The organism is Actinomycetospora sp. ABD4_176, from assembly GCF_056311855.1.
In genome coordinates this window covers 2,201,227-2,431,381 of record NZ_CM149974.1, presented here as the reverse complement: position 1 = coordinate 2,431,381, position 230,155 = coordinate 2,201,227, and the positions used below count along the sequence as shown (strand labels likewise).

The 230,155-nt window shown below is 75.3% G+C and carries 200 protein-coding genes, 1 tRNA gene and 1 pseudogene (1 of these 202 cut by a window edge); 123 read left to right on the top strand and 79 right to left on the bottom strand.

Annotation, left to right across the window (positions count from 1 at the left end; all coding sequences use genetic code 11):
- The first annotated feature begins 154 nt into the window (after positions 1-154).
- The 6 genes from ACYX4T_RS11755 (at position 155) to ACYX4T_RS11730 (ending at position 7,559) form a co-directional block, all read left to right on the top strand.
- Positions 155-2,875 (top strand): putative bifunctional diguanylate cyclase/phosphodiesterase, encoded by a 2,721-nt coding sequence (locus tag ACYX4T_RS11755; protein WP_476014693.1) that lies wholly within the window; start codon positions 155-157, stop codon positions 2,873-2,875.
- A gap of 162 nt (positions 2,876-3,037) precedes the next feature.
- On the top strand, positions 3,038-4,129 hold the full coding sequence (locus ACYX4T_RS11750) for an ABC transporter ATP-binding protein (RefSeq protein WP_476014692.1): 1,092 nt from the start codon (positions 3,038-3,040) through the stop codon (positions 4,127-4,129).
- Positions 4,126-4,755 carry an ABC transporter permease gene (locus tag ACYX4T_RS11745; RefSeq protein WP_476014691.1) on the top strand — a complete coding sequence of 210 codons (630 nt, stop codon included), beginning with the start codon at positions 4,126-4,128 and terminating at the stop codon, positions 4,753-4,755. Before ACYX4T_RS11750 ends, ACYX4T_RS11745 begins: the two co-directional genes overlap by 4 nt.
- Positions 4,756-4,757: 2 nt before the next feature.
- Entirely contained in the window at positions 4,758-5,501 is a 744-nt protein-coding gene (locus ACYX4T_RS11740; RefSeq protein WP_476014690.1) for an ABC transporter permease, read from the top strand.
- A gap of 13 nt (positions 5,502-5,514) precedes the next feature.
- Positions 5,515-6,438, top strand: a complete 924-nt coding sequence (locus ACYX4T_RS11735) for an ABC transporter substrate-binding protein (RefSeq protein ID WP_476014689.1) — start codon at positions 5,515-5,517, stop codon at positions 6,436-6,438.
- Positions 6,439-6,545: 107 nt separating this feature from the next.
- Positions 6,546-7,559 (top strand): CobW family GTP-binding protein, encoded by a 1,014-nt coding sequence (locus ACYX4T_RS11730; protein ID WP_476014688.1) that lies wholly within the window; start codon positions 6,546-6,548, stop codon positions 7,557-7,559.
- A 45-nt stretch (positions 7,560-7,604) separates the two neighbouring features.
- On the opposite strand, the gene ACYX4T_RS11725 is transcribed toward ACYX4T_RS11730, so the two are convergent.
- Positions 7,605-9,260, bottom strand: a complete 1,656-nt coding sequence (locus ACYX4T_RS11725; RefSeq protein ID WP_476014687.1) for a flavin-containing monooxygenase — start codon at positions 9,258-9,260, stop codon at positions 7,605-7,607.
- 46 nt (positions 9,261-9,306) lie between these two features.
- Positions 9,307-10,269, bottom strand: a complete 963-nt coding sequence (locus ACYX4T_RS11720) for an alpha/beta hydrolase (RefSeq protein WP_476014686.1) — start codon at positions 10,267-10,269, stop codon at positions 9,307-9,309.
- Positions 10,270-10,448: 179 nt separating this feature from the next.
- Between ACYX4T_RS11720 and ACYX4T_RS11715 the strand changes: the two genes are divergently transcribed.
- Positions 10,449-12,203 carry a sigma-54-dependent Fis family transcriptional regulator gene (locus ACYX4T_RS11715; RefSeq protein ID WP_476014685.1) on the top strand — a complete coding sequence of 585 codons (1,755 nt, stop codon included), beginning with the start codon at positions 10,449-10,451 and terminating at the stop codon, positions 12,201-12,203.
- Positions 12,204-12,273: 70 nt separating this feature from the next.
- Here the strand turns inward: ACYX4T_RS11715 and ACYX4T_RS11710 are convergent, their stop codons facing one another.
- The 4 genes from ACYX4T_RS11710 to ACYX4T_RS11695 all read right to left on the bottom strand — a co-directional run bounded on the left by ACYX4T_RS11710 (position 12,274) and on the right by ACYX4T_RS11695 (position 17,955).
- A complete protein-coding gene (locus ACYX4T_RS11710) occupies positions 12,274-12,450 on the bottom strand; it encodes a DUF6104 family protein (RefSeq protein ID WP_476014684.1) in 177 nt (58 codons plus the stop codon).
- Between the two features lie 20 nt (positions 12,451-12,470).
- A complete protein-coding gene (locus ACYX4T_RS11705) occupies positions 12,471-16,349 on the bottom strand; it encodes a multifunctional oxoglutarate decarboxylase/oxoglutarate dehydrogenase thiamine pyrophosphate-binding subunit/dihydrolipoyllysine-residue succinyltransferase subunit (protein WP_476015249.1) in 3,879 nt (1,292 codons plus the stop codon).
- A gap of 275 nt (positions 16,350-16,624) precedes the next feature.
- Positions 16,625-17,407: a zf-HC2 domain-containing protein gene (locus tag ACYX4T_RS11700; RefSeq protein ID WP_476014683.1), complete on the bottom strand. Its 783-nt coding sequence runs from the start codon at positions 17,405-17,407 to the stop codon at positions 16,625-16,627.
- Positions 17,404-17,955 (bottom strand): sigma-70 family RNA polymerase sigma factor, encoded by a 552-nt coding sequence (locus ACYX4T_RS11695; protein ID WP_476014682.1) that lies wholly within the window; start codon positions 17,953-17,955, stop codon positions 17,404-17,406. Before ACYX4T_RS11695 ends, ACYX4T_RS11700 begins: the two co-directional genes overlap by 4 nt.
- 244 nt (positions 17,956-18,199) lie before the next feature.
- Between ACYX4T_RS11695 and ACYX4T_RS11690 the strand changes: the two genes are divergently transcribed.
- Complete coding sequence (locus ACYX4T_RS11690) at positions 18,200-18,907, top strand: CHRD domain-containing protein (RefSeq protein WP_476014681.1); 708 nt, start codon at positions 18,200-18,202, stop codon at positions 18,905-18,907.
- A gap of 1 nt (position 18,908) precedes the next feature.
- Entirely contained in the window at positions 18,909-19,541 is a 633-nt protein-coding gene (locus tag ACYX4T_RS11685) for a class F sortase (protein WP_476014680.1), read from the top strand.
- A 4-nt stretch (positions 19,542-19,545) separates the two neighbouring features.
- Here the strand turns inward: ACYX4T_RS11685 and ACYX4T_RS11680 are convergent, their stop codons facing one another.
- A complete protein-coding gene (locus ACYX4T_RS11680; RefSeq protein WP_476015248.1) occupies positions 19,546-23,505 on the bottom strand; it encodes an ABC transporter ATP-binding protein in 3,960 nt (1,319 codons plus the stop codon).
- 304 nt (positions 23,506-23,809) lie between these two features.
- Here ACYX4T_RS11680 and ACYX4T_RS11675 point away from each other — a divergent pair, with 304 nt between their 5' ends.
- The 7 genes from ACYX4T_RS11675 to ACYX4T_RS11645 all read left to right on the top strand — a co-directional run bounded on the left by ACYX4T_RS11675 (position 23,810) and on the right by ACYX4T_RS11645 (position 29,937).
- Positions 23,810-24,499: a cysteine dioxygenase gene (locus ACYX4T_RS11675; RefSeq protein ID WP_476014679.1), complete on the top strand. Its 690-nt coding sequence runs from the start codon at positions 23,810-23,812 to the stop codon at positions 24,497-24,499.
- A 7-nt stretch (positions 24,500-24,506) separates the two neighbouring features.
- On the top strand, positions 24,507-24,959 hold the full coding sequence (locus ACYX4T_RS11670; RefSeq protein WP_476014678.1) for a rhodanese-like domain-containing protein: 453 nt from the start codon (positions 24,507-24,509) through the stop codon (positions 24,957-24,959).
- Positions 24,956-26,650: an acyl--CoA ligase family protein gene (locus ACYX4T_RS11665; RefSeq protein WP_476014677.1), complete on the top strand. Its 1,695-nt coding sequence runs from the start codon at positions 24,956-24,958 to the stop codon at positions 26,648-26,650. The genes ACYX4T_RS11670 and ACYX4T_RS11665 overlap by 4 nt, the downstream gene beginning before the upstream one ends.
- A 116-nt stretch (positions 26,651-26,766) precedes the next feature.
- A complete protein-coding gene (locus tag ACYX4T_RS11660; protein ID WP_476014676.1) occupies positions 26,767-27,318 on the top strand; it encodes a hypothetical protein in 552 nt (183 codons plus the stop codon).
- Between the two features lie 26 nt (positions 27,319-27,344).
- Positions 27,345-27,884, top strand: coding sequence for a hypothetical protein (locus tag ACYX4T_RS11655; protein ID WP_476014675.1), 540 nt, complete (start codon positions 27,345-27,347; stop codon positions 27,882-27,884).
- A 68-nt stretch (positions 27,885-27,952) separates the two neighbouring features.
- On the top strand, positions 27,953-29,293 hold the full coding sequence (locus ACYX4T_RS11650) for an MFS transporter (protein ID WP_476014674.1): 1,341 nt from the start codon (positions 27,953-27,955) through the stop codon (positions 29,291-29,293).
- Between the two features lie 20 nt (positions 29,294-29,313).
- The gene (locus tag ACYX4T_RS11645) at positions 29,314-29,937 is read left to right on the top strand and encodes a nucleoside/nucleotide kinase family protein (protein ID WP_476014673.1); all 624 of its coding nucleotides are present in this window, start codon (positions 29,314-29,316) and stop codon (positions 29,935-29,937) included.
- A 79-nt stretch (positions 29,938-30,016) separates the two neighbouring features.
- Here the strand turns inward: ACYX4T_RS11645 and ACYX4T_RS11640 are convergent, their stop codons facing one another.
- Genes ACYX4T_RS11640 through ACYX4T_RS11630 form a run of 3 tightly spaced genes read right to left on the bottom strand, consistent with a single transcriptional unit; the run spans position 30,017 to position 33,750 of the window.
- A complete protein-coding gene (locus tag ACYX4T_RS11640; RefSeq protein ID WP_476014672.1) occupies positions 30,017-31,633 on the bottom strand; it encodes a flavin-containing monooxygenase in 1,617 nt (538 codons plus the stop codon).
- 2 nt (positions 31,634-31,635) lie between these two features.
- Entirely contained in the window at positions 31,636-32,364 is a 729-nt protein-coding gene (locus tag ACYX4T_RS11635; RefSeq protein ID WP_476014671.1) for an ERCC4 domain-containing protein, read from the bottom strand.
- Positions 32,365-32,388: 24 nt separating this feature from the next.
- Positions 32,389-33,750, bottom strand: coding sequence for an FAD-binding oxidoreductase (locus ACYX4T_RS11630; protein ID WP_476014670.1), 1,362 nt, complete (start codon positions 33,748-33,750; stop codon positions 32,389-32,391).
- Between the two features lie 69 nt (positions 33,751-33,819).
- Between ACYX4T_RS11630 and ACYX4T_RS11625 the strand changes: the two genes are divergently transcribed.
- Together ACYX4T_RS11625 and ACYX4T_RS11620 are read left to right on the top strand one after the other, a co-directional pair.
- A complete protein-coding gene (locus ACYX4T_RS11625) occupies positions 33,820-34,389 on the top strand; it encodes a dihydrofolate reductase family protein (protein ID WP_476014669.1) in 570 nt (189 codons plus the stop codon).
- Positions 34,390-34,418: 29 nt separating this feature from the next.
- Positions 34,419-35,219, top strand: coding sequence for a siderophore-interacting protein (locus ACYX4T_RS11620; RefSeq protein ID WP_476014668.1), 801 nt, complete (start codon positions 34,419-34,421; stop codon positions 35,217-35,219).
- Positions 35,220-35,280: 61 nt separating this feature from the next.
- Here ACYX4T_RS11620 and ACYX4T_RS11615 read toward each other — a convergent pair whose 3' ends face one another.
- Complete coding sequence (locus tag ACYX4T_RS11615; RefSeq protein ID WP_476014667.1) at positions 35,281-35,715, bottom strand: MarR family winged helix-turn-helix transcriptional regulator; 435 nt, start codon at positions 35,713-35,715, stop codon at positions 35,281-35,283.
- Between the two features lie 45 nt (positions 35,716-35,760).
- Between ACYX4T_RS11615 and ACYX4T_RS11610 the strand changes: the two genes are divergently transcribed.
- On the top strand, positions 35,761-36,543 hold the full coding sequence (locus ACYX4T_RS11610) for an alpha/beta fold hydrolase (RefSeq protein ID WP_476014666.1): 783 nt from the start codon (positions 35,761-35,763) through the stop codon (positions 36,541-36,543).
- A 13-nt stretch (positions 36,544-36,556) separates the two neighbouring features.
- Here ACYX4T_RS11610 and ACYX4T_RS11605 read toward each other — a convergent pair whose 3' ends face one another.
- From ACYX4T_RS11605 to ACYX4T_RS11580, 6 genes are read right to left on the bottom strand one after another with little or no spacing between them, the layout of a single operon-like run.
- Positions 36,557-36,943, bottom strand: a complete 387-nt coding sequence (locus tag ACYX4T_RS11605; RefSeq protein ID WP_476014665.1) for a hypothetical protein — start codon at positions 36,941-36,943, stop codon at positions 36,557-36,559.
- Positions 36,936-37,307 (bottom strand): hypothetical protein, encoded by a 372-nt coding sequence (locus tag ACYX4T_RS11600; RefSeq protein ID WP_476014664.1) that lies wholly within the window; start codon positions 37,305-37,307, stop codon positions 36,936-36,938. The genes ACYX4T_RS11605 and ACYX4T_RS11600 overlap by 8 nt, the downstream gene beginning before the upstream one ends.
- Before the next feature lie 35 nt (positions 37,308-37,342).
- Complete coding sequence (locus ACYX4T_RS11595; protein ID WP_476014663.1) at positions 37,343-37,609, bottom strand: acyl carrier protein; 267 nt, start codon at positions 37,607-37,609, stop codon at positions 37,343-37,345.
- Positions 37,606-39,189, bottom strand: coding sequence for an amino acid adenylation domain-containing protein (locus ACYX4T_RS11590; protein ID WP_476014662.1), 1,584 nt, complete (start codon positions 39,187-39,189; stop codon positions 37,606-37,608). Before ACYX4T_RS11590 ends, ACYX4T_RS11595 begins: the two co-directional genes overlap by 4 nt.
- On the bottom strand, positions 39,186-40,199 hold the full coding sequence (locus ACYX4T_RS11585) for an LLM class flavin-dependent oxidoreductase (protein WP_476014661.1): 1,014 nt from the start codon (positions 40,197-40,199) through the stop codon (positions 39,186-39,188). Before ACYX4T_RS11585 ends, ACYX4T_RS11590 begins: the two co-directional genes overlap by 4 nt.
- Positions 40,196-41,305: an N-acetyltransferase family protein gene (locus ACYX4T_RS11580; RefSeq protein WP_476014660.1), complete on the bottom strand. Its 1,110-nt coding sequence runs from the start codon at positions 41,303-41,305 to the stop codon at positions 40,196-40,198. Before ACYX4T_RS11580 ends, ACYX4T_RS11585 begins: the two co-directional genes overlap by 4 nt.
- Before the next feature lie 281 nt (positions 41,306-41,586).
- Between ACYX4T_RS11580 and ACYX4T_RS11575 the strand changes: the two genes are divergently transcribed.
- Entirely contained in the window at positions 41,587-43,239 is a 1,653-nt protein-coding gene (locus ACYX4T_RS11575) for an ABC-ATPase domain-containing protein (protein WP_476014659.1), read from the top strand.
- A 44-nt stretch (positions 43,240-43,283) separates the two neighbouring features.
- Here the strand turns inward: ACYX4T_RS11575 and ACYX4T_RS11570 are convergent, their stop codons facing one another.
- The gene (locus ACYX4T_RS11570) at positions 43,284-43,802 is read right to left on the bottom strand and encodes a L,D-transpeptidase (protein ID WP_476014658.1); all 519 of its coding nucleotides are present in this window, start codon (positions 43,800-43,802) and stop codon (positions 43,284-43,286) included.
- Between the two features lie 213 nt (positions 43,803-44,015).
- On the opposite strand from ACYX4T_RS11570, the gene ligD reads away from it, so the two are divergent.
- Entirely contained in the window at positions 44,016-45,020 is a 1,005-nt protein-coding gene (gene ligD, locus ACYX4T_RS11565; RefSeq protein WP_476014657.1) for a non-homologous end-joining DNA ligase, read from the top strand.
- Positions 45,021-45,106: 86 nt separating this feature from the next.
- Here the strand turns inward: ligD and ACYX4T_RS11560 are convergent, their stop codons facing one another.
- Together ACYX4T_RS11560 and ACYX4T_RS11555 are read right to left on the bottom strand one after the other, a co-directional pair.
- The gene (locus ACYX4T_RS11560) at positions 45,107-45,886 is read right to left on the bottom strand and encodes a putative protein N(5)-glutamine methyltransferase (RefSeq protein WP_476014656.1); all 780 of its coding nucleotides are present in this window, start codon (positions 45,884-45,886) and stop codon (positions 45,107-45,109) included.
- Positions 45,883-46,755: a beta-keto acid cleavage family enzyme gene (locus tag ACYX4T_RS11555; protein WP_476014655.1), complete on the bottom strand. Its 873-nt coding sequence runs from the start codon at positions 46,753-46,755 to the stop codon at positions 45,883-45,885. Before ACYX4T_RS11555 ends, ACYX4T_RS11560 begins: the two co-directional genes overlap by 4 nt.
- Positions 46,756-46,806: 51 nt before the next feature.
- Here ACYX4T_RS11555 and ACYX4T_RS11550 point away from each other — a divergent pair, with 51 nt between their 5' ends.
- The 3 genes from ACYX4T_RS11550 to ACYX4T_RS11540 are packed head-to-tail and all read left to right on the top strand — an operon-like array spanning position 46,807 to position 48,756.
- Positions 46,807-47,484, top strand: coding sequence for an RraA family protein (locus ACYX4T_RS11550; protein WP_476014654.1), 678 nt, complete (start codon positions 46,807-46,809; stop codon positions 47,482-47,484).
- Positions 47,481-48,224: an SDR family oxidoreductase gene (locus ACYX4T_RS11545; RefSeq protein ID WP_476015247.1), complete on the top strand. Its 744-nt coding sequence runs from the start codon at positions 47,481-47,483 to the stop codon at positions 48,222-48,224. Before ACYX4T_RS11550 ends, ACYX4T_RS11545 begins: the two co-directional genes overlap by 4 nt.
- A gap of 58 nt (positions 48,225-48,282) precedes the next feature.
- The gene (locus tag ACYX4T_RS11540; protein ID WP_476014653.1) at positions 48,283-48,756 is read left to right on the top strand and encodes a GNAT family N-acetyltransferase; all 474 of its coding nucleotides are present in this window, start codon (positions 48,283-48,285) and stop codon (positions 48,754-48,756) included.
- A 13-nt stretch (positions 48,757-48,769) separates the two neighbouring features.
- Here ACYX4T_RS11540 and ACYX4T_RS11535 read toward each other — a convergent pair whose 3' ends face one another.
- Genes ACYX4T_RS11535 through ACYX4T_RS11520 form a run of 4 tightly spaced genes read right to left on the bottom strand, consistent with a single transcriptional unit; the run spans position 48,770 to position 52,315 of the window.
- Positions 48,770-49,198 carry an SRPBCC family protein gene (locus tag ACYX4T_RS11535; protein WP_476014652.1) on the bottom strand — a complete coding sequence of 143 codons (429 nt, stop codon included), beginning with the start codon at positions 49,196-49,198 and terminating at the stop codon, positions 48,770-48,772.
- Positions 49,199-49,255: 57 nt separating this feature from the next.
- The gene (locus ACYX4T_RS11530; RefSeq protein ID WP_476014651.1) at positions 49,256-50,929 is read right to left on the bottom strand and encodes a metallophosphoesterase family protein; all 1,674 of its coding nucleotides are present in this window, start codon (positions 50,927-50,929) and stop codon (positions 49,256-49,258) included.
- A 25-nt stretch (positions 50,930-50,954) separates the two neighbouring features.
- Positions 50,955-51,848, bottom strand: a complete 894-nt coding sequence (gene bla, locus ACYX4T_RS11525; RefSeq protein WP_476014650.1) for a class A beta-lactamase — start codon at positions 51,846-51,848, stop codon at positions 50,955-50,957.
- A complete protein-coding gene (locus ACYX4T_RS11520) occupies positions 51,845-52,315 on the bottom strand; it encodes a pyridoxamine 5'-phosphate oxidase family protein (RefSeq protein WP_476014649.1) in 471 nt (156 codons plus the stop codon). The genes bla and ACYX4T_RS11520 overlap by 4 nt, the downstream gene beginning before the upstream one ends.
- A gap of 104 nt (positions 52,316-52,419) precedes the next feature.
- Between ACYX4T_RS11520 and ACYX4T_RS11515 the strand changes: the two genes are divergently transcribed.
- Both ACYX4T_RS11515 and ACYX4T_RS11510 read left to right on the top strand, forming a co-directional pair.
- A complete protein-coding gene (locus ACYX4T_RS11515; RefSeq protein WP_476014648.1) occupies positions 52,420-52,968 on the top strand; it encodes an HdeD family acid-resistance protein in 549 nt (182 codons plus the stop codon).
- Between the two features lie 7 nt (positions 52,969-52,975).
- Complete coding sequence (locus tag ACYX4T_RS11510) at positions 52,976-53,791, top strand: hypothetical protein (RefSeq protein WP_476014647.1); 816 nt, start codon at positions 52,976-52,978, stop codon at positions 53,789-53,791.
- Positions 53,792-53,903: 112 nt separating this feature from the next.
- Here ACYX4T_RS11510 and ACYX4T_RS11505 read toward each other — a convergent pair whose 3' ends face one another.
- Positions 53,904-54,071, bottom strand: a complete 168-nt coding sequence (locus ACYX4T_RS11505) for a hypothetical protein (RefSeq protein WP_476014646.1) — start codon at positions 54,069-54,071, stop codon at positions 53,904-53,906.
- Between the two features lie 220 nt (positions 54,072-54,291).
- On the opposite strand from ACYX4T_RS11505, the gene ACYX4T_RS11500 reads away from it, so the two are divergent.
- Positions 54,292-55,380: an alkaline phosphatase family protein gene (locus tag ACYX4T_RS11500; protein WP_476015246.1), complete on the top strand. Its 1,089-nt coding sequence runs from the start codon at positions 54,292-54,294 to the stop codon at positions 55,378-55,380.
- 4 nt (positions 55,381-55,384) lie between these two features.
- Here the strand turns inward: ACYX4T_RS11500 and ACYX4T_RS11495 are convergent, their stop codons facing one another.
- Together ACYX4T_RS11495 and solA are read right to left on the bottom strand one after the other, a co-directional pair.
- Positions 55,385-56,725 (bottom strand): aromatic ring-hydroxylating oxygenase subunit alpha, encoded by a 1,341-nt coding sequence (locus tag ACYX4T_RS11495; protein WP_476014645.1) that lies wholly within the window; start codon positions 56,723-56,725, stop codon positions 55,385-55,387.
- Positions 56,718-57,899 carry an N-methyl-L-tryptophan oxidase gene (gene solA, locus ACYX4T_RS11490; protein WP_476014644.1) on the bottom strand — a complete coding sequence of 394 codons (1,182 nt, stop codon included), beginning with the start codon at positions 57,897-57,899 and terminating at the stop codon, positions 56,718-56,720. Before solA ends, ACYX4T_RS11495 begins: the two co-directional genes overlap by 8 nt.
- A 73-nt stretch (positions 57,900-57,972) precedes the next feature.
- Here solA and ACYX4T_RS11485 point away from each other — a divergent pair, with 73 nt between their 5' ends.
- Together ACYX4T_RS11485 and ACYX4T_RS11480 are read left to right on the top strand one after the other, a co-directional pair.
- Positions 57,973-58,896 carry a LysR family transcriptional regulator gene (locus tag ACYX4T_RS11485; RefSeq protein ID WP_476014643.1) on the top strand — a complete coding sequence of 308 codons (924 nt, stop codon included), beginning with the start codon at positions 57,973-57,975 and terminating at the stop codon, positions 58,894-58,896.
- A gap of 24 nt (positions 58,897-58,920) precedes the next feature.
- Positions 58,921-59,238: a hypothetical protein gene (locus tag ACYX4T_RS11480; protein ID WP_476014642.1), complete on the top strand. Its 318-nt coding sequence runs from the start codon at positions 58,921-58,923 to the stop codon at positions 59,236-59,238.
- A 28-nt stretch (positions 59,239-59,266) separates the two neighbouring features.
- Here ACYX4T_RS11480 and ACYX4T_RS11475 read toward each other — a convergent pair whose 3' ends face one another.
- On the bottom strand, positions 59,267-59,992 hold the full coding sequence (locus tag ACYX4T_RS11475; RefSeq protein WP_476014641.1) for a 2OG-Fe(II) oxygenase: 726 nt from the start codon (positions 59,990-59,992) through the stop codon (positions 59,267-59,269).
- A 61-nt stretch (positions 59,993-60,053) separates the two neighbouring features.
- Positions 60,054-60,377: a putative quinol monooxygenase gene (locus ACYX4T_RS11470; RefSeq protein WP_476014640.1), complete on the bottom strand. Its 324-nt coding sequence runs from the start codon at positions 60,375-60,377 to the stop codon at positions 60,054-60,056.
- A gap of 476 nt (positions 60,378-60,853) precedes the next feature.
- Between ACYX4T_RS11470 and ACYX4T_RS11465 the strand changes: the two genes are divergently transcribed.
- Positions 60,854-61,447, top strand: a complete 594-nt coding sequence (locus tag ACYX4T_RS11465) for a TMEM165/GDT1 family protein (protein WP_476014639.1) — start codon at positions 60,854-60,856, stop codon at positions 61,445-61,447.
- A 10-nt stretch (positions 61,448-61,457) separates the two neighbouring features.
- On the opposite strand, the gene ACYX4T_RS11460 is transcribed toward ACYX4T_RS11465, so the two are convergent.
- The 3 genes from ACYX4T_RS11460 to ACYX4T_RS11450 all read right to left on the bottom strand — a co-directional run bounded on the left by ACYX4T_RS11460 (position 61,458) and on the right by ACYX4T_RS11450 (position 63,806).
- Complete coding sequence (locus ACYX4T_RS11460) at positions 61,458-62,477, bottom strand: beta-ketoacyl-ACP synthase 3 (protein WP_476014638.1); 1,020 nt, start codon at positions 62,475-62,477, stop codon at positions 61,458-61,460.
- A gap of 152 nt (positions 62,478-62,629) precedes the next feature.
- Complete coding sequence (locus tag ACYX4T_RS11455; protein ID WP_476014637.1) at positions 62,630-63,016, bottom strand: YchJ family protein; 387 nt, start codon at positions 63,014-63,016, stop codon at positions 62,630-62,632.
- Positions 63,017-63,044: 28 nt separating this feature from the next.
- Positions 63,045-63,806, bottom strand: a complete 762-nt coding sequence (locus ACYX4T_RS11450; RefSeq protein ID WP_476014636.1) for a DUF4386 domain-containing protein — start codon at positions 63,804-63,806, stop codon at positions 63,045-63,047.
- A 209-nt stretch (positions 63,807-64,015) separates the two neighbouring features.
- On the opposite strand from ACYX4T_RS11450, the gene ACYX4T_RS11445 reads away from it, so the two are divergent.
- The 4 genes from ACYX4T_RS11445 to ACYX4T_RS11430 are packed head-to-tail and all read left to right on the top strand — an operon-like array spanning position 64,016 to position 67,468.
- A complete protein-coding gene (locus ACYX4T_RS11445) occupies positions 64,016-64,987 on the top strand; it encodes an NAD(P)-dependent alcohol dehydrogenase (protein WP_476014635.1) in 972 nt (323 codons plus the stop codon).
- Positions 64,988-65,001: 14 nt separating this feature from the next.
- A complete protein-coding gene (locus ACYX4T_RS11440) occupies positions 65,002-65,769 on the top strand; it encodes a DUF4386 domain-containing protein (RefSeq protein ID WP_476014634.1) in 768 nt (255 codons plus the stop codon).
- Between the two features lie 5 nt (positions 65,770-65,774).
- Complete coding sequence (locus tag ACYX4T_RS11435; RefSeq protein WP_476014633.1) at positions 65,775-66,812, top strand: sensor histidine kinase; 1,038 nt, start codon at positions 65,775-65,777, stop codon at positions 66,810-66,812.
- Positions 66,809-67,468 (top strand): response regulator, encoded by a 660-nt coding sequence (locus tag ACYX4T_RS11430; RefSeq protein ID WP_476014632.1) that lies wholly within the window; start codon positions 66,809-66,811, stop codon positions 67,466-67,468. Before ACYX4T_RS11435 ends, ACYX4T_RS11430 begins: the two co-directional genes overlap by 4 nt.
- Positions 67,469-67,489: 21 nt before the next feature.
- Here the strand turns inward: ACYX4T_RS11430 and ACYX4T_RS11425 are convergent, their stop codons facing one another.
- From ACYX4T_RS11425 to ACYX4T_RS11415, 3 genes are all read right to left on the bottom strand, one after another.
- Positions 67,490-67,726: a LapA family protein gene (locus ACYX4T_RS11425; RefSeq protein WP_476014631.1), complete on the bottom strand. Its 237-nt coding sequence runs from the start codon at positions 67,724-67,726 to the stop codon at positions 67,490-67,492.
- Positions 67,719-68,861 (bottom strand): AI-2E family transporter, encoded by a 1,143-nt coding sequence (locus tag ACYX4T_RS11420; RefSeq protein WP_476014630.1) that lies wholly within the window; start codon positions 68,859-68,861, stop codon positions 67,719-67,721. The genes ACYX4T_RS11425 and ACYX4T_RS11420 overlap by 8 nt, the downstream gene beginning before the upstream one ends.
- Positions 68,862-69,116: 255 nt before the next feature.
- Entirely contained in the window at positions 69,117-69,521 is a 405-nt protein-coding gene (locus ACYX4T_RS11415; RefSeq protein ID WP_476014629.1) for a MerR family transcriptional regulator, read from the bottom strand.
- A gap of 409 nt (positions 69,522-69,930) precedes the next feature.
- Here ACYX4T_RS11415 and ACYX4T_RS11410 point away from each other — a divergent pair, with 409 nt between their 5' ends.
- Entirely contained in the window at positions 69,931-70,131 is a 201-nt protein-coding gene (locus tag ACYX4T_RS11410) for a hypothetical protein (RefSeq protein ID WP_476014628.1), read from the top strand.
- 9 nt (positions 70,132-70,140) lie between these two features.
- Here ACYX4T_RS11410 and ACYX4T_RS11405 read toward each other — a convergent pair whose 3' ends face one another.
- On the bottom strand, positions 70,141-71,652 hold the full coding sequence (locus tag ACYX4T_RS11405) for a SulP family inorganic anion transporter (RefSeq protein WP_476014627.1): 1,512 nt from the start codon (positions 71,650-71,652) through the stop codon (positions 70,141-70,143).
- A gap of 555 nt (positions 71,653-72,207) precedes the next feature.
- Positions 72,208-72,282, bottom strand: a tRNA-Arg gene (locus ACYX4T_RS11400).
- Positions 72,283-72,333: 51 nt separating this feature from the next.
- Between ACYX4T_RS11400 and ACYX4T_RS11395 the strand changes: the two genes are divergently transcribed.
- Positions 72,334-73,332: an NAD(P)-binding domain-containing protein gene (locus tag ACYX4T_RS11395; RefSeq protein WP_476014626.1), complete on the top strand. Its 999-nt coding sequence runs from the start codon at positions 72,334-72,336 to the stop codon at positions 73,330-73,332.
- Positions 73,333-73,512: 180 nt separating this feature from the next.
- On the opposite strand, the gene ACYX4T_RS11390 is transcribed toward ACYX4T_RS11395, so the two are convergent.
- Together ACYX4T_RS11390 and ACYX4T_RS11385 are read right to left on the bottom strand one after the other, a co-directional pair.
- The gene (locus ACYX4T_RS11390; RefSeq protein ID WP_476014625.1) at positions 73,513-74,301 is read right to left on the bottom strand and encodes a DUF305 domain-containing protein; all 789 of its coding nucleotides are present in this window, start codon (positions 74,299-74,301) and stop codon (positions 73,513-73,515) included.
- Entirely contained in the window at positions 74,298-75,281 is a 984-nt protein-coding gene (locus ACYX4T_RS11385) for a DUF3105 domain-containing protein (protein ID WP_476014624.1), read from the bottom strand. Before ACYX4T_RS11385 ends, ACYX4T_RS11390 begins: the two co-directional genes overlap by 4 nt.
- Before the next feature lie 133 nt (positions 75,282-75,414).
- On the opposite strand from ACYX4T_RS11385, the gene argS reads away from it, so the two are divergent.
- From argS to ACYX4T_RS11260, 25 genes and pseudogenes are all read left to right on the top strand, one after another.
- The gene (argS, locus tag ACYX4T_RS11380; protein ID WP_476014623.1) at positions 75,415-77,085 is read left to right on the top strand and encodes an arginine--tRNA ligase; all 1,671 of its coding nucleotides are present in this window, start codon (positions 75,415-75,417) and stop codon (positions 77,083-77,085) included.
- A 19-nt stretch (positions 77,086-77,104) separates the two neighbouring features.
- Positions 77,105-78,538 carry a diaminopimelate decarboxylase gene (lysA, locus tag ACYX4T_RS11375; protein WP_476014622.1) on the top strand — a complete coding sequence of 478 codons (1,434 nt, stop codon included), beginning with the start codon at positions 77,105-77,107 and terminating at the stop codon, positions 78,536-78,538.
- Between the two features lie 3 nt (positions 78,539-78,541).
- Positions 78,542-79,906: a homoserine dehydrogenase gene (locus ACYX4T_RS11370; protein ID WP_476014621.1), complete on the top strand. Its 1,365-nt coding sequence runs from the start codon at positions 78,542-78,544 to the stop codon at positions 79,904-79,906.
- A 62-nt stretch (positions 79,907-79,968) separates the two neighbouring features.
- The gene (gene thrC / locus ACYX4T_RS11365) at positions 79,969-80,985 is read left to right on the top strand and encodes a threonine synthase (protein ID WP_476015245.1); all 1,017 of its coding nucleotides are present in this window, start codon (positions 79,969-79,971) and stop codon (positions 80,983-80,985) included.
- A gap of 14 nt (positions 80,986-80,999) precedes the next feature.
- Positions 81,000-81,911 (top strand): homoserine kinase, encoded by a 912-nt coding sequence (gene thrB, locus ACYX4T_RS11360; protein WP_476014620.1) that lies wholly within the window; start codon positions 81,000-81,002, stop codon positions 81,909-81,911.
- A 321-nt stretch (positions 81,912-82,232) separates the two neighbouring features.
- The gene (rho, locus tag ACYX4T_RS11355) at positions 82,233-84,662 is read left to right on the top strand and encodes a transcription termination factor Rho (protein WP_476014619.1); all 2,430 of its coding nucleotides are present in this window, start codon (positions 82,233-82,235) and stop codon (positions 84,660-84,662) included.
- 216 nt (positions 84,663-84,878) lie between these two features.
- Positions 84,879-85,943: a nitroreductase family protein gene (locus ACYX4T_RS11350; RefSeq protein WP_476014618.1), complete on the top strand. Its 1,065-nt coding sequence runs from the start codon at positions 84,879-84,881 to the stop codon at positions 85,941-85,943.
- A complete protein-coding gene (locus tag ACYX4T_RS11345) occupies positions 85,940-87,514 on the top strand; it encodes a phenylacetate--CoA ligase family protein (RefSeq protein WP_476014617.1) in 1,575 nt (524 codons plus the stop codon). Before ACYX4T_RS11350 ends, ACYX4T_RS11345 begins: the two co-directional genes overlap by 4 nt.
- Positions 87,515-87,598: 84 nt before the next feature.
- A complete protein-coding gene (rpmE, locus tag ACYX4T_RS11340; protein WP_133824609.1) occupies positions 87,599-87,820 on the top strand; it encodes a 50S ribosomal protein L31 in 222 nt (73 codons plus the stop codon).
- 112 nt (positions 87,821-87,932) lie between these two features.
- Positions 87,933-89,021 carry a peptide chain release factor 1 gene (prfA, locus tag ACYX4T_RS11335; protein ID WP_476015244.1) on the top strand — a complete coding sequence of 363 codons (1,089 nt, stop codon included), beginning with the start codon at positions 87,933-87,935 and terminating at the stop codon, positions 89,019-89,021.
- Positions 89,018-89,836 carry a peptide chain release factor N(5)-glutamine methyltransferase gene (gene prmC, locus ACYX4T_RS11330; protein WP_476015243.1) on the top strand — a complete coding sequence of 273 codons (819 nt, stop codon included), beginning with the start codon at positions 89,018-89,020 and terminating at the stop codon, positions 89,834-89,836. Before prfA ends, prmC begins: the two co-directional genes overlap by 4 nt.
- 11 nt (positions 89,837-89,847) lie before the next feature.
- Positions 89,848-90,492, top strand: a complete 645-nt coding sequence (locus tag ACYX4T_RS11325) for an L-threonylcarbamoyladenylate synthase (RefSeq protein WP_476014616.1) — start codon at positions 89,848-89,850, stop codon at positions 90,490-90,492.
- A gap of 67 nt (positions 90,493-90,559) precedes the next feature.
- Positions 90,560-91,846, top strand: a complete 1,287-nt coding sequence (locus tag ACYX4T_RS11320) for a serine hydroxymethyltransferase (protein WP_476014615.1) — start codon at positions 90,560-90,562, stop codon at positions 91,844-91,846.
- Positions 91,847-91,900: 54 nt separating this feature from the next.
- Positions 91,901-93,034, top strand: a complete 1,134-nt coding sequence (locus ACYX4T_RS11315) for a glycosyltransferase family 4 protein (RefSeq protein ID WP_476015242.1) — start codon at positions 91,901-91,903, stop codon at positions 93,032-93,034.
- 38 nt (positions 93,035-93,072) lie between these two features.
- On the top strand, positions 93,073-93,546 hold the full coding sequence (locus ACYX4T_RS11310) for a hypothetical protein (protein ID WP_476014614.1): 474 nt from the start codon (positions 93,073-93,075) through the stop codon (positions 93,544-93,546).
- Between the two features lie 85 nt (positions 93,547-93,631).
- On the top strand, positions 93,632-93,931 hold the full coding sequence (locus tag ACYX4T_RS11305) for an AtpZ/AtpI family protein (RefSeq protein WP_476014613.1): 300 nt from the start codon (positions 93,632-93,634) through the stop codon (positions 93,929-93,931).
- Complete coding sequence (gene atpB / locus ACYX4T_RS11300) at positions 93,928-94,758, top strand: F0F1 ATP synthase subunit A (RefSeq protein WP_476014612.1); 831 nt, start codon at positions 93,928-93,930, stop codon at positions 94,756-94,758. Before ACYX4T_RS11305 ends, atpB begins: the two co-directional genes overlap by 4 nt.
- A gap of 62 nt (positions 94,759-94,820) precedes the next feature.
- On the top strand, positions 94,821-95,027 hold the full coding sequence (gene atpE / locus ACYX4T_RS11295; RefSeq protein WP_116706531.1) for an ATP synthase F0 subunit C: 207 nt from the start codon (positions 94,821-94,823) through the stop codon (positions 95,025-95,027).
- 42 nt (positions 95,028-95,069) lie between these two features.
- Positions 95,070-95,777, top strand: coding sequence for a F0F1 ATP synthase subunit B (atpF, locus tag ACYX4T_RS11290; protein ID WP_476014611.1), 708 nt, complete (start codon positions 95,070-95,072; stop codon positions 95,775-95,777).
- The gene (locus tag ACYX4T_RS11285) at positions 95,774-96,619 is read left to right on the top strand and encodes a F0F1 ATP synthase subunit delta (protein WP_476014610.1); all 846 of its coding nucleotides are present in this window, start codon (positions 95,774-95,776) and stop codon (positions 96,617-96,619) included. The genes atpF and ACYX4T_RS11285 overlap by 4 nt, the downstream gene beginning before the upstream one ends.
- A 71-nt stretch (positions 96,620-96,690) precedes the next feature.
- Positions 96,691-98,301: pseudogene (atpA, locus tag ACYX4T_RS11280) on the top strand (F0F1 ATP synthase subunit alpha); the annotation flags it as partial.
- A gap of 135 nt (positions 98,302-98,436) precedes the next feature.
- Entirely contained in the window at positions 98,437-99,468 is a 1,032-nt protein-coding gene (locus tag ACYX4T_RS11275) for a F0F1 ATP synthase subunit gamma (RefSeq protein ID WP_476014609.1), read from the top strand.
- An 11-nt stretch (positions 99,469-99,479) separates the two neighbouring features.
- Positions 99,480-100,934 carry a F0F1 ATP synthase subunit beta gene (atpD, locus tag ACYX4T_RS11270; RefSeq protein ID WP_476014608.1) on the top strand — a complete coding sequence of 485 codons (1,455 nt, stop codon included), beginning with the start codon at positions 99,480-99,482 and terminating at the stop codon, positions 100,932-100,934.
- Positions 100,934-101,332: a F0F1 ATP synthase subunit epsilon gene (locus tag ACYX4T_RS11265; protein ID WP_476014607.1), complete on the top strand. Its 399-nt coding sequence runs from the start codon at positions 100,934-100,936 to the stop codon at positions 101,330-101,332. The genes atpD and ACYX4T_RS11265 overlap by 1 nt, the downstream gene beginning before the upstream one ends.
- Positions 101,333-101,351: 19 nt before the next feature.
- Positions 101,352-101,795, top strand: a complete 444-nt coding sequence (locus ACYX4T_RS11260; RefSeq protein ID WP_476014606.1) for a DUF2550 domain-containing protein — start codon at positions 101,352-101,354, stop codon at positions 101,793-101,795.
- Here ACYX4T_RS11260 and ACYX4T_RS11255 read toward each other — a convergent pair whose 3' ends face one another.
- Positions 101,796-102,554 (bottom strand): FadR/GntR family transcriptional regulator, encoded by a 759-nt coding sequence (locus ACYX4T_RS11255; RefSeq protein ID WP_476014605.1) that lies wholly within the window; start codon positions 102,552-102,554, stop codon positions 101,796-101,798. It abuts the gene before it with no gap.
- 74 nt (positions 102,555-102,628) lie between these two features.
- Here ACYX4T_RS11255 and ACYX4T_RS11250 point away from each other — a divergent pair, with 74 nt between their 5' ends.
- The 8 genes from ACYX4T_RS11250 to rutA are packed head-to-tail and all read left to right on the top strand — an operon-like array spanning position 102,629 to position 110,723.
- A complete protein-coding gene (locus ACYX4T_RS11250; RefSeq protein WP_476014604.1) occupies positions 102,629-103,171 on the top strand; it encodes a MaoC family dehydratase in 543 nt (180 codons plus the stop codon).
- Entirely contained in the window at positions 103,168-104,376 is a 1,209-nt protein-coding gene (locus ACYX4T_RS11245) for a CaiB/BaiF CoA transferase family protein (protein ID WP_476014603.1), read from the top strand. The genes ACYX4T_RS11250 and ACYX4T_RS11245 overlap by 4 nt, the downstream gene beginning before the upstream one ends.
- Positions 104,376-105,539: an acyl-CoA dehydrogenase family protein gene (locus ACYX4T_RS11240; RefSeq protein ID WP_476014602.1), complete on the top strand. Its 1,164-nt coding sequence runs from the start codon at positions 104,376-104,378 to the stop codon at positions 105,537-105,539. Before ACYX4T_RS11245 ends, ACYX4T_RS11240 begins: the two co-directional genes overlap by 1 nt.
- A complete protein-coding gene (locus ACYX4T_RS11235; RefSeq protein ID WP_476014601.1) occupies positions 105,536-105,739 on the top strand; it encodes a hypothetical protein in 204 nt (67 codons plus the stop codon). Before ACYX4T_RS11240 ends, ACYX4T_RS11235 begins: the two co-directional genes overlap by 4 nt.
- Positions 105,736-107,166, top strand: coding sequence for an amidase (locus ACYX4T_RS11230; RefSeq protein ID WP_476014600.1), 1,431 nt, complete (start codon positions 105,736-105,738; stop codon positions 107,164-107,166). The genes ACYX4T_RS11235 and ACYX4T_RS11230 overlap by 4 nt, the downstream gene beginning before the upstream one ends.
- A gap of 53 nt (positions 107,167-107,219) precedes the next feature.
- The gene (locus tag ACYX4T_RS11225) at positions 107,220-108,617 is read left to right on the top strand and encodes an MmgE/PrpD family protein (RefSeq protein ID WP_476014599.1); all 1,398 of its coding nucleotides are present in this window, start codon (positions 107,220-107,222) and stop codon (positions 108,615-108,617) included.
- Positions 108,604-109,647, top strand: coding sequence for an LLM class flavin-dependent oxidoreductase (locus ACYX4T_RS11220; RefSeq protein WP_476014598.1), 1,044 nt, complete (start codon positions 108,604-108,606; stop codon positions 109,645-109,647). Before ACYX4T_RS11225 ends, ACYX4T_RS11220 begins: the two co-directional genes overlap by 14 nt.
- 23 nt (positions 109,648-109,670) lie before the next feature.
- On the top strand, positions 109,671-110,723 hold the full coding sequence (gene rutA, locus ACYX4T_RS11215; protein WP_476014597.1) for a pyrimidine utilization protein A: 1,053 nt from the start codon (positions 109,671-109,673) through the stop codon (positions 110,721-110,723).
- Positions 110,724-110,772: 49 nt separating this feature from the next.
- Here rutA and ACYX4T_RS11210 read toward each other — a convergent pair whose 3' ends face one another.
- Entirely contained in the window at positions 110,773-111,282 is a 510-nt protein-coding gene (locus ACYX4T_RS11210) for a hypothetical protein (protein ID WP_476014596.1), read from the bottom strand.
- Positions 111,283-111,313: 31 nt separating this feature from the next.
- Positions 111,314-112,627 carry a D-arabinono-1,4-lactone oxidase gene (locus tag ACYX4T_RS11205; RefSeq protein WP_476014595.1) on the bottom strand — a complete coding sequence of 438 codons (1,314 nt, stop codon included), beginning with the start codon at positions 112,625-112,627 and terminating at the stop codon, positions 111,314-111,316.
- A 23-nt stretch (positions 112,628-112,650) separates the two neighbouring features.
- Between ACYX4T_RS11205 and ACYX4T_RS11200 the strand changes: the two genes are divergently transcribed.
- A complete protein-coding gene (locus ACYX4T_RS11200; RefSeq protein WP_476014594.1) occupies positions 112,651-113,868 on the top strand; it encodes an alanine racemase in 1,218 nt (405 codons plus the stop codon).
- 54 nt (positions 113,869-113,922) lie between these two features.
- On the opposite strand, the gene ACYX4T_RS11195 is transcribed toward ACYX4T_RS11200, so the two are convergent.
- The 3 genes from ACYX4T_RS11195 to ACYX4T_RS11185 are packed head-to-tail and all read right to left on the bottom strand — an operon-like array spanning position 113,923 to position 116,938.
- Positions 113,923-114,507 carry a cob(I)yrinic acid a,c-diamide adenosyltransferase gene (locus ACYX4T_RS11195; RefSeq protein WP_476014593.1) on the bottom strand — a complete coding sequence of 195 codons (585 nt, stop codon included), beginning with the start codon at positions 114,505-114,507 and terminating at the stop codon, positions 113,923-113,925.
- Positions 114,508-114,516: 9 nt separating this feature from the next.
- A complete protein-coding gene (locus tag ACYX4T_RS11190) occupies positions 114,517-115,914 on the bottom strand; it encodes a M14 family zinc carboxypeptidase (RefSeq protein ID WP_476014592.1) in 1,398 nt (465 codons plus the stop codon).
- A 7-nt stretch (positions 115,915-115,921) separates the two neighbouring features.
- Positions 115,922-116,938: an iron-siderophore ABC transporter substrate-binding protein gene (locus ACYX4T_RS11185; RefSeq protein WP_476014591.1), complete on the bottom strand. Its 1,017-nt coding sequence runs from the start codon at positions 116,936-116,938 to the stop codon at positions 115,922-115,924.
- A 111-nt stretch (positions 116,939-117,049) separates the two neighbouring features.
- On the opposite strand from ACYX4T_RS11185, the gene ACYX4T_RS11180 reads away from it, so the two are divergent.
- Genes ACYX4T_RS11180 through murA form a run of 4 tightly spaced genes read left to right on the top strand, consistent with a single transcriptional unit; the run spans position 117,050 to position 121,333 of the window.
- Positions 117,050-118,105, top strand: coding sequence for a FecCD family ABC transporter permease (locus ACYX4T_RS11180; RefSeq protein WP_476014590.1), 1,056 nt, complete (start codon positions 117,050-117,052; stop codon positions 118,103-118,105).
- A complete protein-coding gene (locus tag ACYX4T_RS11175; RefSeq protein WP_476014589.1) occupies positions 118,102-119,163 on the top strand; it encodes a FecCD family ABC transporter permease in 1,062 nt (353 codons plus the stop codon). The genes ACYX4T_RS11180 and ACYX4T_RS11175 overlap by 4 nt, the downstream gene beginning before the upstream one ends.
- A gap of 40 nt (positions 119,164-119,203) precedes the next feature.
- The gene (locus tag ACYX4T_RS11170) at positions 119,204-120,052 is read left to right on the top strand and encodes an ABC transporter ATP-binding protein (protein WP_476014588.1); all 849 of its coding nucleotides are present in this window, start codon (positions 119,204-119,206) and stop codon (positions 120,050-120,052) included.
- Between the two features lie 12 nt (positions 120,053-120,064).
- Positions 120,065-121,333 (top strand): UDP-N-acetylglucosamine 1-carboxyvinyltransferase, encoded by a 1,269-nt coding sequence (gene murA / locus ACYX4T_RS11165; protein ID WP_476014587.1) that lies wholly within the window; start codon positions 120,065-120,067, stop codon positions 121,331-121,333.
- A gap of 83 nt (positions 121,334-121,416) precedes the next feature.
- Here the strand turns inward: murA and ACYX4T_RS11160 are convergent, their stop codons facing one another.
- A complete protein-coding gene (locus ACYX4T_RS11160; protein WP_476014586.1) occupies positions 121,417-121,713 on the bottom strand; it encodes a hypothetical protein in 297 nt (98 codons plus the stop codon).
- Positions 121,714-121,863: 150 nt separating this feature from the next.
- On the opposite strand from ACYX4T_RS11160, the gene ACYX4T_RS11155 reads away from it, so the two are divergent.
- Positions 121,864-123,894 (top strand): protein meaA, encoded by a 2,031-nt coding sequence (locus tag ACYX4T_RS11155; protein WP_476014585.1) that lies wholly within the window; start codon positions 121,864-121,866, stop codon positions 123,892-123,894.
- Position 123,895: 1 nt separating this feature from the next.
- Here the strand turns inward: ACYX4T_RS11155 and ACYX4T_RS11150 are convergent, their stop codons facing one another.
- Entirely contained in the window at positions 123,896-124,264 is a 369-nt protein-coding gene (locus ACYX4T_RS11150; RefSeq protein ID WP_476014584.1) for a nuclear transport factor 2 family protein, read from the bottom strand.
- A 421-nt stretch (positions 124,265-124,685) separates the two neighbouring features.
- On the opposite strand from ACYX4T_RS11150, the gene ACYX4T_RS11145 reads away from it, so the two are divergent.
- Positions 124,686-125,372 carry an alpha/beta hydrolase gene (locus ACYX4T_RS11145; RefSeq protein ID WP_476014583.1) on the top strand — a complete coding sequence of 229 codons (687 nt, stop codon included), beginning with the start codon at positions 124,686-124,688 and terminating at the stop codon, positions 125,370-125,372.
- A gap of 10 nt (positions 125,373-125,382) precedes the next feature.
- On the opposite strand, the gene ACYX4T_RS11140 is transcribed toward ACYX4T_RS11145, so the two are convergent.
- Positions 125,383-126,429, bottom strand: a complete 1,047-nt coding sequence (locus ACYX4T_RS11140; protein ID WP_476014582.1) for a methyl-accepting chemotaxis protein — start codon at positions 126,427-126,429, stop codon at positions 125,383-125,385.
- A gap of 38 nt (positions 126,430-126,467) precedes the next feature.
- Entirely contained in the window at positions 126,468-126,953 is a 486-nt protein-coding gene (locus ACYX4T_RS11135) for an NUDIX domain-containing protein (protein ID WP_476015241.1), read from the bottom strand.
- Positions 126,954-127,037: 84 nt separating this feature from the next.
- On the opposite strand from ACYX4T_RS11135, the gene nucS reads away from it, so the two are divergent.
- From nucS to ACYX4T_RS11095, 8 genes are all read left to right on the top strand, one after another.
- Entirely contained in the window at positions 127,038-127,727 is a 690-nt protein-coding gene (nucS, locus tag ACYX4T_RS11130) for an endonuclease NucS (protein WP_476014581.1), read from the top strand.
- Positions 127,727-128,212 carry an HIT family protein gene (locus ACYX4T_RS11125; RefSeq protein ID WP_476014580.1) on the top strand — a complete coding sequence of 162 codons (486 nt, stop codon included), beginning with the start codon at positions 127,727-127,729 and terminating at the stop codon, positions 128,210-128,212. Before nucS ends, ACYX4T_RS11125 begins: the two co-directional genes overlap by 1 nt.
- A gap of 98 nt (positions 128,213-128,310) precedes the next feature.
- A complete protein-coding gene (locus ACYX4T_RS11120) occupies positions 128,311-129,837 on the top strand; it encodes an aldehyde dehydrogenase family protein (protein ID WP_476014579.1) in 1,527 nt (508 codons plus the stop codon).
- A gap of 125 nt (positions 129,838-129,962) precedes the next feature.
- A complete protein-coding gene (locus ACYX4T_RS11115; RefSeq protein WP_476014578.1) occupies positions 129,963-131,408 on the top strand; it encodes an MFS transporter in 1,446 nt (481 codons plus the stop codon).
- A gap of 85 nt (positions 131,409-131,493) precedes the next feature.
- Positions 131,494-133,185, top strand: coding sequence for a radical SAM protein (locus ACYX4T_RS11110; protein ID WP_476014577.1), 1,692 nt, complete (start codon positions 131,494-131,496; stop codon positions 133,183-133,185).
- Positions 133,182-134,369: an NAD(P)/FAD-dependent oxidoreductase gene (locus tag ACYX4T_RS11105; protein WP_476014576.1), complete on the top strand. Its 1,188-nt coding sequence runs from the start codon at positions 133,182-133,184 to the stop codon at positions 134,367-134,369. The genes ACYX4T_RS11110 and ACYX4T_RS11105 overlap by 4 nt, the downstream gene beginning before the upstream one ends.
- Positions 134,366-136,405 carry a TIGR04283 family arsenosugar biosynthesis glycosyltransferase gene (locus tag ACYX4T_RS11100; protein ID WP_476014575.1) on the top strand — a complete coding sequence of 680 codons (2,040 nt, stop codon included), beginning with the start codon at positions 134,366-134,368 and terminating at the stop codon, positions 136,403-136,405. Before ACYX4T_RS11105 ends, ACYX4T_RS11100 begins: the two co-directional genes overlap by 4 nt.
- Positions 136,402-137,097, top strand: a complete 696-nt coding sequence (locus tag ACYX4T_RS11095) for a TVP38/TMEM64 family protein (protein ID WP_476014574.1) — start codon at positions 136,402-136,404, stop codon at positions 137,095-137,097. The genes ACYX4T_RS11100 and ACYX4T_RS11095 overlap by 4 nt, the downstream gene beginning before the upstream one ends.
- Here ACYX4T_RS11095 and ACYX4T_RS11090 read toward each other — a convergent pair.
- Positions 137,045-138,553, bottom strand: a complete 1,509-nt coding sequence (locus ACYX4T_RS11090) for a dihydrolipoyl dehydrogenase family protein (protein ID WP_476014573.1) — start codon at positions 138,551-138,553, stop codon at positions 137,045-137,047. The two genes, ACYX4T_RS11095 and ACYX4T_RS11090, sit on opposite strands and share 53 nt — an antisense overlap.
- Positions 138,554-138,582: 29 nt before the next feature.
- Between ACYX4T_RS11090 and ACYX4T_RS11085 the strand changes: the two genes are divergently transcribed.
- The 4 genes from ACYX4T_RS11085 (at position 138,583) to ACYX4T_RS11070 (ending at position 141,337) form a co-directional block, all read left to right on the top strand.
- Entirely contained in the window at positions 138,583-138,720 is a 138-nt protein-coding gene (locus tag ACYX4T_RS11085; protein WP_476014572.1) for a hypothetical protein, read from the top strand.
- Between the two features lie 27 nt (positions 138,721-138,747).
- Positions 138,748-139,131, top strand: coding sequence for an AhpC/TSA family protein (locus ACYX4T_RS11080; protein WP_476014571.1), 384 nt, complete (start codon positions 138,748-138,750; stop codon positions 139,129-139,131).
- Between the two features lie 146 nt (positions 139,132-139,277).
- Entirely contained in the window at positions 139,278-141,062 is a 1,785-nt protein-coding gene (locus ACYX4T_RS11075) for a 3-hydroxyacyl-CoA dehydrogenase family protein (protein WP_476014570.1), read from the top strand.
- A gap of 2 nt (positions 141,063-141,064) precedes the next feature.
- Positions 141,065-141,337 carry a hypothetical protein gene (locus ACYX4T_RS11070; protein ID WP_476014569.1) on the top strand — a complete coding sequence of 91 codons (273 nt, stop codon included), beginning with the start codon at positions 141,065-141,067 and terminating at the stop codon, positions 141,335-141,337.
- 10 nt (positions 141,338-141,347) lie between these two features.
- Here the strand turns inward: ACYX4T_RS11070 and ACYX4T_RS11065 are convergent, their stop codons facing one another.
- The 3 genes from ACYX4T_RS11065 to mce form a co-directional block, all read right to left on the bottom strand.
- Complete coding sequence (locus ACYX4T_RS11065; RefSeq protein WP_476014568.1) at positions 141,348-142,502, bottom strand: DivIVA domain-containing protein; 1,155 nt, start codon at positions 142,500-142,502, stop codon at positions 141,348-141,350.
- 135 nt (positions 142,503-142,637) lie between these two features.
- On the bottom strand, positions 142,638-143,969 hold the full coding sequence (ccrA, locus tag ACYX4T_RS11060) for a crotonyl-CoA carboxylase/reductase (RefSeq protein ID WP_476014567.1): 1,332 nt from the start codon (positions 143,967-143,969) through the stop codon (positions 142,638-142,640).
- Between the two features lie 84 nt (positions 143,970-144,053).
- On the bottom strand, positions 144,054-144,521 hold the full coding sequence (gene mce / locus ACYX4T_RS11055) for a methylmalonyl-CoA epimerase (RefSeq protein ID WP_476014566.1): 468 nt from the start codon (positions 144,519-144,521) through the stop codon (positions 144,054-144,056).
- A gap of 126 nt (positions 144,522-144,647) precedes the next feature.
- On the opposite strand from mce, the gene meaB reads away from it, so the two are divergent.
- Positions 144,648-145,613: a methylmalonyl Co-A mutase-associated GTPase MeaB gene (gene meaB, locus ACYX4T_RS11050; protein ID WP_476014565.1), complete on the top strand. Its 966-nt coding sequence runs from the start codon at positions 144,648-144,650 to the stop codon at positions 145,611-145,613.
- Between the two features lie 72 nt (positions 145,614-145,685).
- Here the strand turns inward: meaB and ACYX4T_RS11045 are convergent, their stop codons facing one another.
- Both ACYX4T_RS11045 and ACYX4T_RS11040 read right to left on the bottom strand, forming a co-directional pair.
- Positions 145,686-146,588: a M56 family metallopeptidase gene (locus ACYX4T_RS11045; RefSeq protein ID WP_476014564.1), complete on the bottom strand. Its 903-nt coding sequence runs from the start codon at positions 146,586-146,588 to the stop codon at positions 145,686-145,688.
- Positions 146,589-146,619: 31 nt separating this feature from the next.
- The gene (locus ACYX4T_RS11040; RefSeq protein ID WP_476014563.1) at positions 146,620-147,042 is read right to left on the bottom strand and encodes a BlaI/MecI/CopY family transcriptional regulator; all 423 of its coding nucleotides are present in this window, start codon (positions 147,040-147,042) and stop codon (positions 146,620-146,622) included.
- An 88-nt stretch (positions 147,043-147,130) separates the two neighbouring features.
- On the opposite strand from ACYX4T_RS11040, the gene ACYX4T_RS11035 reads away from it, so the two are divergent.
- From ACYX4T_RS11035 to cydC, 3 genes are read left to right on the top strand one after another with little or no spacing between them, the layout of a single operon-like run.
- Positions 147,131-148,558, top strand: a complete 1,428-nt coding sequence (locus tag ACYX4T_RS11035; RefSeq protein ID WP_476014562.1) for a cytochrome ubiquinol oxidase subunit I — start codon at positions 147,131-147,133, stop codon at positions 148,556-148,558.
- Between the two features lie 11 nt (positions 148,559-148,569).
- Positions 148,570-149,532, top strand: coding sequence for a cytochrome d ubiquinol oxidase subunit II (gene cydB, locus ACYX4T_RS11030; protein WP_476014561.1), 963 nt, complete (start codon positions 148,570-148,572; stop codon positions 149,530-149,532).
- Complete coding sequence (gene cydC, locus ACYX4T_RS11025) at positions 149,529-152,831, top strand: thiol reductant ABC exporter subunit CydC (RefSeq protein WP_476014560.1); 3,303 nt, start codon at positions 149,529-149,531, stop codon at positions 152,829-152,831. The genes cydB and cydC overlap by 4 nt, the downstream gene beginning before the upstream one ends.
- Here cydC and ACYX4T_RS11020 read toward each other — a convergent pair.
- Entirely contained in the window at positions 152,807-153,310 is a 504-nt protein-coding gene (locus ACYX4T_RS11020; RefSeq protein WP_476014559.1) for a MarR family winged helix-turn-helix transcriptional regulator, read from the bottom strand. The genes cydC and ACYX4T_RS11020 overlap by 25 nt on opposite strands.
- A 43-nt stretch (positions 153,311-153,353) precedes the next feature.
- Between ACYX4T_RS11020 and ACYX4T_RS11015 the strand changes: the two genes are divergently transcribed.
- Both ACYX4T_RS11015 and ACYX4T_RS11010 read left to right on the top strand, forming a co-directional pair.
- Positions 153,354-153,671 carry a thiamine-binding protein gene (locus tag ACYX4T_RS11015; RefSeq protein ID WP_476014558.1) on the top strand — a complete coding sequence of 106 codons (318 nt, stop codon included), beginning with the start codon at positions 153,354-153,356 and terminating at the stop codon, positions 153,669-153,671.
- An 89-nt stretch (positions 153,672-153,760) separates the two neighbouring features.
- Complete coding sequence (locus ACYX4T_RS11010) at positions 153,761-154,717, top strand: tetratricopeptide repeat protein (protein ID WP_476015240.1); 957 nt, start codon at positions 153,761-153,763, stop codon at positions 154,715-154,717.
- Positions 154,718-154,804: 87 nt separating this feature from the next.
- On the opposite strand, the gene ACYX4T_RS11005 is transcribed toward ACYX4T_RS11010, so the two are convergent.
- The 7 genes from ACYX4T_RS11005 to ACYX4T_RS10975 form a co-directional block, all read right to left on the bottom strand.
- Positions 154,805-156,187 (bottom strand): neutral zinc metallopeptidase, encoded by a 1,383-nt coding sequence (locus tag ACYX4T_RS11005; protein WP_476014557.1) that lies wholly within the window; start codon positions 156,185-156,187, stop codon positions 154,805-154,807.
- A 68-nt stretch (positions 156,188-156,255) separates the two neighbouring features.
- Complete coding sequence (gene glgB, locus ACYX4T_RS11000; protein ID WP_476014556.1) at positions 156,256-158,523, bottom strand: 1,4-alpha-glucan branching protein GlgB; 2,268 nt, start codon at positions 158,521-158,523, stop codon at positions 156,256-156,258.
- 230 nt (positions 158,524-158,753) lie between these two features.
- Entirely contained in the window at positions 158,754-160,223 is a 1,470-nt protein-coding gene (locus ACYX4T_RS10995) for a maltokinase N-terminal cap-like domain-containing protein (RefSeq protein WP_476014555.1), read from the bottom strand.
- Positions 160,223-162,028: a maltose alpha-D-glucosyltransferase gene (gene treS / locus ACYX4T_RS10990; protein WP_476014554.1), complete on the bottom strand. Its 1,806-nt coding sequence runs from the start codon at positions 162,026-162,028 to the stop codon at positions 160,223-160,225. Before treS ends, ACYX4T_RS10995 begins: the two co-directional genes overlap by 1 nt.
- A 68-nt stretch (positions 162,029-162,096) precedes the next feature.
- The gene (locus ACYX4T_RS10985; RefSeq protein WP_476014553.1) at positions 162,097-162,642 is read right to left on the bottom strand and encodes an FxsA family protein; all 546 of its coding nucleotides are present in this window, start codon (positions 162,640-162,642) and stop codon (positions 162,097-162,099) included.
- 108 nt (positions 162,643-162,750) lie between these two features.
- A complete protein-coding gene (locus ACYX4T_RS10980) occupies positions 162,751-163,269 on the bottom strand; it encodes a DUF4232 domain-containing protein (RefSeq protein WP_476014552.1) in 519 nt (172 codons plus the stop codon).
- Entirely contained in the window at positions 163,227-165,323 is a 2,097-nt protein-coding gene (locus ACYX4T_RS10975) for a maltotransferase domain-containing protein (protein WP_476015239.1), read from the bottom strand. Before ACYX4T_RS10975 ends, ACYX4T_RS10980 begins: the two co-directional genes overlap by 43 nt.
- A gap of 2,367 nt (positions 165,324-167,690) precedes the next feature.
- On the opposite strand from ACYX4T_RS10975, the gene glgP reads away from it, so the two are divergent.
- On the top strand, positions 167,691-170,240 hold the full coding sequence (glgP, locus tag ACYX4T_RS10970; protein WP_476014551.1) for an alpha-glucan family phosphorylase: 2,550 nt from the start codon (positions 167,691-167,693) through the stop codon (positions 170,238-170,240).
- A 62-nt stretch (positions 170,241-170,302) separates the two neighbouring features.
- On the opposite strand, the gene ACYX4T_RS10965 is transcribed toward glgP, so the two are convergent.
- Positions 170,303-171,217: a DUF559 domain-containing protein gene (locus ACYX4T_RS10965; protein ID WP_476014550.1), complete on the bottom strand. Its 915-nt coding sequence runs from the start codon at positions 171,215-171,217 to the stop codon at positions 170,303-170,305.
- Between the two features lie 111 nt (positions 171,218-171,328).
- On the bottom strand, positions 171,329-173,371 hold the full coding sequence (glgX, locus tag ACYX4T_RS10960) for a glycogen debranching protein GlgX (protein ID WP_476014549.1): 2,043 nt from the start codon (positions 173,369-173,371) through the stop codon (positions 171,329-171,331).
- A gap of 65 nt (positions 173,372-173,436) precedes the next feature.
- On the opposite strand from glgX, the gene ACYX4T_RS10955 reads away from it, so the two are divergent.
- The 5 genes from ACYX4T_RS10955 to ACYX4T_RS10935 are packed head-to-tail and all read left to right on the top strand — an operon-like array spanning position 173,437 to position 177,643.
- Positions 173,437-174,288 (top strand): ABC transporter ATP-binding protein, encoded by an 852-nt coding sequence (locus ACYX4T_RS10955; protein ID WP_476014548.1) that lies wholly within the window; start codon positions 173,437-173,439, stop codon positions 174,286-174,288.
- A 37-nt stretch (positions 174,289-174,325) separates the two neighbouring features.
- Positions 174,326-175,105 carry an enoyl-CoA hydratase/isomerase family protein gene (locus ACYX4T_RS10950; protein ID WP_476014547.1) on the top strand — a complete coding sequence of 260 codons (780 nt, stop codon included), beginning with the start codon at positions 174,326-174,328 and terminating at the stop codon, positions 175,103-175,105.
- Entirely contained in the window at positions 175,105-176,037 is a 933-nt protein-coding gene (locus ACYX4T_RS10945; protein ID WP_476014546.1) for a class I SAM-dependent methyltransferase, read from the top strand. The genes ACYX4T_RS10950 and ACYX4T_RS10945 overlap by 1 nt, the downstream gene beginning before the upstream one ends.
- Positions 176,038-176,048: 11 nt before the next feature.
- Positions 176,049-177,269: a THUMP-like domain-containing protein gene (locus tag ACYX4T_RS10940; protein WP_476014545.1), complete on the top strand. Its 1,221-nt coding sequence runs from the start codon at positions 176,049-176,051 to the stop codon at positions 177,267-177,269.
- Between the two features lie 35 nt (positions 177,270-177,304).
- Entirely contained in the window at positions 177,305-177,643 is a 339-nt protein-coding gene (locus ACYX4T_RS10935) for a TraR/DksA family transcriptional regulator (protein WP_476014544.1), read from the top strand.
- A gap of 46 nt (positions 177,644-177,689) precedes the next feature.
- On the opposite strand, the gene ACYX4T_RS10930 is transcribed toward ACYX4T_RS10935, so the two are convergent.
- From ACYX4T_RS10930 to ACYX4T_RS10920, 3 genes are read right to left on the bottom strand one after another with little or no spacing between them, the layout of a single operon-like run.
- The gene (locus ACYX4T_RS10930) at positions 177,690-178,259 is read right to left on the bottom strand and encodes a DUF5709 domain-containing protein (protein WP_476014543.1); all 570 of its coding nucleotides are present in this window, start codon (positions 178,257-178,259) and stop codon (positions 177,690-177,692) included.
- Positions 178,260-178,267: 8 nt separating this feature from the next.
- Positions 178,268-179,221, bottom strand: coding sequence for a nucleoside hydrolase (locus ACYX4T_RS10925; RefSeq protein ID WP_476014542.1), 954 nt, complete (start codon positions 179,219-179,221; stop codon positions 178,268-178,270).
- Positions 179,218-180,078 carry a ribokinase gene (locus ACYX4T_RS10920; RefSeq protein WP_476014541.1) on the bottom strand — a complete coding sequence of 287 codons (861 nt, stop codon included), beginning with the start codon at positions 180,076-180,078 and terminating at the stop codon, positions 179,218-179,220. The genes ACYX4T_RS10925 and ACYX4T_RS10920 overlap by 4 nt, the downstream gene beginning before the upstream one ends.
- Before the next feature lie 24 nt (positions 180,079-180,102).
- Between ACYX4T_RS10920 and ACYX4T_RS10915 the strand changes: the two genes are divergently transcribed.
- The gene (locus ACYX4T_RS10915; RefSeq protein ID WP_476014540.1) at positions 180,103-180,858 is read left to right on the top strand and encodes an acyltransferase; all 756 of its coding nucleotides are present in this window, start codon (positions 180,103-180,105) and stop codon (positions 180,856-180,858) included.
- 32 nt (positions 180,859-180,890) lie between these two features.
- Here ACYX4T_RS10915 and ACYX4T_RS10910 read toward each other — a convergent pair whose 3' ends face one another.
- From ACYX4T_RS10910 to ACYX4T_RS10895, 4 genes are all read right to left on the bottom strand, one after another.
- On the bottom strand, positions 180,891-182,120 hold the full coding sequence (locus ACYX4T_RS10910) for a glycosyltransferase family 4 protein (protein WP_476014539.1): 1,230 nt from the start codon (positions 182,118-182,120) through the stop codon (positions 180,891-180,893).
- 76 nt (positions 182,121-182,196) lie between these two features.
- On the bottom strand, positions 182,197-183,762 hold the full coding sequence (locus ACYX4T_RS10905; protein ID WP_476014538.1) for a 1,4-alpha-glucan branching protein domain-containing protein: 1,566 nt from the start codon (positions 183,760-183,762) through the stop codon (positions 182,197-182,199).
- Positions 183,759-184,553, bottom strand: a complete 795-nt coding sequence (locus tag ACYX4T_RS10900; protein ID WP_476014537.1) for a class I SAM-dependent methyltransferase — start codon at positions 184,551-184,553, stop codon at positions 183,759-183,761. Before ACYX4T_RS10900 ends, ACYX4T_RS10905 begins: the two co-directional genes overlap by 4 nt.
- Positions 184,554-184,602: 49 nt before the next feature.
- Positions 184,603-185,046, bottom strand: coding sequence for a BLUF domain-containing protein (locus tag ACYX4T_RS10895; RefSeq protein WP_476014536.1), 444 nt, complete (start codon positions 185,044-185,046; stop codon positions 184,603-184,605).
- A gap of 197 nt (positions 185,047-185,243) precedes the next feature.
- Between ACYX4T_RS10895 and ACYX4T_RS10890 the strand changes: the two genes are divergently transcribed.
- The 11 genes from ACYX4T_RS10890 to ACYX4T_RS10840 all read left to right on the top strand — a co-directional run bounded on the left by ACYX4T_RS10890 (position 185,244) and on the right by ACYX4T_RS10840 (position 195,625).
- Positions 185,244-186,671 (top strand): lysine N(6)-hydroxylase/L-ornithine N(5)-oxygenase family protein, encoded by a 1,428-nt coding sequence (locus tag ACYX4T_RS10890; RefSeq protein WP_476014535.1) that lies wholly within the window; start codon positions 185,244-185,246, stop codon positions 186,669-186,671.
- Entirely contained in the window at positions 186,668-187,444 is a 777-nt protein-coding gene (locus ACYX4T_RS10885) for an SDR family oxidoreductase (RefSeq protein ID WP_476014534.1), read from the top strand. The genes ACYX4T_RS10890 and ACYX4T_RS10885 overlap by 4 nt, the downstream gene beginning before the upstream one ends.
- Positions 187,445-187,499: 55 nt before the next feature.
- Positions 187,500-188,780, top strand: a complete 1,281-nt coding sequence (locus ACYX4T_RS10880; RefSeq protein WP_476014533.1) for an isochorismate synthase — start codon at positions 187,500-187,502, stop codon at positions 188,778-188,780.
- Positions 188,781-188,794: 14 nt separating this feature from the next.
- Positions 188,795-190,492: a (2,3-dihydroxybenzoyl)adenylate synthase gene (locus ACYX4T_RS10875; RefSeq protein ID WP_476014532.1), complete on the top strand. Its 1,698-nt coding sequence runs from the start codon at positions 188,795-188,797 to the stop codon at positions 190,490-190,492.
- Positions 190,489-191,172 (top strand): isochorismatase family protein, encoded by a 684-nt coding sequence (locus ACYX4T_RS10870; RefSeq protein ID WP_476014531.1) that lies wholly within the window; start codon positions 190,489-190,491, stop codon positions 191,170-191,172. The genes ACYX4T_RS10875 and ACYX4T_RS10870 overlap by 4 nt, the downstream gene beginning before the upstream one ends.
- Positions 191,169-192,248, top strand: a complete 1,080-nt coding sequence (locus ACYX4T_RS10865) for a FecCD family ABC transporter permease (protein WP_476014530.1) — start codon at positions 191,169-191,171, stop codon at positions 192,246-192,248. The genes ACYX4T_RS10870 and ACYX4T_RS10865 overlap by 4 nt, the downstream gene beginning before the upstream one ends.
- Positions 192,245-193,285: a FecCD family ABC transporter permease gene (locus ACYX4T_RS10860; RefSeq protein ID WP_476014529.1), complete on the top strand. Its 1,041-nt coding sequence runs from the start codon at positions 192,245-192,247 to the stop codon at positions 193,283-193,285. The genes ACYX4T_RS10865 and ACYX4T_RS10860 overlap by 4 nt, the downstream gene beginning before the upstream one ends.
- Positions 193,282-194,160, top strand: a complete 879-nt coding sequence (locus ACYX4T_RS10855; RefSeq protein WP_476014528.1) for an ABC transporter ATP-binding protein — start codon at positions 193,282-193,284, stop codon at positions 194,158-194,160. Before ACYX4T_RS10860 ends, ACYX4T_RS10855 begins: the two co-directional genes overlap by 4 nt.
- Positions 194,161-194,228: 68 nt before the next feature.
- A complete protein-coding gene (locus ACYX4T_RS10850; protein WP_476014527.1) occupies positions 194,229-194,471 on the top strand; it encodes a phosphopantetheine-binding protein in 243 nt (80 codons plus the stop codon).
- Positions 194,472-194,505: 34 nt separating this feature from the next.
- Positions 194,506-194,733 (top strand): MbtH family protein, encoded by a 228-nt coding sequence (locus ACYX4T_RS10845; RefSeq protein WP_476014526.1) that lies wholly within the window; start codon positions 194,506-194,508, stop codon positions 194,731-194,733.
- A gap of 34 nt (positions 194,734-194,767) precedes the next feature.
- Positions 194,768-195,625: a siderophore-interacting protein gene (locus tag ACYX4T_RS10840; RefSeq protein WP_476014525.1), complete on the top strand. Its 858-nt coding sequence runs from the start codon at positions 194,768-194,770 to the stop codon at positions 195,623-195,625.
- Between the two features lie 318 nt (positions 195,626-195,943).
- Here the strand turns inward: ACYX4T_RS10840 and entS are convergent, their stop codons facing one another.
- A complete protein-coding gene (gene entS, locus ACYX4T_RS10835; protein ID WP_476014524.1) occupies positions 195,944-197,296 on the bottom strand; it encodes an enterobactin transporter EntS in 1,353 nt (450 codons plus the stop codon).
- A 208-nt stretch (positions 197,297-197,504) separates the two neighbouring features.
- Between entS and ACYX4T_RS10830 the strand changes: the two genes are divergently transcribed.
- The 4 genes from ACYX4T_RS10830 to ACYX4T_RS10815 are packed head-to-tail and all read left to right on the top strand — an operon-like array spanning position 197,505 to position 217,395.
- Positions 197,505-203,903, top strand: a complete 6,399-nt coding sequence (locus tag ACYX4T_RS10830; RefSeq protein WP_476014523.1) for an amino acid adenylation domain-containing protein — start codon at positions 197,505-197,507, stop codon at positions 203,901-203,903.
- A complete protein-coding gene (locus ACYX4T_RS10825; RefSeq protein ID WP_476014522.1) occupies positions 203,900-215,473 on the top strand; it encodes an amino acid adenylation domain-containing protein in 11,574 nt (3,857 codons plus the stop codon). Before ACYX4T_RS10830 ends, ACYX4T_RS10825 begins: the two co-directional genes overlap by 4 nt.
- On the top strand, positions 215,473-216,447 hold the full coding sequence (locus tag ACYX4T_RS10820; RefSeq protein WP_476014521.1) for an ABC transporter substrate-binding protein: 975 nt from the start codon (positions 215,473-215,475) through the stop codon (positions 216,445-216,447). The genes ACYX4T_RS10825 and ACYX4T_RS10820 overlap by 1 nt, the downstream gene beginning before the upstream one ends.
- A 9-nt stretch (positions 216,448-216,456) precedes the next feature.
- Positions 216,457-217,395: a methionyl-tRNA formyltransferase gene (locus ACYX4T_RS10815; protein ID WP_476014520.1), complete on the top strand. Its 939-nt coding sequence runs from the start codon at positions 216,457-216,459 to the stop codon at positions 217,393-217,395.
- A 49-nt stretch (positions 217,396-217,444) separates the two neighbouring features.
- On the opposite strand, the gene ACYX4T_RS10810 is transcribed toward ACYX4T_RS10815, so the two are convergent.
- Positions 217,445-217,624 carry a hypothetical protein gene (locus ACYX4T_RS10810; protein ID WP_476014519.1) on the bottom strand — a complete coding sequence of 60 codons (180 nt, stop codon included), beginning with the start codon at positions 217,622-217,624 and terminating at the stop codon, positions 217,445-217,447.
- A gap of 260 nt (positions 217,625-217,884) precedes the next feature.
- On the opposite strand from ACYX4T_RS10810, the gene ACYX4T_RS10805 reads away from it, so the two are divergent.
- The 6 genes from ACYX4T_RS10805 (at position 217,885) to ACYX4T_RS10780 (ending at position 223,066) form a co-directional block, all read left to right on the top strand.
- On the top strand, positions 217,885-218,667 hold the full coding sequence (locus tag ACYX4T_RS10805; RefSeq protein ID WP_476014518.1) for an electron transfer flavoprotein subunit beta/FixA family protein: 783 nt from the start codon (positions 217,885-217,887) through the stop codon (positions 218,665-218,667).
- Positions 218,668-218,696: 29 nt separating this feature from the next.
- Positions 218,697-219,656, top strand: coding sequence for an electron transfer flavoprotein subunit alpha/FixB family protein (locus ACYX4T_RS10800; RefSeq protein WP_476014517.1), 960 nt, complete (start codon positions 218,697-218,699; stop codon positions 219,654-219,656).
- Positions 219,657-219,793: 137 nt separating this feature from the next.
- The gene (locus ACYX4T_RS10795) at positions 219,794-220,981 is read left to right on the top strand and encodes a cysteine desulfurase family protein (RefSeq protein WP_476014516.1); all 1,188 of its coding nucleotides are present in this window, start codon (positions 219,794-219,796) and stop codon (positions 220,979-220,981) included.
- A gap of 28 nt (positions 220,982-221,009) precedes the next feature.
- Positions 221,010-222,101, top strand: a complete 1,092-nt coding sequence (gene mnmA, locus ACYX4T_RS10790) for a tRNA 2-thiouridine(34) synthase MnmA (protein ID WP_476014515.1) — start codon at positions 221,010-221,012, stop codon at positions 222,099-222,101.
- A gap of 135 nt (positions 222,102-222,236) precedes the next feature.
- Positions 222,237-222,698, top strand: a complete 462-nt coding sequence (locus ACYX4T_RS10785; protein WP_476014514.1) for a hypothetical protein — start codon at positions 222,237-222,239, stop codon at positions 222,696-222,698.
- 11 nt (positions 222,699-222,709) lie between these two features.
- Positions 222,710-223,066 carry a PRC-barrel domain-containing protein gene (locus ACYX4T_RS10780; protein WP_476014513.1) on the top strand — a complete coding sequence of 119 codons (357 nt, stop codon included), beginning with the start codon at positions 222,710-222,712 and terminating at the stop codon, positions 223,064-223,066.
- 101 nt (positions 223,067-223,167) lie between these two features.
- Here the strand turns inward: ACYX4T_RS10780 and ACYX4T_RS10775 are convergent, their stop codons facing one another.
- From ACYX4T_RS10775 to ACYX4T_RS10755, 5 genes are read right to left on the bottom strand one after another with little or no spacing between them, the layout of a single operon-like run.
- Positions 223,168-224,367 (bottom strand): xanthine dehydrogenase family Fe-S subunit, encoded by a 1,200-nt coding sequence (locus ACYX4T_RS10775; RefSeq protein ID WP_476014512.1) that lies wholly within the window; start codon positions 224,365-224,367, stop codon positions 223,168-223,170.
- Complete coding sequence (locus tag ACYX4T_RS10770) at positions 224,364-225,197, bottom strand: FAD binding domain-containing protein (protein ID WP_476014511.1); 834 nt, start codon at positions 225,195-225,197, stop codon at positions 224,364-224,366. Before ACYX4T_RS10770 ends, ACYX4T_RS10775 begins: the two co-directional genes overlap by 4 nt.
- A 1-nt stretch (position 225,198) precedes the next feature.
- Positions 225,199-225,978: an enoyl-CoA hydratase/isomerase family protein gene (locus ACYX4T_RS10765; protein ID WP_476014510.1), complete on the bottom strand. Its 780-nt coding sequence runs from the start codon at positions 225,976-225,978 to the stop codon at positions 225,199-225,201.
- A 40-nt stretch (positions 225,979-226,018) separates the two neighbouring features.
- A complete protein-coding gene (locus ACYX4T_RS10760) occupies positions 226,019-228,418 on the bottom strand; it encodes a xanthine dehydrogenase family protein molybdopterin-binding subunit (protein ID WP_476014509.1) in 2,400 nt (799 codons plus the stop codon).
- Positions 228,415-230,013, bottom strand: coding sequence for a class I adenylate-forming enzyme family protein (locus ACYX4T_RS10755; protein WP_476014508.1), 1,599 nt, complete (start codon positions 230,011-230,013; stop codon positions 228,415-228,417). Before ACYX4T_RS10755 ends, ACYX4T_RS10760 begins: the two co-directional genes overlap by 4 nt.
- 96 nt (positions 230,014-230,109) lie before the next feature.
- Here ACYX4T_RS10755 and ACYX4T_RS10750 point away from each other — a divergent pair, with 96 nt between their 5' ends.
- Positions 230,110-230,155 carry the 5' end (the start) of a PadR family transcriptional regulator gene (locus tag ACYX4T_RS10750; protein ID WP_476014507.1) on the top strand. The gene runs 500 nt beyond the window's last position, so the window shows 46 of its 546 coding nt (coding positions 1-46); it begins with the start codon at positions 230,110-230,112; the stop codon falls past the right edge of the window.

Below are 230,155 nucleotides of genomic sequence, written 5' to 3'. Positions count from 1 at the left end.
GCAGAACGCGTGCGGACTCGCGGTCGCCGCGCGCCGTCCCTCCACGGGGTGATCCACCCGGACCCACCTCGCGTTTCCTTCGTTGCCTGAGACAGACGCGGACGCACCGTTCCACCTCGGGACGGCGGGGTCCCCGCGAGCGAGGAGCGCAGACGTGGGCAGTGCCGTGCCGGTGCCGGGCTCGCCCGGTCTCGCCGTCGTCCACGGGACGACGGGGGGCCGGCGGTCCGAGGCGCTCGCGGTCCTGCCCGGCGGCGACGGCCCGGACGGCGGGGTGGCACTGCCGCCGGGGGCCGCGCTGCGCCACGACGCGTGCGGGCGCCTCGTCGCCGTCCGCGACGCCGTCGCCCGCCTCGTCGACCCGTCCGGCGGCCTCGAGGCCGGGCAGATGCTCGGCCGGAAGGTCACCGACCTGCTCGCCGACGTCCACGCCGCCGACGGCGCCCCCGAGGGCCTCCTGTCCGCGCGGGTGCGGCGTCTGATGGCCGCGTCGCTGCCGGTCCAGGTGGTCGTGTGGCCGGACCGGGCGGGCGGCGCGGTCCTCGTGCTGGTGCCGCAGGCCGAGCCCGCCCCCGAGCTCGCCCCCGAGCCGGCGGACCGCCCCCAGGCCTTCGAGCCGCCCACCGAGCCCCTGAGCGGGCCGAGTGCCGCCGACGTCGAGCGCATCGCCGGCCTCGGGCACTGGCAGGTCGACCTCGTCACGGGCTCGGCCTGGCTCTCGCCGGTGCTCACCGAGCTGCTGGGCCTCGACACCCGCCCCGAGTGGCGCGCGGAGGGCCTGCTCGCCGCGCTGCACCCGGCGGACCGTGCCGGGCTCGTGCGCCGCTGGGAGGCCCTGGTCGCCGAGGGCGTGGCGCTGGAGGCCGAGGTGCGCCTCGGCGACGCTAGCGGCCGCATCCTGCAGGTGCACGCCGCCCGGCGCCCCGACCGCACGGTCCTCGGTACCGCGGCCGACGTCACCGGGCGACGCCAGGCCGAGGAGCGGCTGCGCGCGCTGACCCAGCGCTTCACCGACCTGCTCGCCGTCGCCCCCGTCGGCATCGCGCTGTTCGACGACGACGAGCGCCTGGTCAAGGCGAACCAGGCGCTGTGCCGGCTGCTGGGGCAGGGCCCGGAGGCGCTGCGGGGCCGGCGCGCCGACGAGCTGCTCGACCTGGGCGCCGAGGCCGCCGCCGGGGCCGGCCCGGCGACGCCGCTGCTCGCGCGGCCCGCGGGCTCGGCGGGGTCGGTGAGCTGGTCGTGCTCCCCGCGCGCGCTGCGGCGCCGCGAGCGCGGCGCGGGCGGCGCCGACGCCGACGCGGTGTGGTGCGAGCTGCACGTCTCGGTCTCGGTGCACGACGACGGCGGCGTCACCCACCTCGTGGTGTTCACCGACGTCACCGACGCCCGCAGGGTCGAGGCGAGCCTGCGCCACCAGGCGATGCACGACGAGCTGACGGGCCTGCCGAACCGCCGCGCCCTGCAGACGACGGTGTCGCGGCTGCTCGCGGGCCCGACGGCGCGGCGCACGGGGCTGCTGTTCTGCGACCTCGACAACTTCAAGCGGGTCAACGACTCGCTCGGCCACGACGCGGGCGACGAGCTGCTCGTCGAGCTGGCCCAGCGCCTGCGCGACCGGCTGCCCGCCGGCTGCGCCGCCTCGCGCAGCGCGGGGGACGAGTTCGTCGTCGTGTGCGCCGACGTCGACCTGCACGGCGGGCTGGACGCGCTCTCGGCCACCGTGGCGGGCATCCTGCGCACCGCCATCCCGGTTCACGGCCAGCTCGTGCGCATCTCGGCGACCGTCGGCGCCGCGGTCGGCGCGACGGTGGGGCTCGGCGCGTCCGCGGGCCCCGACGCCCGCACCGACGCCCGCACCGACCCGGGCCGGCCCGACATCGACCCCACCGGCGACCCCGTGGAGCAGGTGCTGCGCCAGGAGCGCGCCACCGAGCTCGCCGGCCTCGAGCCGGCCCCGGTGCACCCGGGCACCGGCGACCTCATGCGCTTCGCCGACGCGGCCCTGTTCGAGGCCAAGAGCGGCGGCAACGGCCGCTTCGCCCTCGCCGACGAGGCCATCATGCGCGGCGCCGACGAGGCGCTGCGGATGGAGACCCAGCTGCGCGAGGCCATGGTCAACGACGAGCTCGTGCTGCACTTCCAGCCGGTCGTCGGGGCCGACGGTCGGGTGCAGACCGCCGAGGCGCTGGTGCGCTGGCAGCACCCCGAGCAGGGCCTGATCTTCCCGGACAAGTTCCTGCCGGTGGCCGAGGCCGCCGACCTGCTCGGCGAGCTCGACCGCTGGGTGCTGCGCACCGCGGTGCGCGAGGCCGCGGTGTGGCCGTCCTCCGGGCCGGACGGGACCCCGCCGTCGGTGGCGGTGAACCTCGCGGGGCTGCTGCCCGGCGACCCCGACTTCCTCGAGACCGTGCACGAGGCCGTCACCGACGCGGGCCTGCCGTGGGACCGCCTGGTCCTCGAGCTCGTCGAGACCTGCCTCGCCGACCTGCCCGCGACCACGCTGCGCGAGATGAACGAGCTGATCGCGGCGGGCGTGCGCTTCGCGGTCGACGACTTCGGCACCGGCTACTCGTCGCTCTCGCGCCTGACCGGCCTGCCCGCGCAGATCGTCAAGCTCGACCGCGGCTTCGTCCGGGGCGTCGCGACCGGCGAGTCCGACCGCGCCGTGGCCCGGGCCGTCGTCGACCTCACCGCGGCCATCGGCCAGGTCTGCGTCGCCGAGGGCGTGGAGGACGCCGACCAGTTCGCGGTGCTGCGCGACCTCGGCGTGCACGCCTACCAGGGCTGGCTGTTCGCCCGGGCGATGCCGGGCGAGGCGTTCACGCAGCTCCTGCGCCGCGGGCCGCTGACCCCCGAGGACCGCGCCGCCGGCTGAGCTCGCCCGTGTCAGCGGAGTGGCTCCGCGGACGATCAGTGTCCGTCACGCCACTCCGTCGACCCGGATCGGTCGCGGCTGTCGGGGGCTCCGGTTAGATTCACCCGCTGACCCGGTGGCCGACCGTGAGCCGCCGGACTTCGATCCCCGGGAGCCAGGCACGTGATCGAGTTCCGGGGTGTGGGCAAGCGCTTCCCCGACGGCACGGTGGGCCTCGACTCGCTGACGCTGACGGCGCGCGAGGGCGAGATCACGGTGCTGGTCGGGCCGTCGGGCTGCGGCAAGACCACGTCGCTGCGCACGGTCAACCGGATGGTCGAGCCGACGTCGGGCTCGGTGCATCTCGACGGCCGCGACGTCGCCGACGGCGACCCGGCGGAGCTGCGCCGCGGCATCGGCTACGTCATCCAGCAGGCGGGCCTGTTCCCGCACCGGCGGGTCATCGACAACGTCGCCACCGTCCCGGTGCTCCAGGGCCTGTCGCGGCGCGAGGCGCGGGCCCGCGCGGCCGCGGTGCTCGAGCGCGTCGGGCTCGACGGCACGCTCGCGCAGCGCTGGCCCGCGCAGCTCTCCGGCGGCCAGCAGCAGCGCGTCGGCGTCGCGCGGGCCCTCGCCGGCGACGCGCCGGTGCTGCTCATGGACGAGCCGTTCTCCGCGGTCGACCCGGTGGTGCGCGTCGAGCTGCAGGACGAGCTGCTGCGCCTGCAGGCCGACCTCGGCAAGACCATCCTCTTCGTCACCCACGACATCGACGAGGCGATCCGCCTGGGCGACCGGGTGGCGGTGCTGCGCGTCGGCGGCCGGCTCGCCCAGTTCGCCCCGCCGGACGAGCTGCTCGCCGCCCCGGCCGACGACTTCGTCGCCGGCTTCGTCGGGCGCGACCGCGGCTACCGGCGCCTGGGCTTCGTGCCGGCCGGCGCCCTGCGGCTCGCCGACCTGCCGACGCGGGTCGAGGGGTCCGACGGCGCGGGCCCGCCGGGGGAGTGGACGGTGCTGCTCGACGGCGACCGGCCCGCGGCGTGGCTCGGTCCCGACGGCGCGCGTCACGACCTCGGCTCGCTCTACGTCACCGACGGCGGCCCGAACGGTTCGGCCGCACCGTCCGACGGCGCCGGCACCCTGCGCGGGGCGCTCGACGCGACGCTGAGCTCGCCGGCGGGCCGCGGCGTGGCCGTCGACGGCGAGGGCCGCTACCGGGGCGGGGTGGACGCGGACGACGTGCTGGCGCTGCTGGAGAGGGACCCGGCCCGGTGAGGGTCTTCGGGTACGACCTCGACGACCTCGTCGTCGCCCACGTCCTGCTGGCGCTGGTGCCGGTGCTGCTCGGGCTGCTCGTCGCCCTGCCGCTGGGCTGGTGGGCGCACCGCTCGCCGGCCGCGCGGCGTGTCCTCGTGCCGCTGTCCGGCGCGCTCTACACCGTCCCGTCCCTGGCGCTGATCGTGTTCATCCCGGTGCTGCTCGGCACGCCGATCCTCAGCCCGGTCAACGTGGGGCTGACCCTGACGCTCTACACGGTGGCGCTGCTCGTGCGCAGCGTCGCCGAGGCCCTCGACGCGGTGCCGGCGACGGTCACGACGGCGGCGGTCGCGGTGGGCTACCGGCCCACGGGCCTGCTGTTCGGGGTGCAGCTCCCGCTCGCCGTCCCGGTGCTCACCGCGGGCGTGCGGGTCGCGTCGGTGTCGGCGTTCTCGCTGGTCACCGTGGGTGCGCTGGTGGGCATCCAGTCGCTGGGCACGCTGATGACCGACGGCTTCCAGCAGGACTACACGGCGATGGTCGCCACCGGCATCGTCGGCTCGGTCGTGCTCGCGTTCGTGTTCGACGCGCTGTGGCTCGGGCTCGGGCGCGCGCTCACGCCGTGGTCGCGGGCGGGGGTGTAGCCGTGCTCGGCCGTCTCGGCGAGTGGTTCGCCGACCCCGCGCAGTGGAGCGGGTCCTCCGGCATCCCCGCCCGCGTGCTCGAGCACCTCGGGTACACGCTGCTCGCCGTCGCCATCGCGGCGGTGATCGCGCTGCCGGTCGGCGCGGTCATCGGCCACACGCGCCGCGGCGGGCTCGCCGTCGTCGGCGTCGCGAACGGGCTGCGCGCGCTGCCCGAGCTCGGCGTGCTGGTGCTGTTCGTGCTGCTCCTGGGCCTCGGGCTGCTGCCCCCGACCCTCGCGCTCGTGCTGCTCGCCATCCCGCCGCTGCTCGCCGGCGCCTACTCCGGGGTGGCCGGCGCCGATCCCGGGGCGGTCGACGCCGCGCGCGGCATGGGGATGCGGGAGCGCCAGATCCTCCTGCAGGTCGAGGTGCCCGCCGCCGTGCCGCTCGTCCTCGGCGGGCTGCGCTTCGCGACGCTGCAGGTGGTCGCGACGGCCACCATCGCCGCCTACGTCGGCCTCGGCGGGCTCGGGCGCTTCATCATCGACGGCTTCGCCGTGCGCGACTTCGTGGAGATGCTCGGCGGCGCGCTGGTCGTCGCCGTGCTCTCGATCGTCCTCGAGCTCGTGCTGCAGGGCCTCGGCCGCCTGGTCACCCCCGGTCCCGACCGGCTGCGGCTGCGCCGCGCACCCGCTGCCCCGACCCCGCCCGCCCCGACCCCGCCCGCCCAGACCCCGGACGCGTCGAGACAGGCGTCCTCGTGAGAAAGGCCCGACCGTGATCCGATCCCCGCGCGCGCTGATCGTGGCGGCGCTCGCCGCCGTCGGCGTGCTCCTCGCCGGCTGCGGCGGCGACTCCGACCCGCTCGCCACCGAGCCCGCCGGCCCCTCGGCCCAGGGCACGGTCCGCATCGGCTCGGCGAACTTCACCGAGAACCGGCTGCTCGCCGAGATCTACGCGACGGCCCTGGAGACCCGCGGCGTCACCGTCGAGCGGCGCTTCGGCATCGGCAGCCGCGAGACGTACTTCCCGGCCGTCGAGCGCGGCGAGATCGACCTCGTGCCCGACTACACCGGCAACCTGCTGCAGTTCCTGGACCCGCAGACGACGGCCACCGCGCCCGACCAGGTGTACCAGCAGGTGGTCGCCGCCCTGCCGCCCCAGCTGCAGGTCCTCGAGCCCAGCCCGGCGCAGGACAAGGACGCCGTGGTGGTCACCCGGGCGTTCGCGACGCAGAACAACCTGCGCTCGATCGAGGACCTCACCCCCCTGTGCCCGACGATCACCTTCGGCGGCCCCCCGGAGTTCGCCGAGCGGCCCTACGGCATCCCCGGCCTGGAGCGGCTCTACGGGTGCCGGTTCCGCGAGTTCCGGGCCCTCGACGCCGGCGGCCCGCTGACGGTCGCGGCGCTGCGCGACGGCACGGTGCAGGCGGCCGACCTGTTCACCACCGACGCCTCGATCCCCGAGAACGACTTCGTCATCCTCGACGACCCGCGGTCGAACTTCGCGGCGCAGAACGTGGTGCCGCTGATCAACCGGGCGAAGGCCGAACCGCGCGTCACCGACACGCTCAACCAGATCTCGCGGAGCATGGACACCGCGCAGCTCACCGCGCTCAACCAGCGCCTCGCCGGGCCCGACCGTCCCGACCCGGCCCAGGTCGCCCGCGACTGGCTGAACCAGGCCGGGATCCGGTAGGCGCGCCCGTTCCGGAGCGAACGGGTATCTCGCTGCTTCTTGGCGCGCAAACCCCCCGTTCGCTCCGGGGCGGGGCCGCGCCGGGGCCGGCGTGCGAGGGTGGGCGCGTGCCCCGCCGCGTCCCCGTCGTGCTGGTCGCCGGTCGTCTCGGGGCCGGCAAGTCGACGCTGGTCAACCACCTGCTGCGCCGCGCCGACGGCGTCCGGGTCGGCGTCGTCGTCAACGACTTCGGCGCGATCGGGATCGACGCGATGCTGGTGGCGGGGCAGGCCAGCGCGGTGACGTCGCTGGCCGACGGCTGCCTGTGCTGCACCACCGACGCCAACGGCCTCGCCGGCCTGCTCGCCGAGCTGACGGCGCCCTCGGCGCGCCTGGACCTCGTCGTCGTGGAGGCCAGCGGCCTCGCCGAGCCGCGCGAGCTGGTGCGCCTGCTGCTCGACGCGGTCGCCGGCGAGGCGCGGCACGCGGCGTACGGCGGGCTGGTGGTGGTGGTCGACGCGGGCGCCGGTCCCGACGGCGTGGGGGAGCAGGACGGCGTGGTCCGGCTCGCCGACCTCGTGGTGCTCAACCAGGTCGACCGCGTCGCCGACCCCGCCCCGCTGCTGGCGTCCCTCCGCTCCGTCGCTCCCGGCCCGGTGCTCCCGGTGGTCCGCGGGGCGCTCGACCCGGCGCTGCTCGTCGACCCGCCGGCCCGCCGCCGCCCGCCGCGGTCGGGCCAGCTGTCGTTCGACGCTCTCCTGCGCGAGGAGCACCCGGCCGGCGAGCACGCCCACGCCGACTGGGAGAGCGTCGCGGTGGAGCGCGACGCCCCGCTGGACCCGGCACGGTTCGCGGCGTTCCTCGAGGCGGGGCCGTCCGGGGTGTTCCGGTCCAAGGGCGTGGTCCGCTTCCCCGGCGCCGCCCCGTTCGTCGTGCAGACGGTCGGGACGGCGATCCGGGTGCGGCCGGCGCCCCGGTCGGTGGACGTCGCCGGCGCCCGCCTGGTGTTCCTCGGCGCCGGCCTCGACCCAGCGGGCCTGGAGGCGGCGATCAACGCCTGCACGGCCGACCCCGCCCGCCCGGAGCCCTCGCTGCTGCCGGTCCTGCGCTACGAGGAGTCCGAGCGCGTCGACGCGGTCTGAGCGGGCGCCCCCGGCCGGTGGGAGCGAACGGGTATCTCGCTGCCTCTACGCGCGCAGACTCCCCGTTCGCTCCCGCACGCCGGCCATGGTGAACCCCTCGTACCCCGCCTCGGCGACGTCGGCGAGCTGCTGGCGGTAGGCGGCGTGCCCGGCCATGTAGAACATCACCGCGTTGCGCTTCCCGGGGATGTTCGCCCCGAAGATCCACGAGTCGGCCTTCGGGAAGAGGGTCGCGTCGGCGACCTCGCGGCACGTCTCCGTCCACCGGTCCTCGGCGTCCCGGGTGGGCTCCACCGCCGCGGCGCCGGACTCCTCGGCCCGCCGCACGAGCTCCGCGATCCACTCGACCTGCGCCTCGATGCTCGGGGGCAGGTTGGTGAAGGGACCGTTCGGGCCGAGGATCATGAACATGTTCGGGAACCCGGTCACCGACACGCCCAGGTAGCTCGTCGGTCCGTCGGCCCAGTGCTCGTCGATGTGCTGCCCGCCGCGCCCGCGCAGGTTCATCGCCCGGTAGTTGCCGTCGACCGCGTCGAACCCCGTCGCGAGCACGAGGACGTCGAGCTCGTGCTCGACCCCGTCGGCGGTGCGCACCCCGGCCGGCGTGATCCTGTCGATCGGGTTCTCCTTGATCGACACGAGCGTGACGTCGTCGCGGTTGAAGACCTCGTAGTAGCCCTCGTTGCACAGCGGGCGCTTGGCGTAGAGGTCGGTCGGGGTGAGCTTCCGGGCGGTCTCGGGGTCGTCGACGATCTCCGCGACCTTCGAGCGGATGAACGCGGCCGCGGCGGCGTTCGCGTCGGGGTCGGTGGCGATGTCGTTGAACGTGCCGAACATGAACCGGAAGCCGTTGCCCTTGTCCCAGTTCTCCTGGAACACCCGCTCGCGCTCCTCCGGCGACACGCTCATGGCCGGGACGTCGCTCTCCTCGAAGCCGAACGCCACGACCGACCCGCGCACCTGTTCCCAGATCGCGTCGAAGTCCTCCTTGGTCCGCGCCACCTCGTCGGGATCGACCGGCCCGTTGCCCGACGGCACGACGTACTGCGCCGAGCGCTGGAACACCGTCAGGTGCTCGGCCATCGGGGCGGCGGCCACGATGAACTGCGTGCCGGTCGACCCGGTGCCGATGACGCCGACGCGCTTGCCGCGGAGGTCGAGGTCGGCGGGCCAGGCGTTGGTGTGGACGACGGTGCCCGCGAAGTCGTCGAGGCCGGGGAGGTCGGGGATGTTGGTGCGCGCGAGCAGCCCGAGCGCGGTGACGAGGTAGCGGCACGTGAAGCGCTCGCCGGCGGCGGTGGAGACGTGCCAGACCGCGCGATCCTCGTCGAAGACGGCCTCGGTGACCTCGGTGTCGAGCTGGATGTCCCGCGCGAGGTCGAACCGCTCGACGACGTGCTCGAGGTAGGCCAGGACGTCGGGCTGGTCGAGGTAGCGCGTGCTCCAGTCGTAGTCGGCGAGCAGGTCCCGGTCGAAGGAGTAGCGGTACACGAAGCCCTCGGTGTCGGACTTCGCGCCCGGGTAGCGGTTGAAGTACCAGGTGCCGCCGACCCCGCCGCCCTTCTCCAGGGCGCGGGCGCGCAGCCCGAGGCGGTCGCGGAGCTGGTGGAGCATGTAGATGCCGCCGAAGCCCGCGCCGATGACGACGGCGTCGAGGTCCGTGCTGCCGAGGGTGCCGGTGGTGCTCGTCGGGGTGTTCATCGGGTTCTCCTCGCGGTTCGGGAGAGGGGTGCTCGGGCGGGGGCGCTCAGCGCCGGTACCAGGCGGCCACGGCGGCGATCTCGGCGTCGGCCTCGGGGGCGGCACCGGCCAGGAACGGGAAGACGTGCTGCATGTCGTCGACGACCGAGAGCGTCACGTCGACACCCGCCGCCTCGGCGCGGGCGGCCAGCCGGACGGCGTCGTCGCGCAGGGACTCGGCGCCCCCGGCGTTGACGTAGAGTCGCGGGAGCCCGGAGAGGTCGGCGTGCAAGGGGTTCGCCAGCGGCGTCCGCGGGTGGACCGCCCCGTCGGCGAGGACGCCGGCGATCATGCCCTCGAGCAGCGGGACGGTGACCAGCGCATCGGTGGCCGCGTTGGTCACGAGGCTCTCGCCGGTGTTCTCCATGTCCAGCCACGGCGAGAACGCGACGACCCGCCCGGGCAGCGGCCGCCCCTGCTCGCGCAGCGCCAGCGGGACGGCGACGGCGAGGTTGCCGCCGGCCGAGTCCCCGATCGTCGTGACGTCCTCGGGACGGATCCCGCGCTCGGTGAGGCCGACGAAGGCCGCGACACCGTCCTCGACCTGGGCCGGGTGGGGGTGCTCGGGGGCGCGCCGGTAGTCGAGCACGAAGGCGGTGACGCCCAGCGCCTTGGCGACGTGCCCGGCCAGCTTGCGGTGGCTCGACGCCGAGCCGACCGCGAAGCCGCCGCCGTGGTGGTAGAGCAGGACCTGGCCGCGGTGCGCGCCGATCGGGAGCGCCCAGAGGCCGGGGACCCCACCGACGGTGTCCTCGGCGTAGGTGACGTCCTCGGGCTCGCGGGTGGCCTGGTGCCACTCGTCGAAGATGCTGCGGAAGAGCCGGGTCGTGAGGTCGGGCGTCGAGGAGAGGATCGCGGTCCAGTCGGCGTAGAGGGCGCGCAGGGCGTCCGCCTCCGCCGAGCCGGTCGTCGCCTCCGTGTTCGTCGCCGTGTTCGTCGCTGTGTTCGTCTCCGCCGTCGTCTCCGCCATGGCGTGCCTCCTCGCACCTCGATCGCCTCCCGGGACCGTCCCCGACCGCGCCCGCCACGGGGTGTGCCGATCCGGAACAGCTCCGTGCGCGCCGCGGTCTGGCGCCGCGGCTGTGACGTGGGGCACTGTGGTGATCGGGTGCGCGCGGTCGGGGGCCGCGACCGGAGTGCGAGGCGACGATGCAGCCAGACGAGGGCCACCGGCCGAGCCTGTCCTCGGAGCAGGTGCGCCGGACGCGGCAGCGCCGGGAGGCCCTCGTCGGGGAGGGCGTGCTCGTGGTCCCGCCCGGACGCACCGGCGTGCCGTCGCTGATCGAGACGAGCTGGCGGCGCTGCGTCGGCGAGGGCGTGCCGGCCGACCCGGCCCACATCCCCTACCGCCCGACCGACGACGTGTCGCCGGTGCTGGCCCGCGCCGCCGCCCCGGTCCTCGACCGCCTGCGCGACAGCTTCGCCGACGTCCCCGTCGCGATGGTGCTCTCGGACGAGACCGGGCGGATCGTCGTGCGGCACGCCGAGGAACGCCGGCAGCGCACCGAGATGGACCGCGCCAGCGCGGTCGAGGGGTCGGACTTCTCCGAGCACGCCGTCGGCACCAACGGTCTGGGCACCGTGATCGTCGAGCGCCGTCCCGTCCTCGTCCGTGGCCCGGAGCACTACAACCCGCGCCTGGAGAACCTGACCTGCGCCGGCACCCCGATCGTCGAGCCGTGGACCGGGCGCATGCTCGGGTCGTTCTCGCTGGCGTGCGTGCTGCGCGACGTGCACCCGCTGATGACCGTGATGACCAGCGACATCGGTCGCCAGATCGAGGAGCGCCTGCTCGACGGGGCGGGGGAGCGCCGCCGCCGGCTCGTCCGGTCCTACCTCGCGGTGGAGGGCACCGCCGACGGCGTGTTCGTGGTCGACGAGGAGACGGTGCTCGCCAACCGGCAGGGCCTCGTCCACACCGGGCCCGACCTGCACCCCCTGCTCTGGCGCCACCTCGCCGAACGCGCCCCGCACCGGTGCACGCGGATGTCGGTCCCGCTGCCCGACGGGTTCCGCGACGCCCTCGTCGAGCCGATCCGCGAGGGCGGACGGACCGCGTTCAGCGTGCGGCTGCTCCCCGGCCGGCCGCCGAGCGCCGAGCGCCTCGACGCGACGCCGGCCCGCCGACAGCTCCACGCCCCGCTGCACCACGTGCCCGAGGCCGACCGCGAGCTGGCGGCGGCGGTGCGCCACGGCGAGCGCGTCGCCGTCGCGGGCGGCGCGGGCACCGGCAAGCGGACCACCGCGGCGCGGGTCCTGGCGCGGCAGGGGGCGGACGCCCCGGTCGTCGTCGACCCGGCGCGCGAGCACGGCTGGCGGGCGGTCGTGGACACCGCCCTCGCCGCCGGGCAGGGCGTGCTCGTGCGGCGGGTCCACCTCCTGGCTCCCGACGACCTCGCCCACCTCGTCGCCGCCGTCGAGGCGGCGCCGCGGGCGGCGGTCGCGCTCACCCTCGACCCCGAGCGCGCCGGCCCCGCCGTGCTCGGCCCCGTCCGTCGGCTCGCCACCGTCGTCCGGCTGCCCTCACTGGCGCAGAGCCGCGGGCACCTGCCGGTGCTCGTCCGCGCGGTGCTGGCGGACCTGCCCGAGCCGGAGCGGGCGACGCGCCTCGCGCCCGCGACCTGGGACCGGCTCGCCGCCTGGTCGTGGCCCGGCGACGTCGCCGAGCTGCGCACGACCGTCGTCGCGCTCGCCCGGCGGGCCCGCGGCGACGTCGTCGAGCCGGCCGACCTGCCGCCCGAGCTGCGCGCCGGCACCCGCGCGTCCGGCCTGCTCGAGCGCGCCGAGCGCGACACCGTCGTCGCCGCCCTGCGCGCGGCCGGCGGCAACCGCAGCCACGCGGCCCGGGCGCTCGGGATCGGGCGCACCACCCTCTACCGGAAGATGCGCGAGTTCGGGCTCTGACTGAGGACCGGCGACGGGCGCCCCTCGCCGGTCCATCCGATCGAGGGTGCCCTTCGCTCAGGCCCTGCGACTACTCGTCGTCGCTGTCGTCGCGGGCGAGGAACGTCGCGAACCGGTCGGCCGCCCCGGCGTGCTCGGGGTGGGCGTCGACGAAGGCGCGGAGGCGGTCGGCCAGCCACGCCACGCTGACCTCCTCCTCGCCCCGCCGCTCCTCGAGCTCCTCGATCCCGCGGTCGGTGAAGTACACGGCCGGCTAGTCCCGCCCCATCAGTCGGCCAGGGCCTCGGCGATGAGCGCCTTCTGCTCCACCTCGTGCACCTTGGCGACACCGGCGGCCGGGGCGGCCATGCGGCGCCGGGAGACGCGCTGGAGGTGGGGCAGGCGGCCGTTCATCCGCTCCGGCAGCCACAGGCCCAGGAACGGCCAGGCGCCCTGGTTGGCCGGCTCCTCCTGCACCCAGCGGACGTCGCCGCCCGCGTTCGGGTACCGGTCGAGCACGGCTGCGAGCTCCTCGGTGGCGAGCGGGTAGAGCTGCTCCATCCGCACGATCGCGGTGTCGTGGCTGCGGCCCGCCTTCTCCCGCGCGGCGACCAGCTCGTAGTAGAGCTTGCCGGCGCAGAGCAGCAGGCGCGTGACCCCGTCGGTGCCGCCGGAGGCGAAGGCCGGGTCGTCGAGGATCGGCCGGTAGCCGCCGCTGGTGAACTCCTCCACCGGGCTGACCGCCGCCTTGTTCCGCAGCATCGACTTCGGCGTGAAGACGACCAGCGGGCGGCGGACGCCGTCGGTGGCGTGGCGGCGCAGCAGGTGGAAGTAGTTCGCCGGGCTCGACGGCAGCGCGACGGTCATCGACCCCTCGGCGCACAGCTGCAGGAAGCGCTCGATGCGTCCCGAGGTGTGGTCCGGACCCTGGCCCTCGTGGCCGTGCGGCAGCAGCAGCACGACGTCGGAGGTCTGGCCCCACTTGGCCTCACCGGACGAGATGAACTCGTCGATGATCGACTGAGCGCCGTTGACGAAGTCGCCGAACTGCGCCTCCCAGAGCACGAGCGCCTCGTGGTTGGCCACCGAGTAGCCGTACTCGAAGCCGACCGCCGCGAACTCCGAGAGCGCCGAGTCGTACGGCATGAACTTGCCCTGGTCGGCGGTCAGGTGGCGCAACGGCACGTACTCGGAGCCGTCGTGGCGGTCGATGAGCACCGAGTGGCGCTGCACGAACGTCCCGCGGCGGGAGTCCTGGCCGGACAGCCGCACGAGCTTGCCGTCGATCAGCAGCGACCCCCACGCCAGCAGCTCGGCGTAGGCCCAGTCGATGCCCTCCTCGGTGTCGGTCGCCGCGGCCTTGCCCCGGCGGTCGAGGACGGGCTTGACGCGCGGGTGGGCCGCGAAGCCCTCCGGCAGCTCGGTGTGGGCGCGGGCGATGCGCTGGATGACGTCGAGCGGCACCGCGGTCTGCAGCGAGTTCGGCACGGCCTGCTCGTACTCGACCGACGGGCTGGGCTCGGGGTCGGCCTTCTCCAGCTCGCGGACCTCGTTGAACACGTGCTCGAGCTGGCTGCCGTAGTCGCGCAACGCGTGCTCGGCCTCGTCCAGCGAGATGTCGCCGCGGCCGATCAGCGACTCGGTGTAGGTCTTGCGCACCGAGCGCTTGGCGTCGATGACGTCGTACATCTCCGGCTGGGTCATCGAGGGGTCGTCGCCCTCGTTGTGGCCCCGGCGGCGGTAGCAGATCATGTCGATCACGACGTCGGAGTTCCACCGCTCGCGGAACTCGACGGCCAGGCGCGCCACCCAGACGCAGGCCTCGGGGTCGTCGCCGTTCACGTGGAAGACCGGCGCGTCGATCATCTTCGCCACGTCGGTGCAGTAGTGCGTCGAGCGGGTGTGCTCGGGCGCGGTGGTGAAGCCGACCTGGTTGTTGACGATCACGTGCACGGTGCCGCCGGTGCGGTAGCCGCGCAGCAGCGCGAGGTTCAGCGTCTCGGCGACCACGCCCTGGCCCGCGAAGGCGGCGTCGCCGTGCAGGGCGACGGGCAGGACGGTGAAGCCCTCCGGGCCCTTGTCCAGCATGTCCTGCTTGGCCCGCACGATGCCCTGCATGACGGGGTCGACGGCCTCGAGGTGCGAGGGGTTCGACGTCAGCGACACCGTCGTCTCGCCGTCGCCGAACATGCGGAAGAACTTGCCCTCGGCACCGAGGTGGTACTTCACGTCGCCGGAGCCGTGCGCCTGGCCCGGGTCGAGGTTGCCCTCGAACTCGCGGAAGATTTGCGACACCGGCTTGCCGACGATGTTCGCCAGCACGTTGAGGCGCCCGCGGTGGGGCATGCCGATGACGACCTCGTCGAGCTCGTGCGCCGCGGCCGTGTCGAGCACGGCGTCGAGCAGCGGGATCACCGTCTCGGCGCCCTCGAGCGAGAAGCGCTTCTGCCCGACGTACTTGGTCTGCAGGAACGCCTCGAACGCCTCGGCGGCGTTGAGCTTCGACAGGATGTACTTCTGCTCGGCGACCGGCACCTTCTCGTGCGGGCGCTCGATGCGCTCCTGCAGCCAGGTGCGCTTGTCGGGGTCGAGGATGTGCATGTACTCGACGCCCATGGTGCGGCAGTACGAGTCGCGCAGGACGCCGAGGACGTCGCGCAGCTTCATGCACCCGCGCCCGGCGAACCCGTCGACGGGGAACTCGCGGTCGAGGTCCCAGAGCGTCAGGCCGTGCGACGCGATGTCGAGGTCGGGGTGCTTGCGCTGGGGGTGGGAGAGCGGGTCCGTGTCGGCCATGAGGTGGCCGCGCGTGCGGTACGCGTCGATCAGCTCGATGATCCGCGCGGTGCGGTCGATCTGCGACGACGGCAGGTCCTGCCGCCAGCGGATCGGCTCGTAGGGAATCCGCAGCGACGCGAAGATGTCGTCGTAGAAGCCGTCCTCGCCGAGCACGAGGTGGTGGATGCGGCGCAGGAAGTCGCCGGACTCGGCGCCCTGGATGATCCGGTGGTCGTACGTGGACGTCAGCGTGATGATCTTGCTGATGCCCATGTCGGCGAGCTTCTCCTCGCTCGCCCCCTGGAACTCGGCGGGGTACTCCATCGCGCCGACGCCGACGATGGTGCCCTGGCCGACCGTCAGGCGCGGCACCGAGTGGTTGGTGCCGATGGTGCCCGGGTTGGTCAGCGAGATCGTGACGCCGGCGAAGTCCTCGCTGGTCAGCGAGCCGGTGCGGGCCTTGCGCACCATGTCCTCGTAGGCGGCCCAGAACTGGGCGAAGTTCATGTTCTCGGTGCCCTTGAGGGCCACCACCACGAGCGAGCGCGAGCCGTCCTTGCCCGGCAGGTCCATCGCCAGGCCGAGGTTGACGTGACCGGGGTCGACGACGGCGGGCTTGCCCTTCTCGTCCTCGCCGAAGTGCCGGTTCATGTTCGGGAACGCCTGCAGGGCGCGCACCATCGCGTAGCCGAGCAGGTGGGTGAACGACACCTTCCCGCCGCGCGTGCGCTTGAGGTGGTTGTTGATCACGATGCGGTTGTCGGCGAGCAGCTTCGCCGGCACCGCGCGCACGCTGGTGGCCGTCGGCAGCTGCAGCGACGCCGTCATGTTCTTGGCGATGGCGTTCGCGGCGCCGCGCAGCGGCTTGGTGGTCTCCACCGCGCCGTTCGAGGCGCCCGGCTGCGCGGACTTCGCCGGGCTCGTCGTGCCGGCCGCGGGCTTGCTCGCCGCGTCCCGGTCGCCGGTCGGGGTCGACGTCGGCGTGGCCGGGCGGCTCGGGGTGCTGCCCTGTCCGCCGCCCTGACCGCCGCCCTGTCCGCCGCCCTGGCTGCTCGGGCCCGAGGACGGCGTCGACGAGGTGCTCGGGGCCGACGTGTCCGTCGACGTGCTCGTCGTGGCGCTCGCGGCGGTCGACGCGGCGGTGGTCGACGCGGCGCCGGCGTCCCGGTCGCCCGCCGCCGGCTCCGCCGACTCCGCCGGCTCGGCCGACTCGGCGGAGTCCGCCGACTCGGCCGCGCCCGCCGACAGCGGGCGGGAGCCGTTCGCGGCGTTGCCGGCGCTCGTGTGTGCGCCCGCCTCGTCGGGGGCGGTGTCGGGGCTGTAGTCGGCGAAGAAGTCGTGCCACGCGGCGTCGACGGAGTCGGGGTCGGCCAGGTAGCGCTGGTACATCTCGTCGACCAGCCACTCGTTGGGTCCGAACTGGGCGGTCGGGCTACTACTCGACACGACTAGGGATCGCCTCAATCAGTCGTCGCGGTGGCGTCGGAAGCGTGTCCAGATTAGCGCTTGACACCGCGCAGGGTCGGTGCCCTGTCGCCTACTGCACCGGTCCACACCCACCCGGACAGCTGCTCCGGTGGCGCTGCGCCATCCGCCCGACACGGTGCGTACCCGGAATCACGCGTTCGGCGGTCGACCGCGGCGGTTCGTGCGGTTCCTGTCCGTCAGGTGAACCGCGAGCGGAGCACCTCGTCGCCGTCGGCGTCGGTGACGACGAACCCGGCCGCCTGGTCGCGCAGCACCGCCGAGTTCAGCCGGCAGACCATCTCCGTCGGCCCCGTGCCGCGGAAGGCCCCGGCGGGGACGGGGCGACCGGCGCGGTCGAGGACCGTGACCTCGAAGACCTGCCCCTCGGCGAACCCGGACCCGGTCAGCACCATCTCCACCCCCCAGGTGTGGTCGATCGTGCCGGCGCTGGCGCGCACCGCGGGGTCGAGCGCCTGGACCGTCACCGGCTCCACGGTGGGCTCGCCCGCCCCGGCGACCGCCAGCCCGATCCCGACCCCGGCGAGCCCGATGAGCGCCGCGGCGGCCGCCGCGAGCACCGGGCGCCGGGCACGGTGTCGCGCCGGTGACGGGCCGCCGGCCCGGAGCGGCACGGCGGCGGGGACCGCGCCGGCGCCGTCCGGCACCCCGTCCGGCACCCCGTCCGGCGCCCCGGCCCCGGGCTCGCGACGCAGGCGGTCGAGGACGTCGGCGAACCCGCCGGGATCGCCGGGCCGGGCGGGCACGAGCGGCACGGCGTCGCCGTGCGGGGCATCGGGATCGACGCGGGCGAGCGGACCCGCGAGCGGGGTGAGGGCCGCGAGCTCCGCCCGGCAGTCGGGGCAGGAGTCCAGGTGCGTCGCGACCTCGTCGCGCTCGGCGCCCTCGAGCTGTCCGAGCGCGTAGGCGCCCAGCTGCTCGCGCAGGCGGTCGTGGAGCGGGGCGCCGGATCCGGTGGTCACAGCGGGACTCCCATGTCGTCCATGATGGTCCGGAGGTTGCGCAGGCCGTAGAACACCCGGCTGCGCACGGTGCCGACGGGAACCTCCTGCTCGGCGGCGACCTCGGCGTAGGGCCGGCCGCGGACGTAGGTCTCGACGATCGCGCTGCGCTGCTCGGCGCCCAGGCGGGTCAGGGCCTCCTCGAGGAACCACGCCGTCACGAGGTCGTGGCTGAAGTCGGGCGCGCCCGCCGAGACCAGCGACAGGTCGGCGGGGGCGGTCGGCGTGCCCGGGCGGCTGCGCGCGTGCCGCACGGTGTCGACGACGACGTTGCGGGCGATGGTGAACAGCCACACGCGCAGGCTCGCGACCGCCGCGTCGTAGCGGGCGGCGTGGCGCCAGGCGCGGACGAACACCTCCTGCACGACGTCCGCGGCCGCGCCGGGGTCGCGCAGCTGGCGCAGGGCGAAGCGCTCGAGCTCGCCGGCGTGCGCGCGGTAGGCGGCCTCGAGGTCCTCGATCCGGCGCAGGTCGACCGGCGGGCGCGCCGTTCCCGCTGCCTCGCTCACCCGTTCTCCCCGCACCGTCCCGGCGTTCGGAGCATCCTGGCCGACGTCGTGTGACCGCGTCGTGACGTAGCGGACCACCGGCGCGTGGGCGAGGTCGGCGCGGATCACGGTGGTGGCTACGGCGCCCCGGTCCCCGGCGTTCACCCGGGGCGGCCGGAGAAGCCCTCGGCCGCGCGGTGAACGCGGGCCGCGAGGCCGCCGTAGAGACGGGCACTTCGGACATCTCACCCCCCTGGAGGCCCTCGTGCGCCGTACCCTCCCGAAGCTCGCCGCCGTGTCCGTCCTCACCGCCGGTGCGCTCGCCCTGTCCTCGGGTGCCGCGCTCGCGGCCGACACCGAGGTCGCCGAGCCGGACAGCTTCACCTCGATGTTCACCGTCATGGCGACCCCGGACACGATCGTGAACTCGGACGGACAGTCCGTCCCGGGCCAGCCGGGGGCGACCGGCACCTTCAACTACCGCATCAACAGCGACGAAGAGATCATCTGCTACGACCTCACGCTGAACGGCGTCACCGGGGACTACGAGAGCCCCGCCCGCACGGCGACGCACATCCACGAGGCGCAGCCGGGCATGTCCGGGCCGCCCCGCATCGCGTTCCCGGACCCGGAGGGCGAGGGCGACACGCGCACCAGCTCGGGCTGCCTGCAGGGACCCTTCACCACGGGCGTGATGGCCGACGGACAGGACACCGGCACCGGGTTCTCCCTGCGCGAGATCGAGGAGAACCCGGCGGCGTTCTTCGGTGACACCCACACCGCCGAGTACACGGCCGGTGCGGTGCGCGGCCAGCTGACGCCGGTGCCCATGGGCGGTGTCGAGACCGGCGCCGGGGCGACCGCCACGGCCGGCGACGACGCCGCGGCCCCGGCGATCGCGGTCGGCGCGGGCGTCCTCGCGGCGGTCGGCGCGGGCGTCGCGCTGGTGCGCCGGCGCGGAGCGCGCTCTTGAGGTGACCGAACGCCCCACGGCGCGGCGACGCTCCGGGCCCCGCGCCCGGGGCGTCGCCGCGCTCGTCCTGCTCACGGCGCTGCTCGCCGGGTGCGCCGGCGGGCCACGCCCGGACGCCGGGCCCACCCCCACCGGGCCCACCACCGGACCCAGCACCAGCGGGTCCGCTCCGGCCGACGCGCGTGTCGTGCCTGCGAGCGTGCGCGTGCCGGCGATCGGGGTGGACGAGGACACGGTGGTCCCGCTCGGCGTCGCGCCCGACGGGGCGGCGGAGGTCCCGCAGGACTACGCCCGCATCGGCTGGTTCGACCCGGCCCGCGGCGCCCCGGTCCCCGGGGCCCGCGGGCCGACGGTGCTGCTCGGGCACGTCGACTCCCGCAGCGGCCCGGCCGTGTTCTACCGGCTGCGCGACCTGCGCCCCGGCGACGAGATCGAGGTCGGCACGGCGGGCGGGGACGTCGCGCGCTACGTCGTGGAGCGCACCGAGCAGGTCGCCAAGGACCGGTTCCCGACCTTCGCCGTGTTCGGGGCGACGCCGGACGACGTCCTGCGCCTGGTCACGTGCGCCGGTGACTTCGACCGCGGCGCCCGCAGTTACACCGACAACCTCGTGGTGCACGCCCGGCGGGCGTGACCGGTCAGCCGGCGCGGACGAGACCCTCGGCGTCGGTGTCCGGCCCGGCGAACCCGTCGAGCCCGTCGGCGCCGTCGCTGCCGACCACGTCGTCGACCGTGCCGGCCCCGGCCCGCCACAGGCGTGCGTAAGCGCCGCCGCGGGCGAGGAGCTCGGCGTGGGTGCCCTCCTCGAGGATGCGGCCCCCGTCGATCACCACGATGTGGTCGGCCCGCGCGGCGGTCGCGAGCCGGTGGGCGACGACGAACGTGGTCCGCGGCGCCGCGAGCCGCTCACCGGCCGCGAGCACGGCGCCCTCGGTGGCGGGGTCGAGCGCGGCGGTGGCCTCGTCGAGCAGGAGCAGGCGCGGGTCGACCAGCTCGGCGCGGGCGAGGGCGACGAGCTGGCGCTGCCCGGCGGACAGGCCGCCGCCCCGCTCGCCGACGGGCTGGCGGAAGCCGCCCGGCAGGGTGCCGATCATGTCGATCGCCCCCACGTCGCGCGCCGCCTGCTCGATGCGGGCCGGCGTGGCCTCGGGGTCGCCGTAGGCGATGTTCGAGGCGACGTCGCCGACGAACAGGTGCGCCTCCTGCGGCACGACGCCCAGGTGCCGGTGCAGCGACTCGAGGTCGTGGTCGCGGACGTCGACGCCGTCGATGAGCACGGCACCCGACGTGGCGTCGTAGAACCGCGCGACGAGCTTGACCACCGTCGACTTCCCCGCGCCCGTGGCGCCGACCAGCGCGACGGTGCGCCCGGCCGGCACGTGCAGCGAGAAGTCCGAGAGCGCCGGGGTCTGCGCGCCGGCGTAGGAGAAGCCGACGTCGCGCAGCTCGACCTCGCCGCGCAGGTCGCCCCGCGCCCCCGGGTGCTCGGGCGCGGGCACCGACGTCGGCGTGCGCAGCAGCTCGCCGATGCGCAGCAGGCCGATGCGCGCCTGCTGGTAGCCGTCGAACACCTGGGAGAGCTGCTGGACCGGGCCGAAGAACATCGCGAGGTAGAGCAGGAACGCGGTGAGCACGCCGGGGGACAGGCCGCCGGTGGCCACACGTGCCGCGCCGACGCCGAGCACCGCGGCCTGGGCGAGGTCCGAGAGCATCGCCGCGAACGGGAAGTACGTCGCGATGAGGCGCTGGGCGCGCAGCCGGGCCCGGCGGTAGGCGTCGCTGTTGTCGGAGAAGGTGGCCGCGGAGATTGCCTCGTGGGTGTGCGCCTGGGCCACGCGCAGGCCCGCGACGTTCTCCTGCAGGTCGGCGTTGACGACCCCGACCCGCTCGCGCGCCTCGGCGTAGGCCACCGACACGAGACGCCGGAAGATCAGTGTCGCCACCACCAGCACCGGCATCACCGCGAGCGCGACCAGGGCCAGCTCGACGTCGGTGACGAGCAGGGCCACCGCGACGCCGATGATGGTCAGCAGGGCGACGAACGCCTGGGCGAGCCCGGTCTGCAGGAACGACGACAGGGCGTCGACGTCCGTCGTCATCCGCGTCATGATCCGGCCGCCAAGCTCGCGCTCGTAGAAGTCGAGGCCGAGACGCTGCAGGTGGGCGAAGCTGCGGGTGCGCAGCAGGTAGAGCCGGCCCTCGCCGATTCGTGCGGTGAGCACGGTCTGCGCGGCGACGACCAGCCAGTCGACGGCCACCACGACGACGCCGAGCCCGACCGCCAGCCACAGCACGTCCAGCGAGCGCGACTGGATGCCGCCGTCGACGGCGAGGCGCGCGAGCGACGGGAAGGCGACGGTGGCGGCGGCGTCGAGGGCGAGGAGCACGACGGCGAGCGCGAGCGCCCAGCGCACGGGGCGCAGCAGCCGGCCCAGACGGAAGGCCGGGTCGGGCGCGGTCGGGTCCTCGCCGTGCAGGTCGGGCTCCTCGGTGGCGGGCGGGAGCCGGTCGAGCTGCGTGCGCATCTCGGGGGACGCGCCGCCGTCGATGCCGCCCGCGAGCGCCTCCGCCCCGGCCGACGCGACCGCGGGCGCCGGCGCGGGCACCGGACGGTCGGGCGCCGGGTCGTCGGGCCAGAGGGCGCGGGTGATGGTGGGGGTGCCGGCGGGCGCGATGGTGGCAGTGCCGGCGGGCGGGCCGGCGGGCGGGCCGGCGGGGGCGCCGGCGGGCGCGGTCGCCACGTCGTCGCCGCCCCCCGGGGTGTCCCCGTCCTCGTCGACCCGGCCGGTCTCGTCGATGCGCTCCGACGGTCCGGCGAGCAGCTCGCGGAACAGGCGGCAGCGGGCCTCGAGCTCGGCGCGGGTGCCGACGTCGACGACGCGGCCGCCGTCGAGCACGGCGATGCGGTCGGCGAGCGCGAGCGTGGAGCGCCGGTGGGCGATGACGAGCGTCGTGCGCTGCGCGGTGACCCGACGCAGGGTCTCGCCGATGGCCGCCTCGGTGGTGGCGTCCACGGCGGAGGTGGCGTCGTCGAGGACGAGCACCCGGGGGTCGTAGAGCAGGGCACGGGCGAGCGCGACGCGCTGGCGCTGGCCGCCCGAGAGCGTCAGGCCCCGCTCGCCGACGCGGGTGTCGTAGCCCTCGGGCAGCGCGGCGATGAAGCCGTCGGCCTGGGCGGCGACCGCCGCGGCGCGGACCTGCTCGTCGGTGGCCTCCGGGCAGCCGTAGGCGATGTTGGCCCGCACCGTGTCGGAGAAGAGGAAGGCCTCCTCGAACACGACGCCGACCGCGCGCCGCAGCTCCTCGAGGTGCACGTCGCGCACGTCGACGAGGTCGTCGGCCGGGCCGATGCGCAGCGCACCGCCCTGCACGTCGTAGAACCGCGGGGCGAGCAGGGCGACCGTCGACTTGCCCGAGCCCGCCGTGCCGACGAGCGCGACGGTCTCGCCCGCCCGGATGTCCAGCGACAGCCCGTCGAGCACCGGCTCGCTGCGCGCATAGCCGAAGCGCACGTCGTCGAGCCGGACGCCGAGCGGGCCGTCGGGGACCGCGCGGGCCTGCGGGGCGTCGACGATCTCGGGCTGGGAGTCGATGAGCTCGTACACCCGCTCGACGCCGGCCCGGGCGAGCTGGCCCATGACGACGAGGCCCGCCACCAGCCGCGCGGGGCCGACGAGGGCGGCCACGTAGGCGGTGAACGCGATGAACGTGCCCAGCGAGATCTGCCCGCCCACCGCGAGCGCACCGCCGAGCGCGAAGACGACCAGCTGCCCGACGGTGGGCAGCGCCGAGAGCGTCGGCGTGAGCTTCGCGTTGAGCCACGCCGCGCGCAGGCGCTCGGCGTAGAGGCGGCGCGCCGCCTCGCGCAGCCGCCCGACCTCGCGCGTCTCCTGGCCGAAGCCCTTGACGACGCGCACCCCCGTGACGGTCTCCTCGACGTGCTGGGCCACCTCGGCCGCGCGCTGCTGCGCCGACCACGTCGCGGGGAAGAGCCGTCGGCGCATCCGCCCGGTGAACACCACGCCGACCGGCAGCACCACCAGTGAGACCACCGTGAGCAGCGGCGAGAGCCACAGCATGATCGCCACCGACACGACGAGCTGCCCGAGCGTGCCCGCGACCAGCGGCACCATGCCCAGCAGGCCCTGGACCTGCTGGAGGTCGGAATTCGCGCGCGAGACCACCTGCCCGGTGCGCAGCGCGTCCTGCTTCGGGCCGTCGAGCCGCGAGACCGACCCGAACACGCGGCGCCGCAGGTCGTGCTGGACGCCGAGCGACAGGCGACCGCCGAGGTAGCGCCGCAGGAAGGCCGCGCCGAAGCGCACGACCGCGATGACGACCATGGCGGCCACGAGCAGCCCCAGTCCCTCGGTGGAGCCGGCGACGGCGCGGTCGACGGCGGTGCCGATGAGCAGCGGGCCGATCGCCTCGAGGCTGACCCCGAGGACGGAGGCGGTGAGGGACGCGACGGTGAGGGTGGGGCGACGCCAGCAGTCGCGGGCGAGGCGGCGGACCCAGCCGCGGGTGGGGCGGGCCTGCTCCGTGGTGCGCTCCGTGGTGCCCTCCGGGGTGTGTGGTGCGGGCGAGCCCCTCCACAGTAGGTCGGCCCCCCGACGGCCCGCCGCGCCGAGCGCGGATCACGAGCGGCGGCCCCGACCCGGGGGGTGACGCACCCCGGGCGGCGTGGTCCACTGTGCGCGTGCAGCACTTCCTCCTCGGCCCCCTGTGGGAGAGCCGCCGTGCGCACCTGTTCGACCAGGGGTGTCGCCGGGCCTGACGAGCCTCGTCGCGTGCCGACCGGCCGCGACGTCCCTCGCCCGCGCACCGCACCCCCACCGGGACCGGCCCGAGAGGGCCGGGTGCGTGCGTGCGCGGACGCCCGCCCTCCGGAGGACGACCCCTGTGACCGCCCTGGTCGACCACCCGCCGCGCCCCCTCCCCGCGCCCGGTCCGTTCACCCGCCCCCGCTCGCGGCGCCCCGACCGTCGCCGCTGGCGGGACGGCCCCACCCCGGCGAGCCTCGCCGACCTCGTCGCGCTGACCCGCGAGGTCGCCACCGAGGTCGCCACCGAGGTCGCCACCGAGGTCGCCACCGAGGTCGCCACCGAGGTCGCCACCGAGGTCGCCACCGACGGGACGGCCGGCCCTCACCCCGTCGTCGTCGACCCGGTCCACCGCTGGTCGCGGCGCCTGCACGCCGACGCGCACCTCGACGTCTGGCTGATCTCCTGGGCCACCGACCAGGCCGCCGAGCTGCACGACCACGGCGGCTCGCTCGGCGCGCTGACCGTCGTGCGCGGGGCTCTCACCGAGTGGCGCTGGTCCCCGGGCAGCGAGGACGATGGCGCCTGCGCCGCCGAGGAGATCGCCGCCCGCGGCCCGGGCCTGCGCCGCCGCGTCGTCGACCCGGGCCGCAGCGTCGCCTTCGGCCTCGGCCACGTCCACGACGTCAGCAACCGGGCCGCCGAGACCGCCGTGAGCGTCCACGCCTACTCGCCGCCGCTGTCGGCCATGTCGTACTACGCCGTCGAGGGCGGCGTGCTGCGCCGCACGCGCTCGGAGCTCGTCGAGCCGGGAGGATCGCCGGGGTGAGCGCCGCATGAGCACCGTCGACGACCTCCTCGCCGCCGCCCGGGCCCGCCTGCACCGCCTCGAACCCGACGAGGCCGCCGTGGCCGTCGCCGACGGCGCGCGGCTGGTCGACATCCGTCCCGGCTGGCAGCGCCTCGACGAGGGCACCGTGCCCGGCGCGCTCGTCATCGAGCGCAACCACCTGGAGTGGCGCCTCGACCCGACCTCCGACGCGCGGGTCGCCGAGGCAGGAGACCACGACCAGCAGTGGATCGTGCTGTGCTCCGAGGGCTACACGTCCTCGCTGGCCGCGGCGGCCCTGCAGGACCTCGGGCTGCACCGCGCCACCGACGTCGCCGGCGGCTTCCGCGCCTGGTCCGCGGCGGGCCTGCCCACCGCGCCGGGGTCCGACGAGCGCCCGGGGTACGCCCGGCGCGGTCACGCGGCAGGGTCTGGCCCGTCGCACGACGAAGGACGATGATCCCGGGCGTGACCGCGCCCGAGACCTGGATCACCCCGCTCACGCCGCTGGCCTTCCTGCGCCGCTCCGCCGACGTCTACCCGGACAAGGTCGCGATCGTCCACGGCTCCGAGCGCACGACCTACGCGCAGTTCGCCGAGCAGGCCCAGCGCCTGGCCCGCGGGCTGCGGGCGAGCGGCGTCGGGCCCGGCGACCGCGTGGCGTGCCTGCTGCCGAACGTGCCGGCGATGCTCGTCGCCCACTTCGGGGTGCCGCTCGCGGGCGCGGTGCTCGTCGCGGTGAACACGCGGCTGTCGAGCGAGGAGGTGCGCTACATCCTCGACCACTCGGGCGCGACCGTGCTGGTGGTGGACTCGGCGCTGCGCCGCACCGTGGAGCCGGTCGCGGACTCGCTGGAGACGGTGCGCGAGGTCGTCACGCTCGTCGACCCGCAGGGCCCCGACGCGGGCACCTCCGTCGAGGGCACCACCTGGGAGGCCCTGCTCGCCCGCGGCGACGAGGGCGGGGACCTGCCCTGGGAGGTCACCGACGAGCGCTCGACGATCAGCATCAACTACACCAGCGGCACCACCGGGCGCCCCAAGGGCGTGCAGTACCACCACCGCGGCGCCTACCTGAACTCGTTCGGCGAGATCGTGCACAGCTACCACGACCCGTCGAGCGTCTACCTGTGGACGCTGCCGATGTTCCACTGCAACGGCTGGTGCACCCCCTGGGCCATCACGGCGATCGGCGGCACGCACGTCTGCCTGCGCGAGGTCCGCGGCGACGCCATCTGGCGCCTCATCGGCGAGCACCGGGTCACCCACCTCAACGGCGCCCCGACCGTCGTCACCACGATCATGAACGCGGCGGAGGCGCGGACGCTGGACTACGCGCTGGTCGTCACCACCGCCGGCGCCCCGCCGAGCCCGACCACCATCCTCGAGATGGAGAGGATGGGCTTCCGGATCGTCCACGTCTACGGGCTCACCGAGACCTACGGGCCGTACTCGGTGTGCCAGTGGCAGGAACAGTGGCGCGACCTGGAACCGGACGCGCGCGCGAGGCTCCAGGCGCGCCAGGGCGTCGGGATGCTGCCGACCGAGCCGCTGCGGGTGGTCGAGCTGCTGGACGAGGCGAGCGGAGCGACGGGGGACGGTGACGAGGACGTCACCGACTGGGCGTCGGTCGAGCTCGTCGACGTCCCGGCCGACGGGACGACCATGGGCGAGATCGTCATGCGCGGCAACAACGTCATGTCGGGCTACTACCGGGATCCCGACGCGACCGCCAAGGCGTTCGCCGGCGGCTGGTACCACTCCGGCGACCTCGGCGTCATGCACCCCGACGGCTACGTCGAGCTGCGCGACCGCGCCAAGGACGTCGTCATCTCCGGCGGAGAGAACATCTCCACCGTCGAGGTCGAGCAGGCGGTCCTCTCGCATCCCGCGGTGCTCGAGGCGGCCGTCGTCGGGGTCCCCGACGACCGGTTCGGCGAGCGCCCCAAGGCCTTCGTCGTCCTGCGGGAGGGCCGGTCCGCGGAGCCCGACGACGTCATCGAGCACGTCAAGGGCGTCATCGCCCGGTACAAGGCGCCGCGGGACGTCGAGGTCGTCGGCGAGCTGCCCAAGACCTCGACCGGCAAGATCCAGAAGTTCGAGCTGCGCGCCAAGGAGTGGGGCGACGGCGAGACGCGCATCCGCGGCTGAGGACGCCCCGCTCGTCGCGCCCCGCCCCCGGCGGCGCATGACCGGACCCCCGCGCGGGAAGGGCCTGGAGACGGCGGAGGATGTCCGCCGTCTTCACACCCGAGGAGCGAGGTCGCGTGAGCGAGGAGTCCGTCGAACGGGGCGAGGCCGTCCTGGACAACGACATGTCGGCGCTGGACACCGAGCCGGCGGTCGTCATGGACGAGGACCGCATGGGCGCGGACCCCCTCGAGGACGGCATGGACGCCCCCGAGGGGTACAGCCGCGACGTGCGCCTGGGCGGCACCCAGGAGTGGGAGAGCACCTCCCCGAGCATCGACTACCGCCTGCCGCAGGAGGAGCCGGAGCCGACGGCCGAGGAGCCGCCGGACCGGCCGCTGGCGGCGACGCCGATCGACGAGCTCGACGAGTCCGTCGACGACCCGGCGAACGCGGTCGACGGTGTCGGCGGCGGTGCGGTGCTCGACGCCGACGGCGCCGACGGCGCCACCGCGGGCGAGGTGCTCGCCGAGGAGCGGTACGAGGTCGAGCTCGGCGTCTCGTCCGCGGTGGACGGCGTGGAGCCGACGGGCCTGCCGCGCGACGACGGGGTCGGCGAGGTCGCGGCCATCGACAACGAGCCGGGCACCGTGGAGGAGCAGGCGCTGCGCGTGGAGCAGGAGAACTGAGCGCCGGGGGGACGGCGCGCCCGGCCGTGCCGCGCCGCGTGGTGGTGGCCGCCGGGGCCGTGGCGGCCGTCCTCGTGGTGCTGCTGGCCGGGGCCCTGATGGCCGGCTGGCGCCCGTTCGCCGCCGCGCCGGACGTGCTGACGTTCGGGCCGGACGGCGACCTCGCGGCGTTCACGTTGTTCGAGGGCCAGTGCGCGCGCGGGCAGGTCGCCCCCGGTGACGGGTTCGGGCCGGCCGCCGACGAGCCGTGCGGCAACCCCCACGACGTCGAGGTCGTCGCGACGGTCGCGCCGATCGGCGAGGGCCGCCCGGTGTCCTACCCCGGGGAGGCCGCGATGGCGGCGTTCGGCCGGGAGTTCTGCGCGCTCTACGTCGACTCCGACCTGCTCGTGCCCGCGGCCGGCGGTGTCGACCGCGACGACCTGCGCATGACGGCCGTCGTGCCGGGCCGTGCCGCGTTCGCGGACCCGCAGTCCACCGGGTCGGTGTCGGGCGGCCGGCAGGTCAGCTGCCTCGTCTCGCGCGATGACGGAGAGCAGCTGACCGATCGCTTCTCCGTGATCTGAACGGGTCAGTAGGTGTGGTTCGCGTGAAGTATTGCTTCCTGTGGGTGTGATCGCGAACATAGGCGAGCATGAGCACCGTTCCCGCCGGAGTCGATCGCCGGACGCTCAAGCGCAAGGCGGTGGTCGCGAGCACGGTCGGCACCACCATCGAGTGGTACGACTTCTTCCTCTACAACACCGCGGCCGCGCTGGTGTTCGGGCCGCTGTTCTTCGCCAACGACGAGGTCGGCGGCGTCCTGCTGGCGTTCTCGACCCAGTTCGTGGGGTTCGCGGCGCGGCCCATCGGCGCGGCGATCTTCGGGCACTACGGCGACCGCATCGGGCGCAAGCAGAGCCTGGTGGCGACCCTGCTGATCATGGGTGGGGCGACGGTGCTCATCGGGTGCCTGCCCACCTACGAGACCATCGGACTCGCCGCGCCGATCCTGCTGACGCTGCTGCGGGTCCTGCAGGGCATCGGCGTCGGCGGCGAGTGGGGCGGCGCGGTGCTCATGGCCATGGAGTGGGGCCACCGTCGCCAGCGCGGTCTGATGGCCGCGTGGCCCCAGGCCGGGGTGCCGATCGGGCTGGCGACCGGCACGGCCGTCGTCTACTTCTTCTCCGGCCCGGAGTTCCTCGAGTGGGGCTGGCGGGTGCCCTTCATCGCCAGCGTCGTGCTCATCGGCGTCGGGCTCTGGATCCGGCTCACCGTCCTCGAGTCGCCGGCGTTCGCGCAGGTCAAGTCCTCGGGGAAGGTTGCGAAGCTGCCGCTGGCCGAGACGCTGCGCACCCAGTGGCGCGACGTGCTCAAGGCGCTGCTCGTGCGCACCGCCGAGCAGGCCCCGTTCTACCTGTTCACCTCGTTCGTGCTGGTGTACGGCACGCAGCAGCTCGATCTGCCGCGTGGTGACCTGCTGCTCTTCCTCATCGTCGCCGCGTGCATCGGGATCGTGAGCGTGCCGTTCTTCGGCTGGCTCTCCGACCGGATCGGCCGGCGCCTGGTCTACGGCGCGGGGGTGGTGCTCACCGGGCTCTACGCGTTCCCGTACTTCGCGCTGCTCGACACGCGGGTCGGTGGGCTCGTGCTGCTCGGGATGGTCCTCGGCCTGGTGTTCCACGACATGATGTACGGGCCGCAGGCGGCGCTGATCTCCGAGAGCTTCGGCACCGGCATCCGCTACACCGGGGCCGGGCTGGGCTACCAGCTCGCGTCGATCACCGCCGGCGGTCCCGCGCCCCTGATCGCCACGGCGATCCTGGCGGGGACGGGGTCGAGCACCTGGATCTCGATCTACATCATCATCTGTGCGGTGGTGTCGCTGGCGGCGCTGCTGACGATGCACCCCCGCGATCCCGCGCTCGACGAGGCCGACTTCGCCTCCGAGGACGAGGCGGACCAAGACCCGAGCCGGGGCGCCGCGCGGACCTGACGGTGGGCATTCTGGAGGGGATGCCCATCCGCCCGCTGACCCCCGAGGCCCTCGCCGACGAGCTCGTCGCCGCCATCGAGCGCGCCGGGCCGGGGCACGTGCGGGTACTCGTCGACGGTGCGCCGCCGGCGCGCCCTGAGGTGCTGGCGGACGCCCTGGTCGACCCGCTGCGGGTGCGCTCCCGGCCGGTGGTGCGGGTGTCGGCGTGGGACTTCCTGCGGCCGGCGTCGGTGCGCCTCGAGCGCGGGCGCACCGACCCGGACGCCTTCTACGACGACTGGCTCGACGCGGGCGGCCTCGTCCGCGAGGTGCTGGGGCCGCTCGGCCCCGGCGGGAGCGGCGAGGTGCTGCCGCGGCTGTGGGACGTGGAGGTCGAGCGGGCGGCGCGCGCGCAGCGGGTGGCGCTCCCGGCCACGGGCGTGGTGGTGGTCGACGGCCCGCTGCTGCTCGGGCGGGGCCTGCCCGCCGACCTCACCGTGCACCTGGCCCTGTCGGCGACGGTGCTGCAGCGCCGCACCCCCGCCGACGAGGCCTGGACCCTGCCCGCCTACGCGCGGTACGACGACGAGGTCGACCCGGTCGCCGTCGCCGACCTCGTCGTCCGCGCCGACCACCCCGACCGCCCGGCCCTCCAGACCGCTTGAGGGTTGTCAGCGATGCGGCATCGCTCGCATCTGACGCCAGGATCGCCACATCCTCGCCGGCGCGACACGCCGAGCGCGCTCAAGCGCTCGCGTGCCCGGGCCTCGCGCGCAGCGCGAAGCCCGGGTAGCCGGCCTGCGCCTCGGCGTCGCACATCGCGCGGTAACGGGCGAACCCGCCCGCGTAGGGCAGGAACACGCGCGGCTTGCCCGGCACGTTGGCGCCCAGGTACCACGAGCTCGCGGCCTGCGGCAGCAGCGTCGCGTCGGCGGCCTCGCGGACGTGCTCGGCCCAGCGGGCCTGGGCCTCCGGGGTGGGCTCGGCGTCGAGGTCGTGCGCGCGCAGGTGCACGAGCAGGTCGGCGATCCAGTCGGCGTGCTGCTCGATCGAGGTCGGCATGTTGGTCAGCACCGAGGGGCTGCCGGGCCCGGTGATCGTCAGCAGGTTCGGGAAGCCCGCGACGCCCAGCCCCAGGTAGGTCGCCGCGCCCTCGGCCCAGGCGTCGGCGAGCGCCACGCCGCCCGTGCCTCGGATGCCGAGGCGCAGCAGCGGGCCGGACAGGGCGTCGAACCCCGTCGCGAACACCAGCACGTCGAGCGGGTGCTCCGCGCCCGAGGCCAGCCGCACCCCGTCGGGCGTGATCTCGGCGATCGGGTCGGCGCGCACGTCGACCAGCGACACGTTCTCCTGGTTGTAGGTCGCGAAGTAGTCGGTGTCGATCGGCGGGCGCTTGGTGGCGAACGGGTGGTCGCGCGGGCTGAGGGCCTCGGCGGTGGTCGCGTCGTCGACCGTCTCGCGGATCTTCGACCGGATGAACTCCGACGCCGTCTCGTTGACCGCCGGGTCGGTGAGCACGTCGCGCACCGCCGCGCGGAACCGCAGCCCGCCGCGCTCCCACGCCTCCTCGAACAGGGCGCGGCGCTCGTCGTCGGGCAGCGCGAGCACGTCGACGTCGCTGACGACGAAGGGGTGGCCGTTGGTGGAGGCCTGCTGGATCTCGCGGATCGCCGCGTAGTCGTCCTTGTAGCCCGCCGCCTCCGCCGTCGAGAGCGGGGCGTTGCGGGCCGGGATGCTGTAGTTGGCCGTGCGCTGGAAGACCGTCAGGTGCCCGGCCGCCGCGGCGAGCACCGGGATGGCCTGGATGCCAGTGGACCCGGTGCCGACGACCCCGACCCGCCGGCCCGTGACGTCGACGCCGTCGTGCGGCCACTGCCCGGTGTGGTGCCACTCGCCGGCAAAGGTCTCCAGCCCGGGGATGTCGGGGACGTTCGCCGACGACAGGCAGCCGACGGCGGTGACGAGCCAGCGGCAGGTCCACGTGCCGCGGTCGGTCTCGACCACCCAGCGGTCCGCGGCCTCGTCGCGGTGGGCGCCGCGGACGCGCGTGGCGAAGGAGATGTCGCGGCGCAGGTCGAAGCGGTCGGCCACGTGCTCGAGGTAGGAGAGGATCTCGGCCTGACCGGGGTAGCGCTCGGTCCAGTCCCACTCCTGCTCGAGCTCGCGCGAGAACGAGTAGCAGTAGTAGTAGCTCTCGGAATCGCAGCGGGCGCCCGGGTAGCGGTTCCAGTACCACGTGCCGCCGACCCCGTCGGCCGCCTCGAGCCCGTGCACCGCGAACCCGAGTCCGCGCAGGCGGTGGATGGCGTAGAGCCCGGCGAAGCCGGCCCCGACGACGAGGACCTCGGGATCGTTGCGCATCCTCACGAGTGTCGGCGGCCGCGTCGTGCAGGGGCAACCCTCAGCCGTGCGCCGCGCGGTAGCGCGGCGGGTCGGACGTGGCGCTGCGCGAAGACCTGCGACCAGCGGTCCTCCACGACCACCGCCGCGCGGGGGAGCGCCGCGAGCTCGCCGAGCGCGAACCGCAGCCGGCTGCTCGCGATGCTCGAGACGAGGTCGGACAGCGACTTGCGCTCCACCGAGGCGACCAGCGTGTCGCCGAGGACGACGCCGTAGTCCCCGGCGGGCAGGGCGCGCCGCACCGTCCGCGTCTGCTGCGACGCGAACCGGTAGGGGTAGCGCTCGTGGGCGTCGACGAGGATCTCGAGCTCGTCGGTCCCGGGTGCCCGCGCCGTCGGCGTCCGGACCTGCGGACGTGCCTGCTTGCGCGTCCGCGGCGACTGCCAGAACACCATGTCCCGCCCGCGACCTCGGGTGTAGACGATCTGCGACCGGTTCTCCCGGCCGCGGTCGAGGACCACGTCGACGGCGGCGCCGCGGCGCGCACACGAGCGCAGCGGGACGCGCTCCACGACGTCGAGGTCGTTCCCGGCCGGCCACTCGTCGAGGTCCGCGGGGTGGCAGTACAGGGCCTTGGTGCGCGGCCACGTGTCCGAGGTGCGGAACAGCAGGCCCTCGCCGACCGGGAGCCACAGCAGGTAGCGCAGCGACGAGTCGGCGTCGGGGTTGCGGGCGATGACGAGCTCCGCCACGTCCCGCACCCTAGAGGCCTCCGGTCACCGCACCGCACAGCCGGGGTTGAGCACGCCGTGCGGGTCGAGCGCCGCCCGGACGCGCCGGAGCACGTCGAGCGCCGCGGGGTCGCCGAAGGTCTCGAGCGCGTGGGCCTTCGCGCGCCCGACGCCGTGCTCGCCCGACACCGCGCCGCCCAGGGCGATCCCGGCGGCGAAGACGTCGTGCAGCGTCGCCCCGAGCCGCTCGGGGTCGGGCTGGAACACGGCGAGGTGCACGTTGCCGTCGCCGGCGTGCCCGCAGCCCAGCACCCGCGCGCCGTGCGCGTCGCCGGCCGCCCGGGCCCGCGCGAGGAACGTGGCCATGGCCGACCGGGGCACGACGAGGTCGACGATCTCGTCCGCGCCCGCCGCCTTCACCGCCCAGAACGCGCCCTCCCGGGCCTCGACGAGCCGGCGCGCCGAGCCCGCGGGCAGGTCGAAGACGTCCGCGGCGCCCAGCTCGGCGAGCAGGCCCGCGAGCTCCTCGGCGTCCTCGTCGACCCGCTCCGGGCGACGCCCGGCGAGCTCGACGAGCAGGTGGTCGGCGTCGACGAGGTTCTCGGGCAGGCCGAGGGTGAGGTCGGCGGCGGTGCAGACCGCGCGCATCGTCGGGCCGTCGAGGTACTCGCAGATCGTCGGCGCGAGGCCGGTGGCGAGGACCCGCCCGACGGCGGCGGTGACGGCGTCAGCGGACGGGAAGGGCGCGAGCACCGTGCGCCGCGCGGGCAGGTGGGGGTGCAGGCGGACGGTCACCTCGGTGACCAGCGCGAGCGTGCCCTCCGACCCCACGAGCAGCTGGGTGAGGTCGTAGCCCGACGAGATCTTGGCCAGCCGCCCGCCGGTGCGCACTACCGACCCGTCGGCGAGCACCGCCTCCAGCCCGAGGACGTGCGAGCGGGTCACGCCGTAGCGCACCGCGCGCATGCCGCCGGCGTTGGTCGCGACCGTGCCGCCCACCGACGCCGACTGCTCGCCAGGGTGCACGGGGTAGGTCAGGCCGTGCTCGCGCGCGGCGGCGTCGAGGGCGGTGAGGGGGACACCGGGCTGGACGACGGCGACGGCCTCGACGGGGTCGACCTCGACGATCCGGTCCATCCGCGCGAACGACACGAGCACCGCGCCGTCGTCGGGGGTGGCCGCGCCGGACAGGCCGGTGCCCGCACCGCGCGCCGTCACCGACATCCCGGCCGCCCGCGCGGCGCGCACGACCGCGGCCACCTCGTCGCGGTCGGCGGGCCACACGACCCACGCCGGCTTGCCCGCGGGCACGCCCAGTGCCTCGTCGGCGCAGAGGTCCGCGACGGACGGGTCGTCGCCGGCCAGGACGTGCGCGGCGCCGACGGCCGCGACGAGCTCGGAGACCATTCCCGAGTCCTAGCACGACCGCTACGCTGACGGACCAGTTGTGGTTTGCAACCGGTGAAGGGGCGTCCCGTGGGCCAGCTGGTGTACTCGATGATGACGACGCTCGACGGCTACGTGGAGGACGACGCGGGCGGCTTCGGGTGGGACATGCCCGAGGACGAGGAGCTGCACCGCTACGCCGAGGAGCTCACGCGGCCCGTCCGGACCTTCCTCTACGGGCGCCGCATGTACGAGACGATGGTGTTCTGGGAGACCGCGCACGAGCTCCCCGACGCGCCGCCGTTCATCGTCGAGTTCGCCAAGACATGGCAGGCGGCAGACAAGATCGTCTACTCGCGGACGCTCGAGTCCGTGTCCAGCGAGCGCACCCGCCTCGTGCGCGAGTTCGACCCTGCCGCCGTGCAGGAGCTCAAGGACGGTGACGGCGACCTCACCGTCGACGGCCCCGGGCTGGCCGCCGCGGCCCTGCAGGCCGGGCTCGTCGACGAGATCGGGCCGATCGTCGTCCCGGTCGTCGTCGGCGGCGGGAGGCCCTTCCTGCCGCCGAGGCTGCGGCTGCGCCTCGAGCTGGTCGACGAGCGCCGGTTCGCGAAGGGGGCGGTGCACCTGCGCTATCGCGTCCGCCCGCCGCGGTCCTGAGCCGTCGGCCGGCGGCTAGCGTGACGGTCATGGTGGTCCGCGACGCCCCGATCGTCTCGCACGTCGAGCACCCGGCCGACGTCGTGCGCCCGCGGCGGGTCGAGGTCGTCGACGTCGTCGACCTGACCCCGCGGATGCGCCGCGTGCGCCTCGCCGGCGACGTACACGACCTGCCGGTGACCGGGCCGACCGACCACGCCAAGGTCTTCTTCCCGGCCGCGCCGGACGAGGAGCCGCCCGCGCCGACGCTCGGCGCGCGCGGCCTCGTCGTGCCGCCCGCGGGCGGACCGCGGTCCTACCGCGAGTACACGCTGCGCGCCCACGACCCGGAGGCCGGCGTCGTCGAGATCGACCTCGTGCGCCACGGCGCCGGGCTGGCCGGGGCGTGGGTCGAGGACCCGCGCGGCGCGCTGTGGCTGCACGGGCCGCGGTCGAGCGCGTCGGTGGAGGCCCGGGACTGGTACCTGCTCGGCGGCGACGAGACCGCGCTGCCGGCGCTGGCGCGGTGGGTGTCGCGGCTGCCGGCGGTGCCGGTGCACGTGGTGGTGGAGGTCGCCGACGCCGCGGAGGAGGCCTACCTCGGCGAGGTGCCGGCGCACGTGACCGTCGACTGGCGCCACCGCGACGGCGCGGCGCCGGGCACGACGACGCTGCTCGACGACGCCGTCGCGGCGTTCACGCCGCCGGCGGGGGAGGGGTTCGCGTGGATGGGCGCCGAGGCGGGGGCGCTGCGCCCGGTGCGCCGCCGCCTGCGCGCCCTGCTGCCCACCGCCGCCGTGGACCTCGACGGCTACTGGCGTCGCGGCGTGGCGGGCACGGGCCTGGGCTGACCTGGGCTGACCTGGGCTGACCTCCGTGCGTGATCTTCTGAGCGATGGCTGCGGAGATCGCTCACGAGGGGTGGTCCAGCAGGCGCGTGCTCAGGGTCCGGAGGACGCGCAGGCAGGCGTCCAGGTCGTCAGGGTCGAGGTCGCCCTCCAGGGCGGCCAGCTCCTGGCGCTCGCCGTCGCGGACGTCGGTCAGCACCCGGTCTCCGGCGGGCGTGAGCTCCACCAGCACCGAGCGGCGGTGCGCCGGGTTCTCGCGCGTGCGGACCCACCCGCGTCCGGCGGCGTCGTCGACCGAGCGCTGCACGAACTGCCGGGAGAGCGCGAGCGTGCGCCCCAGCGCCGGCACCGTCGCCGGCTCGTACGCGGCGAGGGCGTCGAGCACCGCGCGCACCCCGACCGGCATGCCGCCCTCCTGCTCGACCGCCCGCACCCCGCGGCGATAGAGCGGCCCGAGGACGTCGAAGACCGCGGCGAGGCGGGCACCGGGCTCGTGCATGACATCCATGTTGTCATATAGGGAAGGAATGACACCCTGGGTGTCGTGTTGTCCCACGTCGACCACGGCAACGGCCCGCCCCTCGTCCTCCTGCACGGCGGCGCGCTGGACCACCGCCTCTGGGAGCCCCAGATCGCCGCGCTCGCCCGCACCCACCGGGTCATCGCCCCCGACCTGCGCGGCCACGGCGCCTCGCCGACCCCCACGGCGCCCTTCCGCCACGTCGACGACGTCGCCGCGCTGCTGCGCCACCTCGACGTCGGCCCTGCGGCGGTCGCGGGCGTCTCGCTCGGTGCGAGCGTGGCGGTCGACCTCGCCCTCGAGGCGCCGGAGCTGGTGACGGCGCTCGTGGTCAGCGGCGCGGGTGCGAGCGGGGCGGAGTTCCGCGACCCCGCGACCCTCGACCTGCTCGCCCGGTGGGCCGCCGCCGGGCAGGCCCGCGACCGGGCGCTCTGGACGGCGATCTTCCTCGAGCTGGGCTTCGGTGTCGGGCGCCCGCTCGCCGAGGTCGCGCCGGGCGTGCTCGCCCACGTCCGGCGGATGACCGACGACACGCTCGACCACCACGTCCCCGACGGCGCGCCGGTCCTGCCGACACCGGTGCCCGACGCCGCGGCCCGGGTCCCGACGCTGCGCCTGCCCGTCCTCGCCGTCGTCGGGCTGCTCGACAGCCCCGACCACCGGCGCATGGCCCGCGAGGTCGCGCAGACCGCCGGCGGTCGCATCGTCGAGGTCCCGGGTGCGGCGCACTACCCGAACCTCGAGCACCCCGAGCTGGTCACCGGCGCGCTGCAGACCTTCCTTCGTGAGCACTTTCCCGCCCTATAGGGCAGGAAAGTACTCACGTAGGGGACGCGCGCCGGATCCAGAGCAGGCCCAGGATCGGCAGGACGACGGGGACGAAGCCGTAGCCGATGCCGAAGTCCGACCAGACCGTCGGGTCGGGGAAGTCCTCGGGACGCAGCAGCGACAGCGTCCCGATCCCGAGCACGCCGACCAGCTCGACGACCACGGCGACCAGCGCCACCCGCCGCGCGCCCCGGCCCAGCGCCACCGCCGCGACGAGGTAGACCGCCGCCGCGAACGCCGAGAGCACGTAGGCCTCGGGCGCGCGCTCGAACTGCACGGCGATCTGGTAGACCGCCCGGGCGCCCGCCGAGATCGCGAACACCACGTACACGACCAGCAGCACCCGCCCGGGCCCCGCCGACAGGCGATGCTCAGCCACCCGTCACCGTCCACACCTGCCCGGTGCGCAGCGACAGCACCGCGAGCGTGACGCCCGCGACCGCGAGCACCACCGAGCCGTACCGGGTCCGTTCCGACTGCGCGAGCGCCGCCCCGATCGGCAGCACGATCAGCGACGCGATCAGGTACCCGACGATCTCGACGACCGCGCCGGCGGTCCGCCCGCCCGTGACGGCGAGCGCGACGACCAGGACCACCGCCTGCACCAGCGCGACGGACTCGAGCACCACCAGCCCGAGGCGGTGGTTGCGCGTCGGCGCCTGGCCGAGGGCCGCCGACACCCCGCACCACAGCGCCCACGCCAGCGCGAGCACGAGGACCGCGAGGGTCAGGCCGAAGATCACGGCGGCAGCCTACGAGCAGCGGCGGCGCGCGCCCGTCACCCCGTCACCCCCACCTCGGTGAGGTAGTCGGCCATCGCGTCGACGCTGCGGAAGCGGTCGATGTCGAAGTCGTCGAGCGGCAGCCGCGCGCCGAACGTGTCCTCCATCCCGACGATCAGCGTCACCAGCGCCAGGGAGTCGAGCAGGCCCTCGGCGACCAGATCGGTCCCGGGCGAGGGCACCTCGACGCCCAGCTGGTCGCGGACCAGGTCGGTCAGGCGCTCGGTGAGGGCCCCGGCGGTGGCCTCCTCGGTCATGCTCATCGTCCTCCTGTCGCGGCCGTCGTCGCGGGGGCGGGCGCGAAGCGCTCCCGCAGCGCCGGTCGGTCGATCTTGCCGTTGACGTTGTGCGGCAGGTCCTCCATCTCGGCCCACCGCGCGGGCACCATGTACTTCGGCACCAGCTCGGTGAGCCGGCGCCGGACGTCGGTGGCGGGCAGCACGTGGCCCTCGGCCACCGAGTAGGCGCCGCAGATCGTCGTGCCCTCGAAGCCGCCGGTGTCGATGCCGACCACCGCGCACTCGCGGATGCCGGGCACGGTCGCGAGCGCGGCCTCGATCTCGCCGAGCTCGATGCGGTAGCCGCGGCTCTTGACCTGCGAGTCCACGCGCCCGAGGAAGTGCACGACGCCGGTGTCGTCGACCCGTGCGAGGTCGCCGGTGCGGTAGAGCCGCGCGCCGTCGGCGTCGGGGACGAACGCCGCGGTCGTCTTCTCCGGGTCGCGCCAGTAGCCCGGCGAGAGCCCGGCCCCGCCGATCCAGAGCTCGCCCACCTCGCCGGCCGGCACCGGGGCCATGTCCTCGTCGAGGACGCGCAGCTCCTCGCCGTCGCAGGCGCGCCCGATCGGCACCGGCACGGTCTCGTCGGGCGGCACCTCCGGCACGTCGAACCACGACGACGCGATCGTCGCCTCGGTCGGGCCGTAGAGGTTGGTGAACCGCACGTGCGGCAGCCGCCGCATCCAGTGCGCGAGCACCGGGGTCGGCAGCACCTCGCCGCACCACAGCAGCCGCTCGAGCGCCGGGAAGTCGTCCTGGGCGACGGCGTCGAAGCGCGCGAGGTAGGTCAGCACGCTGGGCACCGAGAACCACTGGGTCAGGGCCCGGTCGCGGATGAACGCCGCCGTGCCGCGCGGGTCGATGCCCAGCGCGGCCGGCACGAGGTGCAGCTCGGCGCCCGCGGCGAGCGTCGCGTAGATGTCGAACGTGGACAGGTCGAAGTGCAGCGGCGGGTGCCCGGAGACCCGGTCGCCGGGGCGGGTGCCGAAGTGCCGCAGGGCCCAGTCGACGAAGGCGAGGACGGTGTCGTGGGTGATCATCACGCCCTTGGGCACGCCCGTGGAGCCCGACGTGAACAGCAGGTGCGCGAGGTCGACGGGGGCGACGCCCGGGCTCGCGGTCGGCGCCAGGAACAGGTCCTCGCGGCCGAACGCGACGCCCTCCTGCGCGTCGAGGGCCCCGACCAGCGGCGGCGGCCCCGGCAGCTCGGCGAGCACCTCGTCGAGCAGCGGGCGCGATGCCGCGTCGACGAGCACGATCTCGGGCTCGGCCGCCCCGACGATCCGCGCGACCCGCGACGCCGGCCCCGCGGGGTCGACGGGCACGTAGGCGCCGCCGGCGCGCAGCGTGCCGATCAGCGCGGCGATGGTCCACGGCGCCTTCTCCGCGAGCACCGCCACCCGCGCGCCGGGGGTGAGGCCGTGGCCGAGCAGCACGTGCGCGACCCGGTTCACCGCGCCGTCGAGCTCGGCGTAGCTCATCGTCTCGTCGGTGCCGACCAGCGCGGGCCGGTCGGCGAACCGCTCGGCCGACGTGGCGAGCAGGTCCTGGAGGTGCCGGCTCACGCCCGCACCGCCGCCCCGGCCCGGGCGAACACCTCGCCGGCGTGCCCGAGGTCCTCGGGTGCGGGCGGGATGTCCAGCACGAACACCGTCGTGCCGCGCTCGACGTAGCGGGCGACCTCGGCGGCGACCCGGTCGTGCGAGCCGACGAGATAGGGGCAGAACGACTGGTAGTTCTCGAACGGGCCGAGCCAGTAGGGCTCGGGCTCGGCGTCGAGGTCGGCCGGCGCGGGGGAGGCCGACGCGGCGGCGGTGAGCTGGTGGTGCCAGTGCGAGTCCGAGACGCGCATCGCCATCGCGTGCGCGACCTGGCCCCCGCGGTCGGCGGGGAAGCGCTCGTGGGCGACGCGCCAGGCCTCGTCGGCGTCGTCGCGGGCGATGATCCCCATGCGGACGCCGCCCCCCGAGACGGTGTCGTCGGGCGCGGTCCCCAGCGGTTCCGGGTAGCGGATCGGCGTCGCGCCGATCTCCGCCGCCGCGGCGCGCCCGGCCGGCGACGAGCCCGAGATCAGCACCTCGGGCATCAGCTCGGGCGGCAGCGCCGGGGCCAGCTTGAGGTTCTCCACGGTGTGCCAACGACCGTGGCGCGTCACCGTCTCCCCGCGCAGCAGGGCGGTGAGGATCTGGGTGTACTCGACGGTGCGGGCGTAGCGGTCGTCGTGCTCGGTGGTGTCGCCGAGCGCGAGCAGGTCGTTGCGGAAGCCCCCCGCCAGCATGTTCAGGTGCACCGCGCGCCCGTGCAGGTACGCGAGCGACGAGACCATGGAGGCCGCGGTGTGAGGGTGCATGTACACCGGCTGCACGGCGACGAGCGGGGCGAGGCGCTCGGTCGCGGCGATCGCCGTCTGGGCCACCAGCCACGGGTCGGCGATCCCGTTGTCGGTGTAGACGAGCATGCCCGCGCAGCCCGCCTCCTCGCTCCACCGCGCGGTCGCCGCGACCGCGTCGAGGTAGTCGGCGGCCGGCACGTCCTTGGACTGCGGGCACGTCGAGTAGACCGTGAGACCGGTCATGCGGGCTCCCCCTCACGCCAGAGCACGTGGTGGCCCATCCACCACTCGCCGTCGAGCCGGGTCAGCAGCGTGTCGTCGGCGTCGAGCGCCGCGAGCACGCCGGGATCGTCGGAGTCGACCAGGGCCCAGGCGGCCGGTCGGACGAGGCAGCGCCGCGCGCGGACGGCGTCGGCGAGCGAGGGCTCGAGCCGGCCCGCCACGGCCGCCGCGCCGCGGGCGTCGGCGTCGGCGACCAGGTGGTCGAGCACCGGGCCCGGGTCGGGGCCGGTGCTCGCCAGCTGCTGGACCTGCACGATCCCGCCGCGCGGCGCGAACGCCACGTACCAGCCGAGCACCCGCCCGCCGCGCCCCCGCACGAGCCGGCGGACCACCTCGCCGCGCGCCGGCGCCACCGCGTCGAGCTCGGCGAACAGGGCGGTCAGGTGGCCCGCGTCGTAGTCGGGGTGCAGGCGCCAGTGCCGCGGAGCCTCGGCCATCTGCTCGACCAGCGCGTCGACGGTCAGCGGCTCGGCGGTGACCTCGGGGTCCGGCGCCGGCGCCGGTCGCGCGCCGACGCGCGGGACCCGGCGGGCGAGCGCGTCGACCCCGGTGCCGGCCGTGCGCAGCGCGCCCGGCAGCGGACGCCCGCGGTCACCGAGCAGCGCCGCCACCGTCGACGTCGGGCGCAGCACGCGGTACCAGCCGAACGACGGCGCGGTGCGCACGCGGCCGCGCAGCTGGCGCCACATCCGGCGCATGAGGTCGGTGGCGCCGTCGGTGATCGTCAGGTCCTGCGGGCCGCGGAGGTACGCGCGGGTGAGCAGGGCGCCGACGCCGGGCGTCGACGGGTCCGCGACGAGGTGCCCCGAGCAGGCCGCCCGCAGCGCGCGGCCGTCGAGGCGCAGGCGGCGCGGGTAGGAGCCGAGAAAGCCGACGAGGCGCCCGTCGCCGGCCTCGGCGACCAGCGACGGGATCTCCGGGTCGGCCCACACCGCGTCGAGCGTCGTGCGGGCGACGTAGCCGGCGAGCGGGGCCGGCGGGGTGTCCGCGCCGGAACGGGCGAGGCGTTCGTAGAGGGCGGCGACGGCGGGGAGGTCCTCCCGCGCGAGGGGCCGGATCGCGCTCATGCGGCCCCGACGGGGGCGGCCGCGGGGCGTCCGAACCGGGACGAATGCGGCGAACAGGACTTCGCACGGCAGTTCACGGCGCCCCCTCCCGGGTCGCGGACACGTCGTTGTGAGCCCTTCCACTATCGCGTGGAGCTCGATCGTGCTGCGCCCGGGGGTGTCCCGGGGAAAGCTGCGGAGTCCCCGGTCGACGCCTCGGGGCCGCGCCCCACGTCGGAGATGCTGATCGGTCCACCGGAAGGTGGGCGTGAGGTGCCCGGCTCGTGGGCACCATGCCGTCCATGGCTCCCCGCGACGACCTCGCCGCGTCCCTGCGCTCCCTCGACGGAGCGAGCTACGGGCGCTACAAGTCGCTGAGCGGCACCTGGCGGGTGGCCGGCGTGCAGCTCGAGGTGCTCCGCGTCCAGGCCGATCCGTTCGCGCCGCCGAGCCGGGTGCGCCTCACCGTCACCGACGCCGGGCTGCCCGCCGACCTGTACGCCACCCCGGACCGCCGCCGCGCGCTCGCGGCGTTCCTGCTGCGCGGGCTGCGTCGGGCGCTGCGCGGCACCCCGGTGCACGTCGACGCCGGCGGGCCCGAGGTGCTCGACCGCAGCGCCGGCACCGTCCGTGACGACGGCGTCGTGGTGCTCGAGGTCGGGGTCCCGTTCCCCGGCCCGAAGCGGCGCATCCTCGGGCGCGAGGCCGCCACGCTGCTCGGCGAGACATTGCCGGCCGCCGTGCGCGACGCGGTGCACGGCGCCGACCACGCGGCGGCGCGGCGGTTCGTCGAGACCGTCGAGGACGCCGTGACGCTGCGCGGCGCGCTCGCCGACCGCGGGCTCGTCGCGTTCGTGGCCGACGGCGCCGTGCTGCCGCGGCGCAGCGGCGTCGACGACCGGCCGATGCAGGACGCGACCCCGTTCGCCGGCCCGGACACGCTGCGTGTGACGCTGACCGCGCCGAACGCCGGCGAGGTCAGCGGGCTCGGGGTGCCCGAGGGCGTGACGCTCATCGTCGGCGGCGGCTACCACGGCAAGTCGACGCTGCTGCGCGCGATCGAGGCGGGCGTCTACGACCACGTGCCCGGCGACGGCCGCGAGCAGGTCGTCACCCGGCCCGACGCGGTGAAGCTGCGCGCCGAGGACGGGCGTGCGGTGGTCCACGACGACGTGTCCGCGTTCGTCGCGCACCTGCCCTCCGGCGAGCCCACCGCCGACTTCTCCACCACCAACGCCTCGGGCTCGACGAGCCAGGCGGCGTCGACGGTCGAGGCGGTGGAGGCGGGCGCGGACGTGCTGCTCATCGACGAGGACACGTCGGCGACGAACATGATGATCCGCGACGCCCGGATGCAGCAGCTGATCGCCACCGAGCCGCTCGTGCCGTTCGTGGAGCGGGTGCGGCCGCTGCACGCCGAGCACGGGGTGTCGACGGTGCTGGTGATGGGCGGGTCGGGCGACTACCTCGGCGTCGCCGACACCGTGGTCATGATGGACGCCTACCGCGCCTCGGACGTCACCGCGCGCGCCCACGAGATCGCCGCCGCCGGCCCGTCGCGGGAGGTCGAGCACACGGGCTTCCCGGCGGTGCGGCCGCGGGTCGTCGACCCCGCGTCGCTCGACCCCACGGCCCGGGGCAAGCGGAAGATCAGCGCGCGGGGCCGCGACCGGCTGACCTTCGGCGAGGACGACATCGACCTCACCGCGGTCGAGCAGATCACCGACCGGTCGCAGGTCGCGGGCATCGGGCGGGCGCTGGCGCTGCTGGGCGACGGCGTCCTCGACGGCACGATCACCCTGGCCGAGGGGCTGGAGCTGCTCGACGCCGAGCTCGACCGGCGCGGGCTGGACGCCCTGCTCGACGGACGCAGCGAGGACATCGCCCGCCCCCGCCGCCACGAGGTCGCCGCCGCCCTCAACCGCCTGCGGTCGCTGCGACTCAAGCGGATGTGAGCGCTCTTCACGGCCCGAGCCGTGAGAAACGCTCACGGAGGGGCCTACGGGAGGATCTGGACCTTGTCGTAGACCTCGAGGCCGTTGAAGAAGGCCTGGGCGTCGGGGTCGGCCATGCGGACGCAGCCCGCCGACTGGCGCGACGGGTCGCCGCCGTGGAAGGCGCGGCCGTTGTCGTCGAAGAACACCGACCAGGGCATGCGCGCGCCGTCGTACTCCTTGGAGAGGTGGACCTCCTCCTTGCGCTGCACGGCGAACATGCCCGTCGGGGTCTCCTTGCCGGGGGCCCCGTGGTTCATCCGCACCGGGCCGCGCAGCACGGTGCCGGCGCCGTCGGTCAGCCACGCCTCGTTGGTCGACAGGCGGGCGCAGGCCTTCACCGCCGCCTCGCACGGCGAGGCCGCCGCGGGCGTCGCCGGGGCCGCCACGGCCACCGCGCCGACACCACCCAGGCCCGCGATCGCGACCAGCCCGAGGCCGATCGCGGCGGCCCGGTGACCGACCCGACGCCGCGCGCGCCGGGCGCCGTCACGCGCCCCGTCCATCCAGGTGTGCCGACCCACCGTGCTCCTCCCGACCGGTCCGCGCCGCTGCCCGCGGCGCTTCCCTCTCAACGGCACGCCGGGGATCACGGACGAGTGGTCTGTCCGGGTGGTGTCCCGCTGCTCTCCGTGGCCCAGCGTGGCTGCCGGGCGGGAACTCTCCCATCCGTCGATCACCGTGCCGGGACCCCGGGGTGGCTTGCCGGGGCTGCCCGGGCGCAGGAAGGTGACGCGGTGCCGCGAACCGGATCCGGCGGGCGGGACGAGGGTGAGGAACGGGACGGCGTCGCCCTGACGAACCTGGACCAGGAGCTGTTCGCCGGCGCCGGGGTGACCAAGCGCGAGCTCGTGGACTACCTCGACGCCGTGGCGCCGCGGCTGCTGCCCGCGCTGGCCGGGCGCCCGCTGTCGGTGGTGCGCACGCTGCGCGGGCAGAAGCCGTTCATGCAGAAGAACGTCCCGAAGTACGCGCCGGAGTGGGTGCGCACGGTGTCGTTCTGGGCCGAGTCGTCGCACCGCGAAGTCGCCTACGCGCTCTGTGACGACCGGCGCACCCTGCTGTGGTTCGCCAACCAGCGCGCCGTCGAGTACCACCCGACCCTCGTCCGCGCCGCGTCGATGGCCACGCCCGAGCACCTCGTGCTCGACCTCGACCCGCCCGAGGGCGCGGGCTTCGACGCCGTCGTGGCCGCCGCGCATCTGGTGCGCCGCGCGCTCGACGACGCGGGCCTCGCCGGCCTCGTGAAGACCACGGGGGCGAAGGGCGTGCACATCCTCGTCCCGCTCGCGCCCGGCCCGACCCACGAGGACGTCGCCGGCGCCACCCGCGCGCTCGCCGCGCGCACCGAGCGCCTCGACCCGGACGTCGCCACCACGGCGTTCATCCGCGCCGACCGCGGCGGGAAGGTGTTCGTCGACCCCACGCGCGCCGGCGGCTCCACCGTCGTCGCGGTCCACAGCCCCCGCGTGCGCCCCGGACTGCCCGTGTCGTTCCCGGTGTCGTGGGACGAGCTCGACACCGTGGTGCCCTCGGAGATCACCGTGCGGACCGCGCCCGACCGCCCCGACCCCTGGGCCGACCCCACCGCCCACCCGGCGCCCCAGGAGCTGCCCGAGGACCTCGTCGCCGAGGGCCGCACCATCCCCGTCGCCCGCGTCCAGGCCATGCACGAGGGCAAGCGGCGCAAGCGCGCGGCGGAGAAGGCCGAGGAGACCGAGGAGGCCCGGCCCGGGGAGTGAGTGTCAGCGGAGTGACTCCGCGGACACTGGACGTCCGTATTTCCACTCCGATCACGAGCACCTGCACGACCATGATCGGAGTGAAGTTACGGACACTGGACGTCAGCGGAGCCACTCCGCTGACACCGGGGGAGGGTGCCGGAGGCCACGGTCGCGTCGCGCTCGTCGTCGTGCGCCACGGCGACGTCGACGAACCCCGCCCCGGCCAGCGCCGCCCGCGCCGCGTCCCCCTGGTGCTCGGCGCACTCGACGAGCAGGCGCCCGCCCGCGCGCAGCCAGGCCGGCGCCTGCCCCGCGAGCCGGCGCACGACGTCGACCCCGTCCCCGCCGCCGTCCAGGGCCACCCGCGGCTCGTGCTCGCGCGCCTCCGGGGGCATCGCGGCGACCGCGTCGCTCGGCACGTACGGGGTGCTCGCGACGACGGCGTCGACGTGCCCGGCGAGCTCGCCGGGAAGCGCCGCGAGCAGGTCGCCGACGTGCACCCCCGCCGCGTCGGGGAGGTTCGTGCGTGCGCAGGCCACCGCGGCCGGGTCGACGTCGGCAGCGTGCAGCACGAGGTCCGGGCGTGCGGCGAGCAGCGCGGCCCCGAGGGCGCCGGTGCCGCAGCAGACGTCGACGACCGTGGCGCCCGGCCCGACCACCACGAGCGCCCGCTCGACGAGGAATTCGCTGCGGTGTCGCGGCACGAACACCCCGGGCGCCACCGCGACCCGCCGCCTCGCGAACTCCGCCCAGCCCAGCACCTGCTCCAGCGGCTCGCCGGCCACGCGCCGCGCGACGAGGTCCTCCGGCGCGCCCGCCAGCAGCCCCGCCTCCTCCTCGGCGAACACGCAGCCCGCCGCGCGCAGACGGTCGACCAGGCTCACAGCCCCAGGATCCCCCGCGTCTCCGCGATCGTCGCCGGGCGGTGCCCGAGGTCGCGCAGCAGCGTCACGGCGCCCTCGACGAGCTCGGTGTTGGTCGGGGTCGCGGGCCCGGCGTAGTCCTCGAGCCCCACCCGCACGTGCCCGCCGCGCGCCACCGCGGCCTCGGCCAGCCCGCACGCGACGACGTCGCCGCCCAGCACCGCCACCGACCACGGCAGCCCGCTGGGCTCGAGCATCTCGAGGTAGGCCTCGAGCGCGGTGGTCGTCGGCGGCAGCCCGAACTCCAGCTCGCCGCCGAAGTACAGCTTGACGATCGCCCCGGGCGGCACGCGGCCGTGGCGGTGCAGGGTCAGCGCCACCCGCAGGAAGCTCGGGTCGAAGACCGAGATCGACGGGCCGGTGCCGTGCGCCGCGCAGCGGGCGAACATGTGCTCGGTGTCGGCCAGGCTGTTCTGGTACGGGCCCGGGGCGGCGGCCGCGGCGATCGCGCCGTCGCTGGTCAGGCCCAGGTTCACCGACCCGGGGTCGACCAGCGAGAGCCCGCCGAGCCCGCGGCGGGCGAGCTCCTCGTGGTGCGCCCAGCGGGTCTCGATCGGGATGCCGCGGGCCCCGGCGGCCATGGTCGCGTAGAGCAGCAGGCCCGGGTGCTCGGCGAGCACCGGCGTCCACGCCTCGACGTAGGGCTCGACAGGGTGCACGCCGTCGGGCACGAACATGGCCTCGTGGTGGTCGTGCGCGATGCTCGCCCCGCGGGCCACGCAGGCGAGCATCTCGTCGGCGACCTCGGCGGGGGTCAGCGGCACGTGCGGGTTCACCGAGCGCGGCGTCGCGCCGTTGACGGCGACCTCGAGGATCACGGGGGCGGTCACCGGGGAGAGGATCGTCGCCCCCACCGGGCCGCGTCGAGCATGATGCCGACCGTGGATCCCCTGACCCCCGACGAGCTCGGCCGGGTGCGCTCGCTCGCGACGTCGTCGCTGTGCGACGCCGACAAGACGTTCGCCCTGCCCGACCCCGCGATCCGGGCGATGGTGCCCGACGTCCGCATGGCCGGGCCCGCGGTCACCGTCGTCGCCCCCGACGACCACCTCCCGGTGCTGGCTGCCGCGGGCGAGGCCCCGGTGGGCTCGGTACTCGTGGTGGTCAACCCCCGCGGGGCGCGGGCGGTGGCGGGCGAGCTGATCGCGTCCGAGGCGCGCCGCCGCGGCCTGGCCGGCATGGTCGTCGACGGGTACTGCCGGGACGTCGCGGGCCTGCGCCGGATCGGGCTGCCGGTGTTCGCCCGCGGCACGACGCCGGCGTCGGGCAGCGCGCGCGACCCGCGGGGCGTCGACGAGGGACCGGTCGCGCTCGGCGGGGTGCCCGTGCGTCCCGGCGACGTGGTCCTGGGCGACGACGACGGGCTCGCCGTCGCCACGCCCGACCAGCTGCGTGCGGCGCTGGCCGGCGCCGAGGAGGTCGAACGCGCCGAGGCCGCGGTGCTGGCCGGCATGGGGCAGGGTCGCGCCGGCCGGAGCCTGGCCGACCACACGAACCTCGCCGACCACCGCGCCGCCCGCGCCGCGGGGCGGGACTCGTCGCTGCGGTTCCTCGTCTGATGCCCGTCCTGCTCGTCACCGGCGGCAGCCGCGGCATCGGCGCCGCCGTCGTCGCCCGCGCCGCGGCCGCCGGCTGGGACGTCTGCCTGACCTACCGCAGCGACGCCGGCGCCGCCGAGGAGGTCGCCGCCCGCGCCCGCGACCGGGGCGTCGAGGCCCGTGCGGTCCGCGCGGACGTGGCGGTGGAGGCCGAGGTCGAGGCCGCCTTCGCCGCGGCGGACGCGATGGGCCCGCTCGGCGGGGTCGTCGCCAACGCCGGCGTGGTGGTGCCGAAGTCGCGCGTCGACGCCGTGTCGGCCGCGCGCGTCGCGGACATGCTCGCGGTCAACGTCGTCGGCGCCGTCGTCACCTGCCGCGAGGCGGTGCGGCGTCTGTCGACGGCGCACGGTGGCCCGGGCGGGCCGATCGTGCTGGTCGGATCGGTGGCCTCGCGGCTGGGGTCGCCGGGCGAGTACGTCGACTACGCGGCGTCGAAGGCCGCCGTCGACGCGCTCGGTCTCGGGCTGGCGAAGGAGGTCGCCGACGAGGGCGTACGCGTCAACGTCGTGCGGCCCGGGATCATCGACACCGACATCCACGCCTCCGGCGGGCAGCCCGACCGGGTGTCGCGGATCGGCCCGACGGTGCCGGTGGGCCGCGCGGGCACGGCCGACGAGGTGGCCGCCGCCGTCGCCTGGCTGCTCTCCGACGAGGCCTCCTACTGCACCGGGAGCCTGCTCGACGTCACGGGCGGCCGTTGAGCGCGGTGGGCCGTCGGGGCGCGGTGCGGTCGCGGCGGCACGTGGGCCCGGGACCCCGGTGAGCGGCATCGCGATCGTCGTCGACGACCTGTCCGGCCCCGAGGTCGCGGCGCTGCTCGCCGAGCACCTCGAGGAGATGCGGGCCGTGACGCCCGTGGAGAGCAAGCACGCGCTCGACCTCGACGGCCTGCGCCGCCCCGACGTGACGTTCTGGACGGCGTGGGACGACAGCGACGTCCCTGTCCTGCTCGGCTGCGGGGCGCTGCGCGAGCTCGACCCGACCCACGGCGAGATCAAGTCGATGCGGACGGCGACGGCGTACCAGGGGCTCGGGGTGGGGTCGGCGCTGGTCCGGCACATCGTCGCCGAGGCCCGGCGGCGCGGGTACGGGCGGCTGAGCCTGGAGACCGGGTCGTCGGAGCACTTCGCGCCCGCCCGCCGGCTCTACGCCCGCCACGGGTTCGTGCCCTGCCCGCCGTTCGGCGACTACCCCGAGGACCACCACAGCGCGCACCTCACGCTGGTGCTCTGACGGGGCCCGGACCTCAGCGCACCGCCGACCGCCGCTCCGCCTCCGCCGCGAGCCCGGCGATCTCGGTGTCGACGTAGCGGCGGGTCACCGGTCCGAGCAGGGACGCGACGACGCCCAGCGCGCCGGTCTGGCGGATGCCCAGCGTGATGCGGCTGCGCCCCGGCTCCAGCGGCTCGACGCTGTGCCACGCGGCGCTGTGCAGGCCCGGCGCGGGCGACGCCCAGGTGTAGGAGCGGCCCGGCTCGAGCTCGATGACCTCCCACGTCGCCGGCGGCAGCCGCGGCTGCTCGATCCGCACCCGCGCCCCCACCCGCAGCGCGTCCCCGTCGAGGCGGACCCGGCGCATCGTCGACGTCCACGTGGGCATGCGCTCGACGTCGACCATCACCGCCCACACCGTGTCCGCCCCGGCGGCGACGTCGCGGGAGACCGTGTACTCCACGCGCCCGTCCTACCGTGCGGGCGCCGCCGGCGGGAGGGGTGTTCGCGCACGGCCGACTCAGGGCCGCAGCTCGACCTCCTCGACGAGGTGCGCCGAGAGCGGCGTGGTCGGCGTCCACCGCGGCGCGTCGCCCGGCGACCAGGTCCAGTCGCGCGGCACCCGGTCGACCCCGAGGACGAAGATCGTCAGGGTGCCGTCGGGCGCGATGCGCATCCGCAGGAAGCCCTTGTGATCCTCGATGCTCTGGGCGGCGAAGAGCTCGTTGCGGTTGGCCCACCGGCCGACGACCAGCAGGAACAGTGCCAGGACGAGGCTCGCCGCCACCCCGGCGACCGCGACGACGGCGAGGATCTCGAGCCCCCCGACGAGCACCGACCACAGCCCGGCCCGCCACGGGGCCAGCGCCTCGTGCACCCAGGTCGCCAGCCCCGCGACCGCGCCGGCGAGCCCCACCTGGGCGACCGCGAGCACCGCCCGCAGCGGGACCGCGCCCCACCAGCCCTTCCGGTTCGGCGCCACGAACGCCGCCGCCACCGCGCCCACCACGACCGCCCCGAGCACGGCCAGCACCCACAGGCCGAGCACCGCGGGCACGACGACCAGCGCCTGGAGCGCCCCGAGGGCGGCGAACAGCGACCCGTTGCGTGCCGGCAGCCGCCCGAGCACCCGCGCGGCCTCGGCCCGCGAGGTCCGGGCCGTCGGGAAGGTGGCGTCGGCGCGGACGTAGGTGTGCTCGCGGTCGGACCGCTCCGGGCCGGGGTCGGCGAGGTCGGCGGTGACGTGCAGCTCGTCGGGGAGGAAGTGCGTGGGCGAGGTGTAGGCGCCGCCGTGGCCGGCGGTGACGAGGACCTGGTCCGGGCCGACCGAGCCCTCCGGGCGCGACAGCGTGTAGCGCGCGTAGTGGTGGCTGTCGCCGGTGAGCACGAGGCGCACCCGTAGGTCCCGCCGCTCGCCGAGGACGTCGCGCAGGAAGAAGGCGAGGCGGTCCATGGCCTCGTCGTCCCCGTCGAACGCGCCGTACCAGGCCGGGGTGGCGGTGAGCAGCACGATCCGCGTGCCGTGGGGGATCCGCTCGACGACGCCGCGGAACCACTCGAGCTGCGTGGCGTCGATGTAGGTGTCGAGCTGGATGTCCATCGCCAGCACCCACCAGCTGTGCGGCAGCGCCAGCGCGAAGTAGGAGCGGCGCTGCGCGGTGTGCCACCCGGCGAGGTCGCCGCCCTGGGCGAACACCCGCAGGAACGCGGTCAGCCCGTCGTACCAGTCGTGGTTGCCGGGGATGGCGTGGACGGCCGGCTGCTCCCGCCCGGGGTCGACGACGAATTGCGCGTCCAGCGGGGCCTCGAGGCGCTCCTCGTAGGCCCTCGTGCCGGCCACGGGGTACACCTCGTCGCCGCCGAGGAGCAGGACCCGCCCGCGGGGGAGCGCCTGCCCGTCGACGGTGAGGCCGGTGGCGCCGAGCAGGGTCGCGACCGTGGCCATGGCGGGGAAGCCGTCGCCGGTGTCGGAGAGGAAGTCGACCCAGAAGTCCTCGGCGTCCGCGTCGTCCCCGGTGCCCTCGTACCGGACCACGTCCTGCGCGAACGTCGTCCCGGACATGACGTCGCGCTTGTCGGCGTAGGCGGCCGCGACGCTGCCGAGCGCGACCGTCAGGCCCGTGCGCACCAGCTCGGTGGGCGAGAGCCAGCGCACCGCGTCGTGGCGTACCGGCTCGTCGGCCCGACCCCCCATGGTCTCCCACCGTAGTGCCGGCTCCTCAGAGTGCGGCGGCGGCGATCCGGGTGGCCTCGGCGATCGTCGGGCGGCCGTTCGTGCTCGCCGGGTCGGCGGGGCTGGTGAACACGGTGACGACCCAGGGCGCGCGGCCGGGCGGCCACACCACGGCGACGTCGTTGTTCTCGCCCTGCGCGCCGGAGCCGGTCTTGTCCCCGACGCGCCAGTCGCGCGGCAGGCCTGCGCGGATCTGCTCGGTGCCGGTGACGGCGCCGACCATCCACCCGGTGAGCAGGTCGCGCCCGGCGGGGTCGAGCGCGTCGCCGAGGATCAGCGCCTGCAGGTCACCGGCCATCGCGGCGGCGGTGGTGGTGTCGCGCTCGTCGCCGGGCAGGCTCTCGTTGAGCGCGGGCTCGAGGCGGTCGGCGCGCGTGACGGGGTCGCCGAGCGTGCGTACGAACCCCGTCGTCGCCGCGGGACCGCCGACGAGGGCGCTGAGGAGGTTCGCGGCGGTGTTGTCGCTGACGACGAGCGCGGCCTCGCACAGGGCCGCCACCGTCATCCCGCTCTCGACGTTCCGGGACGTGGTCGGTGCGTACTCGAGCAGGTCGGCGCGGGTGTAGCGGATCGTGCGCTCGAGCAGGCCGGGCTCGGCGAGACGCCGGCGCAGCACCGCGGCGACGACGAGGACCTTGACCGTCGAGGCCATCAGCGCCCGCTCGTCGGCGCGGTGACGGACCTCGCGGCCGGTGCCGGTGTCACGGGCGACGAGCGTGATCCGGCGCCCGGAGCGGCGTTCGAGGTCGGCGAGCGCGGCGGCCGGGTCCGGAGGAGCGGGCGCCGGGGGAGCGGGCGGGTCCGCGCGGCCCGCGCACCCCGCGAGCGCCGCCGCGAGGCCCCCGACGAGGACCGTGCGGCGCGAGGCGCGAATGATCATCCGCCGGAGGGTAGCGAGGCGTACTCGAGGCCGGCGGGGGTGCTGCGCCACGCGACGAGCCGGTCGAGCGTGACGACGATCGGCAGCGAGAAGGTCATCAGCCAGGCGTCGAGCGGCTGCTCGCCGAGCATCGGGGCGTACTTGCGGCCGAAGGCGTCGAGCGCGCCCTCCACCCGGGTCGTCCCGGTGAGCACGGCGTGCCCCGAGCCGGTGACGACGTCGGTGCCCTGCTCGGCGGTGTCCAGCGCGACGCTCACCGCGGCGTGGGCCCGCAGGTGGCCCACCTTGGCGGTGTCCGGACGGCTGAAGATCGTGACCTTCGGGTCGTCCCAGGTGAACCACACCGGCACGGTGTGCGGGCGCCCGCCCGGCCCGACGGTGCCCAGCCAGACGACCGTGGCGCCCGTCAGCCGCTCGCCCGCGTGGGCCTGGACGGGCACGGAAGGGTCGAGCAGGCGAGCGCTCACACCGCAGAGCGCACCAGACGGGTCAAGCGCGCCCCCTCGACAGGAGCGGCACCTGGGCGATTCGATGTGCTCGTGATCACCGGTGTGGCGGGAGGGGACGTGCGATGACCAGCGCGACGAGTGGGCCCGGCGTGCGCCGCGCCTCGAGCGGGTGGGGCTGGATCCTGGCGTCCGGGATCCTGGGGATCCTGGTCGGGGTCATCGCGCTCTTCTTCCCCGGGCTCGCGATCCTCGGAGCGGCCTTCGCCCTCGGCATCGGCCTGATCGTGCAGGGTGCGCTCGAGATCGGGGTGGCCTGGCGGGCCGAGACCGGGTCGACGGGACGCGGCTGGCTCGCCGCGTTCGGCGTGCTCGCCCTCGTCGCGGGCATCCTCGTCCTCTTCCAGCCCGGCGGCGGCATCCTCGTGCTGGCCTGGGGCATCATCCTCTGGTTCGTCATCGCGGGCGTGCACGACCTGCTCGTGGGCTTCTCCCAGCGCGAGCACCGGGTGTGGAACCTCGCCCTCGGCGCCCTCAGCATCGTCGTGGCGTTCATCCTGCTGGTCTCGCCGGGCAGCGCGGTCGGCCTCATCGCGATCATGGTCGCGCTGGGCTTCCTCTTCCGCGGCGCGATGGACATCGGCCTGGCCCTGAGCATGCGCCGCTCCGCATAGTGGGGGCATGGATGTCGCGCAGGCCGTGGGACGCCGCTACGGCGAGCACCTGACCGACCGCGACCTCCTCGCCCTCGCCGGCGGCGAGCCCGACCGGGTCGCGCCGCTGCGCCGGCGCCCCGAGCTCCTGCTGGAGCTGCTCGACCGGCCCGACGTCGCCGACGCGGTGCTCGCCGCCCGCCGCGACGACGACGGGCGCTTCCGGCACGTGTCGCCGTTCCTCGTGTTCGCGGCGGCGGTGCACCGGACGTCCCGGGCCCTGGTCGGGCGCCTGCACGCCCCCGACCGCACGGCGCCGCGTACCCAGGTGCCGATCTTCGACGGGCCGCAGCTCGCGGCGTTCGCCACCGATCCCGCGCACCGCCTCCACCTCGCCGAGCTGCTCGCCTCCTACGCGCGGCTGACCTCCGGCGTCGTGTGGCGGCGCGACGAGCGGGGGCGGCACCGCCAGCGGTGGGACGAGCTCGACCTGCCCGCCCTGGCCGTGCTGCTCGAGTCGGTGCCGGCCGACGAGCAGCCCGGGGTGTGGCGGCGCATCGGCGACGGCGCCCTGTTCCTCGCCGGCGTCTTCCCCGAGCACGCCGAGCGCACCTTCGGCGGCACGGGTCTCGTGCGCCTGACCCGGCTGGGTGCCCCGCGCGAGGGGCCGGTGACCGAGCTGCTCGAACAGCTCGCCGGCCGGGCCTACGCGCGGGTGGGCAGCGCGGTGCCGCCGGGCGTCGCCGAGTCACCGCACCACGCGCGCCGGTTCCTCTCCCTGGTCGCCGAGCGCCACCTGTTCCCGTCCTCGGGGTCCGGGGGGCTGCTGTCGGCGGGGCGCTGAGTCGGTCCGGCAGTCGGGGGAGAGCAGCGGGACGTCGGTCTCGACCGGCGACCCGTTTCCCGAGGAAACGGGTCGCCGGCACGGGGTCCGGAGCCCGGCGGGCGGGGAGGGCTCACTCCTCCGGCGACCGCCGGGGCGCGGGGACCTGCGGGGCCGGGGGCGTCGGGTGGGCGGGCCCGGCCCAGCGGCACGCGAGGACGTCCCAGAAGCAGGTGCGGTCGTGCTCGTGCGGCTGCTGGGGCACGGCCGTCACCGGTCGGGTCGGGGCGTCGACGGTCATGGCGGTCTCCTCTCGTCACCCGGCGTGTCGACAGTGACAGGGGGTGCTCGCCGAGGCCAGTACGTATCACTCGAACGGCCGCACCTCTTCCGTTCCGTCCGTGCCCGTCCGACCACGCAACGTCCACGTACCGCGCCGGACGGTCCTCGGCGAGAATGCCGCCGTGGAGGCCGCCGAGCTCGTCCCGCCCGATCCCGACCGCCCCGGCCTGCACGACGTGATGCCGGCCCTCCTGGAGGCCGTCACACCGGGCCCGACACCGGGCGGGGCGCCGGCCCTCGGCCTGCCGCCGGTGCGCGCGGCCGCGCTGCTGCTCGTCGACGGGCTGGGCCACCGGCTGCTGCACGAGCACGCCGCCGACGCGCCGTTCCTCGCCGCGATGGCCGACCACGGGCCGCTGACGGTCGGGTTCCCGAGCAGCACGTCGATCAGCGTCACCTCGCTCGGCACCGGCCTGCCGCCGGGCACCCACGGCACGCTCGGCATCCGGGTGCGCGTCGACGGCACCCTGCTCGACACCCTGACCTGGACCGGCGACGGTCGCGACGCCCGCGAGCTCCTCGTCCCCGAGGCCGTCCAGCCGCGCCCGACCGTCTTCGAGCAGGCCACGGCAGGCGACGTCAGCACGACCGTCGTCTCCGACCGCGCCTTCCGCGAGTCCGGCCTGACCCGCTCGGCGCTGCGGGGCGCGCAGTACCGCGGGGTCGGGGCGTTCGGCGACCTCGCCGCCGAGCTGCTCGACGCCCTCGGCCGCCCCGGGCCCCAGCTCGTCTACGCCTACCACGCCGACCTCGATCAGCTCGGCCACCTGCGCGGGCCGGGTTCGATCGCCTGGCGCTGGCAGCTGCGCCAGATCGACCGGCTGGTCGCCCAGCTCGTCGAGGAGCTCCCCGTCGACAGCCTGCTCGCGGTCACCGGCGACCACGGGATGGTGACGGTCGACCGCCGCCACGACGCGGAGAACGACCCCGACCTCGTCGCCGGCGTCGCGCTCGTCGGTGGCGACCCCCGCGCCCGCTTCGTCTACGCGCGGCCGGGGGCGGCCGAGGACGTGCTCGCGTCCTGGCGCGGGGTGCTCGGTGACGACGCATGGGTGGTCGGCGGCGACGAGGCGATCGCGCGCGGCTGGTTCGGCCCGGTCGCCGACGCCGTGCGCGACCGGGTGCCCGACGTCCTCGCCGCCCTGCGCGGCACCGCCGCCGTGGTCTGCCCGGCCGCCGAGCCCCTGCTCTCGCGCCTGCCCGGCCAGCACGGCTCCCTGTCGGCCGACGAGCTCGTGGTCCCGCTGCTCGCCGCCGCCCGGACGTAGGCCGTCACGGGTCCGGGAACATCCGCGTCATGGTGTCGCCGTCGTCCAGGTCGTCGCCCGCGGGGACACGGTCGACGCCGACCATGCGGTCGACGACCATGTTCTGGAAGCGGTGCAGCGGCTCCTCGAAGCGAAAGCACATCCGGCCGCCGCGGTAGGCCGGGTTCTCCAGCCCCTCCTGCACGCGCTCGACGATCTCGAGGTCCTGGCGGTTGACCAGGTCCCAGAACTTGGCCAGCTGCTCGACGCCCTCCGCCGCGGTGTCGTCCCCGCCCGCCCCGTCGAGCGACTCGGGGTGGGCGAGCAGGACCGCGGTCTCGACCGTGCGGTTGGGTGCGACGGGCCGGTTGAACAGCACGAACGCATGGTTGGGCAGCACGACCAGCGCGGTGCCGGGGAAGAGCCAGACGAACCGGCCGCTGTCGGCGTCCTGCGGGCCGAGGAACGGCAGCGGCGCGAGGCCGTCCCAGCCGCCGGCGTCGGTGTTGCGCGACACGGGGGTCGTGCACATGCCCGTGTACATGCCGGGGCCCTGCCAGCGGTAGTGGTCGGAGAACTTCGAGACCTGGTTGAGCTCCGGGTGGACCCAGGGCAGGTGGTAGTACTCCATGAAGTTCTCGCCGACGAGCTTGTAGTTCGCGGCGACGTCGTAGGTGAGCGTCCGTAGCGTGACCCACTCGTCGAGCCGGTAGTCGGCGAAGCGCTCCGGCAGGTCCCCCAGCTGGGTCACCAGCGGCGCGGGGTCCGGCGACAGGTTGACGAACAGGAACAGGCCCCACGAGTCGACCGCGACCTCGAGCAGGCCGTAGTCGGCGCGGTCGAACCCCGTCGCCACCGACGTGTCGAAGATCGGCTCCTGGCCGGCGGGCACGTCGGAGCCCTCGAACAGCGGCGTCCCGAGACAGGTGCCGTCGGTGTCGTAGGTCCAGGAGTGGTACGGGCAGCGGATGCGCCCGCGCCTGCCGACCTCGCGGGCGTCGCCGTCGAGCAGCTTCGTGGCGCGGTGGCGGCACAGGTTGTGGAAGGCGCGCAGCTCGCCGTAACGGTTGCGGGTGACGAAGACCGAGCGCCCGGCGACCTCGACGACGATGCAGGCGCCGGGCTCCGCGACGTCGCTGGTGATGCCCACGGCCACCCACGAGGCCGCGAACAGGCGCTGCTGCTCGAGGGCGAAGAACTCCGGGCTGGTGTACGCGTCGGGCAGCAGCGTCGAGGCGAGCTCGACGGGCAGCCGCGTGGGCGCGTAGGTGCTCTCCACGGTGAACAGGGCCGGGTCGACGGGCCGCGCCGGGAGCGCGGCGTACGGGTCGGTGCGCTCGGGGATCCGGGGCGTCGTCTCAGACATGGAAGCTCCGCGGGAAGCTCGGGTCGGTCAGGGCCGGGCGGGTGATCGAGAAGGCGTCGATCGGGTGGGCGGGCTCGTGGCCGAGCGCGAGGTCCGCGAGCAGGCGCCCGATGAGCGCGGCGAACTTGAACGCGTGACCGGCGCCGTTCGCGACCGTGATCTGCGAGTGCTCGGGCAGCGTGTCCAGGATGAAGTTCTGGTCCGGCGGCACCGTGTACAGGCAGGTCTTCGAGTACAGCTCCGGCCCCCCGAAACGCGGGACGTGCCGCGCCACGAAGTCGGCGTAGCGCTCGCGCCGCAGCGGGTCGGGCTCGAAGGTGCGCCCATCCGCGGTGGTCTCCTCGCCGCCCATGTGCTGGCCGAGCTTCGTGGCGACCTCGCCGTAGACCGGGAAACCGTAGAAGTTGTGCCGGCCGTGCCACATGAACACCGGGAACCGCGACGGCGCGAACTCCGCGAGGTGCGGCGTGGCGTAGTAGGTGACCTGCTCGCGCAGGACGGTCAGCGGGAGCGTCGTGCCCGTCCCGGCCAGCACCTGGTTGGTCCACGCGTCGCTCGCGACGACGACCCGGTCGGCGAGCAGGACCCCGTCGTCGGTGACGACCGCGACGCCGTCGCCGTCGGGGCGCAGCGCCCGCACCGGCGTGCTCGTGCGGACCTCGGCGCCGTGGGCCCGGGCCAGCGCGACGTGCACCGCGTTGGCCCGCGCGGCGTCGACGATGCCCGAGTCGGGCTGGTAGAGGGCCGCCACGCCGTCGTGGGCCCGGAACTGGGGCCAGCGGGCGACCAGCTTATCGGCGTCGAGGCGCTCGTAGGCGACGCCGTGGCGGTCGAACATCGCGGTGTAGCCCTCGATGTTGCGCGAGCCGGTCGCGGTCCCGCGGCGGGCGTCCCGGTCCTCGATGACCAGGCCGCCGGTCGGGGTGACGATCTGCTGGCAGGCCTCCGCCTCGACCTCGTACCAGGCCTTGTAGGCCGGCGCCGCGAGCGCGGCGTACGCCTCCTCGTGCTGGGCGAGACGGATGATCCGGGAATGGTCCTGGGAGGCGCCACGGTGGTGCCCGAGCTCGAACTGCTCGATCCCGACCACGCCGGGACCGAGCTCCGCGGCGAGTCGGTAGAGGGTCGCGGAACCGAGCCCGCCGAGGCCGACGACGATCGCGCGGTAGGTCATGCCAGGAGTGTCGGCGCCGGATTCCGTCCGCGTCCATCGCAACGTCGAACCTCTGATCTTGTACGTTGTGTACATGATCGACCGGCGGCTGCGGGTGCTCGCGGCCATCGCCCGGCACGGCACCGTCACCGCCGCCGCCGAGGTCTGCCGGCTGACGCCGTCGGCGGTCTCGCACCAGATGCAGGCCCTGGCGCGCGAGCTCGACGTGCCGCTGCTCGAGCCGGTCGGGCGCGGGGTGCGCCTGACGCCGGCCGCCCGCACGCTGCTCGGACACGGCGACACGCTCACCGCCCAGTGGGAGCAGGCGCGTGCCGACCTCGCCGCCCACCGGGCCGGCGCGGTCGGCGGGACGCTGCGGTTCGCGGCGTTCTCGTCGGCCGCCGCGGTGGTGGTGCCTCGGGCCCTCGAGCACCTGCGCGACGAGCACCCACGGCTGCGGGTGCACCTTCGCGAGAGCGAGCCCGCCCGGTCGTTCGACCTGCTCGCGGCCGACGAGGCCGACGTCGCCGTGGTCGTCGCGACCCCCAGCATCCCGCCGGCGTCCGACACAGCCTTCGATCAGCACGCCCTCTACGACGAGCCGCTCGACGTCCTCGTCGGTCCCGAGCACCCGCTGGTCGGCCACCGTCGTGTCGCGCTCTCCGACCTCGCCGGCGACGCGTGGATCTGCGGCAACGCCGGGCGGGCGTACCACCAGCTCGTGACGCTCGCGTGCGCCGCGGCCGGGTTCGCGCCCGACATCGCGCACTTCGCCGACGAGTGGGACACCGGCGCGGCCCTGGTGGCACGCGGCTTCGGCGTCGCCCTCGTCCCGCGCCTCGCCGACCTGCCCGCGCACCACGACACCCGCCGCATCCCGATCACGACCGACCCGGTGCCGACCCGTCGCGTGGTCGCCGCCGTGCGCGCCGGGAGCCGCGACCAGCCGACCATCGCCGCGGGTCTCGACGCCCTGCGCCACGTCACCGAGACGGGGCTGCCCGCCCTGGGACGGTAGCGGCGGACCCGTACCGTGGCACCGATGACGTCCACGAAGCGCTCCGGCCTGCCCGGCGCCGCATGGGTCCGGCCCTGGGTGCAACTCGCCGAGATCACGGTGTCGGCGCCGCTGGTCGTCGGCTACCGCACCGCCCGGCTCGTCGCGGGCGGGTGGCCGCCGGACGCGCGGGAGCGCCGCGAGCTCGTGCGGATGGTCCGGGAGAAGGCCGACGCGTTCGCCCGCGCCGGGCTGGCCGCGGTCACGACGCCCCCGCGGGACACCGCGGCCGTCCTCGGGGCCGTCGTCGCCCCGGTGCACCGCAGCGTCGTGGGCAACCGCCGGCGGCTGACCGGGGCCTGAACGGCCCCGACCACGGTCGCGCCCCGTGCTACCGGGCGTCGTGGAAGATGATCCCGAGGACGTGGCGGCGCCCGGTGCGCACCGCCGAGACGCCGTGGCGCATCTGGACGCGGTGGACCCCGCGGGCGCCCCGGTTCGGACGGTGGCGCACCGGGAAGACGACCGCCTCGCCGAGCCCCGGCCGGGCGACCACCGGCCGCGACTGCTGGCGCGGCCGCTGCTCGACGAACACGCTCTCGCCGCCGGTGAAGTCGACGTCCGGCGTGCTCAGCATGATCAGCACCTGCAGCGGGAAGGTGAGGTCGCCGTAGACGTCCTGGTGCAGGCGGTTGTGGTCGCCGGGCCCGTAGCGCAGCACCAACGGCGTCGGCTTGCGCTGCCCGACCGCGGCGCAGCGGGCGAGCAGCTCGTCGTGGTCGGTGGGGAAGCCGTCCTCACCGAGCACCTCGGCCCACCGGTTCGCCACCGCAGCGAGCCCCGGGTAGAGGCGGGTCCGGAGCTCCTGGACCAGGGGTGGCAGCGGGTCGGCGAAGTAGCGGTAGCGGCCCGCGCCGAACGACAGCCGCGCCATGTCGACGGTCGAGCGGAACACCTCGTCGCGGTCGAACAGGTCGACCACGCCGGCGCACTGCTCCGGGTCGAGCAGCCGGCCGGGCATCGCGATCCCGTCGCGGTCGAGGGCCTCGCCGACCCCCGACCAGTCGACACGGTCCAGTGCGGGCAGGGCGGGGTGATCGGTCGTCGTGGGCGCCATGACCGGGGAACACCGACCGCCCCGCCCGCGTGGCGGGGTCGGGAGGCCCCGTACCGCCCGGTCAGCGCGGCTGGATCTCGCCCATCGGGCCGAAGCCGTCGTGCGGAGTGTCGATGTAGAGGATCCGCGGCTGCTCCGACACGAGGTCGGGGGCGGCGTCGAAGAACCGCTTCACGTGCGGCTGCGCGACGTGGGCCGCGCCGGCGTCGGCGTCCCGGAAGCCCTCGATGCACACGTACTCGTTCTCGTTGCTCAAGGTCCGCGCGAACCGGAAGAACAGGCAGCCCTCCTCGGCGTTGACGTCCTTCTCGTAGGAGTCGGCGAGGGCCAGCCACTCGTCGGTCTTCTCGGGCCGGATCGGCATGACGATGTTGATGAGGATCATCCGGGCGCTCCTTCGCGACGACGACGCCGGTCATCGTCGTGAGGGCGTCGGTGGATGGTCAAGATCCGTCGCGCCCGGTCAGGATCCGCCGCAGGTCGACCCGTCGCCGCTTCGCTCGTGGCCCGGCTCGCCGAGCACGACGCCCAGCGTGAGGTCGCGTACTCAGTCGTGCGCGACGACGGCTGACCACATCCACGGTTTCGCCATGCCGAAACCGAGATTGTGGAACGACCATTTCCGGGAATCGTGAGTGTCTTCACGGTGGAAGGAGCGGCGCCTTTTCCGGCTGCTATTGTCGTTCGCAGCGAAGGGGAGTAGCTCCCAACACCGCGGTCGACACACTGACGCTCCGGCGTCCGGCCGCGGGGGCCGTCGGGTACCGGCGGCGGGCGAGACCTTCGGCGTCGACCCGTCGTCCACGGGTCGGGCCGGAGCGTGCGCCTCGGTCCGTCCCGACCGAGAGGAGCGCCCCCGCCGTGACCGGCTTCCTCGCCGCCACCGCCCTGAGCTTCGCCGTCATCTTCGTCGCCGAACTGGGCGACAAGTCGCAGCTCATGGCGATGACGTTCGCCACCCGCTTCCGGGCACTGCCCGTGCTGCTGGGCATCGGCGTGGCGACGGCGCTCACGCACGCGGTCTCGGTCGGGGTGGGATATCTGCTGGGCGCCGCGATCCCCACCTTCTGGATCTCGCTGGTCGCCGCCGTCGCGTTCGTGGCGTTCGGGCTGTGGACGCTGCGCGGCGACTCCCTGACCGAGGAGGAGAAGAACAAGAGCAGCGCCACCACCCGCTCGGCGTTCTTCACCGTCGGTGTCGCGTTCTTCCTCGCCGAACTGGGCGACAAGACGATGCTCGCCACCATCACGCTGGCGACGCAGTACCCGGGCGCGGTCGGCGTCTCGGGCGTGTGGCTCGGCTCGACGATCGGGATGGTCGCGGCCGACGGGCTGGCGATCATCCTGGGGCGGGTGCTCGGGCGGAGGCTGCCCGACAGGGTCATCCGGGTCGGCGCGGCGGTGCTGTTCTTCGTCTTCGGGGTCTGGCTGGCCGTGGAGGCGTTCGCGGGGTGACCCGCGCCGGTCACGCGGTGATCGGCGGCAGCGCGACGACCTGGGACCCGTAGGTCAGGCCGGCGCCGAACCCGGCGAGCAGGGCGACCTGCCCGGGTTCGGCCTCGCCGTCCTGCAGCAGGGCGTGCATCGCGAGCGGTACCGAGGCGGCCGAGGTGTTCCCGGCGCGGACGACGTCGCGGGCGACGACGACCCGGTCGGGCAGCGCGAGTGCGCGCACGAGGGCGTCGGTGATGCGGTTGTTGGCCTGGTGGGGCACGAAGGCGTCGAGGTCGTCGACGGTCACGCCCGCGGCGGCGAGTGCCTTCTCGGCGACCGGGGCGATCTGCGTGCTCGCCCAGCGGAACACCGCCGGGCCCTGCATGCGCAACCCGGGCACCGCGCCCGCCGGGTCGGCGAGGCCGTCCCGCCAGCTCGGGCGGTGCTCGATGAGGTCGGCCTGGCTGCCGTCGGCCCCCCAGACGGCGGGTCCGACGCCGGGCGCGTCGCTCGGGCCCACGACCACGGCGCCGGCGCCGTCACCGAACAGGAAGGCCGTGGAGCGGTCGGAGGGGTCGAGCAAGTCGGTCATGCGCTCGACGCCGACGAGCAGGACGTGACGCGCCGTGCCGGCCCGGATCATGGCGCGCGCCGTCTCGAGGCCGTAGGAGAAGCCCGAGCACGCGGCGCCGAGGTCGACCGCGGCGCCGGTGACGCCGAGGCGGTCGGCGAGCCGGGTCGAGACCTGGGGGCAGGCGGTGTCCGGCGACATCGTCGCCACGACGACGACGTCGATCTCGGCGGGGGAGACGGCCGCGACGCCGAGGGCGTCGCGCCCGGCCGCGGCCGCCATGGCGACCACGGTCTCGTCCTGGGCGGCGACCCCGCGGGTGCGGATGCCGGAGCGCGCGACGACCCACTCGGGGTCGACGTCGATGTGCGCGCACACCTCCTCGTTGGTCGCGTACCGGCGGGGCCGGAACGCGCCGAGGCCCAGCAGGCGGGCGTCGCCGCCTTCGGGGCATCGGACCTGGATCGGAGTGCGGTGCACGGACGGCTCCCGGTGGTCGACGCGGGCCGGTGACGGCCCGCACCCCACGGTGAGGGGCGCCGACGGTTACTCGGAAGTCCTACTATTCGGTACGGGGATGCGATGGATCACACTGCCCCGGCCCGGGTCGTGGGACCGCCGACCGCGGCGGGTCAGCGGGCGGTGCCGTCCCGGTAGAGCCACCGCCCGGCCTCCCGCACGAAGCGGCTGCGCTCGTGCAGGACCCCCGTCCGCGGGCCCTCGCGGTGGTGCGCGCGGAACTCGACGACGCCATCGGCGTCGAACAGGCCGCCGCCGACGCGGTCGAGGACCTCCAGCTGCGTCCACCGGATCGCGGGATCGAGCGTCAGCGCCGCCGGGCGGGTCGCGGGGTGCCAGGTCCTCAGCAGGTGGTCGACGTCGCCGCGCGCGAAGGCGGTGTAGCGCGACCGCATGAGGGCCTCGGCGGTGGGTGCCGCGCCGCCGTCGTCGCCGAGGTACCGGCCGCAGCACGCGTCGAAGGGTTCGGGCAGGCCGCACGGGCACGGGCGGGGAGGCACGCCCGTCGAGTATGCCGTCAGGTCGCTGTCACGTCGCCGCGTCGACGGGCGACGACGCCGACGGTGCGCCCTGCGACCGGGGGCCGGCGCCGCGGACGAGCAGCCAGGCGACGGCCACGAGCTCGGCGACGGAGGTCAGGGTGCCGAGCACCGGCTCGGCGGCGGCGCGCAGGCCCGGCGCGAGGAAGAGCAGGACGGTGTCGAGGAGGAACCCGACGCTGGCCGCGACGAGGAGCACGCCGAGCCACCGGGGGAACATCGCCGACCGGTACATCAGGTAGCCCAGGGGGAGCAGCCAGAGCCCGAAGAACACCTGCGCGCTCAGGTAGCCGTAGTGGTGGGTGTCCAGGAGCAGCAGCGACAGCGGTGCTCCCTCGGCTCCGAGGGCGGCCGGGTAGGGCGGGGCGGTCGCCGCGAGGAACGCGGCGAAGGTCTGGCTCAGGACGGCGAAGGTGATGGCGACGCCGACGGCGGCGAACACCACCATCGCCGCGGCGACGTCGCGGTCGACGTGGCGCAGCAGCCGGTACAGGGCCATCGCCGTGAGCAGCAGGAAGGTTGCCATCGCCAGGTCGGCCACGAATCCGAGGCGGAAGAGCACGGGTTGCGCGGCCAGGTTCGCGGAGGTCGCCGTCGCGTCGCCGGGGATGTACAGCCGACCGCGGACGACGACGTGGGCGAAGATGCCGAACACCACGACGAGCAGGTAGGAGAGGCCGGCGAGACGGGCCAGCCGGCCGGGTCCCGGCCCTCGGCGCGGGGCGGTACTCGGATTCGGGGACGTGCTCACGGGATCACCACCCATCCAGGGGCCGGCCGGGGACGTCCGGCCCGTCGTCCGAGCCTCGGTCGCCACCACAGCGCGTCGCCATCGGTGCCGGACCCCATTTCCGCGGGTCGCACCGAGAAATGGGTGCGGGCACCGATGGCACGCGGGCACCGGAGCGCGTGATGGTGGCTTCCGACGTGATGCCGCGGGGGCAGCGTCGGGAGGCAGCGATGAAGGCGATCGTCCGGCGTGCCTACGGCGGCGTGGGAGCCCTGGAGTTCCAGGACGTGGAGCCGCCGCGCCCCGGGCCGGAGGAGGTCCTGGTCCGGGTGACGGCGGCCGGTGTGGACCGGGGTGTGTGGCACCTGATGACCGGGTTGCCCTACCTGGTGCGCCTGGCCGGCTTCGGGGTGCGTCGCCCGAAGCAGCCCGTGCTCGGCATGGACGTCGCCGGCGTGGTCGAGCAGGTGGGGGAGCGGGTCACGCGGTTCGCCGTCGGCGACGAGGTGTTCGGCATCGCGGCCGGGTCGTTCGCCGAGTACGCCGTCGCCCGGGAGGGCAAGCTCGCCGGCAAGCCGGCCTCGGTCGGGTTCCCCGAGGCCGCCACGCTGGGCGTGTCCGGGTTGGCGGCCCTCCAGGCCGTGCGCGACCACGGGCGGGTCCGCGCGGGAGAGCGCGTGCTGGTGCTGGGTGCGTCGGGCGGGGTGGGCAGCTTCACGGTGCAGGTGGCGAACGCATACGGGGCGCACGTCACCGGCGTCTGCAGCGCCGCCAAGACCGACCTGGTCCGGGGTCTGGGTGCCGACGAGGTCGTCGACTACGCCCGGGACGACGTCACGTCGGGCGATCGGCAGTGGGACGTCGTCCTCGACATCGGCGGCAACCGTCCTCTGCGGGCCCTGCGACGCGCGCTCACGCCGACCGGGCGGCTGGTGATCGTCGGCGGGGAGGGCGGCGACCGCTGGATCGGCGGCGTCGACCGGCAGCTGCGGGCTCTGCTGCTCTCGCCGTTCGTCCGGCAGTCGCTGGGCAGCTTCATCTCCTCGGAGAACGCCGACGACCTCGCCGTGCTCGCCGAGATGGTGGCCGCCGGAGGGCTGCTGCCGGCCGTCGAGTCGACCTTCCCGCTGGCCGACGCGCCGGGCGCCATCGAGCACGTCGCCACCGGGCGGGCCCGGGGCAAGGTCGCGCTCACCGTCTGACCCGAGGACCCGACATGCCCACCGGACCCGTCGCGCGGGACCCGAACCGCCTGGCTCGGACGATCGGCACCCTCTTCGTCCTGCTGGCGGTGCTCGGCCCGTTCAGCCTGCTCTACGTCCCCGGCGAGATCGTCGTCGCCGGCGACGCCACGGCGACCGCGGCGAACCTCCGTGAGGCCGGCGGCCTGCTCCGTGCCGGCATCGTCGTCGAGGTCGCGATCATGCTCGTCGAGGTCGCGATGCCGGTGCTGCTGTACCTCCTGCTGCGGTCGGTGAGCCGTGGCGTGGCGTTGACCGCGGCGTTCGCCCGGCTCGCCGAGGCCGTGGTGATCGGGATCGGCCTGCTCGGCACCCTGGCGGCGCTGCGCCTGGCGAACGAGCCCGCGGGCGCGCTCGACCCCGCACAGCGCGACGCCCTCGCCCTGCTGGCCCTCGAGGTGCACGGGGACGCGGTGCTCGTCAGCCAGCTGTTCTTCGGGTCCTCCCTGGTGCTGCTCGGGTGGCTGGTCCACCACGCGGAGTTCTTCCCGCGGGTCTTCGGGGCGCTGCTCGGGCTCGCCGGGGCCGGGTACCTGGTCGACGGCCTCGGCACCCTGCTCTGGTCCGGCTACGCGGACGCGTGGGGCTGGCTCGTCGGCGTCACCGCCCTGGTCGGCGAGGTGCCCTTCTTCCTGTGGCTGCTCGTCAAGGGCGTCGACCGACGGGCGTGGTCCGAGCGTGCGGACGCCGGGGCCGGTGGTCGCCCGGCCGGTTCCGCGGGACGGTTCGATCCCGCACGCTGATGGCCATGACGACGTCACCGCCCCGGCCGGTGGGTGGCGCGCCGCGGGAGCGCGCCGACCCGGTCCCGCGGCGGCGCAACTCCTCGCTGTACGCGCGGGTGGTCGCGGTGAACGCGGCCATCCTGGTCGCGGCCGTGCTCATGCTCGCGATCACGCCGGCGACGGTCTCGTGGCCGGCGGCCACCGAGGAGTGGGTCGTCCTCGCCGGCGGACTCGTGATCATGGTGGTCGCGAACGCGTTGCTGCTGCGCTTCAGCTTCAGCGGTCTGGCCGCCCTGGTCCGGCGCATGGAGACCCTGGACGTCCTCCGACCCCGCGAGCGCCTCCCGGAGATGGGCGGGGCCGAGACACGGGCGCTGATCGCCGGCTACAACACGATGCTCGACCGGCTCGAGGCCGAGCGACGGGCCAGCACGCGCCGGACGATCTCCGGTCTGGAGGCCGAGCGGCAACGTCTCGGTCGGGAGCTGCACGACGAGATCGGGCAGCGGCTGACCGGCATCCTCCTGCAGCTCGGCCGCCTCCACGACGAGGCGTCGGAGCCGCTGCGTCCCCGCATCGAGGAGGTGGCGGACCAGACCCGGGCGACGCTGGACGAGGTCGGCGCGCTCGCCTACCAGGTGCGCCCCGGTGTGCTCACCGATCTCGGGCTGCGCAGCGGCCTGGACGCACTGGTCGGCTCCCTGCGCCAGCACGGTTGCACGGCGCGGATCGACGCGGTCCTGCCGAACCGTCTGCCGGCGATGTCCGCGGAGGTGGAGCTCGCGGTCTACCGCATCGCCCAGGAGGCGCTCACCAACGCGGTCCGGCACGCGGGGGCGGACCGGATCACGCTGGTCCTGGAGGTCGGGGCGGAGCAGCTGCACCTGACGGTCACCGACGACGGTGCCGGCGCGGCCGACGTCGACAGCGACGGGCAGGGCGTCCGCGGCATGCGCGAGCGTGCGCTGCTGATCGGCGGCCGACTGCTCATCGACAGCCCCTCCCGGGGGACGCGCGTCCGGTTGTCGGTGAGCATCGCACTCCTCGGCGGCCGACCATGACGTCCCCGCCCCCCGCACGGGTTCTCATCGCCGACGACCACGCCGTGGTGCGCGAGGGCTTGAAGGCCGTGCTGGAGCGGCAGGCCGACCTGCAGGTCGTCGCCGAGGCCGTCGACGGGCTCGAAGCGATCGAGGTGGCCACGAGGACCCGGGTCGACCTGGCCGTCCTCGACGTGGCCATGCCGCACCTGACCGGGTTGCAGGCCACCCGCGAGATCGTCCGTCGACGCCCCGGCCTGCCCGTGCTGCTGCTGTCGATGTACGACCGGGAGCAGTACTTCTTCGAGGCCATCGCCGCCGGAGCGGCCGGCTACGTGCTCAAGCGGCAGGCCGACCGCGACCTGGTCGATGCCTGTCGGGCCGCGGTCCGGGGCGAGCCGTTCATCCATCCCGCGGCTCTGGGCGCGCTGATGCGCCGTTACCTCGAGCGGGTCGCCCACGGCGAGCGACCCGGGCGCGGACCGCTGACCCCGCGCGAGAGCGAAGTGGTGAAGCTGGTCGCCGAGGGCCACAGCTCCGCGGAGATCGCCGAGCTGCTCACCCTCAGCCCCAAGACCGTCGAGCGGCACCGCGCGAACATCCTCGACAAGCTCGGTCTGCGCGACCGGGTCGAGGTCACCCGCTACGCCATCCGGTCCGGCCTGATCGAGCCCTGAGGCACACCGGCGCCGGGCGCCTCACCGACGTCGGCGCGACACCAGGACACCCGCCACGAAGCCGATGACGAGCGTGATCGTCAGCGCCGCCCACTGCGGCATGACGACGAGCGGGATGAGCAGTCGGATGCCGACCGGGTCGCGGTTCTCCAGGACGAAGACCAGGGCGACGACGAGGAGGACGCCCCCGACGATCCATCGGGAGTCGACCTTCCTGCCACCCGTCGAGCTCCGCTTCGCTCGTGACGCCTCAGACATGCCCGTCCTCCTGCTCCGTGGTGTTGCGGTCACCGACGCCATGGCCGGTGGGGGTGCGGACGGGTGTGGACCGCCCCCGGCCGCCGCGCTCGGACAGGACGTGGCCGATGACGACCTTGCCGGCGGCGGTGAGCGGGAGGGCCGTCATCGCGCCGAGCAGCCCGGCGGTGGCGCCGCCGATGAGGATGGCGACGAACGCGCCGACGGGCGAGAGCTCGATGGCCTTGGAGAACACCCGCGGCGCGACGAGGTAGTTCTCGACGCCCTGGTAGATCATGAAGTAGACGAGCGTTCCGATGGCCAGCGGGAAGCTGACGGTGAGGGCCGCGACGACCGCGACGAACGAGGCGAGGGTCGCGCCGATCTGGGGGACGGCGTCGAGGACGGCGACCACGAGCGCCAGCAGCGCCGGGTAGGGGATGCCCGCGAGCAGGAAGAAGACGAACGCCGCGAGCCCGGCGATCCCGGACACGACCAGCTGGCCCGAGACGTACCCCCCGATGCGCCCCAGGGCGGCCTCGGCGGCGGCGATGCGCTCCTCGCGGGCCAGCAGGCGGTCCATCCCGGCGCGGATGCGGGGCATGGCCAGCGAGAAGTACACCAGCAGCGCCAGCACGGTGACCGTGGCGAACACGCCCCCGAAGAGCGCGCCGAGCACGCTGAAGACCGCCGCGGCGCCGGCCGCGACGAGACCGCCGAGCCCCGAGAGCGACTGCTGCAGCTGCTGCTGGGTGCCCGGGTCGGTCATCGCGCTGCCGACGGCGCTGCCGGGGCCGCCGAGCCGCTCGCCCAGGGCGGCGAGCCGGTCCGGGAGCTCCGCGACGAGGTAGCCGATCTCGTTCACGGCCGGGACCACCAGCACGGCGGCCAGTCCCACGAGGACCACGAGGACGAGCAGGACGACCAGGGCGACGGCCAGTCCGCGGCGCAGCCCGCGCGTCACGAACCAGCGGATCGCGGGTTCGATGCCGGTGGCCAGGAAGAAGCCGACGAACACCAGCACGATCGCGCCCCGCGCGACGACGATCGCCGCGGCCAGCGCGAGGACGACCAGGACCGTCGCGGTGATCGCCGCGTAGTCCTCCAGGGGCATCCGGCGACGGCGGTCCGACCGCGCCGCCGAGATCTCGCTCATGAGCTCTCCTCGACGAGCTGACGACGCGGTGGGGCGTCCGCGCCATGATCGGGCACCCGCCGGGGCGGCGCGCCCCCGATTCGGGTGAGATGACCCGAGCAAGGATCCGCCGCGCACGCGAGATCCGCGGGGTGGCCACCATCCCGGCCGCCAGCGCTGTGTGCGGGGTGATTGATCACGGCGAAGGTGCGCCGGCGCCGGGCGTCCCCGTCCACCTCGCCGGTCGAGAGCGACGGGTCCGCCTCGGCCGGGCGCTCACCCTCGCGCTCGCATCGCCGACGGCGAGCGGAGGAGGTCGGCGAAGTCCTCGGCGCGGTGCAGTTGCTCCCGGAGCGCGTCGATGCGGGCCTCGACGATCGAGCGGTACATGCCGAGCCGGTCGGAGAGCTCGGCCTTGCGCTCGGGCGCGGGCGCCGGCTCGGCGGTGAGGGCCCGCACCGTCTCCAGCAGGTCGCGCATCTGCTCCAAGGTGAACTCCAGCGGCTTCATCTGCTTGATGAGCCGGAGCTGGGCGATGTTCTCCTCGGAGTACAGCCGGAAGCCGCCGGACGATCGCTCGGCGGGGACCACGAGCCCGACCTCCTCGTAGTACCGGATGGTGCGCAGGGACAGGCCGGCGCGGTCGGCCACGACGCCGATCTGCATCAGGTCGTCACGCATCTCTCCACCGTCCTCGTCCGAGGTGCCTGGCCCCTGCCCCCGCGTCCCTGCCCTCGCGTCGTCTGCTCTCGCCAGGAAGCATCGCCTGCACTCCACGGCCCTCCGAGGGAGGCACGAGCACCACTCAAGTCTGTCATCACGGCAGGGTAGGTCCGCGATCACGTGGAGCCCTGCGCCGTCGGACCTCCCGGTCACGCGGATGGAGATCATCGACCTCACCGAGTAGGTCTTCACGCACCCGCGGCGACGGTCGACGAGGTCCTCGATGCGGCCCGCCGGCGAGATGTGCGCCCTGAGGTGCTCGGCGCCTTGCGGTCGTTGCCGCATCGCAGCTACCGCGGACCCGTCGGACTCCTGCACGACGACGACCCGGAGGCCGGTCGGCGGTTCCTGGTTCCGGGAGGCCGTCGTGGTCCGCGACGCGGACGGGGACGTCGTCCACGCGGAGTTGCGCCGGCCCGGGGGCGGCACCGTCCTCGTCGGCGGCACCGGTGACGTCGTCGTGGGACCGCACGCGACCGAGTTCGCCGCGGGCGGCCCCACCGACGCCTTCAGCGTGCGCGACACCGAGGGCAGCCTGTGGACCTTCGGGATCTACCGGGGAGCCTGAGCACGCCCGTCAGTGGCTTCCGGCGAGGTTGCCGGCGAGGTTGTCGTGGCGGGCCCGGCTGTTGTCGTTCATCCCGGTGATGGTGACCTCGGTGCCGCGGTCCTCGTACTTGGTGGTGATGGCGTCGAGGGCGGCGACGGTGGAGGCGTCCCAGATGTGGGCTTCGGACAGGTCGATCACGACGCGACCGGGGTCGCAGGCGTAGTCGAACTGGTAGGTCAGGTCGTTGCTGGACGCGAAGAACAGCTGCCCGGAGACGCGGTAGATCTTCGTGCTGCCGTCGGGGTCGAGGACCCCGTCGACCTCGACGAGGTGGGCCACGCGGCGTGCGAAGAGCACCGTCGCGACGAGCACCCCGACGACGACGCCGATCGCAAGGTTGTGGGTGGTCACGGTGACCGCGACCGTCGCCGCCATCACCGCCAGCTCGCTCTTGGGCATCCGGCGCAGGGTGGCGGGGGCGATGCTGTGCCAGTCGAAGGTCGCGACCGCGACCATGATCATGACAGCGACGAGGGCGGCCATCGGGATGCGGGCCACGACGTCGCCGAGGGCGACCACGAGGATCAGCAGGAAGACCCCGGCGAGGAACGTCGAGAGCCGGGTGCGGGCGCCGGACTTCACGTTGATCATCGTCTGTCCGATCATCGCGCAGCCGCCCATGCCGCCGAAGAAGCCGGTGACGACGTTGGCCACGCCCTGGCCCCAGGACTCGCGGGTCTTGTCGGAGTGGGTGTCGGTGATCCCGTCCACCAGCTTGGCCGTCATCAGCGACTCCATCAGCCCGACCAGCGCCATCGCCAGCGCGTAGGGCGCGATGATCGCGAGGGTCTCGACGGTGAACGGCACCGTCGGGATGCCGAGGATCGGCAGGCTGTCGGGCAGGTCGCCCTGGTCGCCGACGGTCGGCACGGCGACGCCGGCGGCGACGGTGAACGCGGTGAGCACGACGATGGCCACCAGCGGCGCGGGCACGGCCCGGGTGAGCCGCGGCAGGCCCACCATGACCAACAGGCCCACGGCCAGCAGCACGTACACCGTCCACGGCACGTCGACCAGGTAGGGCAGCTGGGCGAGGAAGATCAGGATGGCGAGCGCGTTGACGAAGCCGACCATGACCATGCGCGGCAGGAACCGCATCAGCCGCGCCACCCCGAGGACCCCGAGCAGGACCTGGATCAGCCCGCCCAGCACGACCGCGGCGAACAGGTACTCCACCCCGTGCTCGAGCACGAGGGGAGCGAGCACGAGGGCGATGGCGCCGGTCGCCGCGGAGATCATCGCCTTGCGCCCGCCGAGGATCGCGATGGTGACGGCCATGGTGAACGAGGCGAACAGGCCCACCCGCGGGTCGACCCCGGCAATGATCGAGAACGAGATCGCTTCGGGGATCAGGGCGAGCGCGACGACGAGGCCCGCGAGGACCTCGACGCGGGCCTCCCGCCATGACGGGATCCGGATGCGGCGGGCCGCGGTGGTGGACGAGCGCAATGCTCCGGACAGGACGGCAGGCAGCGGCATGGGCTCTTTCGGGAGGGGAGCGGGAAGCGGTGCGAGCGGCGACGCCGGAGCTCGCGAGCGCCTTGACCGTACGGTCACGTGAGAGAAGAGTCCGAGCTCTTGTGATGTTGATCGTCTGTGAGGCGACGGACACGCGGCTGCTCGGTGCTCCCTCCCACCGGCCACCCCGGGGCCGCCTCCCGACTGTCGGGGCGGCCTCACGACGATCGCCGCGACCACGACCAGCACCGGCAGCACGGTACGACGACCACCCAGACCACGAGGCCCCTCGCCGGCCCGGACCGTCCGCCGGTCGGCGACCGCGACGAGGCGTTCGAGCAGGACCGGCGTGAGCGAGATGCCCGCCGTTCCCGACGCGGAGACCATGCCGATCGCAAGCCCCGCCGCCGAACCACCACGTGCGCGTCATCGACGCCGCCACCGGTGAACTCCTGCGCGAGCTCGACGTCGACCCGACCCGCGACGACCAGCCCAGACGACCGACAACCCCGACATGACAAACGCCCGAACCCACACGACGGGGTTCGGGCGTCCGGGATGTCCTGACACATCACATGGTGCCCCCGGCAGGATTCGAACCTGCGCTCCCGCCTCCGGAGGGCGGTGCTCTATCCCCTGAGCTACGGGGGCGAACCGTGGCTGAGCCTAGCGCACGGGCCGGTGAGCACCGACGCTCGGGTGATGGCACACGCAGAGATCCATCAGGACCGCACCGTCGACGCCGCGGACCTCTCCGCATTGTCCGGGCGCACGATCGCCGTGCTCGGGTTCGGCAACCAGGGCGCGGCGCAGGCGGCGAACCTGCGCGACTCGGGGTACGCGCCGCTCGTCGGGAACCGGGAGGACGGCTACGTCGCGGGCGCGCGTGAGGAGGGCTTCGACGTCCGCCCGATCGGTGAGGCGGCCGCGGCGGCGGACATCGCCCTGCTGCTCGTGCCCGACGAGGTGCAGCCGGACCTGGTGCGCCACGAGGTGGCGCCGGGGCTGACGGCGGGGGACACGCTCGTCGTGGCCAGCGGCTACAACTGGCACTTCGGGCTGCTCGAGGTGCCCGACGGGGTCGACGTCGTCATGGTCGCGCCGCGGATGATCGGCGCGGCGGTGCGCGACCGGTACGTCGACCGGCACGGGTTCCCGTGCTTCGTGTCGGTCGAGCGGGACGCGACGGGGCGCGCGTGGGACACGACGCTCGCGGTGGCGCGGGCGATCGGCGGCACCCTCGGCGGGGCCATCGTCTCCAGCGCGCGCGAGGAGGCGGCGCTCGACCTGTTCAGCGAGCAGGCCGTGTGGCCGGCGATCCTCGACGTCGTGCGCACCGCCCACCGCGTGGCGATCGAGGCCGGATTCAGTGAGGAGGCGGTGCTGAACGAGCTCTACCTGTCGGCCGAGCCCGCCGAGGTGTTCGCGCACGTCGCCCGTGAGGGCCTGTTCGGGCAGCTCGGGCTCCACTCACGGACGTCGCAGTACGGGCAGCTGCGCTCGCTCGCGGCACTCGACGAGCAGGGCGAGCTGGCGGCGCGCTTCGCCCGCGTGATGCACGACGACATCCTGTCCGGCGCCTTCGCGCGCGAGTGGAGCCGTCCCGAGGCCGGCGAGCGGCTCGAGGCCCTGCACCGCGAGGCCGCTGCCAGCCCGATCGCCGCCGCCGAGGCGGAGGTGCGAGCGCGGCTGGGGTCGTAGCGCCGATGATCAGGAGGTCGCTACGCACCTCCGAGCCCTCGCCCGGCGTGCTTTTCGGCCCCCTGATCGTCGTTCCGACCCGCGCGACGCCCGCGTCGGCGTGTCGGGTCAGCGAGGATGTGGCGATCCTGGCGTCAGGCGCCAGCGATGCCGCATCGCTCGCACAGAGTGCGCCACGGATCAGCCGCCGCCGTGCATCCCGTCCATGCCGGCGTGGGGGTCGGCGGGCGCGGGGAGGGGTGCGGCGCCGCGCTCGGCGAGCATCTGCGTCATCGTCGCCGACTCGGCGGTCTGGGACGCGACCATGCTCTGCGCGAGCGCCCGGACCGCGGGGACCGAGGCGTCGGCGGCCGCGGCCTCCATCATCGGCAGACCGCCCTGGTGGTGGCGCAGCATGAGCTGCAGGAACTCGACGTCGAGCTCGCGCCCGGTGGCCGCGCGCATCCGCGCCAGGTCCTCCGGGGAGGCCATGCCCGGCATGGACGCCATCGGCATGCCCATCCACCCCATGAACTGTCCGGAGGGCGGGGAGAGCGGCCGACCCCACAGCGTCAGCCAGCCCTCCATGCGCCCGACCTGCGACGTCTGGGTCGACTCGATGTCGAACGCGATCTGGCGCACGCGCGGGTCGGCGGTGTTGGTCCGCGCCCACACGGCCATCTCGACCGCCTGGCTGTGGTGGACCGTCATGTCCTGCAGGAACCCGACGTCGATGGAGTCCTCGGCGGGCCCGTACGACTCCGCCGTCGCGCGGCCCAGCGCGATCCCGCCGATGACGCCGACGAGGACGAGCAGCAGCGCGAGACCGCCGGCCACGACGGCCTTCGCCCACGTCGGGCTCGCCGACCACCACCCGCCGCCGGAGCCCCCGTCGTCGCCGCCGTCGTCGACGGGCGGTGGCGGGTCGGTGCGGTCGGTGTCGCTCGAGGGGTCGGTCACGGTGTCGCCCACCGGGCTGGGCGCGCTCATCCGCCGGCGCCCGCCGCGGCGCCGCGGCCGTCCATGGTCACCGCGTCCGGCGGCGGCGGGGACGCGTCGAAGGGCGGCGGGTTGTCCGGGTCGAAGTAGCCCGGCCCGAGCGCGTCGCAGCTCGCCCCGACCTCGGGGTAGGTGTACTGGTTCTGGCGCAGCGAGGAGATGAACTGGTCGATGCGCGGGTCGTTCGCGTCGGCGAGCTTGAGCTCGTGACCCCAGGACTGCAGCGAGATCGGCTGGTCGAGCCCGGGGTACGGCGACATCATCGTGTAGTCCTGGCCCTGCACCTTCGCCGCGAGCGCCTGCAGCGCCGGCCCGCTGACCTGGTCCGGGTTGTAGGCGATCCACACCGCGCCGTGCTCCAGCGAGTGGACCATGTTCTCGCTGCGCACCGGGGTGGGGTAGACGACGCCGTTGCACGCGGCCCAGTAGGCGTCGTGCGGGCCGCCGAAGGGCGGCGAGCGGTCGTAGGCGACGCGCTGCTGCGCGGTCACGTGCTGCTGGCCCGCGTACTGCCCGGTGATGACACCCGGGATCGCGAGCGAGGGGTCGCGGTTGTCGTCGCTCGGACGCCAGGCGCCGACCTCGCTCTCCCGCGAGAGCGCGAAGCCGATGACGACCGCGGCGAGCGCGACCACCACGGCGACGGCGCCGATCACCAGCCACGGCACCTGACGGCGCGTGCCGGCCGCGGGGCGCTTGCCGCGGGTGACCGGGTTCGGGCCGCGCTTCTGCCCGGGCCGCTGCGCGGTGCGCTGGCCCCCGCCCCGCTGGCCCCCGCCCCGCTGGCCCCCGTCCCGCTGACCAGCCGCCCGCTGGCCGCCGGACCGCTGGCCCCCGTCCCGCTGACCGCCGGACCGCTGGCCGTTGCCCGACCCCTGGCCGCCCTGCGACCGTCCGTCACGCCCGGAGCGCGAGGGTCCCGACGACCCCGAGCTCGACCCGGTCCGCCGGCCGGACCCACCACTCGCCATGGCCACGAGTTTACGGAGGACGTCGTAGCGCCCCGGTGACGGGTGCGCACCCCGCGTGATCGGCGCCGGGTGGGGGCCGGGTGGTGGACGCCGGAGCGAGGTCGCGCCGGTCGCGGTCCCTAGAATCCCCGGGGTGACCCCCGCTGCCCTGGCCGACCTCCTGCACGCCGTCGCCGTGGACGTGCTCACCGAGCGCGGCCTCGACACGGCGGTGCTGCCCGAGACGGTCACGGTAGAGCGCCCGCGCAACCCCGAGCACGGCGACTACGCGACCAACATCGCGCTGCGCTCGGCGAAGAAGGCGGGGGTCGCGCCGGCGGAGCTGGCGGGCTGGCTGGCCACCCGGCTCACCGACACCGACGGCATCGCGACCGCCGAGGTCGCGGGCCCCGGCTTCCTCAACCTGCGCCTCGCCGCGGACGCCCAGGCCGGCATCGTCGCCGCGGTGCTCGCGGCGGGCGACGGTTACGGGCACGCGGACACGCTGACCGGACAGGCGATCAACCTCGAGTTCGTCTCCGCGAACCCCACCGGCCCGATCCATCTCGGCGGCGCCCGGTGGGCCGCGGTCGGCGACGCGCTGGGCCGCGTGCTCGCCGCACAGGGGGCCGCGGTCACCCGCGAGTACTACGTCAACGACGCCGGCGCCCAGATCGACCGGTTCGCCGAGTCGCTCATCGCCGCCGCGGAGGGCCGGCCGGTGCCGGAGAACGGCTACGGCGGGGCGTACGTCGCGGAGGTGGCGGCGAAGGTCGTCGAGGCCTCGGGCGGGGTGGAGGACGAGACGAGCGTGCTCGACCAGCCCGACGACCAGAAGCTCGCCGCGTTCAAGCGCCTGGGCGTCGAGGTGATGCTCGACGAGATGCGCGCGAGCCTCGAGGCGTTCGGGACGCACTTCGACGTCTGGTCCTCCGAGCTCGCCCTGCACACCTCGGGCGCGGTGGAGAAGGCCGTCCAGGATCTCAAGGACGGCGACGCCCTCTACTTCGCCGAGGGCGCGTGGTGGATGCGCTCCACCGACCAGGGCGACGACAAGGACCGTGTCGTCATCAAGTCCGACGGCCGGCCCGCCTACATCGCCGGCGACATCGCCTACTACCGCGACAAGCGGGCGCGCGGCGCCGACCTGGCGATCTACATGCTCGGCGCGGACCACCACGGCTACATCCACCGGCTCAAGGCGGTGGCCGCGGCGTTCGGCGACGACCCGGCGCGGGTCGAGGTCCTCATCGGCCAGCTGGTCAACCTGGTGCGCGGCGGCGAGCCCGTGAAGATGTCCAAGCGCGCCGGCACGATCATCACGCTGGAGGACCTCGTCGACGCGGTCGGCGTGGACGCCGCGCGCTACTCGCTCGCGCGCAGCTCGGTCGACCAGGTGCTCGAGATCGACCTGGACCTCATCTCCAGCCGCACCAACGAGAACCCCGTGTTCTACGTGCAGTACGCCCACGCGCGGCTCGCGTCGCTGGCCCGCAACGCGGCGGACCTCGGTGTGAGCGCCGACGACCCCGACCTCGCCCTGCTCGTGCACCCGCGCGAGGGCGATCTCATCCGCACGCTCGGGGAGTTCCCGCGCGTGCTGGCGTCGGCGGCGGGCCTGCGCGAGCCGCACCGGGTGGCCCGCTACCTCGAGGAGCTCGCGGGCGCCTACCACCGCTTCTACGACACCTGCCGCGTCCTGCCGCAGGGCGACGAGGAGCCCGCGGGAATCCACACGGCGCGTCTCGCGCTGTGCACCGCGGCCCGCCAGGTGCTCGCCAACGGCCTGGGCCTGCTCGGCGTGAGCGCGCCCGAGCGCATGTGACCCCCCAGGAGAACCCCGCATGACCCGCGCACACCCCGCCGGGCCCCGTCACGCCGACGTCATCCCGCAGCACGAGGACGGCGCCGGCCCGCCGGACGCCGCGGCCCTCGACGTCCTGCCCGCCGCGGTCTGGCCCCGCCACGCGACGCGGGCTGACGACGGCGCCGTCCGCCTCGCCGGCGTCGACGTCACCGCCCTCGCCCGCGAGCACGGCACCCCGTTGTTCGTGATCGACGAGGCCGACTTCCGCGCGCGCTGCGCGGAGCACGCCGCCGCGTACGGCGACCCGGCGCTGGTGCACTACGCGGCCAAGGCGTTCCTGTGCACCGAGGTCGCGCGGTGGGTCGCCGAGGAGGGCCTGGGTCTCGACGTCTGCACGGAGGGCGAGCTCGCGATCGCGCGGCGCGCCGGGTTCCCCGCCGAGCGGATCACCGTGCACGGCAACAACAAGAGCCGCCGGGAGCTCGCGGCGGCGCTCGACGCCGGGGTCGGGGCGATCGTGCTCGACTCCTACGTCGAGATCGCCCGCCTCGACGAGATCGCGCGCGAGCGTGACGTGCGCGCCCAGGTCATGGTGCGCGTGACGGTGGGGGTCGAGGCGCACACCCACGAGTTCATCGCGACCGCCCACGAGGACCAGAAGTTCGGGTTCTCGCTGGCCGCGGGCGACGCCGCCGAGGCGGTGCGGCGCGTGGTGAAGTCGTCGGGGCTGCACCTCGTCGGCCTGCACAGCCACATCGGCTCCCAGATCTTCGACGCCGACGGCTTCGAGCTGGCCGCCCGCCGCGTGATCGGCCTGCTCGCCGAGCTGCGCGACGAGCACGGCTCCGACAGCCCCGCGGTCACCGACGCCCTCGGTACCGTGGACCTCGGCGGCGGCATGGGCATCGCCTACACGGTCGCCGACCACCCCCGCTCGCCCGCGTGGATGGCCGGTGAGCTGCGCGCGATCGTCGAGCGGGAGTCCGCGCGGGTGGGCCTCGCGCCGCCGCGGATCGCCGTCGAGCCGGGCCGCGCCATCGCCGGGCCGGGCACGGTGACGCTCTACGAGGTCGGCACGGTCAAGGACGTCGAGCTCGGCGGGGGCGCGCGGCGCCGCTACGTCAGCGTCGACGGCGGCATGAGCGACAACATCCGCACCGCGCTCTACGACGCGCACTACGACTGCCGTCTGGTCTCGCGCTCGGCGTCGGGGGCACCGCCGGTGCGCAGCCGCGTCGTCGGCAAGCACTGCGAGTCCGGCGACGTCGTCGTCCGCGACTGCTGGCTGCCCGCGGATCTCGCCCCGGGCGACCTCGTGGCGGTCGCCGCGACGGGGGCCTACTGCTACGCGATGGCGAGCGCGTACAACAAGGTCCCGCGCCCCGCGGTCGTCGCCGTGGCGGACGGCACGTCGCGCCCGCTGCTGCGGCGCGAGACCCTCGACGACCTGGCACGGCTGGAGGTGGGGTAGGGCATGACCGGGAACGGCGGGCGCGAGATCTCGGTCGCGCTGCTCGGGTGCGGCGTCGTCGGCTCCCAGGTGGTGCGGCTGCTCACCGAGCAGGCCGACGAGCTGGCCGCGCGGGTCGGGGCGCGGCTGCGGCTCGCCGGGGTGGCGGTGCGTCGCCCGCAGCGGCACCCGGACGTGCCCGGCGACCTGCTGACCACCGACGCCACCGGCCTCGTGACGCGCGACGACGTCGACGTCGTCGTCGAGCTCGTCGGCGGCATCGAGCCGGTGCGCGGGCTGCTGCTCACGGCGCTCAAGAACGGCAAGTCGGTGGTGTCGGCGAACAAGGCGCTGCTCGCCGAGGACGGCGCCGCGCTCGCCGCGGCCGCCGACGAGTCCGGCGCCGACCTCTACTACGAGGCCTCGGTCGCCGGCGCGATCCCGCTGCTGCGCCCGATCCAGCAGTCGCTCGCGGGCGACCGCATCGTGCGCGTCGCCGGCATCGTCAACGGCACCACGAACTTCATCCTGTCGGCGATGGCGTCCTCCGGCGCCAACTACGCCGAGGCGCTCGAGGAGGCCGGCCGGCTGGGCTACGCCGAGGCCGACCCGACCGCCGACGTCGACGGCTACGACGCCGCCTCGAAGGCCGCGATCCTCGCGAGCCTCGCCTTCCACACCCGCGTGACCGCCGACGACGTGTACCGCGAGGGCATCCGCGACGTCACCGCCGCCGACATCGCCGCCGCGAAGGCCCTGGGCTGCACGGTGAAGCTGCTGGCGATCTGCGAGCAGACCGACGGCGCGGTCAGCGCCCGCGTGCACCCCGCGATGATCCCGCGCTCGCACCCGCTCGCGTCGGTGTCGGGCGCGTACAACGCGGTGTTCATCGAGGCGGCCGCGGCCGGGCAGCTGATGTTCTACGGCCAGGGCGCCGGCGGGCCGCAGACGGCGAGCGCGGTGCTCGGCGACCTCGTCGCTGCCGCCCGCAACCGCGTCATCGGCGGCCGCGGTCCGCGCGACACCTCCCACGCGGCGCTGCCGGTGCTGGCGATGGGGGAGACCCTCACCCGCTACCACGTCGCCCTCGACGTCACCGACCGCGCGGGCGTGCTCGCGCAGGTCGCGGGGGTGTTCGCCGAGCACGGCGTCAGCATCGCGACCGTGCGGCAGGAGGGCCGGGGCGGTGCGTCCGGGGGTGACGCGGACGATGGCGCGCCGGGCCCCAAGGACGCCACACTGGTGATCGTGACGCACTCCGCCTCCGACGCCGCGCTCGCGGCCACGGTGGAGGCGCTCACCGGCCTCGACGCCGTCCGGGGCGTCGCCGGGGTGCTGCGTGTCGAGGGCCTGGGCCGTCCGGTGACCGAGCTCGGAGGGACGTCGTGACCGGTGTGGTCCCCGGGGCGCGCGTGGAGTGGCCCGGCATCATCAACGCCTACCGCGACCGCATGCCGCGGGTGCAGCCCGGCTGGGAGGTCGTGACCCTGCGCGAGGGCGGCACCCCGCTGCTGTCCGCGCCGCACCTCTCGGAGCTCACCGGCTGCGAGGTCCATCTCAAGATCGAGGGCGCGAACCCCACCGGTTCCTTCAAGGACCGCGGGATGACCGTGGCGATGACCGAGGCCCTCGCCGGCGGCGCGCAGGCGGTCATCTGCGCGTCCACCGGCAACACCTCGGCCTCCGCGGCGGCCTACGCGACGCGCGCCGGCATGACCTGCGCGGTCCTCGTGCCCCAGGGCAAGATCGCGCTCGGCAAGCTCGCGCAGGCCACGGTGCACGGCGCGCGCATCCTGGCGCTCGAGAGCAACTTCGACGCCTGCCTCGAGCTCGCCCGCCGCGCCGCCGAGCAGTACCCGGTCGCGCTGGTCAACTCGGTGAACCCCGCGCGCATCGAGGGCCAGAAGACGGCATCGTTCGAGATCTGCGACCAGCTCGGCCGCGCGCCCGACGTCCACGCCCTGCCCGTCGGCAACGCCGGCAACATCACCGCCTACTGGCGCGGCTACACCGAGTACGCCGGCGACGGCGTCGTGGCCGGCACGCCGCGCATGCTCGGGGTGCAGGCCGCGGGCGCGGCGCCCCTCGTGCACGGGGCGCCGGTGAGCGACCCGGAGACCCTCGCGACCGCCATCCGCATCGGGTCGCCGGCGTCCTGGGACGGGGCGATCGCCGCCCGCGACGAGTCCGCCGGCGAGATCACCGCGGTCGACGACGACGCGATCCTCGAGGCCTACCGCCTGCTCGCCGCCCGCGAGGGCGTGTTCGTCGAGCCGGCGTCGGCGGCCTCGGTGGCCGGGCTGCTCGCCAAGGCGCGCGCGGGCCGTCTGGACCCCGGCCAGCTGATCGTCTGCACCGTCACCGGCCACGGGCTCAAGGACCCGGCCACGGCGCTCGCGGACGCGCCCGACCCCGTCGTGCTCCCGCCGCACGTCGACGCGGTCGCCGACGCCCTGGGCCTGCGCTGAGCGCCGGGGCGGAGGTGGCGTCGGAGGTCGCCCCTCCGGCGGGCACCGTGGTCCGCGTCCGGGTGCCGGCCACCTCGGCGAACCTCGGGCCCGGCTTCGACACCCTCGGCCTGGCCCTGGGGATGTGGGACGAGGTCGAGCTGTCCGTCGGCGACGGCGGGCGCTGCGTCGTCGACGTCGAGGGGGAGGGCGCCGGCCGCGTGCCGCGCGACGAGCGCCACCTGGTCCTGCGCGCCGCGCACGCCACGTTCGCCCGGGCCGGGGCGCCGCGGGTGTCGCTGCGCCTGCGGTGCCGCAACGCCATCCCGCACAGCCGGGGCCTCGGGTCGTCGGCGGCCGCCGCCGTCGCCGGCATCGTCGCCGCCCGCGCGCTGCTCGCCGCGACCCACCCGCTCGACGAGGACGCGGTGCTCGACCTCGCGGCGGGCTTCGACGGGCACGCCGACAACGTCGCGGCCTGCCTGTACGGCGGGCTCGTCGTCAGCTGGGGGCACGAGGGGTCGTGGCACGCCGCGCACCTCACGCCGCACCCGGCGCTGCGCCCGATCGCGCTCATCGCGGCCCGGTCGAGCTCCACCGAGGCCACACGCGGGCTGCTGCCCGACCGCGTCCCGCACGCGGACGCCGCCTACAACGCGGCCCGGTCGGCGCTGCTCGTGCACGCCCTGACCAGCGAGCCCGAGCTGCTGCTCGCGGCCACCGAGGACCGCCTGCACCAGCCCTACCGCCGCCCCGCCTACCCCGAGACCGCAGCCGTCGTCGACCACCTGCGCGGCGCCGGCGTCCCCGCCGTCGTCTCCGGCGCCGGCCCGACGGTGCTGGCCCTGACCCTCGACGGCCACCTACCCGCCGGGCTCGACACCGCGGGCTTCACCGTCGCCCCGCTCGCCGTCGACACCGGCGGCGCGCGCGTCGAGGTCGTCTGAGACGCCCTGCTGCGGCACGCGGGGGGTGGTTGTTGCCGCTGACAGGGGCGAGGTCTACCCTCGGCACCACAGCGACCACGCGTGTGGCGCGTCGGTGCCCTGGTCCCGCTTCGATCGGGTCCACCCTCTTCCCCAACCGTCGGGTCGTCCCGGCGGACGCACACTCATGATCGCTGTACGAGAACTCCGTGGGCCCTCCCACCCGGAGTCGACCACTGTCGACCTCCCGGGCCGGAGGGGACCCGCGAGCAGCCCCGCCCCGTGCGGGGCGGACACATCCGCTGGTCCGGGTGGTCCCCGGGCCGGTCAGGAAGGACCTGCGTGACCGAAACCGACGTCATCTCCACCGACGGCGCCGACGGTGCCGCGACCCCCGCATCGGGTGGCTCCGCGCCCGAGCGGCGCCGGCGGGGAGGTGTCTCCGGCATGGTGCTCGCCGAGCTGCGCGACCTCGCGACCTCGCTCGGCGTCTCCGACACCACGGGGATGCGGCGCAACGACCTCATCGCCGAGATCAAGAAGCGGCAGTCCGGGGGCGGTGACCAGCTTCCGCTCGCCGACGACGCCGGCACCGGCGCCGACAGTGCGCCCGCCGAGGCACCCGCCGAGGTGCCCGGGGACGCCCCGGCCGAGCCGGCCGACGGGGCCCCGTCCCGCCGCCGCGGCGGCCGTCGTCGCGCGACGGCGGCCTCCGGCTCGCCGTCCGAGGCGAGTGCGGACGCGGCCGCTCCGGCCGACGCACCCGCCGCCGTGACCAGCGACGACGCTCCTGCCGCCTCCGGGGCGGGCGCGGTCACCGCCGCGTCCGACGCCGTCCCCGGCGCCGACGCCGCGGCCGCGAGCGCCACCGAGGCGCCTGCGAGCTCCGACAGCCCCACCGAGACCGCGAGCGAGACCCCGAGCGAGACCCCCACCTCCTCGCGCCGCGGCCGCCGCGGCGCCCGCCGCGACGCCGGCCCGGGCGTCGAGGGCCCGGCCGACACGACCGGCCCCGGCGGCGACACCACCAGCAACGGCGCCGCCGCGCCGGCCCCCGCCGCGGCCGCCGAGGCGGAGACCGGCACCGCCGACACCGCGCCCGCCACCGACGCCGTCTCCGGCACCGACGCCGCGCCCACCACGGAGCGCCCCGACGCCCGCCCCGACACCCGCCCCGGCTCCCGCCCCGACACCGAGGGCGACGGTGACGGGGACGGCGGCCACGGCCGGTCCCGCCGCCAGCGCGAGCGCGACCGTCAGCAGGGCGACCGTCAGCAGGGCGACCGCCAGCAGGGCGACCGTCAGCAGGGCGACCGTCAGCAGGGCGACCGTCAGCAGGGCGGCCGGCCGGACCAGAACGGTCAGGGCGGCCGTCAGCAGGGCGACCGCCAGCAGGACCGGGGTGGACAGCAGCAGGACCGCCAGCAGCAGGACCGTCAGCAGCAGGACCGTCAGCAGCAGGGCGGCCAGCAGCAGACCAACCAGCGCGACGACGAGGACGACGACGAGGACGGCGGTGGCCGTCGCCGCGGCCGGCGCTTCCGCGACCGTCGCCGCAACCGCAACGACCGCGGGGAGCGCAGCGAGCGCGGCGAGCGCCAGGGCGGCGGTGAGCCGGAGGTCCGCGACGACGACGTGCTCATCCCGGTCGCCGGCATCCTCGACGTCCTCGACAACTACGCGTTCGTGCGCACCTCGGGCTACGCCTCGGGGCCGAACGACGTCTACGTCTCGATGTCGCTGGTCCGCAAGCACGGGCTGCGCCGCGGGGACGCGGTCACCGGCCAGGTGCGCCAGCAGCGCGAGGGCGAGCAGAACCGCCAGAAGTTCAACCCGCTGGTGCGCATCGACTCGATCAACGGGCTCGACCCCGAGGCCGCCAAGCGTCGCCCGGAGTTCACCAAGCTCACGCCGCTCTACCCCAACGAGCGGCTGCGCCTCGAGACCGAGCCGCACCTGCTGACCACGCGCGTGATCGACCTGGTCATGCCGGTCGGCAAGGGCCAGCGTGCGCTGATCGTCTCGCCGCCGAAGGCGGGCAAGACGATGGTGCTGCAGGCGATCGCCAACGCGATCACCACGAACAACCCCGAGGTCCACCTCATGGTCGTGCTCGTCGACGAGCGGCCGGAGGAGGTCACCGACATGCAGCGCTCGGTGAAGGGCGAGGTCATCGCCTCGACCTTCGACCGGCCGCCGTCGGACCACACCTCGCTCTCGGAGCTGGCCATCGAGCGGGCGAAGCGCCTGGTCGAGATGGGTCATGACGTCGTGGTGCTGCTCGACTCGATCACCCGCCTCGGCCGCGCCTACAACCTCGCGGCCCCGGCGTCCGGGCGCATCCTGTCCGGGGGTGTCGACTCCACCGCCCTCTACCCGCCGAAGCGCTTCCTCGGCGCCGCGCGGAACATCGAGGACGGCGGCTCGCTCACCATCTTCGCGACGGCCCTGGTCGAGACCGGGTCGACCATGGACACGGTGATCTTCGAGGAGTTCAAGGGCACCGGCAACGCCGAGCTCAAGCTCGACCGCAAGCTCGCCGACAAGCGCATCTTCCCCGCGATCGACCCCGACCCGTCGGGCACGCGCAAGGAGGAGCTGCTGCTCTCGCCGGACGAGATGGCGGTGACCCACCGCCTGCGCCGCGTGCTGGCCGCGCTGGACTCCCAGCAGGCCATCGAGCTCGTCCTCGACCGCCTGCGCAAGTCGCGGACGAACATCGAGTTCCTCATGCAGGTCGCGAAGACCACGCCCGGCAAGGACGACGACTAGGACGGTCGCGCGCGCCTGGAGGTAGCGAACGCGCTGTTCGCTGCCTCTAGGCGCACGAACTCCCCGTTCGTGGGGAGCGCGCGCGGGCGGGGTCTCGGGCGAGCGCGTCGTTCGCGCGCATAGAAGCACCGAACAGCGCGTTCGCTGCGGCTCCGGCAGGCGGTTGAGTAGTTCCACGACTGCCCGTGCGCGGGGTCGCGCACGAGGCTCGGGGGCATGACAGCCCAGCCCGGCGCCCCCGATCTCCCCGGCCCCTGGTCGGCGATCCTGGACGAGGCGCGCCGCTACCCGTCGCCGCACAACTCCCAGCCGATCACCGTGCGGGTGCACGACGACCGGCGCGCGGACCTCTTCTACGACCTCGACCGCGGTCTCCCGGCCGAGGACTTCGGCATCCCCTTCGCGCACGTCTGCGCCGGGGTGTACCTCGAGTCCCTGGCGACGGTGGCCGCGGCGCACGGCTGGGCGGTCCGCGAGGACCTGCGCCTCGCCCCGATGGACTTCGCGGCCCGGGAGCGCCAGCACCTGCTCGGGCATCTGGAGCTCACGCCGGTCCCGGTGACGGCGGAGGCACGCGAGCAGTGGGCGGCGTTCCGCCGTCGCCGGACCTCGCGCCGCCCCTACGACCGCCGGCCGGTCGATCCCCGGGTCACCGAGGAGGTCGCGGCGATCGCGGCCGCGGCGGGCCAGGAGTTCGGGCGCACCGGCGAGCAGGACCTCGTCGACGACCTCATCCGCGTCAACCAGGAGACGCTCTTCGACGACCTGCGCGACGACGCGGTCCACGCGGAGATCCTCACCTGGATCCGCACGTCGAAGCGGCAGGCGGCCGCCACCCGCGACGGCCTGTCCGCCGAGACCATGCTCATCCCCGGCCCGCTGCTGCGGATCGCGATGCGCCACCGGTGGCTGTGGGACCTGCCCGTCGTCGGGGGCCTCTTCCGGCGCGTGTACCTGAACACCATGCGCGGGGTCCGCGAGCTGGGCTGGCTCACCGGCCCGTTCGACGGCCCGGCCGACCACGTCGAGGCCGGCCGCTGCTTCCTGCGGGTCTCGCTCGCGTTCACCCGCCACGGCGTGGACCTGCACCCGTTCGGCACGGTGATCACCAATCCGCGCTCGCACGCCGCGTTCGTGGAGCGCACCGGCGTCGACGAGTCGGGCGGCCGGATGGCGTGGATGCTCTTCCGCTACGGCACCGGCGAGGCGCCGCCGCGGTCCTGGCGGCGCGGGCTCGACGCGATGCTGCTGGACCGGGACCCGACGGCGGTGGCCCGATGAGGATCCTCTGGTGGCTCCAGGAGCTCCTGGTCGACCTGCTCGGACGCTCCCCGCGCACCCACGCCCTGCTGCTCGCCCCCGGGTTCGAGCGGCTGCGCTGGTGGCTCGGCCGCCGGCGGGCCCAGCGCACGGTCGCCCGCACCGTGCGGCGCGTCCCCGCCTACCGGGCCTTCCTGGCCGAGCAGGGGGTGTCGACGACGGCGTTCGCCGACCTGCCCGAGACCGACAAGCGCTCCTACATCGCCCGCTGGCCGATCCCGGAACGCTGCGTGGGCGGGCGGCTGCCGCGCCGCGGGGTCGTCGTCGACGAGTCGTCGGGCTCGACCGGCACCCCGACCAGCTGGGTCTGCGGGCCGGTCGAGCGACGCGCCTCGCGCGAGGTGCTGCGCGTCGGCTTCCTGCGGCACGCGACGCCCGACCGCCCGGTCTTCGTCATCAACGCCTTCTCGCTCGGCGCGTGGGCCACCGGCATGAACGTCACCGCGGCGCTCACCCGCGTCTCGACGATCAAGTCCACCGGCCCCGACCGCGACAGGATCATCGACACGATGCGGGAGTTCGGCACCGGCTACACCTACGTGATCACCAGCTACCCGCCGTTCCTCAAGGGCCTGCTCTCCGACGACCGGCTGGACTGGGCGGCCTACGACGTGGTCTGCGCCTTCGGCGGCGAGGGGATCAGCGAGGGGATGCGCGACCACATCCTGCGCCGGGCGCGGAAGGTGATCGGCGCCTACGGGGCCAGCGACCTGGAGATCAGCATCGCCGTCGAGACCGAGTTCACCATCGCCCTGCGCCGCGCGATCGCCGCCGATCCGGCCCTCGCCCGTGCCCTGACCAGGCAGGACGAGTACGGCGTGCTGCCCAACATCTTCCAGTTCAACCCGTACGCCTACCTGATCGAGGAGAACGGGGCCGGCGAGCTCGTCGTCACCATCACGCGCCCGCAGAACGTCGACCCCCGCATCCGCTACAACATCCACGACCGCGGCCACGTGCTGCGGATGCGCGACGTGCTGCCCGTCCTGCGCCGCTTCGGCCTGCGGACCGTGCTCGACGAGCGGGTCCTCGACCTGCCCCTGCTGCTGCAGTACGGCCGCAGCGACCACGCGGTGGACCACAACGGCGCCGTGGTCCCGCCCGACGGGGTCCGCGACGCCGTCGCCGCCGACCCCGAGCTGGTGGCCGCCGTCGAGAACCACCGGCTCATCTCGTACGAGGACCGCGCGGGCGACCGGCAGCTGCACGTGGCCCTGCAGCTCGCCGAGGGGCGCACGCTCGCCGATCCCGCCGCGGCCGCCCACAGGCTCCTCGCAGCGATGCGGCGGGCCAACCGCGACCTCGACCACGCCATCGCCACCGGGACGCCGGGCACCGCGCCGACGGTCGGCGTCTACCCCTTCCGGACCGGCGTGTTCGTCGGCAACGGCGGCCGGCTCAAGAACGAGTACGTGTGGATCCTCGACGCCGAGGGGGCCGAGGCCGCGGGGGTCGACGAGCAGGTGGTGGCCCCGCGGGACGGGAACAACCCGACCCCCGAGGTGGTTGTGCACCACAGCGGGCGGTCCTGAGAGAATGGCCCGCACATCCGGTTCCGGTTCACCCCACGGGCACGACGGGGACCCGGCGACCACGACGCGAGAGGACCACGATCCGTGAAGAGCGGCATCCACCCCGAGTACCACGAGACCCAGGTGCTGTGCGGCTGCGGCAACTCGTTCACCACCCGGAGCACCAAGCCGGGCGGCAACATCACCGTCGAGATCTGCTCCGCCTGCCACCCGTTCTACACGGGTAAGCAGCGGATCATGGACACCGGCGGTCGTGTGGCCCGCTTCGAGGCCCGCTACGGGAAGCGCACCCCCGCCAAGAAGTAGTCCCCGCGACGCCCGTCGCCCCTGCGCCTCGCGCGGGGCGGCGGGCGTTCTGCGTGTCGGGGCAGGTCCGGGAGAAGTGTGAGGGAGGAGGCCGACGGTGGCCCAGGACAGCATGACGTCGTCGCCCGGCGTCACCGCGCTGCTCGAGGAGCACGCGGGCCTGGAGGCGCGCCTCGCCGACCCCGACGTGCACGCCGACGCCGCGCTCGCCCGCTCGCTGGGACGGCGCTACGCGGCGCTGTCGCCGACCGTCGCCACGGTCGGTGAGCTCACTTCGGCCGAGGCCGACCTCGCGGACGCGCGGGAGCTCGCCCGCGACGACCCGGCGTTCGCCGCGGAGGCCGGCGAGATCGAGGGGCGCGTCGAGACGCTGCGGGCGCGGCTGGCCGAGCAGCTCGTGCCCCGCGACCCGGCGGACGCGAACGACGTCGTCGTCGAGGTGAAGTCGGGGGAGGGCGGCGAGGAGTCGGCGCTGTTCGCGGGCGACCTGCTGCGCATGTACTCCCGCTACGCCGAGCGGCGCGGCTGGAAGGTCGAGGTCCTGTCGGCGACGGAGTCCGACCTCGGCGGCTTCAAGGACGTCACCGTCACGGTGACCGCGCCCGGCAACGACCCCGAGGGGGTCTGGGCCTGGTTCAAGTACGAGGGCGGGGTCCACCGGGTCCAGCGCGTGCCCGTCACCGAGTCGCAGGGCCGCATCCACACCTCGGCGGCCGGGGTGCTCGTCTACCCCGAGGCCGAGGAGGCCGCGGCCATCGAGATCGACGAGAAGGACCTGCGCGTCGACGTCTTCCGCTCCTCGGGCAAGGGCGGGCAGGGCGTCAACACCACCGACTCCGCGGTGCGGATCACCCACCTGCCGACCGGCGTGGTCGTGAGCTGCCAGAACGAGCGCTCCCAGCTGCAGAACAAGGCGCGCGCTCTCGAGGTGCTGCGCAGCCGGCTGCAGGCGATGGCCGACGAGGCCGAGCAGGCGCAGGCGTCGGCGGACCGGCGCAGCCAGGTCCGCACGGTCGACCGCTCCGAGCGCGTGCGCACCTACAACTTCCCCGAGAACCGGATCTCCGACCACCGCATCGGCTACAAGTCGCACGACCTCGACCGGGTGCTCGACGGCGACCTCGACGGCGTGCTCGACGCCCTGCGCGCCGCCGACCGCCGCGAGCGGATGGCCCGCGCCGCCGACGAGGCCTCCTCCTGAGCGTGCGCGACCTGCTCGCCGCGGCCACCGCCCGGCTGGCCGGGGCCGGGGTCGCGTCGCCCCGGGTCGACGCGGAACTGCTGGTCGCGCACGTCCTGGGCGTCCCGCGCGGGCGCCTGCTGCTCGCCGACCCGCCCGACGCGGCGCAGCGCGCGGCCCTCGACGCCCTCGTCGCGCGCCGCGCCGCCCGCGAGCCGCTGCAGCACCTGCTCGGGTCCGCGGTGCTCGGGCCGGTCGAGGTGGCCGTCGGCCCCGGGGTGTTCGTGCCGCGGCCCGAGACCGAGACGCTGCTGGCCTGGGCGCTCGCGCAGCCCGCGCGCGTCGTCGTCGACCTGTGCACGGGCACCGGCGCGCTCGCGCTGGCCGTCGCCCACGAGCGCCGCGACGCCACCGTCCACGCCGTCGAGGTCGACCCCGGCGCACTGGCCTGGGCGGAGGGGAACCTCGCCGGCTCGGGCGTCGTGCGTCACGTCGCCGACGTCACCGCCCCCGGCGTCCTCGCCGAGCTCGACGGCACCGTCGACCTCGTCGTGGCCAACCCGCCCTACGTGCCGACCGGGGTGGCCGTGCCGCCCGAGGTCGATGCCGACCCCGCCGGCGCGGTCTTCGCCGGCCCCGACGGGCTCGCGGTCATCCGCCCCCTCGCCGCGCTGGCCCACCGGCTGCTGCGGCCCGGGGGAGCGGTCGGGGTCGAGCACGACGACTCGCACCCGGCCGCGGTCCGTGGCGTGCTCGCCGGCGCCGGGTTCGTCGAGGTCAGGACCCTGGACGATCTCGCGGGACGCCCGCGCGTCGCCGTCGGGCGCCGGGCCTAGGCTCGGCCCCCGTGAGCACGGTGTACGACTGCGAGGACCCCGCGACGCGACCCACCGGGCTGGCGGCGGCCGCCGCGGCCGTGCGCGCGGGCCGGCTCGTGGTCATCCCGACCGACACGCTCTACGGCATCGGCGCGGACGCGTTCAACGCCCGCGCCGTCGCCGACCTGCTCGCGGCCAAGCACCGCGGCCCGGACATGCCGCTGGGCGTGCTCGTCGGCAGCTGGTCGACGATCGACGGGCTCGTCGGCTCCGTGCCGCCCGTCGCGCGCGACCTCGTCGAGGCGTTCTGGCCGGGCGGGCTGTCGATCGTCCTGCCGCACGCGCCGAGCCTCGCCTGGGACCTCGGGACGACCCGTGGCACCGTGATGCTGCGGATGCCCCTGCACCCGGTGGCCCTCGAACTGCTGCGCGAGGTCGGGCCCATGGCCCAGAGCAGCGCGAACGTCTCGGGGCAGTCGCCCGCGACGACGGTGCAGGAGGCCCGCGAGCAGCTCGGGGACTCCGTCGAGGTCTACCTCGACGGCGGGGTGTGCGCGTCCGGCGTGGGCTCGACGATCGTCGACCTCACCGGCGAGACGCCGCGGCTGCGCCGCGAGGGGGCGGTGAGCGCCGAGGACGTCTCGCGCGTCGTCGGCGTCCCCGTCACCCTGTGATCAGGGCTGTGAGCTAGCTACCACGGGGGCAGCCGGGCCCGGTGAAGGGCCGGTAACGTGGGTCGACATGGCAGCCGACTCGCAGCACTTCTGGGGCCCGGACTACGACGCCCTCCAGGCCGTCGACCCCGAGATCGCCCAGGTCGTCGACGACGAGCTCACCCGGCTGCGCGGCGGACTCCAGCTCATCGCCAGCGAGAACCTCACCAGCCCCGCCGTGCTCGCCGCGCTCGGCTCGACGCTGTCGAACAAGTACGCCGAGGGCTACCCCGGCCGGCGCTACTACGGCGGCTGCGAGGTCGTCGACCGCGCCGAGGAGATCGCGATCGACCGCGCCAAGACCCTGTTCGGCGCCGAGCACGCGAACCTCCAGCCGCACTCCGGCGCCAACGCCAACCTCGCGGTCTACGCGGCGTTCTGCCGTCCCGGCGACAAGGTGCTGGCCATGAGCCTGCCCCACGGCGGCCACCTCACCCACGGCGCCAAGGTCAGCTTCTCGGGCAAGTGGTTCGAGCCGGTGCCCTACACCGTGCGCGAGGACGACGGGCTCATCGACTACGACCAGGTGCGCGACCTGGCCCTCGAGCACCGCCCGAAGATGATCGTCGCGGGCGCCACCGCCTACCCGCGCCTCATCGACTTCGAGAAGTTCCGCGCCATCGCCGACGAGGCCGGCGCGATCCTCTGGGTCGACGCCGCCCACTTCATCGGCCTCGTCGCCGGCAAGGCGATCCCGAGTCCCGTCCCGTACGCCGACGTCGTCACCTTCACGACCCACAAGGTGCTGCGCGGCCCGCGCGGCGGCATGCTCGTCTCGAAGGCCGAGCACGCGAAGGCGCTGGACAAGGCCGTGTTCCCCTTCCTGCAGGGCGGCCCGCTCATGCACGCGGTGGCCGGCAAGGCCGTCGCGCTCGCCGAGGCCGCCACCGAGGACTACCAGCGCTACGCGCGCCAGGTCATCGCGAACGCGCAGGCGCTCACCTCCGGGCTCGAGACGCAGGGCATGCGCGCGATCTCGGGCGGCACCGACACCCACCTCGCGCTGCTCGACCTGCAGCCTCTCGGGGTCACCGGCAAGGAGGCGGAGGCGCGCAGCGGCCTGGCCGGGATCACGCTGAACAAGAACGCGATCCCGTACGACCCGCAGCCCCCGATGACCGCCTCGGGCATCCGCGTCGGTTCGCCGTCGATCACCACCCAGGGCATGACGGAGAACGAGATGGGCGACGTCGCGCGCCTCATCGCCTCCGCGGTGACGGCCGACGAGACCTCGGAGTCGGGCAAGCAGACCCTCGCGGACGTCCGCGAGGAGGTCGGGAACCTCGTGTCGCGGTTCCCCGCGTACGCCCGGTAGACCTCGGCCGGTCTACTCTCGGGGGCCGTGGGCCCGTCACCGGACTTCGCCCCGATGGGGCTGCCGATCCGGGAGTACCTCCTGGTCGGGCTGTCCGCCGCGGTCGTCACCTACCTGCTGACCGGCCTGGTCCGACGCTTCGCGCTGCGCGTCGGGGCGATCGCGGTCCCGCGCGGTCGCGACGTGCACACCATCCCGATCCCGCGCCTCGGCGGCGTCGCCATCTACCTCGGCGTCGCCGGGGGCGTGTTCGTCGCCTCGCAGCTGCCGGTGCTGCGCCGCGCCTTCGACTACTCCAACGAGACCCTCGCCGTGCTCGTCGCCGGCGGGGTGATCGTGGTGGTCGGGGCGCTCGACGACCGCTTCGGTCTCGACGCGCTCACCAAGCTCGCCGGTCAGGCCACCGCCGCGGGCGTGCTCGTGCTGATGGGCGTGCAGTGGACCGCCGTGTACCTCCCGTGGGGCGGCACCGGCGGGAGCACGGGCTCGGTGCTGCTGCTCGGCCAGGACCAGGGCGTGCTCATCACCGTGTTCCTGTGCGTGCTGCTGGTCAACGCGATGAACTTCGTCGACGGCCTCGACGGGCTCGCCGCCGGCATCGGCACCATCGCGGCCACCGCGACCTGCGCGTTCGCGCTCGGCCTGCTCGGCCAGCAGAACGGCGACGTCAACGCCTACCCGCCCGCGCTGATCGCCGCCGTCCTCGCCGGGGCGTGCGCGGGCTTCCTGCCCCACAACTTCCAGCCCGCGCGCCTGTTCATGGGCGACTCCGGCTCGATGTTCATCGGTCTCACGCTCGCCGCGGCCACCACCACCGCGTCCGGCCGCACCAACTACTCGACCACCGGCGCGACCGGGGCGCTCGCGCTGGTCACGCCCGTGATCGTCGTCGCCGCGGTGGTCTTCGTGCCGCTGCTCGACCTGCTGATGGCGGTCGTGCGCCGCACCCGTGCGGGCACCAGCCCGTTCGCGCCGGACAAGATGCACCTGCACCACCGGCTGCTCGAGATCGGCCACTCCCAGCGCCGCGCCGTCCTGCTCATCTACCTGTGGGCGGGCGTGCTGGCGTTCGGGGCGGTCGCCCTCGCGCTCGTCGACAACGCGTTCCTGGTGGTCTGGATGGTGACCGCCGGCGTGCTCGTCGCCGTGCTCGCCTCCGCCGTGCCGCGCCTTCGCGCCCGCGCCTGACCCCCGCTCCCCACGCCCCACCCGATCGAGGACCCGCCATGACCAGCCCTGAGGGCACCGACCGTCCCGAGCCGACCCCCTCGGCCACCCCCCACGCCACCCCGGCGACCACCCGGCAGGTCCTCGAGGCCAGCAGCGCGATGCTGCGCGGCGGCCTCTGGCCGGCGGTCGTCGTCGCCGTGCTCGCCGCGGTGGTCGCCGGCCTGCTCGCCGGCGTCACCGGCGTCGTCGCGGCCGTGGTCGGCGCCGTCATCGTCATCGGCGTGTGCTCGCTCGGACCGCTCGTCATGCGCTGGACCGCGGCCGCCGACCCCATGGTGGTCATGGCCGCCGCGCTCGTGAGCATGATGGGCAAGCTCGGCCTGCTGCTCGTCGTCTTCCTGGTGCTGCAGGCGCTCGAGGTCGTCGACACCCGCATCGCGGCGCTCGCGCTGGGGCCGACGGCGATCGCCTTCATCGTCGGCGAGGTCATCGCGTACGCCCGCAAGCCGGGGCCCACCATCGCCGTCTGAGGGACGCGGAGGTCCCCCGACCAGGGGTGTGGCCTCCGACGACCCGTAGTGGACTGCGACGAACCGGCTGATATGGTGCGCCGCGATGGCGCAGGACAGCCTCCGCGGAGATGCGGGTCGTACCCCCGCGCAGGGGTCCGCCCAGTCCCCGTCCGAGGCCTGGACGGTCCTCTCCCACCTGATCACCGGGATCCTGGTGTTCGGCGGGCTGGGATGGGTACTCGACGCCCTGCTGTCGACACGGTGGTTCCTCCTCATCGGCCTCCTGGCCGGTGGGGCTGCCTCCTTCGCGTTGATCTACATCCGATACCTTTACGTCCCCCCCGACCCCCCTCGCCCCGGTGGACCCGCCGGCCCGGAGGACCGGAAGGAGCAGCACGGGTGATCTCGTCGTTGTGGACGCAGGCTCCGGCGCCGCCGGTCCCGCCCGGCACCCCGGCAGAGGGCTTCAAGGCGCCCGGCGTCGAGGACTTCAACCTCCCGCCCATCTTCGAGGGCATCCCCGTCCTCGAGTGGTTCGACAAGCCGACGATCCAGCTGATCATCGCCGCGCTCATCGTCTACGGCTTCTTCGCCGTGGCGACGAAGGCGCCCTCGATCATCCCGGGCCGCATGCAGTTCCTGGCGGAGAAGTTCCAGGGCCTGGTCCGCGACCAGATCGCGCGCGACAACATCGGCCCGGACTTCCGCAAGTACGTGCCCTACCTCGTGTCGCTGTTCGCCTTCCTCCTGGTGAACAACATCTTCGGCATCTTCCCGTTCATCCAGTTCCCGACGTTCTCGCACCCGGGGATGGCGTACGCGCTGGCCGCGGTCACCTGGGTGCTCTACAACTACGTCGGCATCCGCAAGCAGGGCTTCGGCGGCTACATCCAGCTGCAGACCTGGCCGCCCGGGGTGCCGTGGCCGGTCCGGATCATCCTGACCCCGATCGAGTTCATCTCGAACTTCCTGCTGCGGCCCATCACGCTCTCGCTGCGGTTGTTCGGCAACATGTTCGCCGGCCACCTGCTGATCCTGCTGTTCATCTTCGGCGGCGAGTACATGCTCACCACCGCCGACTCGGTCGTGCTGAACGTGCTCTCCCCGTTCGCGTTCATCTTCTCGATCGTCATGATCTTCTTCGAGGCCTTCATCCAGGTGGTGCAGGCCTACATCTTCACCATCCTCACCGCGTCGTACATCGGTGCGTCGCTGGCCGACGAGCACTAGTCGCCGCAGCCACCGGCGCCTCCCTCCCCGATCCCAGAACGAACACCGGAAAGGAACCCCTCATGGTTCAGGGCAGCCTCAACATGGTCGGCTACGGCCTCTCCGCCGTCGGCCCCGGTATCGGCGTCGGCATCGTCTTCGCGGCGTTCATCAACGGCGTGGCGCGCCAGCCCGAGGCCCGCGGCCAGCTGCAGACCATCGCGTTCATCGGCTTCGCCCTCTCCGAGGCGCTCGCCATCATCGGTCTGGTCCTCGCGTTCGCCATCTGATTCCCCTGACCGGTCGACACCGCAGGGACGGGAGGTGAACCGATGAGCGTGACCGCGCTGCTGGCCGAGCAACCGGCCGGCGAGCCGTACGCGGCGCTGCCGCACACGTTCGAGATCATCATCGGGACGATCGGCTTCGCGCTGCTCGCCTTCGTGCTGTACCGGTACGCGTGGCCGAACGTCGTGTCCTCGCACGAGGACACGAAGAAGCAGATCGAGTCGGGCATCGCGCGGGCAGAGGCCATGGAGGCCGACGCCAAGGCCGAGCTCGCCCGCAACCGCGATCGACTGGCCCGCGTCGACGACGAGACCGCGCGGATCCGGGACGACGCCCGGGCCGATGCCGAGCGCATCGGGCAGGACATGGACAACCGTGCGGCCGAGGAGGCCGAGCGGATCAGGGCGCAGGGTCGGCAGTCGCTCGAGGCCTCCCGCTCCCGTGCCGTGGCGGAGCTGCGGGCCGAGACGGGACGCCAGTCGGTCGAGCTGTCGCGGCGCATCGTCGCCTCGGCGCTGTCCGACGACGCGAGCCGCGGCCAGAGCGTCGACCGGTTCCTCGACGAGCTCGAGGCCATGGGCGGGTCCGGCAGTGGATCCGGCAGTGCCTCCGGCGACGGGTCCGGCAGCGGGTCCGGCAGTGCGTCCGGCAACGGGTCGGACGACGCGTCCAGCACGTCGGCGGCGTTCCGCACGGCCGGCCCGGCCGGCCCGTCGACCACGCCCACCCCGGGGAACGGAGCGCAGTCGTGACGGCCTCGACAGGCCTCCTGGCCGACTTCCACGCGGCGAGCCGCGACGCGCTGGAGGCCACGCGCCGCCGGCTCGGCGAGTCGACCGAGCAGGCGTCGGCGGGTGACCTCCAGACGGTGGCCGACCAGCTCGACGCGGTCGCCGACCTGCTGCGCCGCGAGGCGGTCCTGCGCCGCACGCTGGCCGACTCGTCGCGCTCCGCGGAGGACCGGGAGGGGCTCGCGTCCCGCCTGGTCGACCAGCAGGTCACGGCGGTCACCGCCGACGTCGTGCGCACCGCCGTGGCCCAGGCGTGGTCGCGGCCCGACGACCTGGTCTCCGGACTGCGCATCGTCGCCCGCGAGGCCCTGCTGGTCTCCGCCGAGCGGGACGGGCGGCTCGACGCCGTCGAGGACGAGCTGTTCCGGCTCGGCCGCATCGTCGCCGCGGAGCCCGACCTCGAGCGCCTGCTCGGCGACCCGTCGGCGGACGCCGAGGGCAAGCAGCAGGTGCTGGACCGGCTCCTCGCCGACCGGACCGAGGCCACCACGCGCAAGCTCGCCGCGCAGCTCGTGGCGCACCCCACCGGTCGTGGGATCGCCCAGGGCCTCGAGCGTCTGGCCGAGCTCGCCGCCGAGCGCCGCGAGCGCTCCGTCGCGACCGTGCGGTCCCCGATCACCCTGTCGGACCAGCAGCAACGACGACTGGCCGACGCCCTCACGCGCATCTACCGTCGGGACATCACCCTGCACCTCGAGGTCGACCCCGCCCTGGTCGGCGGTCTGGTGATCCAGGTGGGGGACGAGGTCATCGACGGCAGTGTGGCCGGACGGCTCGACGAGCTCGGCCGCAGACTGGGCTGACAGCCGGCTCGGCCGACCCCGGCCGCGCCCACCGACACGTGACCCCCTAACGACTAGCGAGAGCGGAAGCCATGGCCGAGTTGACCATCTCCTCCGACGAGGTCCGTAGCGCGATCGAGGACTACGTGTCCTCGTACTCCGCGGACTCGACCCGTCAGGAGGTCGGCATCGTCACCTCGACGGGTGACGGCATCGCGTACGTCGAGGGTCTGCCCTCGACGATGACGAACGAGCTCCTCGAGTTCCCCGGTGGTGTGCTGGGCCTGGCCCAGAACCTCGAGGAGCGCGAGATCGGCGTCGTCATCCTCGGTGAGTACGAGACCATCGAGGAGGGGCAGCAGGTCACGCGTACCGGGCGCGTGCTCTCCGTGCCGGTCGGGGACGGCTTCATGGGCCGCGTCGTCGACCCGCTCGGCCAGCCGCTCGACGGGCTCGGCGAGATCGAGTCCGAGGGCGAGCGCGAGATGGAGCTGCAGGCCGCCTCGGTCGTGCAGCGCAAGGAGGTCAAGCAGCCGCTGCAGACCGGGATCAAGGCGATCGACGCCATGACCCCGATCGGCCGCGGCCAGCGCCAGCTGATCATCGGTGACCGCAAGACCGGCAAGACCGCGGTCTGCACGGACACGATCATCAATCAGCGCGAGGCCTGGGAGACCGGCGACCCGGAGCAGCAGGTCCGCTGCGTCTACGTCGCCATCGGTCAGAAGGGCACCACGATCGCCGGTGTCCGCCAGTCGCTCGAGGACGCGGGCGCGATGGAGTACACGACCATCGTCGCCGCCCCCGCCTCCGACCCCGCGGGCTTCAAGTACATCGCCCCGTACGCCGGCTCCGCGATCGCGCAGCACTGGATGTACCAGGGCAAGCACTGCCTGATCGTCTTCGACGACCTGTCGAAGCAGGCCGAGGCCTACCGCGCGATCTCGCTGCTGCTGCGCCGCCCGCCGGGCCGCGAGGCCTACCCCGGCGACGTGTTCTACCTGCACTCGCGGCTGCTCGAGCGCTGCGCGAAGCTCTCCGACGACCTCGGCGCGGGCTCGCTGACGGGCCTGCCGATCGTCGAGACCAAGGGCGGCGACATCGCGGCCTACATCCCGACGAACGTCATCTCGATCACCGACGGCCAGTGCTTCCTCGAGGCCGACCTGTTCAACCAGGGCCAGCGGCCCGCGCTGAACGTCGGGAACTCGGTGTCCCGCGTCGGTGGGTCGGCGCAGGTCAAGGCCATGCGCTCGGTCGCCGGCCGCCTGCGCGTCGACCTGGCCCAGTACCGGGAGCTCGAGTCGTTCGCGGCCTTCGGCTCGGACCTCGACCCCACCAGCCAGGCGCAGCTCGACCGCGGTGCCCGCCTCATGGAGCTGCTGAAGCAGGGCCAGGGCGAGCCCTACCCGGTCGAGGAGGAGGTCGTCTCGATCTTCCTCGGCACCCGCGGTCACCTCGACTCGGTGCCGGTCGAGGACGTCGCCCGCTTCGAGACGGAGTTCCTCGAGCACGTCCGTCGCGACGGCGGGGTGCTCTCGGAGATCCGCGACACCGGGCAGCTCTCCGACGAGAACGAGGAGCGTCTGACCAAGACCGTCTCCGAGTTCAAGGAGCAGTTCTCGACGGGCTCGGGCGAGGGCGTCGCCGACGACGGCGGCAGCGGCGAGCTCTTCGGCGAGAACGAGTCCGGCACCGACTCGGACGAGGGCCCGCAGGAGCCGTCGTCGGACGAGTCGACCGACGCCTCGTCGAACTCGTCCGAGCAGGCCGAGAAGAGCTCGGCCTCGCAGGGTTCCGCCCAGGGCTCGTCGCAGGGGTCGGGGAGCTAAGGCCCCATGCCCGCATCCCTCCGCGTCCTGCGACGGCGCATCCGGTCGACCAAGAACATCGCCCAGATCACCAAGGCGATGGAGATGGTCGCGGCCTCGCGCATCGCGAAGGCGCAGGCACGCGTCCAGGCGGCGCGGCCGTACTCCGACGAGTTCACCCACGTGCTGACGACGGCCGCGAAGGCCGGCGCCAGCGACCACCCGCTGCTGGAGGCCCGCGAGGAGCCCAGCCGCGCGGGCGTCCTCGTGGTGACCAGCGACCGAGGCCTGTGCGGCGGCTACAACGCCAACGTGCTGCGCGAGGCCGAGCGCGTCATGCGCGAGCTGTCCGACGAGGGCAAGGAGCCGTCGCTCTTCGTGATCGGCGGCAAGGGCGTGGCGTACTTCCGGTTCCGCAACCGCGAGATGTCGGGCCAGTGGACCGGCTTCTCCGAGGTGCCCGACTACGCGAACGCCGCGCACGCCGCCGACACGCTGACCGCCTGCTTCCTCGCCGGCGGCGACGCGACGGTGGGGTCCGACGAGTCGGCCGAGGCCGAGCCGGCCTCCGGCGGTGCCGGCGGCGGCGAGGGGTCGGGTCCCCCCAACTCGGGTGGACCCCAGTCGTTCACGCCGCCCGAGGAGGCGCACGGGCTCGCCGGGGTCGACGAGCTGCACGTGGTGTTCACCGAGTTCACCTCGGTCGCCAGCCAGCGCGTCGTCGGACGGCAGGTCGCCCCCCTCGAGCTGGAGGAGGAGTCGGCCGACGAGGACGGCTCCGCATCGGAGGAGCGCGGCCCGGAGTACGCCTTCGAGCCCGAGCCCGAGGTCCTCTTCGACGCGCTCATGCCCAAGTACATCCGCGCGCGGGTCTTCGCGGCGCTGCTCGACGCCGCGGCGTCCGAGTCGGCGGCCCGCCAGCGCGCCATGAAGGCGGCCACCGACAACGCCAACGACCTGGTCGACAACCTGACCCGCGAGGCGAACCAGGCACGCCAGGCCCAGATCACGCAGGAGATCAGCGAGATCGTTGGCGGCGCCAACGCCCTCGCCGAGTAGGGGAGCTGACGATGACCCAGTCCACCGCGCCGGCCGCGGGCACCGAGCAGAACGGCTCGCACGGTGCCGCCGGTCGCATCACCCGCATCCTCGGGCCCGTCGTCGACGTGGAGTTCCCGCGCGGCGAGGTGCCCGACCTCTTCACCGCGCTGACCATCGAGGTCACGCTCGGCGACAGCACCAAGAAGCTGACGCTCGAGGTGGCCCAGCACCTCGGTGACGGCCAGGTGCGCACGATCTCGATGCAGCCCACCGACGGCGTGGTGCGTGGCCAGGACGTCACCAACACCGGCGCGCCGATCTCGGTGCCGGTCGGCAACGTCGTCAAGGGCCACCTGTTCAACACCCTCGGCGACTGCCTCGACGAGCCGGGCTACGCCTCGGACGCCGAGCGCTGGGGCATCCACCGCGACCCGCCGCCGTTCGAGCAGCTCGAGGGCAAGACCGAGGTGCTCTGGACCGGCCTCAAGGTCGTCGACCTGCTCACCCCCTACGTGCAGGGCGGCAAGATCGGCCTGTTCGGCGGTGCGGGCGTCGGCAAGACCGTGCTCATCCAGGAGATGATCCAGCGCATCGCCCGCAACTTCGGTGGCACCTCGGTGTTCGCCGGCGTCGGGGAGCGCACCCGTGAGGGCAACGACCTCTGGGTCGAGCTCGGCGAGGCGGACGTCCTCAAGGACACCGCCCTCGTGTTCGGACAGATGGACGAGCCTCCGGGCACCCGCATGCGCGTCGCGCTGTCCGCGCTGACGATGGCGGAGTACTTCCGCGACGTGCAGGAGCAGGACGTGCTCCTGTTCATCGACAACATCTTCCGGTTCACGCAGGCCGGCCAGGAGGTCTCGACGCTGCTGGGCCGCATGCCCTCGGCGGTGGGCTACCAGCCGACCCTGGCCGACGAGATGGGCGAGCTGCAGGAGCGCATCACCTCGACGCGCGGCCGCTCGATCACCTCGATGCAGGCGATCTACGTGCCCGCCGACGACTACACCGACCCGGCGCCGGCCACCACGTTCGCCCACCTCGACGCCACCACCGAGCTGTCGCGGTCGGTGTTCGCCAAGGGCATCTTCCCGGCCGTGGACCCGCTGACCTCCACGTCGACGATCCTCGACGCGCAGTACGTCGGCGAGGACCACTACCGGGTCGCGCGCGAGGTCATCCGCATCCTGCAGCGCTACAACGACCTGCAGGACATCATCGCCATCCTCGGCATCGACGAGCTCTCCGAGGAGGACCGCCTCACCGTCGCCCGCGCGCGCCGGATCGAGCGCTTCCTCGGGCAGAACATGTACGCCGCCGAGCAGTTCACCGGCGAGCCCGGCTCGTTCGTGGACGTGAAGGACACCGTCGAGGCGTTCGACAAGATCACCAAGGGCGAGTACGACAACGCTCCCGAGCAGGCGTTCGCCATGAGCGGTGGTCTCGACGACGTCGAGGCGAACATCAAGAAGTACTCGTCCTGATGGCCGAGATGGAGGTCGCCATCGTCGGCGTCGAGAAGCGGCTGTGGTCGGGTCAGGCGAGCTTCGTCTCGGCCCGCACGGTCGAGGGCGACATCGGCCTGCTGCCGGGCCACGAGCCGATGATCGCGGCGCTGAACCAGGCCGGCGTGGTGCGCATCGACCCGACCGACTCCGAGCCGTTCCACGCCGCAGTGTTCGGGGGCTTCCTCTCGGTCACCGCGGAGTCGGTGACCGTCCTCGCCGAGCTCGCCGAGCTGGCGGACGACATCGACGTCGCCCAGGCCCGCGACGAGCTCCAGCAGGCCGAGGGCGGCGGCGACGACCACGACGACAAGGCCGCGGCCGCCGCGCGTGCCCGGGCCCGTCTCCGGGCCGCCGGCGAGAACCCGGACCGCTGAGGCAAGGCGAGCAGCACCGGTGAGCCCCGCGATGATCGCCGAGCTGGCGGCCATCGTGGTGCTCGCGGTGCTGCTCGTCGTCGGGATCCTGCTGCTGCGCCGCATCCGCATCCTGCGTCGCGGCGGCGTCGACGTGGCCCTGCGCGAGGCGCGGGCGCCCGGCGACCTGGGCGGCTGGCGCTCCGGGCTCGCCCGCTACCGCGGCGACGAGTTCCGCTGGTACCGCATCAGCGGGCTGCGCTCCGGGCCGAACGTGGTGCTCGACCGCACGCGGCTCGAGATCGTGGACCGCCGCGCGCCGCTGCCGGGGGAGATGCACCCGGCGAACAGCTCGGTGCTGTCGTGCCGCGACGGCGCGACGACCTGGGAGCTCGCGATCAGCGCCGACGCGCTGACCGGCTTCTCCTCGTGGCTGGAGTCCACCCCGCCGGGACGCTCGACGGGGTACCGGCAGGCGAGCTAGTCAGGTCCAGAAGCCGTCGCGCTCGTAGAGCCGGCGCAGCTCGACGAGGTGGTCGCGCATCGCCGCCTCGGCGTCGTCGGCGCGGCCCTCGGCGACGTGCTCGGCGATCTCGCGGTGGCAGGCGTCGACCTTGTCCCACTCGTGCGCCTCGACCCCCTCGCGGCGCAGGCGGGTGCGCAGCACGTCGTTCACCGGCTGGCCCATGAGCGTGAGCATGAGGTTGCCGGTGGCGATGAGCAGCGTGGTGTGGAAGTCGAGGTGCCCGACGAAGCCGCTGGGGTCGCGGGCGTCGCGGTGGGCGGCGGCCGCGTTGCGCACGGCCTCGACCGTCTCGGCGTCGGCGCGCTGCGCGGCGAGGCGGGCGGCGGCGGGCTCGAGCAGGAGGCGCGCCTCGAGCAGGTCGCTGACGTGCAGCTGCGGGGTCATGACGAGCACGCCGAGGGCGCTGCCGACGTCCTCGACGACGCGCGCCGGGTCCGGCTCGCTGACGAAGGTGCCGCCCTGGACGCCGCGGTGGGTCTCGACGAGGTGCTGGCTCGACAGCACCCGCAGCGCCTCGCGGGCCGTGCTGCGGCTGACCCCGAAGGCGCGCCCGAGCTCGCCCTCGTTCGGCAGGCGCGTGCCCGCCGGCAGCGTGCCGGCGAGGATCTGGGTGCGGAGCTCGTCGGCGACCTGCCGGTACGCCGGCCGCACGCGCTGCACCCGCAGGTGGGGGACGGGCGCCGTCGCCGGCGTCGCGGCGGGCGGCTGCGAGGGCACGGCGTCAGCGTAGACGGTCGCGGGGACGGATCGGGTCCTTGTGGCGGGATACGTCAGACCTTTAGCGTCCCCGTATGGCCGTCGTCGCGGGCTGGCAGGGCCGCTTCTTCGAGGACTTCACCGCCGGGGACGTCTACCAGCACCCGCTGGGGCGGACGATCACCGAGACGGACAACACCTGGTTCACGCTGCTGACGATGAACACGAACCAGGCGCACTTCAACGCCCAGGTCGGCGCGGACTCGGAGTTCGGCCGGATGATCGTGGCGTCGCCGCTGACGATCTCGATCGTGCTCGGGCAGTCGGTGTCGGACACCAGCCAGAACGCGTTCGCGAACCTCGGCATCGACGAGCTGCGCCTGACGAGCCCGGTGTTCGCGGGCGACACGCTCTGGTCGGAGTCGCTGGTGCTGGAGACGCGGGAGTCGCGCAGCCGCCCGGACGCCGGGATCGTGCGCGTGCGCAGCCGCGGGCTCAACCAGGACGGCGTCGAGGTGCTGACGTTCAAGCGCGCCTTCTACGTCCACCGCCGGGACGCCCCGCGGGCCGCCTCGCACTTCCCGCAGGCCGCGGTGCCGCTCTCGCTGGAGAACGAGTCGCCGGAGAACGGGCAGTGAGGCCCCTCGAGGACGTCCGCATCGTCTCGCTCGAGCAGTACGGCGCCGGGCCGTTCGGCTCGATGCACCTCGCCGAGCTGGGCGCGGAGATCATCAAGATCGAGGACCCGACGTCGGGCGGCGACGTCGGGCGCTACGTCCCGCCGTACGCGCAGGACGGCGACTCGCTGTTCTTCGAGTCGTTCAACAAGGACAAGTCGTCGGTGCTGCTCGACATCCGCACCCCGGCCGGGCGCGAGGTGTTCCACGACCTCGTGCGCAGCGCCGACGCCGTCTACTCGAACCTGCGCGGTGACGTGCCGGCGAAGCTCGGCATCCGCTACGACGACCTCAAGGACGTCAACCCGCGCATCGTCTGCTGCTCGCTGACCGGCTTCGGGATGACCGGGCCGCGCGCCGGCGAGCCCGGCTACGACTACGTGCTCCAGGCGCTCGGCGGCTGGATGTCGCTGACGGGGGAGCCGGGCGGGGCGCCGCAGAAGGCGGGGCTCTCGCTCGTGGACTACAGCGGCGGGTTCGTCGCGGCGATCGCGCTGCTCGCCGGCATCCACGCCGCGCGGCGCGACGGCGTCGGCACCGACTGCGACCTCTCGCTCTACGACACCGCGGTCAGCCTGCTGACCTACCCGGCGACGTGGCACCTCACCGAGGGCTACACGCCGGCCCGCACGCACCACTCCGCGCACCCCTCGCTCGTGCCCTTCCAGGCGTTCGAGGCGGCGGACGGGTGGCTGGTCGTCGGGTGCGCGAAGGAGAAGTTCTGGCAGCGGCTCACGGTCGTGCTCGAGGCGCCGGACCTCGCGACCGACCCCCGCTTCGTCACCTTCCGCGACCGCGACCGGCACCGCGACGTGCTGGTCCCGCTGCTCGAGGAGCTGTTCCGCGCCCGGGACGTCGCCACCTGGATCGCGGCCATGACGGCCGCGGGCATCCCGTGCGCGCCGATCCACGAGGTCGGCGAGGCGCTCGCCGACGAGCACACCCTCGCCCGCGGTCTCGTCGCCGAGACCGAGCACGCGCACTGGGGCACGGTGCGGTCGCTGCGCTCGCCGGTGCGCGTCGGCCCGCCCGGCGACGACACCCGGGCCGTCCGCGGGGGCCCGGCGATGGGCGAGCACACCGAGTCCGTGCTGCGCGGGATCGGCTACGACGACGAGCGCCTGGCCGCCCTGCGGGCCGCGGGCGCGTTCGGGGAGGACCCCTGATGGACTTCCGGCTCAGCGACGAGCAGCGGCTCTTCCGCGACACGCTGCGGTCGTTCGTGGACCGCGAGATCGTGCCGGTCGCGCGCGACTGGGAGCACGAGGGCCGCTACCCGACCGAGATCGTCGAGGGCATGAGGAAGCTGGGCCTGTTCGGCCTGGCCGTGCCCGAGCAGTGGGGCGGGCTCGAGGCCGACACCGTGTCGTTCGCGCTGACGTTCGAGGAGATCTCGCGCGGCTGGATGGGCATCGCCGGCATCCTCGGCAGCCACGCGGTGTCGTGCTGGATGATCGCCCGCCACGGCACCGAGGAGCAGAAGCAGCGGTACCTGCCCGAGCTCGCGACGGGGGAGCGGCGCACCGCGATCGCGCTCACCGAGCCGGGCGCGGGCACCGACCTGCAGAGCATCACCACCACGGCCACGCGGGACGGGGACGAGTACGTCGTCCGCGGCACCAAGATGTGGATCACGAACGCGCGGCACGCCGACCCGCTGCCGGTGCTCGTGAAGACCGACCCCACCGCGACGCCGCCGCACCGCGGCATGAGCATGCTGCTCGTCGAGGCCGGCGCGCCGGGCCTCGAGATCACCAAGGACATGGGCAAGCTCGGCTACAAGGGCACCGAGTCGTGCGAGGTGGTGCTCGACGACGTGCGGGTGCCGGCGTCGCAGCTGCTCGGCGGGGTCGAGGGCCGCGGGCTGCAGCAGGCGCTGTCGTCGCTGGAGACGGGGCGGGTCAACATCGCGGCGCGCTCGGTGGGGATCGCCCAGCGGGCCTACGAGGAGGCGCTGTCCTACGCGCGCGAGCGCACCGCGTTCGGGCAGTCGATCGGCGACTTCCAGGCCGTGCAGCTACGCCTGTCGGCCATCGCCGTGAAGCTGCAGGCGGCGCGCCTGATGACCTACTGGGCGGCCTCGCGCATGGACGAGGGCGTGCGCATGGACACCGAGTCGGGCATGGCGAAGATCTTCGCGTCGGACGCGGCGCTGGAGTGCGCCACCGACGCGATGCGCATCCACGGCGGCTACGGCTACTCGACGGAGTTCGAGGTCGAGCGGCTCTACCGCGACGCCCCGCTGATGTCGATCGGCGAGGGCACCAACGACATGCTCGGCACGGTCGTCGCGCGGTCTCTGCTCGCGGGGAAGGCGACCATCGGGTGAGCGAGCAGGACGTCCCGAGCCCCGGTGAGCTGGCCGCGCTCGCCGCGCGGCTCGGCTACTCGGTCGACGAGGAGACGGTCGCGGCGCTGCGGGCGGCCGTGGTGGGCGCCGAGAGCGCGGTCGCCCGGCTGCGCGCCCGCCCCCTGCCCGCCGACGGCGCCGCCGACCCGGCGCACGGGGACGCCTGGGTGCGCCCGTGACCCCGCCCGCGACCCCGGCCCTGACCCGGGACGTCACCGACCTCCTCGCCGCGTACGCCGCCGGCGACACGACGCCGGTCGAGGCCGTCGACGCGGCCCTGCGCGACCTGGAGAAGGCCCACGCGGCCTACAACTGCACGATCCGCCTCCTCGACGAGCGCGCCCGCGCCGCCGCCGCCGCGTCCGCCCGGCGCTGGGCCGACGGCACCGCGCGCCCGCTCGAGGGCGTGCCGTTCGGGGTCAAGGACGTCATCGACGTGGCGGGCGTGCCGACGACGCTCGGCTCCTGGAGCAGGGGCAGGGACGGCGACACCCCCGCCACGGCCTCCGCCACCGTCGTGCGCCGGCTCGAGGAGGCCGGCGCGATCCCGGTCAGCAAGGACGCGACCACCGAGTTCGCCGTCGGCGGGCCGCACCCGCCGCGCTTCGGTCCCGTGCGCAACCCCTGGGACCCCGAGCGCTGGGCCGGCGGCTCGTCGACCGGCTCGGCGGCCGCCGTCGCCGCCCGCGCCGTGCCGTGCGCGCTCGGCACCGACGTCGGCGGGTCGGTGCGCCTGCCCTCGGCGTGGTGCGGGCTCACCGGGCTCAAGCCGACCGCCGGCGCGATCCCGCGCACCGGCGTCTTCCCGCTGTCCTGGACCACCGAGACCGTCGGCCCGATCGCGCGCAGCGCGCGCGACGCCGAGCGCCTCTTCGCGGTCCTGCGCGGCCCCGACGGTGCCGATCCCCGGAGCACGTCGCTGCCCCCGTTCGAGGTCCCGGCGCGCCCCGACCTCGCCGGCCTGCGCGTCGCCGTGCCCGGCGGCGCGTTCACCGAGCTCTGCGACGCGGCGGTGCGCGCGGGCGTCGCGCACCTCGTCGACGAGCTCGTCGCCGCCGGCGCGGAGGTCGTGTCCGGCGAGGTGCCCTCGGCGGGCGACGCGCTGCCGATCGGCTACCAGATCGTGTTCACCGAGGCGGCCACGCTCCACCGTCCCGATCCCGGTGTCGACGCCGACCGCTGGGACACCTACGACCCGGTCGTCGTGCGGCGCATCAGCCAGGGCATCGTCACCCCGGCCGTCGACTACCTGCGGGCGCTGCAGTTCCGCGTCGAGCTGCAGCGGGAGCTGGACGCGGTGTTCGCCGGCGCGGACCTGATGATCGTGCCGACGTGCCCGTCGACCGCGCCCCGGCTGCCCGACGGCACCGTCGTCGTCGACGGCGAGGAGTTCCCGCTCTACGCCGCCCAGTCGCGCTCGACGATGCTCGGCAACCTCACCGGCGCGCCCGGCCTGGCGGTGCCGACGGGCCTCGCGCCCGACGGTTGCCCGGTGTCGGCGCAGCTCGTCGCCCCGCCGCACCGCGAGGCGACCGCGCTGTGGGCGGCGCGCGTGTTCCAGGAGCGCACCGACCACCACCGGCAGGCACCCCCTTCCGCGTCCTAAACGTCTGACGTATGGTCCTGTGAGGCCGGTCACCGATCGAGAGGCTGCGTGTCGTGTCGCTGGAGAGCCCCACCCGCACGACGGCCGCGGGCCGGGTCGCGGAGTTCGCCGCGGCGCTGCACCCCGCGGACGTGCCGGACGAGGTCCTCGAGCGGGCGCGCCACCTCGTGCTCGACGCCGTGGGGCTGGCCTTCGCCTCCACCGCCTACCCCTTCGCCGGCGTCGCCCGGGACGCGCTGACCACCTTCGGCTCCGGCGCCCACCCGGTGCTCGGCATGCCCGACCGGCTCGCCCCGCGCGACGCCGCCGTGCTGGGCGGCGTGCTCGTGCACGGCATGGACTTCGACGACACCCACATCCCGGCCGTCACCCACGTGTCCGCGGCCGCGCTGCCGGCGGCGATCTCGGCCGCGACGGTGGCGGGGGCGAGCACGCGCGAGCTGCTCGCGGCGTACGTGCTCGGTGTGGAGGTCTCGGCGCGCGTCGGGATCGGCGGGGCCGGCGGGTTCCACGACGTCGGCTTCCACCCCACCGCCGTCGCCGGGGCGTTCGGGGCCGCGGTGGCCGCCGGGAAGCTCACGGGGCTGGACGCCACGGGGCTCGCGGCCGCGCAGGGCGTCGTCGGCTCGATGGCGGCGGGCCTGCTGGAGTTCCTCGAGGACGGGTCGTGGACCAAGCGCCTCCACCCGGGCTGGGCGGCGATGTCCGGGCTGACCGCGGCGGCGTTCGCCCGCGCGGGCTGGACCGGGCCGGCGGCGGTGTACGAGGGCCGCTTCGGGCTCTACGCCACCCACCTCAGCGGGCGGGAGACCCACCCGGAGGCGGTGACCGAGGGCCTCGGCAAGCGGTGGGAGCTGCTGCGCACCGCGGTGAAGCCCTACCCGATCTGCCACTTCAACCACGCCTTCGCCGACGCGGCGCTCCTCCTGCGCGCCGAGCACGGCATGCGCGCGCAGGACGTGCGAGCGGTCCGCTGCGCGATCCACCCCGTGCCCGGCAAGGTCGTCTGCCAGCCGCCGGAGAACAAGTGGGCGCCGCGCGACGAGTACGACGCCAAGTTCAGCCTCCCGTACACCGTGGCCGCGGCGCTGGTGCGCGGGCGGTTCACGCTGGCCGAGCTCTCCGACGAGGCGCTGGCCGACCGGGAGATCCTGGCGCTGGCCCGCCGCGTCGAGGTCGTCGACGACCACGAGGGCCGGTTCCCCGCGGCCTACTCCGGGCGCGTGGAGATCGAGCTCGCCGACGGCCGGGTGGTCGCCCACCGCGAGCAGGTCAACCGCGGGCACGAGGAGCGCCCGCTGACCAACGCGGAGATCGTCGCCAAGTACACCGACACCATCGGCCGGGTCGCCGACGCCGCCACGGCCGAGCGGGTGCGGGACGCGGTGCTGTCGCTGGGCGACGACCGGCCGGCCGCGGAGTTCGCGGAGGCGTGCCGTGACCAGCGCTGACGGGGTGAAGGCGGGCGTCTTCCTGACCCACCAGCAGCCGCCCGGCCGCGACCCGCTCGTCGCCCTCGACGAGCAGCTCTCGCTGGTGCGCACCGCGCGCGACGCCGGCCTGGACTCCGTGTTCGCCGGGCAGCACCACCTCGCCGAGTCGATGGCGCACATCCAGCCGCTGCCCTGGCTCGCGCGGCTGGCCGCCGACGCGGGCGACATGACCATCGGCACCGGCATCCACCTGCTCGCCCTGCACAACCCCGTCGACACCGCCGAGGCCTACGCCGGGCTCGACGTCGTCTGCGGCGGGCGCTCGGTGTTCGGGGTGGGCCTGGGCTACCGGCAGGTCGAGTACGACGCGTTCGGGGTGCCGCCGGACCAGAAGGTCCACCGGTTCACCGAGAACCTGCGGATCGTCGAGGCGCTGTGGCGCGGGGAGGCCGTCACCGCCGACCTGCCCTGGACCCGCCTCGACGACGTCCGCGCCACGTTCCTCCCCGCGGCCCAGCCGGGGCCCCCGATCTGGATGGCGGCGAACTCCGACGGCGCGGTGCGGCGGGCGGCGCGGCTCGCGGACACCTGGATGATCAACCCGCACGCCACGCGGGCCACCGTCGCCCGGCAGCTCGAGCTGTTCCACGCGGAGCGGGCGGCGGCCGGCCGCCCGCCGGTGACCGAGCTCCCGCTCATCCGCGAGGTGTTCTGCGCCCCGACGCGCGAGCAGGCCCTCGAGCTGGCGATGCCGCACCTGGCCCGGAAGTACGAGGTCTACGCCGACTGGGGCCAGGACCGTGTCATGCCCGGGACGGAGTCGTTCCGGGTCGGTTACGACGACCTCGCCCACGACCGGTTCGTGGTGGGGTCTCCGGAGGACTGCACCGCGGCACTCCTCCCGTGGCGCGACGAGCTCGGCGTCGACCACTTCGTGTTCCGCACCGACTGGGCCGGCATGCCGGTGCGGGCGGCGCGGACGTCCCTCGACCTCCTCGCCCGCGAGGTGGTCCCGGCGCTGCGCGCGCTCCCTCTCCCCGTCTCCTGACCCCGCAGGAAGGTGGTCCCGAAGTGGACTTCGGCGTCTTCATCCCGATCGGCAACAACGGCTGGCTCATCTCCGAGAACTCGCCGCAGTACATGCCGACCTGGGACCTCAACCGCAACGTCGTGCAGGAGGCGGAGCGCCAGGGCTTCGCGTTCGCGCTGTCGATGATCAAGCTGCGGGGCTTCGGCGGGAAGACGGAGTTCTGGGACCACAACCTCGAGTCGTTCACGCTGATGGCGGGCCTGGCCGCGGTCACCGACCGGATCAAGCTCTACGCCTCGACGGCGGTCCTCACCCTGCCGCCGGCCCTCGTCGCGCGGATGGCGACGACCATCGACCAGATCGCGCCGGGACGCTTCGGTGTCAACATCGTCTCGGGCTGGGCGAAGAACGAGTACGAGCAGATGGGCCTGTGGCCGGGCGACGAGTACTTCGGCTACCGCTACGACTACTCCACCGAGTACGTGAAGGTCCTGCGCGACCTGTGGGAGACCGGCCGCTGCGACCTCGACGGCCAGTACTTCCAGATGGACGACTGCGTGCTCTCCCCGCGGCCGCAGGGCAAGGTCGACGTCGTGTGCGCCGGGCAGTCGGAGCGCGGCATGCGGTTCTGCGCCGAGTACGGCGACTACAACTTCATCCTCTCGCCGGGGGTCAACGACCCCGAGGTCTACCGCCAGCCCACCGAGAAGCTCGCCTCGTTCGCCAAGGAGAGCGGCCGCGACGTGCGGTCGCTGCCGCTGTTCATGGCGATCATGGCCGAGACCGACGAGGAGGCCCAGGCGAAGTGGCGCTCCTACAACGAGGGGGCCGACGCCGCCGCGCTGGGCTACATGTCCGACGAGGGCAGCCAGGACAAGACCGCCGACGGCTCGGGCACGGCGCGGACGATCAACCTCCCCGAGGGCGCGGTCAACTTCAACATGGCCACGCTCGTCGGGTCGTACGAGACGGTGGCGCGGCAGGTCGACGAGGTCGCGAAGATGCCCGGCGTCGCCGGGATGATGTTCACGTTCGACGACTTCGAGCAGGGCGTGCACGACTTCGGCACGAAGGTGAAGCCGCTGCTCGGCTAGGTCTCCCGGTGGCGGACCCCGTGCCCCTCGCGGGGTCCGCCGCCGGGGTTCACGCGTCCGTGCGGGCCCGCTCGACCGCCGCCGCCAGGGCCGTGCGGAACGTCGCGACCTCCGGGGCGTTGCCGGTCGGGATGTGCCGCGTCGTGCGGCGCGGCGGCCCGCCGACCGGGGTGCTCGCGAGCGAGAGCACGCCCTGGGCGTGGGCGCCGAGGGTCCGTGTGCGCTTCTCGGCGGGCGGGTCGACGAGCTCGAGCTGGTCGAGGCGGTGGAAGCTCACGCGCGCGGCGGGGTCGACGCGGTCGTAGCGGTCGTCGTGCCCCTGGCGGTAGGCGATGACCAGCAGCGTCGGGCTCAGCAGCATCTCGGTGGTGTGGTGCTCGACGCGCGGCCCGGAGCTGAGCCGCTCGTGGGTGTCCTCGTCGGTCCGCAGGCCGTGGGTCACGCCGTCGAGCGGGTCCTCGTCGAGCCCGCGCTTCGCGCCCTGCGCGCGGATGAACGCCGTGGTGGCGGCGGGCAGGTCGTCGACCGTGATCGCCCCGGTCAGCAGGTTGCGGGCCACCGTTCCACCGTGGTCGAGCGCGGCGGAGCGGTCAACGCTCGCAGACCGGTCCGAGGACGTGCTCGAGGTGCGGGTTGGTGAACAGCCCGCCGGGGTCGACCTCGCGGCGCACGCGGCGGACGTCGTCGAACCGCGGGTAGCGCTGCGCGAGGGCCGCGGCGTCGAGGTGGTGCTCCTTGCCCCAGTGCGGGCGCCCGCCGGCGGCGGCCGCCACCTCGCCGAACGCCGCGAAGTACTCCGCGCGGGGCGCGCCGACGTACTGGTGGATCGCGACGTAGGCGGTGTCGCGGCCGTGGGCGGTGGAGAGCCACACGTCGTCCGCCGCGGCCACCCGCACCTCGACGGGGAAGAGCACCGGGTGCTCGAGGCGCGGGACGAGCCGGCGCAGGTCGTCGAGCACCGCCGCGAGCCGCTCCCGGGGCACCGCCCACTCGGACTCGACGAAGCGCACGCGCCGGGTGGTGGCGAACACGCGGTGCGAGCGGTCGCCGTACTCGCGCGCCGACAGCACCCGTGCCGCGACACGGCCGAGCGGGACCGCGGTGCGGGGCAGCGCCCGGCCCACGCGGCACAGGGTCCCGAACGCCGCGTTCTCTCCCACGTCGTACTCGAGGAACCGCCGGGCGGCCGACAGCGGGGCCGGAGCCTCGCCGACCGGCACCCGCCGGTTCCGCTTCACCAGGGCCTGCGCGCCGTAGGGGAACCAGTAGAACTCGACGTGGTCCGCGCCCGTCAGGAGGCCGTGGAGGTCGGCGAGGACGTCGTCGAGGGGCTCGGGGCGCTCGACCGCGTGCAGCGCGAAGGCCGGCACGCACTGCAGGGTCAGGTGGGTGACGACGCCCAGCGCGCCCAGCCCCACGCGGGCCGCCTCGAAGAGCTCGTCGCCCGTCGAGCACGTGACGCGGGTCCCGTCGGCGAGCACGAGGTCGAGCGCGACGACCTGGGTCGCGAGGCCGCCCAGGCGCGCGCCGGTGCCGTGGGTGCCGGTGGCGACGGCACCGGAGACGGTCTGGGCGTCGATGTCGCCGAGGTTCGCCAGCGCCAGGCCGTGGGCGTCGAGCACGGCGTTGAGCGCCCGCAGTGTCGTGCCGGCGCGGACGCGCACCCGGCCGGTGACGGTGTCGAGCGCCTCGAGGCCCGTCCATCCCCGCAGGTCGAGCGCGTGGCCGTCGGTCGCGGCGAGGGGGGTGAACGAGTGCCCGCTGCCGCGGGGCCGCAGCGTCGCGCCCGCGGCGGCCGCGGCCCGCACCGCCGCCACGACGTCGTCGACGCTCTGCGGGAGGTGCACGCGGGCGGGCCGGGCGGCCACGGTGCCGGCCCAGTTGTGCCAGGTGCCGCCGCCCATCCCGGCACCGTAGCGTCCGGACCGTGATCCGCCGCCGTGGTCGCGCCACGCCGGCCGCCGCCACCCCAGCCGCCACCGCCCGCTGGGACCGCGCGACCGCCGACCTCGACCCGCCGTTCGCCGTCGTCGACCTCGCGGCGTTCGACGCCAACCTCGACGACCTGCTGGCCCGCGCCGACGGGCGCCCGATCCGGCTGGCGACGAAGTCGCTGCGCTGCCGCGCGCTGATCGGGCGCGCGCTCACCCGGCCCGAGGTCACCGGGCTGATGGCCTTCACGCTGCCCGAGGCCTCGTGGCTGGTCGCCGAGGGCACGAGCGACGACGTCCTCGTCGCCTACCCGACGGTCCACCGCGCCGCCCTGCGCGCGCTGGGTGCCGACGAGCGCGCCCGGGCCGCGGTCACGATCATGGTCGACAGCGTCGAGCACCTCGACCTCGTCGACGCCGTCCTCGGCCCCGGCCACCCCGAGCTGCGCGTGTGCCTCGAGCTCGACGCCGCGTGGCGCCCGCTGCCCGGCGTGCACGTGGGGGCGCGCCGCTCGCCGGTGCACACCGCCCGCGAGGCCGGGCGGCTCGCGCGGGCGATCACGGCGCGGCCGGGGTTCCGGCTGGTCGGTGTGATGGCCTACGAGGGGCAGATCGCCGGGGTGCCGGACGCGACGGGCGCGCGGGCGCGCGACGCGGTGGTGGGCTGGATGCAGCGGCGGTCGGCGCGCGAGCTGGCCGCCCGGCGGGGGGCGGCGGTGCGGGCCGTGCGCGCGGAGGCGGACCTCGCGTTCGTGAACGGCGGCGGCAGCGGCAGCGTCGAGTCGACGCGCGCCGACCCGTCGGTCACCGAGATCGCCGCCGGCTCGGCCCTCGTCGGCGCGACCCTCTTCGACCGCTACACCCGCCTGCACCCGCGGCCCGCGCTCGCCTACGCCCTGCCGGTGGTGCGCCGACCCGACGGGCGCACCGCGACCCTCGCCGGCGGCGGCTGGGTGGCCTCGGGGCCGGCCGCGGCGTCCCGGCTGCCCGCCCCGGTGCGCGACGACCTCGCGCTCACCGGCACCGAGGGCGCGGGGGAGGTGCAGACGCCGGTGCGGGGCTCACGCGTCCCGGCGCTCGGGGAGCGCGTGTGGATGCGCCACGCCAAGGCCGGCGAGCTCGCCGAGCACGTCACCGCCTACCACCTCGTCGACGGCGAGCGGGTCGTCGCGACCGTCCCGACCTACCGCGGCGAGGGAACGGCCGACGGCTGAGGCAGGGCCCGGCGCACCACGACCGACGGCGCGGTCGCTCGCCGTGCGCCGGGGTCAGTCCCGCTGCTCCTCCGGGCCGCCGGGGACCCAGAGGACGTCGCCGCCCGGGTTGGCGACCCGGCCGAGGATGAACAGCAGGTCCGAGAGCCGGTTGAGGTAGTGCGCCGGGAGGCGGCTGGTGCGGTCGGGGTCGGCGGCGACGACGGCCCAGGTGCTGCGCTCGGCCCGCCGGGTCACGGTGCGCGCCACGTGGAGGTACGCCGCGGCCGGGGTGCCGCCGGGCAGGATGAACGAGTCCAGCTTCGGCAGGTCGGCGTTGAACTCGTCGCACCAGCCCTCGAGCCGCTCGATCTGCCGCTCGGTGACGCGCAGCGGTGGATACTTGGGGTTCTCCACGATCGGTGTCGCCAGGTCCGCGCCGACGTCGAAGAGGTCGTTCTGGATCTGGCGCAGCGGCGCGACGATCGCCTCCGGCGGCTCGCCCACCGAGAGCGCGACGCCGATCGCGGCGTTCGCCTCCTCGGAGTCGGCGTAGGCCGAGAGCCGCGGGTCGGTCTTGGGCACGCGCGAGAAGTCCGAGAGACCGGTGGTCCCGTCGTCGCCGGTGCGCGTGTAGATCCGGGTCAGGTGAACGGCCACGGCGCCAGTCTAGGGAGCGACCGGGCCCGCGAGGTGGTCCGCGGCGGCGAGGACCGAGGCCGCCTGGACGGCGACGAGGTCGCGGATCGGGACGGTGTCGGCGGGGGTGCGCCCGGCCGCCTCGGCGCACCAGGCGGCGACGTGCTCGGCGAGCCCGGCGCGGGCGGCGCGGACCGCCGGGCGCACGTTGCCCAGCGCGATCTCGGCGTCGAGCGCGCGCAGCAGCATGCCGGCGTAGCGCAGCCGGGACATGTCGGTGATCTCCGCGAGCGAGGCCAGCTCGGCCACGGTGGCGGGCCGGTCGGGCTCGGCGGCGGCGCGGCGGGCGAGGTCGTCGGCGCTGCCGGCGAGGAACGGGGCGAAGAAGCGGGTCGCGCGCACGAACGGCGACTCGTGGACGGCCCCGTCCACGGCGTCGAGCGTGGCGCGCAGGGTGATGGCGAGCTCGCGCACCGCCGAGCCGGCCCCGGCGAGCAGCGCCGAGCGGCCGTGCCCGCTCGGGCTCCCGTCGCCCAGCCGGTCGTCGCGCCAGTACGGCACCTCGGTGACCAGCGTCAACGTCCCGTGGCGCGCGGCGTACGCGCCGGTGGAGTTGCCGCCGGTGAGCGAGCCCTGCTCCCCGGTGAGCTCGAGGTGGTCGTAGGCGTCGCGGATGTCGAGCGAGCGGTAGATGCCCTCGGCGAGCAGCGGGATCCACGGAGCCTCGGGCTCGCCGCGGTGCAGCGTGAGGCCCGCCTGCGCCGGGATCGCCTGCAGCAGCGGGTGCAGCGCGGGCTCGGGACGCGACAGGTAGTGGTAGACGCCGCCGACCTCCGCGTTGTGCAGCGAGGCCATGAGCGCCGGGCGGTGCTCGTCGACCAGGCGCATGAGCGCGAGCGTCTCGGGCAGCACCGCGTCGAACCAGGCGTCCTTGTGCGCGAGCGGGAAGCTCCACTCGATCTGCTCGTGCCCCGCCTGCCGGTAGAGGTGGCGCGCGTAGTGCTCGCGCGTGAACGGCCCGGCGAGCCACCCCTCGTTGAGGCGCAGCCCGTCCGGGTCGATGCACGGCACGACGTGCCAGACGAGCCCGAGCCGTGTACGCAGCGCGTCGTCCTCCGCGAGCCGCCGCGCGAGGTGCAGCGCGGTGAGCCCGCCGACCGGCTCGTTGGGGTGGGGCAGGCCGATGACCAGCGCGGACGGGGCGTCCCCGCCGTCACCGAGGGTCAGGGCCGTCAGCGGCTCGCCGAGCGCCGAGGTGCCGACACGGCGGTGCGTCACCACCCCGGGGTGCTCGGCCGCCAGCCGGGCGGAGGCCGCGGCGAGCTCGTCGGCGCTCGCCAGCGTCTCGCGGGGCGGGACGGCCGCCATCTCCGCGGCGAGCCACGGGGGCAGGGCCGGCCCGCGGGACAGGGTGTCAGGCGCGCTCACCACCCCGTCAGGGTGCCAGCGCTCCCGCGAAGAGCGGCACGGCGCGGTCGAGGGCCGCACGGGTGCCGGGGACGGAGCCCGAGGAGAACGCGTTGCTCGTGGTCGGGTCGTCGAGGACCACGAGGTTCCCGGCCTGCGCGGCGGGTGTCCGCGACAGCACGGGGTCGGTGCGGATCGCCTCGGCGGAGGCGTTGATCGGGAACACCACGGTGAGGTCGGCGGAGAGGAGGCCGACCTGCTCGCCGGAGAGGTTCACGTAGAACGACGACCCGTCCGCGAGCCGGTCGATCTCGGGCTTGGAGACGAAGCCGAGCTCCCGCATGAAGTCCACACGCTGGTCGCCGGGCACGTAGGCGCCCCACTGCCCGCCGAAGAACGCGCCGACGGCGACGGTGCTGCCGACGAACTCGGGGTGCGCCTGCCGCGCCTCGGTGAACTCCTGCTCGAGCGAGGCGATCTGGCGGGCGCCCTCGTCCGGCGTGCCCAGGGCCTGCGAGACCATCGTCATCTGCTGGCGCCACGTCGTGCCGTAGGAGGCCGTGAGCCCCGGCGGCGGCGCGATCGTGGGCGCGATCCGCGAGAGCGTGTCGTAGCGCTGCTGCTCGCCCGAGGAGCGCGTGTCGAGGATGAGGTCGGGCCGCAGCGCCGCGACGGCCTCGTAGTCGAGCTGGGTGGTCCCGAGGATCACCGGCGGGTTCTCGTAGCCCACCGACCACGGGCCGACCCCGGTGCCGCCGAAGCCCAGCCAGTCCGCGGCGCCGACCGGCTCGACGCCCAGGGCGAGGGCGGTCTCGGCGTCCGACCAGCCCAGCGCGACGACGCGCTGCGGCGGCTCCTCGACGGTCACCGGCCCGAACTTCGTCTCGATGGTGGCCGGGAACGCCCCGGTCGGGGGCCCGGCCGGGGCGCCGGTGGGAGCGCCGCCCCCGGCCGGTTCGCCGCCGCCACCCCCGCAGGCGGCGAGGACGAGCAGGACCGTGGCGCACGCCGCGAGGGCGAGTCGGCGGACGGATCGGGACAGCACGGGCACTCCAGGGGACGGGAGCGGGTACCTGAGGGTAGGCAACCCTAATGGTTAGGCTGCGCGGCGGCAGCAGGACCAGGAACCCGACAGGTGTTCGGAAGGGAGCGGCCGGTGGTCGCGGTGACATCGCCCGGGCGGAGCCCGTCCCGGCCTCGCTCCCGGCCGGCCGCGCGCGCCCTCGGTCTGGTGGCGCTCGCCGCCCTCGCGCTGTTCGTGCTCCTGCTCAGCGTCGGCATCGGCTCCCGCGACATCGGGCTCGCCCAGTCCTGGGCGTTGTTGTGGGGCGGCGGGTCCGGCGGGGATCTGGGCACCGAGGCGGCGATCGTCCGCGACCTGCGCGTCCCGCGCGGGCTGCTGGCGCTGCTCGTCGGGGCCGCGCTGGCCCTGTCCGGCGCGGTGATGCAGGGGCTGTCCCGCAACCCGCTCGCCGACCCGGGGCTGCTGGGGGTCAACGCCGGGGCCTCGGCCGCGGTCGTCCTGGCCATCGGCGTGTTCGGCGTCGGCACCGTCTCCGGGTACGTGTGGTTCGCCCTGGCCGGCGCCGGGGCGGCGATGGCGGCGGTACACGTGCTCGGCGCGACGGGGCGCTCCTCGGGCACCCCGGACCGGCTGATCCTCGCCGGGGCGGCGATCACCGCGATGCTCGTCGCGCTCGTCAACGCCGCGCTCGTGCTCTCGCCCCGCACCTTCGACGCCTTCCGCTTCTGGAACCTCGGGTCACTCTCGGGCCGCCGCTGGGACGTGCTCCTCGCCGTCGCCCCCTTCATCGCCGTCGGCGTGGTGGCCGCGCTGGTCCTCGCGCGCGCCCTGGACGCGCTCGCGCTCGGCGACCGGTCCGGCGCCGCGCTGGGGCTCGACGTCGAGCGCACCCGGCTGGTCGCGGGCGGGGTGGCCACCGTGCTGGCCGGGGCGGCGACGGCGGCCGCCGGCCCGGTGGCCTTCCTGGGGCTGGCCGCCCCCCACGCCGTCCGGTTCGTCGTCGGGCCGGGTCACCGGTGGCTGCTGCCCTACAGCGCGCTGCTCGGGGCGGTCGTGCTGCTCGTCGCCGACGTCGTCGGCCGCGTCCTCGCCTTCCCCGGCGAGATCCAGGTCGGGGTCACGACGGCCGTGCTCGGGGTGCCCGTCTTCGTCCTGCTCTGCCGCCGGCGTCGGCTGGTGAACCTGTGACCGCGCGGGAGGCGGCGCCGGTCACCGGGCGCCTCGTGCGCCTGGCCGGCGGGCGCCTCGCCCTGCGGGTCGCCCCGCGCTCGGTGGCCGTCGGGGTCGTCGCTGCGGGCGTCGTCCTCGTCGGGGCGCTGCTCGCGCTGACGACGGGGGAGTTCCCGCTGACCCTGACCGAGGTGGGCGAGACCCTGGTCGGGCAGGGGAGCCGGGCCACGGAGTTCATCGTGCTCTCGCTGCGCCTGCCGCGCCTGCTGCTGGCGGTCATGGTGGGCGCCGCGCTCGCGGTGAGCGGCGCGGTGCTGCAGAGCCTGTCGAACAACGCACTGGGCAGCCCCGACGTCATCGGCTTCACCACCGGGGCCTCGACGGGCGCGCTCGTCGCCATCGTCGTCCTGGGCGCGTCGACGCTCGGCGTGTCGGTCGGGGCCCTGCTCGGCGGGCTCGTCACCGCGCTGGTCGTCGTCACGCTCGCGGCCGGGCGGGGGACGCAGGGTCTGCGCCTCGTGCTCATCGGGATCGGTGTCGGCGCGATGCTCACGGCCGTCAACAGCTGGCTGATCACCACGGCCGTGCTGCAGACCGCCGTCGACGCGCAGTCCTGGCTGCTCGGCGACCTGTCCAACCGCGGCTGGCCCCAGGTGCTCGCGCTCGCGGGGGCGGCCGCGGTGCTGCTGCCCGTGGTGCTCGGCAGCGGGCGGCGCCTCGCCCTGCTCGAGCTCGGTGACCGCCCTGCCGGCGCGCTCGGCGTCCCCACGGCCCGCGCCCGCAGCATCCTGCTGCTGGCCTCGGTCGGCCTGGCCGCCGCCGCGACCGCCGCCGCCGGACCGATCCCGTTCGTCGCCCTCGCGGCCCCCCAGATCGCCCGGCGCCTGTGCCGCGCCGCCGCTCCCGTCCTCGTGCCCAGCGCGCTGCTCGGGGCGGCCCTGCTGGTGGTGAGCGACCTCGCCGTGACCCGCCTCTTCGCCCCGACACCCCTGCCGGTCGGCGTCGCGACCGGCCTGCTCGGTGGGCTCTACCTCGTCGCGCTGCTGGTGCGGCTGTGGCGGGGGCACCCGGCATGACCCCGACCCCGACCCCGGCCCCGACGACCGCGGAGCGCTCATGACCCGCCTGTCCGCCCAGGACGTGACCCTGGGCTACGAGGGGCACACGGTGGCCCGCGAGCTCTCGGTGACGATCCCCGACGACTCGTTCACCGTCATCGTCGGCCCGAACGCCTGCGGCAAGTCGACGCTGCTCGCGGCGCTGGCGCGGCTGCTCGTGCCGTCGGCGGGCTCGGTCGTGCTCGACGGGAAGGCGATCGCCGGGTACCGCTCCAAGGAGGTCGCCCGCCGTCTCGGCCTGCTGCCGCAGACCCCGACCGCGCCCGGCGGCATCACCGTCGGCGACCTCGTCGCCCGCGGGCGCTACCCCCACCAGGGCCTCCTGCGGCAGTGGTCCGACGCGGACGAGGAGGCGGTGACCGGGGCGCTGGCGCTCACCGGCGTGACCGACCTCGCGAGCCGCGTCGTCGACGAGCTCTCCGGGGGGCAGCGCCAGCGCGTGTGGCTGGCGATGACGCTGGCCCAGGAGACGCCCATCCTGCTGCTCGACGAGCCGACGACCTACCTGGACATCGCCCACCAGGTCGACGTGCTCGAGCTGTGCTCCCGCCTGCACGCCGAGCACGGCCGCACGCTCGTCGCCGTGCTGCACGACCTGAACCAGGCCGCGCGATACGGCACCCACCTCGTCGCGCTGCACCGGGGCGGGTCGCTGGCCGCGAGCGGGTCGCCGGGCGAGGTCGTCACGGAGGACCTGGTCACGGAGGTCTTCGGGCTCTCCTGCCGGGTGCTGGACGACCCCGAGACGGGCACGCCGATGGTCGTCCCCCGCCGCCCGGGGCGCAGCACCGCCGCGGACCACGGCCGCGGGGGTTCCGCCGACGGGGCCGTGCGGGCCGACGGGTAGCGTCACGGTCCGATGAACGAGCACTTCGTGGTGCGCGGCTCGGGCCCGCTGTCCGGTGCGGTCGACGTCGTCGGCGCCAAGAACAGCGTGCTCAAGCTGATGGCGGCGGCGCTGCTCGCCGAGGGGCGGACGGTCATCACCAACTGCCCCGAGATCCTCGACGTCCCGCTCATGGCGGACGTCCTGCGCAGCCTCGGCTGCGCGGTGTCGGTCGCGGGCGACACGGTGACGATCGACGTCCCCGGCGAGCTGACCCCGGAGGCCGACTACCGCTCGGTCTCGCGGCTGCGCGCCTCGGTGTGCGTGCTCGGGCCGCTGGTCGCCCGGTGTCGGCGCGCGGTGGTGCCGCTGCCCGGGGGCGACGCGATCGGCTCGCGTCCCCTCGACATGCACCAGGCGGGCCTGCGCCTGCTCGGGGCGTCGAGCGAGATCTCCCACGGCTGCGTGGTCGCGGGAGCGGAGACGCTGCGCGGCGCGCAGATCTGGCTGGACTTCCCCAGCGTCGGCGCCACCGAGAACATCCTCATGGCCGCGGTGTTCGCCGACGGCACCACGGTGATCGACAACGCCGCGCGCGAGCCGGAGATCGTCGACCTCGTGACGATGCTCCAGCAGATGGGCGCCAAGATCGAGGGCGGCGGGACCTCGACGCTGACCGTGCACGGCGGCGGGCCGCTGACGCCGACCACGCACCGGGTCATCGGCGACCGCATCGTCGGCGCCACCTGGGGCTTCGCGACGGCGATGGCCGGCGGCGACGTCACCGTGAACGGCGTCGACCCGCACCACCTCGACCTCGTGCTCGACCGCCTGGGCCAGGCCGGCGCCGAGGTCACCGCCCTCGACGGCGGCTTCCGGGTGGTCATGGCCGCCCGCCCGCGCTCGGTGGACTGGGTGACGCTGCCCTACCCGGGCTTCGCGACCGACCTGCAGCCGATGGCGATCGCGCTCTCGGCGATCTCCGAGGGCACCTCGATGATCACCGAGAACGTCTTCGAGGGGCGTTTCCGGTTCGTCGAGGAGATGGTCCGGCTGGGCGCCGACGCGCGCACCGACGGCCACCACGCCGTGGTCCGCGGGGTGCGGCGGCTGTCGTCGGCGCCGGTGTGGGCGTCGGACATCCGCGCGGGCGCCGGGCTCGTGCTCGCCGGGCTGTGCGCCGACGGCGAGACCGAGGTCTGGGACGTCGCGCACATCGACCGCGGCTACCCGCTGTTCGTCGAGAACCTCGCGGCCCTCGGCGGCGACATCCAGCGGATCGCGGCGCCACCCCAGCGTTGATGTGAGCACTTTCCGGGCCCATAGGCCCGGAAAGTGCTCACATACGTGAGGTGCGGAGGGGCTGACGGATCGGGGGTCGTCGCTCAGGTCTGGCGCAGCACCACGCGGGCGTCGTCGGCGTCGGACGGGAACGCGAGCAGGCGCCAGCCCTCCTCGCCGTGGCTGACCGTGACCCGTACCTTCTCCCGCGCGAGCTTGGCGACCAGCACGTCGGCGGCCTCGCGCGTCGGCACCACGGCCACGGTCTCGAGCAGGCCGAGGTCGCCGTTCTCGTCGGGCACCGCGCCCTGGGGGCCGCGGCCGAAGGTGTAGCGCAGCAGGCCGGCGAGGAGGATCACCATCGCCATGGCGGTGAGGATCTCGCCGATGGACCCGACCATCGCCCCATCATCCCCCGACCGGGCCGCCCGCGCCCGTTCTTCCTGACCGATCCTGTGGGCCACGGCATCCCGCACGCGATTCCGTCGCCCGGACCCGTCGGTAACATCAGCGGGTCATCGCCAGGTGACGCAGCACCGCGGAGGTACCGAGTGCCCTACCCCAGCGACGACGCCCGCGACCGGCCCTGGGTCATGCGGACCTACGCCGGCCACTCGTCGGCGCGCGCGTCGAACGAGCTCTACCGGCGCAACCTGGAGAAGGGCCAGACCGGCCTCTCCGTGGCCTTCGACCTGCCCACGCAGACCGGCTACGACCCCGACCACGAGCTCGCGAAGGGCGAGGTCGGCAAGGTCGGCGTGCCGGTGTCGCACGTCGGGGACATGCGGGCGCTGTTCGACGGGATCCCGCTGAACGAGGCCAACACCTCGATGACGATCAACGCGACGGCGATGTGGATGCTCGCGCTCTACGTCACCGTCGCCGACGAGCACGGCGCCGACCGCAGCTCGCTCGCGGGCACGACGCAGAACGACATCGTCAAGGAGTACCTCTCGCGCGGGACCTACGCGTTCCCGCCCGCGCCGAGCGTCCGGCTGATCACCGACATGATCGCCTGGACCTACACGAACGTCCCCAAGTGGAACCCGATCAACATCTGCAGCTACCACCTGCAGGAGGCCGGGGCGACGCCGACGCAGGAGGTCGCCTACACGCTGTCGACGGCGATCGCCGTGCTCGACGCGGTGCGCGACTCGGGCCAGGTGCCGCCGGAGGACTTCGGGCAGGTCGTCGGGCGCATCTCGTTCTTCGTCAACGCGGGCCTGCACTTCATCGAGGAGATCGCGAAGCTGCGCGCGTTCTCGCAGCTCTGGGACGAGCTGTGCCGGGAGCGCTACGGCGTCGAGGACGCCAAGATGCGCCGGTTCCGCTACGGCGTGCAGGTCAACTCGCTCGGGCTCACCGAGGCCCAGCCGGAGAACAACGTCCAGCGCATCGTGCTGGAGATGCTCGCGGTGACGCTGTCCCGGGACGCCCGGGCGCGCGCGGTGCAGCTGCCCGCGTGGAACGAGGCGCTCGGCCTGCCGCGGCCATGGGACCAGCAGTGGGCGCTGCGGATGCAGCAGGTGCTGGCCTACGAGACCGACCTGCTCGACCACGACGACATCTTCGCCGGGTCGCACGTCATGGAGGCCAAGACCGCGGCGATCGTCGAGGGCGCCCGGGCGGAGATGGCCAAGGTCGCCGAGATGGGCGGCGCGGTGCCGGCCGTCGACTCGGGCTACATGAAGTCGCAGCTCGTGTCGTCGCTCGCGCAGCGCCGGATGCGGCTCGAGTCCGGCGAGGACGTGGTCGTCGGGGTCAACAAGTTCACCTCCACCGAGCCCAGCCCGCTGCAGGCCGAGGGCGCCGATGCGATCTTCACCGTCGAGAAGTCGGTGGAGGAGGAGGCCGCCCGCGCGGTGCAGGAGTGGCGCGCGGACCGCGACCAGGAGGCCGCCGACGCCGCGCTCGCCCGCCTGCGCGACGCCGCGTCGACCGACGAGAACCTCATGGACGCCACGCTCGCCTGCGCGAAGGCCGGCGTGACGACAGGGGAGTGGGCGGCCGCGCTGCGCGACGTCTTCGGCTCCTACCGCGCGCCGACCGGGGTGTCCGCCGCGTCCTCGGGCTCGGGCGAGGCGCCCGAGGAGCTCGCCGCGGTGCGGGCGCGGGTGCGGCGGACCGCCGAGGAGATGGGCACGTCGTCGCTGCGCATGCTCGTCGGCAAGCCGGGCCTCGACGGGCACTCCAACGGCGCCGAGCAGATCGCGGTGCGGGCGCGCGACGCCGGGTTCGAGGTCATCTACCAGGGCATCCGCCTCACGCCCGCCGAGATCGTCGCGGCCGCGGTGCAGGAGGGCGTGCACGTCGTCGGCCTGTCGGTGCTCTCGGGCTCGCACCTCGAGGTCGTGCCCGCGGTGCTCGACGGCCTGGCCCGCGCGGGTGCCGACGACATCCCGGTCGTCGTCGGCGGGATCATCCCGCCGAGCGACGCCGAGCAGCTCCAGCGCCTCGGCGTGCACCGTGTCGTGACGCCGAAGACCTACTCGCTGACCGGGATCATGGGCGAGTTCGTCGACGTGGTGCGGGAGGCGAACGGGCTCGACAGCCCGTCGCCGGCGCCCGTCGCGGGGGCCTGACTCACGCGGGGACTCTGTCGAGGAAGCCGTGGACGCGGGCCAGCCGCCCGTCGTCGGCGACCTCCGCGACGTCGAACCCGATGACGACGGGTTCGGCACCGGCCGGGCCGAGGTGCCAGGTGAAGCGCACGACGTCGTGGTGGGCGTCGAGCACGTCGCCGGGCGAGAACACCAGGCCCGCGAACTGCTCCTGCGCGCCGGCGATCAGTGCGTCCACGCCGTCGTGGCCGCGGACGTCGGCGAGCGGGTCGACGTAGCGCGCGTCGGGGGTGAAGGCCGCGGCGACCGCCGCGCGACGCGCGGCCGGGTCGGTCGCGTTCCAGGCGGCGAGGTAGCGGTCGACGAGCGTGGTGGTGTCGGTGGCGGGCATGGCGTCCTCCTCGTGTCGGTGACGGGAGGAAGCCTGGGCGCGCCGCCGTAGGCGGGTCGATGACCTCGTGGGTCATGGACGATCAGCACCTCCCCGGCCGAGGCTCGGGGTCGTGACTCCCGACGAGATCGTCGCCGCCATGCCCTTCGCCGCGCGCCTGTGCATCTGGCTGGAGACCGCCGGCTCCGACGAGACCGTCGCCGTGCTGCCTCGCGCACCCGGGTCGTCGTGCAGACCGACCTCACCGACGACCGCGGCCGCCTCGTGGCGCGCACGACGCAGGCGCAGGCGGTGATCCCGGGCTGAGCGTGCTCCCGATGGGTGGAAGCAGGGACCCGGGACGAGGCCGGAGACGCCACGCTCACCGTCGCGAGCACCCGGCGACCCCGGTCCGGGTGCCGTCGGCGACCCGGAGGCACCGATGCCCCAGACCTCGGACCGTCAGCCCACCCTGCTCCTCGTCCACGGCGCCTGGCACGGCTCCTGGTTCTGGGACCCGCTGCGGGTCGAGCTCGACGGCTTCGACGTACGCACGGTCGACCTGCCCAGCTGCCGGTCCGACCCCGACGCGCTGGGCGACCTGCACGCGGACGCCGAGACGGTGCGGGCGGCGCTGGAGGCGATCGACGGACCGGTCGTCGTGGTCGCGCACTCCTACGGCGGCCAGCCCGTGAGCGAGGCCGCCGGGGAGTCGGTCGCCCACATCGTCTACCTGTGCTCGTTCATGCTCGACGCCGGCGAGTCGCTGCTCGGCGCGGTGGGCGGGACCCCGCCGCCCTGGTGGGAGGTCCACGAGACCCACATCGTCGCGCGGACGCCGGAGGAGGTCTTCTCCAACGACCTCGACGAGGCGACGGCGAGGGAGGCCGCCGGGCGCCTGGGGCTCCTGAGCCGGGCCGCCACCGAGCAGCCGCTGACCCGCGCCGCCTGGCACGACGTGCCGACCACCTACGTCGTGTGCGACCGGGACGCGGCCATCCCGCCGTTCGCCCAGGAGGCGATGGCCGGGCGCGCCGGCACCGTCGTGCACCTCGACGCCGGGCACTCGGCGGCGGTGTCGCAGCCGGCCGAGGTCGCCGCGATCGTGCGCCGGGCCGCGGGCAGCTGATCGGGGCGGTTCAGCCCTCGGGCTCCTCCTCGTCGTCGCCGCGCGAGCCGCGGCGCTTGAGGAACGAGAAGCCCGGGATGCCGTCGATCGCCTGGCGCAGCTCCTTGGTGACGTCGAGCAGCTCGTGCAGGTCCGGACCGACGCGGTCGAGGGTCGCGAGGATCGGCATGATGTCGGACACCATGTGCTCGGTGAGCTGCGGCATCTGGTCCACGAGCTTGATCGCCGCGTCGACCTCCTCCGGGCTCAGCTCGTCGATGAACCGCCCCGCGAGCGGCGCGCCCTGCTCGAGCATCGGGCGGTAGAGGTCGAGCAGCTCCTGCGCCGAGCGGCTCGTGGCGCCCGCGCCCTCGACGATCTCCCGGGCGCCCGAGGTGATCTCCCGGGCGTCGCCGACGACGCCGTCGGCGCCGCTGGTGATGCTGCGGGCGGAGTCGACGACCTCGCTCGCCCCGCTGGTGATCGAGCGCGCCGACGTGACGACCTCGTCGGCGCCCGCGGTGATCGACCGCGCCGAGGTGACGACCTCGTCGGCGCCCGCGGTGATCGACCGCGCCGAGCCGACCACCTCGTCCGCGCCGGAGGTGATGCGCCGCGCGGACTCGACGACCTCGCTGGCCCCGCTCGTGATGCCGCGCGCCGAGCTGACCACCTCGTCGGCACCTGTCGTGATCTTGCGGGCGGAGCCCACGACCTCCTCGGCGCCGGCGGTGATCGAGCGCGCGGAGCCCACGACCTCCTCGGCGCCGCTGGTGATGCTGCGCGCCGAGGAGACGACCTCGTTCGCGCCCTCGGTGATCCGCCGGGTCTCGCCGAGCACGCCGTCCACGCGCTCCATGACCCCGTCGACGCGCCCGACGATGCCGTCCGCGCGGTCGACCAGGCCGTCGACCCGGTCGGCGAGCTGCCCGAGCACGCCGACCAGCCGCGTGACCTCGTCGAGCAGCGCGTCCACCCGCCCGGGCAGGCGGGCCCCGACGTCGACGACCTCCCCGACCCAGCCGACCACCTCGCCGGGCGTGGGCACCGACAGCGGACCGAGCCGAACCAACGCCATGCCCCCACTGTGCCCGCCCACCGGCGATCCACTCCCCGTCACGGCGACCGGAGGAGCAGCAGGGCGTAGGCGGCGAGCGTCTGGGCGTCGGTGATCTCGCCGGCGCGCACGCGGTCCTCGAACTCCGCGCGCGTGACCCAGGCGAAGCGCATGTCGGCCTCGGTGTCCTCGCGGTCGGGCTCGCCGGCGGTGAGGTCGGTGGCGAGGAACGCCCGCCCGCGCTGCGAGGACACGCCGGGCGCGACGTCGAGCAGCCCGAGGTAGGTCCAGGTGGCCGCGGTCAGGCCGGTCTCCTCGGCGAGCTCGCGCTCGGCGAGCTCCCGGGCGGGCATCGGCGCGCGGTCGGGAGCGGTGCCCTGGACGAACTCCCAGCGCCGCAGCCCGATCGGGTAGCGGTACTGCTCGACCATGGCCAGGCGGTCCCCGTCGAGGGCCACGACCAGCGCGTAGTCCGGCTTGTCGATCACGCCGTACAGCCCGTCGGACCCGTCGGGGCGGCGGAAGGTGTCCTCGCGCAGGACCATCCAGGGGTTGGCGTAGACCTCGCGGCTGCTGGTGGTCACGGGGTGCTCCACGGCGCCGCATCCTGCCCTCCTACGCTCGGCGCCGTGCGTCTCGTCATCGCCCGGTGCACGGTCGACTACGACGGCCGCCTGACCGCGCACCTGCCCAGCGCGCTGCGGCTGCTGCTGGTCAAGGCGGACGGGTCGGTCAGCGTCCACGCCGACGACCGGGCCTACAAGCCGCTGAACTGGATGAGCCCGCCGTGCTGGCTCACCGAGGCGCCCGGGGCGAGCGGGGCGACGGGAGAGGCCGAGAGCGTGTGGACCGTGCGCAACAAGGCCGACGAGACGCTGACGATCACCCTCGAGGAGATCCAGCACGACTCCAGCCACGAGCTCGGCGTCGATCCCGGACTGGTCAAGGACGGCGTCGAGGCCCACCTGCAGGAGCTGCTCGCCGCGCACGTCACGACGCTGGGGGAGGGCTGGACGCTCGTGCGCCGCGAGTACCCCACCGCGATCGGGCCGGTCGACCTGCTCTGCCGCGACGACCGCGGCGCGTCGGTGGCCGTGGAGATCAAGCGCCGCGGCGAGATCGACGGCGTCGAGCAGCTGACCCGCTACCTCGAGCTCCTCAACCGGGACCCGCTGCTCACGCCCGTGGCCGGGGTGTTCGCCGCGCAGCAGATCAAGCCGCAGGCCCGGACGCTCGCGACCGACCGCGGCATCCGCTGCGTCACGCTCGACTACGACACCCTGCGCGGCGCCGAGGTCGACGAGTTCCGGCTGTTCTGATGCTCCCGCGTCTGCGGCGCGCCCTCGGCCGCCGGCTGGGGCGGGTGCGCCGGCACCTGCCCGCCGAGGTCGACGGCGAGTGCGTCTTCTGCCGGATCGTCGAGGGCCGGGGCGAGGCGAGCCTCGTCGCGACGTCCGACCGGGCGGTGGCGTTCCTCGACCTGCAGCCGCTGACCAGGGGCCACGTCCTGGTCGTGCCGCGGGCGCACGCGCGCGGGCTGGCGGACCTCGACGACGGCGACGGCGCGGCGGTGTGGTCGCTGGCGCGGCGGGTGGCGGCGGGGCTGCGCGCCGCAGGGCTCGCCGACGGGGTGAACCTGCTGCTCGCCGACGGCGCGGTGGCCTGGCAGACCGTGTGGCACGTCCATCTGCACGTCATCCCTCGCCGCCGCGGCGACGGCCTGCGCCTGCTCGCGGCCTGGACCCGGCCGGACCGGGGGCGCCTCGACGCCACCGCCGACCGGGTCCGCGCGGCCCTCGGGTGATCGAAGTACCGATACGGACACTGGGTGTCAGCGACGGCACTTCGCTGGCACGAACGAGACAGTCGCGCCTGACCGCTACTGACCCGTAGCCTCCACGCATGACGAGCACCCGCGACGCGGCCACGGTGCCCGCGACGAGCCAGGACGCCGGCGAGCAGGACACCTTCGACTCCCTGGACCCCCGCTCCGGCGAGGTCATCGCCTCGTACCCGCGGCACACGCCCGCGCAGGTCGAGGAGAAGGTCGCCCGGGCCCGGCGGGCCGCGCGGTGGTGGACCGACCTCGGGTTCCGGGGCCGCTCGCACAAGCTCGCCGCGTGGCGCCAGCTCATCGACCGCCGTCGCGACGAGCTCGCCGCGGTCGTCAGCCGCGAGACCGGCAAGCCGATGGACGACGCGCGCATCGAGGGCATCCTCGCGCTCGATCACCTGCACTGGGCCGCCACGCACGCGGAGAAGGTGCTCGGGCCGCGCAACGCCGCCGCCGGCCTGCTGATGATCAACCACAAGGCCACCGTGGAGTACCCGGCGCTCGGCGTGGTGGGCGTGCTCGGGCCCTGGAACTACCCGGTCTTCACGCCGATGGGCTCGATCGCCTACGCGCTCGCGGCCGGCAACACCGTCGTGTTCAAGCCCAGCGAGCTCACCCCGGGGGTCGGGCAGTGGCTGGTCGACACCTTCGCCGAGGCGGTCGGTGAGGACGCGGTGTTCCAGCTGGTCACCGGCGAGGGCGAGACCGGCGCCGCGCTGTGCCGGGCGGGCGTCGACAAGGTCGCGTTCACGGGCTCGACGGCCACGGCGAAGAAGGTCATGGCGACCTGCGCGGAGACGCTGACCCCGGTGCTCGCCGAGTGCGGCGGCAAGGACGCGCTGCTCGTGGACGCCGACGCCGACCTCGACGACGCCGCGGCGGCCGTGGTGTGGGGCTCGATGTCCAACGCGGGCCAGACCTGCGTCGGCGTCGAGCGCGTGTACGTGGTGGACGCGGTGGCCGAGGAGCTGCTCGACCGGGTCGCCTCGCGCGCCGCGCAGGTGCGCCCGGGCGGGGCGCCGGACTCCCAGTACGGCCCGATCACCATGCCCTCCCAGCTCGGCGTCATCTCCGGCCAGATCGACGACGCCCTGACCCGCGGCGCCCGCGCGGTCGTCGGCGGCCGCGAGTCGGTGCGGGCCCCCTACGTCGACCCCGTCGTGCTCGCCGACGTCCCCGAGGACTCCTCGGCGGTCACCGACGAGACGTTCGGGCCGACGGTCGTCGTCAACCGGGTCCGCGACATCGACGAGGCCGTCGAGCGCGCCAACGCCTCGCGCTACGGGCTCGGCGCCTCGGTGTTCGCGAGGGCACGCGGGCACGACATCGCGCGGCGGCTGCGCGTCGGGATGGTGTCGGTCAACGGCGTCATCGCCTTCGCCGGCATCCCGTCGCTGCCGTTCGGCGGCGTCGGCGACTCCGGGTTCGGGCGCATCCACGGCGTCGACGGGCTCCGCGAGTTCACCCGCCCGCTGGCGATCTCCGAGCGCCGCTTCCGCAGCGTCAACGTCATGACCTTCGACCGGCCCGGCTGGGTCGTCAAGGTGCTCGCCGGGCTGGTCAGCGTGCTGTACGGGCGACGCGGCCAGCGCTGACGCTCCGCCGCCACCCGATCACGGGACTCGATCTACCGGCGCGGTGCCGCCGTCGGGCAGGCTCGGTCCGTGACCGAGATCCACACGCCGGCGGTGGTCGGCTGGAAGCTGCGCGGGCGCGACCGGTGAGCGCGCCCGGCGGGGACCCGAAGCGGTGGCTCGTGCTGGTCGCCATGACCGGCTCGCTATCGATGATCATGCTCGACCAGACCGTGGTGTCGGTCGCGCTGCCCACGATGGGCCGGGAGCTGTCGCTGGACCCCGCCGCCCAGCAGTGGGTGGTCAACGCCTACGTGCTCGCCCTCGCGGCGCTGGTCGCGCTGGGCGGGAAGGCCGCCGACCTGCTCGGCCCGCGGCGGGCGTTCCGGTCCGGGGTGACCCTGTTCTTCCTCGCGTCCGTGGGCTGCGGGCTCGCGCCGGCGGGGCCCGCGGGGGAGGCGGTGATCATCGCCTGCCGGACGCTGCAGGGGGCGGGCGCGGCGCTGATGGTGCCGGTGTCGGCGGCGATCGTCATCGCGGCGTTCCGACCCGGCGAGCGCGGGCGTGCCATGGCGATCTTCGCGGGCATCAGCCAGGTGTTCGTGGCGCTCGGGCCGCTGATCGGGGGGCTGCTCACCGAGTACGTGTCCTGGCGGGCGGTGTTCTTCCTCAACGTGCCGGTCGGGATCGCCACCCTCGTGCTCGTGGCGATCGCCCCGGTCCCCGCCGCGCGGGTCCCCGGCACGGTCGTGCGGCCCCTGGACGTCGTGCTGGTCGTCGCGGGTCTCGCCGCGACGACGTTCGCGATCCAGGCCGCCGGCGCCGTCGGCCCGGACCCGGGGGTCCTGGCCCTGCTCACCGCCGGGGTCGGGGCGACGGCGTGGTTCGTCGTCCGGCAGGTCCGGGCGAGCGACCCCCTCATCCACGTGCGGCTGTTCACCGACCGGGGCTTCACCGGCGCGGCGGTCGTCATGGGGCTCGTCCAGTTCGGGCTGCTCGGGCTCGTGCTCTACAGCTCGATCTACCTCCAGGAGCTGCTCGGGTTCGGGCCGATGTCGGCCGGGCTCGCCGTGCTGCCGCTGATCCTGCCGCTGACGCTGGCCGCGCAGGTCGGCGGCCGCTGGTACGACCGGGCCGGCGTGCGCGGGCCGGTGCTCACCGGTCTCGTGCTCTGCGGCGTCGGCACGGTCGCGTGGCTGCTCGCGCTGCCCGGACTGGACTACGCCCTGCAGACCCCGGGGATGGCGCTGGTCGGCCTCGGTCTCGGCCTGACCCTCTCGCCGACCAACACCGACGCGCTCTCCCGCGTCGGGGTCACCGAGCGCACCCAGGCCTCGGGCGTGGTCCAGACGGTCCGCCAGCTCGGCGGCACCCTCGGCGTCGCGGTGATCGGCGCGGTGGTCATCGCCGCCGACGCCGACCTGCCGGGCCGCACCGCCGCCCCGTCCGGGATCGCGGCGGGATTCGGCGTCGCGGCCGGCGCGTTCGTCCTCGCGGCCCTCGTCGGGGGCACGCTCCTCGCCGGCCGCACGCCGACCGCGGCTCCGCCGAGCGGGGCGCGCCGGGGGACCAGGCCCGTCGACGCGGGGTGATCGCGGCCGCCACGCGGCGCCCACACGCGACCACGGGCACGATGGGCGGTGCACGACCGATCGTCCTCGAGCGCGGGAGACGCCGGTGACCCGGATCGCCCTCTGCGGTGGCATCTACTCCAACCCCTACGCACTGCGGGCGTTCCTCGCCGACGCCCGGGCCCGCGGTGCGGAGCGTCTGGTCTGCCTGGGCGACTTCGGGGCCTACGGCGCGGAGCCCGAGGCGGTGTTCCCGCTGCTGCGCGAGAACGGCGTCGAGTGCCTGGCGGGCAACTACGAGGTCGCGATCGGCTCCGGGCAGACCGACTGCGGGTGCGGCTACGCCGACGACGCGGACAACGCGTTCGCCCAGATCGCCTACGACTACACGTTCGCCAACACCTCCCCGGCGTTCGCGGCCTGGATGCAAACGCTGCCGACCGAGCACCGCGAGACCGTCGACGGCGTCGACGTCCACCTCGTGCACGGCTCGACGCTCGCGGTCAACGACTTCTGGTGGGAGTCGCTCGACCCCGACGCCCACCGGCTGCGCGTCGACGCCTCCGGCGCGGACGTCGTGTGCTGCACGCACTCCGGGCTGCCCTGGAGCCGTCGCGTCACCCGCTCCGACGGCGGCGAGACCCTGGTGGTCAACGTCGGCGTCCTCGGTCGTCCGGCCAACGACGGCGGCACGCACGTCTGGTACGCGCTGCTCGACCTCGGCGACGGCACCGCCAGCGCGACGCTGGTGCGCCTGGACTACGACTGGCGCGCCCAGGCGGCGTCGATCCGGGCGGCCGGGCTCCCCGAGGCGTTCGCCGAGTCGGTCGAGACCGGGTGGCTGACGACGTGCCTGGAGATCCTGCCGCCCGTCGAGCGCTCCCGGGGCCGGTTCCAGCTCTACAAGTCGGCGATGCCCGCCTTCGACGGCGGGTCCACCTCGTGGGGGGACGGGCCCGTGGTGCCCGACGACGGGCGTCCCGTGATGCCCCTGTTCGGCTCGGCGCTCTTCCCGCCGCGGCTCTGGCTCTACACGAACTTCGACTGCAACCTCGCGTGCACGTACTGCTCGGTGGCCTCCTCGCCGCGGGCGCGAGCCCGGCGGATGGACCGCGAGCGCTTCTCCGCGCTGGTCGCCGACGCCGTCGCCGAGGGCTTCACCGAGCTCTACGTCACCGGCGGGGAGCCGTTCCTCGCCGGTGACCTCGTCGACATGCTGCTCGAGGCCACCGAGTGCCTCGACGTGGTCTGCCTGACCAACGCGATGCTCTACCGCGGGCGGCGCCGCGAGCAGCTCGAGCGCCTCGCGGGTCGGGCCCGGCTCACGCTGCAGACCTCGCTCGACGGCGCCGACGCGGCCTCCCACGACGTGCTGCGCGGGCGCGGGTCGTGGGCGCGCGCGATGGAGGGCCTCGACCTGGCCGTCTCGCTCGGGCTGCCGGTGCGGGTGGGGATGACCGAGACCGAGCACAACGCCGGGCAGGGCGACGCCCTGCGCACCCTGCTCGCCGGGCACGGGGTGCCGCCGGAGCGGGTGGCGGTGCGCCCGCTGATCGCCCGGGGCCACTCGGACGAGGGCATGGCGATCGGCGAGGACGACACGGTCCCCGAGCTCACCGTCACCACCGACGGCTGGCACTGGCACCCCGCGGGCGCGGACGTCGCGACCAGCCCCGACATGCACCTCGCCGGTCCCGAGGTACCGATGGCCGAGGCCAAGCGCCGCGTCGTCGAGCGCTTCCTCGAGATGCGCCGGCGGGACGGGTCGCTGCCGACGATCTACCAGTGCGCGGTGTGAGGGCCGTGCGGATCGCCGTGCTCGGTGCCGGGCCGATCGGTCTGGACGCCGCCCTGGCCGGGGTCGCCGACGGTCACGACGTGACCGTCTACGAGGCCGCGCCGCGGGTCGCGGAGAACGTGCGTCGGTGGGGGCACGTGCGGCTGTTCACGCCGTGGTCGATGAACGCCTCGGCGCGCATGCGGGCCGCGGTGACCGGTGTCCCGCACGCCACGGACGCGGCGCCGACCGGGCACGAGCTCGCCGACCGGCTCCTCGAGCCGGTCGCCGCCGCGCTGGGCCCCGACGTCGTCCGGACCGGCGTGCGCGTGCTCGGTGTGGCCCGTTCCGGACGGCTCAAGCACGAGCAGATCGGGACACCGGAGCGCGCGGCCACGCCGTTGCGGCTGCTGCTCGCCGGCGCCGTCGGGACGGTCGGCACCGAGTGGACCGAGACCGCCGACCTCGTCCTCGACACCACCGGCAGCTACGGCCGCGGGAACCCGCTCGGCGACGGTGGTCTGCCCGCCCCGGGCGAGGCCGCCTGCGCGGACCGGATCGTGCGGACGGTCCCCGACGTCGGGATTGGCGACTGGTCGGGGACGACGCTGCTGGTCGGGGCGGGGAAGTCCGCGCAGACCGCGGCCCGCGACCTGGCGGGCGTCCCCGGCGCCCGTGTGGTGTGGGCGGTGCGCGACGAGGACCCGGACTGGGGCGCGATCCCCGACGACACGCTGCCCTCCCGCCAGGCCCTCGTCGACCACGCCGAGGCCGCCCGCCGCGGGGCCGGCCCGGTCGCCGTCCGCACGGGGACCGTGGTCAGCGCACTGCGCCCCGAGGGTGAGCGCGTCGTCGCCACCCTGGTGGCGGGGGCGGGACCGGCCGAGGAGGTCCGCGTCGACCGGGTGGTGGCGCTGACCGGCTACACCGGCGACACCGGGCTCTACCGCGAGCTGCAGGTCCACGAGTGCTACGCCACGGGGGCGCCGATGAACCTCGCCGCCTCGCTGCTCGCGGCGGCCGGGGACGGCCCGGCCGACTGCCTCGCCGCGCCGGCGCCGGGCGTCGACGTGCTCCGCAGCCCGGAGCCGGACTTCTTCGTCCTCGGGATGAAGTCCTACGGCCGCTCGAGCGCTTTCCTGCTGCGCACCGGCTACGTCCAGGTCGACGAGGTGCTGGGCGCCTACGCGGCGGTGGGCGCGTGAGCGTGTCCGTGGTCGTCCCGGTGCTCGACGAACAGGAGCGCATCGTCGGCCTGCTCGACCACCTGCAGGAGCACTTCGAGGAGTGCGAGATCGTGGTGGCCGACGGCGGCAGCACCGACCGCACCGTGGAGCTGGCGCGCCCGCGGGCCACGGTCGTGCACGCGCCGGCGGGCCGGGGCGCGCAGGCCGACGCGGGCGCGGCGGCCGCCGCGGGGGACGTGCTGTGGTTCGTGCACGCCGACACCCGTCCCGATCCGGCCTCGCTGGCCGCGATGTCCGCGGCGCTGGCCGACCCGGGCGTCGTCGGCGGCGGCTTCCGGCTGCGCTTCGACCGGGGCGGACCAGCGCTGCGCTGGCTGGAGTGGACCTCGAACGCGCGGGCGCGGCGGCTGGGCTGGGTGTTCGGCGACCAGGCGATGTTCGTGCGCCGCGAGCACTTCGACGCGGTCGGCGGGTTCGCCGGCCTCGTGCTCATGGAGGACCTCGAGATCAGCCGGCGGCTGCGCGGCCGGGGGCGGGTCGTGGTGCTCGACCCGCCGTGCGTCGCCTCGGCCCGTCGCTTCGCCGAGCACGGCACGCTGCGCATGATCGTGCGGATGCAGTGGTGCAAGCTGCTGTACTTCCGGGGCGTCCCGCCCGAGGAGATCCGCCGCCGGTACACCGCGCCCCGCGGTGGCCTCCGTCGCCGGCTGCGGCCGGTCGACCCCGCCTTCGCCGACGCGCTGGCGCGGCGGTGGGCCGAGCTGCCCGCCACCGCCCGGACCCCCGGCCAGGTGCTCGGGCGGCACGCCGTCGGGTGCGAGGGCACCCACGGCGTCTTCCCGCGCTGCGACCTCGCCTGCACGCCCTGCTACCACTCCCGCGACGCCAACCGGGTGCGCGTCGACGGCGCGCACACCCTCGAGCAGGTCGAGGCGCAGATGGCGCACTTCGAGCGGGTGCGCGGCCCGGTCGCGCACGCCCAGCTCATCGGCGGGGAGGTGACGCTGCTCGACCCCGACGACCACGCCGCCGCGCTGGAGATCATGCGCCGGCACGGCCGGGAGCCGATGAGCATGACCCACGGCGACGTCGACCCCGACCACCTGCGCCGGATCGCCCTCGGCCCGGACGGGCGGCGCCGCTTCCGGCGGCTGTCGTTCGCGGTGCACGTGGACTCCCTGATGTACGGGCGGCGCGGCATCCCGAGGCCGCCGGACGAGCGCTCGCTGACCCCCTACCGGCGGCGCTTCCTCGAGGCGGTCGGCGCGCTGCGCCGCCACGGGGTGCGCTCGTTCGTCGCGCACAACATGACCGTCACGCCGGCCAACCTCGAGCAGGTGCCCGACGTGGTGCGCGACTGCCTGCCGCTGGGCTTCGGCATGCTCTCGTTCCAGCCCGCCGCGTTCGTGGGCGACGACCGGCGCTGGCGCGAGGACTTCCGCGACCACGACGCCGACGCGGTGTGGGCGCGGATCGAGGCCGGCGCCGGCGCCCGCCTGGACCCGACGCTGTTCGAGCACGGGGACGTGCGCTGCAACCGCGTCGCCTACGGCGTGCGCTTCGGGGACCGGTGGTTCCCCCTGCTCGACGGCGACGACCCGCGCGACCTCGCCGTGCGCGACGCATTCTTCCGGTACCTCGGGCCGGTCACCTTCACCGGGGTGCCCCCGGCGCTGCTCGCGGCGCGGCTGGCGCGGGTCGTGGCCCGCCACCCCGCGGTGGTCGCCGTGACGGCCGGCTGGCTCGCGCGCCTCGGCCGCCGCGTCGGCCCGGCGCGGTGGCTGCGCCACCGCCCGCGGCCGCTCACGTTCGTCATGCACAGCTTCATGGACGCCGCCGACGTCGCCCCGGCGTGGGCACTGACGCAGCGCGGGGAGACCGCCGAGGACCCGCGGGTGCGGGCGACCCAGGAACGCCTCGCGGCGTGCCACTACGCGATGGCCCACCCCGAGGACGGAACGATCGTGCCGGCCTGCGTGCAGCACGCGGTGCTCGACCCGGACGAGAACGCCGCGCTGCGCCGCCTGCTGCCCCTCGTGGAGCGCGACCGGTGACCGGCCCCACGGTGCCCGCGGAGGACGCCCGCTGGGTGCGGGTCCTGCGCTCGCCCTGGCCACGGCTCGGGCTGTTCGTCGTGCTGCTGGTCGCGGCGGGCGTGCTGGCCGCGACGCGGGGGAGCTCGCTGGTCGCGGACACCCGCGCGTGGGTCGCGGGGCTCGGGCCGGCGGGGGCGGTCGCGTTCGTGGTGGTCTACGCGCTCGCCACCATGGCCCTTCTGCCGGTCTCGCTGCTGTCCGCCGTCGCCGGCGTCCTCTTCGGGCCCATCGCCGGGGTCGTGGTGGTGTGGACGGGGGCGATGCTCGGCGCGGGCGGCTCGTTCGCGGTCGGGCGGGTGCTCTCGCGGCCGGCGGTGGAGGCGCTCGCGGGCGAGCGCCTCGAGCGGCTGGACCGCTTCCTGACCCGCACGCCGCGCCGGTCGTTCGTGGCCGTGCTCGTCGTCCGGCTGATCCCGCTCTTCGGCTTCGTGCTGGTCAACTACGGCGCGGCGGCCACGGCGGTGGGCGTGCGCCCCTACCTCGCGGGCACCGCGGTGGGGATCGTGCCCGGCGTCGTCGCCCTCGTGGTGGCCGGCGGCACCGCCGACGACCCGACGTCCCCGGCGTTCCTCCTCGCGGCGGGCGGGTTCCTCGCGCTCACCGTCGGTGGTGTGCTCGTCGCCCGCCGGCTGCGCGGGCCGGCCCGCTGAGCCGCCGCGCGAGCACCCCGAGGCGCGCCGTCCGCCGCGCCCCCGGCCTCGCGAGGGTGGCGCCCAGCTCGGCGAGGGCGGCGTTCCACACCGCGTCGCCCCACCCCGGGTAGGGGTGGGTGACACCGGCGAGCTCGCGCAGCCGCCCCCGGCGCGCGACGAGGGCCGTGAGCTCGGTGAGCACCTCCCCGGCGCGGGGGCCGACGACGGTGGCGCCGAGCACCCGGCCGCGTCCGTCGAGCACGACGTGGGTGATCCCGGCGGTGTCGTCCTCGGTCACGGCCCGGTCCACCTCACCGTGCCCGAGGGTGCGCACCCGCACGTCCGGCGCGGTCTCCCGGGCCTGCTCCTCGGTGAGCCCGACGTGGGCGACCTCCGGGTCGGTGTAGGTCACGCGGGGCATCGCGCGGTGGTCGACGCGGCGCAGCGGGGCGAGCACCGCGTTGGTCGCCGCGACGCTGCCGTGGACCCCGGCGACGTGGGTGAACGGCCGCGACAGCCGGGCACCGCCCGCGGGCAGGTCGCCGACGACGTCGCCGGCCGCGAAGACCCCCGCCGCGCTCGTGCGCAGCCGGTCGTCCACGACGACGTGACCGGTGGACGTCCGCGTGACGCCGAGGTCGTCGAGGCCCAGGTCCGCGGTCGCGGGCGCCCGCCCGAGGGCCACCAGGACCCGCGCGCCCCGGACCCGGGCGCCGTCGTCGAGCTCGACCTCCCACCCCCGCCCCGCCCGGTGCACCGCCGTGGCACGGCGGCCGGTGCGGAGGTCCACCCCGTCGCGGGCGAGCGCCGCGGCCAGGCGGGTCGAGGCCGCGGGCTCCTCGGCGGGCAGCACGCGGTCGGCCGCCTCGACGAGCGTGACCGACGTACCGAGGCGCGCGAAGCCCTGCCCGAGCTCGCAGCCGATGGGCCCGGCACCGAGCACCACCAGCGAGGGCACCGGCCCGCCGAGGTCCCACACGGAGTCGGTGGTCAGCGGTGCGGCGTCGGCCAGCCCGGGGATCGCCGGCACCACCGGGTCCGCACCGGTGGCGATCACCGCGCGGCGGAAGCGCAGCGGGGTCCCGTCGGCGAGGGCGGCGTGACCCGGCCCGGTGAAGCGCAGCGTGCCCGTCCGCACCTCGACGCCGTCGGCCTCCAGCGACGCGACGGAGTCGACCGGGGCGATGCGCTCGCGCGCCCGGTGCACGTGGGCCATGACGGCGGCGAGATCGACCTGCGGCTCCCCGGTGCGGACCCCGAACCGCGCCCCGTCCCGGGAGGCGTGGGCGTGCGCGGCGGCCGCGAGGAACGCCTTGGAGGGCACGCAGCCGGTCCACAGGCAGTCCCCGCCGGTGCGGGCGCGCTCGACCAGCACGACCCGCGCCCCGAGCCGGGCCGCCGTGCGCGCGGCGACGAGTCCGGCCGTGCCGCCCCCGACGACGAGCAGGTCGACGAGAGACGTCCTGCGGTGCACCCGACCTCCGATCCCGGCACGATCGCACCGTGCCCCGTCGCGACGACCGTCCGGTCGACCTCCATGGCATCGTCCTGCCCGACGCCCGCACCGGCGACCCGGTGGCGCTGGGCGGGCTGGGGCGGGACGCGCCGGTGGTGCTGACCGCCATCCGCCACCGGTATTGACTGCCCTGTCAGGAGCACCTGGTCCGGGTGCAGGACGCGCTGGCGGGGTCGCCGGTCGAGGCCGTCGCGGTCGGCTTCAGCCCGCCCGAGGCCCTCGCGCCGCTGGCCGGGCACCTCGGGTGGCGCGGCCGCTTCCTCGCCGACACCGAGCGCCGCCTCTACCGCGGTCTCGGCCTCGGGCGGGCGCCGTGGTGGCGCGTCTACTCGCCCGGCACGCTCGCGATCTACCTGCGTGCCGCCCGGCGGGGCCGGCGGGGCGCCGCGAGCGGAGCGCCCGTGGAGGACACCCGCCAGCTCGGGGGCGACGCGGTGGTGCGCGACGGGGTCGCCGTCGCCCGCTGGAACCCCCGCAGCCCCGACGACCGTGTCCCGGCCGACGAGCTGGCGGCGGTGGCGCTCGCCCGGCGCTGAGCGCGGCCTACCGGAACGGTCCAGTTACCGGCGGGTACGAACCCCTCCGTCGGACCCGGGTGAGACGCCGCCCTCCATGGCAGGATCGCGGCCCGGGGCAGGTGGGAGCCTGCTCGGCACATGGTCGTCGGCAGGAAGGGCACGACGTGGCGCGCGAATTCGCCCGGGTCGGAGTGGTCGGTCTCGGCACGATGGGGGCCGGGATCGTCGAGGTGTTCGCCCGGGGCGGCATCGAGGTCGTCGCGGTGGAGGTCGACGAGGCGTCGGCCGCCCACGGCCGCGAGACCCTCGAGGCCTCGACCCAGCGCGCCGTCGACCGCGCCAAGATGGCCGCCGACGACCGCGAGGCGCTGCTCGGACGCGTGCGGGTCACCACGAACCTCGACGACCTCGCCGACGTGGACCTCGTCGTCGAGGCCGTGCCCGAGCGCCTCGAGCTCAAGGCGGAGGTGTTCGCGGCGCTGAGCAAGGTGTGCGGCCCGGAGACGATCTTCGCGTCGAACACCTCCTCGCTGTCGATCACCGAGCTGTCGGTGCGCACCGAGCGCCCGCACCAGGTCGTCGGCATGCACTTCTTCAACCCCGCGCCGGTGCAGAAGCTCGTCGAGGTCGTGCGCACCGTCGTCACCGACCCCGAGGTGCTCGCCGACGTCACCGACCTGGCCGTGACGCTGGGCAAGAGCCCGGTGGTGTGCGGCGACCGCGCCGGCTTCATCGCCAACAACCTGCTCTTCACCTACCTCAACCAGGCCGTCGGGATGTTCGAGTCCCACTACGCCGGCCGCGAGGACCTCGACGCCGCCATGCGCTACGGCTGCGGCTACCCCATGGGCCCGCTGGCCCTGGTGGACCTCATCGGGCTCGACACGGCCTACGAGATCCTCGACACGATGTACCGGCAGTCGCGCAACCAGCGGCACGCGCCGGCGCCGATCCTCAAGCAGATGATCACCGCCGGGCTGCTGGGCCGGAAGTCCGGGCGCGGCTTCTACACCTACGCCGCCCCCGGCTCGCCCGAGGTCGTCGCCGACACCCTCACCCCGCCGCCCCCGGGGGAGGAGGGCGACGGGCAGCGCCCGGTGCAGACCGTCGGCGTCGTCGGCACGGGCACGATGGCCACGGGCATCGCCGAGGTCTTCGCGAAGTCCGGCCACGACGTCGTCGTCCGCGCGCGCACCGAGGCCAAGGGCGAGGGCGTGGTCGCCGGCATCCGCAAGTCGCTCGAGAAGGCCGTCGTCAAGGGCAAGCTGTCCGAGGAGGCGCGCGACCAGACCCTGGCGCGCGTGCGCCCGACCACGAGCTTCGACGACCTCGCGGGCTGCGACCTCGTCGTCGAGGCCGTCGCCGAGGACCTCGAGGTCAAGCAGGCCGTGTTCGGCGCGCTCGACGACGTCGTCAAGCCCGGCGCGATCCTCGCGACGACCACCTCGTCGCTGCCGGTCGTGGAGTGCGCGGCGGCCACCCAGCGCCCCGACGACGTCGTCGGCATGCACTTCTTCAACCCGGCGTCGGTGATGAAGCTCGTCGAGATCGTCAGCCCGATCACCACGGCGCCGGACGTCACCGCGACGGTGCGGGCGGTCACCGCGAGGATCGGCAAGCACCCGGTGCTCTGCGGGGACCGGGCGGGCTTCATCGTCAACGCGCTGCTCTTCCCGTATCTCAACGACGCCGTCGCCATGCTCGAGGCGAACTACGCGGGCGCCGACGACATCGACTCGGCCATGAAGAACGGCTGCGGACTGCCCATGGGGCCGTTCGCGCTGCTCGACGTCGTGGGCCTCGACGTGTCGCTGGCCATCGAGCGCTCGCTCTACCAGGAGTTCCGCGTCCCGGGCTTCGCGCCCGCGCCCCTGCTCGAGCACCTGGTCACCGCGGGACGTCTCGGCCGCAAGACCGGCCAGGGCTTCCGGGACTACCAGAAGAAGTAGGCGTGCCCCGCCGCTCCCGGCGTCCCTCGCCCTCCTCCCGCCCCGCACCGGCGCCCCCGCCGCTGCGGGGCGGCTGGGTGCGCGACGAGGACGGCTGGACCGTGCGCTCGATCAGCGGGACGGCGGCGACGAAGACCTACGTCTGCCCGGGCTGCCACCAGGACATCCCGCCGGGCACGCCGCATGTGGTGGCGTGGCCCTCCGATGAGCCGGAGGGTACGGTCGAGCGCCGCCACTGGCACACGGGGTGCTGGCGCCGGGCCCGCCGCTCCTGAGGGGCCGCTCCTAGCGCGTGGGAGCGGCCCGGCGCTGCTCGGGTGCGCTGGCGCCGCCCAGGTCGGTGCCGTTCGTGGCGCCGCCGCCGTGACCGCTCCCGGTGTCGTTCCCCGTCGCCGGCGGCTCGGGCAGGACGGGGCGCCCGTCGGCGCCGCTGCCCTCCTCGGGGAAGGCGTCCATCGTGGGCAGCGCGCCCAGCGCCGCGCGCAGCGTGGCGAGCTGCTGGCCCACACGGTCGCGCAGGCGCCGCATCTCGGCGACCTCGGCGTCGGCCTCGCGCAGGCGACGGCGGGCCTCCTCGGCCGCGTCCTGGACGTGCTTCTCGGCGCGCTCCTTCGAGACGTGCTCGTCGGCCTCGAGCTGGCGCATCGCCTCGCGCCGGCGCGCCGCCATCGCGACCGCGAAGTCGTGCTCGACCTGCTCGCGGGTCGCGCGGCCCTCGGCGTCGAGCCGCTCGCGCTCCCGCTCGGACTCCTGGCGCAGGCGAGCGGCCTCGCCGCGCGCCTCCTCCATCACGCGGCGGTGCTCGTCCTCCATGTGGCGGCGCCGCTCGTCGTTGTCGGCGATCCCGCCGTCGTAGCGCGTGCGGGCCTCGGCGGCCTCGCTCTCGGCCTGCTCGTGGACCTCGCGGGCCTGGCGGTGGGCCTCGTCGAGCGTGGCGCGGGCCTGCTCCTCGGCGTCCTCGACCGTGCGGCGGGCGCGCTCCTCGGCGTCGGCGACCGTGGCGCGGGCGTGCTCGTCGGCCTGCTCGACGGTGCGGCGGGCGTGGTCGTCGGCGCTGTGGCGCGTGCGGCGGGCGTACTCGTCGGCGTCCTCGCGGACCCGGCGCGCGGCGTCCGCGGCCTCCTCGCGCATCGCGCGCGTCTCGTCCTGCGCCAGGCGCAGCATCCGCTGGAGGCGCTCGGAGAGCCCCTCCATGGTGTCCGGCGGCGCGGAGAGGCGGTCGACCTGCGCGCGGAGGTCCTCGACGTGCGCCCGGTGGTGGTCGAGCGCCCGCGCGAGCTCGGTCGCCTGGTGCACGGCGGCGTCCCGGTCGGCGGTGAGGATGCGCAGGTCCGCCTCGACGCGGTCGAGGTGCTCCTCGACCTGACCGCGGTCGTAACCGCGGCGCACGACGTCGAAGCCGGTCCCCAGCGGCAACAGTTCGTGCTCGTCAGAGGGCATGCGGCTCACGGTACCGGCGGGACCGGGGGCCAACCACGGACGGGTGAGCACTCGCCTGTCGTGCCAAGGCGTTCGGCAGCCAGCGCTCCTCCGTCGCGCTGACTACCGAACCCCGGCACGCTCCGGTGGTCACCATCACACCCCGCGGAAGCGGTTGATGCCGTCGAGGTGCTGCTCGCGCTTGGCCGTGTCGGTGACGCCGAGGCCCTCCTCGGGCGCGAGGCACAGCACGCCGACCTTGCCCTGGTGGCTGTTGTGGTGCACGTCGTTGGCGGCCTCGCCGGTCTCGTGCAGCGGGTAGACGCGCGAGACCGTCGGGTGGATCTGGCCCTTCGCCACGAGGCGGTTGGCCAGGTAGGCCTCCTTGTAGTTGGCGAAGTGCGACCCGATGATCCGCTTGAGGTTCATCCACAGGTAGCGGTTGTCGTACTGGTGCATGAAGCCCGAGGTCGACGCGCAGGTGACGATCGTGCCGCCGCGCTTGGCGACGTAGACGCTGGCGCCGAAGGTCTCACGGCCCGGGTGCTCGAAGACGATGTCCGGGTCGTCGCCGCCGGTCAGCTCGCGGATGCGCTGGCCGAACCGCTTCCACTCGCGCGGGTCCTGCGTCTCGGGGTCGGACCAGAACTTGTAGCCCTCCTCCGAACGGTCGATGATCAGCTCGGCGCCCATCTTCCGGCAGATCTCGGCCTTCTCGGGGCTGGAGACCACGCACACCGGCGTCGCTCCGCCGTTGAGGGCGAACTGGGTGGCGTAGGAGCCGAGGCCGCCCGAGGCGCCCCAGATGAGCACGACGTCGCCCTGGGTCATGTTCGCGCCGTGCGGGGAGACGAGCTGCCGGTAGGCCGTGGAGTTGACCAGGCCCGGGGAGGCGGCCTCCTCCCACGAGAGGTGGTCCGGCTTCGGCATGAGCTGGTTGGTCTTGACCAGCGCCAGCTCGGCCAGGCCGCCGAAGTTGGTCTCGAAGCCCCAGATGCGCTGCTCGGGGTCCATCATCGTGTCGTCGTGGCCCTGGGGGGCCTCGAGCTCGACCGACAGGCAGTGCGCGACGACCTTGTCGCCGGGCTTCCACATCTGGACGCCCTCGCCGGTCTTGAGCACGACGCCGGCGAGGTCCGAGCCGACCACGTGGTAGGGCAGGTCGTGCCGCTTCGCCAGCGGTGAGACCTTCCCGTAGCGCTTGAGGAAGCTGAACGTCGAGACCGGCTCGAAGATCGAGGTCCAGACGGTGTTGTAGTTGATGGCGCTGGCCATGACGGCCACCAGCGCCTCGCCCGGGGCCACCTCCGGGGTGGGGACGTCGTCGAGGTGCAGCGACTTGCGCGGGTCCTTCTCCCGCGAGGCCATCCCCTCGAACATGTCGGCCTCGTCGGCGTGCACGGTGATCCCCTTGTACGACTCGGGGACCGAGAGCCCGGCCAGGGCGGCGGTGTCGTCGGCGAGGATGGCGTCGCGGATGTCCTGCACTTCTTGCCTCCGGGTCTGGTGCGGTGGCGCGAGGCTACCGACCGGTAACGGCCACGGGGACCGGGGTGTGACGGTGTCGACCGACTAGGGGGATGCGGGCTCGGTGGCGGGCTCGACGAGCTCGACGAGCACCCCGCCGGCGTCCTTGGGGTGCACGAAGTTCACGCGCGACCCCGCGGTGCCCCGCCGCGGGGCGTCGTAGAGCAGCCGCAGGCCCCGGGCGCGCAGGGCCTCGGCGCTGGCCTCGACGTCGGTGACCCGGTAGGCCACCTGCTGCAGGCCGGGACCGTTGCGGTCGATGAACTTCGCGATCGTCGACGACTCCGACAGCGGCGCCAGCAGCTGGACCGCGGGGCCGGCGTCGTCACCGGGCGCGTGCAGCATCGCCTCGCGCACGCCCTGCTCGTCGTTGGTCTCCTGGTGGGTGGCGACCAGGCCGAGGTTCTCGGCGTACCACGCGATCGCCTCGTCGAGATCCGGCACCGCGATCCCCACGTGGTCGATGGTGGTGATGCCGCTGCCGGCCAGCCGGCCTGCCCCGTCGGATGCCATGGCGGGCAGGGTAACGGTCTGAATCGAAGTGTTCCCCCAGTGACGCAGCGCACGCTTGGGATACCGTGCAGTCGCGGGGACCGTCTCGGCCGGCCACGGTCGCACCGGTCGGTAACCTCGCGCGCCGTGGACCTGGACCGGCTCGTCGCCGACGCGCGGGAGGGCGTGCCGCGCGCGGTGGCCCGCCTGATCTCCCTGGTGGAGGACGGCAGTCCGCGCCTGCGCGAGCTCGCCGCCGCCCTGGCCCCGTACACCGGGCGGGCGCGGGTCGTCGGGCTCACCGGCTCGCCCGGGGTGGGGAAGTCGACGACGACGTCCGCGCTGGTCACGGCCCTGCGGGCCGACGGCCGGCGCGTCGGTGTCCTCGCCGTCGACCCCAGCTCGCCGTTCTCCGGCGGCGCGCTGCTCGGCGACCGGGTGCGCATGGGCGAGCACGCCACCGACCCCGGCGTGTTCATCCGGTCGATGGCCACGCGCGGGCACCTCGGCGGGCTCGCGGCCGCGACGCCCCAGGCGCTGCGGGTGCTCGACGCCGCCGGGTGCGACGTGGTCCTGGTCGAGACGGTGGGGGTGGGCCAGTCGGAGGTCGAGGTCGTGGCCCTGGCCGACACGACGGTCGTGCTCCTCGCCCCCGGGATGGGTGACGGCGTCCAGGCGGCCAAGGCGGGGATCCTCGAGGTCGCCGACGTGTTCGCGGTCAACAAGGCCGACCGCGACGGCGCCGACGCCACGGTGCGCGAGCTGGCGCACATGGTGTCGCTGAACCGCCGCGAGGTGTCGGGGCCGTCGTGGCGCCCGCCGTTCGTGCGCACGGTGGCCGCGACGGGGCAGGGGATCGACGAGCTCGTCGCCGCCCTCGACGACCACCGCGCCTGGATGGCCGACCACGACCGCCTCGCCGAGGGGCCCCGGCGCCGGGCGCGCGCGGAGATCGAGGCGATCGCGCTGGCCGACCTGCGGGCGCGCATTCGCGAGCTGTCGGGCGACCACGGACCCGGGGCGGCGCTGGGCGAGCTGGCGGAGCGGGTCGTCGCCGGCGAGCTCGACCCCTACGCCGCCGCCGACGAGGTCGTGGCGTCGGTGCGCGGCTGAGGTCCGTGGCAGTCGCAGCGAACGCGCTGGTCGCTGCTTCTACGCGCACGAACGGCGCGTTCGCTGCTTCCGTCAGCGCAGGACGCCGGCGGCGGGCAGGGCCACCGACAGCCAGGGGATGACGATGCCGACGGTCGGCACGACGACGACCGCGGCGGCGGCGAGGTAGGTCCCGGCCGCGAGGGCACGGCCGCCGCAGCGCCGGGCCCGGACGCGCTCGAGGCGCGCACCGACCTCGGTGTCGCCGGTGGCGAGGAACGCCTCGAGCGCGCCGGCCATCGCGGTGTCCGAGCAGCGGGTGCGGCCGGCGTCGTCGGCGAGCATCTCCAGCAGCAGGCCGACGGCGTCGCGGGCCTGCCGGCTGCGCACGAGCACCGGGAACGCCTGGTGGAGGGCGACGAAGCCCTCGCGCACCAGGTCGTGGCGGGCGTCGAGGTGGGCCTGCTCGTGGGCGAGGACGGCGCGCAGCTCGTCGTCGTCGAGCGTGTCGAGGGCGGCCTCGGTGACCACCACCCGCGGCGCCCGCCCGGGCACGCAGTAGGCGAAGGGCACCGCGCCGTCGAGCACCCGCAGCACGGTCTTCGCGCCCGCCCCGCCGACGAGGGCGCTGCGCTCGGCGCGGTCGAGCAGGTCGACCATGTCCCGGTGGCGCGCCCGTCGTCGCCGGGTCCGCACCGCGAGCAGCACCAGCACGCCGAGCAGGCGCAGCACGATGAGCCCGGCGAGGACCGCGGCGACGGCGACGGCGACCACCATCGCCGTGCCGCGCCGCTGCTCGGGCCCGAGGGCGCGCAGGAGCTCCTCGGGGGCGGCGAGGGCGCTGCCGACGGCGGCGAGCACCGCCGCGAGCGCGATGGCCTGCCACAGGACGATGGCGGCCCGGGGCACGCGCTGGGGCCACCGGGCGCGCGCGAGCGCGGACGGGACGGGGCCGGCCAGCACGAGGGCCAGCACGGCCAGCCACACCGAGGCCATGGTCGACCAGTCTGGGCCGGTGGGGTCTAGATCACGACTCGGGGCCGCGTTCTTCCCCGTCGGTGCGCGGCGCCGGCACCTCGGGGAGGCCCGCCGGGGCGGGCGCGGCCTGCAGCGCGGCGCGCAGCGCGGCCGCCTCCTCGGGGCCCACGCGGTCGACGAACGCCACCAGCGCGGCGGTCCGGTCCTCGCCGACGTCGCCGAGCGCATCGAGCATGAGCGACGCCGCGAGCTGCTCGCGGGTCGAGGCCGCCGCGTAGCGGTAGGCCTTCCCGTCGCGCTCCTGGCGGACCACGCCCTTCTTGGCGAGGCGTCCGAGGACCGTCATCACGGTGGTGTACGCGAGCTCGCGATCGAGCCGGTCGTGCACCTCGCGGACGGTCAGTGGGCCGGGAGCGGCCCACAGCTGCGCCATCACCGCGCGCTCCAGCTCACCCAAGGCCACGTCACACATCCTAGACGGCGATCCCCTTGCCAACGCAACCCGTCGTACTACGCTGGGTCGTAGATACGACGTAGCGTCGTAGGTAGGAGGGTCGACGATGACCGCCCTGGAGCTGTCCCGACTGCAGTTCGCCGTCGTGACGGTGTACCACTACCTGTTCGTCCCGCTCTCGATCTCGCTCGCGACGCTGACGGCGCTGCTGCAGACGCAGGCGTACCGCCGGCCCGCCGACCCGCGGTGGCAGCGCCTCACGCTCGTCGCCGGCAAGCTGCTGATGATCACGTTCGCGGTCGGGATCGTCACCGGGCTGGTCCAGGAGTTCCAGTTCGGACTGTCCTGGTCGGCCTTCGCCCGCTTCTACGGCGACGTGTTCGGCCCGACGCTCGCGATCGAGGGGATGCTCGCCTTCTTCCTCGAGGCGACGTTCCTGGGGCTGTGGTGGTTCGGCGCCGACCGGCTGCCGCGCCGGGTGCACCTCGCGACCATCTGGATCGTCGCCGTCGGCACCCTGATCTCCGCCTACGTCATCCTCGCCGCCAACGCGTTCATGCAGAACCCGGTGGCCTACACGCTCGACCCGGAGACGGGGCGGGCGCGGCTGGGCAGCTTCTCCGACCTGCTGACCAACCAGGTCGTCCTCGCCGCCTTCCCGCACACCATCGCCGGGGCCTTCGCCGGCGGCGGTGCGCTGCTGCTCGCGATCGGCGCCTGGCGGGCCCGCCGTGGCGACCCGGACGGCCGGTGGCGCCTGTTCACCCGCGTCGGGGCGTGGACGACGCTCGCCGGCGGGACGCTGGTCGCGCTCACCGGTGACCTGCTCGGCAAGGTGATGACCCAGGTCCAGCCCATGAAGATGGCGGCGGCCGAGGCCCTCTACGCCACGCAGGCCGGCGCGCCGTTCTCCCTGTTCGCCGTGGGCGCGCCCGGTGAGAAGGAGCCGTTCTTCTCGCTCGACGTGCCGTGGCTGCTCTCGTTCCTCGCCACCGGCGACCCGACGGCCACCGTGGCGGGCATCGACGACCTGCAGAAGCAGTACGTCGCGCAGTTCGGCCCCGGCGACTACGTCCCGGTCGTGCCGATGGCGTACTGGAGCTTCCGGTTCATGATCGGCTTCGGCGTGCTGGCGACGATGGTCGCGGCGTGGGTGCTGTGGCGGACGCGCCGCGGGGGCGAGCTGACGCCGGGCCCGAGCTGGTCCGGGCTCGCCGACCGGTGGCTGCTGCGCCTGCTGTGGACCGTGCCCGTGCTGCCGGCCCTCGCGGCGACCGCCGGCTGGCTGTTCACCGAGACCGCCCGCCAGCCCTGGCTCGTGTTCGGGCTGTTCCGGACCGCCGACGGCGTGTCCCCGGGCCTGACGGCCCCCGAGATCGCGGCCTCGTTGGCCGGGTTCGCCCTGGTCTACGGCGTGCTCGCCGTCGTCTGGGTCCGGCTGGTGCTGCGCGTGGCCCGCACGGCCGGTGACGACCCCGCCCCCGTGACCGAGGCCGACGACACCGACGACCGCCCGCTCGTCCCCTCCTACTGACGGAGCTCGTCATGGACCTCCCGACCCTCTGGTTCGCCCTGGCGGTCACCTGCTGGGTGCTGTTCTTCGTGCTCGAGGGCTTCGACTTCGGCGTCGGCGTCCTCGCCCCGGTGCTCGGCCGCGACGACCACGAGCGCGGCGCCGGCGTCACGACGATCGGGCCCGTGTGGGACGGCAACGAGGTGTGGCTCGTCGCCGCGGTCGGGGTGACGTTCGCGGCGTTCCCCGACTGGTACGCGGCGCTGATGAGCGGGCTCTACCTGCCGTTCGTGCTGGTCCTGCTCACGCTGGCCGCACGGGGGGTGGCGCTGGAGTTCCGCGGCAAGGGCGGCACGGTGCGGTGGCGCGCGGCCTGCGACGCGGTGCTCGCGGTGTCGTCGCTGCTGACCGCGGCGCTGTGGGGCGCGCTGCTCGGCGTGCTCGCGACCGGCCTCGCGCTGGGGGCCGACGGCGAGGTGGTCGGGTCCGGGCTCTCGCGCTCGCTCGCCCCCGTGGTCTCCGCCCCGGCGCTGCTCGGGGCGGCGCTCGGGATCGGGGTGGCGCTGCTGCAGGGCGCGACGTTCCTGGGCCTGCGCACCACGGGCCCGCTGCGCGCCCGGGCGCGCACGGCGGCGCTGGCCGCCCTGGTGCCGGTGGCGGTGCTCGTCGCGGTCGTGGCGCCGCTCGGGCTGGTGGCGGTGGCGGTCGTCGCGGCGCTCGTCGTGCTCCGGCGCGAGGTGCTGGCGTTCGTCGCGGCGTCGCTCGCGGTGGCGGTGGGCGTCGTCGCGGTGCTCGCCGCCCACCTGCCGGCCGTGCTGCCGAGCACCCTCGACCCCGCGTTCTCGCTGACCGTCGACGGCGCGGCGGCGAGCCCCGGCGCCCTGCAGCTGATCACCGTCGCCGCGGTGGTCGTGCTGCCCGGGGTGATCGCCTACCAGGCGTTCTCGTACTGGGTGTTCCGGCGGCGGGTGGCGAGCGAGCGGGTGGCGACATGACCCGCGCTCGCGGTCCCGTCGACCCCCGGCTGCTGGCCCTGGCGCGCGGGACGCTCGGCGGGGTCGCGGGGCTCGTGGCCGTCGGCGTGGCCCGGGCGGCGGGCACGGCGGCCGCGGCGCTGGCCGCGGCGAGCGTGGTGACGGCGCTGGTCACGGGGCCGGGCGTGGTCCCGCGGGGTGCGGTCGCGGTGCTCGCGGCGGTGGTCGTCGCCCGCGCGGGCCTGGCGTGGCTCGAGCCGTGGCTCGCGGCCCGGACCGGCGAGGCGGTGGTCGAGCGGGAGCGCGAGCGGCTGCTGGAGCACCTCGGCCACGACGACGACCCGGCGATCGTCCCGCTCGCCGGCCACGGGGTGGACGCCCTGCGCGGCTGGTTCACCGGGACGCTGCCGGCGCTCGTGCTGGCGGTCGTGCTGCCGCCCGCGGTGCTCGTCGTCCTCGCGCTCGCCGACCCGACCTCGGCGCTGGTCGTGGCCGCGACGCTGCCCCTGGTGCCGGTGTTCGCGGTGCTGCTCGGGTGGGCGGCGCGCGCCCGCGCCCGCCGCGAGTGGGCGGCAGGGGAGCGGCTGGCGGGGCACTTCCTCGACACCGTCACCGGGCTCGCGACCCTGCGGCTGTTCGGGCGGTCCCGCCGCGCCGTCGACGCCGTCGCCGAGCTCGGCGAGCGGCACCGCGTGGCCTCGACGCGCGTGCTGCGCGTGGCGTTCCTGTCCTCGACGGCGCTGGAGCTCCTGGGGACCCTGTCGGTCGGGCTCGTGGCGGTCGGCGCCGGGGTGCGGCTGGTCGAGGGGACGATGGCGCTCTACCCGGCGCTCGTGGCGATCCTGCTCGCCGGCGAGGCCCACCGCCCGCTGCGCGAGGCCGGCGCCCGGTTCCACGAGGACGCGCGGGCCACGGCGGTGCTGGACGAACGGGACGCCGTCCTGTCGGGTGCCGTCTCCGGTCGCGTCGTCCGGACGGTGGACGCGGGCCGGGCGCGGGTGCGCGTCCGCGGCCTGGAGGTGCGCCATCCCGGACGGCGGGCGGCGACGCCGTCGCTGCCGGCGCTCGACGCCGACGGAGGCGCGCTGGTCGTCGTCGCCGGGCCCTCGGGAGCAGGCAAGACGACGCTGCTGCGCGCGCTCGCGGGGACCCTGGACGACGCCGCGGCGTCCGCGGGCACGGTCGAGGTGCGGGGGCACGTGGTCGTGCTCGGCCAGCACCCGCAGCTGCCGCACGCGGCGACGGTCCGCGAGGCGCTGGGGCACGGCTCGCCCGAGCTGCTGGCGCGGCTGGGACTGGATCTCGACCTCGACGCCCCGCTCGCCGAGGGCGGCCGCTCGCTGTCCTCGGGGCAACAGCGGCGCCTGGCCCTGGCGCGCGTGCTGGGCGAGGCGTCGGCGGACCCCGAAGCCACCGTGGTGCTGCTCGACGAGCCCACCGCCCACCTCGACGCCGACGCCGAGCGGGCGATCGTCACCGAGCTGCGGGCGCTGGCCGGGCGCGGGGCGCTCGTGCTCGCCGTCGCCCACCGCCCGGCCCTGCGCGAGGCCGCCGACCGGGTCGTGGAGCTGGGCGCGCCGGGTCTCGGGGCAGCGAACGCGCTGTTCGCGGCTTCTAGGCGCACGAACTCCCCGTTGGCGACGACCACCCTGCCTGCCAACGGGGACTCTGCGCGCCTAGAGGCCGCGAACAGCGCGTTCGCTGCGACACGGACGGGCCGGGGGCTCCCGCTCGCGATCGTGCTCGGGGCGGGCGCGGCGGTGGCGGGCGTGGCGCTGACGGCGTCGGCGGCGTGGCTGATCGCGCGCGCCGCCGCCCAGCCGCCGATCCTCACCCTGTCGATCGCGGTGGTGGCCGTGCGCGGGTTCGCGATCGCGCGTCCGGTGCTGCGCCACCTCGAGCGGGTCACCGCGCACGCCGACGGGCTGGCGCGCATGGTCCGGTGGCGCCGGCGGGTGGTCGCGGCGCTGGCCGAGCGCGTGCCCGGGGCCGTGGCCGGGCGTCGGGGCCACCTCCTCGCCCGCGTCACCGACGACGTCGACGTCCGCCTCGACGGCCTCGTGCGCGGGGTGCTGCCGCTGGCTGTGGCGGCGCTCGCGCTGCCGCTGCTCCTCGCCGCCGCGACGCTCGCCGGCGGCCCCGTGGCCGCCGCCCTGCTCCCCGGGCTGGCCGTCGCGGCCCTCGGCGCGCCGCTGGTCGCGGCCGTCGCGGCCCGGCGCGGCGCGCCGGCGCTCGAGCGCGGCGTCGACGACCTGCGCGCCGCGGTCGTCGAGACCCACGCCGCCCGCGACGAGCTCGCCGCCCGCGGCCCCGAGGCGCTCCGGGCCCGCCCCCGCGCCGCCGCCGCCGCGCTCGCCCGGGCCCGGGGGCGCGAGGCCCGCGGCGGCGCGCTCGCGGGCGCGCTCGCCCAGCTCGGGCTCGGCGCGGCCTCCGTCGCCGCCGCGCTGGCGGCGCCGGCGAGCACGTCGCCCGAGCTCGCCGCGGTCGCCGTGCTCGCGCCGCTCGCGCTCGGCGAGACGGTGCTCGCCCTCCCCGCCGCCGCGGCTGCCGTGGTCCGGGGCCGGCGCGCCCGTGCCCGCCTCGCCGCGCTCGAGGCCCCGGCGCCGCCGGCGCAGGATCTCGAGCACCCCCGGGAGCCGGCGGGAGCAGACCTCCGCCTGCGCCGCGTCACCGCCGGCTGGGGCGCCCGGCCCGCGCTGCGCGACCTCGACCTCGACCTGCCCGCCGGGCACCGCCTCGGCGTCACCGGGGCGTCGGGGTCGGGCAAGTCGACGCTCGCCGCGGTGCTGCTGCGCCTGCTCGACCCGCGCTCCGGCACCGTCACCCTCGGCGGTGTCGACGCGGCCGCCGTCCCCGGCGACCTCTGGCGGCGCCGCGTCGCGCTCGTCGGCGAGCACGACCACGTCTTCGCCACGACCCTGCGCGAGAACCTGCGCTTCGCCGCGCCCGGGGCCACCGACGCCGACCTGGTCGCGGTCCTGCACCGGGTCCGGCTCGGCTCCTGGCTCGCCGGGCTGCCCGACGGCCTCGACACCTGGCTCGACGCCGGGTCGGTCTCCGGCGGCGAGCGCCGGCGCCTGGCCGCGGCCCGGGCGCTGCTCGTCGACCCTGCGGTGCTCGTGCTCGACGAGCCGACCGAGGGCCTCGACCCCGCCACCGCCCGCGAGCTCGTCGCCGACCTCCTCGACGCGGGCTCCGGACGCACCGTCGTCCTGCTCGCCCACCGCGGCGAGGGGCTCGACCTCGTCGACGAGGTCCGCCACCTCTCCGGCGGCGCGCTGGCGCCGTCCGGGGTTCAGGCGAAGTCGCCCGCCGCGTGACGCACGCGGGCGAGCAGGCCCGTCAGCGCCTCGACCTCGCCGTCGTCGAGCCCCACCAGACCGAAGTCGATCGCCGTCACCGAGGCCGTCGCCGCCGCGCACAGCTCCCGGCCGTCGTCGGTGATCTCCACCAGCGTGGTGCGGCCGTCGGTCGGGTGCGGACGGCGGGCCACCAGGCCCGAGGACTGGAGGCGGTCGACGATGTTGGTGATCGACGTCGGGTGCAGCTGCAGGCGCTCGCCCATGATCCGCATCGGCAGCGACCCGGCCCGCGAGAACCGCAGCAGCACCAGCGCCTCGTAGCGCGCGAACGTCAGCCCGTGCGGGCGCAGCGCGCCGTCGACCGCGTGCTGGAGGATCTGCTGGACCCGCATCACGCTCGTCACCGCGGCCATCGCCCGCGGCTCGCCGATCCGCTCGCCCCACAGCGACGCCGCCCGGGCGATCGGGTCGAAGGGCAGCGGCGTGGACGCGGTCATGACGTGGGCGAACCTAGCAGCGCGACCGTGGCAGGGTGGTGTCGTGATCGTCGCGTTCAGCGTGTCCCCGTCCGGTGTCGGTGTCGACGGTGCCGCCGGCGAGGACGGCTCGGTGTCGGAGGCCGTCGCCGCGGCGGTCCGGGTGGTCCGCGAGTCGGGGCTGCCGCACGAGACCTCGTCGATGTTCACCTCGGTCGAGGGCGAGTGGGACGAGGTGATGGACGTCGTGCGCCGCGCCACCGAGGCCGCCGGCCGCTACGGCTCGCGCGTGTCGCTCGTTCTCAAGGCCGACATCCGCCCGGGCCACACCGGGCAGATGCAGGCGAAGGTCGCGCGGGTCGAGGAGCGGCTGCAGGGTTGAGCAGCGCCCCTGCCGGCAGTGGCAGACTTGGCGCCGTGGCACGTCCCGATTCACGCCAGGCGGCGCAGGCCGCTGCTCTCTCCTCCGCGATGGCCGGGGCCGTCGACCTCTCCGGCCTGAAGGCCCGCGCCGACGCCCGGCCCTCGTCGTCCGCCTCGTCACCCGGCGGCCCCCAGCGCCCCGCCGGTCCGCCGGCCGAGGGCGCCGCGCCGGCCGGCGGCGCGCCCGTCACCGTGATCGACGTCGACGAGGCGTCGTTCCAGGCCGAGGTCATCGAGCGCTCGATGACCGTGCCGGTCGTCGTCGACCTGTGGGCCGAGTGGTGCGGGCCGTGCAAGCAGCTCTCGCCGGTGCTCGAGAAGCTGGCCGCCGAGGGCCGCGGCGCGTGGGTGCTCGCGAAGATCGACGTCGACGCGAACCCGCGCATCTCGCAGGCGTTCCAGGTCCAGTCGATCCCGATGGTCGTCGTGGTCGCGGGCGGGCAGCCGGTCACGTCGTTCCAGGGCGCCCAGCCCGAGCCGCAGCTGCGGCAGTGGATCGCCCAGCTGCTCGACGCGCTGCGCGAGCAGATGCCCGGCATCGCCGAGGCCGAGGCGCGCGACGGCGGCGGCGACGTCGAGCCGGCCGAGGAGCCCGAGGACCCGCGCTTCGTCGCCGCCGAGGACGCCCTGGAGGCCGGCGACTACGCGGCCGCCACCCAGGCCTACGAGCAGATCCTCGCGAGCGAGCCGAGCAACGCCGAGGCCCAGGCGGCGCTCGCGCAGGTGAAGTTCCTGCAGCGCGCCGAGTCGGCCGACCCGTCGGCGATCGCCCGCGCCGACGCCGCGCCCGACGACGTCGACGCGCAGATCGCCGCCGCCGACGCCCAGATCGCGGCGCAGGACGTCACCGGGGCGTTCGACCGCCTCGTGCAGACGGTGGCGCGCACGGCCGGCGACGACCGCGACCGCGCCCGCACCCACCTCGTCGAGCTGTTCGAGCTCTTCGGCACCGACGACGAGCGCGTCACCACGGCCCGCCGGGCCCTGGCCCGCGCGCTCTACTAGGTCGCGCCGCGCCGGGCCGGGCGGGGCGAGTGATCGAAGTACCGATGCGGACACTCAACGTCAGCAACGGCACTTCGCTGACACCACTCAGACGCCGCGCAGGCACGCGTCCGAGCCGCCGGTGACCCCGGCGCGGAAGACGCGGATGCGCTCGTAGCCCGTGGTGGCGGAGGCGACGCCGTCGGTGCCGCGGGAGGGGAAGTCCTCGCGCAGCAGGAGCGTCACGGACTCGTCGAGGTCGCCGGGGGAGAGGGCGAAGGCGCTGTTCGTGGTGCCCACCGCCGCGCTGTAGGCCCCGGCGAGGCACAGCGCGGCGCGCCCGCCCTCGGCGCCCGTGGTGGGCCGCCCCAGGGCCGCGAGGGTGGCGGCGCCGTAGCGGGAGGCGAGCAGGGTGCCGGTGGCGTAGTCGCCGATGCGGGCGTGGTCGCCGGGCAGGTCCCCGGTGGTGTCGATGTGCACCGACGACGGCGCGCCCGCGTCCGGCGCGCACCATGACACGGGGCCCTGCACCGGCTCGTCGACATCCGGGCACTGCGCCTGGCCGCGCTCGGTGGTCGGGGTGGTCCACGGCGCGCCGCGGCGGCGGACCTCCTCGCCGAACCAGCGGTCGAGGTCGGGGACCATGGCCTCGATCAGCGGCGCGAGCCCGAGGTTGCCGCCGGAGCTCTCGTCGGCCGCGGACCGGAACGCCTCCTGGGTGAACACGCGGTCCGTGCCCATCGCCGCGCAGGTCGCCGGCTCGCCGTCGAAACCGTCCTGGAACGACGAGACGCGGTCGAACGCGTTGCCGTGGGCCTGGGCGTTGCGCGGCGAGGTGCCCACCGGGTCGCGGAACCCGATGAGCGCATCCATGGCTCCGTCGATGCCCGCCGCGCCGGTGCGCAGGTCGGGCAGCGCGCCGTCGCGCACGCGGCGCAGGAACACGCCCGCGTAGCAGTCGGCCTGCGCCTCGAGCACGATCGTCGGCGCGCCCGCGAGCGCGCCGGTGCGGTCGAGGCGGCCCTGCACGGCGTGCCCGAACTCGTGGGAGAGCACGACGACCACGGCCGCGTCGCCGAAGTCGCGCCGCAGCTGGGGCAGCAGCTGGGTGCGGTCCCACGCGATGACGTCGGCGCTCGGGCAGTAGAACGCGGTGCCCTCGATCTCGCGGGGGTTCCGCAGGCAGGGCACGTTCGCGGCCGGGGCGGACGGGTCGACCGAGTAGTAGCCGGCGAGCGGGCGGAACGGCTGGCCGCCCGCGAGGGCCGGGAACGCCTCGCCCCAGAAGCCCTCGAGGTCGCGCAGCGTCGCCGCCGCGAGCCGGTCCTCCTCGCCGCCGTCGGTGCCGCCGATGAACGACGGGTCGGTGCCCGCGGTGACCTCCGGCCCCGCGATCGCCCGCCCGTCGACCGGGAACGCGCACGCCGAGGTCACGAGGACCGCCAGCACCGCACACGTCACGACCAGCGCCCGCCCCAGGCCTCCCCGCACGCGCGACATCATGCCCCGTCCGTGTCCGGCGCGGGTACCGATCCGCGTGGCCGGCGGCAGGGAGATCGTCACCCGGGTGCGAGCCAGAGCACGCCCATGGCGGGCAGGGTGACCTCGGCCGACGCCGGGCGCCCGTGCCAGCTGCGCGACGCGGCGATGACCGCCCCGTAGTTGCCGACCCCGCGCCCGCCGTAGATCTCGGCGTCGGTGTTGACGACCTCGCGCCACCGCCCGGTCGTCGGCAGCCCCACGCGGTAGTTCGGGTGGTCGACGCCCGAGAAGTTCACGAGGCACGCCACGGCGTTGCCGTCGCGGTCCTGGCGCAGGAACGACAGCACGTTGCCGGTCGCGTCGTTGGCGTCGATCCACGAGAAGCCGGCCGGGTCGTTGTCCAGCTCGTAGAGCGGGCGCAGCGACCGGTAGGCGGCGTTGAGGTCGCCGACGAGCCGGCGCAGCCCGCCGTGGCGGGGGTCGTCGAGCAGCTCCCAGTCCAGCGAGCGCTCCTCGGACCACTCGCGGACCTGCCCGAACTCGCCGCCCATGAAGATCAGCTGCTTGCCGGGGTGCGCCCACATGTAGCCGAACAGCGCCCGCACGCCCGCGGCCTTGCGGTCCTCGTCGCCCGGCTGGCGCGTCCACAGCGAGCCCTTGCCGTGCACCACCTCGTCGTGCGAGAGCGGCAGCACGTAGTTCTCGCTGTACGCGTAGGTCATCGAGAACGTCATCTGGTTGTGGTGGAACCCGCGGTGCACGGGGTCGCGCCCGACGTAGTCGAGCGTGTCGTGCATCCAGCCCATGTTCCACTTGAACCCGAAGCCGAGGCCCCCGAGGTGGGTGGGCCGCGTGACGCCGGGCCAGGCCGTCGACTCCTCGGCGATCGTCACCGCGCTCGGGTGGTTCTTGTAGACGGTGGCGTTGACCTCCTGGAGGAACGACACCGCCTCGAGGTTCTCCCGGCCGCCGTAGCGGTTGGGCGTCCACTCGGTGCGCGAGTAGTCGAGGTAGAGCATCGAGGCCACGGCGTCGACGCGCAGTCCGTCGATGTGGAACTCGTCGAGCCAGTAGAGGGCGTTGGCGACGAGGAAGTTGCGGACCTGGGAGCGCCCGAAGTCGAACACGAGCGTGCCCCAGTCGAGCTGCTCGCCGCGGCGCGGGTCCCCGTGCTCGTAGCAGGGTGTGCCGTCGAAGCGCGCGAGCGCCCAGCTGTCCTTGGGGAAGTGCGCCGGCACCCAGTCGACGATGACGCCGATGCCGGCCTGGTGCAGGCGGTCGACGAAGTACCGGAAGTCGTCGGGGGTGCCGAAGCGCGAGGTCGGCGCGTAGTACGAGCTGACCTGGTAGCCCCACGAGCCGCCGAACGGGTGCTCGGCGACCGGCAGCAGCTCGACGTGGGTAAAGCCGGTGTCGGTGAGGTAGTCGACGAGCTCGTCGGCGAGCTCGCGGTAACCGAGCACGTCCCCCTCCCCGTCGCTCCGCTCGCCCCGCCGCCGCCATGAGCCCAGGTGCAGCTCGTAGACGCTCATCGGCTCGGCGTGCGGCGACGACGCGTCGCGCCGCGTCATCCACTCCTGGTCGCTCCAGGTGTGGCTCGAGGTGGTGACGACCGAGGCCGGCGTGGGCGGCAGGTCCGCGGCGAACGCCATCGGGTCGGCCTTGTCCAGCCAGTGCCCGTCCGGCGAGAGGATGTGGAAGCGGTAGCGGGCGCCGGGCGCGACGCCGGGCAGGAAGATCTCCCAGATGCCCGAGCCGAGCGAGCGCATCGGCGTCGCGACGCCCTCCCAGCTGCCGTGCTCGCGGTCCCAGTCGCCGACGACCCGCACGCCGCGCGCGTGCGGCGCCCAGACGGTGAACGAGGTGCCCTCGACCGCGCCGGAGGGGGTCGGCCAGCTGCGGTGGTGGGCGCCCAGGGCGTCCCACAGGCGCTCGTGGCGGCCCTCGCCGATGAGGTGCAGGTCGACGGGCCCGAGCACCGGCGAGAAGCGGTACGGGTCATCCGCGACCACCTCGACGCTCTCCCCGGTCGTCGCGTCGGTGTAGCGCGCGGCGAGCCGGTAGCGCGGCAGCGGGCCGGGGACGCCGGCGGCGAAGACGCCGGCCGCGTGCACCTCGACGAGCGGGTAGCGCCCGGCGGTCGGCCCGTCCTCGACGACGACGTCGACCTCGTCCGCGCCGGGGCGCAGCGCCCGGACCACGACGGTGCCCGGCGACTCGGGGTCGCGATGCGGGCCCAGCACGCTGTGCGGGTCGCGGTGCGAGCCCTCCATGAGGAGGTGGACGTCCAGGTCCGAGGGTGCCGGTGAGGCCTGCCCACGGACTCGGCTACCGGGGACGGACATGTGCACCACTCCTGCTGCTCCTGCTGGCGAGACGGACCTGTCGGACGCCGACCGCGTCGAGGCCGGTCGACCGTACTCGGGTCGGCCCGGGCTCCGCCGGGGCGGCCGGCGTGGCCGGGGTGGCCGTGACGGTCGGCGTCACCGGGACAGGTACCCACGATCGCCGCCGTGATCGCGGGCGACCCCCGAGCCTTTCGTGGCGCTCGGCGCGCCGCTCCGAGCGTCTCCCGTCAGCGCTCGCCCCGCCCCGCCGGGGTCAGGAGCCGTCGCATGGAGCGCAGCGGGATCGACACCCAGCTCGGCCGGTTGCGGGTCTCGTAGAGCACCTCGTAGACGGCCTTGTCCAGCTCGTAGGCCCGCAGCAGCTCGGGGGCGTCGCGGGGGTCGGTGCCGCTGACCTCGGCGTAGCCGTCGCAGAACGCCGAGCGGTTGCGATCGGCCCACTCCTGGGCGCGGCGCTCGAGCTGCGGGTCCGGGTCGTCCGCGGACTGCTCCCACTCCGCCAGCTGGTGGAACGCGGCGTAGTCGAACGAGCGCAGCATCGCCGCGACGTCGCGCATGGGGGAGTCGGGACGCACCCGGTCGGCCAGGGACTTCGACGGCTCGCCCTCGAAGTCGATGACGAGCCAGCCGGTGGGCGTGCGCAGCTCCTGACCCAGGTGCAGGTCGCCGTGGATGCGTTGCAGGGTCGACGGCTCGGCCGTGGTGACGCCGCGCAGGACCTCGGCGATGGCGTCGCGCTGCTCGGCGACACCCGGCACGGCGGCCGCGGAGCGCTCGAGACGGTCGAGCATCCAGGCCTCGACCTCGGACGCGGCGCGGGCGTCGAGCGGGTGCGTGCCCAGGGCGGCGGCCAGCTCGAGGTGCACGGCCGCGACGGTCTTGCCGATGCGGTGGGCCTCGCCGGCGAAGTCGCCGCCGACCTCGTCGGCGCGCAGGTCGGCCTCGGCGAGCAGGTCGCGGACGCTCGCGAGCGCCATCGACCAGCCGTCGGCGGAGTTCGACGCGTAGCCCTGGAGCATGGCGACGGTCATCGGCTCGGCCCCACCGAACTCTCCCGGGAGCTCGCCCTCGACGGCCCCGAGCAGCGGGGCGACCTCGCTGCTGCCCTGGCGGCGCAGCGCCCGGTGCAGCTCGAGGTCGGGGTTGAGCCCGGCCGTGGCCCGCCGGAAGAGCTTCATGATCGCGCGCTCGCCGTAGATCACCGAGCTGTTCGACTGCTCGCCGATCAGCGGCCGCCCGGGCCCCACGATGGGCGTCTCGGTGTCGGGCTCGGCGACGAACCGCAGCGGCCCGCGCGTCTGGTTCTCGACGATCAGCGACAGCACCAGGCGGCTGATCCGCCCGTCGGCCAGGCCGTCGTAGACGACCTCGTCACGGCCGTCGGGGCCCGGTCGGCGCCCGATGACGGCGTGCTCGACCTCCGCGGGCGGGCCCGACTGCGCGCCGAGGACCAGCTGGTAGCGCTCCTCGGCGCCGTCGGTCGTGTCGGCGAACGACACCCCGATCACCGCGTGCTCGACCGTCGGCGACTCGTCGGGCGTGGAGACCACGCTGTGGGCCACCGTGCGCAGGCCGGCGATCTGGCGTCCCTTGGCCGGGAACCAGCGCTGCGTGGGCAGCCACGCCAGCAGGGCGTCGTGGAGGCCGGCGAGCGGGTCACCGGTGCCGGGTCCGTCGGGCGAGCTCGTGGCGGGCATCAGCGCTCCTCGGCCTCGTGGATCGCGAACCAGTAGAACCCGTGTCCTGGCAGCGTCAGCAAGTACGGCAGTTCCCCGATCGCCGGGAACGGCACACCCCCGGTGAGCTCCGTGGGCACGCAGCCCTTCCAGGCGATGAGGTCGAGCTCGACCGGCTGGGGGAAGCGGGACATGTTGTTGACGCAGAGCACGAGGTCGCGGAAGCCGTCGGCGTCGACGTGCTCGCGCACGTAGGCCAGCACGCTCGGGTTCGACCCGCCCAGCTCGTGGAAGCCGCCCAGCCCGAACGCGGGGTGCTGCTTGCGGATGTCGATCATCCGTCGGTTCCAGTGCAGCAGGCTCGCCGTCGAGTTCGACTGCGCCTCGACGTTCACCGCCTGGTAGCCGTAGACCGGGTCCATGATGATCGGCAGGTTCAGCCGGCCCGGGTCGCAGCTGGAGAAACCGGCGTTGCGGTCGGGCGTCCACTGCATCGGGCTGCGCACGCCGTCGCGGTCGCCGAGCCAGATGTTGTCGCCCATCCCGATCTCGTCGCCGTAGTACAGGACGGGGCTGCCCGGCAGCGAGAGCAGCATCGCGGTGAACAGCTCGAGCTGGTTGCGGTCGTTGTCGAGCAGCGGGGCCAGCCGCCGGCGGATGCCGATGTTGGCCTTCATCCGCGGGTCCTTGGCGTACTCCGCGTACATGTAGTCGCGCTCGTCGTCGGTGACCATCTCGAGCGTCAGCTCGTCGTGGTTGCGCAGGAAGATGCCCCACTGCGCGTTCGACGGGATCTCCGGCGTCTGCGCCAGGATCTCCGAGATCGGGAACCGCGACTCCCGCCGGACCGCCATGAAGATGCGCGGCATCAGCGGGAAGTGGAACGCCATGTGGCACTCGTCGCCGCCGACGTCCGGATCCCCGAAGTACTCGACGACGTCGGCGGGCCACTGGTTCGCCTCGGCGAGCAGGACGCGGCCCGGGTACTCGTCGTCGACCACCTTGCGGCAGCGCTTGAGGAACGCGTGGGTCTCGGGGAGGTTCTCGCCGTTCGTGCCGTCGCGCTCGAAGAGGTAGGGCACCGCGTCGAGACGGAAGCCGTCGATCCCCAGATCCAGCCAGAACCGCAGCGCGTCGAGCATCGCCTCGCACACGGCGGGGTTGTCGAAGTTGAGGTCGGGCTGGTGGGAGAAGAAGCGGTGCCAGTAGAACTGGCCGCGCACCGGGTCGTAGGTCCAGTTCGACGACTCGGTGTCGACGAAGATGATCCGCGCCTCGGAGTAGCGGGTGTCGTCGTCGGACCACACGTAGAAGTCGCCGTAGGGCCCGTCGGGGTCGCGGCGCGACTCCTGGAACCAGTGGTGTTGGTCCGACGTGTGGTTCATGACCAGGTCGGTGATCACGCGGATGCCGCGCGCGTGGGCCTGGTCGAGGAACTCCACGAAGTCCGCGACCGTCCCGAACTCGGGCAGCACCTTGCGGTAGTCACGGATGTCGTAGCCGCCGTCGCGCAGCGGGGAGTCGTAGAACGGCGGCAGCCAGATGCAGTCGACGCCGAGCCACGCGAGGTAGTCGAGCTTGTCGGTGAGCCCGTTGAGGTCACCGAAGCCGTCGCGGTTGGAGTCGGCGAAGGCGCGGACCAGCACCTCGTAGAAGACCGCGCGCTTGTACCAGTCGTCCTCGACCGGCAGCGTGCGCGCATGTCGGAAGTCGTCCGCACTGGGCTCCTCGACGGTCGAGGTGCCGTGGTCCTCGGTGACGTCGCGGACGTGGTCGGAATCGCTCGGCGCGGAGGCGATGGCACTCGCGCTGACTGCCTCGTTCATCAGGCGTCACGCTAGTGGTCGGGCGCGATGACGCGCCGCACCGGTCGGGCATCGACACCCCGGTCCACTCAGGGGGTGTCCCGGTCGTCCCGGCTGTCGATGACCTGCCCCTCGATGACCTGGCCCTCGATGACCTGCCCCTCGACGACCGGGCCGCGGTGCGGCTGCGGGCCGAGACGGTCCTGGCCCGGGCCGGGACGGGGACCCCGGCCGGGACCGCCGACCCCGACGACGGTGATCGTCGGGCCCATCCGCGCGCTGCCGGCCCGCACCGCGCGGTCGGCGGCGCGGCGGGCGAGGGCCCGGCGCACCGGCGGCACGAGCAGCACGAGCGCGGCGAGCGTCGACAACAGGCCGGGCACGACGAGCAGGACGCCCGCGAGCGCCAGGTACATGCCGTCGGCGACCTCGGCCTCCGCCGGGCGCCCGCGCCGCGCGGCCTCGACCAGCGCGGACATCGACCGCCGGCCCTCCCGCTTGATCGCCCAGGCGCCGACCACCGCCGACACCACGAGCACGGCGAGCAGGCCCCAGAACCCGATGGCCTGGCCGACCAGGACCAGCACCGTGATCTCGACGGCCAGGTAGACCGCCAGGGCGACGAGGATGCGCACGGTGACCTCCTACCCGGGGACCTCCCGGGTCTCTCGACCGGTGCAACGCCCGGCGGCCCCCGATCGTGCCCGATGCGCCCGAATCTCAGGAGGTGCACAGGCTCTCGGTCAGCGCTCGCCGGGCTCCACCGGGCCGAGGTAGGTGCCCGGACGGGTCGCGCCGTCCTGGCGCAGCACCGGCCCGCCCGGCCAGTCGAGCAGCACGGAGTGCGTCTCGTCCGGCGGGGTGGCCCACACCTTCGTCGCCGGGTAGGCGTCCTGACCGTTCGCGTCGGCCGGCAGGAAGGTGATCGTGGTGTGGGCCTTCTCGCCCGGTGCGAGCCGGAAGGACGCCGCGTCGGTCTGCCGGCGGGGCAGCGAGTAGCGCTCCTCGGAGCGTGGGGAGACGACCAGGTCGACACCGCCGAACCCCGCCATCCGGCAGGCCTGCGACGAGACGTTCGTCCACGACGCGGAGCTGCCGCTGGGTCCCGGAGCCCTCCGGACCCTCCGTGGTGGCCCCGAGGTCGGCGAGGCGGCAGCGTGCCACGGTGACCGCCTACTCCTCGGTCCCGCGAAGGGTGCTCGAACGGGTGACGCGCGCCCTACCGCCTGAGCACCGAGATGATGTGGCAGACGTCGCGCCACGGCTCGATGCGCACGTAGTTCGTCTCGCCCCACTCGAAGGTCTGACCGCTGACCTCGTCGAACGCCCCGAAGCGGTCGTGCCACTCCAGGCCCAGCGCCGGCATGTCGATGTGGATGTTGCCCTCCTCGACGCCGAACGGGTTGAGGGTGACGACGCAGAGCACGGTGTCGCCGGTCTGCGGGTCGGTCTTCGAGTAGGCGAGCAGCGCGTCGTTGTCGGTCTCGTGGAACCGCAGGGTGCGCAGCTGGCGCAGCGCCGGGTGGTCGCGGCGCAGCTGGTTGAGCCGCGTGATCCACGGCTCGAGGCTGCGGCCCTCGGCCAGCGCGCCGGCGAAGTCGCGGGGGCGCAGCTGGTACTTCTCCGAGTCCAGGTACTCCTCGCTGCCGGGGCGCACCGGCTGGTGCTCGAAGAGCTCGAACCCCGAGTAGACGCCCCAGCTCGGCGAGAGCGTGGCCGCCAGCGCCGCCCGCAGCGCGAACATGCCCGGGCCGCCGACCTGCAACGACTCGTGGAGGATGTCCGGGGTGTTGACGAAGCAGTTCGGTCGGCACTCGTCGAGCCGGTCGCGGTGCATCTCGAAGAACTCGCGCAGCTCGTCGCGACCCGTGCGCCACGTGAAGTACGTGTAGGACTGGCTGAACCCGGCCTTCGCCAGCCCGAACAGGCGGGCCGGGCGCGTGAACGCCTCGGCCAGGAACACCACGCCCGGGTCGCGGCGGTGCACCTCGGCGATCAGCCAGTTCCAGAAGTCCGGCGGCTTGGTGTGCGGGTTGTCGACCCGGAACACGCGGACCCCGTGCTCCATCCAGTACAGGACGATCCGCAGGACCTCGGCGTAGATGCCGTCGGGGTCGGTGTCGAAGTTGACCGGGTAGATGTCCTGGTACTTCTTCGGCGGGTTCTCGGCGTAGGCGATCGTCCCGTCGGGGCGGATCGTGAACCACTCCGGGTGCTCGGTGGCCCACGGGTGGTCCGGCGCGCACTGCAGCGCGAGGTCGAGCGCCACCTCGAGGCCCAGGTCGTGCGCGTGCGCGACGAAGGCGTCGAAGTCCTCGACCGTGCCGAGGTTCGGGTCGATCGCGTCGTGCCCGCCCGCGGCCGACCCGATGGCCCAGGGGGAGCCGACGTCGTCGGGACCCGGGGTCAGCGTGTTGTTCGGCCCCTTGCGGTTGACCGTGCCCACCGGGTGGATCGGCGGCAGGTACGCGACGTCGAAGCCCATCGCGGCGGCGCGGTCGAGCTCGCGGGTCGCGGTGGCGAAGGTGCCGTGCACCGGGCGCCCGTCGGCGTCCCACCCGCCCGTCGAGCGCGGGAAGAACTCGTACCAGGAGCCGGCCAGGGCGAGCGGGCGCTCGACCTGGACGTGGTGGGTCTCGCCCCGGGTAACGAGCTCGCGGACCGGGTGCTCGGTCATCGTCCGGTGCACCGGCTCCGAGAGCGCGAGTCCGAGGCGCTCCGGGAGGTCCCTGCCGGTGTCGCGCAGGATCTCCGCGGCCCGCGTCAGCGTGTGCGCGAGCTCCAGCGCGGGCGGCATCGCGATCCCGCCCGTGCGCTCGCCGACCGGGTCGTCGCCGTCGAGCCGCGGGGTGTCGCGCAGCCGCTGCGCGATGCCGTCGGCGCCGCGCTCGAGGAGCCGGGCGCCGCTCTCGAGGTCGTTGGCGAGCTCGGCGGCACCCTGCCCGGCGCGGGTCTTGACGTCGACGGCGTGCCGCCACGTCGCCCACGGGTCGCTCCACGCGTCGACACGGAAGCTCCACAGGCCCTCGGCGTCCGGGACGACCTGGCCGGCGAACCGGTCGGTCAGCGGCCCCGTCGGCGCCATGCGCGTGCTGCGCGGGGCGTCGTCGCCGCAGGGGATCGTGGCGTCGGGGTGCTGGCCGTGGGCGGCGACGCCGCAGCGCTGCCAGACGACCGTCGCCGCCACCGCGTCGTGGCCCTCGCGCCACACCGACGCGCTGACCGGCACGACCTCGCCGACCACGGCCTTCGCCGGGAACCGCCCGCCCGAGACCTCCGGGGTGACCTCGTCGATCCCGATCCGGCCCTGGGGCAGGTGGTGGCGGTCGATCGCCCCGGCGGTGTCCGCCGTGGTGGTGCTCGGGGTGGTGGTGCTCTCCGGCGGGGCCGTGGCGGGGGCCGCCGTGGCCGGGGCGACCGTGCTCGGGTCGGTGGACGGCGCGCCCGCCGGTTCCTCCGCCGGCACGTCGGCGCCGGTCGGGTCGGGGTCGGCGACGTCGCCGGGGGCGTCGCCGATGCGGGCCGGGTCGCCCGGGGTGGACGCGTCCGACGGGGGGACCTCGGCACGCGGGGAGTCGCCGGGGTCGCCGTGGTCGCCGGGGTCGCCGGGGTCGCCGGTCGGGCGGGTGGGGCGGTCGCTCGGCGTGTCCGGGGCGAGGCTGTGGACGTAGGCGTCCGGGTCGACCGAGACCGGCCCGACGCCGAGCGGGTCGTCGTCGGAGACGGTGCTGCTGGGCGTGCTGCTGGGCGTGCTGCCGGGGACCGCTCCGGTCGGCGACGCCGGGGTCGACCCGAGTCCCGGGGACTCGGACGGCTCGCCGGAGCCCGCCCCTGCGGACGAAGCGTTTCCCGAGGAAACGCTGGTCTCCCCGGGCGGGGGCGAGGTGGCCGAGCCGTGTCCCGAGGACACGGCTCCCGCTCCCGACGGGGACGAGGCGTCGGAGCCGCTTCCCGAGGACACGGTCGCCGCGTTCGTCGGCCGGGTGGCGTCGCCGTCGCCGTCGCCGTCGCCGGCGTCGCTGGTGTCGTCCGTCCTCGGCCCGGAGGTCTCCGAGGGCGAGTCGGTCCGGGAGGCCGCGGCGGCTCCGGCGGCTCCGGTGGCACCGGTGGCACCGGTGGCACCGGTGGCACCGGTGGTGCCGACGGCGCCGGCGGCACCCAGGGCGCCGAGTCCCGCGGCGCCGGCGGCCGCGGTGCGCCACCCACGCGCGGGATCCGGGTCCTCGCCGCCGCCCGTGCCCGCGGCGCTGTCGGCAGGGGCGCCGGGCGACGAGGCCGCCGGGGCGTCGGTCGAGGCGGGGGTGGTCGAGGCGGGGCTGGTCGAGGCGGGGGTGGTCGAGGTGGCCGGGGTGTCGGGGCGGGCGTCGTCCGGGCGGCCGACGGGGTCGGGGTCGTCGCCGGTCGGGGTGCTCGGGCCGGTGGTGGCCGCCTCGCCGCCGAGGTCGCCGGCGACGACGGTGGTGCCGGCCGGCTCGTCGTCGGCGGTGATGCTCGAGAGCGGGTCGTCGCGGTCGCCGTCGGGGCCGTCGTCCGGGCCGTCGGCCGGGGTCCCGGCGCGGGCCGCGCCGTCGGGGATCGGGGCGTACGGGGTGCGCGGGGTGAACCACGACGGGTCGGACGCGGGCGGCACCGCGCCCGTCGCCCCGGCCGGGTCGGAGGCGGCGGCGCGGTCGGCGTCGGCGGCCGACCGGTCGGTGCCGGCGGGGCGGGAGGGCGCGGCCTCGCCGCTGCCCGGGCGCGGCCCGGAGCCGGGCGGTGCGGTCGGTGGGGCCGCGCGCCAGGACGCCTGGTCGGGGTCGCGGTCCGACGACGAACTCATGTCGCGTCCGCTACCCGGAACGGACGGGTTCGATGCGGAGGGGCGACGGGAGGCGGCGCCGGGGCGACCGGTGGCGATGCCCCACGGCGGGGTGGCGGGGCGGCGCCACGGCGGCAGCGACGGGGTGGGGCCGTGGGTGTCGAGGTCGGGCGCGTCCGCGCCGACGGCGCGGAACCCGGGGGACGGGGTGACGGCGCCGGGGGAGGGGTGGTCGGCGGGGTCCGGCGAGGCGAACGGGCCGGACGGGGCGACGGCGCCGGGCGCGGGGAAGCCGCCGGAGTGGTCGTGCGGGGCGCCCTGGCCGGGCGCCGGGAACGGGGCGGAGGCCGGGCCCGTGGCGCGACCCGCGGCGGGGAAGGAGCCGGAGGACGGGCCACCACGACCGGGCGCGGGGAAGGAGCCGGAGGACGGGCCCGTGCCGCGACCGGGGACGGGGAAGGGGCCGGTCGTCGGGCCGTGCGGGCGCGCGTCCGGGGGCGGCGGCGGGCCGACCTCGACGTCGTCGGCCGACCCCCAGCCGCGCCGGCGCCGGAACCAGCCCGACGGCGTCCCCGTCGTGACCTCGCCGCGCGGGGCCGGCCGGGGCTCGCGACGGTCGGCCGTGCGGGGGTCGTAGCGGGGCGGGTACTCCTCCTCGAACGCGGGCGCGCTGGCCCCGTCGGAGCCGACGACCGGCTGCTCGCCGGTCCGGTCGCGGGGTGCCTCCGAGGGCTCGCCGGGAGCCGTCTCCGCCCCGCTCGCACGTCGTCCCGACCGCCACCATCTGCCCAGCGCGCTCACGCGACGCAGCGTAGTCGTGGGACCGATGCCGGGGAGGTGGGCGGCGCACGGCGCGTCGGGGGTCGCGCCGTAGGCTCCCCTCGCGTGAAGGCTCTGCGTCGCTTCTCCGTCCGCGCCCAGCTCCCGGCCGCCCTCGCGCCGCTGCAGGAGCTCGCCACGAACCTGCGCTGGACCTGGCACGGGCCCACGCAGGACCTCTTCGCCGGCGTCGACGAGGCGGCCTGGCGCGCCACCGGCGGCGACCCCGTCCGGCTGCTCGGCGAGGTGCGCCCGCAGCGTCTCGCCGAGCTCGCCGAGGACGCCGGGTTCGTCGCCCGCGTGCAGGAGCGCGCCGAGGATCTCCGCACCTACCTGCGCGAGCCCCGCTGGTACCAGGCGCGGGCGGACCAGGGCCTGCCGTCGGCCATCGGCTACTTCTCGATGGAGTTCGGGGTCAGCGAGGTCCTGCCGAACTACTCGGGCGGGCTCGGCATCCTCGCCGGCGATCACCTCAAGGCCGCGAGCGATCTCGGGGTGCCCCTGGTCGCCGTCGGCCTGCTGTATCGATCCGGATACTTCCGCCAGTCGCTGTCGCTCGACGGCTGGCAGCAGGAGAACTACCCCGCGCTCGACCCGCAGGGCCTGCCGCTGCACCTCGTCGCCGACGCCTCCGGCACGCCGGTGCTGGTCGGCGTCGCGATGCCCGGCAGGCGCACGCTGCGGGCGCGGGTGTGGCAGGCGTCGGTGGGCCGGGTGCCGCTGCTGCTCCTCGACGCCGACATCGAGGAGAACGACCCCGACCTGCGCCAGGTCACCGACCGCCTCTACGGCGGCGACGCCGAGCACCGCATCCGCCAGGAGATCCTCGTCGGCATCGGCGGGGTGCGGGCGGTGCGCGCGTTCTGCGGGCTCACGGGCCACCCGGCGCCCGAGGTCTTCCACACCAACGAGGGCCACGCCGGGTTCCTGGGCCTCGAGCGCATCCGGGAGCTCGTCGCCGGGGAGGGCACCGACGCCGGCCTCGACTTCGACCAGGCGCTGGCCACCGTCCGCGCCGGCACCGTGTTCACCACGCACACCCCGGTGCCCGCCGGCATCGACCGCTTCCCGGTCGGGCTCGTCGAGCACTACTTCACCCCGGAGATGCTGCCGGGCATCGAGCCGGCCCGGGTCCTGTCGCTGGGTCGGGAGCCGGCCGGCGACATGTTCAACATGGCGCACATGGGCCTGCGGCTCGCCCAGCGCAGCAACGGCGTCTCGCAGCTGCACGGTGAGGTGTCGCGCGGGATGTTCCAGCAGCTCTGGGGCGGGTTCGACGCCCCGGAGGTGCCGATCGGCTCGGTGACCAACGGCGTCCACGGCCCGACCTGGACCGCGCGCGAGATCGCCGGCCTCACCGCGGGCGCCGAGGCGGCCGGGAGCCCGGAGCTGTTCGGGGTCTCGGACGGGCTGCTCTGGGAGATGCGCGGGACGCTGCGGCGCCGCCTCGTCGAGGAGGTCCGCCGCCGCGTGAAGGCGTCGTGGCTGCAGCGCGGCGCGTCGGAGCCCGAGCTCGCGTGGACCGAGCGCGTCTTCGACCCGGACGTCCTCACCATCGGCTTCGCGCGCCGCGTGCCGACCTACAAGCGCCTGACGCTGATGCTGCGCGACCAGGAGCGCCTGCGCTCGCTCCTGCTCGACCCCGAGCGGCCGGTGCAGCTGGTGATCGCCGGCAAGTCGCACCCCGCCGACGAGGCCGGCAAGCGCCTCATCCAGCAGATGGTCCGCTTCGCCGACGACCACGGCGTGCGCCACCGCATCGCGTTCCTGCCCGACTACGACATGTCGATGGCGCGCTACCTCTACTGGGGCTGCGACGTCTGGCTCAACAACCCGCTCCGTCCGCTCGAGGCGTGCGGGACCTCGGGGATGAAGTCGGCGCTCAACGGCGGGCTGAACCTGTCGGTGCGCGACGGCTGGTGGGACGAGCTCTACGACGGCCGCAACGGCTGGGCGATCCCCACCGCCGACGGCGTCGACGACCCCGAGCGCCGCGACGACATCGAGGCCCACGCCCTCTACGAGCTGCTGGGCAGCCAGGTCGCCCCGCTGTTCTACGACCGCGGCGCCGACGGCGTGCCCGACCGCTGGACCTCGCTCGTGCGCCACACGCTCGCGACGCTCTCGCCGAAGGTGCAGGCGACGCGGATGGTCACCGACTACGTCGAGCAGTGGTACGCCCCGGCGGCCCGGTCCGCGGCGCGCGTGGTGGCCGACGGCTTCGCCGGCGCCAAGGAGCTCGCGACCTACCGCGCCCGTCTCGACGCGGCGTGGTCGTCGGTGACGGTCGCGGAGGTCGACGCGTCGGGCGGCGCCGACACGCCCGTGCTGGGCGCGCCGATGACGGTTCGCGCCGAGGTGGAGCTCGGCGGGCTCGCCCCCGACGAGGTCCTCGTGCAGGCGGTCGTGGGCCGCGCGGACGACGCCGACGAGCTGACCGAGTCGACGGTCCAGCCGATGGAGCCGATCGGCGCGGGGCACGAGGGGTCGCACCGGTTCGAGGCCGTCGTGCCCCTGCCCCACGCCGGGGTCCTCGGCTACACGGTGCGGGTGCTGCCCCGCCACGACCTGCTCGCCGCGCCGGCCGAGCTCGGGCGCGTGGTGCTGCCGGCCTGACTGCGCCGAGATCCGGGTCCGTGGAGCGTCGGCATCGCTGAGCGGAGCGCGCGCTCCACGGATCAGGATCTCGTCCGCAGGGTTGCCCCGAGGTGGGCGAGGAAGACCAGCGGCGCCACGCGCAGCTGGTACCAGTGCGTTCGCAGCACGACCCAGCCGGCCGCTGCGAGCGCCGACTGGCGGGGCCCGTCGCGGAGGAACGCCCGGAGATCTCGGTGATAGGCCCAGCCGTCGACCTCGACGATGACCTTCTCCTCGTCGAACACCACGTCGCCGACCGCGCGCCCGAAACCGGGTAGGTCGATCGCGGAGTTGGCCGACCACCCGGTGATGCCCTCCGCGCGCATCCCTGTGTGCAGCGTGCGCTCGGCCCAGGACCGCGCCCCGCCGGCGGCGAGGGCGATGAGCTCTGCGCCGACGACGGCACCGCGACGTCCGGACGTCCGCGTGTGCACCTCGCGCAGCGACTCGATGGTGACCGAGCCCCTCTGAAGGGCGCGGTCGGCGACCCGGGCGCCGTCCTCGAGGCCCAGGTCGGCGGCAGCATCGAGCACCGTCGCCGACCGGGTGGTCACCCAGGCGCCGGAAACACGCACCCGGTCGTCGGGGGCGATCGGGCGGCGGACCACGTCGACTCCGTCGCGGTCACGAGGTCGTCGCGCGGGATCGACCGCCACCCGGATGCGGGTCGGCGCCGTGTCGTGGAAGTCCCACCACCACGCGGCCGTGCTGCCGATCAGCGTCGCGCCGGGCCCGAGCGACAGGAGCGCCGCGATCGTGCGGGAGCACGGCGTCTCGTGGTGCTCGCCGACCTGGTAGACGCGCGGACCCGCGGGGAACCACGCCTTCGACGCGACCTTGCGCGCCACGGCCTGGCGCGAGTACCCGGCCTCCACCGCCTGCTCGAGGCTCAGGACCCCGTACTGACGGCGGATCAGTCGCCGGAGTTCGACACGCTGCTCGTCACTGCTGCTCATGCCGGGTTCGACGCAGCGAGGACCGCCCTGGCTCCTCCCCGCTCGCGGCAAGATCCCCGTTCGCGGAGCGGATGTCCCGCTCAGCGGAGCGAGCGCTCCACGACATGGTCGTCAGCCCCGCGGCGTCGCCCGCAGCGCCAGGGCCGTGTGGGCCGGCACGGCGAGGGTCGTCCCGGCCGGCAGGGGCTCCGTCGACGGCGGGGCGCCGTCGGGGGTGCCGGCATCGAGTACCGGCACCCAGGCCGTGTCCCCGACGTCGGGCAGCACGACGTCGACGGAGCCCCCGCCGGCGTGCAGGACGAGCAGCAGCGCGCGGTCCCCGTCCACGCGCACCACCAGCGTGCTCCCGTGGTGGTGGAAGTCGGGCTCGGTGAGCTCGCGGCCGTCGGGGTGCAGCCAGGCGACGTCCGGGACGGCGTCGTCGGGGTCGGTGTCCTCCCGGCCGTAGAAGAAGTCGGTGCGCCGCAGGGCGGGGGTGGCGCGGCGCAGGGCCAGGGCGCTCGCCACGAAGTCCACCAGCTCCGGCGAGTCCCACGAGCGCCACGACGTCTCGTCGTCCAGGGAGTAGACGTTGTTGTTGCCGTGCTGCGTGTGCCCCAGCTCGTCGCCGCCGAGCAGCATCGGGGTGCCGGCCGAGAGCAGCAGCGTGGTGAGCAGGTTGCGTGCCTGGCGGGCCCGCAGCCCCAGGACCGCCGGGTCGGACGTGGGGCCCTCGACGCCGTGGTTGGCCGAGCGGTTGTCGTCGGTGCCGTCGCGGCCCTGCTCGCCGTTGGCCTCGTTGTGCTTGCGCTCGTAGGCCACGAGGTCGGCGAGGGTGAAGCCGTCGTGCGCGGTGACGAAGTTGACCGACGCGGCCGGGGTGCGCGCCGGCCAGTACAGGTCCGACGAGCCCGCGAGGCGCGTGACGATCGCCGACAGGGGACCGTGCCCCCGCCAGAAGTCGCGGACGTCGTCGCGGAAGCGCCCGTTCCACTCCGCCCAGCCGGGCCCGAAGCCGCCCACCCGGTAACCCTCGCCGGTGGCGTCCCAGGGCTCGGCGATGAGCTTGACGTCGGCGAGGACCGGGTCGTCGACGATCTCGGTGAGCAGTGGCGCGGCGGCGTCGAACGCCCCGCCGCGGGGGCGCCCGAGGGTCGAGGCGAGGTCGAAGCGGAAGCCGTCGACGCCCATCGTCGTCACCCAGTACCGCAGCGAGTCCAGGACGAGCGTGCGCACCAGCGGCGAGGCCGGGTCGAGGGTGTTGCCGCAGCCGGTGAGGTCGACGTCGTGGCCGCGGGCGTCGAGGGCGTACCAGCCGGCGGCGTCGAGCCCCCGCCACGACAGCGACGGCCCGTCCGCGCCGCCCTCGCAGGTGTGGTTGAACACGACGTCGAGCACGACCTCGAGGCCCGCCGCGTGCAGCGTCGCCACCATCGCGCGGAACTCCTCGGCCTCGCGGCCGGGTGCCGACGCGTAGCGCGGCTGCGGGGCGAGGTAGGCCAGCGTGGAGTAGCCCCAGTGGTTCGCCCGGCCCCGCGCGAGCAGCGACGGCTCGTCGGCGTGGGCGAACACCGGCAGCAGCTCGACGGTGGTGACGCCGAGCGCGACGAGGTGGCCGACGACGGCCGGGTGCGCGACGCCCGCGTAGGTCCCGCGCAGCTCGGCCGGGACCTCGGGGTGGCGCATCGTGAGGTCGCGGACGTGGGTCTCGTAGATCACCGTGTCCGCCCACGGCACCCGCGGCCGCGCCGTGGCGGCGTCACCGAGCCGGGCCGCCACGATCCCGTGCGGCACGACGCCGGCGGAGTCGCGATCGTCACGTCGGGCGCCGAACGGATCGGTGCCGGCGAACGGGCGCGCGATCTCCAGCGAGGTGACCTTCCCCTCCACGCGGCGGGCCCACGGGTCGACGAGCAGCTTCGCCGGGTTGGTGCGCACCCCTCGCGCGGGGTCCCAGGGACCGTGCACGCGCAGGCCGTAGGGCGTGCCGCTCGTCACGCCGTCGGCCTCTCCGCGCCACCACCCGTCGCCCGCGCGGCGCAGCTCCACCCGCCGTTCGGCGCCATCGCCGAGCAGGCAGAGCTCCACCGCCTCGGCGGTGGGCGCGGCCGGGACGGCGACGCGCAGCCGGTCGCCGTCGAGGTGGGCACCGGGGCGGGGAGCGGTGGTGGGCATCGGACGGGCATCGTGCCCGATCGACGGGCGGCCCGTCGCCCGTCGACCGCCCGGGATCCGTCAGGATGGCGGCCGTGACCCAGCCGGAGCGCAGCGAACCGAGCACCGGGACCAGCACCGCCGACGGGGCCGACGCGGACACCGTGATCCGCCTCTCCGGGGTGGGGGTGCGGCGCACCGGCAACGACCTGCTTGCCGACCTCGACTGGACCGTCGAGCTCGACGAGCGCTGGGCGGTCCTGGGCCCGAACGGCGCCGGCAAGACGACGCTGCTGCGCCTGGCGGCGGCCGAGATGCACCCGACGACCGGCACCGTCGACCTGCTGGGCGAGCGCCTCGGCCGCGTCGACGTCTTCGAGCTGCGCCCCCGCATCGGCCTCGCGGCGGCGAGCCTGGCCGGCCGGGTGCCGCCCGACGAGACCGTGCACGACGTCGTGCGCAGCGCGGGCTACGGCGTCGTCGGGACCTGGCGGGAGCGCTACGACCCCGAGGACGACCACCGCGCGGCCGGGCTGCTCGAGGTGATGGGCGTCGCCGACCTCGCGGGACGGCGCTACGGCACGCTGTCGACCGGCGAGCGCCAGCGCGTGCTGCTCTCGCGGGCGCTCATGACCGACCCCGAGCTCCTGCTGCTCGACGAGCCCGCCGCGGGCCTCGACCTCGGCGCCCGCGAGGACCTCGTCGAGCTGCTCGCCGAGCTCGCGGCCGACCCGGACGGGCCCGCGACGGTGATGGTCACCCACTACGTCGAGGAGATCCCGCCGAACTGCAGCCACGCGATGCTGCTGCGGGAGGGCCGCGTGGTCGCCCAGGGGCTGCTCGACGACGTCATGACCTCGGAGAACCTGTCGGCCACCTTCGGTCAGCCGCTCGAGCTCACGAGTCGGCGTCGTCGCTTCACCGCGTTCCGGCGATAGGGTCCGCCGGGACCGACCTGATCGAGGAGGCTCTTCGGTGACGGAGTTCGTGCGGCTCGAGGTGGACGGCGGGGTGGGCACCATCCGCCTGGACCGCCCCCCGATGAACGCCATCAACCGCCAGGTGCAGGACGAGCTGGTGGAGGTCGCGACGGAGGCGACCAGCCGCTCCGACGTGCGCGCGGTGGTCGTGTACGGCGGGGAGAAGACGCTCGCGGCCGGCGCGGACGTCAAGGAGATGGCCGACATGACCTACTCCGAGATGGCCGAGCGGACCCACCTGCTCTCGCGCGGCTTCGGGGCGGTCTCGGAGATCCCCAAGCCCGTGGTCGCGGCCGTCACCGGCTACGCGCTGGGCGGCGGGTTCGAGGTGGCGCTGTCGTGCGACCGGCGCATCGCCGGCGACAACGCGACGGTCGGCCAGCCGGAGATCCTGCTCGGGATCATCCCCGGCGGCGGGGGGACCCAGCGCCTCACGCGCCTCGTCGGGCCGGCGAAGGCCAAGGACATCATCTTCACCGGCCGCTTCGTCAAGGCCGCCGAGGCCCTGGAGATGGGGCTGGTCGACGAGGTCGTGCCCGCCGACGAGGTGTACAGCCGGGCCCGCGCCTGGGCCGAGCAGTTCGCGAACGGCCCGACCCGTGCGCTCGCGGCGGCGAAGAACGCCATCGACCGCGGCATGGACATGGACCTGCGCGACGGCCTCGCGTTCGAGTCCGAGGTGTTCGCGGCCCTGTTCGGCACCGAGGACCAGACGATCGGCATGCGGTCGTTCGCCGAGAACGGGCCCGGCAAGGCCCAGTTCCTGGGCCGGTGATGGCGTCGCCCACGCAGGCCGAGGTCGACGCGGCCCGCGACGACCCCAAGCTCGCCAACGTCCTCTACCACGACTGGGAGTCCGACACCTACGACGAGAAGTGGTCGATCTCGTTCGACGAGCGCTGCACGACGTTCGCGGTGGACCGGTTCCGGGCGGTCGCGGGGGATGCCGGCCCGTTCGACCACGCCCTCGAGCTGGGCTGTGGCACCGGGTTCTTCCTGCTCAACCTCATGGCGGGCGGGGTCGCGCGCCGCGGGACGGTCACCGACCTCTCGCCGGGCATGGTCGCGGTGGCGACGCGCAACGCCGCGAACCTGGGCCTCGACGTCGAGGGCCGGGTGGCCGACGCCGAGACCATCCCGGTGCCCGACGCCAGCGTCGACCTCGTCGTCGGGCACGCCGTGCTGCACCACATCCCCGACCTCGACCGGGCGTTCCGGGAGATCCTGCGGGTGCTGCGGCCCGGCGGGCGGTTCGTGTTCGCGGGCGAGCCGACGCGGATCGGTGACCTCTACGCCCGCAAGCTCGGGCAGGCGACGTGGTGGGCGACGACCCGGTTCGCGCCGTCGTCGTGGCTGCGGCCGCAGACCGAGCTGGACGAGTCGTCGCGCGCGGCGGCGCTGGAGTCGGTGGTCGACCAGCACGTCTTCGACCCCGACCGCCTCGAGCGCTACGCCCACGCCGCCGGCGCAGTGGACGTCCGTGTCGTCACCGAGGAGCTGACGGCCGCGGTGTTCGGCTGGCCGGTGCGCACCTTCGAGGCCGCGGTGCCGCCGGAGAAGCTGGGCATGGGCTGGGCGATGTTCGCCTACCGCACCTGGCAGCGGCTGTCGTGGCTCGACGAGCGCCTCGCGCGGGTCGTGCCGCGCTCGCTGTTCTACAACGCGCTGGTCACCGGGGTGCGGCCGGCGGATCCCGTCCGCGTGTAGTGCCCTGTTCTGTGCCCTACGCCTTCACCCTCGACGACGTCGCGTTCCTGGCCTCGGACGCCGGGCGCGACGCCGTCGCGGGGGCGGCGGCGCTCGTCCGCGGTGACCGGTTGCGGGCGGTGTCCGCGCTGCGCGAGCGGCTGGGCGACCGGGCCGCGCCGGTGCTGGAGACGGCGCTGCTCGCCGACCGCGCGCGGGGGCGGGTGCCCGACGGCTGGCTGCTGACCGCCGACGCCGCCGAGCAGGCCACCGCCGCCCCGGTCGCCGCGCACCGCGCCGCCCGGCTCGCGGGCCGCGACGTGCACGACGTGACCTGCTCGGTGGGGGCGGAGCTGCACGCGCTGCGGGACGTGGCGGGGCGCGTGATCGGCTCGGACCTCGACCCCGTGCGCCTGGCCATGGCGCGCGTGAACGTGCCCGGCGTGCCGCTGGCGCGCGCCGACGCGCTGGCGCCACCGTCGCGGGACACGGTGCTCGTCGCCGACCCCGCCCGGCGCACCGCCACCGGCCGCCGCACCTGGCGCCCCGCCGACTTCACCCCGCCCCTGGACGAGCTCGCCGCCGCGGCCCTCGGTGATCGAAGTACCGATACGGACACTGGGTGTCAGCGACGGCACTTCGCTGACACTGGACGTCCGTATCGCCACTCTCACGATCTCGTGGTCTCGACGGCCCCGGGCCTCGACCCGGCGCTGGTGCCCTGGGCGGCCGAGGTGGAGCTGGTCAGCCTCGACGGGCGGGTGCGGGAGGCCGCGCTGTGGTCGGCGGGCCTGGCTACGACCCGCCGGCGCGCCACGGTGCTGTCGAGCCGCGGCGCCGGCTTCGCGGTCACCGACGTCGAGGACGACGCCTGCCCCGTGGCCCCGGCCGGCGAGTGGATCGTCGACCCGGACGGCGCGGTGGTGCGCGCGGGCCTGGTGCGCCAGTACGGCGCGCGGCACGGGCTGTGGCGCCTCGACGAGCACCTCGCCTACCTTTCGGGCGACGCGCCGCCACCCGGCATCCGCGCCTTCCGGGTGCTCGAGCACGGCCGGTACAGCGAGAAGACGCTGCGCACGACGTTGCGGCGCCGGGACGTCGGGCGCGTCGAGATCCTGGTCCGCGGCCTGGACGTCGACCCGAACGCGCTGCGCCCGCGGCTCAAGCTCGCCGGGTCGCAGGAGGCCACCGTCGTCCTCGCCCGCCTCGCCGATGGCCCCGAGGCGTACGTGTGCGAGGCCGTCACCGGGTAAGCCCTCCCGACCGATCCTGAGGAGGCACCACCGGAATGGACGCCGAGACCGCCCGCCGCGCGCTGACCGAGGAGCGCGAGCGCCTGCGCGAGATGGGCTCGTGGTCCCGCGAGCACGAGCCCGCCGTGGCCGTGCAGCAGGAGGGCGCGCTGGGCCAGCACCCGGGTGACTACGGCACCGAGGTCGAGGAGACGATGGAGCGCGAGGGTCTCGCCGAGGAGAGCGAGCGCCAGATCGCCGAGATCGACGCCGCGCTGGCGCGGATCGACGAGGGCACCTGGGGCCGCTGCCGCGTCTGCGGGCGGCCGATCGACGACGAGCGGCTCGAGGCCCGCGCGCAGGCCGACACGTGCCGGGAGCACGCGGACCAGTAGCGACGCTCGACGGCCCGGCACCTCGGAGGTGCCGGGCCGTCGTCGTTCAGAGGCGGTTCTCGGGGACGCCGCTCGCCGGGTCGACGTCCTCCTCGTCGAGGCGCACCTCCGGCCCCTCGAGCTGCTCGTCGGGGTCGCGGCCGATGGCCTGTCCGGTGTCGTCGAGGTCGACGAGGTCGTCCTCGGCGATGTCGTGCACCGCGGCCTCCTCCGCGGACGCGGCGCCGCCGGCGATGCCGGCGTCCTCGGCGGCGAGCGAGCGCCCCGGGACCTGGTCGGGGTCGGGCTCGGCGGCGGTGAGCCGCCCGCTGCGGCCCTGACCGGCCTCGGAGGCGATCTCGCCCTCGGAGAGCTCGGGGCCGGGCGCGGTGGCGGCACCACCGGTGTCGTCGGGGATCTCGCGGGTCAGGCGGTCGTCGATCGTCTCGCGCTCGCGCTGGCCCTCGGGCGTGGTGTCGGGGTCGTCGAGGCCGAAGGGCCGGTTCGGGGCCACGACGCCGGCGTCCAGGCCGTCGGTGCCGGGCCGGCCGTCGAGCGTCTCGCCGGACTCGAGTTGGACGCTCGCACCCAGGTCGGGCTCTTCGGGGACCTCGTCGCTGTGCTCGGGCTCGGTCATCCGGGCGGCTACCCGGCCGACGGGCCGGGCACGCCGCGCAGGCACCGGAACAGGCTCCGGCGCACCTCGTCGACGTCGGTGCCCTCGGGCAGGGCGACGTCGACGGTGCGGCCGAGCGGGGCGCGTCCGCGGCGGTCGGCGAGCACCGTCCCGCGGGCCGGCCCGAGCGAGGTGTCGACCTCGACCTCCAGCGGCACCGTGGCGAGGGTCCCGGGCTCGATCGCCTCGAGCAGGGCGACCGCGTCGTGGATCGGCACCCGGTCCGTGCCGAGCGCCTCGCCCCGGCTGTAGACGGTGCGCGTCGCGGCCAGCGCCTCGCCCACCGGCCCGGACGCGGCGAGCGCCTCCAGCCAGGCGCGGTCGACCGTGACGACGTGGGTGAGGTCGAGCGGCACCAGCGTCGTCGGCACCCGCTCCTCGACGAGCACGCGCCGCGCCGCCTCGGGGTCGGACCAGACGTTGAACTCCGCCCCGACGCTGACGTTGCCGCCGATGCCGATCGAGCCGCCCATGACGACGAGCCGGGAGATCCGGTCGGCCAGGTCGGGGCGGGTGGCGAGCAGCAGCGCGACGTCGGTGAGGGGGCCGATCGCGGCGAGGACGATCGGCTCGGGGCTCGTCTCGAGGACCGCGGCGATGACGTCGAGGGCCCGGCCGGCGGGCTCCGGGCCGAGCGGGCCGAAGCGGTCGGCGACGCCGCCCAGCCCGTCGTCGCCGTGCACGTCGGCTGCGCGCCGCGTCACCGGGTGGATGAGCGGGCGCTCCGCGCCGACGCCGAGCGGGACGTCGCCGCGCCCGAGCATCCCGAGCAGACGGCGCGCGTTGGTCGTGGTGGTGGCGAGGTCGACGTTGCCGAAGACGGCGGTGACCGCGCGCAGGTCGGCGTCGGCGTGGCGGGCGGCGAGGGCGATCGCGTAGGCGTCGTCGACGCCGGGGTCGGTGTCGATGACCAGCGGGATCACGGGACGTCCACCTCGTCGAGGGTCGGCAGCGACGGCTGGGCGCCGGCGCGCGTGGCGGCGAGCGCGCCGGCCCGGCAGGCGCGGCGCAGGGCGGCCTCGTCCTCGAGACCCGTCGCGAGCCCGAGGGCCAGGGCGGCGGTGAACGCGTCGCCGGCCGCGGTGCCGTCCACGGCGTCCACCGGCGGCGGCTCGACGTGCGCGACGACCCGGCCGCGGCGGCGCAGCTCGGCGCCCGCCGCGCCGTGGGTGATCGCGACGGCGACGATGTCCTCCAGGTCGGCGTGCGCGGCGAGCTCGCCGTACTCGGCGGCGTTGACGCAGAGCAGGTCGATCCCGGCGAGGACGTCGCCGGCCACGGGGCGTGCCGGAGCGGCGTTGAGCACGGTGAACGCGGACGCGGCCATGGCGGTGGCGACGGTCTCGTCGGGCACCTCGAGGACGCTGATCACCACGTCGGCGTCGAGCTCGTCCGGGCCGACGGCGAGCAGGGCGTTGGCGCCGGCGTCGATGACGATGGTGGTCTCGCCGTCGTCGTCGACCTGGATCATCGCGGTGCCGGTGGGCGCGGCGTCGTGGATGCGCACGCCCGCGAGGTCGACGCCGCCGGCGCGCAGGAGCGTGAGGGCCTCGCCGGCCAGCGGGTCGTCGCCGACCGCGGCGTGCAGGCGGACTCGGCCCCCGAGGCGGGCCGCGGCGAGGGCCTGGTTGGCGCCCTTGCCGCCCGGCACGCGGGTGACGCCGCGGGCGGCGAGGGTCTCGCCGGGGGCGGGGAGCCGTTCGACCCGCGCGACCAGGTCGAGGTTGACACTGCCGACGACGGCCACACGCGGCGGGACCCTCGGGCCGGGGCGGGACACCGGGCGATCGTAGGGTCTGAGGGCGTGAGGTCGGATCCGCGCCAGCCACGACTGTTCACCTGGGCCTCGCTGCGCTGGATCGTGCGCCACCGCGCGTGGACGCCGTTCTACCTGGTGCGGTACTGGCGGATGCTCACGGTGCGCGTGCGCCAGCCGCACATCGTGCTGCACGGGCTCGTGTTCCTGGGCAAGGGCGTGCAGCTCGAGGCGCGCGAGGGCTTCGGGCGGCTCGAGATCGGCCGGTTCGTGCACATCGGCGACCACACGCGCCTGCGCTGCCACGAGGGGTCGCTGCGCATCGGGGACAAGTCGGTGTTCGGCAACGAGAACACGGTCAACTGCTACCTCGACATCGAGTTCGGCGCGGCGACGCTGCTCTCGGACTGGATCTACGTCTGCGACTTCGACCACCGCTACGCCGACGTCCACGCGCCGATCAAGGACCAGGGCATCGTCAAGTCGCCGGTCCGGATCGGGCCCGAGACGTGGATCGGGACGAAGGTGACGGTGCTGCGCGGCGCGCGGGTGGGTCGCGGGTGCGTGCTGGGCGCGCACGCGGTGGTGCGGGGCGACGTGCCGGACTGGTCGGTGGCCGTGGGCGCGCCGGCCCGCGTGGTGCGCGACCGTATGGCGGACTACGAGGCCGCGGCCGCCGAGCGCGAGGCCCTCGCCGACATCGCGCGCAAGACGGCGCTGGCGGCGGGGCAGGCCGTGGCGTCGCCGGAGCCCGAGGGCGCTCCCGGGACCTCGGCGGGGGAGCCGGCGCGCCCTCCCATGTGAGTACTTTCCGGCCCTATAGGGCAGGAAAGTACTCACGTACGGCCGAACACGTTCCCCGTCGGGATCTTCGGACGGCCCAGGACGCGGGGCGGGCCCGGGCGGGCGGCGGCGTGGATCGCCGCGGTCTCCTGCGCGATGGCCGGCCAGGCGAAGTCGGTGTCGAGGCGCGCGCGGGCGGCCTCGGCCCGCGCGGCGGCGGCGCCGGGGTCGTCGAGGCAGCGGATGACGGCCTGCGCCAGCCCGGGCACGTCGCCCGGCGCGAAGGACAGGCCCGTGACGCCGTCGACGACCACCTCGCCCAGCCCGCCCGCCCGCGACGCCACCAGCGGCGCGCCGGCGGCCGCCGCCTCGAGCGCGGTGATGCCGAACGGCTCGTAGCGGCTGGGCAGCACGGCGGCGTCGGCGCGGGCGAGCAGGTCGCGCAGGGTGGCGTCGTCGACGTGCCCGAGCAGCCGCACGGACCGTCGCACCCGCGCGGCGCGGGCCCGCTCGGCGAGCCAGTCGGAGCACGATCCCGTGCCGGCCACGGCGAGGGTCGTCCCGGGGTGCGCGCGGCGGATCGCCGGCAGGGCGGCGACGAGGTCGTGCACGCCCTTCTCCCACTCGAGGCGCCCGAGGTAGAGGAGGGTCGGTGGACCCCCGCGGGGCGCCACCGGCCGCAGCCAGTCGGCCGGGTCGATCCCGTTGTGCACGACCGCGACGTCGTCGGGGTCGAGGTCGAAGAGCCCCGCGACCTCGGCGCGCATGGCCTGCGAGCAGGTGACGACGGCGTCCGCGCGGCGCGCCAGCCACCACTCCACGGAGTGCACCTGCTGGTTGAGCGGCTGCGAGAGCCAGCCGCCGTGCCGCCCGGCCTCGGTGGCGTGCAGGGTCGCGACCAGCGGCGCGCCCGTGAGGTCCGCGAGCGCGATCGCCCCGTGCGCCACGAGCCAGTCGTGGGCGTGGACGACGTCGGGGGTCCAGTCGCGCAGCAGGCCCGCGGCGGCCCGGAGCATCGCGTGCCCGATCCCGAGGGTCCAGGCGACGAGGTCGCGCACGAACTCCAGGTGCGGCGGGTCCTCGGCGACGCGCAGCACGCGCACCGGGCCGACCCGCTCCAGCGTCGTCGGGTGCGTCTCGGCGTCGGTCCCGGCGGGGTGGCGGGCGACGACCACGACGTCGTGGCCCGCGTCGCCCAGCGCCTCGGCCAGCGCGTGCACGTGCCGCCCCAGCCCGCCGACCACGACCGGCGGGTACTCCCAGGACAGCATCAGTACGCGCACGCCGCGGGCGCCTCCCGTCCGTGATCGAAGTACCGATACGGACGTTGAGTGTCCGCGACGGCACTTCGCTGACCGATCAGGCGAGCGACCCTACTCCGGAGTAGGTTTCCGCGGTGCGACGGTGGTCACCGCTCGAGTGACGCCGCAGGCCCCGGGCGTCGAGCCGGCCGAGCACGTCGTCCTGGGCCGCGAACGCCGCGGCACGGGCGGCGGCCTCGGCGTGGCGCCCGGCCGGCAGGAGGTCGGTCAGCTCCCGGACCCGGTCGCGGTGCTCGGCCGCGCGGCGACGGGCGTAGTGGGCGGCGGAGTCCTTGGTGACCATGAACGCCCAGTCGCTCGACAGGGCCAGCGCGGCCTGGGTCGCGAGCGCGTCGAGGGTGGCGTCGCGGCCCGCGGTCGGTGCCGCCCCGTCGACGGCGGCGAGCAGGCGTCGGGCGACCTCGGCGTTGTCGGCCACCATGTCGCGGACTGCTGGTTCCCCGGCCCCGTCCCACACCCGCCAGTCCTTGCCCGACCCCCACGACGACGCCGGCAGCACCACCGGCTCGCTGACGTGCCCGGCCTCGACCGCGCCGCGCAGCGTCGTCACCCGGACCCCGGCCGCCGGCAGCGCGGTGAGCACGGCCGCGAGCCAGTCCGGGCCCTCGTGCCACCAGTGGCCGAACAGCTCGGTGTCGAAGGCGCTCACGACGAGCCCGGGGCGTCCCCGGCGCCGGCGCAGCTCGTCGAGCCGGGCCCGGACCACCGCGACGAAGTCCGCCGCGTCGCGTGCGACGGCCGCGGCGGCGCGGGCGGGGTCGTAGGGCTTCTTGTCCTGCGGCGCGACGCGGCGGCCGGTGACGCGCGCCGGCTTGAGGCCGGTGGCGTGGTCGAAGGTGTGGAAGTCGCGGTAGTCCGGCCCGCCCGGGTAGCTCGCGCGGGGGGACCAGACGCGGTAGGTCACCTCGAGGTCGCGGCCGAAGGCGACGACGTCGGTGCCGTCGACGGGCCGTGCGGCGGCGGTGTCCCCGCGCATCGCCGGCCCGTCGACGAGGAAGCGCTCGACGCCCGCCGCCGCGTAGTCCTGCTCGAGGCCCGGGGCGTAGCCGCACTCGGGCGCCCAGATGCCGCCGGGGCGCCGGCCCAGGCGCAGGGCGTGGTCGCGCAGCCCGGCGTCGAGCAGGAACCGGCGCACGCGGCCGGGCAGCAGCGGCGCGAACGGGTGCGTCGCGGGCCCGCCGAGCAGCTCCACGACCCCGCCGTCGGCGAGCCTGCGCAGCACCGGCGATCCGCCGTGGCGCCAGTCGCGCTCGAACACCTCGAGGGCGTGGGCGGCGGCGCGGTGCTCCCTCGTCGCGAGCGCGGGGTCCATCACGTGGGCCTCGTGGGCGCGCAGCTGCCAGTCGGCGAGCCACGTGTGCATCGCGCGCAGGGCCGACGGGTGGTCGAGCTGGGCGGCGAGGACGGGGGTGACGCCGAGGGTCAGGAGGTCGCGGTGGCCGTGCTCGGCGAGCCGGTCGAGGGTCTCGACGACGGGGAGATAGGAGTGCGCCCACGCCTGGTAGAGCCAGTCCTCGCCGACCGGCCACGCTCCGTGGCGCAGCAGCCAGGGCAGGTGCGAGTGCAGGACGAGGCAGAAGGACCCCACCGGTTCCGCGGTCAAGCACGCTCCTCTCGTCGGGTGCTCCGAGTCTCCCAGCGGCGCCGGACGGCGGTGACGAGCAGGTCGAGGGAGGCGTCGACGTCGTCGGTGCGCAGCGCGAAGTCCGCGGCGCCGACGGACGCGACGTCGGCGGCCAGCTCCTCGGGCCAGGGCTCGCCGGAGAGCGCCAGGGCGATCTGCGCGTCGATCAGCGAGCCCCCGTGGCGGGCGTCGAGGGCCCGCAGGGCCGGGCCGTGGTGGAGGCCCTGCAGCGACTCGACCGCGAGCCCGGCGCCGGCCACGAGCGACACCAGCTCGCCCCCGGTCAGCTCGCGGGTGTGGAAGGGGTTGAGCGGGCGGTCGTCCGGGCCGGCGCCGGGGGAGAAGGTCAGGCGGTTGGGGGTGGCGCAGTGCAGCCGCCCGCCGGGGCGCAGGACGCGGGCGCACTCGGCGAGGAAGCCGGGCTGGTCCCACAGGTGCTCGACGACCTGCAGGGTGACGACGGCGTCGACGGCCCCATCCGGCACCGGCAGCGCCTGGAGGTCGGCGCGGACGACGTCGACCGTCGGGTAGCGCGCGCCGACGTGCGCGGCCACCGCCGGGTCGAGCTCGAGGCCGACCACCCGCCGTGCCGAGGTCGCCAGCAGCGCGGCCCCGTAGCCCTCGCCCACCCCGGCGTCGAGGACCACGGCGTCCCGGCACGCCGGCGCCAGCGCGAGGTACACGGCCTCGTGGCGGCGGAACCAGTAGTTCTCGACGTCGAGCCCGGGGACGGTGCGCTCGCCGGTGAGGGGGAGATCGGTGTGCGTCATGGCCGGGCCATCGTGGCCGCCCGTCCGCCACCGGGCAGCAGGACCCCGCTCACGCGGGCTGGGCGGACCCCCGCGCGTACTCGCGCATCGTCGCGACGACCTCGTCCTGCGCGGGCGTCGTCGGGCGGGGTGCGGCGGGGGAGATGCCGCCCTTGTCGCGGTTCATGAGCAGGGGGATGTCGGGCTCGTCGTCCTCGTCCGACACCCGCGCCATCGACCACCGCCCGAAGGCGCGCTCGGGCACGTCGCCCTCCTCGAGCACGGCGACGCGCTCGTGGCGGGGGTCGTGGTGGATCGTGTCGTAGAGCTCGCGGACCACGGCCTCGTCGCCCTCGAGGGCCTGCACGACGTTGTCGTGCCAGACCAGCAGCGCGCCGGTGACCCCGCTCTTGCGGTTGTTCGACCGCGCCGTCGAGAAGATGGCCCCGAGCTCGGCCCTGCGCTCGTGCGCCGGGATGCGCAGGCGACTGCTGTAGATCAATCGGAAGACCATGGCTCCGCTCCCTCGTGCCCGCCGACGCCGCCGGTGCCGGGCCGCTCGATCACCGGGAACGCTAGCCGATCGGTGACCGTGATCACACCCCCGCGAACGCGATCACGGGGTGTGGGCGCGCCGACACTCACGTCGCCCGGCCGCTGTCGGTTAGGTTAGGGTCTCCTAACGATTGTGGGTCGACGGCGAGGAGAGCGATGAGTCGCGAGCCGGGGCGGACCGCTCCCGACGACGGGGCGGACGTCGTCGACGTCCTCGGGGTGGGGTTCGGTCCGTCGAACCTCGCGCTGGCGCTGGCGGTCCAGGAGCACAACGAGCGGGCGGCGCCGGGCGAGGAGCGCATCCGCGCGGCGTTCGTCGAGCAGCAGGCCGCCTTCGGCTGGCACCGGGGGATGCTGCTCGAGGGCGCCACCATGCAGGTGTCCTTCCTCAAGGACCTGGTGACGATGCGGGACCCGACGAGCCCGCGCTCGTTCCTCAACTACCTGCAGGGCCAGGGCCGACTCGCCGACTTCATCAACACCAAGACGATGTTCCCGTCGCGGGTGGAGTTCCACGACTACCTCGAGTGGTGCGCCGCGGACGTGCGCCACCTCGTGTCGTACGGGACCCGGGCGGTCGGCGTGCAGCCGGTGACCGGCCCGGACGGCACCGTCGACCAGCTCGACGTGGTGCTGCGCGACGCCGACGGCGACGCCTCGACCGCGCGCGTGGTGCGCACCCGCAACCTCGTGCTCGCCACCGGCCTCGTGCCGTGGCTGCCGGCCGGCGTGCAGCGGGGTCCCTGCGTCTGGCACAACAGCGAGCTGTTGCCGCGCCTGCGCGAGCTCGGGGACGGCCCGCGCCACTCGCGGCGCTTCGTCGTCGTCGGCGCCGGCCAGAGCGCGGCGGAGACGACGAGCTACCTGCACGAGCGCGCCGACGCCGCCGAGGTGCACTCGGTGTTCTCGCGCTACGGCTACAGCCCCGCCGACGACACGTCCTTCGCGAACAGGATCTTCGACCCGGAGGCCGTGGACCACTTCTACGCGGCCTCCGGCGAGGTCAAGCAGATGCTCATGGACTACCACGCGAACACGAACTACTCCGTGGTCGACCCGGAGCTGATCCAGGAGCTCTACCGGCGCGCCTACCAGGAGCAGGTCGGCGGCGAGCAGCGGCTGTTCGTGCACGGCGCGTGCCGGGTCGCGGAGGTCCGCGAGAGCGAGGTCGGCCCGATCGAGGTCGACATCGAGTTCCTGCCGACGGGCCACCCGCGCACGGTCACGGCCGACGTCCTCGTCTACGCCACCGGCTACCGCCCGATCGACCCCAGCGCCTTCCTCGGCGACGTGGGCGCGTGGTGCCGGCGCGCCGAGGACGGCGAGCTGCTCGTCGAGCGGGACTACCGCCTGCACACCGTCGACCCGCTGCACGCCGGCGTCTACCTGCAGGGACCGACCGAGCACACCCACGGCATCAGCTCGACGCTGCTGTCGACGACGGCCGTGCGCGCGGGCGAGATCCTCGACTCGGTGCTCGGGCACCGGCGCCCCACCCCCGAGCTGCCGGTGGCCCACGACCAGGCCGGCGAGCCGGCCGCCGTCGGGCCGGGCTGGGGCGACCCGGGCGTGGTGACGTCGTGACCGGTCCTGCCGGTGCCGCCCTCGTCACGGGCGCCGCGGGCGGCATCGGCCGGGCGGTCTGCCGGCGTCTCGCCGAGGGCGGCACGCCGGTCGCGCTGCTCGACCGCGAGGCCGAGGCGGTGGAGGCGGCCGCCGCCGCGGTGCGCGAGCACGGCGGGACCGCGGTCGCGCTGCCGGCCGACGTGACCGACGCCGCCGCGGTCGACAAGGCGGTCGCCGCCGCCGAGGAGGCGGTCGGCCCGCTGGGCACGCTGGTCAACGTCGCCGGGGTGCTGGCCGTCGGCCGCGTCACCGAGCTGGACGACGCCGACTGGCAGCGCTGCCTCGACGTCAACGCCACCGGGGTCATGCACGCCTGCCGGGCCGCCGGTGCGCGCCTGGCCGAGCGGGGCGCGGGGTCGGTGGTCACGGTCGCGTCGAACGCCGCGGGCGTGCCGCGGATGGGCATGGCCGCGTACGCGGCGTCGAAGGCCGCGGCGGTCGCCGTCACCCGCGTCCTCGGCCTCGAGCTCGCCGACCGCGGCGTGCGCGCCAACGTCGTCTGCCCCGGCTCCACCGACACCGCGATGCTGAGCGCGATGGGCGACCTGCCCGCCGACCACGCCGCGCTCGTCGCCGGGTCGCCCGAGACGTTCAAGGCGGGCATCCCGCTGGGACGCGTCGCGGCCCCCGAGGACGTCGCCGAGGTCGTTGCGTTCCTCGCCTCCGACGCCGCGCGCCACGTGACCCTGCAGACCGTCTACGTCGACGGGGGCGCGTCGCTGGGCCCCTGAGCCCGGCCCCGCCCCCGATCTCCGTCCCGCTCGGCACGCACCGTGAGAGGACCCCATGACCAGCATCCCGACCAGCGCCGGTCCGGAGCCGGGGACGGGCGACCCCGCCGCCCTGCCCGCACCCGCGTTCGAGCCGCTGCCTGCGCCCGGGTCGGCGCCGGGGGCGTTCCTCTTCTCCACCCAGGACGTCACGCTGCGCACCGCCGGGGTGCGGGCGCGCGTGCCCGAGGAGCCCGGCGCGAGCGTGGGCGTCGCCGCCGCCGCGACGCTGGCCGCGGAGCGCGAGGCGGGCCACCCGGACCCGGTGGTCGTCGGCGCGGTCGGGTTCGCACCCGGCCGCGCGCGCCTCGTCGTGCCCACCCGGGTCGAGCGCACGCCGACCGTGCGGCCCACCGTCGAGGAGGCGCCCGCCGCCCCGCCGCTGACCGCGCCGCCCTCGGCGCCCGCCTCGATCGGCACGCGCTGGGACTTCCGCGCCGAGCCGCCGCCGCCGCGCTACGCCGCGGCCGTGCGCCGGGCCCTGGAGATGATCGAGCAGGGCCGGCTGACGAAGGTCGTGCTCGCGCGCTCGGCGACGCTCACCGCGCCCGAGGACGTCGACGTCGCCGCGCTGCTCGCGCGCCTCGCGGCCCGCAACCCGTCGGGCTACGCCTTCGCCGCGGACGTCGAGGACCCGGAGCAGGCCGACCAGGCCGACCCGACCGTGCCCCGCCGCACCCTGCTCGGTGCGAGCCCGGAGCTGCTCGTGTCCCGCCGCGGCCACACGGTGCTCTCGCAGCCGCTGGCCGGCACCGCGCCGCGCAGCCCCGACCCCGAGGAGGACGCCCGGCGCGGCGAGGCGCTCGCGGCGTCGACCAAGGACCACCGCGAGCACGCCCTCGTCGTCGAGCGCGTGGCCGAACGGCTCGCGCCCTACTGCACGTCGCTGGAGGTCCCCGCGAGCCCGAGCCTGACCCGGACCTCGGCGCTGTGGCACCTCGCCACCCGCATCGAGGGCCGGCTGCGCGACCCCGCCCCGTCCTCGCTCGAGCTCGCCGAGGCGCTGCACCCGACGCCCGCCGTCGGCGGCGAGCCGACCCCGGTGGCCCGCGAGGTCATCGCCGAGCTCGAGGAGTTCGACCGCGGCTGGTACGCCGGGCTCGTCGGCTGGTGCGACGCCGAGGGCGACGGCGAGTGGGCCCTCGCCATCCGGTGCGCCGAGGTCGCCGGACGCGTGGCGACGGTGTTCGCCGGCGCCGGGATCGTCGAGGGCTCGCGCCCCGAGGCCGAGCTCGCCGAGACCGGCGCGAAGTTCCGCACGCTGCTCACGGCGCTGGGGCTGGAGGCCACGCCGTGACGGCGGTGGGTCCGGTGACCGACGGCGTCGTGCCCTACCCGGCGAAGGCCGCGCAGCGCTACCGCGCGGCCGGGTACTGGACGGGCCAGACCTTCCCCGCCCTGCTCGACGCGGCCGTGGCCGACCACGGCGGGCGCACCGCCGTCGTCGGCACCGGCCCGTCGGGCGCCGAGCGCTGGACCTACGCCGAGCTCGACGCCCGGGCGCGCGGGCTCGCCGCGGGGCTGGCCGAGATCGGGGTGGCGCCGGGCGACCGGGTGGTCGTCTGGCTGCCGAACGTCCCGGAGTACCTGGAGACGGTGTTCGCGCTGTTCCGGCTCGGCGCGCTACCGGTGTTCGCGCTGCCCGCCCACCGCGAGAGCGAGATCCGCTACTTCGCCGAGCACGCCGGGGCCGTCGCGATCGTGACGGTGGGGCGCCACGACCGTTTCGACCATGCCGCGGCGGCGCAGGCGATCGCCGCCGACGTCGCCTCGGTGCGCCACGTGGTCGTCGCCGACGCGCCGGGCGCGGAGCCCGGGCCGCGAGGACCGGGGGCGGGCCGGCTGTCGTTGTCCTCGCTGCGCCGCACCCCGCCGGACGCGCTGCCCGGCGACGACGCCGATCCCTCGGCGGTGGCGTTCCTGCAGCTCTCGGGCGGGACGACGGGGCTGCCGAAGCTCATCCCGCGCACCCACGACGACTACCTCTACAGCGTGCGCGCGAGCGCGGACATCTGCGCGCTGACCCCGGAGACCGTGTACCTCGCCGCGCTGCCGGCGTCGCACAACTTCACGATGAGCTCACCCGGCCTGCTCGGGGTCGTGCACGCCGGGGGCACCGCCGTGCTCGCGCCCTCGCCGGACGCCGACACCTGCTTCGGGCTGATCGAGGCCGAGCGGGTGACGATCGCCGCGGTGGTCCCGCCGCTGGCGGCGGCCTGGGTCCAGGCGGCCGGTCGCACGCCGCGGGACCTCTCGAGCCTGGCGGTGTTGCAGGTCGGCGGGGCCAAGTGCGCCCCCGAGCTGGCGCGGAGGATCACGCCCGCGCTCGGCGCGCGGCTCCAGCAGGTGTTCGGCATGGCCGAGGGCCTGGTCAACTACACCCGCCTCGACGACCCCGAGGACGTCGTCCTGCACACCCAGGGCCGGCCGATCTCGCCGGACGACGAGCTGCGCGTCGTCGACCCCGACGACCCCGCCGAGCCCGAGGTCGCGCCGGGGGAGGTCGGCGCCCTGCTCACCCGGGGTCCGTACACCATCCGCGGCTACTACCGCGCCGCCGACCACAATGCGACGGCGTTCACCGCGGACGGCTTCTACCGCACCGGGGACCTGGTGCGCCTCGACCCGGGCGGCAACGTGGTGGTGTCCGGGCGGGTCAAGGAGCAGATCAACCGGGGCGGGGAGAAGATCGCGGCCGAGGAGGTCGAGAACCACCTGCTGGCCCACCCCGACGTCGTCGACGCCGCCGTCGTCGGCGTGCCCGACGACTTCCTCGGCGAGCGCACCCACGCCTTCGTCGTCGCGGTGCCCGACCGCGACCCGCCGGGCTCGGCGGCCCTGCGCCGCTTCGTGCGCGAGCGCGGCGTCGCGGCCTACAAGGTGCCCGACGTCGTCGAGGTCGTCGAGGCGTTCCCGGCCACGGGAGTGGGCAAGACCAGCCGACGGGCCCTGCGCTCGGCGCTGGCCGCGCACCTGCGCGAGGAGTCCGGAGAGGAGAGCCGTTCGTGAGCCTGCCGTCGATCGCGCCCTACGCCCTGCCGCGGGCGCACGAGCTGCCGGCGAGCCGGCCGGACTGGTCGCCCGACCCTGCCCGTGCGGTGCTGCTCGTGCACGACATGCAGCGCTACTTCCTCGCGCCGTTCTCGCGCACCGAGGAGCCGGTCAGCCAGGTCATCGAGAACATCGCGACGCTCACCGCGCGCGCCCGCGAGCTGGGGGTGCCGGTCGTCTACACCGCGCAGCCCGGCGTGCAGCCGCCCGCCGACCGGGGCCTGCTCGACGACTTCTGGGGCCGCGGGCCGGCCGCCGCCTACGCCGAGGACCCCGACGTCGTCGCGATCGTCGACGAGCTCACACCGGCGCCGGGCGACGAGGTGCTGACGAAGTGGCGCTACAGCGCGTTCCAGCGCTCGCCGCTGGAGCGGATGCTCGCCGACCGGGGCCGCGACCAGTTGGTGATCACCGGGATCTACGCCCACATCGGGTGCATGGTGACCGCCGTGGACGCCTTCATGCGCGACGTGCAGCCGTTCCTCGTCGCCGACGCCGTCGCCGACTTCTCCCGCGACCACCACGAGCAGGCCCTGACCTGGACCGCCCAGCGCTGCGGGGTCGTCCTCGCCACCACCGACGCGCTGCGGGCCCTGGACACGGCGGTCCCCGCCGCCGTCCGGGAGGCGCCGGCGTGACGGCGGCCCCCACCGAGCCCGCGCAGCCCGCAGCGGACCGCGGGGGCGGGGTCGAGCAGTCGCCGACCCGCCCCACGAGCCTGCGCGCGGGCGGCCTGGTGGTCGCGGTCGTGCTGCTGGCGGTGGTGGTGGTCGCGAGCCTCCTGGTCGGCAGCCGCGGCATCCCGCCCGGCGTCGTGCTCGACGCGCTGCTGCACGGGCCCTCGGGACCCGCCGACACCGATGCGGTGGTCGTCCTCGAGCAGCGGATGCCGCGGACGCTGCTGGGCCTCGCGGTCGGGCTCGCGCTCGGGGCGGCGGGGGCCCTCATGCAGGCGCTGACCCGCAACCCGCTCGCCGACCCCGGCGTCCTGGGCGTGAACTGGGGCGCGTCGGCGGCGATCGTCGCGGGGATCATGCTGTTCGGCATCACCACGCTGAACGGCTACGTGTGGTTCTCCCTGGCCGGGGCCGCGGTCGTCGCCGTGCTCGTCTACCTGCTCGGCGCCACGGGACGCAGCGGCGCGACGCCCGCCCGCCTCGCGCTGGCCGGGACGGCGATCGGGGCGTCGCTGCAGGGCGTCATCTACGCCGCCGTGCTCGTCGACGCCACGACCTTCGATCAGTACCGGGTGTGGCGCGTCGGCTCGCTGACCGGGCGCGACCCGCAGGCGCTGCTGCAGGTGCTGCCCTTCCTCGTCGTCGGGGGGCTGCTCGCGCTCGGGCTCGCGCGCGCCCTCAACGCCCTGGCGCTCGGCGAGGAGACCGCCCGCGCGCTCGGCGTGCGCGTGGGGCGCATCCGCATGCTGACCGGGGTCGGCATCGTGCTGCTCTGCGGCGGCGCCACCGCCGCGTGCGGGCCGATCGCCTTCGTCGGGCTCGCCGTGCCGCACCTGGCGCGCGTGGTCACCGGGCCCGACCAGCGGTGGGTGGTGCCGTGGTCGATGGTGCTCGGCGGGCTGCTGGTCGTCGCCGCCGACGTCATCGGCCGCGTGGTCGCGATCCCCGCCGAGCTCGAGGTCGGGGTGGTGACGGCGTTCGTCGGCGCCCCGGTGTTCCTCGCGATCGCCCGGCGACGGCGGGTGGTGGCCCTGTGAGAACGGTCCTCCACACCGGCCCGGTCGTCCGCACCGACCGGGTCTCCCTGCGCGTGCACACCCGCACGGTCACCGGGGTCGTGGTGCTGCTCGTCGTCGCCGTGGTCCTCGGGTCGGTGGCCCTGACCCTCGGCGACTACCAGCTCTCGACCGGCCAGGTCGTCGGCGCGCTGACCGGCAGCGGCTCGCGTGCCCAGCAGTACGTCGTGCTGGGGCTGCGTCTGCCGCGGGTCGCGGTCGCGCTCGTCGTCGGCGCCGCGCTCGGGGTGGCCGGCGCGGTGTTCCAGTCGCTCGCCCGGAACAACCTCGCGAGCCCCGACCTGCTCGGCTTCACCACGGGCGCGGCGACCGGGGCGCTGATCTCGATCGTGCTGGTCGGCGGCGGGCCCGCGGGGACGACGATCGGCGCGATCGTCGGCACGCTGGTCACCGCGCTCGCCGTCCAGGCGCTGCTCGGCGGCGCGGTCGGCGGCTACCGCCTGGTGCTCGTCGGCATCGGCGTCAACGCCGTACTCGCGGCGCTGAACAACTTCCTCATCCTGCGCACCGACCTGTCCACCGCGGTCGCCGCGCAGAGCTGGCTGGTCGGGACGCTCAACGCCCGCAGCTGGCCCGAGGCGGCCGCGGTCGCGGTCGCGCTCGTCGTGCTCGTGCCCGTCGCGGTCGCGGGCAGCCGCCGGCTCGACCTGCTCGGCATGGGCGACGACATGGCCCGCGGCCTGGGCGTCACCGTCGAGCGCACCCGCGTGGTGACGCTGCTGGTCGGCGTGGCACTCGTCGGTGTCGCCACCGCCGCGGTCGGCCCGATCGCCTTCGTCGCGCTCGCCGCGCCGCAGCTCGCCCGCCGGGTCACCGGCACCACGGGGCCGGGCATGGTGGCGGCCGGGCTCATGGGCGCGGTGCTGCTGCTCGCCGGGGACGTGCTCGGCCAGCGCCTCGCCGCGCCGACCCAGTTCCCCGCGGGCACCATGACCGCGGCCATCGGCGGGCTCTACCTCGTGTGGTTGCTGGCCAGGGAGTGGAGGGCAGGACGATGAGCTCGGGCGAGGGGCCGGGGGCCGGGGCACGGCTGCGGGCCGAGGGCGTCACGCTGGCCTACGAGCAGCGCACCGTCATCCACGACCTCGACGTCGCCGTCCCCGACGGGTCCTTCACCGTGGTCGTCGGGCCCAACGCGTGCGGCAAGTCCACGCTGCTGCGTGGCCTGGCGCGGATGATCAGACCCGCGGCGGGCCGGGTGCTGCTCGACGACCGCCCGATCTCGTCGTACGGGCCGAAGGAGGTCGCGCGCCGGCTCGCGCTGCTCCCGCAGAGCCCGACCGCACCCGACGGCATCACGGTGCTCGACCTCGTCGCGCGCGGGCGCTACCCGCACCAGTCGCTGCTGCGGCAGTGGTCGGTGACCGACGAGGAGGCGGTGCGGGACGCGATGGCGGCCACCGGGGTCACCGATCTCGCCGAGCGCGACGTCGGCCAGCTCTCGGGCGGCCAGCGCCAGCGGGTGTGGATCGCCATGGTGCTCGCGCAGCAGACCCCGCTGCTGCTGCTCGACGAACCGACGACGTTCCTCGACATCGCCTTCCAGCTCGACGTGCTCGACCTGTGCGCGGACCTGCACGCGGGCGGCGAGCGCACCCTGGTCGCGGTGCTGCACGACCTCAACCAGGCCTGCCGCTACGCCACCCACCTCGTGGCGATGCGCGAGGGCCGGATCGTCGCCCAGGGCGCGCCCGGCGAGATCGTCGACGCCGACCTCGTCCGGGCGGTCTTCGGGATCACGTGCGAGGTCGTGCCGGACCCGCAGACCGGCACCCCGATGATCGTTCCTGCTGGTCGCGAGACCCGGCGGGGCCACCGCGAGGCGGCCCGCGCCGAGGATCCCGTCGGGTCCGCGGCGCTCGGTGACCCCTGACACTGCTCGTCCGGTCCGGTTAGGTTAGCCTCAGTTCGCCAGCGGTCGTCGACGGAGAGGACGTGCACGTGGCCACCCCGGACGGGTCCGGCGTCGACCTGGAGCGGATGCGCACCGACGTCGCCCGCGCCCTGGACGAGCCGCCCGAGGCGATCGGCGACGGCGACGACCTGCTCGACCGCGGCCTCGACTCCATCCGCCTCATGAGCCTGGTGGAGCAGTGGCGCGCCGACGGCACCGAGGTGAGCTTCATCGACCTCGCCGAGACGCCCACCCTCGAGGCCTGGGCGGGGCTGCTCGGCCGGCCCTGACGTCCCCGATCCGACCCCTGACGGGAGGCCCTGCGTGACGAATCCCTTCGACGACGAGGACGGCCGGTTCCTCGTGCTGGTCAACGACGAGGGCCAGCACAGCCTGTGGCCGGTCTTCGCCGACGTCCCCGCCGGCTGGACCGTCGTCCTGGGCGCGGCCCCCGAGGGCGAGACCCGGGCGGCGTGCGTCGAGTACGTCGAGACCCACTGGACCGACCTGCGGCCGCGCAGCCTCGTGGAGCGCACGGCCGGGACCGCCTGACCCACTCGCCGGCCCCACGCCGAGGAGGAGAGCGATGACGAGCGTCGAGACCCGCCCCACCGGGCAGTCGTGGATCGACGGAGCGCCGAACCCGGTCCGCCGGGTCCTGCACGAGCTGACGCCGCGCCTCGCCGAGGTGGTGCGCGTGCAGCGGCTGACGCCGCGCATGGCGCGGGTGACGCTCGCCGCCGACTTCGCCGGCATGCCGGCCGGGGCGGCCACCGACCACGTCAAGCTCTTCTTCCCGGCGCCGGGCGAGGAGCTGCCGGTGATGCCGACGGTCGGCGAGCGCGGGCTCGTCCCGCCGCCGGCGGGCACGCCGCGCAACTACCGCGACTACACCGTGCGCCGCCTCGACCGCGAGGCCGGCGAGCTCGACGTCGACATGGTGGTGCACGCCGGCGGCCTCGCCGGGGCGTGGGCCGCGTCGGCGTGCGCGGGCTGTCGGGTCGGCGTGCTCGGCCCGCGCGGATCGGAGATCGTCGCCGACGACCTCGACTGGTACGTGCTCGCGGGCGACGAGACCGCGCTGCCGGCCATCGGCCGCTGGCTCGCCGAGCTGCCCGCCGGCGTGCGCGCCGAGGTGTTCTGCGAGGTCGCCGACGCCGCCGAGGAACAGGAGCTCGCCTCCGACGCCGACGTCACCGTGCACTGGCTGCACCGTGACGGCGTGCCCGCCGGCGAGGCGACGCTGCTGCACGACGCGCTCGCGGCGACCACCTTCCCCGCCGGCCGCGGCTTCGTGTGGGTCGCCGGCGAGGCCGGGGCCCTGCGCCCGGTGCGGCGGATGCTGCGCGGGCGGGACGACCTCGACAAGCGCGACCACGACGTCGACGGCTACTGGCGCCGCGGGGTCGTCAACCACGACCACCACGCGCCGGCGGAGGACTGAGCCCGGCTCGCGGCGTGAGGCCCGCTGGCAGCTCTCCACTGTGATCTCTCGAGAGTGTCGTGGCTGCTGTCGTCGGAACGACGACGCTCACACTCCCGGGAGATCGAACTGGAGAGCTCTCACGACGCGCCCCGGCTCCGATGCCCCGCGAGCGGCGGCATGCGTGATCGAGAGGTCCCTGGGTCTGCGGGACGTGCTCCTCGCGGCGTGGCGCCCGCCCTGCCGGTCCGGCACCGGCGCCACCCCGAGCGGCACGCTCGGCAGGACGCACGGACCCCGCGACCTGCGGAACGTGCCCCTCGCCGAGGGCGCCAGGCCCTACCGGCGCTCGCCCCCGGTCTCCTCGATCTCGGCGTCGGTCTCGAGGTCGCCGGCCGGCTCGATCTCCACCTCGGGCTCGAGCGGCGAGTGCTCGGGCACGCCGGTGGGGTGGGCGGCCCACTCGTCGTCGCGCAGGCTCACGCGCCGCAGCGGGGGCAGCGACGCGGCGAGGGCGGCGGTGGCGACGACGCACACCGCGCCCCCGGCGGCGATCGCCGGGCCCGGGCCGAGCAGGCGCGACGCGACACCCGCCTCGACACCGCCCGCCGAGGGCCCGACCGTGGCCTGGGCGAGCCAGACGCTGGAGACGCGACCCTGCAGGTGGTCGGGCGTGCAGTGCGCGAGCAGGGCCCGGCGCAGGACCTCGGAGATCATGTCGCAGGCGCCGGCGACGACGAGGAACCCGAGCGCCAGGGGCAGCGAGCCCGCGAGCCCGACACCGGCGATCGCGGCGCCGTAGAGCAGGACCGCGACCACGAGGACGCGGCCGGAGCGGTGCACGTGGGTGGTCCAGCCGCTGGTCAGGGCAGCGATCATCGCTCCGACCGCGGGCGCGGTGTAGAGCAGGCCGGCGGCCTCGGGGCCGGCGCCGAACACCTCGACGACGAGCTGCGGGAACAGGACGTAGGGCAGCGCGAACACCATCGCCGCGACGTCGATGAGCAGCACCCCGCGCACGACGCGGTGCCGCGCCACGAACGACGCGCCCTCGGCGATGGAGCGCAGCGGGCGGGCGGTCGGCGCGCCGTGCGGCGGGAGCGACGGCAGGAACCACAGCAGGGTGGTGGTGATCAGGGACCCGAGCGCGCAGAGCCCGTAGTTCACCGCGAGCCCCGGTCCGGCGATGAGCAGGCCGGCCAGCGACGGGCCGACCACCGCGCCGACCTGCGTGGACAGGGCGACGAGCGCGCCGGCGGCGGCGAGCTGCTCGCGTTCGACGATCGCGGGCGTCACGGCCATCAGCGCCGACTGGCTCACGGCGGTCGCGCCGTTGAGGCCGACGCAGAGGTAGATCAGCCAGAGCTGGGGCGTCGCGACGGAGGCGTTGATCGCCAGGACGGCGAAGACGAGGGTGGCCCCGCCGCGCGAGAGCAGGATGACGGTGCGCCGGTCGAAGCGGTCGGCGATGACGCCCCCGGCGAGCGTGCCCGCGAGCGTCGTGGTGCCGACGATCGCGCTCGCGACGCTGACCTGCAGCGAGGAGCGGGTCATCTCGAAGACCTGCCAGGGCACGCCCACCGTCGTGAGGGCGATGCCCAGGAGCGAGACGACCCGCGCCGAGAACACCAGCCGGAACGCCGGGCTCGACCGCAACGGGGACAGGTCGATCATCAGCCGCGAGGCCCGCACCCGCACCTCCCCTCCGAGGCCGTCCGGTCGCAGTAGGTGAGGCTATCCACACCCAGGTGGGCCGCGGCAACCCACCCGTGCGTGGTCGATCCGACACGCATCGTCGAGCGCAACGTGGTCCGCGTCGCGGTCGACCCCGGTTGCGGGTCGCAGGTTAGGCTTGCCAAACTCGCCGCGTCCGAGGGCCGGCGTGGGCGAGGAGGTGGGCGTGGTCGAGGCGTGCGATCTTCCCCTGACCGGCGCACAGGCAGGCATCTGGTTCGCCCAGCACCTGGACCCGTCCAACCCGATCTACACCACCGGGGAACGGGTCGACCTGCGCGGGCCGCTCGCGCCCGACGTGCTCGTCGCGGCGATCGGCGACGCGGTCGACGAGACCGACGCCCTGCACGTGCGGTTCACGACCGTGGACGGCGAGCCCCGCCAGGTCCCGCTGGCGCCGGGCGAGCGCGCGGCGTGGTCGGTGACGCGCGTGGACCTGCGCGGCGAGGCCGACCCCGAGGCGGCCGCCCGCGACTGGATGACGGGCGCGCTGGCGCAGCCGGTGGACCTCGACCGCGGACCGCTGTTCGCGCAGGCCCTGCTGCGCCTGGCCGACGACCGCCACGTCTGGTTCCACAGCTACCACCACGTGGTCATGGACGCGTACGGGTTCTCGCTGATCGCCCGCCGCGTCGCCGCCCTCTACGCCGCGCGGCTCGCCGTCGACGAGGCGCCGGCGCGCCGGGCCGGGACGCTCGCCGAGCTGGTCGGGGCCGACGCCGACGCCCGCGAGCGCCGCCGCGAGGACGACCGCGCGTTCTGGGCCGGCCGCTTCCCCGGTCCTCCCGAGCCCGCGAGCCTCGGGCGGGGGAGCCGGCGGTCGTCGTCGACGTTCCTGCGCCGCGGCAGCACCCTGCCGGCCGCGGCCGTCGAGGAGATGGAGGCCGCGGCCCGGGCCGCCGGCGGGCACTGGCCCGAGCTGGTCCTCGCCGCCGTCGCGGTCTACCTGCACCGGCTCGCGGGCGCGCCCGACGTCGTGCTCGGCGTGCCGATGATGGGCCGCCTCGGGGGCGACGCGTCCAAGGCGGCGGCCCGCACGCCCGGCATGCTCGTCAACATCGTGCCGCTGCGCCTCGCGCCGACCCCGGCGACGACGGTGGGCGAGCTGGTCGGCGCGGTCGCCGCCGAGCTCGCCGCGGTGCGCGACCACCAGCACTACCGCTTCGAGGACCTGCGCCGCGACCTGCGCCTCGACGCCGGCGACGGCGCGGCCGGCAGCCGGGGCGAGGCGGCGCTGGTCGGGCCGTGGGTCAACGTCAAGCCGTTCGCCGACAAGCTGCGCTTCGGCGCCGAGACCACGGGCACCGCGCGGCCGGTGTCGGGCGGGCCGGTGCACGACCTCGCGGTCAACGTGCAGCGCCAGCCCGACGGCAGCCTCGTCCTCGACCTCGACGCGAACCCCGCGACCTACGACGCCGAGGCGCTCGAGGGGCACCACCGGCGTCTCGCCGCCCTGCTGGCGACGTTCGCCGCGACCCCCCCCGACCGCGCGATCGGCGCGGTGCCGCTGCTCGACGACGAGGAGCGCGACGCCGCGCTCGCCGCCGGGACCGGCGCGCCGGTCTCGTCGCTGCCCGGCGGCGACCTCACCGCGGTGCTCGCCGCGGCCGCCGCCGCGCACCCCGACCGCGTCGCGGTGAGCGGCCCCGGCGGCCCGTCGCTGACCCACGCCGAGCTCGACCGGCGCGCCCGGGGCCTCGCCGCGCGGCTGCACGCCGCGGGCGCGGGACCGGAGGCGCTCGTCGCGATCGCCCTGCCGCGCACGCCCGACCTCGTCGTCGCCGTCCTGGCCTGCGTGCACGCCGGGGCGGGCTGGCTGCCGCTCGACACCGACGCGCCGCCGGCGCGGCTGGCGCTCGTCGTCGAGGACGCCGCGCCCACCCTCGCGCTCGTGGCGCCGGAGACCGCCGACGCGCTGCCGGGCGTGCCGGCCCTCGACGTGACGGCGGAGCCGGGCGAGCCGGGGGAGCTCCCGCCCGTCGACGACGCCCACGTCGCGCACGTCATCCACACCTCCGGGTCGACCGGGCGGCCGAAGGGCGTCGTGGTGCCGCGGGCCGCGTTGCGGACCTTCCTGCTCGACATGCTCGGGCGCTCCGGCCTGCAGCCGGGCGGGGAGCTGGTCGCGGTCACGACGGTCGGCTTCGACATCGCCGCGCTCGAGCTGCTCGTGCCGGTGCTCGCCGGCGCGGGCGTCGTCGTCGCGCCCCGGCGCACCGTCCAGGACCCCGCGGCCCTCGCCGACCTGCTGCGCGAGCACCCCGGCGCCGTCGTCCAGGCCACGCCGACGCTGTGGCGCGCGCTGGCCGACGTCGCGCCCGAGGTGCTCGCCGGGCGCACCGCGCTGGTGGGCGGCGAGGCCCTGCCGGCGTCGCTGGCCGCCGACCTCGACGCCGCCGGCGCCGACGTCACCAACCTCTACGGCCCCACCGAGACCACGGTGTGGTCGACGGCCGCCCATGTGAGCAGTTACCGCCCCTATGGGGGCGGCAACTACTCACATGGGGCACCCCCCATCGGCCGCGCCATCACCGGGACGCGCACGCGGGTGCTCGACCGCGCGCTGCAGGACGTGCCCGACGACGTCGTCGGCGAGCTCTACATCGCCGGCGCGGGCCTCGCGCGCGGCTACCTCGGGCGCCCGTCGCTGACCGCGTCCCGCTTCGTCGCCGATCCCACCGGCGAGCCCGGCGCGCGGATGTACCGCACCGGCGACCTCGTGCGCCGCGACGTGGACGGCGTGCTGCACTACGTCGGGCGCGCCGACGACCAGGTCAAGGTCCGCGGGCACCGCGTCGAGCCCGGCGAGATCGAGGCCGCGCTCGACGCCCTCGACGGCATCGCCCGCTCGGTGGTGTCGCTGCGCGGGGACCGCCTGGTCGCGCACGTGATCGCCGACGGCGGCGGGGCGCCGAGCACCGCGGAGGTCCGCGAGCGCCTCGCCGGGACGCTGCCCGAGCACATGCTGCCCGCGGCGGTCGCGGTGGTCGACGCGTTCCCGCTGACCGCCAACGGCAAGGTCGACAAGGCCCGCCTGCCCGCGCCGGTGCTCGACGCGGCGGCCCCGCGCCGCGAGCCCGCCGGACCGGTCGAGGCCGCGCTGTGCGCGATCGTCGCCGAGGTGCTCGGGGTCGCGTCGGTCGACCCCGACGACGACTTCTTCGCCCTCGGCGGCCACTCGCTGCTCGCCACGCGCGTCGTCGCCCGCGCCGGCGACCGGCTGGGCGGCACCCTGACCGTCCGCGACGTCTTCGACGCCCCGACGCCCGCCGGCCTGGCGGCGCGCCTCCGGGCGGGCGGGGACGACACCGTGCCGTCGCACGACGTCGCCCCGCTCGCGCCCCGCACCGACCGCGCCACCGAGCCCCCGCTCTCGCCCGCCCAGCAGCGGCTGTGGTTCCTGCACCGCCTGCACGGGCCGTCGCCGACCTACAACATCCCCGCCGTGCTGCGCCTGCGCGGCGCGCTCGACGCGGGCGCGCTGCGGGCCGCGGTCGGCGACCTCGTCGCCCGCCACGAGGCCCTGCGCACCGTGCCGCGCGAGGACGACGACGGCGTGGCGCGCCAGCACGTCGTGGCCGACCCCGAGGTGCCGTGGACGCGGGTGGAGCGTCCCGGCGACGTCGAGGCGGCGATCGACGAGGCCGCCCGGACCGTGATCGACGTCGGCACCGCGATCCCGGTGCGCGCGACCCTGGTCGGCGAGCACGACGACCACGTCCTCGTGCTCGTCGTGCACCACCTCGCCGCCGACGAATGGTCGCTCGCCACCCTCGCCGACGACCTCGCCGCCGCCTACGCCGCCCGCCGCGCGGGGCACGCGCCGGAGACCGCGCCGCTCGCGGTGCAGTACGCCGACCACACCGTCTGGGACGCCGCGCGCCTCGGCGATCCCGAGGACGCGGGCTCGCGGACCGGGGCGCAGCTGGCGTGGTGGCGCGAGCGCCTCGCCGGACTGCCCGAGGAGATCGCGCTGCCCACCGACCGGCCGCGGCCCGCCGAGCCCTCGGGCGCCGGCGGCGTCCTGCGGTTCACGGTGGACGGCGAGCTGCACCGGGGCGTCCGCGCGCTCGCCCGCGACACGGGCACGACGACGTTCATGGTGCTGCACGCGGCGTTCGCGGCCCTGCTCACCAGCATGGGCGCGGGCACCGACGTCGCGGTCGGCAGCCCCGTCACCGGGCGCACCGACCCCGCGCTCGACCCGCTGGTCGGGCTCTTCGTCAACAACGTCGTGCTGCGCGTCGACACCGGCGGCCACCCCACCGGCCGCGAGCTGCTCGCCCGGGTCCGCGAGACCGACCTCGACGCCGTCGCGCACGCCGACGTCCCGTTCGAACGGGTGGTGCAGGCGCTCGACCCGGGCCGCGCGCTCGCCCGGCACCCGCTGTTCCAGGTGATGCTGTCCTACCGGGAGGTGCGCGCGGAGGGCCCGTCGATGCCCGGTCTGGACGCGTCGCTCGAGCTGCGCGAGACCGGTACCGCCAAGTTCGACCTCACCGTCGACCTCACCGAGACCCGCGGCACCGACGGCCTCGAGGGGTTCGTCGAGTACGCCCGGGACCTCTACGACGAGGCCACCGTGCGGGCGCTGCTCGACCGGTGGCGGCGCCTGCTCGCCGCGCTGGTCGCCGAGCCCGACCGGGTCGTCGACACCCTGCCGCTGGTCGACGCCGCCGAGCACGACCGGCTCGTCGCCGCCGGCGTCGGGCCGCGCGCGGTGACCGACGGGCGCGCGCTGCCGGAGCGGATCGCCGCGGTCGCCGACGGGTCGCCGGACGCCGTCGCCGTGCGCTGCGGGGAGGAGACGCTGACCTACCGCGCGCTGGTCGACCGGGCGGGCGCGCTCGCCGGGGCGCTGCGCGACGCGGGCGCCGGGCCGGGCGCGCTGGTGGGCGTGGCGCTGCCGCGCACCCCGCAGCTGGTCGTGGCGCTGCTCGGGGTGCTGGCCTCCGGCGCGGCGTACCTCCCGCTGGACCCCGAGCACCCGGCGGCGCGCACGCAGCAGGTGCTCGACGACGCCGCGCCGGTGGCGGTCGTGGCCGAGAGCGGCGTCGAGGGGGTGACCGGGGTGACGGTGGTCGCGCCGGACGCGGTCGGGGGCGTGCCGCCCACCGCCGGCCCGGTCGGCGACGAGACCGTCTACACGATCTACACCTCGGGCTCGACGGGCCGGCCGAAGGGCGTCGTCGTCCCGGCGGGTGCGCTCGACGCGTTCCTCGGCGCGATGGGCGAGCGCCTGCCGCTCGGGCCCGGCGACCGGTGGGTCGCGGTGACGACGGTGTCGTTCGACATCGCCGCGCTCGAGCTGTGGCTGCCGCTGGTGCGGGGCGCCGAGGTGGTGCTCGCCCGGCGCGAGGAGATCCTGGACCCGCCGGCGTTGGCGTCACTGATCGCCGGCAGCACCGTCACCCAGGCGACGCCGACGCTGTGGCAGGCGCTGGTGTCCGACGAGGGCGTCGACCCGGCCGCGACGCTCGCGGGTGTGCGGGTGCTCGTCGGCGGCGAGGCGCTCCCGCCGGCCCTGGGCGCGCGCCTCGCCGCGGCCGCCGCCGAGGTCACCAACGTCTACGGCCCCACCGAGACGACGATCTGGTCGACGGCCGGTGATGTGAGTAGTTGCCTGCCCCATAGGGCAGGCAACTACTCACAGGGGATCGGGGGGCCGCTCGCCGGGGAGCGCGCGTACGTGCTGGGGGCGGGCCTGGCGCCGGTGCCCGACGGCGTGGTCGGCGAGCTCTACCTCGGCGGCGTCGGGGTCACCCGCGGCTACCACGCGCGCCCCGACCTCACCGCCGAGCGCTTCGTCGCCGACCCCCACGGCGCGCCGGGGGAGCGGATGTACCGCACCGGTGACCTCGCGCGCCGCGACCCCGACGGCGGCCTGCACTACCTCGGCCGCGTCGACGACCAGGTCAAGGTCCGCGGCTTCCGCATCGAGCTCGGCGACGTCACCGCGGCGCTCGAGGCCGCCGACGGGGTCGCCGCGGCCGCGGCGGTCGTGCGCGCCGGCGCCGGCGACGCGCCGGCGCGGCTGCTCGGCTATGTGACCGGAAGCGCCGACCCCGAGACCGACCCCGACCCCGACGCCGTGCGCGCCGCGGTCGCGCAGCGGCTGCCCGAGCACATGGTGCCGGTCGCGGTGACGGTGCTCGACGCGTTCCCGACCACCCCGAACGGCAAGATCGACACCCGCGCGCTGCCCGAGCCCGACATCTCCGAGGCGCCCGCCGGCCGCGCCCCGCAGACCGACGGCGAGCGCGCCCTGTGCGCGGTGTTCGCCGAGGTCCTCGACGTGCCCGAGGTGGCCGCGGTCAGCGCCGACAGCGACTTCTTCGCCCTCGGCGGCGACAGCATCGCCTCGATCCGCGTCGTCGGCCGGGCCCGGGCGCACGGCTGGGCGATCGCCGCGCGCGACGTGTTCACCCGCCGCACCCCGGCCGCGCTCGCCGCGGCCGCCACGCGGGTCGAGGAGACCGATGGCCACGCGGCGCCGAGCACCCCGATGGTGGCCCTCGACGAGGACGAGCTGGAGGATCTGGACGCGGAGTGGAGCGTCCCGTGACCTCCACGCGCGACGACCGCGCCGCCGCGAGCGGTCCGGCGGTCGCCGACGTCCTGCCCCTCTCGCCGCTGCAGGAGGGCCTGCTCTTCCTCGCGCGGTGGGCGGCGGGTGACGACGGCGCCGGCGGCGTCGACCCCTACACGATCCAGCTGCGCCTCGACGGTCACGGCCCGCGCCCCGAGCGGCTGCGCGCCGCGCTCGACGCCGTGCTCGCCCGGCACGACGTGCTGCGCGCCGCGGTCCGCGACCGCAAGCGCGGCGGCCCCGTCGCCGTGGTGCCCGCGACGACGGAGGTGCCCTGGCGCGAGGCCGACGTCACCGACGACACCGAGATCGAGGAGGCCTGCGAGGCCGAGCGCCTGCGCCCCTTCGACCTCGGCCGCCCGCCGCTGGTGCGCGCGCTGCTGCTGCGCCGCCGCGACGGTCGCTGGCGGCTCGCGATCACGCTGCACCACCTCGTGGTCGACGGCTGGTCGCTGGGCCCGCTGGTCACCGAGCTGCTCGACCACGCCGAGGGCCGCGAACCGGGCGCCGCGCCGGTGCCCTACCGCCGCCACCTCGAGTGGCTCGGCGAGCAGGACACCGGGGCGATGGCGCAGCGGTTCGCCGACGACCTCGCGGGCCTCGACGAGCCCACCCGCCTCGCGCCCGCCCCGACCGCCGCCGAGCACGCCCCCACCGACCTGCCCGCCGTCGTCGAGACCGCCCTCGACGGCCCGCTGGGCGACGGCCTCGCCGAGCTCGCGCGCGCCCGCGGCGTCACCACCGCGACCGTGCTCTCCGTGGTCTGGGGCCTGGTGCTGGCTCGCCTGACCGGCCGCGACGACGTCGTCTTCGGCACCACCGTGTCGGGCCGCCCGCCCGAGGTGGCCGGCGTGGAGTCGATCCTCGGGCTCTTCGTCAACACCGTGCCGGTGCGGGTCCGGCTGCGCCGCGGCGAGACGGTCGGCGCGCTGCTCGACCGCGTCCAGGACGAGCAGTCCGCCCGCTGGCCCGACCACCAGGCGAGCCTCGCCGAGGTCCAGCGCCGCGCCGGGATCGGCGAGCTCTTCGACACCCTGCTCGTCGTCGAGAACGTCGGCCTCGACCCGTCGGCGCTGGCCCGGCTCGCGCCGGACCTCGGCGTCGACGAGGTGACCATCCGCGACGCCACCCACTACCCGGTCAGCGTCGTCGCCCTGCCCGCCCACGGCGACGAGCCCGCCCGGCTGCGCCTCGTGCACCGGCCCGAGCGGGTCGGCGCCGACGACGCCCGCGCGCTGCTGCAGAGGATCGAGCGGGTCCTGCACGCGGTGGTCACCGACCCCGACCGCCGGGCCGACGACGTCGACGTGCTCGACGACGACGAGCGACGCCACCTCGTGCTCGACCTCAACGACACCCGCGTCGACGTCGCCCCGCGCACGTGGCCGGCGATGTTCGACGCCGCGCACGAGGCCGCGGGCGACGACGCGATCGCCCTCGTCCACGGCGACGAGCAGGTCACGTGGGGCGAGCTCGCCGAGCGCTCCGGCCGCCTCGCCCGCGCCCTCGTCGCGGCCGGCGCCCGCCCCGAGCGCGTCGTCGCGGTGTCGCTGCCGCGCTCGGTCGAGCTGTTCGTCGCCCTGGTCGCCGTGCTGCGCTCCGGCGCGGCGTTCCTCGCGCTCGACCCCGACTACCCGCCCGACCGGCTCGCGTTCATGCTCGACGACGCCGACCCGGTCGTTCTGGTCGGCGGGGACGACCTGCCCACCGACGCCCCGCGGATCGCCGCCGACACCGACAGCGATACCGACACCGACACCGACGCTCCCGGGACCGCGCTCCCGGCGCCGGACCCGGAGAACGCCGCCTACCTCGTCTACACCTCGGGGTCGACGGGCCGGCCCAAGGGGGTCGTCGTGCCGCACACCGGCGTCGCGGACCTCGTCGCGACGGCGCGCCGCACGCTGGGGGTCGCGCCGGGCTCGCGCGTCTCGCAGTTCGCGTCGGTGAGCTTCGACCTCGCGGTGTTCGAGATGTCGATGGCGCTGTGCGTGGGCGGGACGCTCGTCGTGGTGCCGACCGAGCTGCGCGCCCCCGACGCCGAGCTCGCCGCCTACCTGGTCCGCCACGGCGTCACCCACGCCGCGCTGCCGCCGTCGGTGTCGGGCGCGCTGCCCGCCGACGTCACGCTGCCCGAGGACATGACGCTGCTGGTCGGCACCGAGGCCGTGCCGCCCGAGCTGGTCGCGCGCTGGGCGCCGGGCCGGACGCTGGTCAACGCGTACGGGCCGACCGAGGTCACCGTCAACGCGACCTTCGGCGACCTGTCCGGACGGGCCGGCGCCGACGCCGTCGCCACGCACCGCGCCGCGCCGATCGGGGTGCCCGACGTCAACGGGCGCGCCTACGTCCTCGACCGTCGGCTGCGCCCGGTCGCGCCCGGCGTCGTCGGCGAGCTCTACCTCGCGGGCGCGGGCCTGGCGCGCGGCTACCGCGGGCGGCCCGACCTCACCGCCGACCGGTTCGTCGCCGACCCCTTCGGCGCGCTGTTCGACGAGCCCGGGGCGCGGATGTACCGCACCGGCGACCTGGTGCGCCGCCGCCCGGCCACCACCCGCGACGGCGCGCCCGACCCGTGGCCCGAGCAGCTGGAGTACCTCGGCCGCGCCGACGACCAGGTGTCGCTGCGCGGGTTCCGCGTCGAGCTCGGCGAGGTCGGCGCGGTGCTCGCCGCCGACCCCGCCGTCGCGCAGGCCGTCGCCGTGGTCCGCCGCGACGGGCCGTCGGCGCGCCTCGTCGCGTACGTGACGCCCGAGGGCACGGCCGACACGGCCGTCCCCGACCCCGCCGACCTGCGGCGACGCGCGTCGCGGGCCCTGCCCGAGCACATGGTGCCCGGCGACGTCGTCGTGCTCGACGCGTTCCCGCTGACCGCGAACAACAAGATCGACCGGGCGCGGCTCCCGGCGCCCGAGCGCAGCGTCGACGCCGGCGGCCGCGCCCCGGCGACCGAGGCCGAGCAGGCGCTCACGACGGTCGTCGCGGGGGTGCTGGGCCTGGACGAGGTCGGCGTCGAGGACGACTTCTTCGCCCTCGGCGGCGACAGCATCGTCTCCATCCAGCTCGTCTCCCGCGCGCGCCGGGCCGGGTGGACGATCACCCCGCGCCAGATCTTCGAGGCGCGCACGCCGGCGGGGCTCGCGGCCGTGGCCGTCCCCGTCGACGGCGCACGCCCCGCCGCGGCCGCCGACGGCACCGGGACGGTGCCGCTGACGCCGATCCAGCGCCGGCTCGTCGCCCGCCCCGGGCCGATCCGCACCTACCACCAGCGCGTCGTGCTCACCGTCCCGCCGGGCGCGGACCCGGTGCCCGCGCTGCAGGCGGTGCTCGACACCCACGACCTGCTCCGCGCGCGCCTCACCGACGACGCGCTGGAGGTGCCCGCGGCGGGGTCGGTGCGCGCCGGGGACGTGCTGGCGCGCGTCGAGGGCGACGTGGACGAGGTCGCCCGCACCACCGCCGAGCGCCTCGACCCGCGCGCGGGCCGGATGGTCGCCGCGTCCTGGCTGCCCGGCCGGCTCGTGCTCGCCGTGCACCACCTCGTCGTCGACGGGGTGTCGTGGCCGGTCCTCGTGGGCGACCTCGCCGCCGCCGCGGCGGGGCAGGCGCTCGAGCCGGTGCCGACGCCGTTCCGCGCGTGGGCGCAGGCGCTGGTCGCGACCGCCGAGGAGCGCCGCGACGAGGTGCCCGCCTGGCAGGAGGTCCTCGAAGGCGGCGGCTCAGCACTCGCGCGCCGCCCGCTCGACCCGGCACGGGACACCGTCGCCACCACGCGCCACCACCACGTCGAGCTGGAGCCCGCGGTCACCGAGGTGCTGCTCGGGGCGTTGCCGGCGTCGGTGCGCGGCGGGGTGGACGACGTGCTGGTCACGGCGCTGGCGCGGGCGGTGGGGCGGGTCGCGGGCGGTTCGTCGCTGCTCATCGACCGCGAGCGCCACGGCCGCGAGCCGGCCGCGGTGCCGGGCGAGCCGGACCTCACGCGCACGGTCGGCTGGTTCACCGCGACGCACCCGGCGCGGGTGCCGCTGCCGTCCGGGGACCTCGGCCGGTCGCTCAAGGCCGTCAAGGACGCCCTGCGCGCGACCCCCGGCGACGGGCTGGGCTTCGGGCTGCTGCGCGACGTCGTGGGCGTGGACCTCCCCGCGGGGCCGGAGCTGCTGGTCAACTACCTCGGCCGGACGGGGCCGTCGGAGGACGGGTCCTGGAGCCCCGCGCCCGAGGCGCCGGCGATGAGCGGCGGCGGGGACGACGCGATGCCCGCCGCGCACGCGCTCGAGGTCAACGCCCGCACCGAGGACCGCGAGGACGGGCCGCACCTCGTCGCGCGGTGGAGCTGGCCGGACGGGGTGCTGACCGAGGAGGACGTCACCGCCCTCGCCGCCGCCTTCGCCGACGCCTGCCGCGAGCTCGCCGCCGCGCGCGACGCGATCGGCGGGCCCACGCCGTCGGACTTCCCGACCGTCGCGCTCACCCAGGACGACGTCGACGCGCTGGCGGGGCGGGGCGAGCTGGTCGACGTCGTGGCCCCGGCGCCGCTGGCCGAGGGGATGCTGTTCACCTCGCGGTTCGAGGGCGCCGCCGAGCTCCATGTCGAAGAAGGCCTCGACGGTGACGACGTCTACGCGGTGCGCCTGGAGATCGACCTCGACGGCGAGGTCACCGAGGCCGACGTCGCGGCCCTGCACCGCGCCTTCGCCGCCCTGACCGTCCGCCACGACGCCCTGCGCGAGACCTTCCCGACCGTCTCCTCCGGGCGCCCCGTGACGCGGATCGGCGCGCCGGGGGCGGACGGCCTCGTGCGCCTCGAGGTGCACGGGACGACGCTGCACCTGGTCAGCCACCACGCGGTGCTCGACGGCTGGTCGATCCCGGTGGTCGTGCGCGAGCTGTTCGCGCTGTGGTCGGCGGCGCGCGAGACGGACGGGTCCGCGGCCGAGGTGCTGGAGCGCGCCGCCCTGCCCCCGGCCCTGCCGCACCGCGACCACCTCCACCGCCTCGCCGCCGCCGACCACGCCGCCGCCCTGGGCACGTGGCGCGACGCCCTCGGCGACCTCGACGGCCCCACCCGGATCGCGGGCGAGGGACGTGACCCGGGCGCGCCCGCCGTGGCGTCGCGCGTCGTGGGGCTCGGCGACGCGCTCGCCGCGCTGGCCCGCGAGCGGGGGGTGACGCTGTCGTCCGTGCTGCAGGTGGCGTGGGCCCAGGTGCTGCGCGTCGCCACCGGGCGCGACGACGTCGTCCTCGGCCAGACCGTGTCGGGGCGCCCGCCGGACGTCGACGGCATCGACACCGCGGTCGGCCTCTACATCGCGACGGTCCCGGTGCGGGTGCGCGCCCGGCCCGGCGACACGCTCGCCGGGCTCGTCGCGCGCACCCAGTCCGAGCAGGCGGCGCTGCTCGACCACCAGGGCGTCGGCCTGCCCGCGATCCAGCGCGCGGTGGGACTGGGCGAGCTGTTCGACACCCTGCTCGTCGTCGAGAACTACCCCCTCGACGAGAGCGCGGTGTCCGACGCCCTGCCCGACGGGCTGGCCGTCGCCGCGGTGCGCAGCCACGACGCCCCGCACTACCCGGCGAGCCTCGTCGTGACGCCTCGCCCCGACGGGCTCGTGCTCCAGCTCGACCACCGCACCGGCGTCGTGTCGACCGCCGACGCCGAGGTGCTCCTCGACCGCGTCGAGCGGGTGCTGACCGCGCTGGTCGAGGCCCCGGACACCCCGCTCGCGCGCCTCGACCTGCTCGGCGACGACGAGCGGGACGCCGCCCTGGCCGCGGCGCACGGGCCCACGGCGGTGCGCGACGGGCGCTCGCTACCCGTGCGCCTCGCCGCGGTGGCCGCCGCGGCGCCCGACGCGGTCGCGGTGCGCTGCGGCGACGCGGAGCTGACGCGCGGGGAGCTCCAGGAGCGCTCCGCGGCGCTGGCCGGCGCGCTGCGGGAGGCCGGCGCGGGCCCGGGCGCGCTGGTCGGGGTGGCGTGCGAGCGCTCGCCCGACCTCGTCGTCGCCCTGCTCGCCGTGCTGCGCACCGGGGCGGCGTACGTCCCGCTCGACCCCGGCTACCCGGCGGCGCGGATCGCGCAGGTGCTCGACGACGCGGCGCCGGTCGCGGTCGTCGGGGACGCGGCGGCGCTGCCGGCCGGCACGACGGTGGTGGACCCGCGGGCGCGCGGCGGCGAGGGGCCGCTCGCGGGCCCGGTCGGCGACGAGACCGTGTACGTCATCCACACCTCGGGCTCCACCGGGCGCCCCAAGGGCGTCGTGATCCCGGCGGGCGCCCTCGACGCGTTCCTCGGCGCGATGGACGCGCGGCTGCACCTCGGCGCCGACGACCGGTGGGTGGCCGTGACGACGGTGTCGTTCGACATCGCCGCCCTCGAGATCTGGCTGCCGCTGCTGGCGGGCGCCGAGGTGGTGCTCGCCCGGCGCGAGGACCTGCTCGACCCGCCGCGCCTGGCGTCGCTCATCGCGGCGGGCCCCGGGCGCACCGTCGTGCAGTCGACCCCGACGCTGTGGCAGGCGCTGCTCGCCGACGACCGCGTGGACCCGGCCGCGACCCTCGAGGGCGTGCGGGTCCTCGTCGGCGGCGAGGCCCTCCCGCCCGCCCTGGGCGACCGCCTCGCCGCCGCCGCCGCCGAGGTCACGAACGTCTACGGCCCCACCGAGACCACGATCTGGTCGACGGCTGCGCATGTGAGCAGTTACCGCCCCTATAGGGGCGGTAACTGCTCACGTGGAGTCGGGCGGCCGCTGGCCGGCGAGCGGGCCTACGTGCTGGACGCGGCGCTGCGCCTGCTGCCCGCGGGGGTCGCGGGCGAGCTGTGGATCGCCGGCGCCGGGGTGGCGCGCGGCTACCACGCGCGCCCGGCACTGACCGCGGAGCGATTCGTCGCGGACCCCCACGGTCCGCCCGGGGAGCGGATGTACCGCACCGGCGACCTCGCGCGCCGCGACGCGGACGGCACGCTGCACCCGCTGGGCCGGGCCGACGACCAGGTCAAGGTCCGCGGCTTCCGCATCGAGCTCGGCGAGGTCACCGCGGCAATGCAGGCCGCCGACGGCGTGTCCGCCGCGGCCGCCGTCGCCCGCCCCGGCGAGCACGGCTCCCCGGCGCGCCTGCTCGGCTACGTCGTCCCCGCCGGTGGCGCGGTGCTCGAGCCCGCCGCGGTCCGCGACGCCGTCGCCGCGCGCCTGCCCGAGTACATGGTGCCGTCGGTGGTCACGGTGCTCGACGCCCTGCCGACCACCCCCAACGGCAAGGTCGACACCCGCGCCCTGCCCGCCCCCGACGTCGAGGCCACCGCCGGCCGCCCGCCGTCGGGACCCGTGGAGGAGGCGCTCGCCGCGGTCGTCGGCGGTGTGCTCGAGCGCCGGATCAGCGCCGAGGACGACTTCTTCGCCCTCGGCGGCGACAGCATCCTCGCGGTCGCCGTGGTCGGGCGGGCCCGCGCGGCCGGGATCGCCGTCACGCCGCGGCAGGTGTTCGAGCAGCGCACCGTCGCCGGGCTCGCGGCGGTCGCCGGCACGACGGACGACACGGCGCAGCAACAGCGGCCGGTCGTCGTGCTCGCCGACGCCGAGCGCGCCGCCGTCGCCGCGCGCGTCCCCGGCGGCCCCGGCAACGTCGTCGACGTCGTCCCCCCGAGCCCGCTGGCCGAGGGACTGCTGTTCCTCGCCCGCCTCGGCGCGGACGCCGGCGGCGACGTCTACACCATCCAGCTGCTCGTCGACCTCGACGGACCCGTCGACCCCGACGCCCTGCGCGCGGCCGTGCAGACCGTCGTCGACCGCCACGACGCCCTGCGCACCGTCTACCCCGACGGCCCCGACGGGCGCCCGGTCGGCGTCGTCCTGCACCACGTCGACCTGCCCTGGCGGACCACGACCGACGACCCGCAGCAGGTCGCCGACGCCGAGCGCGGCCGGACCTTCGACGTCGCCGACGGCCCGCTGCTGCGCGCGGTGCTCGTGCCCCGCGACCGGACGCGGCACCGCCTCGTGCTGACCTTCCACCACGTCGCGATCGACGGCTGGTCCATGCCGATCGTGCTGCGCGAGACCCTCACCGCCTGGGAGGGCCGCGCGCTCCCCGAGGCCCCGCGCTACCGCGACCACCTCGTCGCGCTGGCCGCCCGCGACGCCGACGCCGACCTCGCCGTGTGGCGCGGCGCCCTGGCCGGCGTCACCGCCCCGACGCGCGCGGTGGAGATCCCCCACGCCGACCGCGCCGTCCTGCCGCACCGCACCCCGGTGCCGCTGGCCCCGGACGTCGCGGCCCGGGTCGCGGTGACCGCGCGGCGCCTCGGCGTCACCGTCGCGACGGTGCTGCAGGCCGCGTGGGGCGTGCTGGTCGGACGCGCCGCGGGCGGGCCGGACGCGGTGTTCGGCCAGACGGTGTCCGGGCGCGGCTCCGGCGAGGCGAACGACGCCGTCGGCCTGTTCATCAACACCGTCCCGGTGCGCGTCGTCGAGCGCCCCGCGGAGACCCTCGCCGACCTGCTCGTCCGCGTCGGCGCCGAGCAGGCCGCGCTGCTCGACGTCGGGCACGTCGGGCTCGCCGCCATCCAGCGCGCGGTCGGCGTCGACGATCTGTTCGACACCCTGCTCGTCGTCGAGAACTACCCGGTCGACCGCGACGCGGTGCGCGAGCGCGGCCCGGCCGGGGTCACCGTCGCCGACGTCGGCGGGCGCGACGCCACGCACTACCCGCTGGTGCTCGTCGCCGCCCTCGGCGCCGCCGGTGCGCCCGACCTGCACCTCGCCCACCGCCCCGACGCCGTCGACGACGGCGCGGCCGCGACCTGGACGGCGCGCCTGGCCCGCCTGCTCACCGCGGTCGCCGACGCCCCGGACACCCCGCTCGCGCGCCTCGACCTGCTGGCCGACGACGAGCGCCGGCGTGTCCTCGTCGAGTGGAACGCCACCGACGTCGACGCCGGCGACGGCACCTGGCCCGCCCTGTTCGCGGCGCGGGTCGCCGCGCACCCCGACGCGCCGGCGGTGGCGGCCGAGGACGCCGACGGCAGCCCCCGGCTCACGACCTACGGCGAGCTCGCCGCCGACGCCGGGCGGATCGCCGCGGCCCTGCACGCGCGTGGGATCGGGCGGGGCGACGTGGTCGGGGTGGCGCTGCCCCGCTCGGCGGTGCTCGTCGCCGGGCTCGTCGGCGTCCTCACCGCGGGCGCGGCGTACCTCCCGCTCGACCCGGACTACCCGGCCGCGCGCCTGGCGTTCATGCTCACCGACTCCCGCGCCCGCGTCGTCCTGACCACCGCCGACACCGCGGCGGGCCTGCCCGCGGTCGACGGCGTGGAGCTCGTCGACATCGGCGACCTGACCGGCGACCTGCCCGACGCCCTCGCCGACGACCCGGCGCCCGCCGTCCCGCACCTCGTCCCCGACGACGCCGCCTACCTGATCTACACCTCGGGCTCGACGGGCCGGCCCAAGGGCGTCGTGCTCCCGCACCGCGTGGTGCCCTCGCTCGTCGCGACGGCGACCGACCGGCTCGGGGTGCGCGCCGGGGCGCGCGTGCTGCAGTTCGCGTCGGTCAGCTTCGACGTCGCGTTCTGGGAGCTGACGATGGCGCTGCTCACCGGCGCGCGCCTCGTCGTGGCGCCGTCGCGGGTGCGGCTGGCCGACCCGGTGCTGACGACGTTCCTCGCCGACCAGGGCTTCGGCCCCGGCGACGTGACGATCCTGCCGCCGTCGCTGGTCGCGGCCCTGCCCCCGGATGCGGACCTGCCCGACGGGTCGGTGCTGCTCGTGGGCACCGAGGCGGTGCCGCCCGCGATCGTCGAGCGCTGGGCGGCACGGCTGCGGGTGTTCAACGCGTACGGGCCCACCGAGGTCGCCGTCAACTCCACCCTCGGCGAGGCCGACCCTGCCGACGCCGCCGGCGGCCGCATCCCGATCGGCGTGCCCGACCCGAACACCCGCGCCCTCGTCCTCGACGCCGCCCTGCGCCCGGTGCCGCCCGGTGGGGTCGGCGAGCTCTACCTCGCGGGCCCGGGGCTGGCCCGCGGCTACCACGACCGGCCCGCGCTGACGGCCGAGCGCTTCGTCGCCGACCCGTTCGGTGACCTGCTGGGGACCCCCGGCGACCGCATGTACCGCACCGGCGACGTCGTGCGCCGCCTGCTCGACGGGCGGCTCGACTACCTGGGGCGCGCCGACGACCAGGTCAAGGTCCGCGGCTTCCGCATCGAGCTCGGCGAGGTCGCCGCCGCGGTGTCGGCCGCGCCCGGGGTGGACCGCGCGGTGGTCGACACCCGCCCCGGCCCCGGCGGCGACGCGCGGCTGGTGGCGTGGGTCGTCCCGGAGACCGGCGGCGAGCTCGACGCCGTCCGCACCCACCTCGAGCAGACCCTGCCCGCCCACCTGGTCCCGTCCGACCTCGTGCGGCTGGACACCGTCCCGGTGCTGCCGACCGGCAAGGTCGACCGCGCCGCGCTGCCCGCCCCGAGCGGCGCCGCGGGCGGCACCCCGCCGCGCACCGACGCCGAGCGGGACGTGGCCGCGGTGTTCGCCGAGGTCCTCGACGTCGCGCCGGAGCAGGTCGGCGTCGAGACCGCGTTCGCCGACCTCGGCGGGCACTCGCTGCTGCTCGCGGTGCTGCGCACCCGCCTCGCCGACCGCCTGGGCCTGACCGTCCCCGTCGCCGAGCTGATGCGACGCCCGACCGTCGCCGACGTCGCGGCGCTGGTCGGGGACTCGGCCGCGGACTCGGCAGCGGAACCGGCAGCGGGCGCCGGCGCGCTCGACCCCGTCCCGCTGCGCCGGGCCCCGGGGCGCCCGCTGGTGCTGCTGCCCGGCGCCGGCGGTGTCGTGCACCCCTACACCGCGCTCGCCGCGCAGGTGCCCGACCGCGCGGTGTGGGCGCTGCCCGGCCGCGAGCTGGGCGACCCGGACTTCGCGCCGGCCACGCTCGACGACGTCGCCGCCGACCAGCTCGCGCGCCTCCGCGAGGTCGCGCCGACCGGCCCCTACGACCTCGCCGGCTGGTCGTTCGGCGGCGTCGTGGCGCACGCGGTCGCCGTCGCGCTGCGCACCGCCGGGGAGGAGCTCGGGTCGCTGACCCTGCTCGACGCCTGGCCGGGTGAGGGGAGGGGTGGCGGGGACGTCGACCCCGTCGCCTTCCTCGCCGAGGTGCTCGGTGTGCCGGCGACGTCGGACCCCGACGCGCTGGCCGCCGCGGTCGCCGCCCGCCCGGAGCTCGCGGGCCTCTTCCCGCCGCCGGTGCTCGAGGGGGCGCTGCGCCACGTGCGGCACGCGGTGCCGGCGCTCGCCGCGCACCGGCCCGCGCCGCTCGCCACCGACGCCACGGTGACCGTCGTCGTCGCCGTCCCCGACGACCGCGGGGACCCCGACGAGCGTGACGCCCGGCTCGCCGACGCCCGCGGGCGCTGGGGCCCCGTGCTCCCCGCCCATGCCCGCTACCGACCGGTCGCGGCCTCCCACCACGGGCTGCTGCGACCGGGCGCCGTCGAGACGGTCGGCGCCCTGCTCACCGACGTGCTCGCATCCCCGACCCCCGAGGAGACCCCCTGATGGCCCACCACGCCCTTCCCGGCCTGTCCCGGCGCGGCTTCCTGGCCGGCGCCGGCGGCGTGGCCGCCACCCTCGCGCTCGCCGCGTGCGGTGGCGGCGGAGAGTCCGGCGGGTCGGCCGGCGGCGCCGTGCGCACGGTCCAGAGCGCGAACGGGCCCGTCCAGATCCCGGCGGATCCGCAGCGCATCGTCTGCACCGACTTCTACACGACCTACGCCCTGCTCGACGTCGGCGTCACCCCCAGCGGGACCGCGCAGGCGACCCTCGGTGGCGTGCTACCGGAGTACCAGCAGGTCTACGACACGATCCCGAAGGTCGGGTCGCCGACGGCGCTGAACTTCGAGGCGATCGCGGCGCAGGGACCCGACCTCATCCTCGGCACGCAGGTCCCGAGCCTGCCCGCCGACCTCGGCGCGCGGCTCTCGGGCATCGCCCCCACCGTGCTGCTGCCGTCGGGCTCGGTGCCGGGCAGCTGGAAGGAGCGCGCGATCCAGACCGCGGAGGTCGTCAACCGCGGCCCCCAGGGCCTGCAGGTCAAGGAGGGCTACGACCAGCACGCCCAGCGCATCCGGGAGCAGTACGCGTCGACCCTCGGGCGCACGACCTGGGCGCTGGTGCGCGGCAGCTCGGGCGGGGTGTTCTGGTCCGACTACCCGACCTCGTGGAGCGGCGTGGTGCTCGCCGACTCCGGCTTCCGGTTCGGGCAGTTCGCGGCGGGCAAGACCGGCGCGGGCGGGCGGCTGTCCTACGAGCAGGCCACCCAGCTCGACGACTGCGACGTGATCCTGCACCTGGCCGACACCCAGGGCGGGGTCGACGCCAACACGCAGACGCTGCTCGCGCAGCCGGCGTTCCAGCAGGTCCGGGCCGTGCGGGAGGGCCGCCTGTTCCCGCTGCCCAACTACTACTGCAGCCACTACAAGCAGGGCGAGGCGGTCCAGAGCTACCTCGAGACCATCCTGCCGCGAGTCTGAGGAGCGATCGTGCGCGTCGTCCTGTTCGGCTACCAGAAGTGGGGCGCCCGGCTCCTCGCCGCGCTCCTCGCGTCACGGCACGAGGTCGTGCTGGCGGTCAGTCACCCGGAGGAGGGGGAGTGGGCGCCCGCGATCTTCGCCGAGTCGATGGGTGACCTCGCCCGCTCCCGCGGCATCCCCGTGGTCTACCGCGAGAAGGCGGTGGACGCGGAGCTGGTGACGGCGATCGAGGAGGCCGGCGCGGAGATCGGGCTGGCCTGCAACTGGCGCACGTGGATCAGCCCCGAGGTGTTCTCGGCGCCCACGCGCGGGACGGTGAACACCCACGACTCGCTGCTGCCGAAGTACGCGGGGTTCTCCCCGCTGAACTGGGCGCTCATCAACGGCGAGAGCCAGGTCGGGATCACCGCGCACTGGATGGACGCCGACCTCGACCGGGGCGACATCATCACCCAGCGCACGGTGCCGGTGACGCCGACCGACACCACCGAGGACCTCTTCCACCGCACCGTCGGGCTGTTCGGGGAGCTCTCGCTCGACGCCTTCGACCGCATCGAGCACGGGCCCCACGAGTGGCTGCGCCAGGACCCCGAGCACGCGTCGTTCTTCCACAAGCGCGCCGACCCGGACAACAGGATCCACTGGGACCGCTCGGCGCGGGACCTCGTCAACCTCGTGCGCGCACAGACCGGGCCGTACCCGAACGCCTGGTGCCTGCACGACGGACGGCGCCTGCGGGTGCTCGAGGCGTCGGTGTCGCGGGAGAGGGCCGGCGGGACCCACGGGCGTGTGTTCGCGCGCGAGGGGCGCGGGGTCATCGTCGTCGCCGGTCCGGAGGCCTGGCGGGGCGGGCGGCACGGTCTGGTGCTGCAGCGGGTCAAGGACGACCGGGACGTCGAGCACGTCGCCGGCGACTACTTCCGGCGGATGGGCGACTACCTCACCTGACGTGCGGCGCCGCGTCCCGGGAGCCCGGGGCGCGGTGCCGCCGAGCCGTCTAGCGGTGGCCGCCGGGGGCGCCGCCGTGCCCGCCGCCCTTGCCCCGGAACTTGTTGATCATGTCCTGCGCCTTCGCGCGGTTCTTGGGGTCCGACGCGTAGCGCTTCGCCTGGTCGGCGTACTTGCGACCCTGCGGACTGCGCAGGAACTCGCTGACCTTGGAGAACAGACCGGGCACGACGACTCCTCACGGAGGGCGAGGCGGTCTTTCCGCCCCGTGTCCGTCCACGATATCGCCCTATCCGGGCGCTTTCGGGTTACTGCGCAGTAGGGCCCTACACCCTACTCGTCAGTAACATGAGAGGCGAACGCCACGCTGCCGATGGGCACCGGGCGTGGGAGAGTCAGGGCAGAAGGTAAGTTACCGACGAGTATCTTACCGGGCGGTAACAGCGTCCCACCGGGACGGATGCGAGCACAGGAGGTCGCAGCAGGCCCATGAACATCGTCGTGCTGATCAAGCAGGTGCCCGACACCTGGTCGGAGCGCACCCTCTCCGACGCCGACAAGACGCTCGACCGCGCGTCGTCCGACGCGGTGCTCGACGAGATCAACGAGCGCGCCGTCGAGGAGGCGCTCAAGATCAAGGAGGCGGGTGACGCCGAGGTCACCGTGCTGACCGTCGGGCCCGACCGCGCCACCGACGCCATCCGCAAGGCCCTCTCGATGGGCGCCGACAAGGCGGTCCACGTCAACGACGAGGCCATCCACGGCTCCGACGCCGTGACCACGGCGAGGATCCTGGCCAAGGCGATCGGCACCGTCGACGACGTGCAGCTGGTGCTCGCCGGCAACGAGGCCACCGACGGCCGCAGCGGCGCGATGGCCGGCATGCTGGGCGAGGTGCTGGGCTGGCCGTCGCTGACCCACGCGAACGAGCTGACCGTCGAGAACGGCACCGCGAGCATCAAGCGCGAGACCGACGAGGGCACCTGCGACGTCACCGCGTCGCTGCCCGCCGTCGTCAGCGTCGGCGAGAAGATCAACGAGCCGCGCTACCCCTCGTTCAAGGGGATCATGGCCGCGAAGAAGAAGCCGGTGAACGCGGTCGGCATCTCCGACCTCGGCCTCTCCGCGGACGAGGTCGGTCTCGCGGGCTCGCTGGTGCAGGTCGACTCCTTCGCCCCGCGGCCCCCGAAGTCGGGCGGTCAGAAGGTCGAGGACGAGGGCGACGGCGGCGCGAAGATCGCCGAGTTCCTCGTCGGCCAGAAGCTCATCTGATCCACCCCACCGACACCGAGAGGAGAACCATGGCCGAGGTCCTGGTCCTCGTCGACCACGTCGACGGGGAGATCAAGAAGAACACCTACGAGATGCTCACGGCGGCGCGCCGCCTGGGCGAGCCGTCGGCGGTCGTCGTCGGCACCCCGGGCACGGCGGCGAAGCTCGCCGAGGGCCTGGCCGCGCACGGCGCGGAGAAGGTCTACGTCGCCGAGTCCGACGACGCGGTGAACTACCTGTCGACCCCGCAGGTCGACGCGCTCGCGACGCTGGTCGAGCGGGTCTCCCCGCCGGCCGTGCTCATCCCCGCGGGCGCCGACGGCCGCGAGGTCGCGGGCCGCCTGGCCGTGCGCACCAACTCGGGCTGGCTCAACGACCTCGTCGAGGTCGACGGGCAGCGGGAGGGCACCCACTCGATCTTCGGTGGTGCCTTCACGGTCCAGTCCCGCGCGACCACCGACACCGCGGTGATCTCGTGGCGCGCCGGCTCGATCGAGATCGAGGAGCAGGCCGGCGCCGGCACGCAGGAGACCGTCGAGGTCCCGGCGATCGACGGGTCGACGTCCGGCAAGGTGTCGAACCGCCAGCCGATCGTCGGCGGCGACCGCCCGGAGCTCACCGAGGCCAACGTCGTCGTCGCGGGCGGCCGCGGCGTCGGGTCGGCGGAGAACTTCGACGTCGTCGAGACCCTCGCGGACTCGCTGCACGCCGCGGTGGGCGCCTCGCGCGCCGCCGTCGACTCCGGCTACTACCCCAACCAGTTCCAGGTGGGGCAGACCGGCAAGACGGTCTCGCCGCAGCTCTACATCGCGCTGGGCATCTCCGGCGCGATCCAGCACCGCGCCGGGATGCAGACCTCGAAGACCATCGTCGCGGTCAACAAGGACCCCGAGGCGCCGATCTTCGAGATCGCCGACTACGGCGTCGTCGGCGACCTGTTCTCGATCAGCCCGCAGCTGACCGAGGAGGTCAAGAAGCGCGGCTCGTAGGGGCGCGCCTGTTCTGACCGAAGGGCCCCTCCGCTCGGATGGATCGAGCGAAGGGGCCCTTCGCTCGTCGGAGGGGCGGCGACCGTCACCCCTCGGGGGGAGCCAGTGGTGCACGTGGGGATTACGCTGGCCGGTCGATGACGTACCTGGACCACGCGGCGACCACGCCGATGCTGCCGGAGGCGGCGGCCACCCTGACCGAGGCGCTCGGGCGCGTCGGCAATGCGTCGTCGCTGCACTCGGCCGGGCGCCGCGCCCGGCGCGCGGTCGAGGAGTCCCGCGAGACGATCGCGGCGGCCGTCGGCGCGCTGCCCTCGGAGGTCGTGCTGGCCACCGGCGGCACGGAGGCCGACAACCTCGCGGTCAAGGGCCTGTACTGGGCGCGCCGCGCCGCCGACGCCCGCCGCACGCGCGTCGTCGTGTCCGCCGCCGAGCACCACGCGGTGCTCGACGCCGCGGAGTGGCTCGCCGGGCACGAGGGCGCCACCCTCGACGTCCTGCCCGTCGACGCCCAGGGCCGCGTGCTGCCCGAGACCCTGCGCCAGGTGCTGGCCGCCCACCCCGACGAGGTCGCGGTCGTCAGCGTCATGTGGGCGAACAACGAGGTCGGCACCGTCAACGACGTGCGCGCGCTCGCCGAGGTCGCCCACGAGGCCGGGGTCCCGTTCCACACCGACGCGGTGCAGGCCGTCGGCGCGGTGCCCGTCGACTTCGCGACCAGCGGCGTCGACGCGCTGTCGCTCACCGGGCACAAGCTCGGCGGGCCGGTCGGGGCGGGCGCGCTGCTGCTGCGCCGCGACGCGGTCTGCACCCCGTTGCTGCACGGCGGCGGGCAGGAGCGCGACGTCCGCTCGGGCACCCTCGACGTCCCCGGCACGATGAGCCTCGCGACGGCCGTGCGCGCCGCCGTCGCCGACGTGGAGCGCCGCACCGCGGTGCTGACCGGGCTGCGCGACGACCTCGTCGCCCGCGTCACCGCCGAGGTCCCCGACGCCCGGCTCAACGGTGTCCCGCTCGACCGGCCCGGCGAGCGCCTGCCCGGCAACGCCCACCTGTCCTTCCCCGGCTGCGAGGGCGACAGCCTGCTGATGCTGCTCGACGCCCGGGACATCGAGTGCTCCACCGGCTCGGCCTGCACCGCCGGGGTCGCGCGCCCGTCCCACGTCCTGCTGGCCATGGGCCTCGACGAGGACCTCGCCCGCGGCTCGCTGCGCTTCTCCCTGGGCCACAACTCCACGAGCGCCGACGTCGACGCGGTGGTCGAGGCGATCGGCCCGGTCGTCGAACGCGCCCGCCGGGCCGGGGACGCGCTGGCGCACTCGTGAGGTGCCTTCGGCATGTGAGGAGCGCACCGTGAGGGTCCTGGCCGCCATGAGCGGCGGGGTCGACTCGGCGGTCGCGGCGGCGCGGCTGCGCGACGCCGGCCACGACGTGACCGGCGTGCACCTGGCGCTCTCGGCGAAGCCCGCGACGATGCGCGAGGGCGCGCGCGGCTGCTGCTCGGTGGAGGACTCCCGCGACGCCCGGCGCTGCGCCGACGTCCTCGACATCCCGTTCTACGTCTGGGACATGGCCGCCCGCTTCCGCGACGACGTCGTCGAGCCCTTCGTCGCCGAGTACGCCGCGGGGCGCACGCCGAATCCGTGCCTGCGGTGCAACGAGAAGATCAAGTTCTCGGCGGTGCTCGACCGGGCGCGCGCGCTGGGCTTCGACGCCGTGGGTACGGGCCACTACGCGCGGCTGGACAGCGCCACCGACCCCGCCCACCCGGTGCTGCGGCGGGCCGCCGACCCCGACAAGGACCAGTCCTACGTCCTCGGCGTCCTGCGCCCCGACCAGCTCGACGGCGCCCTGTTCCCGCTCGGCGACAGCGTGAAGTCCGAGGTGCGTGCCGAGGCCGCCGCGCGCGGGCTCGTGGTCGCGGAGAAGCCCGACAGCCACGACATCTGCTTCATCCCCTCCGGCGACACCCGGGGCTTCCTCGCCGCGCGGATCGACGCGGCGCCGGGGGAGATGGTCGACCCGCGCGGGACGGTCGTCGGCCACCACCGCGGCGTGCACGACTTCACCGTCGGCCAGCGCCACGGCCTCGGCATCGCGCGCCCGGCGCCGGACGGGCGGCCGCGCTACGTGCTGGGCCTCGAGCCGGTGAGCCGCACCGTGCGCGTCGGGCCGGCCGAGGACCTCGACGTCACGGCGCTGCGCGCCACCGACCCGGTGTGGCTGGCCGCGGCGCCCGGCGAGGCGCTGCGCTGCGTCGTCCAGGTCCGCGCCCACGGCGGGCTGGCGCCCGCGACGGTGCGGGTGGACCCCGACGGCGTCGAGGTCGTGCTCGCCGAGCCCCTGCGCGGCGTCGCCCCGGGCCAGGCGGCGGTGTTCTACCGCCCCGAGCCCGGCGGGGACGTCGTCCTGGGCAGCGCCACCATCGCGTCGACCGGCCGCTGACCGACACCACCACCCCGGACGCAGCGAACGCGCTGTTCGCTGCTTCTACGCGCGCGAAGTCCCCGTTGATCACCGGACGGCGCCTCCGCCGATAGCCGCAGGACATGACGCCGGCGGCATAGAATCGGTATCAGCATGAGCACCAACTGCATCGGGTGCGGCCGCGAGATCCCCGCGGAGCGCGCCGAGCTGGGATACACCTACTGCACCGCCCCGGACTGCCAGGCGCAGTACCGCCGGGGCCCGACGGTCACCGCGGTGGCCGTCAACAAGAGCGGCGACGCCTTCCGGGTCGCCGAGCCCGACGAGATCGCCGCCCGCGCCGCCGCCGGCGAGCTCGCCACCACGAACACCGGCCTCGGCACCGCGCCCGCCGACATCCCGGGGGTGCCGGCGCCGCGCCGTGTCCCGCGGCGTCCGGCCGCCGCGCGCCCCGCGCGACCGTCCTGGAGCCCCGCCCAGGAGAACGTCGTCCGGCTCTACGCGGACATGGGCCTCTCGCCGCGGCAGATCGCCGAGCGCGCGCGGCAGAACACGCCCCGACTGGGGATCACCGAGGCCCTCGTGGTCCGCGTCCTGTCGGCGCCGCGCCGCTAGGGTCTGCGGCCATGGGCTTCGAGGCCGAGAACATCCGCGACTGGCAGGGCAAGAGCGTCGTCGACCCCGCCGGCGCCAGGATCGGCGAGCTCGAGGCGATCTACGTCGACACCGTCTCCGACGAGCCGGCGTTCGCCACGGTGGTCGTGGGCATGATCGGGCGGCGCCGGCTGGCGTTCGTCCCGCTCGCCGGGGCGACGGTCGCGCCGGGCCACCTCCGGGTCACCGTCGCCAAGGACCTGGCCAGGAACGCCCCGTCCATCGACACCGACGGCGAGCTCGCGGCCGAGGACGAGCCGGCGATCTTCGAGCACTACGGGCTCGCGACGGCCTCGCCCGGCGCGGCCCGCCGGCTCGCGCGGCGCTGAGCCCGCCGCGCCGGTCCGCGTCAGGGACGACGCCACCGCCCCCGGTCCGCGTGCTCACCGTCGACCGCCCCGATGCCCGCTCGGGCAGGCGCTGCGGGCGGTTACCGGCTCGTGTCCCTCGCCGGGCGGGCGATACGAGCCAGTAACCGCCGGACGCCGCCGCGAACGGCCGCCAGCCCGCTCGCGAGGGCGAGGCGCAGGGGCCGCGGCCGGTGCCGGGGCGCCTCGCCGGTGCGCGCGGCCTCGTCGACGGCGTCCGCGAACTGCTCGAACAGCCGCCGCGAGACGTCGCCGGCCAGGGCGCGGCCGAACTGGGCGACGCGGCCGCTCAGGTGGACGTCGGCGTCGGCCCACAGCACCGTGCCGCCGCCCTCACCGAGGTCCGCGGCCAGCGCGACGACCGCCTGCGTCGACGACCCGCCGCGGTCGGCGCCCTGGGCGAGCAGGCGCAAGCGGTGAATGGCGGGGTCGCGCTCGACGACGTGGGCGAGTCCCTCGAAGCGCAGCGACACCGGCCCGAGCGCGACGACCGCGCGCCCGCGGTAGCGGTCGTCGCCGAGATCCTCGGTCATCGCTGCACCGGGCAGGCAGGCGACCAGCCGCTCGGGGTCGGCGAGCACCGCCCACACGTCCCCGACCGGCGAGGCGAGCTCGCTGCGCACCTCGACCCTCGCCGTCGGCGGGCCGGAGGGGACGGTGATCTCCGCGGGCGAGGTGGGGGCAGCCCTGTCACCTGACGCCGGCGTGGACGCCACGCTCACTCCGCCCGAGCGCCCGACCAGCGCCGGTGGCGCGGCGGCGCGCGGCGGAGGGACGCCGTCGGGGTGGGTGCGCGCGACGTCGTCGACGGCGGCGAGGATGCCGCGGTAGCCGGTGCAGCGGCACAGCACGCCGGACATGTCCTCGGGCAGCGTCGCCGGGTCGTAGGTGCCGCCGGCGAGCAGGTCGTAGGCGCTCATCAGCATCCCCGGCGTGCAGAAGCCGCACTGCAGCCCGTGGTGGTGGGCGAACGCCTGCTGCAGCGGGTGCTGGTCGCCGGCCGTCCCGAGACCCTCGACGGTCGTGAGCGTCGCGCCCTCGCACTGCACGGCGAACAGCAGGCACGCCCGGACCGCCTCGCCGTCGAGGAGGACCGTGCACATCCCGCAGACGCCGTGCTCGCAGCCGACGTGGGTGCCGGTGAGCCCCAGGTGGTCGCGCAGGACGTCGGACAGGGTCGTGCGCGGGGCGACGGTGACGGTCACCGCGCGCCCGTTGACGGTCAGGGCGACCTCGGCGGTGGCGTCGGCCTCGACCCTCATGCGTGCGCCTCCCGGTGTGCGCGGACGATCTCCCGCGCGGCGAGCACGCCGAGCAGGCGGACGCGGTAGCCGCGCGAGCCGTGCGCGTCACCCTCGGTGTCGACGACCTCGGCGGCGAGCGCGTCGGTCATCGGGCGCAGGCCGGCCTCGGTCGGGTCGGGGTCGAGCGTCAGCTCGCGGACCACGGGCCGGTCGGACACCCCGAACGCGGCGAGCGTCGCCTGCTCGCCCCGCACCCGTACCGCCACCCCCGCGAGGGCGAAGTCCCCGTGCCGGCGGGCGATCTCGGCGAACCCGAAGCCCTCGCCGGCGCGCGCCACCGGGAACCGCACCCCGGTCACCAGCTCGTCGGCGCCCACCGCCGTCGTCATCGCCCCCGTCACGAAGTCGCGGGCCGGGACGACCCGTTCCCCCCGCGCGCCGCGCACCGTCACCGACGCCCCCAGGCACGCCGCGACCGCGGGCAGCTCGGCCGCGGGGTCGGCGTGGGCGAGGCTGCCGCACACCGTCCCGCGGCTGCGCAGCTCGCGATGCCCGACGAAGGGCAGGGCGCGCGAGATCAGGGGCACCGCCCCGACCTGTGCCGACCGCTCAAGGGCGCGCTGGCGCACTGCGGCGCCGACGTGCAGCTGCCTGTCCTCGACCACGAGGGAGTCCAGCCCCGGCAGCCGCGTGATGTCGACCAGCGTCCCCGGCCGCCCGAGGCGCATGGCCAGCACCGGGACCAGCGACTGCCCCCCGGCGAGCACCTTGGCGTCCCCGCCGGTGAGCACCTCCACCGCCTCGTCGACCGAGTCGGGGCGGCAGTAGGCGAACGGCGCGGCCTTCATCTCACCGCCCCGTGAACGACGGCGCGCGCTTCTCGCCGAACGCGGCGACGCCCTCGGCGAAGTCGTGGCTCGAGCGCAGCATCGCGTAGGCCTTCCGCTCGAGCTCGATCCCGGAGGCCAGGGGCGCGTCGACGCCGCGGTCGAGCACCTCCTTGGCGGCGCGCAGGGCGAGCGGCGAGAAGCCGAGCATCTTGGTGACCAGCGCCTCGGTGGCCTTATCCAGCGCCTCGCGATCGGGGTGCAGCTCGGCGACGACCCCCCAGTCGGCGGCCTCCTGACCGGTCATGCGGCGGGCTATCATGACCTGGTGCTTGGCCCGCGAGATCCCGATCAGCCGCGCCAGACGCTGGGTGCCGCCGGACCCCGGGATCATGCCGAGGTTCATCTCGGGCAGGGCGAAGCGGCTGCGCTCGGTGGCCAGGCGGATGTCGCAGGACAGGACCAGTTCGAGGCCCACACCGAAGGCGTAGCCGTCGACGGCGACGATCACCGGCTTGGGGCTGCGGGACGGCGCGGTCACGTTGTGCCCGAGGTCGGTGAAGTCGATCGGGTCGACCTCCATGAACCCGGCGATGTCCCCGCCCGAGGAGAAGTGCTCGCCGTCCGAGCGGATGACGACCACCTGCACGTCGGGGTCGCGGTCGATCTCGGCGAAGCGCTCGGCCATGAGCTCGCGCATCTCCCACGTGATCACGGTGTAGCGCCCGTGGGACAGCGTCACGTCCGCGACGCGCCCGTCGTGCGAGCGCTCGAGCCGGACCTCGCCACCGGTCAGTGCCATGGGAACCCTTCGTCGTCGGGGATGTGAGCGACATTCCCGGCTATAGCCGGGAATCTCGCTCACGGAGGAGGTCGTGGATCACGGAGCCGTGGACGGGCAGGGCGTCGATCGTGACGCCGGCGGGGGCCAGGGCGTCGGCGACGGCGTTGGCGAACGCCACCGGGAAGCTCATCGAGCTGCCCTCGCCGCAGCCCTTGGCGCCGAGCGGGGTGAGCGGCGACGGCGAGGACAGGTGGTCGGAGACCAGGTCGAAACCGCTCTCGGCGCTCGTCGGGCAGAGGTAGTCGAGGAAGGTCGCCGACGTGGGCTGGCCGGCGGGGGAGTAGCGGAACTCCTCGTACGCCGCCCCGCCCAGCCCGTGCACCAGCGCCCCGAGCACCTGGCCCTCGAGCAGCACCGGGTCGAGGACCGTGCCGGCGTCGTGCACGGTCGCGACCCGGTCGAGGGTCACCTCCAGGGTGTCCGCGTCGATGCGCACCCCGACCATCTCGGCGACGAAGCCGTAGCAGAGCGAGGAGTTGATCCGGTCCTCCGCGGTCGCGGCGACGGCCTCGGGGGGCACGAACTCGCCCTCGGTCGCCAGCCGCGCCGGGGCACCCGCGGGCAGCGCGCCCGGGTCCCAGTGCACGACCCCGGCCGCGTGCCTGAACAGGCACGACACGCCGGACGCCGGGTCGCGCACCGACCCGTCCGCCAGCTCCAGCCGGGACGCGTCGACATCCAGCAGCACCGAGGCGCCCGCGCGCACCGTCTCCGCCAGCCGGTCCACCGCCGCGATCAGCGCGCTCGTCACCAGCGGCGCGAAGCGCGAGGAGTAGCTGCCCGACGTCACCGTCCACGGCGTCGAGGACGTGTCCATGTCGACCACGGCGCGGACCTGCTCGACGGGCAGCCCCAGCCGGGACGCCGCCACGCGGCGCGCCACCGTCGCGTGCCCCTGGCCCTGCGGCACCGAGCCGAGCAGCACCGTCACCACGCCCTGCAGGTCCACCGACGCGCGGACGATCTCGGTCGACCCCGACTTGTCCCGCCCCGGCTTGCGCTCCGACGCCGGGGTCGCGAGCCCGACGTAGCCGATGTTGGTGCCCGACGGGTCGACGACGAGCGCCAGCCCCACACCGTAGTACGCGCCCTCGGCGCGGGCGGCCTCCTGGCGCGCGCGCAGCTCGTCGTGGCCGCCCTTGGCCAGCAGCAGGTCGAGCGCTCCCGCGTAGTCGCCGGAGTCGTAGAGCCCGCCGGTGGGCGTGCGGTGGGGGAACGAGCGCACGAGGTTGCGGCGCCGGACCTCGGCCACGTCGAGCCCGGTGCGCGCGGCGACGGCGTCCATCAGCCGCTCGAGGCCGAAGTAGAGCTGCTGGCCGCCGAAGCCGCGGTTGAGGCCCGTCGGGGCCCGGTTGGTGACGACGGCGCGGGCGCGGATCGCCACCGCGGGCACGTCGTAGGCGCCGGTGATGTTGCCGAAGCAGCGGTAGAGCGTGCTCGGCTCGGGCGGGCGCAGGTAGGCGCCGACGTCGTCGACGAGGTCGACGTCGAGCGCCTCGACCGTCCCGTCGCCCGACACCGCGGCCGCGAAGGACATCACCCGCCCCGCCCCCGACGAGCTCGCCAGCAGGTGCTCGACGCGGTCCTCGGTCCAGCGCACCGGCCGCCCGGCGTGCCGCGAGGCCAGCGCCATGAGCACCACGTAGGGGTAGATGCCGGACTTGATCCCGAAGCTGCCGCCGATGTCCGCGGGCACGTGCAGCCGGAACCGCGAGACCGGCACGCCCAGCGCCCCGGCCGCCACCGGCACCATCGTGAAGGGGCCGTGGAAGTTCGCCCAGCACTCCACCGACGGTCCGTCGGCGCCGTCGGTCCAGTGCGCGACCACCCCGTAGCACTCCATCGGCACCGACGAGTAGCGCGGGAACGTGTACTCGTCGCGGACGACGTGCGCCGCCTGCGCGAAGGCCCCGGACACGTCGCCGAACGAGAACGTGCGGTCGGTGGCGACGTTCGTGCCCGCCTCCGGGTGCAGCAGGACCGCGTCGGGCTCGAGCGCCGCCCGGGTGTCGACGACGACGTCGAGCGGCGCGTACTCGACCTCGACCAGCTCGCACGCGTCCTCGGCGACGTAGCGGTCGCGCGCGACCACCACGGCCACCGGCTCGCCGACGTAGCGCACCGCGTCGACCCCGCTGGGCAGGTAGGGCATCGGTGTCGTGGTCGAGAGCGGGAACGGGCGCACGGCCGCGCGCACCTCGTCGGGCCCGATCACCGCGGCCACGCCGGGGTGCGCCCGGGCCGCGTCCAGGTCCACGGACACGATCCGCGCGTGCGGGTGCGGGCTGCGCACCACGGCGGCCACGAGCGTCCCGGGCAGGGGATCGAGGTCGTCGACGAACCGCCCCGCGCCCGTGACCAGGGCGGCGTCCTCGTCGCGCGCGGGCGTCCAGGTCACCCCGACCCCCGATCCGAGCGAAGGGCCCCTTCGCTCGATCTGGTCGAGCGAAGGTGCCCTTCGCTCGGACCCGCCGCGGTGTCGGCGAGCGGGGTGTAGTCGCCGCCGACCAGCACGCGGCGCAGGGTCTTGCCGACCGCCGAGCGGGGCACGGTGTCGAGGGCGATCACGCGCTTCGGGCGGCGCAGCGACGGCAGGACCCGCCGGGCCCAGGCGTCGGCCGCGGCGACGGCCTCCTCGGGGGCCACGCACGGGCCCGGCACGACGAACGCGGTCACCGCCTGGCCCCACCGGTCGTCGGGGAGCCCGGCGACCACGACGTCGGCGACCTCCGGGCAGCAGATCAGCGCGGCCTCGATCTCGTCCGGGTAGACGTTCTCGCCGCCCGTGTTGATCATGTCGTCGACGCGGCCGGACACCCACAGGTCGCCTTCGTCGTCGGCCACGGCGAGGTCGCCGGTGAAGTACCAGCCGTCGCGCACGGCCTTCGCGGTCGCGTCGGGACGCAGCCAGTAGCCGCGGAACGCCTCGGGGCTCGCCATCGACACCACGACCTGGCCCTGCTCGCCGGCGGCGACCTCCGCGTCGGGGGACGCCCCGGGCGAGGGGTCGACGAGCCGGACCCGGCCGAACATCCCGGCCCGGCCCGCGCAGCCGGGCTTGGCCGCGACGTCCGGGCCGATGGTGAACGTGTAGATCTCGGTCGAGCCGAAGTGGTTGACGAACGCCTCGGGCGCGACGGCGTCGACGAGCTGCGTCGCCAGCGCCGGGGCCATCGGCGCGCCCGCGTACGCGAGACGCCGCACCCCGGCCAGGTGCGCGGGGTCGGCGTCGCGCAGCAACGACCAGTACATCGTCGGCACCAGGTAGAGGGACGTGATCCCCTCGCTCGCGATCAGCTCGGCGGCCTCGGAGGCGTCGAACCGGGCCTGGGGCACCCAGGTGCCGCCCACCACGATCGTCGCGAGCAACGTCCGCACGCCCATCGTGTGGAACAGCGGCATCACCCCGAGGGTGACGTCGCCCGTGCGGCCGCCGGTCTGCACGAGGTGGGCGACGGCGGCGGCGTGCTCGGCCCGGTGGGTCCGCGGGACGCCCTTCGGTCGCCCGGTGGTGCCCGACGTGTAGAGCATGACGCTGACGTCGTCGGGACCCGGCGGGTCCGACGGCGGGGTGTCGGGCCGGTCGCGAGCCCGTCGTTCGACGTCGTCGAGGTCGAGGTGGGCGACCGGGCGGATGCGCTCGTCGCGCAGGGCGGCGGCGGTGTTCTCCGCGGTCGCGGGCTCGCTGATCACGAGCGCGGGGGCGGCGTCGGCGAGGCAGTGGGCGAGCTCCGGGACGCCGAACCGCGGGGAGAGCGGGGTGGCGACGGCGCCGACACGCTGGGCCGCGAGGTGCAGCGACGCCGCGGGCTCGCCGCCGTTGAGGACGAGGGCCACGCGGTCGCCGCGGCGCACGCCGAGGCCGAGCAGCGCGTGCGCGAGGCGGGCGGTGCGGGCGTCCCACTCGGCGAAGGTCATCGGGTGGGGCCCGCCGACCGCCCGCCGCGTCGGGTACCGCTCGACCGTCCAGGCCCAGACCGTCGCGAGGTCCACGGTTCCCGCCTCCCGATCATGCTCCAACGCATACCGTCTGTTTTGGACCGTATGAGACGTGGGCCGGCAGGGCAAGGGTCGGTACGCTGCGCGACCGTGGCCGACCGGCTCTCCCCGACCTCGTACGTCGTCCTCGGGACGA

What these genes read in the sequence shown, in the direction of transcription:
- ACYX4T_RS11530 (WP_476014651.1), bottom strand. Translation starts at nt 50,929, where the DNA reads ATGGGGGGTCGGGCCGACGAGCCGGTACGCCACGACGCGGTGCGCTGG.
- ACYX4T_RS11495 (WP_476014645.1), bottom strand. Translation starts at nt 56,725, where the DNA reads ATGTCTGAGACGACGCCCCGGATCCCCGAGCGCACCGACCCGTACGCC.
- ACYX4T_RS11645 (WP_476014673.1), top strand. Translation starts at nt 29,314, where the DNA reads ATGCCCATCCGCCCGCTGACCCCCGAGGCCCTCGCCGACGAGCTCGTC.
- ACYX4T_RS11125 (WP_476014580.1), top strand. Translation starts at nt 127,727, where the DNA reads ATGCTCCCGCGTCTGCGGCGCGCCCTCGGCCGCCGGCTGGGGCGGGTG.
- ACYX4T_RS11630 (WP_476014670.1), bottom strand. Translation starts at nt 33,750, where the DNA reads ATGGTCTCCGAGCTCGTCGCGGCCGTCGGCGCCGCGCACGTCCTGGCC.
- ACYX4T_RS11390 (WP_476014625.1), bottom strand. Translation starts at nt 74,301, where the DNA reads ATGAGCGCGCCCAGCCCGGTGGGCGACACCGTGACCGACCCCTCGAGC.
- ACYX4T_RS11150 (WP_476014584.1), bottom strand. Translation starts at nt 124,264, where the DNA reads ATGCCCGCCACCGACACCACCACGCTCGTCGACCGCTACCTCGCCGCC.
- ACYX4T_RS11370 (WP_476014621.1), top strand. Translation starts at nt 78,542, where the DNA reads ATGACCGGGAACGGCGGGCGCGAGATCTCGGTCGCGCTGCTCGGGTGC.
- ACYX4T_RS11170 (WP_476014588.1), top strand. Translation starts at nt 119,204, where the DNA reads ATGACCCGCCTGTCCGCCCAGGACGTGACCCTGGGCTACGAGGGGCAC.
- ACYX4T_RS11020 (WP_476014559.1), bottom strand. Translation starts at nt 153,310, where the DNA reads ATGACCGCGTCCACGCCGCTGCCCTTCGACCCGATCGCCCGGGCGGCG.
- ACYX4T_RS11575 (WP_476014659.1), top strand. Translation starts at nt 41,587, where the DNA reads ATGGCTCCCCGCGACGACCTCGCCGCGTCCCTGCGCTCCCTCGACGGA.
- glgX (WP_476014549.1), bottom strand. Translation starts at nt 173,371, where the DNA reads ATGCCCACCACCGCTCCCCGCCCCGGTGCCCACCTCGACGGCGACCGG.
- ACYX4T_RS10930 (WP_476014543.1), bottom strand. Translation starts at nt 178,259, where the DNA reads ATGACCGAGCCCGAGCACAGCGACGAGGTCCCCGAAGAGCCCGACCTG.
- ACYX4T_RS10820 (WP_476014521.1), top strand. Translation starts at nt 215,473, where the DNA reads ATGGCCCACCACGCCCTTCCCGGCCTGTCCCGGCGCGGCTTCCTGGCC.
- ACYX4T_RS10805 (WP_476014518.1), top strand. Translation starts at nt 217,885, where the DNA reads ATGAACATCGTCGTGCTGATCAAGCAGGTGCCCGACACCTGGTCGGAG.
- murA (WP_476014587.1), top strand. Translation starts at nt 120,065, where the DNA reads ATGAACGAGCACTTCGTGGTGCGCGGCTCGGGCCCGCTGTCCGGTGCG.
- ACYX4T_RS10770 (WP_476014511.1), bottom strand. Translation starts at nt 225,197, where the DNA reads ATGAAGGCCGCGCCGTTCGCCTACTGCCGCCCCGACTCGGTCGACGAG.
- ACYX4T_RS11045 (WP_476014564.1), bottom strand. Translation starts at nt 146,588, where the DNA reads ATGGCCTCGGTGTGGCTGGCCGTGCTGGCCCTCGTGCTGGCCGGCCCC.
- ACYX4T_RS11650 (WP_476014674.1), top strand. Translation starts at nt 27,953, where the DNA reads ATGAGCACCGTTCCCGCCGGAGTCGATCGCCGGACGCTCAAGCGCAAG.
- ACYX4T_RS11670 (WP_476014678.1), top strand. Translation starts at nt 24,507, where the DNA reads ATGAGCACCGTCGACGACCTCCTCGCCGCCGCCCGGGCCCGCCTGCAC.
- ACYX4T_RS11445 (WP_476014635.1), top strand. Translation starts at nt 64,016, where the DNA reads ATGAAGGCGATCGTCCGGCGTGCCTACGGCGGCGTGGGAGCCCTGGAG.
- ACYX4T_RS11145 (WP_476014583.1), top strand. Translation starts at nt 124,686, where the DNA reads ATGCCCCAGACCTCGGACCGTCAGCCCACCCTGCTCCTCGTCCACGGC.
- mce (WP_476014566.1), bottom strand. Translation starts at nt 144,521, where the DNA reads ATGGCATCCGACGGGGCAGGCCGGCTGGCCGGCAGCGGCATCACCACC.
- ACYX4T_RS11720 (WP_476014686.1), bottom strand. Translation starts at nt 10,269, where the DNA reads ATGGCGGAGACGACGGCGGAGACGAACACAGCGACGAACACGGCGACG.
- ACYX4T_RS10965 (WP_476014550.1), bottom strand. Translation starts at nt 171,217, where the DNA reads ATGAGCAGCAGTGACGAGCAGCGTGTCGAACTCCGGCGACTGATCCGC.
- ACYX4T_RS11595 (WP_476014663.1), bottom strand. Translation starts at nt 37,609, where the DNA reads ATGAGCATGACCGAGGAGGCCACCGCCGGGGCCCTCACCGAGCGCCTG.
- ACYX4T_RS11705 (WP_476015249.1), bottom strand. Translation starts at nt 16,349, where the DNA reads ATGTACCAGCGCTACCTGGCCGACCCCGACTCCGTCGACGCCGCGTGG.
- ACYX4T_RS11665 (WP_476014677.1), top strand. Translation starts at nt 24,956, where the DNA reads ATGATCCCGGGCGTGACCGCGCCCGAGACCTGGATCACCCCGCTCACG.
- bla (WP_476014650.1), bottom strand. Translation starts at nt 51,848, where the DNA reads ATGATCATTCGCGCCTCGCGCCGCACGGTCCTCGTCGGGGGCCTCGCG.
- ACYX4T_RS10855 (WP_476014528.1), top strand. Translation starts at nt 193,282, where the DNA reads ATGAGCTCGGGCGAGGGGCCGGGGGCCGGGGCACGGCTGCGGGCCGAG.
- ACYX4T_RS11435 (WP_476014633.1), top strand. Translation starts at nt 65,775, where the DNA reads ATGACGACGTCACCGCCCCGGCCGGTGGGTGGCGCGCCGCGGGAGCGC.
- ACYX4T_RS10995 (WP_476014555.1), bottom strand. Translation starts at nt 160,223, where the DNA reads ATGCCCGCCACGAGCTCGCCCGACGGACCCGGCACCGGTGACCCGCTC.
- ACYX4T_RS11440 (WP_476014634.1), top strand. Translation starts at nt 65,002, where the DNA reads ATGCCCACCGGACCCGTCGCGCGGGACCCGAACCGCCTGGCTCGGACG.
- ACYX4T_RS11275 (WP_476014609.1), top strand. Translation starts at nt 98,437, where the DNA reads ATGCCCGCATCCCTCCGCGTCCTGCGACGGCGCATCCGGTCGACCAAG.
- ACYX4T_RS11040 (WP_476014563.1), bottom strand. Translation starts at nt 147,042, where the DNA reads ATGTGTGACGTGGCCTTGGGTGAGCTGGAGCGCGCGGTGATGGCGCAG.
- ACYX4T_RS11430 (WP_476014632.1), top strand. Translation starts at nt 66,809, where the DNA reads ATGACGTCCCCGCCCCCCGCACGGGTTCTCATCGCCGACGACCACGCC.
- ACYX4T_RS11640 (WP_476014672.1), bottom strand. Translation starts at nt 31,633, where the DNA reads ATGCGCAACGATCCCGAGGTCCTCGTCGTCGGGGCCGGCTTCGCCGGG.
- ACYX4T_RS11395 (WP_476014626.1), top strand. Translation starts at nt 72,334, where the DNA reads ATGGCACACGCAGAGATCCATCAGGACCGCACCGTCGACGCCGCGGAC.
- ACYX4T_RS11135 (WP_476015241.1), bottom strand. Translation starts at nt 126,953, where the DNA reads ATGGTCCTGCGCGAGGACACCTTCCGCCGCCCCGACGGGTCCGACGGG.
- ACYX4T_RS10800 (WP_476014517.1), top strand. Translation starts at nt 218,697, where the DNA reads ATGGCCGAGGTCCTGGTCCTCGTCGACCACGTCGACGGGGAGATCAAG.
- ACYX4T_RS11120 (WP_476014579.1), top strand. Translation starts at nt 128,311, where the DNA reads ATGACGAGCACCCGCGACGCGGCCACGGTGCCCGCGACGAGCCAGGAC.
- ACYX4T_RS10935 (WP_476014544.1), top strand. Translation starts at nt 177,305, where the DNA reads ATGGACGCCGAGACCGCCCGCCGCGCGCTGACCGAGGAGCGCGAGCGC.
- ACYX4T_RS11620 (WP_476014668.1), top strand. Translation starts at nt 34,419, where the DNA reads ATGGTGGTCCGCGACGCCCCGATCGTCTCGCACGTCGAGCACCCGGCC.
- ACYX4T_RS11240 (WP_476014602.1), top strand. Translation starts at nt 104,376, where the DNA reads ATGGACTTCCGGCTCAGCGACGAGCAGCGGCTCTTCCGCGACACGCTG.
- ACYX4T_RS10780 (WP_476014513.1), top strand. Translation starts at nt 222,710, where the DNA reads ATGGGCTTCGAGGCCGAGAACATCCGCGACTGGCAGGGCAAGAGCGTC.
- atpD (WP_476014608.1), top strand. Translation starts at nt 99,480, where the DNA reads ATGACCCAGTCCACCGCGCCGGCCGCGGGCACCGAGCAGAACGGCTCG.
- thrC (WP_476015245.1), top strand. Translation starts at nt 79,969, where the DNA reads ATGCCGCGGGTGCAGCCCGGCTGGGAGGTCGTGACCCTGCGCGAGGGC.
- ACYX4T_RS11305 (WP_476014613.1), top strand. Translation starts at nt 93,632, where the DNA reads ATGGCGCAGGACAGCCTCCGCGGAGATGCGGGTCGTACCCCCGCGCAG.
- lysA (WP_476014622.1), top strand. Translation starts at nt 77,105, where the DNA reads ATGACCCGCGCACACCCCGCCGGGCCCCGTCACGCCGACGTCATCCCG.
- ACYX4T_RS11310 (WP_476014614.1), top strand. Translation starts at nt 93,073, where the DNA reads ATGACCAGCCCTGAGGGCACCGACCGTCCCGAGCCGACCCCCTCGGCC.
- ACYX4T_RS11345 (WP_476014617.1), top strand. Translation starts at nt 85,940, where the DNA reads ATGAGGATCCTCTGGTGGCTCCAGGAGCTCCTGGTCGACCTGCTCGGA.
- ACYX4T_RS11425 (WP_476014631.1), bottom strand. Translation starts at nt 67,726, where the DNA reads ATGTCTGAGGCGTCACGAGCGAAGCGGAGCTCGACGGGTGGCAGGAAG.
- ACYX4T_RS11315 (WP_476015242.1), top strand. Translation starts at nt 91,901, where the DNA reads ATGGGGCTGCCGATCCGGGAGTACCTCCTGGTCGGGCTGTCCGCCGCG.
- ACYX4T_RS11585 (WP_476014661.1), bottom strand. Translation starts at nt 40,199, where the DNA reads ATGACCGGTCTCACGGTCTACTCGACGTGCCCGCAGTCCAAGGACGTG.
- ACYX4T_RS11265 (WP_476014607.1), top strand. Translation starts at nt 100,934, where the DNA reads ATGGCCGAGATGGAGGTCGCCATCGTCGGCGTCGAGAAGCGGCTGTGG.
- ACYX4T_RS10900 (WP_476014537.1), bottom strand. Translation starts at nt 184,553, where the DNA reads ATGACGCACACCGATCTCCCCCTCACCGGCGAGCGCACCGTCCCCGGG.
- ACYX4T_RS11615 (WP_476014667.1), bottom strand. Translation starts at nt 35,715, where the DNA reads ATGCACGAGCCCGGTGCCCGCCTCGCCGCGGTCTTCGACGTCCTCGGG.
- ACYX4T_RS10795 (WP_476014516.1), top strand. Translation starts at nt 219,794, where the DNA reads ATGACGTACCTGGACCACGCGGCGACCACGCCGATGCTGCCGGAGGCG.
- ACYX4T_RS11580 (WP_476014660.1), bottom strand. Translation starts at nt 41,305, where the DNA reads ATGAGCGCGATCCGGCCCCTCGCGCGGGAGGACCTCCCCGCCGTCGCC.
- ACYX4T_RS11505 (WP_476014646.1), bottom strand. Translation starts at nt 54,071, where the DNA reads ATGACCGTCGACGCCCCGACCCGACCGGTGACGGCCGTGCCCCAGCAG.
- atpE (WP_116706531.1), top strand. Translation starts at nt 94,821, where the DNA reads ATGGTTCAGGGCAGCCTCAACATGGTCGGCTACGGCCTCTCCGCCGTC.
- ACYX4T_RS11515 (WP_476014648.1), top strand. Translation starts at nt 52,420, where the DNA reads ATGACCAGCGCGACGAGTGGGCCCGGCGTGCGCCGCGCCTCGAGCGGG.
- ACYX4T_RS10890 (WP_476014535.1), top strand. Translation starts at nt 185,244, where the DNA reads ATGAGTCGCGAGCCGGGGCGGACCGCTCCCGACGACGGGGCGGACGTC.
- atpF (WP_476014611.1), top strand. Translation starts at nt 95,070, where the DNA reads ATGAGCGTGACCGCGCTGCTGGCCGAGCAACCGGCCGGCGAGCCGTAC.
- ACYX4T_RS11415 (WP_476014629.1), bottom strand. Translation starts at nt 69,521, where the DNA reads ATGCGTGACGACCTGATGCAGATCGGCGTCGTGGCCGACCGCGCCGGC.
- ACYX4T_RS10785 (WP_476014514.1), top strand. Translation starts at nt 222,237, where the DNA reads ATGAGCACCAACTGCATCGGGTGCGGCCGCGAGATCCCCGCGGAGCGC.
- ACYX4T_RS11320 (WP_476014615.1), top strand. Translation starts at nt 90,560, where the DNA reads ATGGCAGCCGACTCGCAGCACTTCTGGGGCCCGGACTACGACGCCCTC.
- solA (WP_476014644.1), bottom strand. Translation starts at nt 57,899, where the DNA reads ATGACCTACCGCGCGATCGTCGTCGGCCTCGGCGGGCTCGGTTCCGCG.
- ACYX4T_RS11205 (WP_476014595.1), bottom strand. Translation starts at nt 112,627, where the DNA reads ATGGGCGGCGGCACCTGGCACAACTGGGCCGGCACCGTGGCCGCCCGG.
- ACYX4T_RS11160 (WP_476014586.1), bottom strand. Translation starts at nt 121,713, where the DNA reads ATGGTCGGGTCCATCGGCGAGATCCTCACCGCCATGGCGATGGTGATC.
- ACYX4T_RS10880 (WP_476014533.1), top strand. Translation starts at nt 187,500, where the DNA reads ATGACCAGCATCCCGACCAGCGCCGGTCCGGAGCCGGGGACGGGCGAC.
- ACYX4T_RS10895 (WP_476014536.1), bottom strand. Translation starts at nt 185,046, where the DNA reads ATGGTCTTCCGATTGATCTACAGCAGTCGCCTGCGCATCCCGGCGCAC.
- cydC (WP_476014560.1), top strand. Translation starts at nt 149,529, where the DNA reads ATGACCCGCGCTCGCGGTCCCGTCGACCCCCGGCTGCTGGCCCTGGCG.
- ACYX4T_RS11485 (WP_476014643.1), top strand. Translation starts at nt 57,973, where the DNA reads ATGATCGACCGGCGGCTGCGGGTGCTCGCGGCCATCGCCCGGCACGGC.
- ACYX4T_RS11350 (WP_476014618.1), top strand. Translation starts at nt 84,879, where the DNA reads ATGACAGCCCAGCCCGGCGCCCCCGATCTCCCCGGCCCCTGGTCGGCG.
- ACYX4T_RS10775 (WP_476014512.1), bottom strand. Translation starts at nt 224,367, where the DNA reads ATGAGGGTCGAGGCCGACGCCACCGCCGAGGTCGCCCTGACCGTCAAC.
- ACYX4T_RS11470 (WP_476014640.1), bottom strand. Translation starts at nt 60,377, where the DNA reads ATGATCCTCATCAACATCGTCATGCCGATCCGGCCCGAGAAGACCGAC.
- ACYX4T_RS11010 (WP_476015240.1), top strand. Translation starts at nt 153,761, where the DNA reads ATGGCCGGGGCCGTCGACCTCTCCGGCCTGAAGGCCCGCGCCGACGCC.
- ACYX4T_RS10945 (WP_476014546.1), top strand. Translation starts at nt 175,105, where the DNA reads ATGGCGTCGCCCACGCAGGCCGAGGTCGACGCGGCCCGCGACGACCCC.
- ACYX4T_RS11725 (WP_476014687.1), bottom strand. Translation starts at nt 9,260, where the DNA reads ATGAACACCCCGACGAGCACCACCGGCACCCTCGGCAGCACGGACCTC.
- ACYX4T_RS11385 (WP_476014624.1), bottom strand. Translation starts at nt 75,281, where the DNA reads ATGGCGAGTGGTGGGTCCGGCCGGCGGACCGGGTCGAGCTCGGGGTCG.
- ACYX4T_RS11500 (WP_476015246.1), top strand. Translation starts at nt 54,292, where the DNA reads ATGCCGGCCCTCCTGGAGGCCGTCACACCGGGCCCGACACCGGGCGGG.
- ACYX4T_RS11480 (WP_476014642.1), top strand. Translation starts at nt 58,921, where the DNA reads ATGACGTCCACGAAGCGCTCCGGCCTGCCCGGCGCCGCATGGGTCCGG.
- ACYX4T_RS10955 (WP_476014548.1), top strand. Translation starts at nt 173,437, where the DNA reads ATGGCGGCCGTGACCCAGCCGGAGCGCAGCGAACCGAGCACCGGGACC.
- ACYX4T_RS11405 (WP_476014627.1), bottom strand. Translation starts at nt 71,652, where the DNA reads ATGCCGCTGCCTGCCGTCCTGTCCGGAGCATTGCGCTCGTCCACCACC.
- ACYX4T_RS11140 (WP_476014582.1), bottom strand. Translation starts at nt 126,429, where the DNA reads ATGGCGTTGGTTCGGCTCGGTCCGCTGTCGGTGCCCACGCCCGGCGAG.
- prfA (WP_476015244.1), top strand. Translation starts at nt 87,933, where the DNA reads ATGACGTCGTCGCCCGGCGTCACCGCGCTGCTCGAGGAGCACGCGGGC.
- ACYX4T_RS11250 (WP_476014604.1), top strand. Translation starts at nt 102,629, where the DNA reads ATGGCCGTCGTCGCGGGCTGGCAGGGCCGCTTCTTCGAGGACTTCACC.
- glgB (WP_476014556.1), bottom strand. Translation starts at nt 158,523, where the DNA reads ATGTCCGTCCCCGGTAGCCGAGTCCGTGGGCAGGCCTCACCGGCACCC.
- ACYX4T_RS11475 (WP_476014641.1), bottom strand. Translation starts at nt 59,992, where the DNA reads ATGGCGCCCACGACGACCGATCACCCCGCCCTGCCCGCACTGGACCGT.
- treS (WP_476014554.1), bottom strand. Translation starts at nt 162,028, where the DNA reads ATGAACGAGGCAGTCAGCGCGAGTGCCATCGCCTCCGCGCCGAGCGAT.
- ACYX4T_RS11715 (WP_476014685.1), top strand. Translation starts at nt 10,449, where the DNA reads ATGCAGCCAGACGAGGGCCACCGGCCGAGCCTGTCCTCGGAGCAGGTG.
- ACYX4T_RS11065 (WP_476014568.1), bottom strand. Translation starts at nt 142,502, where the DNA reads ATGCCCTCTGACGAGCACGAACTGTTGCCGCTGGGGACCGGCTTCGAC.
- ACYX4T_RS11035 (WP_476014562.1), top strand. Translation starts at nt 147,131, where the DNA reads ATGACCGCCCTGGAGCTGTCCCGACTGCAGTTCGCCGTCGTGACGGTG.
- ACYX4T_RS10840 (WP_476014525.1), top strand. Translation starts at nt 194,768, where the DNA reads ATGACGAGCGTCGAGACCCGCCCCACCGGGCAGTCGTGGATCGACGGA.
- ACYX4T_RS11420 (WP_476014630.1), bottom strand. Translation starts at nt 68,861, where the DNA reads ATGAGCGAGATCTCGGCGGCGCGGTCGGACCGCCGTCGCCGGATGCCC.
- ACYX4T_RS11510 (WP_476014647.1), top strand. Translation starts at nt 52,976, where the DNA reads ATGGATGTCGCGCAGGCCGTGGGACGCCGCTACGGCGAGCACCTGACC.
- ACYX4T_RS10765 (WP_476014510.1), bottom strand. Translation starts at nt 225,978, where the DNA reads ATGGCACTGACCGGTGGCGAGGTCCGGCTCGAGCGCTCGCACGACGGG.
- cydB (WP_476014561.1), top strand. Translation starts at nt 148,570, where the DNA reads ATGGACCTCCCGACCCTCTGGTTCGCCCTGGCGGTCACCTGCTGGGTG.